The sequence below is a fragment of the Arenibaculum pallidiluteum genome, from assembly GCF_017355985.1.
GTDB lineage: Bacteria > Pseudomonadota > Alphaproteobacteria > Azospirillales > Azospirillaceae > Arenibaculum > Arenibaculum pallidiluteum.
In genome coordinates this window covers 214,866-433,846 of record NZ_JAFIQU010000003.1, presented here as the reverse complement: position 1 = coordinate 433,846, position 218,981 = coordinate 214,866, and the positions used below count along the sequence as shown (strand labels likewise).

At 69.7% G+C, this 218,981-nt stretch carries 216 protein-coding genes and 5 tRNA genes (2 of these 221 cut by a window edge); 92 read left to right on the top strand and 129 right to left on the bottom strand.

Going from position 1 to position 218,981, the window contains the following annotated elements; genetic code table 11:
- Positions 1-915: the 3' portion of an efflux transporter outer membrane subunit gene (locus JUB13_RS09205; RefSeq protein WP_207478497.1), read on the top strand. It extends 450 nt beyond the left edge of the window; 915 of the gene's 1,365 nt are visible here — the last part of the coding sequence; its start codon lies off the left edge, out of view; its stop codon occupies positions 913-915.
- Between the two features lie 9 nt (positions 916-924).
- Here JUB13_RS09205 and JUB13_RS09200 read toward each other — a convergent pair whose 3' ends face one another.
- Positions 925-2,418, bottom strand: a complete 1,494-nt coding sequence (locus JUB13_RS09200) for a CoA-acylating methylmalonate-semialdehyde dehydrogenase (protein WP_207478496.1) — start codon at positions 2,416-2,418, stop codon at positions 925-927.
- 156 nt (positions 2,419-2,574) lie between these two features.
- Here JUB13_RS09200 and JUB13_RS09195 point away from each other — a divergent pair, with 156 nt between their 5' ends.
- Positions 2,575-3,297: a hypothetical protein gene (locus JUB13_RS09195; RefSeq protein WP_207478495.1), complete on the top strand. Its 723-nt coding sequence runs from the start codon at positions 2,575-2,577 to the stop codon at positions 3,295-3,297.
- Positions 3,298-3,318: 21 nt separating this feature from the next.
- On the opposite strand, the gene JUB13_RS09190 is transcribed toward JUB13_RS09195, so the two are convergent.
- The 3 genes from JUB13_RS09190 to JUB13_RS09180 all read right to left on the bottom strand — a co-directional run bounded on the left by JUB13_RS09190 (position 3,319) and on the right by JUB13_RS09180 (position 6,162).
- Positions 3,319-3,654 carry a YdbL family protein gene (locus JUB13_RS09190; protein WP_207478494.1) on the bottom strand — a complete coding sequence of 112 codons (336 nt, stop codon included), beginning with the start codon at positions 3,652-3,654 and terminating at the stop codon, positions 3,319-3,321.
- Positions 3,651-3,836: a YnbE family lipoprotein gene (locus JUB13_RS31250; RefSeq protein ID WP_328702898.1), complete on the bottom strand. Its 186-nt coding sequence runs from the start codon at positions 3,834-3,836 to the stop codon at positions 3,651-3,653. The genes JUB13_RS09190 and JUB13_RS31250 overlap by 4 nt, the downstream gene beginning before the upstream one ends.
- Positions 3,837-3,897: 61 nt before the next feature.
- On the bottom strand, positions 3,898-6,162 hold the full coding sequence (locus JUB13_RS09180) for an intermembrane phospholipid transport protein YdbH family protein (protein WP_207478492.1): 2,265 nt from the start codon (positions 6,160-6,162) through the stop codon (positions 3,898-3,900).
- Positions 6,163-6,298: 136 nt separating this feature from the next.
- Here JUB13_RS09180 and JUB13_RS09175 point away from each other — a divergent pair, with 136 nt between their 5' ends.
- A complete protein-coding gene (locus tag JUB13_RS09175; RefSeq protein WP_207478662.1) occupies positions 6,299-6,835 on the top strand; it encodes a peptidylprolyl isomerase in 537 nt (178 codons plus the stop codon).
- Positions 6,836-6,882: 47 nt separating this feature from the next.
- Here the strand turns inward: JUB13_RS09175 and JUB13_RS09170 are convergent, their stop codons facing one another.
- Together JUB13_RS09170 and JUB13_RS09165 are read right to left on the bottom strand one after the other, a co-directional pair.
- On the bottom strand, positions 6,883-7,710 hold the full coding sequence (locus tag JUB13_RS09170; protein WP_207478491.1) for a class II glutamine amidotransferase: 828 nt from the start codon (positions 7,708-7,710) through the stop codon (positions 6,883-6,885).
- 148 nt (positions 7,711-7,858) lie between these two features.
- Positions 7,859-9,472 carry a peptide chain release factor 3 gene (locus JUB13_RS09165; RefSeq protein ID WP_207478490.1) on the bottom strand — a complete coding sequence of 538 codons (1,614 nt, stop codon included), beginning with the start codon at positions 9,470-9,472 and terminating at the stop codon, positions 7,859-7,861.
- A gap of 131 nt (positions 9,473-9,603) precedes the next feature.
- On the opposite strand from JUB13_RS09165, the gene JUB13_RS09160 reads away from it, so the two are divergent.
- The 3 genes from JUB13_RS09160 to JUB13_RS09150 all read left to right on the top strand — a co-directional run bounded on the left by JUB13_RS09160 (position 9,604) and on the right by JUB13_RS09150 (position 11,346).
- Positions 9,604-10,104, top strand: a complete 501-nt coding sequence (locus JUB13_RS09160; RefSeq protein WP_207478489.1) for a YgaP family membrane protein — start codon at positions 9,604-9,606, stop codon at positions 10,102-10,104.
- Positions 10,105-10,191: 87 nt separating this feature from the next.
- The gene (locus tag JUB13_RS09155; RefSeq protein WP_207478488.1) at positions 10,192-10,620 is read left to right on the top strand and encodes a PRC-barrel domain-containing protein; all 429 of its coding nucleotides are present in this window, start codon (positions 10,192-10,194) and stop codon (positions 10,618-10,620) included.
- Positions 10,621-10,719: 99 nt separating this feature from the next.
- A complete protein-coding gene (locus JUB13_RS09150) occupies positions 10,720-11,346 on the top strand; it encodes an ATP-dependent Clp protease proteolytic subunit (protein ID WP_207478487.1) in 627 nt (208 codons plus the stop codon).
- 123 nt (positions 11,347-11,469) lie between these two features.
- Here the strand turns inward: JUB13_RS09150 and JUB13_RS09145 are convergent, their stop codons facing one another.
- The gene (locus JUB13_RS09145) at positions 11,470-13,968 is read right to left on the bottom strand and encodes a glycogen/starch/alpha-glucan phosphorylase (protein ID WP_207478486.1); all 2,499 of its coding nucleotides are present in this window, start codon (positions 13,966-13,968) and stop codon (positions 11,470-11,472) included.
- A 611-nt stretch (positions 13,969-14,579) separates the two neighbouring features.
- On the opposite strand from JUB13_RS09145, the gene JUB13_RS09140 reads away from it, so the two are divergent.
- The gene (locus JUB13_RS09140; protein ID WP_207478485.1) at positions 14,580-15,053 is read left to right on the top strand and encodes a sigma-70 family RNA polymerase sigma factor; all 474 of its coding nucleotides are present in this window, start codon (positions 14,580-14,582) and stop codon (positions 15,051-15,053) included.
- A gap of 410 nt (positions 15,054-15,463) precedes the next feature.
- Complete coding sequence (locus JUB13_RS09135; protein ID WP_236024829.1) at positions 15,464-15,676, top strand: anti-sigma factor family protein; 213 nt, start codon at positions 15,464-15,466, stop codon at positions 15,674-15,676.
- A 19-nt stretch (positions 15,677-15,695) separates the two neighbouring features.
- Here JUB13_RS09135 and putA read toward each other — a convergent pair whose 3' ends face one another.
- The gene (gene putA / locus JUB13_RS09130; protein WP_207478484.1) at positions 15,696-18,833 is read right to left on the bottom strand and encodes a bifunctional proline dehydrogenase/L-glutamate gamma-semialdehyde dehydrogenase PutA; all 3,138 of its coding nucleotides are present in this window, start codon (positions 18,831-18,833) and stop codon (positions 15,696-15,698) included.
- A 136-nt stretch (positions 18,834-18,969) separates the two neighbouring features.
- On the opposite strand from putA, the gene JUB13_RS09125 reads away from it, so the two are divergent.
- A complete protein-coding gene (locus JUB13_RS09125) occupies positions 18,970-19,452 on the top strand; it encodes an Lrp/AsnC ligand binding domain-containing protein (protein WP_207478483.1) in 483 nt (160 codons plus the stop codon).
- 18 nt (positions 19,453-19,470) lie between these two features.
- Here JUB13_RS09125 and mltG read toward each other — a convergent pair whose 3' ends face one another.
- From mltG to fabD, 5 genes are all read right to left on the bottom strand, one after another.
- Entirely contained in the window at positions 19,471-20,475 is a 1,005-nt protein-coding gene (gene mltG / locus JUB13_RS09120; protein WP_207478482.1) for an endolytic transglycosylase MltG, read from the bottom strand.
- 10 nt (positions 20,476-20,485) lie between these two features.
- Positions 20,486-21,751: a beta-ketoacyl-ACP synthase II gene (gene fabF, locus JUB13_RS09115; protein WP_207478481.1), complete on the bottom strand. Its 1,266-nt coding sequence runs from the start codon at positions 21,749-21,751 to the stop codon at positions 20,486-20,488.
- Between the two features lie 70 nt (positions 21,752-21,821).
- Complete coding sequence (locus JUB13_RS09110) at positions 21,822-22,061, bottom strand: acyl carrier protein (protein ID WP_207478480.1); 240 nt, start codon at positions 22,059-22,061, stop codon at positions 21,822-21,824.
- 170 nt (positions 22,062-22,231) lie between these two features.
- Entirely contained in the window at positions 22,232-22,969 is a 738-nt protein-coding gene (fabG, locus tag JUB13_RS09105) for a 3-oxoacyl-[acyl-carrier-protein] reductase (RefSeq protein ID WP_207478479.1), read from the bottom strand.
- Positions 22,970-22,980: 11 nt separating this feature from the next.
- Positions 22,981-23,922 (bottom strand): ACP S-malonyltransferase, encoded by a 942-nt coding sequence (fabD, locus tag JUB13_RS09100; RefSeq protein WP_207478478.1) that lies wholly within the window; start codon positions 23,920-23,922, stop codon positions 22,981-22,983.
- Between the two features lie 179 nt (positions 23,923-24,101).
- On the opposite strand from fabD, the gene JUB13_RS09095 reads away from it, so the two are divergent.
- The 14 genes from JUB13_RS09095 (at position 24,102) to JUB13_RS09030 (ending at position 37,168) form a co-directional block, all read left to right on the top strand.
- Positions 24,102-24,458, top strand: a complete 357-nt coding sequence (locus tag JUB13_RS09095; RefSeq protein WP_207478477.1) for a response regulator — start codon at positions 24,102-24,104, stop codon at positions 24,456-24,458.
- Positions 24,459-24,659: 201 nt separating this feature from the next.
- Positions 24,660-25,094: a 30S ribosomal protein S6 gene (rpsF, locus tag JUB13_RS09090; protein WP_207478476.1), complete on the top strand. Its 435-nt coding sequence runs from the start codon at positions 24,660-24,662 to the stop codon at positions 25,092-25,094.
- Positions 25,091-25,354 (top strand): 30S ribosomal protein S18, encoded by a 264-nt coding sequence (gene rpsR, locus JUB13_RS09085; protein ID WP_207478475.1) that lies wholly within the window; start codon positions 25,091-25,093, stop codon positions 25,352-25,354. The genes rpsF and rpsR overlap by 4 nt, the downstream gene beginning before the upstream one ends.
- 33 nt (positions 25,355-25,387) lie before the next feature.
- Positions 25,388-26,341, top strand: a complete 954-nt coding sequence (locus tag JUB13_RS09080) for a DUF2232 domain-containing protein (RefSeq protein WP_207478474.1) — start codon at positions 25,388-25,390, stop codon at positions 26,339-26,341.
- Positions 26,341-26,907 (top strand): 50S ribosomal protein L9, encoded by a 567-nt coding sequence (rplI, locus tag JUB13_RS09075; RefSeq protein ID WP_207478473.1) that lies wholly within the window; start codon positions 26,341-26,343, stop codon positions 26,905-26,907. The genes JUB13_RS09080 and rplI overlap by 1 nt, the downstream gene beginning before the upstream one ends.
- A 154-nt stretch (positions 26,908-27,061) precedes the next feature.
- Positions 27,062-28,132 (top strand): sensor histidine kinase, encoded by a 1,071-nt coding sequence (locus JUB13_RS09070; RefSeq protein WP_207478472.1) that lies wholly within the window; start codon positions 27,062-27,064, stop codon positions 28,130-28,132.
- A 245-nt stretch (positions 28,133-28,377) separates the two neighbouring features.
- Positions 28,378-29,889 (top strand): replicative DNA helicase, encoded by a 1,512-nt coding sequence (locus JUB13_RS09065; protein ID WP_207478471.1) that lies wholly within the window; start codon positions 28,378-28,380, stop codon positions 29,887-29,889.
- Positions 29,861-31,000, top strand: coding sequence for an alanine racemase (gene alr, locus JUB13_RS09060; protein WP_207478470.1), 1,140 nt, complete (start codon positions 29,861-29,863; stop codon positions 30,998-31,000). Before JUB13_RS09065 ends, alr begins: the two co-directional genes overlap by 29 nt.
- Entirely contained in the window at positions 30,997-31,773 is a 777-nt protein-coding gene (locus JUB13_RS09055; RefSeq protein WP_207478469.1) for an MlaE family ABC transporter permease, read from the top strand. Before alr ends, JUB13_RS09055 begins: the two co-directional genes overlap by 4 nt.
- A 9-nt stretch (positions 31,774-31,782) precedes the next feature.
- Positions 31,783-32,583 (top strand): ABC transporter ATP-binding protein, encoded by an 801-nt coding sequence (locus JUB13_RS09050; RefSeq protein WP_207478468.1) that lies wholly within the window; start codon positions 31,783-31,785, stop codon positions 32,581-32,583.
- Between the two features lie 170 nt (positions 32,584-32,753).
- Complete coding sequence (radA, locus tag JUB13_RS09045; RefSeq protein WP_207478467.1) at positions 32,754-34,166, top strand: DNA repair protein RadA; 1,413 nt, start codon at positions 32,754-32,756, stop codon at positions 34,164-34,166.
- A gap of 14 nt (positions 34,167-34,180) precedes the next feature.
- A complete protein-coding gene (locus JUB13_RS09040; protein WP_207478466.1) occupies positions 34,181-34,864 on the top strand; it encodes a CvpA family protein in 684 nt (227 codons plus the stop codon).
- 25 nt (positions 34,865-34,889) lie between these two features.
- Positions 34,890-36,350 carry an amidophosphoribosyltransferase gene (gene purF, locus JUB13_RS09035; RefSeq protein WP_207478465.1) on the top strand — a complete coding sequence of 487 codons (1,461 nt, stop codon included), beginning with the start codon at positions 34,890-34,892 and terminating at the stop codon, positions 36,348-36,350.
- Between the two features lie 107 nt (positions 36,351-36,457).
- Complete coding sequence (locus tag JUB13_RS09030) at positions 36,458-37,168, top strand: SDR family NAD(P)-dependent oxidoreductase (RefSeq protein WP_207478464.1); 711 nt, start codon at positions 36,458-36,460, stop codon at positions 37,166-37,168.
- 52 nt (positions 37,169-37,220) lie between these two features.
- Here the strand turns inward: JUB13_RS09030 and der are convergent, their stop codons facing one another.
- The 5 genes from der to JUB13_RS09005 all read right to left on the bottom strand — a co-directional run bounded on the left by der (position 37,221) and on the right by JUB13_RS09005 (position 42,033).
- Positions 37,221-38,609, bottom strand: coding sequence for a ribosome biogenesis GTPase Der (gene der / locus JUB13_RS09025; RefSeq protein ID WP_207478463.1), 1,389 nt, complete (start codon positions 38,607-38,609; stop codon positions 37,221-37,223).
- 46 nt (positions 38,610-38,655) lie between these two features.
- Positions 38,656-39,993: an outer membrane protein assembly factor BamB family protein gene (locus JUB13_RS09020; protein ID WP_207478462.1), complete on the bottom strand. Its 1,338-nt coding sequence runs from the start codon at positions 39,991-39,993 to the stop codon at positions 38,656-38,658.
- Complete coding sequence (locus JUB13_RS09015; RefSeq protein WP_207478461.1) at positions 39,990-40,634, bottom strand: tetratricopeptide repeat protein; 645 nt, start codon at positions 40,632-40,634, stop codon at positions 39,990-39,992. Before JUB13_RS09015 ends, JUB13_RS09020 begins: the two co-directional genes overlap by 4 nt.
- Positions 40,635-40,773: 139 nt before the next feature.
- Positions 40,774-41,328 (bottom strand): thioredoxin family protein, encoded by a 555-nt coding sequence (locus JUB13_RS09010; protein ID WP_207478460.1) that lies wholly within the window; start codon positions 41,326-41,328, stop codon positions 40,774-40,776.
- Between the two features lie 72 nt (positions 41,329-41,400).
- Positions 41,401-42,033, bottom strand: coding sequence for a LuxR C-terminal-related transcriptional regulator (locus JUB13_RS09005; protein WP_207478459.1), 633 nt, complete (start codon positions 42,031-42,033; stop codon positions 41,401-41,403).
- 820 nt (positions 42,034-42,853) lie between these two features.
- On the opposite strand from JUB13_RS09005, the gene JUB13_RS09000 reads away from it, so the two are divergent.
- Positions 42,854-43,495 carry a response regulator transcription factor gene (locus JUB13_RS09000; protein ID WP_207478458.1) on the top strand — a complete coding sequence of 214 codons (642 nt, stop codon included), beginning with the start codon at positions 42,854-42,856 and terminating at the stop codon, positions 43,493-43,495.
- Positions 43,496-43,582: 87 nt separating this feature from the next.
- Here the strand turns inward: JUB13_RS09000 and JUB13_RS08995 are convergent, their stop codons facing one another.
- The 9 genes from JUB13_RS08995 to JUB13_RS08955 form a co-directional block, all read right to left on the bottom strand.
- The gene (locus tag JUB13_RS08995) at positions 43,583-44,269 is read right to left on the bottom strand and encodes a LuxR C-terminal-related transcriptional regulator (protein ID WP_207478457.1); all 687 of its coding nucleotides are present in this window, start codon (positions 44,267-44,269) and stop codon (positions 43,583-43,585) included.
- Positions 44,270-44,800: 531 nt separating this feature from the next.
- Positions 44,801-46,306, bottom strand: coding sequence for an ATP-binding protein (locus JUB13_RS08990; RefSeq protein ID WP_236024828.1), 1,506 nt, complete (start codon positions 46,304-46,306; stop codon positions 44,801-44,803).
- 48 nt (positions 46,307-46,354) lie between these two features.
- Positions 46,355-47,536 carry a hypothetical protein gene (locus tag JUB13_RS08985; protein WP_207478456.1) on the bottom strand — a complete coding sequence of 394 codons (1,182 nt, stop codon included), beginning with the start codon at positions 47,534-47,536 and terminating at the stop codon, positions 46,355-46,357.
- Positions 47,537-47,562: 26 nt separating this feature from the next.
- On the bottom strand, positions 47,563-48,492 hold the full coding sequence (gene rfbA, locus JUB13_RS08980) for a glucose-1-phosphate thymidylyltransferase RfbA (RefSeq protein WP_207478455.1): 930 nt from the start codon (positions 48,490-48,492) through the stop codon (positions 47,563-47,565).
- Positions 48,489-49,547 carry an NAD-dependent epimerase/dehydratase family protein gene (locus JUB13_RS08975; RefSeq protein ID WP_207478454.1) on the bottom strand — a complete coding sequence of 353 codons (1,059 nt, stop codon included), beginning with the start codon at positions 49,545-49,547 and terminating at the stop codon, positions 48,489-48,491. The genes rfbA and JUB13_RS08975 overlap by 4 nt, the downstream gene beginning before the upstream one ends.
- A gap of 277 nt (positions 49,548-49,824) precedes the next feature.
- Positions 49,825-50,376 carry a dTDP-4-dehydrorhamnose 3,5-epimerase gene (rfbC, locus tag JUB13_RS08970; RefSeq protein WP_207478453.1) on the bottom strand — a complete coding sequence of 184 codons (552 nt, stop codon included), beginning with the start codon at positions 50,374-50,376 and terminating at the stop codon, positions 49,825-49,827.
- Positions 50,377-50,419: 43 nt separating this feature from the next.
- Entirely contained in the window at positions 50,420-50,989 is a 570-nt protein-coding gene (locus JUB13_RS08965; protein ID WP_207478452.1) for a polysaccharide biosynthesis/export family protein, read from the bottom strand.
- 189 nt (positions 50,990-51,178) lie between these two features.
- The gene (locus JUB13_RS08960; RefSeq protein WP_207478451.1) at positions 51,179-52,474 is read right to left on the bottom strand and encodes an outer membrane beta-barrel protein; all 1,296 of its coding nucleotides are present in this window, start codon (positions 52,472-52,474) and stop codon (positions 51,179-51,181) included.
- A gap of 161 nt (positions 52,475-52,635) precedes the next feature.
- Positions 52,636-53,478, bottom strand: a complete 843-nt coding sequence (locus JUB13_RS08955; protein ID WP_207478450.1) for an NAD-dependent epimerase/dehydratase family protein — start codon at positions 53,476-53,478, stop codon at positions 52,636-52,638.
- Between the two features lie 292 nt (positions 53,479-53,770).
- Here JUB13_RS08955 and JUB13_RS08950 point away from each other — a divergent pair, with 292 nt between their 5' ends.
- Both JUB13_RS08950 and JUB13_RS08945 read left to right on the top strand, forming a co-directional pair.
- Positions 53,771-53,962, top strand: coding sequence for a hypothetical protein (locus tag JUB13_RS08950; RefSeq protein WP_207478449.1), 192 nt, complete (start codon positions 53,771-53,773; stop codon positions 53,960-53,962).
- 381 nt (positions 53,963-54,343) lie between these two features.
- Positions 54,344-57,049 carry an ankyrin repeat domain-containing protein gene (locus tag JUB13_RS08945; protein WP_207478448.1) on the top strand — a complete coding sequence of 902 codons (2,706 nt, stop codon included), beginning with the start codon at positions 54,344-54,346 and terminating at the stop codon, positions 57,047-57,049.
- 409 nt (positions 57,050-57,458) lie between these two features.
- Here JUB13_RS08945 and JUB13_RS08940 read toward each other — a convergent pair whose 3' ends face one another.
- The 7 genes from JUB13_RS08940 to JUB13_RS08910 all read right to left on the bottom strand — a co-directional run bounded on the left by JUB13_RS08940 (position 57,459) and on the right by JUB13_RS08910 (position 65,166).
- Complete coding sequence (locus JUB13_RS08940) at positions 57,459-58,148, bottom strand: NADH-quinone oxidoreductase subunit B family protein (RefSeq protein WP_207478447.1); 690 nt, start codon at positions 58,146-58,148, stop codon at positions 57,459-57,461.
- Entirely contained in the window at positions 58,148-59,653 is a 1,506-nt protein-coding gene (locus JUB13_RS08935) for a hydrogenase large subunit (RefSeq protein ID WP_207478446.1), read from the bottom strand. Before JUB13_RS08935 ends, JUB13_RS08940 begins: the two co-directional genes overlap by 1 nt.
- Before the next feature lie 19 nt (positions 59,654-59,672).
- Complete coding sequence (locus JUB13_RS08930) at positions 59,673-61,106, bottom strand: proton-conducting transporter transmembrane domain-containing protein (protein WP_207478445.1); 1,434 nt, start codon at positions 61,104-61,106, stop codon at positions 59,673-59,675.
- Positions 61,103-61,765: a hydrogenase-4 component E gene (locus JUB13_RS08925; protein WP_207478444.1), complete on the bottom strand. Its 663-nt coding sequence runs from the start codon at positions 61,763-61,765 to the stop codon at positions 61,103-61,105. Before JUB13_RS08925 ends, JUB13_RS08930 begins: the two co-directional genes overlap by 4 nt.
- Positions 61,765-62,721: a respiratory chain complex I subunit 1 family protein gene (locus tag JUB13_RS08920; RefSeq protein WP_207478443.1), complete on the bottom strand. Its 957-nt coding sequence runs from the start codon at positions 62,719-62,721 to the stop codon at positions 61,765-61,767. Before JUB13_RS08920 ends, JUB13_RS08925 begins: the two co-directional genes overlap by 1 nt.
- Complete coding sequence (locus tag JUB13_RS08915; protein WP_207478442.1) at positions 62,718-64,718, bottom strand: proton-conducting transporter transmembrane domain-containing protein; 2,001 nt, start codon at positions 64,716-64,718, stop codon at positions 62,718-62,720. Before JUB13_RS08915 ends, JUB13_RS08920 begins: the two co-directional genes overlap by 4 nt.
- A gap of 247 nt (positions 64,719-64,965) precedes the next feature.
- A complete protein-coding gene (locus JUB13_RS08910; RefSeq protein ID WP_207478441.1) occupies positions 64,966-65,166 on the bottom strand; it encodes a hypothetical protein in 201 nt (66 codons plus the stop codon).
- 27 nt (positions 65,167-65,193) lie between these two features.
- Between JUB13_RS08910 and JUB13_RS08905 the strand changes: the two genes are divergently transcribed.
- Positions 65,194-65,970 (top strand): response regulator, encoded by a 777-nt coding sequence (locus tag JUB13_RS08905; RefSeq protein ID WP_456237109.1) that lies wholly within the window; start codon positions 65,194-65,196, stop codon positions 65,968-65,970.
- 352 nt (positions 65,971-66,322) lie between these two features.
- Positions 66,323-67,684, top strand: coding sequence for a hypothetical protein (locus JUB13_RS08900; RefSeq protein WP_207478440.1), 1,362 nt, complete (start codon positions 66,323-66,325; stop codon positions 67,682-67,684).
- Positions 67,685-67,714: 30 nt separating this feature from the next.
- On the opposite strand, the gene JUB13_RS08895 is transcribed toward JUB13_RS08900, so the two are convergent.
- Positions 67,715-71,155, bottom strand: a complete 3,441-nt coding sequence (locus JUB13_RS08895; RefSeq protein ID WP_207478439.1) for a PAS domain-containing hybrid sensor histidine kinase/response regulator — start codon at positions 71,153-71,155, stop codon at positions 67,715-67,717.
- Positions 71,156-71,385: 230 nt separating this feature from the next.
- On the opposite strand from JUB13_RS08895, the gene JUB13_RS08890 reads away from it, so the two are divergent.
- Together JUB13_RS08890 and JUB13_RS08885 are read left to right on the top strand one after the other, a co-directional pair.
- A complete protein-coding gene (locus JUB13_RS08890) occupies positions 71,386-73,098 on the top strand; it encodes an MFS transporter (RefSeq protein ID WP_207478438.1) in 1,713 nt (570 codons plus the stop codon).
- Between the two features lie 162 nt (positions 73,099-73,260).
- Positions 73,261-75,663: a Tex family protein gene (locus JUB13_RS08885; RefSeq protein ID WP_207478437.1), complete on the top strand. Its 2,403-nt coding sequence runs from the start codon at positions 73,261-73,263 to the stop codon at positions 75,661-75,663.
- A gap of 60 nt (positions 75,664-75,723) precedes the next feature.
- Here the strand turns inward: JUB13_RS08885 and JUB13_RS08880 are convergent, their stop codons facing one another.
- The 3 genes from JUB13_RS08880 to JUB13_RS08870 form a co-directional block, all read right to left on the bottom strand.
- Positions 75,724-76,884: a M20 family metallopeptidase gene (locus JUB13_RS08880; protein WP_207478436.1), complete on the bottom strand. Its 1,161-nt coding sequence runs from the start codon at positions 76,882-76,884 to the stop codon at positions 75,724-75,726.
- Positions 76,885-76,899: 15 nt separating this feature from the next.
- Positions 76,900-78,153 carry a M20 family metallo-hydrolase gene (locus JUB13_RS08875; protein ID WP_328702897.1) on the bottom strand — a complete coding sequence of 418 codons (1,254 nt, stop codon included), beginning with the start codon at positions 78,151-78,153 and terminating at the stop codon, positions 76,900-76,902.
- A gap of 148 nt (positions 78,154-78,301) precedes the next feature.
- A complete protein-coding gene (locus tag JUB13_RS08870; RefSeq protein ID WP_328702896.1) occupies positions 78,302-78,937 on the bottom strand; it encodes a response regulator transcription factor in 636 nt (211 codons plus the stop codon).
- Between the two features lie 208 nt (positions 78,938-79,145).
- On the opposite strand from JUB13_RS08870, the gene JUB13_RS08865 reads away from it, so the two are divergent.
- Positions 79,146-79,838, top strand: a complete 693-nt coding sequence (locus JUB13_RS08865) for a LuxR C-terminal-related transcriptional regulator (protein WP_236024826.1) — start codon at positions 79,146-79,148, stop codon at positions 79,836-79,838.
- A gap of 23 nt (positions 79,839-79,861) precedes the next feature.
- On the opposite strand, the gene JUB13_RS08860 is transcribed toward JUB13_RS08865, so the two are convergent.
- Entirely contained in the window at positions 79,862-80,071 is a 210-nt protein-coding gene (locus JUB13_RS08860) for a hypothetical protein (RefSeq protein WP_207478434.1), read from the bottom strand.
- 250 nt (positions 80,072-80,321) lie between these two features.
- On the opposite strand from JUB13_RS08860, the gene JUB13_RS08855 reads away from it, so the two are divergent.
- A complete protein-coding gene (locus JUB13_RS08855) occupies positions 80,322-80,570 on the top strand; it encodes a hypothetical protein (RefSeq protein WP_207478433.1) in 249 nt (82 codons plus the stop codon).
- Positions 80,571-80,661: 91 nt separating this feature from the next.
- Here JUB13_RS08855 and JUB13_RS08850 read toward each other — a convergent pair whose 3' ends face one another.
- The 8 genes from JUB13_RS08850 to JUB13_RS08815 form a co-directional block, all read right to left on the bottom strand.
- The gene (locus JUB13_RS08850) at positions 80,662-81,768 is read right to left on the bottom strand and encodes a branched-chain amino acid ABC transporter substrate-binding protein (protein ID WP_207478432.1); all 1,107 of its coding nucleotides are present in this window, start codon (positions 81,766-81,768) and stop codon (positions 80,662-80,664) included.
- Positions 81,769-81,900: 132 nt separating this feature from the next.
- On the bottom strand, positions 81,901-82,248 hold the full coding sequence (locus JUB13_RS08845; RefSeq protein WP_207478431.1) for a DUF6867 family protein: 348 nt from the start codon (positions 82,246-82,248) through the stop codon (positions 81,901-81,903).
- Between the two features lie 9 nt (positions 82,249-82,257).
- Complete coding sequence (locus tag JUB13_RS08840; RefSeq protein WP_207478430.1) at positions 82,258-82,968, bottom strand: ABC transporter ATP-binding protein; 711 nt, start codon at positions 82,966-82,968, stop codon at positions 82,258-82,260.
- Positions 82,968-83,855, bottom strand: a complete 888-nt coding sequence (locus JUB13_RS08835; protein WP_207478429.1) for an ABC transporter ATP-binding protein — start codon at positions 83,853-83,855, stop codon at positions 82,968-82,970. The genes JUB13_RS08840 and JUB13_RS08835 overlap by 1 nt, the downstream gene beginning before the upstream one ends.
- On the bottom strand, positions 83,852-85,339 hold the full coding sequence (gene livM / locus JUB13_RS08830) for a high-affinity branched-chain amino acid ABC transporter permease LivM (RefSeq protein WP_207478428.1): 1,488 nt from the start codon (positions 85,337-85,339) through the stop codon (positions 83,852-83,854). Before livM ends, JUB13_RS08835 begins: the two co-directional genes overlap by 4 nt.
- Before the next feature lie 3 nt (positions 85,340-85,342).
- A complete protein-coding gene (locus JUB13_RS08825) occupies positions 85,343-86,260 on the bottom strand; it encodes an ABC transporter permease subunit (RefSeq protein WP_207478427.1) in 918 nt (305 codons plus the stop codon).
- Positions 86,261-86,532: 272 nt separating this feature from the next.
- Positions 86,533-86,871 (bottom strand): AzlD domain-containing protein, encoded by a 339-nt coding sequence (locus JUB13_RS08820; RefSeq protein WP_328702895.1) that lies wholly within the window; start codon positions 86,869-86,871, stop codon positions 86,533-86,535.
- On the bottom strand, positions 86,864-87,607 hold the full coding sequence (locus JUB13_RS08815; protein WP_207478425.1) for an AzlC family ABC transporter permease: 744 nt from the start codon (positions 87,605-87,607) through the stop codon (positions 86,864-86,866). Before JUB13_RS08815 ends, JUB13_RS08820 begins: the two co-directional genes overlap by 8 nt.
- Before the next feature lie 188 nt (positions 87,608-87,795).
- On the opposite strand from JUB13_RS08815, the gene JUB13_RS08810 reads away from it, so the two are divergent.
- The 3 genes from JUB13_RS08810 to JUB13_RS08800 all read left to right on the top strand — a co-directional run bounded on the left by JUB13_RS08810 (position 87,796) and on the right by JUB13_RS08800 (position 90,178).
- A complete protein-coding gene (locus tag JUB13_RS08810; RefSeq protein ID WP_328702894.1) occupies positions 87,796-88,695 on the top strand; it encodes an ROK family protein in 900 nt (299 codons plus the stop codon).
- 104 nt (positions 88,696-88,799) lie between these two features.
- Positions 88,800-89,144 (top strand): RidA family protein, encoded by a 345-nt coding sequence (locus tag JUB13_RS08805; protein ID WP_207478424.1) that lies wholly within the window; start codon positions 88,800-88,802, stop codon positions 89,142-89,144.
- Positions 89,145-89,152: 8 nt separating this feature from the next.
- Positions 89,153-90,178 carry a histone deacetylase family protein gene (locus JUB13_RS08800; RefSeq protein ID WP_207478423.1) on the top strand — a complete coding sequence of 342 codons (1,026 nt, stop codon included), beginning with the start codon at positions 89,153-89,155 and terminating at the stop codon, positions 90,176-90,178.
- Positions 90,179-90,245: 67 nt separating this feature from the next.
- Here JUB13_RS08800 and JUB13_RS08795 read toward each other — a convergent pair whose 3' ends face one another.
- A complete protein-coding gene (locus JUB13_RS08795; protein WP_207478422.1) occupies positions 90,246-91,730 on the bottom strand; it encodes a DegQ family serine endoprotease in 1,485 nt (494 codons plus the stop codon).
- A 533-nt stretch (positions 91,731-92,263) separates the two neighbouring features.
- Between JUB13_RS08795 and JUB13_RS08790 the strand changes: the two genes are divergently transcribed.
- Positions 92,264-92,932, top strand: coding sequence for a hypothetical protein (locus JUB13_RS08790; protein ID WP_236024825.1), 669 nt, complete (start codon positions 92,264-92,266; stop codon positions 92,930-92,932).
- A 96-nt stretch (positions 92,933-93,028) separates the two neighbouring features.
- On the opposite strand, the gene JUB13_RS08785 is transcribed toward JUB13_RS08790, so the two are convergent.
- Positions 93,029-93,865, bottom strand: coding sequence for an OmpA family protein (locus JUB13_RS08785; RefSeq protein WP_207478420.1), 837 nt, complete (start codon positions 93,863-93,865; stop codon positions 93,029-93,031).
- Positions 93,866-93,890: 25 nt separating this feature from the next.
- The gene (locus tag JUB13_RS08780) at positions 93,891-94,280 is read right to left on the bottom strand and encodes a DUF4398 domain-containing protein (protein WP_207478419.1); all 390 of its coding nucleotides are present in this window, start codon (positions 94,278-94,280) and stop codon (positions 93,891-93,893) included.
- Positions 94,281-94,462: 182 nt separating this feature from the next.
- On the opposite strand from JUB13_RS08780, the gene JUB13_RS08775 reads away from it, so the two are divergent.
- From JUB13_RS08775 to JUB13_RS08765, 3 genes are all read left to right on the top strand, one after another.
- Positions 94,463-94,672, top strand: coding sequence for a hypothetical protein (locus tag JUB13_RS08775; protein WP_207478418.1), 210 nt, complete (start codon positions 94,463-94,465; stop codon positions 94,670-94,672).
- A 200-nt stretch (positions 94,673-94,872) separates the two neighbouring features.
- Complete coding sequence (locus tag JUB13_RS08770) at positions 94,873-95,847, top strand: lytic transglycosylase domain-containing protein (protein ID WP_207478417.1); 975 nt, start codon at positions 94,873-94,875, stop codon at positions 95,845-95,847.
- Positions 95,848-95,917: 70 nt separating this feature from the next.
- Positions 95,918-96,430: a hypothetical protein gene (locus JUB13_RS08765; protein ID WP_207478416.1), complete on the top strand. Its 513-nt coding sequence runs from the start codon at positions 95,918-95,920 to the stop codon at positions 96,428-96,430.
- 40 nt (positions 96,431-96,470) lie between these two features.
- Here the strand turns inward: JUB13_RS08765 and JUB13_RS08760 are convergent, their stop codons facing one another.
- Positions 96,471-96,653: a hypothetical protein gene (locus JUB13_RS08760; RefSeq protein WP_207478415.1), complete on the bottom strand. Its 183-nt coding sequence runs from the start codon at positions 96,651-96,653 to the stop codon at positions 96,471-96,473.
- Between the two features lie 131 nt (positions 96,654-96,784).
- Here JUB13_RS08760 and JUB13_RS08755 point away from each other — a divergent pair, with 131 nt between their 5' ends.
- Entirely contained in the window at positions 96,785-97,129 is a 345-nt protein-coding gene (locus tag JUB13_RS08755) for a hypothetical protein (RefSeq protein ID WP_207478414.1), read from the top strand.
- Positions 97,130-97,174: 45 nt separating this feature from the next.
- On the opposite strand, the gene JUB13_RS08750 is transcribed toward JUB13_RS08755, so the two are convergent.
- The 4 genes from JUB13_RS08750 to wrbA all read right to left on the bottom strand — a co-directional run bounded on the left by JUB13_RS08750 (position 97,175) and on the right by wrbA (position 100,764).
- On the bottom strand, positions 97,175-97,831 hold the full coding sequence (locus JUB13_RS08750) for a protein-methionine-sulfoxide reductase heme-binding subunit MsrQ (RefSeq protein ID WP_207478413.1): 657 nt from the start codon (positions 97,829-97,831) through the stop codon (positions 97,175-97,177).
- A gap of 1 nt (position 97,832) precedes the next feature.
- The gene (gene msrP, locus JUB13_RS08745; protein WP_207478412.1) at positions 97,833-98,771 is read right to left on the bottom strand and encodes a protein-methionine-sulfoxide reductase catalytic subunit MsrP; all 939 of its coding nucleotides are present in this window, start codon (positions 98,769-98,771) and stop codon (positions 97,833-97,835) included.
- Between the two features lie 140 nt (positions 98,772-98,911).
- Positions 98,912-100,138, bottom strand: coding sequence for an MFS transporter (locus JUB13_RS08740; RefSeq protein ID WP_207478411.1), 1,227 nt, complete (start codon positions 100,136-100,138; stop codon positions 98,912-98,914).
- The gene (gene wrbA / locus JUB13_RS08735; protein ID WP_207478410.1) at positions 100,138-100,764 is read right to left on the bottom strand and encodes an NAD(P)H:quinone oxidoreductase; all 627 of its coding nucleotides are present in this window, start codon (positions 100,762-100,764) and stop codon (positions 100,138-100,140) included. Before wrbA ends, JUB13_RS08740 begins: the two co-directional genes overlap by 1 nt.
- 97 nt (positions 100,765-100,861) lie before the next feature.
- Here wrbA and JUB13_RS31240 point away from each other — a divergent pair, with 97 nt between their 5' ends.
- Positions 100,862-101,773, top strand: a complete 912-nt coding sequence (locus tag JUB13_RS31240; protein ID WP_236024824.1) for a LysR family transcriptional regulator — start codon at positions 100,862-100,864, stop codon at positions 101,771-101,773.
- A gap of 29 nt (positions 101,774-101,802) precedes the next feature.
- Here JUB13_RS31240 and JUB13_RS08720 read toward each other — a convergent pair whose 3' ends face one another.
- Complete coding sequence (locus JUB13_RS08720) at positions 101,803-102,573, bottom strand: SDR family NAD(P)-dependent oxidoreductase (RefSeq protein WP_207478409.1); 771 nt, start codon at positions 102,571-102,573, stop codon at positions 101,803-101,805.
- 122 nt (positions 102,574-102,695) lie between these two features.
- Between JUB13_RS08720 and JUB13_RS08715 the strand changes: the two genes are divergently transcribed.
- The 3 genes from JUB13_RS08715 to JUB13_RS08705 all read left to right on the top strand — a co-directional run bounded on the left by JUB13_RS08715 (position 102,696) and on the right by JUB13_RS08705 (position 105,345).
- Positions 102,696-103,160, top strand: coding sequence for a carboxymuconolactone decarboxylase family protein (locus tag JUB13_RS08715; protein ID WP_207478408.1), 465 nt, complete (start codon positions 102,696-102,698; stop codon positions 103,158-103,160).
- Positions 103,147-104,049, top strand: coding sequence for a sigma-70 family RNA polymerase sigma factor (locus JUB13_RS08710; protein ID WP_207478407.1), 903 nt, complete (start codon positions 103,147-103,149; stop codon positions 104,047-104,049). Before JUB13_RS08715 ends, JUB13_RS08710 begins: the two co-directional genes overlap by 14 nt.
- 111 nt (positions 104,050-104,160) lie before the next feature.
- Entirely contained in the window at positions 104,161-105,345 is a 1,185-nt protein-coding gene (locus JUB13_RS08705) for an MFS transporter (protein ID WP_207478406.1), read from the top strand.
- A 25-nt stretch (positions 105,346-105,370) separates the two neighbouring features.
- On the opposite strand, the gene JUB13_RS08700 is transcribed toward JUB13_RS08705, so the two are convergent.
- A complete protein-coding gene (locus JUB13_RS08700) occupies positions 105,371-106,132 on the bottom strand; it encodes an SDR family NAD(P)-dependent oxidoreductase (RefSeq protein ID WP_207478405.1) in 762 nt (253 codons plus the stop codon).
- Positions 106,133-106,229: 97 nt separating this feature from the next.
- On the opposite strand from JUB13_RS08700, the gene JUB13_RS08695 reads away from it, so the two are divergent.
- Positions 106,230-107,192, top strand: coding sequence for an AraC family transcriptional regulator (locus tag JUB13_RS08695; RefSeq protein ID WP_207478404.1), 963 nt, complete (start codon positions 106,230-106,232; stop codon positions 107,190-107,192).
- 22 nt (positions 107,193-107,214) lie between these two features.
- Here JUB13_RS08695 and JUB13_RS08690 read toward each other — a convergent pair whose 3' ends face one another.
- Both JUB13_RS08690 and JUB13_RS08685 read right to left on the bottom strand, forming a co-directional pair.
- A complete protein-coding gene (locus JUB13_RS08690) occupies positions 107,215-108,402 on the bottom strand; it encodes an alpha/beta hydrolase family protein (protein ID WP_207478403.1) in 1,188 nt (395 codons plus the stop codon).
- Between the two features lie 4 nt (positions 108,403-108,406).
- A complete protein-coding gene (locus JUB13_RS08685; protein ID WP_207478402.1) occupies positions 108,407-108,811 on the bottom strand; it encodes a Dabb family protein in 405 nt (134 codons plus the stop codon).
- A 145-nt stretch (positions 108,812-108,956) separates the two neighbouring features.
- On the opposite strand from JUB13_RS08685, the gene JUB13_RS08680 reads away from it, so the two are divergent.
- On the top strand, positions 108,957-109,850 hold the full coding sequence (locus JUB13_RS08680) for a LysR family transcriptional regulator (protein WP_207478401.1): 894 nt from the start codon (positions 108,957-108,959) through the stop codon (positions 109,848-109,850).
- A 41-nt stretch (positions 109,851-109,891) separates the two neighbouring features.
- Positions 109,892-110,284 carry a DUF3883 domain-containing protein gene (locus JUB13_RS08675; protein ID WP_328702893.1) on the top strand — a complete coding sequence of 131 codons (393 nt, stop codon included), beginning with the start codon at positions 109,892-109,894 and terminating at the stop codon, positions 110,282-110,284.
- Positions 110,285-110,390: 106 nt separating this feature from the next.
- Here JUB13_RS08675 and JUB13_RS08670 read toward each other — a convergent pair whose 3' ends face one another.
- The 3 genes from JUB13_RS08670 to JUB13_RS08660 all read right to left on the bottom strand — a co-directional run bounded on the left by JUB13_RS08670 (position 110,391) and on the right by JUB13_RS08660 (position 113,216).
- Positions 110,391-111,389, bottom strand: coding sequence for an alpha/beta fold hydrolase (locus tag JUB13_RS08670; RefSeq protein ID WP_236024823.1), 999 nt, complete (start codon positions 111,387-111,389; stop codon positions 110,391-110,393).
- A gap of 31 nt (positions 111,390-111,420) precedes the next feature.
- Positions 111,421-112,026: a TetR/AcrR family transcriptional regulator gene (locus JUB13_RS08665; protein WP_207478399.1), complete on the bottom strand. Its 606-nt coding sequence runs from the start codon at positions 112,024-112,026 to the stop codon at positions 111,421-111,423.
- Between the two features lie 164 nt (positions 112,027-112,190).
- Positions 112,191-113,216: an NADP-dependent oxidoreductase gene (locus tag JUB13_RS08660; protein WP_207478398.1), complete on the bottom strand. Its 1,026-nt coding sequence runs from the start codon at positions 113,214-113,216 to the stop codon at positions 112,191-112,193.
- A gap of 154 nt (positions 113,217-113,370) precedes the next feature.
- Here JUB13_RS08660 and JUB13_RS08655 point away from each other — a divergent pair, with 154 nt between their 5' ends.
- A complete protein-coding gene (locus JUB13_RS08655) occupies positions 113,371-114,258 on the top strand; it encodes a LysR family transcriptional regulator (RefSeq protein WP_207478397.1) in 888 nt (295 codons plus the stop codon).
- Between the two features lie 174 nt (positions 114,259-114,432).
- Complete coding sequence (locus tag JUB13_RS08650) at positions 114,433-114,882, top strand: nuclear transport factor 2 family protein (protein ID WP_207478396.1); 450 nt, start codon at positions 114,433-114,435, stop codon at positions 114,880-114,882.
- A gap of 430 nt (positions 114,883-115,312) precedes the next feature.
- Here JUB13_RS08650 and guaA read toward each other — a convergent pair whose 3' ends face one another.
- From guaA to JUB13_RS08630, 4 genes are read right to left on the bottom strand one after another with little or no spacing between them, the layout of a single operon-like run.
- Positions 115,313-116,905, bottom strand: coding sequence for a glutamine-hydrolyzing GMP synthase (gene guaA / locus JUB13_RS08645; protein WP_207478395.1), 1,593 nt, complete (start codon positions 116,903-116,905; stop codon positions 115,313-115,315).
- Positions 116,906-116,943: 38 nt separating this feature from the next.
- Complete coding sequence (locus JUB13_RS08640) at positions 116,944-117,489, bottom strand: GNAT family N-acetyltransferase (RefSeq protein ID WP_328702892.1); 546 nt, start codon at positions 117,487-117,489, stop codon at positions 116,944-116,946.
- The gene (locus JUB13_RS08635) at positions 117,486-118,025 is read right to left on the bottom strand and encodes a GNAT family N-acetyltransferase (protein ID WP_207478394.1); all 540 of its coding nucleotides are present in this window, start codon (positions 118,023-118,025) and stop codon (positions 117,486-117,488) included. Before JUB13_RS08635 ends, JUB13_RS08640 begins: the two co-directional genes overlap by 4 nt.
- A gap of 3 nt (positions 118,026-118,028) precedes the next feature.
- Entirely contained in the window at positions 118,029-119,336 is a 1,308-nt protein-coding gene (locus tag JUB13_RS08630) for an RsmB/NOP family class I SAM-dependent RNA methyltransferase (protein ID WP_207478393.1), read from the bottom strand.
- A 168-nt stretch (positions 119,337-119,504) separates the two neighbouring features.
- On the opposite strand from JUB13_RS08630, the gene JUB13_RS08625 reads away from it, so the two are divergent.
- Positions 119,505-120,281 (top strand): TrmH family RNA methyltransferase, encoded by a 777-nt coding sequence (locus tag JUB13_RS08625; RefSeq protein ID WP_207478392.1) that lies wholly within the window; start codon positions 119,505-119,507, stop codon positions 120,279-120,281.
- Here the strand turns inward: JUB13_RS08625 and guaB are convergent.
- From guaB to JUB13_RS08610, 3 genes are all read right to left on the bottom strand, one after another.
- Entirely contained in the window at positions 120,266-121,738 is a 1,473-nt protein-coding gene (gene guaB / locus JUB13_RS08620) for an IMP dehydrogenase (protein WP_207478391.1), read from the bottom strand. The two genes, JUB13_RS08625 and guaB, sit on opposite strands and share 16 nt — an antisense overlap.
- 65 nt (positions 121,739-121,803) lie before the next feature.
- On the bottom strand, positions 121,804-122,589 hold the full coding sequence (locus tag JUB13_RS08615) for an RlmE family RNA methyltransferase (protein WP_207478390.1): 786 nt from the start codon (positions 122,587-122,589) through the stop codon (positions 121,804-121,806).
- A gap of 50 nt (positions 122,590-122,639) precedes the next feature.
- Entirely contained in the window at positions 122,640-123,764 is a 1,125-nt protein-coding gene (locus JUB13_RS08610; RefSeq protein WP_328702891.1) for a Ppx/GppA phosphatase family protein, read from the bottom strand.
- A gap of 208 nt (positions 123,765-123,972) precedes the next feature.
- On the opposite strand from JUB13_RS08610, the gene JUB13_RS08605 reads away from it, so the two are divergent.
- Positions 123,973-124,046, top strand: a tRNA-Gln gene (locus tag JUB13_RS08605).
- Between the two features lie 77 nt (positions 124,047-124,123).
- Here JUB13_RS08605 and JUB13_RS08600 read toward each other — a convergent pair.
- The 4 genes from JUB13_RS08600 to JUB13_RS08585 all read right to left on the bottom strand — a co-directional run bounded on the left by JUB13_RS08600 (position 124,124) and on the right by JUB13_RS08585 (position 128,158).
- Positions 124,124-124,819: a type 1 glutamine amidotransferase domain-containing protein gene (locus JUB13_RS08600; RefSeq protein WP_207478388.1), complete on the bottom strand. Its 696-nt coding sequence runs from the start codon at positions 124,817-124,819 to the stop codon at positions 124,124-124,126.
- Between the two features lie 154 nt (positions 124,820-124,973).
- On the bottom strand, positions 124,974-125,726 hold the full coding sequence (locus JUB13_RS08595) for an SDR family NAD(P)-dependent oxidoreductase (RefSeq protein WP_207478387.1): 753 nt from the start codon (positions 125,724-125,726) through the stop codon (positions 124,974-124,976).
- Positions 125,727-126,067: 341 nt separating this feature from the next.
- Positions 126,068-126,550, bottom strand: a complete 483-nt coding sequence (locus JUB13_RS08590) for a DUF2721 domain-containing protein (RefSeq protein ID WP_207478386.1) — start codon at positions 126,548-126,550, stop codon at positions 126,068-126,070.
- 60 nt (positions 126,551-126,610) lie between these two features.
- Positions 126,611-128,158: an NAD-dependent succinate-semialdehyde dehydrogenase gene (locus JUB13_RS08585; protein ID WP_207478385.1), complete on the bottom strand. Its 1,548-nt coding sequence runs from the start codon at positions 128,156-128,158 to the stop codon at positions 126,611-126,613.
- A 171-nt stretch (positions 128,159-128,329) separates the two neighbouring features.
- On the opposite strand from JUB13_RS08585, the gene JUB13_RS08580 reads away from it, so the two are divergent.
- Positions 128,330-129,241, top strand: coding sequence for a LysR family transcriptional regulator (locus tag JUB13_RS08580; protein ID WP_207478384.1), 912 nt, complete (start codon positions 128,330-128,332; stop codon positions 129,239-129,241).
- Positions 129,242-129,292: 51 nt separating this feature from the next.
- On the opposite strand, the gene JUB13_RS08575 is transcribed toward JUB13_RS08580, so the two are convergent.
- The 7 genes from JUB13_RS08575 to JUB13_RS08545 all read right to left on the bottom strand — a co-directional run bounded on the left by JUB13_RS08575 (position 129,293) and on the right by JUB13_RS08545 (position 138,679).
- Complete coding sequence (locus JUB13_RS08575) at positions 129,293-129,787, bottom strand: PAS domain-containing protein (protein WP_207478383.1); 495 nt, start codon at positions 129,785-129,787, stop codon at positions 129,293-129,295.
- 241 nt (positions 129,788-130,028) lie between these two features.
- Positions 130,029-132,518 (bottom strand): hybrid sensor histidine kinase/response regulator, encoded by a 2,490-nt coding sequence (locus JUB13_RS08570; protein WP_207478382.1) that lies wholly within the window; start codon positions 132,516-132,518, stop codon positions 130,029-130,031.
- Between the two features lie 210 nt (positions 132,519-132,728).
- Positions 132,729-133,904 (bottom strand): Gfo/Idh/MocA family protein, encoded by a 1,176-nt coding sequence (locus tag JUB13_RS08565; RefSeq protein ID WP_207478381.1) that lies wholly within the window; start codon positions 133,902-133,904, stop codon positions 132,729-132,731.
- Between the two features lie 11 nt (positions 133,905-133,915).
- Positions 133,916-134,971, bottom strand: a complete 1,056-nt coding sequence (locus tag JUB13_RS08560; RefSeq protein WP_207478380.1) for a sugar phosphate isomerase/epimerase family protein — start codon at positions 134,969-134,971, stop codon at positions 133,916-133,918.
- A 175-nt stretch (positions 134,972-135,146) separates the two neighbouring features.
- Positions 135,147-136,100: a substrate-binding domain-containing protein gene (locus tag JUB13_RS08555; RefSeq protein WP_207478379.1), complete on the bottom strand. Its 954-nt coding sequence runs from the start codon at positions 136,098-136,100 to the stop codon at positions 135,147-135,149.
- Positions 136,101-136,161: 61 nt separating this feature from the next.
- Positions 136,162-137,181: an ABC transporter permease gene (locus JUB13_RS08550; protein ID WP_207478378.1), complete on the bottom strand. Its 1,020-nt coding sequence runs from the start codon at positions 137,179-137,181 to the stop codon at positions 136,162-136,164.
- Complete coding sequence (locus tag JUB13_RS08545) at positions 137,159-138,679, bottom strand: sugar ABC transporter ATP-binding protein (RefSeq protein ID WP_207478377.1); 1,521 nt, start codon at positions 138,677-138,679, stop codon at positions 137,159-137,161. The genes JUB13_RS08550 and JUB13_RS08545 overlap by 23 nt, the downstream gene beginning before the upstream one ends.
- A 138-nt stretch (positions 138,680-138,817) precedes the next feature.
- On the opposite strand from JUB13_RS08545, the gene JUB13_RS08540 reads away from it, so the two are divergent.
- From JUB13_RS08540 to JUB13_RS08525, 4 genes are all read left to right on the top strand, one after another.
- Complete coding sequence (locus JUB13_RS08540; RefSeq protein WP_207478376.1) at positions 138,818-139,999, top strand: ROK family transcriptional regulator; 1,182 nt, start codon at positions 138,818-138,820, stop codon at positions 139,997-139,999.
- Between the two features lie 121 nt (positions 140,000-140,120).
- Entirely contained in the window at positions 140,121-140,297 is a 177-nt protein-coding gene (locus tag JUB13_RS08535; RefSeq protein ID WP_207478375.1) for a hypothetical protein, read from the top strand.
- A gap of 10 nt (positions 140,298-140,307) precedes the next feature.
- A complete protein-coding gene (locus tag JUB13_RS08530) occupies positions 140,308-140,637 on the top strand; it encodes a hypothetical protein (RefSeq protein WP_207478374.1) in 330 nt (109 codons plus the stop codon).
- Between the two features lie 232 nt (positions 140,638-140,869).
- Positions 140,870-142,489, top strand: coding sequence for a sigma-70 family RNA polymerase sigma factor (locus tag JUB13_RS08525; RefSeq protein WP_207478373.1), 1,620 nt, complete (start codon positions 140,870-140,872; stop codon positions 142,487-142,489).
- A 76-nt stretch (positions 142,490-142,565) separates the two neighbouring features.
- On the opposite strand, the gene JUB13_RS08520 is transcribed toward JUB13_RS08525, so the two are convergent.
- The 8 genes from JUB13_RS08520 to JUB13_RS08485 form a co-directional block, all read right to left on the bottom strand.
- Positions 142,566-143,228: an HAD family hydrolase gene (locus tag JUB13_RS08520; protein ID WP_207478372.1), complete on the bottom strand. Its 663-nt coding sequence runs from the start codon at positions 143,226-143,228 to the stop codon at positions 142,566-142,568.
- Complete coding sequence (locus tag JUB13_RS08515; RefSeq protein ID WP_207478371.1) at positions 143,225-143,950, bottom strand: RluA family pseudouridine synthase; 726 nt, start codon at positions 143,948-143,950, stop codon at positions 143,225-143,227. The genes JUB13_RS08520 and JUB13_RS08515 overlap by 4 nt, the downstream gene beginning before the upstream one ends.
- Positions 143,947-144,774, bottom strand: a complete 828-nt coding sequence (gene kynA, locus JUB13_RS08510; protein ID WP_207478370.1) for a tryptophan 2,3-dioxygenase — start codon at positions 144,772-144,774, stop codon at positions 143,947-143,949. The genes JUB13_RS08515 and kynA overlap by 4 nt, the downstream gene beginning before the upstream one ends.
- 15 nt (positions 144,775-144,789) lie before the next feature.
- Entirely contained in the window at positions 144,790-146,019 is a 1,230-nt protein-coding gene (gene kynU, locus JUB13_RS08505; RefSeq protein WP_207478369.1) for a kynureninase, read from the bottom strand.
- A gap of 188 nt (positions 146,020-146,207) precedes the next feature.
- The gene (locus JUB13_RS08500; protein ID WP_207478368.1) at positions 146,208-146,396 is read right to left on the bottom strand and encodes a hypothetical protein; all 189 of its coding nucleotides are present in this window, start codon (positions 146,394-146,396) and stop codon (positions 146,208-146,210) included.
- 236 nt (positions 146,397-146,632) lie between these two features.
- A complete protein-coding gene (locus JUB13_RS08495) occupies positions 146,633-147,148 on the bottom strand; it encodes a hypothetical protein (protein WP_207478367.1) in 516 nt (171 codons plus the stop codon).
- Positions 147,149-147,228: 80 nt separating this feature from the next.
- Positions 147,229-147,846, bottom strand: a complete 618-nt coding sequence (locus tag JUB13_RS08490; RefSeq protein ID WP_207478366.1) for an exonuclease domain-containing protein — start codon at positions 147,844-147,846, stop codon at positions 147,229-147,231.
- Between the two features lie 17 nt (positions 147,847-147,863).
- The gene (locus JUB13_RS08485) at positions 147,864-148,088 is read right to left on the bottom strand and encodes a hypothetical protein (RefSeq protein WP_207478365.1); all 225 of its coding nucleotides are present in this window, start codon (positions 148,086-148,088) and stop codon (positions 147,864-147,866) included.
- A 261-nt stretch (positions 148,089-148,349) separates the two neighbouring features.
- Between JUB13_RS08485 and JUB13_RS08480 the strand changes: the two genes are divergently transcribed.
- Entirely contained in the window at positions 148,350-148,940 is a 591-nt protein-coding gene (locus JUB13_RS08480) for a DedA family protein (protein WP_207478364.1), read from the top strand.
- Positions 148,941-148,960: 20 nt separating this feature from the next.
- Here JUB13_RS08480 and JUB13_RS08475 read toward each other — a convergent pair whose 3' ends face one another.
- From JUB13_RS08475 to JUB13_RS08465, 3 genes are all read right to left on the bottom strand, one after another.
- The gene (locus JUB13_RS08475; RefSeq protein WP_207478363.1) at positions 148,961-150,127 is read right to left on the bottom strand and encodes an alanine racemase; all 1,167 of its coding nucleotides are present in this window, start codon (positions 150,125-150,127) and stop codon (positions 148,961-148,963) included.
- Between the two features lies 1 nt (position 150,128).
- A complete protein-coding gene (amaB, locus tag JUB13_RS08470) occupies positions 150,129-151,634 on the bottom strand; it encodes an L-piperidine-6-carboxylate dehydrogenase (protein ID WP_207478362.1) in 1,506 nt (501 codons plus the stop codon).
- Between the two features lie 68 nt (positions 151,635-151,702).
- A complete protein-coding gene (locus tag JUB13_RS08465) occupies positions 151,703-152,779 on the bottom strand; it encodes a saccharopine dehydrogenase family protein (protein ID WP_207478361.1) in 1,077 nt (358 codons plus the stop codon).
- A 110-nt stretch (positions 152,780-152,889) separates the two neighbouring features.
- On the opposite strand from JUB13_RS08465, the gene JUB13_RS08460 reads away from it, so the two are divergent.
- From JUB13_RS08460 to JUB13_RS08450, 3 genes are read left to right on the top strand one after another with little or no spacing between them, the layout of a single operon-like run.
- On the top strand, positions 152,890-153,333 hold the full coding sequence (locus JUB13_RS08460) for an Lrp/AsnC family transcriptional regulator (protein ID WP_207478360.1): 444 nt from the start codon (positions 152,890-152,892) through the stop codon (positions 153,331-153,333).
- Between the two features lie 43 nt (positions 153,334-153,376).
- Positions 153,377-153,961: a cupin domain-containing protein gene (locus JUB13_RS08455; protein ID WP_207478359.1), complete on the top strand. Its 585-nt coding sequence runs from the start codon at positions 153,377-153,379 to the stop codon at positions 153,959-153,961.
- A 41-nt stretch (positions 153,962-154,002) separates the two neighbouring features.
- Positions 154,003-154,155 carry a hypothetical protein gene (locus JUB13_RS08450; protein WP_207478358.1) on the top strand — a complete coding sequence of 51 codons (153 nt, stop codon included), beginning with the start codon at positions 154,003-154,005 and terminating at the stop codon, positions 154,153-154,155.
- 34 nt (positions 154,156-154,189) lie between these two features.
- Here the strand turns inward: JUB13_RS08450 and JUB13_RS08445 are convergent.
- From JUB13_RS08445 to JUB13_RS08415, 7 genes are all read right to left on the bottom strand, one after another.
- Positions 154,190-154,264: transfer RNA gene (locus JUB13_RS08445), tRNA-Thr, on the bottom strand.
- 15 nt (positions 154,265-154,279) lie between these two features.
- Positions 154,280-154,354 (bottom strand) — tRNA-Gly (locus JUB13_RS08440).
- A gap of 3 nt (positions 154,355-154,357) precedes the next feature.
- Positions 154,358-154,432 (bottom strand) — tRNA-Thr (locus JUB13_RS08435).
- Between the two features lie 4 nt (positions 154,433-154,436).
- Positions 154,437-154,512 (bottom strand) — tRNA-Asn (locus tag JUB13_RS08430).
- A 99-nt stretch (positions 154,513-154,611) separates the two neighbouring features.
- Positions 154,612-155,283 carry a DUF4142 domain-containing protein gene (locus JUB13_RS08425; protein ID WP_207478357.1) on the bottom strand — a complete coding sequence of 224 codons (672 nt, stop codon included), beginning with the start codon at positions 155,281-155,283 and terminating at the stop codon, positions 154,612-154,614.
- Positions 155,284-155,397: 114 nt separating this feature from the next.
- Positions 155,398-156,348 (bottom strand): MBL fold metallo-hydrolase, encoded by a 951-nt coding sequence (locus JUB13_RS08420; protein WP_207478356.1) that lies wholly within the window; start codon positions 156,346-156,348, stop codon positions 155,398-155,400.
- Positions 156,349-156,443: 95 nt separating this feature from the next.
- Positions 156,444-157,349 carry an NUDIX hydrolase gene (locus JUB13_RS08415; protein WP_207478677.1) on the bottom strand — a complete coding sequence of 302 codons (906 nt, stop codon included), beginning with the start codon at positions 157,347-157,349 and terminating at the stop codon, positions 156,444-156,446.
- Between the two features lie 282 nt (positions 157,350-157,631).
- On the opposite strand from JUB13_RS08415, the gene JUB13_RS08410 reads away from it, so the two are divergent.
- From JUB13_RS08410 to JUB13_RS08380, 7 genes are read left to right on the top strand one after another with little or no spacing between them, the layout of a single operon-like run.
- Positions 157,632-158,711 (top strand): inositol-3-phosphate synthase, encoded by a 1,080-nt coding sequence (locus JUB13_RS08410; protein ID WP_236024822.1) that lies wholly within the window; start codon positions 157,632-157,634, stop codon positions 158,709-158,711.
- A gap of 10 nt (positions 158,712-158,721) precedes the next feature.
- Complete coding sequence (locus JUB13_RS08405) at positions 158,722-159,315, top strand: histidine phosphatase family protein (RefSeq protein WP_207478354.1); 594 nt, start codon at positions 158,722-158,724, stop codon at positions 159,313-159,315.
- Positions 159,312-160,409 carry a CgeB family protein gene (locus tag JUB13_RS08400; protein ID WP_207478353.1) on the top strand — a complete coding sequence of 366 codons (1,098 nt, stop codon included), beginning with the start codon at positions 159,312-159,314 and terminating at the stop codon, positions 160,407-160,409. The genes JUB13_RS08405 and JUB13_RS08400 overlap by 4 nt, the downstream gene beginning before the upstream one ends.
- 1 nt (position 160,410) lies before the next feature.
- A complete protein-coding gene (locus tag JUB13_RS08395; RefSeq protein WP_207478352.1) occupies positions 160,411-161,235 on the top strand; it encodes a nucleotidyltransferase family protein in 825 nt (274 codons plus the stop codon).
- Entirely contained in the window at positions 161,232-162,002 is a 771-nt protein-coding gene (locus tag JUB13_RS08390; RefSeq protein WP_236024821.1) for a TIGR04290 family methyltransferase, read from the top strand. The genes JUB13_RS08395 and JUB13_RS08390 overlap by 4 nt, the downstream gene beginning before the upstream one ends.
- The gene (locus JUB13_RS08385; RefSeq protein ID WP_207478351.1) at positions 161,999-162,892 is read left to right on the top strand and encodes a glycoside hydrolase 5 family protein; all 894 of its coding nucleotides are present in this window, start codon (positions 161,999-162,001) and stop codon (positions 162,890-162,892) included. Before JUB13_RS08390 ends, JUB13_RS08385 begins: the two co-directional genes overlap by 4 nt.
- A gap of 10 nt (positions 162,893-162,902) precedes the next feature.
- Positions 162,903-164,624, top strand: coding sequence for a hypothetical protein (locus JUB13_RS08380; RefSeq protein WP_207478350.1), 1,722 nt, complete (start codon positions 162,903-162,905; stop codon positions 164,622-164,624).
- Between the two features lie 7 nt (positions 164,625-164,631).
- Here JUB13_RS08380 and JUB13_RS08375 read toward each other — a convergent pair whose 3' ends face one another.
- Positions 164,632-165,426: an undecaprenyl-diphosphate phosphatase gene (locus JUB13_RS08375; protein ID WP_207478349.1), complete on the bottom strand. Its 795-nt coding sequence runs from the start codon at positions 165,424-165,426 to the stop codon at positions 164,632-164,634.
- 141 nt (positions 165,427-165,567) lie between these two features.
- Between JUB13_RS08375 and JUB13_RS08370 the strand changes: the two genes are divergently transcribed.
- The 3 genes from JUB13_RS08370 to mobA are packed head-to-tail and all read left to right on the top strand — an operon-like array spanning position 165,568 to position 167,734.
- Entirely contained in the window at positions 165,568-166,188 is a 621-nt protein-coding gene (locus tag JUB13_RS08370; protein ID WP_207478348.1) for a DUF502 domain-containing protein, read from the top strand.
- Positions 166,189-166,233: 45 nt separating this feature from the next.
- Positions 166,234-167,115, top strand: a complete 882-nt coding sequence (locus JUB13_RS08365; RefSeq protein ID WP_207478347.1) for a formate dehydrogenase accessory sulfurtransferase FdhD — start codon at positions 166,234-166,236, stop codon at positions 167,113-167,115.
- Positions 167,105-167,734: a molybdenum cofactor guanylyltransferase MobA gene (mobA, locus tag JUB13_RS08360; RefSeq protein WP_207478346.1), complete on the top strand. Its 630-nt coding sequence runs from the start codon at positions 167,105-167,107 to the stop codon at positions 167,732-167,734. The genes JUB13_RS08365 and mobA overlap by 11 nt, the downstream gene beginning before the upstream one ends.
- Positions 167,735-167,828: 94 nt before the next feature.
- On the opposite strand, the gene JUB13_RS31800 is transcribed toward mobA, so the two are convergent.
- The 11 genes from JUB13_RS31800 to JUB13_RS08310 form a co-directional block, all read right to left on the bottom strand.
- Complete coding sequence (locus tag JUB13_RS31800; protein ID WP_268914351.1) at positions 167,829-167,963, bottom strand: hypothetical protein; 135 nt, start codon at positions 167,961-167,963, stop codon at positions 167,829-167,831.
- A gap of 88 nt (positions 167,964-168,051) precedes the next feature.
- On the bottom strand, positions 168,052-169,059 hold the full coding sequence (locus JUB13_RS08355) for a formate dehydrogenase subunit gamma (protein WP_207478345.1): 1,008 nt from the start codon (positions 169,057-169,059) through the stop codon (positions 168,052-168,054).
- A 22-nt stretch (positions 169,060-169,081) separates the two neighbouring features.
- Positions 169,082-169,678 (bottom strand): formate dehydrogenase FDH3 subunit beta, encoded by a 597-nt coding sequence (gene fdh3B, locus JUB13_RS08350; RefSeq protein WP_207478344.1) that lies wholly within the window; start codon positions 169,676-169,678, stop codon positions 169,082-169,084.
- A gap of 18 nt (positions 169,679-169,696) precedes the next feature.
- A complete protein-coding gene (locus JUB13_RS08345) occupies positions 169,697-172,582 on the bottom strand; it encodes a formate dehydrogenase subunit alpha (RefSeq protein WP_207478343.1) in 2,886 nt (961 codons plus the stop codon).
- 19 nt (positions 172,583-172,601) lie between these two features.
- The gene (locus JUB13_RS08340) at positions 172,602-172,802 is read right to left on the bottom strand and encodes a twin-arginine translocation signal domain-containing protein (protein WP_207478342.1); all 201 of its coding nucleotides are present in this window, start codon (positions 172,800-172,802) and stop codon (positions 172,602-172,604) included.
- A gap of 52 nt (positions 172,803-172,854) precedes the next feature.
- Positions 172,855-173,460, bottom strand: coding sequence for a TorD/DmsD family molecular chaperone (locus JUB13_RS08335; RefSeq protein WP_207478341.1), 606 nt, complete (start codon positions 173,458-173,460; stop codon positions 172,855-172,857).
- Positions 173,461-173,637: 177 nt separating this feature from the next.
- Complete coding sequence (locus JUB13_RS08330) at positions 173,638-174,450, bottom strand: DUF3306 domain-containing protein (RefSeq protein WP_207478340.1); 813 nt, start codon at positions 174,448-174,450, stop codon at positions 173,638-173,640.
- Positions 174,443-174,982 carry a DUF3305 domain-containing protein gene (locus JUB13_RS08325; protein WP_207478339.1) on the bottom strand — a complete coding sequence of 180 codons (540 nt, stop codon included), beginning with the start codon at positions 174,980-174,982 and terminating at the stop codon, positions 174,443-174,445. The genes JUB13_RS08330 and JUB13_RS08325 overlap by 8 nt, the downstream gene beginning before the upstream one ends.
- Before the next feature lie 8 nt (positions 174,983-174,990).
- Entirely contained in the window at positions 174,991-176,007 is a 1,017-nt protein-coding gene (locus tag JUB13_RS08320; RefSeq protein ID WP_207478338.1) for a DUF6352 family protein, read from the bottom strand.
- Positions 176,004-176,564: a DUF6505 family protein gene (locus JUB13_RS08315; protein ID WP_207478337.1), complete on the bottom strand. Its 561-nt coding sequence runs from the start codon at positions 176,562-176,564 to the stop codon at positions 176,004-176,006. The genes JUB13_RS08320 and JUB13_RS08315 overlap by 4 nt, the downstream gene beginning before the upstream one ends.
- 43 nt (positions 176,565-176,607) lie before the next feature.
- Positions 176,608-177,330 carry a biotin/lipoate--protein ligase family protein gene (locus JUB13_RS08310; RefSeq protein WP_207478336.1) on the bottom strand — a complete coding sequence of 241 codons (723 nt, stop codon included), beginning with the start codon at positions 177,328-177,330 and terminating at the stop codon, positions 176,608-176,610.
- A 90-nt stretch (positions 177,331-177,420) separates the two neighbouring features.
- Here JUB13_RS08310 and JUB13_RS08305 point away from each other — a divergent pair, with 90 nt between their 5' ends.
- Positions 177,421-179,415, top strand: a complete 1,995-nt coding sequence (locus JUB13_RS08305; protein ID WP_207478335.1) for a 4Fe-4S dicluster domain-containing protein — start codon at positions 177,421-177,423, stop codon at positions 179,413-179,415.
- Positions 179,416-179,450: 35 nt separating this feature from the next.
- Here JUB13_RS08305 and JUB13_RS08300 read toward each other — a convergent pair whose 3' ends face one another.
- The 5 genes from JUB13_RS08300 to JUB13_RS08280 form a co-directional block, all read right to left on the bottom strand.
- A complete protein-coding gene (locus tag JUB13_RS08300) occupies positions 179,451-179,708 on the bottom strand; it encodes a hypothetical protein (RefSeq protein WP_207478334.1) in 258 nt (85 codons plus the stop codon).
- Complete coding sequence (locus tag JUB13_RS08295) at positions 179,708-179,992, bottom strand: hypothetical protein (protein WP_207478333.1); 285 nt, start codon at positions 179,990-179,992, stop codon at positions 179,708-179,710. Before JUB13_RS08295 ends, JUB13_RS08300 begins: the two co-directional genes overlap by 1 nt.
- A gap of 99 nt (positions 179,993-180,091) precedes the next feature.
- Complete coding sequence (locus JUB13_RS08290) at positions 180,092-181,405, bottom strand: c-type cytochrome (protein ID WP_207478332.1); 1,314 nt, start codon at positions 181,403-181,405, stop codon at positions 180,092-180,094.
- A gap of 155 nt (positions 181,406-181,560) precedes the next feature.
- Positions 181,561-182,004 carry a PA2169 family four-helix-bundle protein gene (locus JUB13_RS08285; protein ID WP_207478331.1) on the bottom strand — a complete coding sequence of 148 codons (444 nt, stop codon included), beginning with the start codon at positions 182,002-182,004 and terminating at the stop codon, positions 181,561-181,563.
- Between the two features lie 84 nt (positions 182,005-182,088).
- The gene (locus JUB13_RS08280; RefSeq protein ID WP_207478330.1) at positions 182,089-182,295 is read right to left on the bottom strand and encodes a DUF6494 family protein; all 207 of its coding nucleotides are present in this window, start codon (positions 182,293-182,295) and stop codon (positions 182,089-182,091) included.
- Positions 182,296-182,390: 95 nt separating this feature from the next.
- On the opposite strand from JUB13_RS08280, the gene JUB13_RS08275 reads away from it, so the two are divergent.
- Both JUB13_RS08275 and JUB13_RS08270 read left to right on the top strand, forming a co-directional pair.
- Positions 182,391-183,203 carry an alpha/beta hydrolase gene (locus tag JUB13_RS08275; RefSeq protein WP_207478329.1) on the top strand — a complete coding sequence of 271 codons (813 nt, stop codon included), beginning with the start codon at positions 182,391-182,393 and terminating at the stop codon, positions 183,201-183,203.
- Positions 183,204-183,256: 53 nt separating this feature from the next.
- Positions 183,257-183,694 (top strand): YccF domain-containing protein, encoded by a 438-nt coding sequence (locus tag JUB13_RS08270; RefSeq protein WP_207478328.1) that lies wholly within the window; start codon positions 183,257-183,259, stop codon positions 183,692-183,694.
- Between the two features lie 24 nt (positions 183,695-183,718).
- Here JUB13_RS08270 and JUB13_RS08265 read toward each other — a convergent pair whose 3' ends face one another.
- Complete coding sequence (locus JUB13_RS08265; RefSeq protein WP_207478327.1) at positions 183,719-184,516, bottom strand: response regulator; 798 nt, start codon at positions 184,514-184,516, stop codon at positions 183,719-183,721.
- A gap of 151 nt (positions 184,517-184,667) precedes the next feature.
- The gene (locus JUB13_RS08260; protein WP_207478326.1) at positions 184,668-186,464 is read right to left on the bottom strand and encodes a sensor histidine kinase; all 1,797 of its coding nucleotides are present in this window, start codon (positions 186,462-186,464) and stop codon (positions 184,668-184,670) included.
- Positions 186,465-186,635: 171 nt separating this feature from the next.
- Between JUB13_RS08260 and JUB13_RS08255 the strand changes: the two genes are divergently transcribed.
- The 5 genes from JUB13_RS08255 to JUB13_RS08235 all read left to right on the top strand — a co-directional run bounded on the left by JUB13_RS08255 (position 186,636) and on the right by JUB13_RS08235 (position 189,657).
- Positions 186,636-187,673, top strand: coding sequence for an SDR family oxidoreductase (locus tag JUB13_RS08255; protein ID WP_207478325.1), 1,038 nt, complete (start codon positions 186,636-186,638; stop codon positions 187,671-187,673).
- Between the two features lie 68 nt (positions 187,674-187,741).
- Positions 187,742-188,065 (top strand): hypothetical protein, encoded by a 324-nt coding sequence (locus tag JUB13_RS08250; RefSeq protein ID WP_207478324.1) that lies wholly within the window; start codon positions 187,742-187,744, stop codon positions 188,063-188,065.
- Positions 188,066-188,182: 117 nt separating this feature from the next.
- Positions 188,183-188,470, top strand: a complete 288-nt coding sequence (locus JUB13_RS08245; protein ID WP_207478323.1) for a PepSY domain-containing protein — start codon at positions 188,183-188,185, stop codon at positions 188,468-188,470.
- Between the two features lie 48 nt (positions 188,471-188,518).
- Entirely contained in the window at positions 188,519-188,824 is a 306-nt protein-coding gene (locus tag JUB13_RS08240) for a hypothetical protein (protein ID WP_207478322.1), read from the top strand.
- The gene (locus JUB13_RS08235; protein ID WP_207478321.1) at positions 188,812-189,657 is read left to right on the top strand and encodes a class I SAM-dependent methyltransferase; all 846 of its coding nucleotides are present in this window, start codon (positions 188,812-188,814) and stop codon (positions 189,655-189,657) included. The genes JUB13_RS08240 and JUB13_RS08235 overlap by 13 nt, the downstream gene beginning before the upstream one ends.
- A 5-nt stretch (positions 189,658-189,662) precedes the next feature.
- On the opposite strand, the gene JUB13_RS08230 is transcribed toward JUB13_RS08235, so the two are convergent.
- Genes JUB13_RS08230 through JUB13_RS08220 form a run of 3 tightly spaced genes read right to left on the bottom strand, consistent with a single transcriptional unit; the run spans position 189,663 to position 191,864 of the window.
- Complete coding sequence (locus JUB13_RS08230; RefSeq protein WP_207478320.1) at positions 189,663-190,268, bottom strand: CDP-alcohol phosphatidyltransferase family protein; 606 nt, start codon at positions 190,266-190,268, stop codon at positions 189,663-189,665.
- Positions 190,269-190,278: 10 nt separating this feature from the next.
- On the bottom strand, positions 190,279-191,175 hold the full coding sequence (pssA, locus tag JUB13_RS08225) for a CDP-diacylglycerol--serine O-phosphatidyltransferase (protein WP_207478319.1): 897 nt from the start codon (positions 191,173-191,175) through the stop codon (positions 190,279-190,281).
- On the bottom strand, positions 191,172-191,864 hold the full coding sequence (locus JUB13_RS08220) for a phosphatidylserine decarboxylase (protein ID WP_207478318.1): 693 nt from the start codon (positions 191,862-191,864) through the stop codon (positions 191,172-191,174). The genes pssA and JUB13_RS08220 overlap by 4 nt, the downstream gene beginning before the upstream one ends.
- Before the next feature lie 151 nt (positions 191,865-192,015).
- Between JUB13_RS08220 and JUB13_RS08215 the strand changes: the two genes are divergently transcribed.
- Positions 192,016-192,462 (top strand): hypothetical protein, encoded by a 447-nt coding sequence (locus tag JUB13_RS08215; protein ID WP_207478317.1) that lies wholly within the window; start codon positions 192,016-192,018, stop codon positions 192,460-192,462.
- Here JUB13_RS08215 and JUB13_RS08210 read toward each other — a convergent pair.
- A complete protein-coding gene (locus tag JUB13_RS08210) occupies positions 192,453-193,445 on the bottom strand; it encodes an Ig-like domain-containing protein (RefSeq protein ID WP_207478316.1) in 993 nt (330 codons plus the stop codon). The genes JUB13_RS08215 and JUB13_RS08210 overlap by 10 nt on opposite strands.
- 132 nt (positions 193,446-193,577) lie before the next feature.
- Between JUB13_RS08210 and JUB13_RS08205 the strand changes: the two genes are divergently transcribed.
- The gene (locus JUB13_RS08205) at positions 193,578-194,162 is read left to right on the top strand and encodes an LOG family protein (RefSeq protein WP_207478315.1); all 585 of its coding nucleotides are present in this window, start codon (positions 193,578-193,580) and stop codon (positions 194,160-194,162) included.
- A 132-nt stretch (positions 194,163-194,294) separates the two neighbouring features.
- A complete protein-coding gene (locus JUB13_RS08200; RefSeq protein WP_207478314.1) occupies positions 194,295-195,518 on the top strand; it encodes an NADP-dependent isocitrate dehydrogenase in 1,224 nt (407 codons plus the stop codon).
- A gap of 213 nt (positions 195,519-195,731) precedes the next feature.
- Here the strand turns inward: JUB13_RS08200 and JUB13_RS08195 are convergent, their stop codons facing one another.
- From JUB13_RS08195 to JUB13_RS08175, 5 genes are all read right to left on the bottom strand, one after another.
- Positions 195,732-196,094, bottom strand: coding sequence for a GcrA family cell cycle regulator (locus JUB13_RS08195; RefSeq protein WP_207478313.1), 363 nt, complete (start codon positions 196,092-196,094; stop codon positions 195,732-195,734).
- Positions 196,095-196,394: 300 nt separating this feature from the next.
- Positions 196,395-197,585: a vWA domain-containing protein gene (locus tag JUB13_RS08190; protein ID WP_207478312.1), complete on the bottom strand. Its 1,191-nt coding sequence runs from the start codon at positions 197,583-197,585 to the stop codon at positions 196,395-196,397.
- Between the two features lie 16 nt (positions 197,586-197,601).
- Positions 197,602-198,447, bottom strand: a complete 846-nt coding sequence (locus tag JUB13_RS08185) for an AAA family ATPase (RefSeq protein ID WP_207478311.1) — start codon at positions 198,445-198,447, stop codon at positions 197,602-197,604.
- A 90-nt stretch (positions 198,448-198,537) separates the two neighbouring features.
- The gene (gene alaS, locus JUB13_RS08180; protein WP_207478310.1) at positions 198,538-201,204 is read right to left on the bottom strand and encodes an alanine--tRNA ligase; all 2,667 of its coding nucleotides are present in this window, start codon (positions 201,202-201,204) and stop codon (positions 198,538-198,540) included.
- A gap of 135 nt (positions 201,205-201,339) precedes the next feature.
- The gene (locus JUB13_RS08175; RefSeq protein ID WP_207478309.1) at positions 201,340-202,116 is read right to left on the bottom strand and encodes a 5'-methylthioadenosine/adenosylhomocysteine nucleosidase; all 777 of its coding nucleotides are present in this window, start codon (positions 202,114-202,116) and stop codon (positions 201,340-201,342) included.
- Positions 202,117-202,230: 114 nt separating this feature from the next.
- Between JUB13_RS08175 and JUB13_RS08170 the strand changes: the two genes are divergently transcribed.
- Positions 202,231-204,726, top strand: coding sequence for a ligase-associated DNA damage response DEXH box helicase (locus tag JUB13_RS08170; protein ID WP_207478308.1), 2,496 nt, complete (start codon positions 202,231-202,233; stop codon positions 204,724-204,726).
- A gap of 184 nt (positions 204,727-204,910) precedes the next feature.
- Entirely contained in the window at positions 204,911-205,393 is a 483-nt protein-coding gene (locus tag JUB13_RS08165) for a hypothetical protein (protein ID WP_207478307.1), read from the top strand.
- A 53-nt stretch (positions 205,394-205,446) separates the two neighbouring features.
- Here JUB13_RS08165 and JUB13_RS08160 read toward each other — a convergent pair whose 3' ends face one another.
- The 3 genes from JUB13_RS08160 to galE all read right to left on the bottom strand — a co-directional run bounded on the left by JUB13_RS08160 (position 205,447) and on the right by galE (position 208,329).
- Positions 205,447-206,685 (bottom strand): DUF2336 domain-containing protein, encoded by a 1,239-nt coding sequence (locus tag JUB13_RS08160; RefSeq protein ID WP_207478306.1) that lies wholly within the window; start codon positions 206,683-206,685, stop codon positions 205,447-205,449.
- Positions 206,686-206,689: 4 nt separating this feature from the next.
- A complete protein-coding gene (locus tag JUB13_RS08155; protein WP_207478305.1) occupies positions 206,690-207,211 on the bottom strand; it encodes a MarR family winged helix-turn-helix transcriptional regulator in 522 nt (173 codons plus the stop codon).
- Positions 207,212-207,321: 110 nt separating this feature from the next.
- On the bottom strand, positions 207,322-208,329 hold the full coding sequence (gene galE, locus JUB13_RS08150) for a UDP-glucose 4-epimerase GalE (protein WP_236024820.1): 1,008 nt from the start codon (positions 208,327-208,329) through the stop codon (positions 207,322-207,324).
- Here galE and JUB13_RS08145 point away from each other — a divergent pair.
- The 9 genes from JUB13_RS08145 to JUB13_RS08105 form a co-directional block, all read left to right on the top strand.
- Positions 208,328-208,588, top strand: coding sequence for a hypothetical protein (locus tag JUB13_RS08145; RefSeq protein WP_207478676.1), 261 nt, complete (start codon positions 208,328-208,330; stop codon positions 208,586-208,588). The genes galE and JUB13_RS08145 overlap by 2 nt on opposite strands.
- A gap of 303 nt (positions 208,589-208,891) precedes the next feature.
- Positions 208,892-210,616: a type I secretion system permease/ATPase gene (locus JUB13_RS08140; RefSeq protein ID WP_207478303.1), complete on the top strand. Its 1,725-nt coding sequence runs from the start codon at positions 208,892-208,894 to the stop codon at positions 210,614-210,616.
- Positions 210,613-211,953 (top strand): HlyD family type I secretion periplasmic adaptor subunit, encoded by a 1,341-nt coding sequence (locus tag JUB13_RS08135; protein ID WP_207478302.1) that lies wholly within the window; start codon positions 210,613-210,615, stop codon positions 211,951-211,953. Before JUB13_RS08140 ends, JUB13_RS08135 begins: the two co-directional genes overlap by 4 nt.
- An 11-nt stretch (positions 211,954-211,964) precedes the next feature.
- Positions 211,965-213,245 carry a glycosyltransferase gene (locus JUB13_RS08130; protein WP_207478301.1) on the top strand — a complete coding sequence of 427 codons (1,281 nt, stop codon included), beginning with the start codon at positions 211,965-211,967 and terminating at the stop codon, positions 213,243-213,245.
- Between the two features lie 179 nt (positions 213,246-213,424).
- Positions 213,425-214,246 (top strand): calcium-binding protein, encoded by an 822-nt coding sequence (locus JUB13_RS08125; protein ID WP_207478300.1) that lies wholly within the window; start codon positions 213,425-213,427, stop codon positions 214,244-214,246.
- A 62-nt stretch (positions 214,247-214,308) separates the two neighbouring features.
- The gene (locus tag JUB13_RS08120) at positions 214,309-216,591 is read left to right on the top strand and encodes a glycosyltransferase family 2 protein (RefSeq protein WP_207478299.1); all 2,283 of its coding nucleotides are present in this window, start codon (positions 214,309-214,311) and stop codon (positions 216,589-216,591) included.
- Positions 216,588-217,442 (top strand): class I SAM-dependent methyltransferase, encoded by an 855-nt coding sequence (locus JUB13_RS08115; protein WP_328702890.1) that lies wholly within the window; start codon positions 216,588-216,590, stop codon positions 217,440-217,442. The genes JUB13_RS08120 and JUB13_RS08115 overlap by 4 nt, the downstream gene beginning before the upstream one ends.
- Positions 217,439-218,743: a glycosyltransferase family 4 protein gene (locus JUB13_RS08110; protein WP_207478297.1), complete on the top strand. Its 1,305-nt coding sequence runs from the start codon at positions 217,439-217,441 to the stop codon at positions 218,741-218,743. Before JUB13_RS08115 ends, JUB13_RS08110 begins: the two co-directional genes overlap by 4 nt.
- Positions 218,740-218,981, top strand: the start of a protein-coding gene (locus JUB13_RS08105; protein ID WP_207478296.1) for a glycosyltransferase family 2 protein. Its footprint extends 1,939 nt past the window's final position; only the first 242 of its 2,181 coding nucleotides appear in the window; its start codon is at positions 218,740-218,742; its stop codon lies off the right edge, out of view. The genes JUB13_RS08110 and JUB13_RS08105 overlap by 4 nt, the downstream gene beginning before the upstream one ends.

The following is a 218,981-nucleotide window of genomic DNA, read 5'->3' as shown; positions in this document are numbered from 1 at the left end:
GGGTTCGACCGCCAGGCGCTCGGCCAGGGCTTGGCGGCCGAGGTGGCCGCGACCTACTTCCAGTACCTGTCCCTGGGCGACCGGCTGGACCGCGCCCAGCGCGTGCTCGGGATCGCCGAGCGAATCCTCACGGTCGTCGAGGCCAAGGCGACGGCCGGCGCGGCCTCGGGGCTGGAGCTGGCCCAGCAACGCGGTGCCGTCGCCTCGCTTAGGGCAAGCCTGCCCGACCTCGCGCGCAGCCGGGCCGAGACCGCCAACGCGCTTGCGGCCCTGGTCGGAACCCATCCGGGCCGCCTTGGCATCGCGGCGCGGACGCTCGAGGGGATCACCCTGCCGGAGGTGGCGCCCGGCCTGCCTTCCGAAATCCTGGTCCGCCGGCCGGACATCCGGCGGGCCGAGGCACAGCTCGCCGCCGCGCGCGCCGACGTGGCCGCGGCCCGCGCGGCCATGCTGCCGGCGGTGCGGCTGACGGGCTCGGCGGGCTATGCCAGCGACGCCCTGGCGGACCTGTTCGATCCCGCGGGATTCCTTGCTAGCCTCGCCGCGGGCATCGTAGCGCCGGTCTTCGATGCCGGACGGCTGGAAGCGCAGCGCGACGCAACCGCCGCCCGCGCCGCAGAGCTGGCCGAGACGTATCGCGGCGCCGTGATCGCGGCCTTCCGCGATGTCGAGAGCGCGCTCGCCGCGATCCGGTACCTGGCCGAGGCCGAGGCGGCGCAGCAGGTCGCCACGGCCGAGGCCCGGCGCGCTAACGACCTGGCCGAGATCCGCTACCGCGCCGGCGCCGTCGAGTTCCTGACGGTACTTGAGACCCAGCGGAGCCTCTTCCAGCAGGAGGAGGCGCTTGCGCAGACACGTTACGCGCGCCTCGCCGCCGCCGTCGGCCTCTACAAGGCCCTGGGCGGCGGCTGGTGACCGATCAGGTCAGCGCATCACGGGCATGGTGAACTCGGCCCCTTTGCGGATGCCGGTCGGCCAGCGCGATGTCACGGTCTTCAGGCGCGTGTAGAAGTGCACGCCCTCGGGGCCGTGGACCGCATGGTCGCCGAACAGGGACCGCTTCCACCCGCCGAAGCTGTGGAAGGCCATGGGCACCGGGATCGGGACATTGACCCCGACCATCCCGACCTGGATCCGGTTCGCGAAGGTCCTGGCCGCATCGCCGTCCCGGGTGAAGATCGCGACGCCGTTGCCGTATTCGTGCCGGTTGATGAGATCGACCGACGAATCGAAGTCCGGAAGGCGCACGACCGAGAGCACCGGACCGAAGATCTCCTCCTGGTAGATCTTCATCTCGGGCTTCACCTCGTCGAACAGGCAGCCGCCGAGATAAAAGCCGTTCTCGTAGCCCTGCAGACGGATATCGCGGCCGTCCACCACCAGATTGGCCCCTTCGCGCACGCCCTCGTCCACATAGCCGCGCACCTTGTCGAGGTGCTGGCGCGTAACCAGCGGCCCCATCTCGGATTCGGGATCGGTGCCGGGGCCGACCTTCAGGGCACGGACACGCGGCGCCAGCCGCTCGATCAGCGCGTCGCCGACGCCGCCGACAGCCACCGCGACCGAGATCGCCATGCAGCGCTCGCCGGCGGAGCCGTAGCCCGCGCCCATCAGCGCGTCGGCGGCCTGGTCCAGGTCCGCGTCGGGCATCACGACCATATGGTTCTTCGCGCCGCCAAGCGCCTGGACGCGCTTACCGTGCGCGGTGCCGACCCGGTAGACGTACTCGGCGATCGGCGTCGAGCCCACGAAGCTGACGGCGGCGATGCCTGGATGCTCCAGGATCGCGTCCACCGCGTCCTTCCCGCCATGCACCACGTTGAAGACGCCCGGAGGCAGTCCCGCCTCCAGCAGCAGCTCGCCGAGGCGGACGCCGGCCGACGGGTCGCGCTCGGACGGCTTCAGGATGAAGGTGTTGCCGCAGGCGATGGCCACTGGGAACATCCACATCGGCACCATGGCCGGGAAGTTGAAGGGGGTGATGCCCGCGACGACGCCCAGGGGCTGGCGGATCGAGTGGCTGTCGACGTTGGTTCCGACGTTCTCGGAGAAGTCGCCCTTCAGGAGGTGCGGGATGCCGCAGGCGAACTCGACGACCTCCAGCCCGCGCTGCAGCTCACCCTTGGCGTCCGACAGGACCTTCCCGTGCTCGTCCGTGATCATCCGGACGATCTCGTCCGCGTGACGCTCCACCAGCTCGCGAAAGCGGAAGAGGACGCGCGCCCGCACGACGGGCGGCGTGGAGGCCCAGCCCGGCAGCGCCGACCGGGCCGCCTGCACGGCGGCGTCGATCTCCGAGGCGCCGCCCAGCGCCACGCGCGCGGCCTCGGTTCCGGTCGCGGGGTTGTACACGGTGCCGAAGCTCGCAGCGCCAGGAACTGCCTTGCCACCGATGATGTGCGGAATGGTCGCGGTCATGCTCTCCCTCCCGAAGGATGCGATTGTTGGGAACACGGTAGACATTCCCCGCCGGGCTGTCACGCCGCTGTGCCGGGCCGGTGGTGGTTGCGCCGCATGCCTGCGCTGCGCCATAAAGGCCGCCGCCTTCCCAGTTGCCGCGCGTGCCCACCGGAAATGACCCTCGGCCGATACGACCAAGAACGGCGCCGCAGGCAGCGCTTCTGGATCCTGTCGCTCAAGGCGTTCGGGGTGGCCACGATCCTGCTGCTGCTGTCGCTGTTCTCCTATCAGATCGGAGTGGAGCGCCAGAAGGGCCGGGAGGCCGCCGTCGCCACGGACGCCGAGCAGCTCCGGCGCCAGCTTGCCGAGCTGCAGCAGGCCCTGGCTCACGCCCAGGAGGCGCAGCGCTCCGCCGAGATACGGGCAGCCGAGGTCGAGGCGCGCATGGAGCGCGAGCAGCCTCGGGGCGAGTTCGCCCGGCTGACCAGGATGCTGTCCGACAAGCTCGCCGTCGGCGTCGACCCGAACCGGCTCGCATTCGTGCTCGACCAGATCCGTCCCGCCCGCGTCTGCGAAGGAAGCGAGACAAAGCGCTTCGTTCTGGGCCTGCCGCAGCAGCGAGGTGGCGCCGGGGTTACCTTCGCGGGCGGCGCCATCACCGTAAATGGCGAGGGCGTGCCCGCCCGAAACGCTCGCAACCAGCCGGAGCCCTGGTTCGATCCTGCCCAGCCGGTCGTCGTGAAGATCGCGGATGCGGGCGGCCGCAGCACCGAGATGCGCGGCATCCTGCCGCTCCGCCAGTCCCTCGTCGTCGGGGGCACCGAGCACCGCTTCGCCGCCTCGGCCGGTCCCAAGTCCTTCATCGAGGTGCGCACGGAACGGTGCCCCTTCCCCTGAGGCACCGCTTCCGCCGCCGCGCTACTTGCGAACCCAGCCGCGTCCCGGCACCTGGACGAACTGCCCCCTCGGCGTATCCTCGACAAGCTTGCGCCCGGCCAAGGCCTGGACCTGGTCGGGGGTGACGCCGTTGGCGCGGGCGATCTCGCGATAGCGCGCGACCCGCGCGGCGTTGACCCTGTCCACCAGGGCCTTCACATCCGCGGGCGCCCCATCGGTGACGATGCCGGCAAAGCCGTCCGCGCGCTCTCCGACCAGCCCGGCAGCCTTGGCCGCCTCCAGCCCGTCCTGCGCCTGGGCGGTGCCAGCCAGCGCGAGCAGGGCCAAGCCTGCCACGGCCCTCAGGATCAGTCTCATGGCGTTCCTCCCTTGGGCAGGCCGAACACGGCGGGGTCGTTCCGGAACGCCTCCTCCAGGTCGCGCTCGACCTTCACGCGGACCTCCTGCTCGATGCGGATGTTCAGGTTGATCTCGATGGGCTTCTCGGGCGCCTCGACCCGCAGCGTCGGCTGGCACCCCGCCAGGGCGAGTCCGGCCACGGCATACGCAGCCCAGACAAGCGTTCCCGATGCCCATCTCGCCGGCGCTGCGGCGGCGGGGTCAGTCCGTCTTCGCATCAAACTCCCTCATGTGTTCCAACATCGTGTCGGGAATCCGGTAGGCATCGAGGCCGCGCCGCAGGATCGTATCAAGCGCCCCCGACAGCGTGACTGTGAGCGAGACTGGATAGCCGTCGTAGAATCCGGGGTTGCGGCCCTTGATGGCGAGCCGGGCCTGCATCTCGCCGCCAGCCACGCCGTCGAGCCCCACCTCCAGCGTGTCGTACCGGAAGTCCGTCAGCGCCTTGAGAAGCAGGTCGGTGCCCTCGGCGCCCGAGGCGAGCGCCGCGGGTGGCGCCGCCGGATCGTAGCGTAGCTGGCCCGGCGCCGCCGCCGAAAGAGCGCCGCCCTCGACCGCGATCCTGCCGGCGCCGACGCTCAGCGGCAGGCTGCCCGAAAGCCGCCCCTCCGCCTCGAGCCCATCGACGTCCATCATTCCAAGAAGCGTGCCGAGATCCAGGCCTTCGGCCACGAGCGTCGCATTGCTTCGCGGGGCGGCGGGATCGAAGGAGAACGGCTCCGCGCGGACCGTGCCTCCCGCCCAGTCCCAGCGCGCCGCGGCCACCGCAAGCCGCCCGTCCGAATAGCCGATCTCCGCAAGGCCGCGCGTCAGCGGAAGACCAAGATCGACGCCGGCGACCGCCACCTTCTGGCCTGGAGGCAGCACCAGCGGCTGCAGGCTGGTCGCGGTCATGACGGCATCGAGGCCCCGCACGGTCGCGGCCCCGATCCGGAACCCGAGTCCCGCGAGCCGCAGTTCGGCTCCCCCGGACGCCTCCGCGCCCCATCCGATCCGTCCGGTCGCGGCGATCCGCCCCTCCATCTCGGCGAGACGGGCCGCCAGCGCGGGCGACACCGCATCGAGGGCCAGACCACCCGGGCCGAAGACGGCCTCGGTCTTCGAAAGACGCAGCGAACCGGCGCCCGAGGCTATGTCGTGACGCCCGGAGAGTCGCATGGGGACCGGCCCCTGCACGCTCACGGCGAGAACGATGCCGCCCCTGGGATCGCCCGATGCGCGCAGCTCGAAGGGCAGGTCGACGAAGCGGGCCGGGCGTGCGGCATCGGAGGTGGTTCCCCGCACCGTCGCCTCCAGCCCCTGCCCGGCCGCACCACCCAGCACGATGCGTCCCGCAAGCCCGCGGACGGCAACCCCCTGACCCGGCAGGAACAGGTCGAGATCCTCGGGCGCGAGCTCCAGGCGCTGGCCGGCGACCGTCACGTCGAGGACGCCCAGCGAAAGCCTGACCGGCATGCCCGAGATCTCGGCGGCCGCCGCGAAGGGCCGCAGCCGCCCCATGAGCGCCACCCCCTCCTCCCTGCGCCAGCGCAGCAGCGGCGCGTCTGGGGCCGAAGCCGCGCAGATGGTGACGGGGTGGACGCGGAGTGCTGTCCCCAGACGCATGGCACCCAACGAGACCGACAGGCAGTCCGCCGGGGCGAAGGAGGCCTCGGCGCCCGCGACCGAGAGGCGGCCGCGGGCCGCCAGCGCCGCCTCCGTGTCCGGCGCCGAGGCCAGCGTCGCGCCGGATAGGGTGAGCTCCGCATCGCCCGCCCATCCTCGTCCGTCAGGCGCCAGCTCCGCCCGCAGGGTGCCCCGCCCACCCAACGCCGGAGCAAGCAGCCCGAGATCGGACATCCGGACCTGAACCTGCGCCGCGGTGCCGCCGCCTGCCGGGTTCAGGCGCAGCTCGATTCCCTCCGCCCCCGCGTCCAGCGCGGCGCGCCCTGTCCAGCCGCCGGGAGTCTGGGCGAGATCGGCCGAGAGCGCCCCCGCCACCATGCCGCCGGGAAGGGCAAGGCGCAGCTCGCCATCCAGGATCCGGAGCACCCGCAGCGGGAGCGCGACCTCGTCGGAGGCGTCCTCGGCACCGGTCGCGGCCCCGCCCTCGCCGAAATCCGTCTTCAGCGGTCGTCCAGCCAGGGTCGGAACCCCGTCTTCGCCAAGGCCGAGGTCCAGCCGGGCCCGCCGGACCTCCACCCTTTCCGCGGAAAGGGACATCAGAGAGTCGAGGCTCCAGGTGACCTCGACGGTTCCCAGGCGCTGCTGCGTCGCGGCATCGAGCATCACCGTCAGCACGGCGCCCGCGGCGCCGAAGCGCTCGACGGCCACGCTCGCCGCCGGAAACCCGGCGCCGCGCAGCCGCTTCTCCAGCGCGCCGGAGGCAAGGCCGGGCGCGGCAAGCCAGATGCCGCCCAGCAGCAGGACGAGAAGCGCGCACGCCAGCACGATGATCGCGCCGGCCTTCACGATGGGACGAGCCATGCCGGTTCTCATAGCACGATCATCCCGTGGTGCCGGACCGCGAGGGGCGCCGGGACGGCTTTTCCCGTCCCGTCCCTTCCACTATGGTCGGCCTCCCGTGCCCGCAACGAATGGATCGCCGATGCGCTGGTTGAAAATGCTTTTCCTGGCGTCCTTCCTGGGCGCCGCAACCATCAGTGGGGAGGCACTCGCCTTGGATCCCGAGAACACAATCTACCTCGACCTGGACAGCGGCCGGGTCGTGATCGAACTCCGCCCTGATCTCGCGCCCAAGCACGTGGCGCGCATCAAGGAGTTGACCCGCCAGGGCTTCTACGACGGCCTGAAGTTCCACCGCGTGATCGAGGGCTTCATGGCGCAGACCGGCGACCCGCGGGGCGACGGCACCGGCGGCTCCGGCCAGAAGCTTCCGGCCGAGTTCAACCGTTCCGCCAAGCACGTGCGAGGGACCGTTTCGATGGCCCGCGCCGCCGATCCCAACAGCGGCGACAGCCAGTTCTTCATCGTCTTTGCCGCCGCGTCCCATCTCGACGGCCAGTACACCGTCTGGGGCCAAGTGGTCGAAGGGATGGAGTTCGTGGACGGGATCAAGAAGGGACCGTCCTCGCGGAACGGTGCCGTGCCCGATCCCGACCGCATCGTGAAGATGCAGGTCGCTGCCGACGCCAAGTGACGGCCGTCCGCCCCCGTTGGCCATGAACCCGGCGGGGGCGGCACGCATCACGCAGCCAGTGCGGCCGGCGCGAAAGGCTCCAGCCGGACCACCCCGTCCTGCACCACGAGGAAACGTCCCTCGGGGACCTCGTGCCAGGCCGCGTCGATGGCATCCAGCGGCTCCGAGACCACCAGAACGGCCCCGCGCGTCGCCTCGAAGCGGCACTGCCCCTGATCGACGGTCAGCGAGCCGCCGGCCGCGTGGAACAGCGTCGGCGACTGCCCATCGCTGGAATACCGGATTGCCATGACCCGCGCGCCGTCCGTCAGCGCCGCGGTCATGCGCAGCGGCTCGTCGACGAGATGCCGACGCATCACCGCCTCGACCTGTGCCACCGAAAGGCGGAACGCCCGCTCGGGATCGGCCTCGAGCCCGTTGGTCAGCAGCAGGTAGAAGAAGACCTCGCTGTCCGTGCTGCCCTCCCGGTGATGGTAGAGGTCCGCGGCGATCAGCACCTCCAGGTCGCGGCGCACGCGCGGCCATCCGCCGATCTTGCCGTTGTGCATGAAGAGCCAGCGTCCGTGGCGGAACGGGTGGCAGTTGACCCGCGCCGTCGGGGTGCCGGTCGATGCGCGGACATGGGCGAAGAAGAGCCCCGAGCGGATCTGCTCGGCCAGGGAGCGCAGGTTGATGTCGTTCCAGGCGGGCATCGTGTCCCGGTACAACCCCGGACGCGGCAGGTCGCCGTACCATCCGAGCCCGAACCCGTCGCCGTTGGTCGGCACATGCCCGCGCTGCGCCGAAAGCGACTGGTGGATCAGCGAGTTGCAGGGCTTGAAGAGAAGCGTGTCGATGAAGATGGGTTGGCCGGCATAGGCAAGCCAGCGACACATGGTGACCCCGCCGCGCTGTCATACGAAGCCAGCCCAGGGTCGGCCCAAGCTGGTTAAGAAGATATGACGGAACTCACACTCCGTCGCGGTCATCGAGATCCGGCCTTGCGGGCGCGGCGGGCGGCGGCCATGGGGCCGCCGCCCGGCATCAGTGCTGCGCAGCCGAGGCCAGCGCCTGGTGCTGCTCGCGCGTCTTCAGGAAGCGCAGCCCCGGGAAGTCCTCGACGGTGCGGTTCAGGTGCCAGCCGTTCCGCGCCAGGAACACCAGCGCCCCGTCGTGATCCTCGGCCAGCGCCGAGCGGTTCGCGTCCACGAAGCGCTTCACCAGCGCCGTGTCGTCGCTCTCGACCCAGCGTGCGGCGTCGACCGGCGCCGCCTCGAACCGCGCCTGGATTCCGTACTCCGCCTCGATCCGCGCGGCCAGCACCTCGAACTGCAGCGGTCCCACCACGCCGACGATCCAGTCGGAGCCCAGCAGCGGCTTGAACACCTGGCTGGCCCCTTCCTCGGCGAAATGCTCCAGCGCCTTGCGCAGGTGCTTGGCGCGCATGGGATCGTCCAGGCGCACGCGCTGCAGGTATTCCGGCGCGAAGCTGGGAACGCCGACGAAGCGGATGTCCTCGCCCTCGGTAAGGGTATCGCCGATGCGGAGCGATCCGTGGTTGGGGATCCCGATGATGTCGCCGGGCCATGCATCCTCGGCCAGCTCCCGGTCTCGCGCCAGGAACAGGACGGCGTTGTTGACCGCCAGGGTCTTGCCGCTCCGGATATGCCGGAGCTTCACCCCGCGGCGGAAATGGCCGGAGACCAGCCGCAGGAAGGCGATCCGGTCGCGGTGGTTCGGGTCCATGTTCGCCTGGACCTTGAACACGAAGCCGCTGACCTTGGACTCCGTCGGCTCGACCGGCCGGGCGTCCGCCTGCTGCGGCCGCGGCGGCGGCGCCAGCTCGCCCAGGCCGAGCAGCAGCTCCCTCACGCCGAAGTTGTTGATCGCGCTGCCGAAATAGACCGGTGTCAGGTGGCCCTCGCGATAGGCCTCAAGCTCGAAGGGCGGGCACAGGCCGCGGACCATCTCCACGTCCTCGCGCAGCTTCTTCAGGGCATGGTCCGGCAGCAGCTCGGTCAGGCGCGGATCGTCCAGGCCCTGGAGCTCGATTCCCTCGTCGACGCGGTCGCCCTGGGTGCGATCCATCAACACCAGCCGGTCGCGGAACAGGTCGTAGCAGCCCAGGAAGTCCCGGCCGGACCCGATGGGCCAGCTCGCCGGCGTCACGTGGAGCTGGAGCTGGTCCTCGATCTCGCTCAGGAGGTCGAAGGGATCCCGCGCCTCGCGGTCCATCTTGTTGATGAAGGTCGTGATCGGCACGTTGCGCAGCCGGCAGACCTCGAACAGCTTGCGGGTCTGGCTCTCGATGCCCTTCGCGGCGTCGATCACCATGACCGCGCTGTCGACCGCGGTCAGCGTGCGGTAGGTATCCTCCGAGAAGTCCTCGTGGCCCGGCGTGTCCACCAGGTTGAAAGTCCTCTCGGCGAAATCGAAGTTCATCACCGAGGCGGTGACGGAGATCCCGCGCTCCCGCTCGACCTTCATCCAGTCGGATTTCGCGCGCCGCTGCTCGCCGCGCGCCTTGACGGCGCCCGCCATCTGGATCGCGCCGCCGAACAGCAGCAGCTTCTCGGTCAGCGTGGTCTTTCCGGCGTCGGGATGGGCGATGATCGCAAAAGTGCGGCGCCGGGCGACGGCGTCAGTCAGGTCGGTCATGGCTTAGGGATGCGGCTTCTCGGATCGGCCTCTAGATAGTCCTTCATGCGCGCCATTGCCAGAAAATCGCGCCCGCAACGAACGCCGCGCGGCCGGGTTGACCGAAGGCAGTCAGATCGACGGAAAACGGAATGACGAACGCCACCCTCGACCGCGTGCTCGACGTCCTGCCGGCGACCGACCGGCGCGTGATCCGGAACAGCCCCGCCGCCGTCAACGCCGCCATCGCCGACGGCACCAGCGAGACCGTGCGCCGTGCGGCCCGGCAGCCCAGCCGCATCGACGGCAGACTGGCCGATCTGGAGCGCGAATGGGACATGGAGCGCACCATCGAGGCCAATGCAGCGCTGGTTGGGCTTGCGGGAATCGGCCTCGCCGCCGCGCTGGGGGACCGCCGCCTGCTCTGGGTGCCCGCGGCGGTGTCGGGCTTCCTGCTGCTCCACGCGTTGCAGGGCTGGTGCCCGCCCGTGCCACTCTTCCGCCGGCTCGGTGTCCGCACAGCAGCCGAAATCCATGCCGAGCGCACGGCGCTGAAGGCATTGCGGGGCGACTTCAGCGGGCTCGCGCTGCGCGGCAAGCGCAAAGGGGCGGAGACCAAGGCCGAGGATGCGATTCGCGCCGCCTGGCGCTGAGGATTGACGGTCCGCGTGCGGGCGGCGGGATCAACCGCCGGCCCGACTGTTATGGTCGACGTTACAACCATAGCGGGGAGTACGGACATGCGCAGGATGCTTTTCGCCTCGGCAGCGCTCCTGTCCCTGGGCGCCTGCGGCACCATTGAGAACATTACGGGGACCGGCGAAACGCCGAGGCCCGTTGCCACCAGCGAAACGCAATCCATCGACAATCTCGCCGCGAGCGAGCTGATGGAGATGAACGTGATCGGCCGTGACGGGTCGAGCCTCGGCGAGGTGAACGACGTGCTCGTCGACAGCCGCGGCAGGCCGCAGCGGGTTATCCTTCACAGGGGCGGCGTGCTGGGCTTCGGTGGAAAGAACGTGGCCCTGGACGTCGACGACCTCCGCCGGGCCGCCGCGCGCGACGCGCTGGTGGCGACCGACGTGACTGCCGAGACCGCGGACCGGCTGCCGGAAGCCACCACGGATGGAAGCCTCGTCTCGCTCAACAAGGGACGCCAGTCCCCCTGAGACGGCCCGAGCGCGGCGGGCCGGCCACGCCGTCTTAACGATCATTAACCCTTAAGTCAGCTTTAGCCGGCAGGGTGGGCTCCTCGACCAGAGGAGCCCATGACCCGCGCAGCCCTGATCGTCTCCCTCGCGGCCCTGGCGGCCGCTTTCCAGCCGGCGACATCCGTGGCGACCCCAGCCGCCCGGGTCGAGGGATACGAGGGCACGATCACTGCCACGGCCGAGGGCGCCGCCACCGTGATCCGTATCCGGGGCGTCATCACGCACGAGGTATCCAACGCCTTCGCCCGAGCCCTCGACGGCACCGAGGGTGGCAAGGTGGTTCTCGATCTCGACAGCCCTGGCGGCTTCACCGCGGCGGGCTATCCCATGATCGATGCCGTGCTCGCCAAGCGGGCGGCCGGAACACAGGTCACGACGCTGGTTCGCGGCGGCGCGGCCTGCGAGAGCATGTGCGTCGGCCTCTTCATGGCTGGCGAGCGCCGCGAAGCCGAACCCGGCGCCCGATTCATGGTCCATGCGCCGCGCAGCGACCGCACGGGATATGTATCGATCCGCGCCTCGCGCGAGATGGCGGACCGCCTGAAGGCGCTCGGCGCCTCGCCCGAATGGATCGCGCTGGTCCACAGGGAAGGCGCCTTCTCGGGTGCGGTCGACCACGTCGAAAGCGCCGAGGAACTCGCCCGTCGCGGCGCCAACGTCGTCACCCACCTGCGTCTGCGCTGACATCGGACGCCGCGCGGGCGGCCCGGCCGCGCGACCCATCAGGTCCGTCCCCGTATACCCTAGGCCCGCAAACGGAATGCGGCGGCGGACCCATGACCCGCCGCCGCACCGCATCGTCCATCGCTACTCGGCCGCCTTGCTCTGCGCGACGCGCGCGACCGGCTTCACGTCCCAGATTTCCCGCGCGTACTGCGCGATCGTCCGGTCCGAGCTGAACCAGCCCATAGAGGCCGTATTGATCACGGCGCGGCGGGTCCATTCCTCGGTGTCGCGGTAGAGGCGGCGCGCCTCCTCATGCGCATCGACATAGGCCGCGAAATCGGCCGTGACGAGGAAGTGGTCGCCCCCATCGGTCAGCGCCTGGATGATCGGGCGGTAGCGGTTCGGGTCGTCGGGCGAGAAGACGCCGCTGGCGATCATGTCCAGGGCGCGCTTCAGCGACGGGTTCGCGGCGATCACCTCGCGCGGATTGTAGCCCGTGGTCCGCAGGTCGCCGACCTCCTCGGCGGTCAGGCCGAAGATGAAGATGTTCTCGGCTCCGACGGCGTCGCGGATCTCGACATTGGCGCCATCGAGCGTCCCGATCGTGAGCGCGCCGTTCAGGGCCAGCTTCATGTTGCCGGTGCCCGACGCCTCCATCCCGGCGGTCGAGATCTGCTCGGACAGGTCCGCGGCCGGGATGATGATCTCGGCCTGGGTGACGTTATAGTTGGGCACCAGCGCGATCTTCAGCAGGTCCCGCACCGCCGGGTCGTGGTTCACGACCTTCGCGACGTCGTTGATCAGCTTCAGGATCAGCTTGGCCATGTGGTAGGCCGGGGCAGCCTTGCCGGCGAACACCTTGGTGACCGGCACCCAGTCGATGGTCTGGTTGTCGCGGATCTCGTTGTACAGCGCCACGGTCTGCAGAAGGTTCAGAAGCTGGCGCTTGTACTCGTGGATGCGCTTGACCTGCACGTCGAACAGGCTGTCCGGGTTCACGTCGAAGCCGAGGACACGGCGGATATGCGCCGCGAGGCGCTTCTTGTTCTGCCGCTTGGCGCGCCGGAACTCCTCACGGAAGGTTGCGTCGTCGGCGCGCAGCCGCAGGGCCGAGAGCTCGTCGAGATTCCGGACCCAGCCGTCCCCGATGCGCGAGGAGATCAGGTCCGCCAGCGGCCGGTTCGCCTGATGGAGCCAGCGGCGTGGCGTGATGCCATTGGTCTTGTTGTTGATGCGGTCGCCGAACTCCTGGTGGAGATCCGCGAAGACCGTGCGCTTCATCAGCTCGGTGTGAAGGGCGGACACGCCGTTCACCCTGTGCGATCCGATGAAGGCGAGATTGCCCATGCGCACGCGGCGGTCGCCGTTCTCGTCGATCAGGGACAGCCGGGATAGGCGCGCGCCGTCGGTGTCCGGCCGCGCCTGGCGGACGCGGTTCAGGAAGCGGCCGTTGATCTCGTAGATGATCTGCATGTGGCGCGGCAGCACGCGCTCGATGAGGCGCACCGGCCAGGCCTCGAGCGCCTCGGGCAGCAGCGTGTGGTTGGTGTAGGCGAAGGTGCGCTGGGTCAGGTCCCAGGCCTTCTCCCATGCGACGCCGTGCACGTCGACCAGCAGGCGCATCAGCTCGGCGATCCCGATCGCAGGATGCGTGTCGTTGAGCTGGATCGCCGCCTTCTCGGGAAGCTGGTCGAAGGTCGAATGGTGCTGGAGATAGCGGCGGATGATGTCCTGCAGCGACGCGCTGGTGAAGAAGTACTCCTGCTTGAGCCGCAACTCGCGCCCGGCGTCGGTGGCATCGTTGGGATAGAGCACACGGCTCAGCGTCTCGGACAGCACCCGCTGCTCGACGGACTTCATGTAGTCGCCGTCGTTGAAATGTCCGAGATGGAAGTCGCGGGTCGGCTTCGCCGACCAGAGGCGCAGGGTGTTGATGGTCCTCCCGCCGTAGCCGACGACGGGCGTGTCATAGGCCATGGCGTACACCTTCTCGGTGTCCACCCACTTGTAGGTCCGCTCGCCGACGCTGTCGCGGATCTCCTCGACCCGGCCGTGGAACTCGACGGGGTAGAGCACCTCGGGCCGCGGGAATTCCCAGGGATTGCCGAACTGCAGCCAGTTCTCGGGATGCTCGACCTGCCAGCCGTGCTCGAAGCTCTGCTCGAACAGGCCGTACTCGTAGCGGATGCCGTAGCCGTAGCCCGGGAGGTCCAGTGTCGCCATGCTGTCGAGGAAGCATGCAGCAAGCCGGCCGAGGCCGCCATTGCCGAGCGCAGCGTCCGGCTCCATGTCGACGATCTCGTCGAGGCGCACGCCGAGCTGGTCCAGCGCGCGCTGCACGGGCTCCATCACGCCGAGATTGGCAAGGCTGTTCGTCATCAGCCTGCCGATCAGGAATTCGAGGCTGAGATAGTAGACGCGCTTCGCGTCTTCCTCGTAATAGCGGTTCGTGGTCTCCATCCACCGGTCCACGACACGGTCGCGCACGCCGATGGCGGCGCAGTTGAACCAGTCGCGCCGGGTGGCGGCATCGGAATCCTTGCCGACCTCATAGACGAGATGCTCCAGGAAGGACTTCCGGAACGCATCGACGTCCAGCCCTCTGCTTTCGATCATGCGGGACGCTTGGCGAGGCTTCATGAGAGCGACTTCCTGTCGGTTCGGCGGGAACGCGGCAGCGCTCCCGGGCAAAGACCATCCACTTACGGCGTTCGTGGTTAACGTTGCGTCAAGGCACCGCGCGTCGGCGTGAGATGTTGGGGCAATTTCGACGTATTCCGCAACTGCGAAAGGGCGGCTCCGTCGCACATGGCGCGCCGTCCCCTGTCCGATCGTTCGGAGTTGAAACGTCGCCGCTGCATTTCAAGTATACCTTTGACAGGTGTAAGCGGCGCCATTCGGGCTATTTTACTTCTTTATTGCAAGAAGGGCAATTCGCGAGGAGAGCGGCGCGCAGGAACATTTCCGCTATCCCGTCCGTTCAATGGGCAAGATGAGTTGGGTACTCCCGCCGCTAGGCGGACCACGAAGCAGAAGGCCGGAAGCAGCAGAATGACGGCAGCACAGGCTTCAGAACCCATGCGCAAGCGGACCGCAAGCGCCGCAGCGGCCCTGGACCCGGACCCGCTCTCCGCGTCCTGAACCGCGGAAACACCGACGCCACCAGACCGGCCCCAGCCGGCCCGTCGCGCCGAAATGGCGCAGGGCGGAGCTTTGCCAAGGCCGAAAAGAACGAAATTGGAGGGCATGCAATGGATTATTCCTTCAACAACGAGCTCATTAGCTGCATTCCCAATCTTCACCGCTATGCCTGCAAGCTGACGAGGGATGCCGCCGCCGCTGAGGATCTGACCCAGGATTGCCTCGCCCGAGCGCTCTCGCGGTCGCACCGCTTCGAGCCCGGCACGAACATGCAGGCATGGCTGACGACCATGCTGAAGAACCTCCATTTCAACAATCTCCAGCGCGAGAAACACGTCACCAAGGTCGAACTCTGGGATCATGCCGCGTCGGTGGAGCCGTCGCAGATCAGCCGGCTCGTGTTCCGTGACGTGGATCGCGCCTTCGACAGCCTGACGCCCTGCCAGCGCAAGGTTGTCCGGCTCGTGGCCATCGAGGGACGGCCCTACCAGGAAGCGGCCGAGAAGCTGAACGTGAGCATCGGCACGATCCGCTCGCGCCTGTGCCGCGCCCGTGAGCGCCTGAACAACCTGATGGCTGCCTGATTCCACGACGACACCGAGTTCTGCACCGGCTCGCGGATTTCAACGCGCGGCCGGCGGAAGGCGAGGCCATGCGGAAGGCCCCGGCGGACACGTTCCGCCGGGGCCTTCTGCGCTTTCGGAGTTTATTGCACCTCCGGCATGCCTCGAAAGGACAGGTCGGAAGGAACCTGCCTCCATGGACCGTGTTATGCCACGGGGAGGCGCCGAACCCGCCCGTGCCGCAGGACGTAATCGGCGGGTCGGCCATCAGGGGGCAGCGCTTGCAGCCCGGAGCGCAATCGACGTAAATGAGGGACGATGTTTCGCCGGCCTGCGACGATCACCTCAGCACGTTCAGAGTTCCGGATCGCCGCCGGCGCAGCTCCCTCGTCCGCCTCTTCCCCGGGCACGGCACCATGAGGCGGGTGACCATGAGCGACATCAACGCCTATCTCGACGGTGCGTTGAGCGGGCAGGAGAAGGTCGAGGTGGAACAGGCGCTGAAGACCGACCAGGAGGCCGCAGCACTCCTGCAGCAGTACCGCCAGCAGGTGCAGGAACTGCACCGCCTCTACGACGGCGTGCTGTCGGAACCGGTACCCCCGCGAATGCTCGAGGCCCTGCGCAGGCGCGGCGACGGCTGACCCCGCAACGGGGGTCGGCTCAGTCGCCCTCTTCCATGGAAACCAGCGACGTGTTGCCGCCGGCGGCGGTGGTGTTGACCGTCAGCGTCCGCTCGGCCGCGAAGCGGTAGAGATAATGCGGGCCGCCCGCCTTTGGGCCGGTGCCCGACAGGCCCTCGCCCCCGAAGGGCTGCACGCCCACGACGGCACCGATCATGTTCCTGTTCACATAGGCGTTGCCCACGGGCAAACGCTCCCAGATACGGCGCGCAGTCGCATCGATCCGGGTGTGGATGCCCAGCGTCAGCCCGTAGCCAGTCGCCTCGACGGCATCCAGGACGGCATCGAGCGCTTCGCCCTTCCAGCGGATGACATGCAGCACGGGCCCGAAGACCTCGCGCTCGAGCAGGTCGAGCCGGTCGATCTCGAAGGCGTGCGGCGCGAGGAACGATCCGCCGGCGCATTCCGCGGGCAGTGCGCCTGCATAGAGCGTCCGCGCCTCGCGCTTCATGCGTTCCACATGGGCCTGCAGCACCGCGAGCGCCTCGCCATCGATCACGGGGCCGACATCCGTCTCGAGCAGCCCGGGATCGCCAATGCGCAGCTCCGCCGCGGCGCCCTTCAGCATCTCGATCACCTTCGGAGCGATGCCGTCCTGCACGAACAGGACGCGCAGCGCGGAGCAGCGCTGTCCGGCCGAGCGGAAGGCCGAGGTCAGCACGTCGTCGACCACCTGCTCCGGAAGGGCGGAGTTGTCGACGATCATGGCATTCTGCCCGCCGGTCTCGGCGATAAAGGGCACGATGGGCCCTCCCCTGCCGGCAAGGGTCCGGTTGATCGCGTGCGCCGTCTCGGTCGACCCCGTGAAGGCCACGCCGGCCGTGCGCCGGTCGGCCACGAGCTGCGCGCCGACGCGCGCCCCGTTACCGGGGATCAGGTGCAGGACCTCGGGCGGGACGCCCGCGCGGTGCATCAGGCGCACCGCAAGGTCGGCGATGAGCGGCGTCTGTTCCGCTGGCTTCGCGACCACCGCGTTCCCGGCAACGAGCGCCGCGGCCACCTGCCCCGTAAAGATCGCCAGCGGGAAGTTCCAGGGGCTGATGCAGACGAAGACGCCGCGCCCGGTCAGCCGGAGCTCGTTCCGTTCGCCGGTCGGGCCCGGCATGACGCGAGGCTGGAAGTCTGCGCGCCCCCGCGCTGCGTAGTAGCGACAGAAATCCACGGCCTCGCGTAGCTCCGCCAGGGCATCCGGCAGCGTCTTCCCGGCTTCGCGGACCAGCAGCGCCAGGACTTCGGCCCGGCTCTGCTCCAGCAGCGCGGCCGTCCGGTCCAGACATTCCGCGCGCCGGTCGACGCCGGCCGCAGCCCAGGCAAGTTGCGCGGACACCGCGGTGGCGAGCGCCTGCTGGACGGCTTCGGCACCCGCCTCGACGACTGAACCCACTACCCGTCGGCGATCGCCGGGATCCAGGACCGGCCGGCCCGCGCCCTCGATCCGATGGCCGCCCACGATGGGTCCCGCAACCCAGGGCCGGGACCAGGCGGCTGCCATGTCCTTCAGGAGCGGCGCGGTCACGGCCGGATCGGACAGGTCAAGCCCCGTACTGTTGACCCGCTCCGCGCCATAGATCGCAGAAGGCAGCGGGATGCGCGGATGCGGCTTCGAGGCTAGCGCGGCCACCCGCGCCACAGGGTCGGCGACGATCTCCGACACCGCGACGCGCTCGTCCTGGATGCGGTTCACGAAGCTCGAGTTCGCGCCGTTCTCGAGAAGCCGGCGCACGAGATAGGCCAGCAGGTCCTCGTGGCCGCCGACCGGCGCGTAGACGCGGACCGGCATGGCCGGGCCGACGATCTGGTCATAGAGCGGCTCGCCCATGCCGTGCAGGCGCTGGAACTCGAATCCCCGGCGATCGCCCGCGGCCTCCAGCACAAAGGCCACGGTATGCGCATTGTGGGTCGCGAACATCGGATAGAAGACGTCGCGCCGCGCCAGCAGGCGCCGTGCGCAGGCCAGGTACGACACGTCGGTCGAGGCCTTGCGGGTGAAAACGGGATAGGCCTCCAGCCCGCGTTCCTGCGCGCGCTTGACCTCGCTGTCCCAGTAGGCGCCCTTCACCAGGCGGACCATGATCCGGCGGCCGACCCGCTCGGCGAGCCGCTCCAGCCAGGCGAGAACCGGCAGGGCACGCTTCTGGTAGGCCTGCACGGCCAGCCCGAAGCCCTGCCATCCGTCGAGCGAGGGATCCGAGAACACGGCCTCGATCAGCTCCAGCGAGAGATCCAGCCGCTCGGCCTCCTCGGCGTCCACGGTCATATGGATCCCGGCATCCTTCGCCCGCCGCGCCAGGTCGAGCAGGCGGGGCGCGAGCTCGGCCAGCACCCGGTCGCGCTGGGCGATTTCATAGCGCGGATGGAGTGCCGACAGCTTCACCGAGATGCCGGGGCCGGTCTGCACCGACCGATCGCCCCGCGCCCGGCCGATCGCCGCAATCGCATCCGAGTAGGTCCTGAGGTAGCGCAGGGCGTCCGCCTCCGTGCGGGCGGCCTCGCCCAGCATATCGTAGGAGTAGCGGTAGCCCTGCTTCTCCGGCTCGCGGGCCCGGTCCAGCGCCTCCTTTATGGTGCGGCCCATCACGAACTGCCGCCCAAGGATGCGCATGGCCTGGACCATGGCCTGGCGGATCACCGGCTCGCCGGCGCGCGCAACCAACCGGTCGAGCAGGCGCACCGGACGGCCGACCACCTCATCGTCCAGGCGGACGACGCGCCCGGTCAGCATCAGCGCCCAGGTGGAGGCGTTCACGAACAGGCTGTCCGCCTTGCCGAGATGCCGCTCCCAGTCGGCGCCGCCGATCTTGTCCCGGATCAGGCGGTCCGCGGTGTCCGCATCGGGAATGCGGAGCAGCGCCTCGGCAAGGCACATCAGCGCGACCCCTTCCTGGGTCGTCAGGCCGAACTCCTGAAGGAATGCGTCCAGCGCGCCAAAGCGCGTCCGCGTCCGGCGCACCCCTTCCACCAGTCGCGCCGCCTCGGCTTGGATCCGGAGCCGCGCCTCCGCCGGCAGAGTGGCCGCCCGCACGAGCCCCTCGACCGCGCCCGCCTCGTCTGCCCGGTAGGCTTCGGTGATCGCGGCACGCGGATCGGCGACGGGGATGGTTGCGGGCGATGCGGTCATCGGAGCACCTGCAGGCTGAAGATGCTTTATATCTAGAGGCGGTTGCACCTAATGTCCTACGGAACATCGCACCCTTTGGCGAACCCTTCGCGGCCACAGGGTCGCTCCACCGCACGATCTTCGGAGCATCGGGTCAATGCAGATCGACCGTGTCGACCGCGCCATACTTATCGAGCTGCAGCGCGACGGCCGCCTGACCAACGCCGAGCTGGCGCGGCGCGTGAACCTGAGCCCGCCGGCCTGCCTGGAGCGGGTGCGCCGCCTCGAGAAGGCCGGCTACATCCTGGGATACGTGGCCCTGCTCGATCCCGCGAAGCTCGGCAGCGGCCTGCTGGTCTTCACGGAGATTGTTCTCGACCGCACGACGCCCGAGGTGTTCGAGCGGTTCAGGGATGCCGTGATGACGATGCCCGAGATCCTGGAGTGCCACATGGTCGCCGGCGGCTTCGATTATCTCGTGAAGGCGCGGGTCCGCGACATGGCGGCCTACCGGGACTTCCTCGGGAGCTCGCTGGTCGCCCTGCCCGGCGTACGGGAGACCCATACCTACGCGGTGATGGAGGAGGTCAAGTCGACGACCGCGATCACCCTGCCGCCCGGCCAGCCCGCGGCACGCTGAGGCCCGCGGTCCGATCCGTCAGTCCGAAGGATTCTCCGTCTGCTGCAACTGGTCGCGCTGCGCCGCGCGCCAGCGGGCGACGTTCCGGTTGTGCTCGGCCAGCGTCCGGGCGAAGGCATGGCCGCCGTTGCCGTCGGCGACGAAATAGAGGAACTGGTGCGGTTCCGGATTCAGTACGGCCTCGAGCGAGGCCAGGCCAGGATTAGCGATCGGCCCGGGCGGCAGGCCGTCGACGAGATAGGTGTTGTAGGGGCTGTCCATCCGAAGATCCGCGCGCGTGATCGACCGGCCGAGGGGCCCGGATCCCCCCGTAACGGCATAGACCACGGTGGGATCCGACTGCAGGCGCATTCCGGCGGCAAGGCGGTTCGCGAAAACGCCCGCGATGCGCGCGCGCTCCTCGGGGACGCTGGTTTCCTTTTCGACGATCGATGCCAGGACCACGGCCTCCTCCGGGGTCTTGACCGGCGTGGCCGCCGAGCGGCGCGCCCAGAGCTCCGCCAGCGCCTCGCGCATCTTGCTGCGCATGCGCTCGACCAGATCGGCCCTCTGATCGCCCCAGGTATAGTGATAGGTCTCGGGCAGCAGGCTGCCCTCGGGCGGCACGGGCGGCACGGCGCCAGCCAGCGACGGGTCCCGCTCCAGGAGCTGGATCACCTGCGCCGCGGTCAGGCCCTCGGCCACGGTGAACCGCCGCACGATCGGCTGGCCGCTGCGCAGGATCTCGATGGCGTCCACAGCACTGACATGGGCGGGGAACAGGAACTCGCCCGCCCGGAGCTGGCGGTTGGCCGAGCGCAGACGCGCCGCAAGCATGACCTGCCAGGACTCGCGCACGATCCCGGCCTGCGCAAGCAGGCGCGAGATCGTGTCGACTCCCGCTCCGCGCGGGATAACGACCGCCCGCTCCTGGGCCAGCGGCCCGGGCATCGAGATCGCGCGCAGGACGATGAACGCCGAGCCCGATGCGATCGCGATCAGAAGCAGGACCGCCGCCGCAGTTCTCCGGAGGAGGCGGCGCATGGCCGGCCGCCTACGCGAACTCTCGGAAGATAAGCGAAGCGTTGGTGCCGCCGAAGCCGAAGGAGTTCGAGAGGGCTGCGCGCACCCGCTTCTCCTTCGAGGTCTTCGGCACGAGATCGACGCCGAGGCAGCCTTCCGAGGGATTCTCGAGGTTCAGCGTCGGCGGCACGACGCCGTCCGTGATCGCCTTGATGCAGTAGATCGCCTCGACCGCGCCGGCCGCACCCAGCAGGTGGCCGATGGCGGACTTCGTCGAGGACATCGAGACGGTGCCGATATCCGCACCGAACAGCCGCTTCACGGCCCCGAGCTCGATTTCGTCGCCGAGGGGCGTCGAGGTGCCGTGGGCGTTGATGTAGTCGATCCCGTCGGTGCCGATCCCGGCGCGCTTCAGCGCGGCCCGCATGGAGCGGAATGCGCCATTGCCGTCATCGGGCGGCGAGGTGATGTGATAGGCGTCGCCCGACATGCCGTAGCCGACGACCTCGGCATAGATCTTCGCGCCGCGGCGCTTGGCATGCTCGAGCTCCTCGAGCACCACGACGCCCGCGCCCTCGCCCATGACGAAGCCGTCGCGGTCGCGGTCGTAGGGCCGGGACGCCGCGCTCGGCCGGTCGTTGAAGTTCGTGGACAACGCGCGCGCCGCCGCGAAGCCGGCGATGCCGAGCCGCGACACCGCGGCCTCCGTGCCGCCGGCGATCATGACGTCGGCATCGTCCCACATGATCAGGCGGGCCGCGTCACCGATCGCATGGGCGCCGGTCGAGCAGGCGGTCACGACCGAGTGGTTCGGCCCCTTGAAGCCGTGGGCGATCGAGATGTGACCGGAAGCCAGGTTGATCAGGCTCTGCGGAATGAAGAAGGGCGAGATGCGGCGGGGCCCCTTCTCGTGCAGGGTGACCGCGCCGTCCGCGATGCTGGGAAGCCCGCCGATGCCGGACCCGACCAGGACGCCGGTGCGCTCGCGAGCCTCGTCGTCGGGCGGGACCCAGCCGCTGTCCGCGATGGATTCCTTGGCGGCTGCCATCGCAAGGACGATGAACTCGTCCATCTTGCGCTGGTCCTTCGGCGGCACGTAGTCGTCGGGATTGAAGAGCCCGCTCGACGTCTCGCCCCGCGGGACCTGGCCCGCGATCTTCGCCGGCAGATCAGACACGTCGAAGGACTGGATCCCGCGGATGCCCGATTCGCCTTCGATCAGCCGCGTCCAGTTGTTCTGCACGCCGACGCCGAGTGGCGTGACCATGCCGATACCGGTTACGACGACACGCCTCATGAGCCTACACGTCCTCTTCCGGGTTGACGGGCCAGGCCCCGCGGGTCCTGGCCGTCCCGATGCGCCGCGATCAGGCGGCGGTGTTCGCCTTGATGAAGTCGATGGCGTCCTTGACGGTCAGGATCTTCTCCGCCGCGTCGTCCGGGATCTCCACCCCGAACTCCTCCTCGAACGCCATCACGAGCTCGACGGTGTCCAAGCTGTCGGCGCCCAGATCGTCGATGAAGCTGGCGTTCTCGGTGACCTTGGCCTCCTCGACGCCAAGATGTTCCACAACGATCTTCTTAACGCGCTCGGCGATGTCGCTCATGTTCTCGAACCTTTCGAAGTCTCTGGACTGAAGAGCTAGGCGCGGCCGTAGGACACCCGCGGGTGAAGGCCGACCTCGTCTGTGTCGGCCCCAGGAAAAGCGCCGTCACATACCACGTTTTCCCCGCCTTGGCCAGCGCCCGGCAGGGCGCCAGGCATGGCTGCGGGGCATCAGATCATGGCCATGCCGCCATTGACATGCAGCGTCTGACCGGTGACGTAGGCGGCCTCCTCGCTGGCGAGGTACAGGACCGCCGCGGCGACCTCCTCGGCAGAGCCGAGCCGGCCCGCCGGGATTGTCGCATTGATCCGGGCCTTCTGCTCGTCGCTCAGCACCTCGGTCATGCTGGTCCGGATGAAGCCGGGAGCGACGCAGTTCGCAGTGATGTTGCGGGAGGCCAGTTCGGCCGCAAGGGCCTTGGTCATGCCGATCATGCCGGCCTTGGAGGCTGCGTAGTTGGCCTGGCCGGCATTCCCGGTAACGCCGACCACGGAGCTGATGCCGACGATCCGCCCCCAGCGCCGCTTCATCATCCCACGCATCAGCGCGCGGGCGAGACGGAAGCCGGCGGTTAGGTTCACGGCGATCACCGCGTCCCAGTCCTCGTCCTTCATACGCATGGCAAGGCCGTCGCGGGTCAGCCCCGCGTTGTTCACCAGGATGTCGACCTTCCCGAGCGCCTCCTCGGCCTGCCTGGCGAGGTCCTCGACCTCCGCCGGGACGCCGAGATTCGCCGGCACGATGGCGATCCGGTCGCCGAGATCGTCGCGCAGCGCCTCGAGCGCCGCGACCTTGGTTCCGGACAGGGCGACCGAGGCGCCGCGCGCATGGAGCGCGCGCGCGATCGCGGCGCCGATGCCGCCCGAGGCGCCCGTGACGAGCGCTGACTTGCCTTGAAGGTCGAACATGGGACGGATCCTCAAAGGGCTTTCAGGAAGGCCTCGACATCGGCGGGCGCGCCGACCGAGGTCGCGGCCACGTCCTTGTCGATGCGCTTGGTCAGGCCTGCCAGCACCTTGCCGGCACCGAGCTCGACGAGCTGCTCCACCCCTTGCGCCTTCATGAAGAGGACGCTCTCGCGCCAGCGGACCAGGCCCGTCACCTGCTCGACCAGGAGCCTGCGGATCTCGGCCGGGTCGGTCACGGCCGCGGCCGTGACGTTGGCGACGACGGGAACGGCGGGAACGCGCAGGGTCACCTTCTCCAGCGCCTCGGCCATGGCCTCGGCGGCCGGCGCCATCAGGGGGCAGTGGAAGGGCGCCGAGACCGGCAGCAGGACGCTTCGCCGCGCCCCGCGTCCCGCGGCGATGGCGATGGCGCGATCGACCGCGGCCTTGTGCCCGCTGACGACGACCTGCCCCGGGGCATTGTCGTTGGCGGTGGCACAGACCTCGCCCTGCCCCGCCTCGCCAGCGACGGCCTGCGCCGCCTCGAGATCGAGGCCGAGCAGCGCCGCCATGGCGCCCTCGCCCACCGGGACGGCCTGCTGCATGGAGCGGCCGCGCAGCTTCAGGAGCCTCGCCGCATCGGCCAGCTCCAGCGTCCCCGCCGCGGCCAGCGCAGAGTACTCTCCGAGGCTGTGGCCCGCCACGAAGCGACATGCCCGGGTCAGGTCGAGCCCGCCCTCGGCCTCGAGGACCCGCAGGACGGCCATGCTGACCGCCATCAGGGCGGGCTGGGCGTTCTCGGTCAGGGTCAGCTCGTCCTCAGGCCCCTCGGCCATCAGCCGCGAGAGGTTCTGGCCGAGCGCCTCGTCGACCTCCTCGAAGACGAGGCGCGCGGCGCCGAACGCCTCGGCGAGGTCGCGCCCCATGCCGACGGCCTGACTGCCCTGTCCCGGGAAGACGAAAGCGCGTGTCATGGTGTTCAGCCGTCGATCCGTGTCGGGTTTGAGAAAATTGGCCGTCAGTCATAGCGGCACCCGGAGGGAAGTCAAGCGCGCCCCCGGACATGAAGGACGATAACGCGACCGTGACGGACCCGGGAACCGCCTGTTCTAGCCGCATCAATAAAGAACCGTCGTGAAAATGGGACGGTCGCATGCGCGTGATGATCGTAGAGGACGAATACGTGGTCGCCTGGGACATGGAGGCCCTGCTTTCCGAGCTCGGCCACACGGTCGTCGCCGTGGCGGCCCATGGCGAGGAGGCGGTAGGCCTGGCGCTGGACCTGCGCCCCGACGCCATCATCATGGACATCCGCCTGGCCCAGGGCACGGACGGCATCGACGCGGCACGCCGCATCCAGGACGCGACGGGGATCCGGATCCTGTTTGCCTCGGCGCTGGGCGACCCCGAGACGCGGCGCCGGGCCGCGTCCGTGTGCCCGGCCGGCTTCCTGCACAAGCCGGTTAGCGCCGGGGCCATGGCGCGCGCCCTCGAGGCGCTCGGCGGCTGAGACGTCCGGCGGCGGACCGCGCGGCGAATCCGCGCCGAATCCCAAGCAGGGCTTGAGCCGGAGCCGTGAATCTGTATAGTGCCGCGCTTCGCAGCTCCTTGCCGGTGCCGATGCCAAGGTGCCGGCTAGGTCCGGGCGGCTGACCGGTCCTCCCTGGATCGGGCGCAGCGCCGGACCGCGCAACAGCCATGGGGAGACCAAATGGCACTTTACGAGAGCGTGTTCATCGCACGCCAGGACATCTCGGCTGCCCAGGTCGAGCAGCTCGCCGAGACCTTCGCCGGCATCGTGCGCGACAATGGCGGCCAGATCGCCAAGACCGAGCACTGGGGTCTCAAGACCCTCGCCTACAAGATCAAGAAGAACCGCAAGGGCCACTACGTCCTGATGAACCTGGACGCCCCTGCCGCCGCCGTGGCGGAGATGGAGCGCAACATGGCCATCAACGAGGACGTCCTGCGCGTCATGACGGTCCGCGTCGACAAGCTCGAGGAAGGCCCCTCGGCCATGATGCAGCGCCGCGACGAGCGCGACCGCGGTGATCGTGGCGATCGCGGCCCCCGTGGCCCGCGCAGCGACCGCTTCGGAGACCGCGCCGAGCGCGCCCCCCGCCGTGAAGAAGGAGACCAAGCATGACCGGACCCGCAGCCGGTGGCCGCCCCGCGGGCGGCGCACGACGCCCGTTCTTCCGCCGCCGCAAGACCTGCCCCTTCTCCGGGCCCAACGCGCCGGCGATCGACTACAAGGACGTGAAGCTCCTGTCCCGCTTCGTCTCGGAGCGCGGCAAGATCGTCCCGAGCCGGATCACCGCCGTTTCCGCCAAGAAGCAGCGTGCGCTGGCCCAGGCGATCAAGCGGGCGCGTTTCCTGGCCCTGCTGCCCTACGTCGTGAAGTGAGCGGCCGGCGGCACCGGTGAGGCGAGGGTCCGCATGTCCCCCTTCCTGCTTCTTGCGGCTGGCGGTGGCGGCGTTTCGGCGCTGTTCTTCCTGTCCGTGCTCGCGGGCGGGACGGGGGCACTGATCCTCGCCTACCTGGCGCCGCTTCCGCTGCTTCTGCTGGGCCTCGGCCCGGGGTTCAGCGCGGCGCTGCTGGGCGGCGTCACGGCGACGGCGGCGGTGTCCCTCGTGGCCAACGTCTTCGCCGGCATCGCCTTCGCGCTGGCGAACCTGGCGCCCGTCCTGCTCGTCGCCCGGCAAGCGCTGCTTGCCCGGAGCCGGCAGGACGGCACGCTGGAGTGGTACCCGCCGGGACGGCTGATCTGCCTTCTCGCCGGGTACGGCGCGCTGCTGATCGTCGGTGCTGCGGTCCTGGTCTCGGACCAGGAGGGCGGGCTCGAAGGGCTGGTCCAGGACATCGTCTCGGGAAGCCTCGCGGGCCTCGCCACGCTCTCGGACGCGGTCGACCCAGCCGCGGTGCAGACGCTCGAGGACATGCTGGTTCCGTTCTTCCCGGCCTTGGTCGTCGGGATCTGGCTCGCCATGACGGTGGCCAACGGGGCACTGGCCCAGGGCCTGCTGATGCGGTTCGGGCGGAACCGGCGGCCTCCGATCCGCATGAGCGAGCTGACGCTCCCGGGCTGGGCGCCGATGCTGCTCGCCGGGACGGGACTGCTGGCGCTGCTGGCGGATGGCACGCCGGGCTACGTGGCGCTGAACGCGGCGCTCGTCTTCCTCGTGCCGTTCCTCTTCGGCGGGCTTGCCGTGGTGCATGCCTTCGCGGAGCGCGGGTCGGGGCGGCCGCTGCTGGTGCTGGTGCCGTTCTATTTTCTGTTGCTGGTGGTCCAGTCCGCGATCCCGCTGGTCGTCGGCCTGGGCCTGATCGAACACTGGGCGGGGCTGCGCGCGAAGCTGGCGCGGCCGCGGCCCCCTTCGGAGGATGTGTGATGGAAGTTATTCTGTTGGAGCGGGTCGAGAAGCTCGGCCAGATGGGTCAGGTCGTCAAGGTGAAGCCGGGCTACGCCCGCAACTTCCTCCTGCCCCAGAAGAAGGCCATGCGGGCGACCAAGGACAACCTGGCGTTCTTCGAAACCCAGCGCGCCCAGCTCGAGGCCACGAACCTGAAGCGCCGCGAGGAGGCTCAGCAGCTCGCCACCAAGGCCGAGGGGCTGTCCGTGGTGGTGATCCGCCAGGCCGGCGACACGGGGATCCTCTACGGCTCGGTCTCGGCGCGCGACATCTCCGAGGCGGTCACCGAGGCCGGCTTCACCGTCAACCGCCAGCAGGTTGCGATCGACCACCCGATCAAGACCCTGGGCCTCAGCAAGGTGCGCCTCGTCCTGCACCCGGAGGTCTCGGTCGCGGTCACGGTGAACGTGGCGCGCAGTGCGGAGGAGGCCGAGATCCAGGCCCAGCGCGGCTCGGCGGTCACCGCCGCCGACCTGCGCCAGGAGGAGGAAGAGGCCGCCGTACAGGAAGCCGCCACGGCCGAGGACGCCGAGGACCAGGCCTGAGCTCTCGCGGGGGGCGCGCCGCCGGTGCGCCCCTCCGTCGCCCAGCCAGTGGTATTAGGCCGAACGTAAGGCTGGATCACCAGGGTGCCGGCGGGCACGCTACGCAGAGCTTTCGCGCCGTCCCCCCGGCTGGGGGCCGCCGCTTGGGGGAGCCATGGCGTCCATTCAGATCCTCCATCTGGAGGACGACCCCAACGATGCGGAACTCGCGGCCGAGCGCCTGCGATCCGACGGGCTGGACTGCGTTATCTTCCGCGTCGACACGGAACCCGCCTTCCACGACGCGCTGTCCCAAGGTCCGATGCCGGACCTGATCCTCTCCGACTTCTCGCTGCCATCCTTCGACGGACTGTCGGCGTTGCGAATCGCGCGCTCCAAGGCGCCCTACACGCCGTTCGTCCTGCTGTCCGGTGCCATCGGCGAGGAGCGGGCGACCGAGCTGCTGCGCGAAGGCGCGACCGACTACGTGCTCAAGGACCGGCTCAGCCGCCTGTCCCGGGCCGTGGCGCGCGCGCTGACGGAGGCACGGGAGCGGGCGGAGCGGGACTGGGCCATGGCCGCGCTGAAGCGCGCGCTCGCCGACAAGGAGGCCCTCTTCGCCGAGGTCCACCACCGGGTCCGCAATAACTTCCAGATCGTCTCGAGCCTACTGCGCCTGCACGAAAGCCGCGTCGCGGACCCGGCCGGCGCCGCACTGCTGCGCGACCTGCAGGCCCGCGTCCGGTCCATGGCACTGGTCCATGACATCCTGTACAGGACCGAGGAGGCCGCGACCCTCGACTTCACGGGTTACGCCCGGCAGCTCTGCACCGAGCTCGAGGCGCAGTACCGGGACGGCACCGGAACCTCGCGGCTGTCGGTGCTCGGGCAGCCCGTGCTCCTGACCCTGACCCAAGCTGTTCCGGCCGGACTGCTGCTGCACGAGCTCGTCGCCGATGCGATGGCGCAGAGCCCTGCCGGGCCGCAAACCGCGATAACGGTCCATCTCGTCCCCGCCGACGGCAACCTGGTCGTGGAGATCGGCGGGGCGGAACCGTTGAGCGAGCGGCGCGACGATCCCCTCGGCATGAAGCTGATCCACCGCCTGGCACACCAGCTCGGCGGCGGCGTGCAGCTCGTCGGAGACCCGGGGCGCTGGGCCGTCCTCACCTTCCCGATCCGCCCGCCCGTCCCGGGAGAGGAGTTCTCGGCACTTGCCCGGCGCCTCGCCCCGGGCCGCAGCTGAGGCAAAGCTGGGGCGTGTCCTGGCGGCGCCGCGCAGGTGCCGCAGGCCGAGGCGACCCGTTTTCCACAGCGCGGAGTGGACCAGCCCGCGCCTCGGAGGTGCAGGCGCCCGGGCACTTCCGGCCGCGCAAAGCAGCGACCAGTCCCCGTTATGCACATGCTGTGGACAAATTGCGTCGCGGTTTCCACAGGCCGCCGCGCCAGCATCGCCTACCCTCGCGCGCCCCGCTCTGCTAGCGTCGCCCCATGAGCACGAACGCCGTCGCACTCCGCCCCGTCGACCACGCCGAGGGCCAGCCCGGATACCGGGTCATGCCGCACAACACCGAGGCCGAGCAGGGGCTCCTGGGCGCGATCCTCACGAACAACAAGGCCTATGAGAGGGTCGCGGAGTTCCTGAAGGCCGAGCACTTCTACGACCCGCTGCACCAGCGCGTCTTCGCGGCCGTGGAATCGCTGATCAGCCAGGGCCGCGTCGCCGATCCGGTGACCCTGAAAGGCTTCTTCGAGAAGGACCCCGACCTCGGCGGCGTCGGCGGTGCCGCCTACCTGGCGGAGCTCGCCGCCCAAGTGGTCTCGGTGATCAACGCCGAGCATTACGGCCGGGTGATCCACGACCTGTTCCTGCGCCGCCGCCTGATCGACATCGGCGAGGAGACCGTCAACGAGGCCTACGACCAGAAGGTCGACGCGGACGGCGTCTCCCAGATCGAACAGGCCGAGCAGAAGCTCTTCGAGCTCGCAAGCCTGGGCGACGTGAAGGGCGGCTTCGTAAGCTTCTCAGACTCCCTGAAGCTCGCCATCGACTCCGCCGCAGCGGCCTACAAGCGGGATTCGGCGATCACCGGCGTCACGACGGGCCTGATCGACATGGACCGCAAGCTCGGCGGGCTGCATCGGTCAGACCTTCTGATCCTCGCGGGCCGCCCGTCCATGGGCAAGACCTCGCTCGCCGTGAACATGGCATTCAATGCCGCCAAGGCGTGGCTGGACACCGGCGGGAAGGAGGGCGCGGGGGTCGCATTCTACTCTCTCGAAATGTCGGCCGAGCAGCTGGCGAACCGCATCCTGGCGGACGAGGCGCGCGTCCCTTCCGAGAAGATCCGCCGCGGCGATCTCAAGAACGAGGATTTCCAGCGCTTCGCCGAGGCGGCCCAGCGCGTCGGCCGCTGCCCCTTCTACATCGATGATACGCCGGCCCTGTCCATCAACGCGGTCCGGACGCGCTCGCGGCGGCTGGCGCGGTCGGCGCCGTCGGGGCTGGGCCTGATCGTCGTCGACTACCTGCAGCTCCTGCGCGGCTCCTCCAGCTCCAGCGAGAACCGCGTGCAGGAGATCTCGGAGATCACGCGCGGACTGAAGGCCATCGCCAAGGAGCTGAATGTCCCGGTGCTTGCGCTTTCGCAGCTCTCGCGTGCCGTCGAGCAGCGCGAGGACAAGCGCCCCCTGCTCTCGGACCTGCGTGAATCCGGCTCGATCGAGCAGGACGCGGACGTGGTGATGTTCGTGTTCCGCGAGCCCTACTACCTCGAGCGCTCGGAGCCCGCGCGCCGGCCGGACGAGAGCGACGACAAGTTCAACGACCGATACCAGCGCTGGCAGCAGCGCTGCGAGGAGGTCCATGCCACGGCCGAGGTCATCATCGCCAAGCAGCGCCACGGTCCCATCGGCACCGTCCGCCTGCATTTCGAGGGCGAGTACACCCGGTTCGGAAACCTCGACACCCAGCATGGCGGCGGCAACCCCTTCGAAGAATGACGACGTGCCGGCCCGGGCCGGCGCGATCCTCGACGTCGACCTGTCTGCCGTGGCGGCGAACTGGCGGCTCCTTCGCGACCGGGTAAGGCCGGCTGCCTGCGCGGCGGTGGTCAAGGCGGATGCGTACGGGCTCGGCGCCCAGCGTGTCGCGCCGGCGCTCCGGGACGCGGGGTGCCGGCTGTTCTTCGTCGCCCATCCCGACGAAGGGCTCGCGCTCGCGGGTGCCGTGCCCGCAGCCGAGATCGCCGTGCTGAACGGTGCCGTTCCGGGAAGCGAAGGCGATTTCTCCGCGGCAGGCATCGTTCCTGTCCTGAACTCGCTCGATGACCTGGCCCGCTGGACACGACACGCCGCGACGCTGGGCCGGGTGCTCCCGGCCTTCATCCATCTCGACACCGGCATGAACCGCCTGGGGCTCGCCCCAGCGGAGCAGGGCACACTGGCGGCCGAGCCGGAGCGGCTCCGCGGCGTCGATCTCCGCGGCTGGATCACCCATCTCGCCTGCGCGGAGATCGCGAGCCATCCACTGAATGCCGACCAGGCGGGCCGCTTCAGGGCGGCCCTGGCCAGGCTCCCCGGGGCGCCCGCCAGCCTGGCGAACAGCGCCGGGATCTTCCTGGGGCCCGACTATCACTTCGACTTCGTGCGTCCCGGATGCGCGCTCTACGGGATCAACCCGACACCCGGCACGCCGAACCCGATGCTGCCGACCATCAAGCTGCGCGCCCGGATCCTGCAGGTCCGGCCCGTTGACAGCCCCATGACGGTTGGCTACGGTGCGACGCACACGGTTGTACGCGCCGGGAAAGTTGCAACAATCGCAACGGGTTATGCCGACGGATACAGCCGGTCTCTCAGCGGTGCCGGCCACGTCCTGGTCGCCGGCCGCCCAGCTCCCGTGATCGGACGCGTCTCCATGGACCTGATTACCGTCGATGTGACCGACGTGCCCGAGGATGCCATCCGGCAGGGCGACTTCGCCGAGCTGATCGGCCCGCACCGCACCGTCGACCAGGTTGCCGCCGAGGCCGGCACCATCGGCTACGAGGTCATGACCTCGCTCGGCCGGCGCTACTGGCGCCGCTACCTGCCGGACGGACTTCCAGCATGACCTTCGTCGCGGCGACCGGACGCGCCTTCCTCGTCCTGCTCGAAGCGACCGGCGCGCTCGCGATCTTCACGGCCTCGGCCCTGTCCCACAGCGTGCGGCCGCCCTTCTACCCGCGGCTGATCCTGCGCCAGATGGTGGATATCGGCTATTATTCGCTGCCGGTCGTGGGCCTGACGGCGCTGTTCACGGGCATGGTCCTCGCGCTGCAGAGCTACACGGGCTTCGCGCGCTTCCAGGCCGAGGGAGCCATCGCCACGGTGGTGGTCCTGTCGGTGACCCGCGAGCTCGGCCCCGTGCTGGGCGGCCTGATGGTGGCAGGGCGCATCGGCGCCGCCATGGCGGCCGAGATCGGGACCATGCGCGTCACCGAGCAGGTCGACGCGCTGACCACCCTCTCGACCAACCCCTTCAAGTACCTTGTCGCGCCCCGGCTGATCGCCGGGCTGACCATGCTACCGCTGCTCGTTCTGGTGGCCGACGTGATCGGCGTCTTCGGCGGCTTCCTGATCGGCGTCTACCGCCTGGACTTCAACCCGGCCTCCTACATCAGCCGGACCTGGGAGTATCTCGAGGCGGTGGACGTGATCTCCGGCCTGGTCAAGGCCGCGGTCTTCGGGTTCCTGATCGCGCTCATGGGCTGCTATCACGGCTACCGCTCGCGCGGCGGAGCGCAGGGCGTCGGAACGGCGACCACAAACTCCGTGGTGTCCGCATCGGTGCTGATCCTGGTGACGAACTACCTGATCACCGGCATCTTCTTCTCGACGAAGTAAGTGACCGCGATGCCCGACAGCACCCCGAGCCAGCCCGCCGCAACGCCGAAGATCCGGCTGCGCGGCGTGCGCAAGTCCTTCGGCCCCAAGCACGTGCTGAACGGCGTCGACCTGGACGTCGGCACCGGCGAGTCGCTGGTGATCATCGGCGGGTCGGGCACCGGCAAGTCGGTGCTGCTGAAGTGCATCCTGGGGCTTCTCGAGCCCGATGGGGGCCGGATCGAGATCGACGGCGAGGACACGACGCATCTGCGGCCGCGTGATCGCGAGCGCGTGATGCGCAAGTTCGGCATGCTTTTCCAGGGCGGCGCCCTTTTCGACAGCCTCCAGGTCTGGGAGAACGTCGCCTTCGGCCTGATCCAGGGCGAGCGGATGGGTCGCCGCGAAGCGAAGGACATCGCCCTGCGCAAGCTCGCCCAGGTCGGGCTCGGCAAGGAGGTCGCGGAGCTCTTCCCCGCAGAGCTTTCGGGCGGCATGCAGAAGCGCGTCTCGCTGGCGCGCTCGATTGCGACCGAGCCCGAGATCATCTTCTTCGACGAGCCCACAACAGGGCTGGACCCGATCATGTCGGACGTCATCAACGACCTGATCGTGAAATGCGTGCGCGACCTCGGCGCGACCGCCGTGTCGATCACCCACGACATGGCCTCCGCCCGCAAGATCGCTGACCGGATCGCGATGATCCACCAGGGCCGGATCGTCTGGCAGGGACACGCCTCCGAGATCGACCGGTCCGGCAACGCCATGGTCGACCAGTTCGTCCATGGCCGTGCCGACGGGCCGATCCAGATGGAGATCCTGCATCCCTGACGCGCACCCGACGCCGCGCGCGGGCGCGGCCGCCGGATGAAACGCCTGGCCGCAATGCCCAAATAGAGCAGCGGCGAGGCGACGCAGGTGCCGGGCGCGCCCTTCGCACAGGATTCCTTTACCCGTTCGTGCTATTCCTTCGGCACCCTCAACAGGGACGACAATCCACCGTGGCCCGAGCGAGCTCCTCCCGCGCCAGTCGCTTCGTCTGCCAGAATTGCGGCGCCAGCGCGCCGAAATGGAGCGGGCGCTGCGATGCCTGCGGTGAATGGAACACGCTTGTCGAGGAGCAGGTTCCCGAAAGCGCGCCCAAGGGACTCGGCCGCGGTGCCGGCAAGCGAATCGACTTCGTCGACCTCAAGGGCGAGAGCGAGCGGCCTCCGCGCCGCATGACCGGGATCGCGGAGTTCGATCGCGTATGCGGCGGCGGCCTCGTCCCCGGCTCCTGCCTGCTCGTCGGCGGCGATCCCGGCATCGGCAAGTCGACCCTCCTGCTCCAGGTGGTCTGCCGGCTCGCGGCGAAGCTGCGCTGCGCCTACGTCTCGGGCGAGGAGGCCGTCGACCAGGTTCGCCTGCGCGCGGCCCGCCTCGGCCAGAGTAACGCGCGCGTGGCGCTGGCCTCGGCCACCAATGTCCGCGACATCGTCGCCTCCATCGACGGGGCCGAGGCGCCCGACGTGGTCGTGATCGATTCGATCCAGACCATGTTCGTGGACACGCTGGACAGCGCCCCCGGGACCGTCGCCCAGGTCCGCAGTTCGGCGCAGGAGCTGATCCGCGTTGCCAAGCGCCGCGGCATCGTGCTGCTGCTCGTCGGGCACGTCACCAAGGAAGGGACGCTGGCCGGCCCCCGTGTGCTGGAGCACATGGTGGATACAGTCCTGTACTTCGAGGGCGAACGCGGGCACCAGTTCCGCATCCTCCGTGCCGTGAAGAACCGTTTTGGGCCGACGGACGAGATCGGCGTCTTCGACATGACCGATGCCGGGCTGGATGAGGTCGCCAATCCCTCGGAGCTGTTCCTGGCCGAACGCCGCGGCGACGTGTCGGGCTCGGCGGTCTTCGCCGGCCTCGAGGGCACGCGCCCGGTCCTGGTCGAGATCCAGGCCCTGGTCGCCCCGTCGCCGCTGGGCACGCCGCGCCGGGCGGTGGTCGGATGGGACGGCGGGCGGCTCGCCATGGTGCTGGCCGTGCTGGAGGCACGCTGCGGCGTCCAGATCGGCGCCAACGACGTCTATCTGAACGTCGCCGGCGGCCTGCGGATTGCCGAGCCGGCCGCGGACCTCGCGGTCGCGGCCGCCCTGCTCTCCTCCCTGACCGGCGAGCCGGTTCCGGCGGACGCCATCGTCTTCGGCGAGATCGGCCTGTCGGGCGAGGTGCGTCCAGTCAGCCAGGCCGAGGCACGGCTGAAGGAGGCCGGAAAGCTCGGCTTCGCCCGCGCCCTGATGCCGACGCGGCGCGGCCGCGCCGGGACGCGGGGCGCCGACCACGGGCTGCGCGCGGTCGAAATCGCCCATCTCGGGGACCTTCTCCCCCTCTTCCAGGATGCCGCCGAAAGCCGGCGGTCCGCACGATCAGCCTGAGGCGTCGAGAATCCATGCCTTTCAACCCTACCGATGTCGCCGTCCTCCTCATCCTGATCCTCTCCGCCCTGCTCGCCTTCGCCCGAGGCTTCGTGCGCGAGGTGCTCTCGGTCGCCGCCTGGATCGGCTCGGCCGCCATCGCCTGGTTCGCCTTCCCCTTCGTGCAACCACTGGTCGCGAGCAAGATCACCTCGGCGACGGTCGCATCGGCGGTCTCGGCCGGCGCGGTCTTCCTGGTGGCGCTGATCGTCCTGTCGATCATCGCGTCGCGCATTGCGGGTCTCGTCCGCGGATCGTCGCTGAGCGCGGTCGACCGGTCCCTCGGCTTCCTGTTCGGGCTGGCCCGCGGCGCGGTTCTGATCTGCCTCGCCTATCTTTTGCTGATCCAGATCTACCCGGATCCCACCGAACACCCCACATGGTTGCGGGACGCGCGGACCATGCCGTCGATCCAGGCCGGCGCCGAGCAGCTGCGGCGCCTGGTCCCGGATCCGAGCCGCACCCCGGCACAGCAGCGCGCCGAGGCCCTTGCCCGGGCCGAGGCAAGCCGCCGCGCCGAACAGGACGCGCTGAGGCGCCTGTCGACGCCGGTCCCACACCCCGCAAGCGCCGATGCGCAGGCGGTCAAACCGGGCTATAAGGCCCAGGAACGGTCGGGTCTCGACCAGCTGATCGAGACCTCGAATCAGGCCCGCTGACGCGGCGCCCGGGAGCACGAACCGCATGCTGACCACGAACCCCTTCGACGACGACAAGCTGCGCGAGGAGTGCGGCGTGTTCGGGATCTACCCGCACCCGCAGTCGGCGGCCCTTGTGGCGCTCGGCCTGCATGCGCTCCAGCACCGCGGCCAGGAAGCGGCGGGGGTCGTGACCTTCGACGGCAAGCACTTCCACTCGCACCACGCGATGGGGCATGTCGGCGACAACTTCAGCTCCCAAAGCGGCGTCGTCAGCCGGCTGGTCGGCCATGCCGGTATCGGCCATGTCCGCTATTCGACGACCGGCGACAGCATCATGCGGAACGTGCAGCCGCTCTTCGCCGATTTCGAGTTCGGCGGCTTCGCCCTGGCCCATAACGGCAACCTGACCAACGCACTGCTCCTGCGGCGCCAGCTCGTGCGGCGCGGCTGCCTGTTCCAGTCGACCACGGACACCGAGGTGATCGTCCACCTGATGGCCACCGCGCGCTCCGGCTCGGTCGTCGACCGCATGGTCGAGGCGCTGCGCCAGGTCGAGGGGGCATACGCGATCGTCGCCATGGCCAACGACATGGTGGTCGGCGTGCGCGACCCGCTCGGCGTCCGTCCGCTGGTCATCGGGCGGATCGGCGATTCCCATGTCCTCGCCTCCGAAACCTGCGCCCTCGACATCATCGGCGCGGACTTCCTGCGGGACGTCGAGCCCGGCGAGATGGTGGTCATCGATTCCTCGGGCCTGCACAGCATGCGGCCGTTCCAGCCGCAGCCGCGGCGCTTCTGCATCTTCGAGTACATCTACTTCGCGCGCCCGGACAGCGTGGTCGAGGGAAGCTCCGTCTACGAGGCGCGCAAGCGGATCGGCATGCAGCTCGCCCGCGAGAGCGAGGTCGAGGCCGACCTGGTCATCCCGGTGCCCGACTCCGGCGTTCCCGCGGCTATCGGCTACTCCGTGCAGAGCGGCATTCCCTTCGAGCTCGGCATCATCCGGAACCACTATGTCGGACGCACCTTCATCGAGCCGACGGACCAGATCCGGAACCTCGGCGTGAAGCTGAAGCACAACGCCAACCGGCACATGATCGAGGGCAAGCGGATCATCCTGGTCGATGATTCGATCGTGCGCGGCACGACCTCGGTCAAGATCGTCGAGATGATGCGCCGGGCCGGCGCCCGCGAGGTCCATATGAGGATCTCCAGCCCGCCGACGACCCATTCCTGCTTCTATGGCGTCGACACGCCGCGCAAGGACAAGCTGCTGGCCCACCGCCTCTCGATCGCCGAGATGAACGGCTTCATCGGCTCGGACAGCCTGGCCTTCGTATCCATGGACGGGCTGTACAAGGCGCTCGGCGAGCCGGGGCGAGACCCGGCGCGCCCGCAGTATTGCGATGCCTGCTTCTCCGGCGACTATCCGATCGCCCTGGCCGACCGGGACAGCCTGCAGGAGCCCGGCGTGACCTTCCGGGTCGAGGCCAAGGCCTCCTGAGCGCACCGGCCGCTGCGGCGCATTGCGGCAGCGGCCGAACCGGGTTTGCCCGAGCGCCCCAACCCGGCTAGAAACGGGCTCGTTCTTGCTTCCGGAGCCCGATCCGAATGACCACATCTCCGCTTCTCGCAGGTCGCGTCGCTCTCGTGACCGGCGCATCCCGCGGCATCGGCGCCGCCGTCGCCGAGCGCCTGGCCCGCGAAGGAGCCCATGTGGTGCTGGTGGCACGCACGGTCGGTGGGCTGGAGGAGGTCGACGACCGGATCCGCAGCGCTGGCGGTTCGGCCACGCTGGTGCCCTTCGACCTGATGGACACGGCGCGTATCGACGTTCTCGGCCAGTCGGTGTTCGATCGCTTCGGCCGGCTCGACGTGCTGGTCGGAAATGCCGGCATGCTCGGGCATTTCGGTCCCGTCGCGCAGTTCGATCCCAAGACCTGGGACCGCGTGATCGCGACCAATCTCACCGCGAACTTCAGGCTGATCCGGACCTTCGACAGGGTGCTGCGCGCCTCCGATGCGGGCCGCGCGATCTTCGTCACCTCCGGCGCCGTGGCCGGGGAGGTCGCCTATGGCGGCGCCTACGCCGTCAGCAAGGCGAGCCTCGAATCCATGGTGAAGCTCTACGCGGCCGAGGTTGCGCGCTCGAGCCTCAGGGTCAACCTGATCGATCCCGGCGTGGTCCGCACCAAGCTGCGTGCGCAAGGGTTCCCTGGCGAGGATCCGTCTACCCTGCCCGCTCCCGAGGACGTTGCCGGCCTTTTCGTGGAGCTGGCCAGCCCCGCCTGCACCCGGCACGGCGAGATCGTCCGCGCCTGAGCACCGGCGCGGCGGCCCCTCCGCCGCGGTCAGGCCCAGCACCGGGGCGCCGTCAGTCCTGGTCGGCGTAGGGGTTCTTGCCCTTGCGCGGCTGCAGCCTGATGGGTACGCCTGGCATCTCGAAAGCGTCGCGCAGGCCGTTCGCGAGGTATCGGAGATAGGACTCCGGCAGGTCCAGCGGCTTGCTGACCCAGAGCGCGAAGGTCGGCGGCCGAGCCTTGACCTGCGTCGCATAGCGGATGCGGACGCGCCGCCCTTCGACCAGCGGCGGCGGGTGCTGCCCCAGCATCTGCTCGAGCCAGCGGTTCAGCTGGGCCGTGGGTATGCGCCGGTTCCAGACCGCGTAGGCCTGGAACACCGCCTCCATCAGCCTGTCCAGGCGCTGGCCGCGCAGGGCCGAGATGGCGACCACGGGGACGCCGCGTGCCTGAGCGAGCTGGGCCTGCAGCTTGTCCTCGACCTGCCGCATGGCGGCAGCCTTGTCCTCGACCAGGTCCCACTTGTTGATGGCGAGGACCAGTGCGCGGCCCTCCTCCACCACCATGCGGGCGATGGTAAGGTCCTGGCGGTCCAGGATCGCCCCCGCATCGACCACGAGAACCACCACATTGGCGAGCCGGATCACCCGCAGCGCATCCGCGACGGCGAGCTTCTCGAGCTTCTCGTCGACGCGGGCGCGGCGCCTGAGGCCGGCAGTGTCGACGACGCGAACCGGCTTGCCGTTCCAGGACCAGTCCACTGCGATCGCGTCGCGCGTCATCCCGGCCTCGGGGCCCGTCAGCACGCGCTCCTCGCCGATCAGGCTGTTCAGCAGCGTGGACTTTCCGGCATTGGGCCGCCCGACGATCGCGAGCTGCAGCGGACGTGACTCGCTGATCTCCCCCGCCTCCTCGTCCGCCGCCGTCTCGGCACCCGCCTCACCCTCTTCCTCCTCCGGCTCCTCGTCCGGAGGCATGTAGGGAAGCAGCGCGTCGAAGAGTTCTCCCATGCCCTCGCCGTGCTCGGCCGACAGAGGCACTGGATCGCCGAGGCCGAGCTCATAGGCCTCGTAGAGGCCCGGCGCCCCCGCCTTCCCCTCGGACTTGTTGGCGACCAGGATCACCGGAACCGGGCGCGCCCGCAGCCAATCGGCAAAGTGCCGGTCGAGCGGGGTTACACCGGCCCTGGCATCGACCAGGAAGAGGATCACGTCGGCCTGAGCGATCGCGCGCTCGGTCTGGCGGCGCATCCGCGCTTCGAGGCTCTGGTCGAAAGCTTCCTCGAGCCCGGCCGTGTCGATGATCTCGAACTCCAGGCCGGCCAGCCGCGCGGGCGCCGCCCGCCAGTCTCGGGTCACCCCGGGCGTGTCGTCGACCAGGGCAAGCTTCTTGCCGGCCAGACGGTTGAACAGGGTCGATTTGCCGACATTGGGCCGGCCGACGATTGCGACGCGAAGAGGCATGTTGCGAATGTGGGGGACGCGACCGCGACCTGCCACCCTTTTCAGGTCATCGGAAGGCGATCAGCGTGCCGTCGTCGGTCAGAACGTAGAGCGTGTTGGCGGCGACCACCGGTGCCTGGAAGGTGCTGTCGGCCCGCAGTTCGGCCGCGACGGCACCCGTCTCCGCCGTCAGGGCGACCAGCCGGCCGTCGCTGCTGGTGAGCCACAGCCGGTCCCCGGCCAGGACGGGTCCCGACCAGTAGATCGGGCCGCTCTTGCTTTCAGGATCATCGAAGCGGTCGAGCTGCGCGACCCACCGGATGCGCCCGGCCTGCCGCGTCAGCGCCACCACCTCGGCCTCGTTGCTGAGCACGAAGACGAAATCGCCGGCCGCCCAGGGCTGGTTCACGCCGCCAATCTGCTGCTCCCAGGCGCGGCCGCCGGTGCGCTCGTCGATCGCGACCATCCGGCCGCTGTGGCTGACCGCGAGGACCAGGCCGCGATCGATCACCGGCATCCCACGGATATCGGCGAGGCTCGCGAGAGATCCGATGCGGCGCACCGGCGTCAGGCTTTCGGACCAGGCGACCCGGCCGTTCTCGACGCGCAGCGCGAACAGCTCGCCGGACGAATACGGCGCCAGGACGATCCCGCCGTCGACCGCCGGGCTCGGCCCGCCCAGGAGACTGGCGCTCTCGAGGATGCCCGTGTGATTCCAGAGCGGCGCTCCGTCCTGCGAGGAGAGCGCGACCAGGCGGTTGTCGACTGTGACGACGAAGATCCGGTTTCCCGCGACCGTCGGTGCCGCGCGCACCGGCGCGCCGAGGGGCTTGCGCCAAAGCACGGACCCGTTCGCGGCGTCGAGCGCCACGAGGTCGCCGAACCCGGTGGTCGCGAAGACGCGACCGTCCGCGACGGCGACGCCGCCGCCGACTCCCTCGCCCTCATCACGCGGCGAATCGACGGAGACGCGCCAGACCTGGCGGCCCTGCGCGGCATCGAAGGCCGAGACGTTGTAGTCCGTGTCCATGGTGAAGACCCGGCCCTGCGCCACCACAGGGCGTGCCAGCAGGACCCGCTGGCCCGACGTGCCGCTTCCGATGCTGGCCCGCCAGACCTCGCGCGGGCTCGCGCCGAGTGCCAGATGGCCGATGGCATGGTCGGGACGCCCTCCTGCCTGCGCCCAGCTGTCGTTGACCGTGGCGGGCGGAAGCCGCACGGCAACGTCGGCGAGGCGGGGATCCGCCTCGACGCGGCGGTCGAGTTGCAGGACCGAGATGCGAGTCCCGGGAAGCTTCGGCTTCTCGGAGCCGCCGAACCAGTCGCCCGCGCCGCACCCGGCGAGCAGAAGACAGAGAAACGCCGCCGGCAGCCGGCCGGCGGTGGCCGCGAACACAGTCTTCATTTTGCGTCACCATTGAGCGCGGCCAGTTCGGCCGCCCTGCCGCGCAGGCCCGCGGGGGCCTCGGCATCGTCGGCCAGCCCGCGGAAGATGCGGCCGGCCTCCGCCGTGTCCCCGGTCCTGATCGCAAGAAGCCCCTCGAGCTCGCGGGCCGAATGCCGCCAAGCCCCGCCCGGCTGCGACAACGGCCCCAGCCGGCCTTTCAGCGCCGCCGGGTCGCCCGTTTCGAGCTGGTTCATGACCGAGAGCAGGGTGGCGAGATCCCGATAGACCGCCTCGGCATCGGATGCCGCGATGGCATCGTAGAGGCGAACGGCGGCCTCGCGGTCACCGGCCGTTGCGCGGAGTCCGGCCTCGTGAAGGCGCGCCACCACGGCGCGGCCGTTGCCGAGCTGCGGGACCAGCGCCGCAAGGGCATCAGCTGCTGCCCCCGGCGCGCTGGACGCGCGGTCGATGGCACCGACGAGTGCCGTCGTCTGCTCAGCGGCGCGCGAAGCCTGCCAGTTGCGCCAAGCTGTGGTTCCGGCGGTCGCGAGGACCACCGCCACCGCACCGGCGATGATCAGGCCACCGTAGTTCTTCCAGATCTGCGCGAGGCGGTCGCGGCGAAGGTCCTCGTCGACCTCGCGGAAGATATCGCTCATTGTCCTGCGCCCGGGCGCGGGACAGCGCCCAGCCTCATCGGTTCCGGGTCAGGCCGGATAGCAGAGGGCACCGTCCTGGTCAAGCCGAGCCACCGCGCACTGGCCGTCGCCCGCGGGGCCGGCGGAGAAGCCAGGGGTTTCACGCCTGGGGACGCCACTTGATCGAGCACCCCATGGAGGGCGTCTGCTCGGCCGGGCCGCGTCCGGTCTCGGCAATCCGGATCATGGCATCGAGCAGTTCGCGCGGGGCGTTCGGCGCCGGCTGCACGCGCGAGGCGTCGAGCCGCCCGCGGTACTGCAGCCCGTCCTCCGCATTAAAGCCGAAGAAGTCAGGCGTGCACACCGCACCGTAGGCGCGCGCGACCTCCTGGCTGTCGTCGATCACGTAGGGGAACGGGAAGCGGTGCTCGCGGGCGAACTGCTTCATGTTTTCGAAGCTGTCCTCGGGATAGGCAGCGACGTCGTTCGGCATGATCGCGATTGCGCCGACTCCGTGCCCCGCCAGCACCTCCACGTCTCGGACGAGCCTGTCGACGATCGCCTTTACGTAGGGGCAGTGATTGCAGATGAACATCACCAGCGTCCCGTTGCGTCCGCGCACGTCCGAGAGGGTCCAGCGCCGGTCGTCGACCCCGAGCAGCGAGAAATCCCGGGCCTTCCACCCGAAGTCGCAGATGGGCGTGTGGGCGGCCATGGGCTTCCTCCTGCCGTTTCTGCCTGACGGCCGCCGTGCCTCCGCCGAACCGGGCCGTCGCGGGATTATGAGCTATCGCTGGAGCTCGGACGCGACGATGACGGCCTGGGTACGGTTCTTGACGCCGAGGGACTTGAAGATCGCGGTCACGTGGATCTTCACCGTGCCCTCGGACAGCCCGAGCTCGTAGGCGATCTGCTTGTTCGACTTTCCTTCCCGAAGGCAGTTCAGGACTTCCCACTGGCGCTGCGTCAGCGTATGGGCGCCGCGCGCCGCCTCGGTCTCGACTGCCGCCGCGGCGGCGGTGTCGGCGCTGATCACGGAGGGCGGCAGATAGATCCCGCCCGCGAGGACCAGGTGCAGGGCCGAGAGCATGATCTTCACGCTCGACGATTTGGGAATGTAGCCCGACGCCCCGTTGTCCAGCGCCGCCCGCACGTCCGACTGGCTTTCGGAGGCGGAGATCACCACAACCGGCGTGTCGCCCGCTGCGTGGCAAAGTTGCTCGATGCCAGAGAAGCCAGGCCAGCCCGGCATCTGGAGGTCGATCAGGATCAGGTCGAAGGCACCGCCGGCATCGACGATGTCGCGCACCTCGTCGAAGGTGCTCGCGTCGACGAAGCTCGCATCTGGGCTCAGTTGCTCCAGCAGGCGCCGGAGCCCCTCCCGGAACAGCATGTGATCGTCACCAATGAGGATGCGCACGCCCCGCCTCCACCCCAGTCGCCGCACCTTGCGGTCGTTCCGCCTCCCGCGGACGGACAAGTCATAGCCCGTCCGCACCGCACCCGCAACGCATCGCAGCGGGCCGCGTCAAGGCGCCCCGGATCTGCGCCACATCCTTCGAGACCGCAAGCCCGCCGGTCGCAAGCGTGCCCCAGCCACGGCGAATTCATTCGTTTCCGCCGGCGTTCACGCAGGACGTCCGACACGACTCCGCGCGACGCCACCCGGAAGGAAAGCGCCGGGCGGGGTATATCCTCCGCCCCAGGGCAGCCTCTCTTCCCAAGTTCCGTTACGGCAGCACAAGGAACTAATAATGGATCACGATACAGTGCCTGCTCAGGACTCAAGTCAATTTTATAATGTAAATTTATACAATCTTAGACTTCGTAGCGGCAATATTCAATGCTCGGGTGCTGTTTTCCAGTCTTTATGACTACCACATTGAGAGGGGCCGGCTTGGCTGAACGTAAGAAAAAGCTCCGTCGGGATAGGTGAGCGTCGCATGGATTGCCACGAAACGTCCGGACTTAGCCTCATTGCCGTGTTTGAAGGCAACTACCCCTCAGCTATGGTTAATGGCCATAAGATATAGGCGGTTTTTTAGCAATTCCACCAAGGAAAGACCGGCCTAACGACATAGACGGACAGAAGGCCGAAAAGAAACGGAAGCCGCAAAAGGCTCGAGAACTCTCAACGGTGAAGAACCCCTCCCCCCAAGAACCAGAGCGACGCCATGCACGCGCAGAACCACCGATCGCAACAGGACAAGAACACGACACGTTGGGAAGCCCTAACGCCAATGCATGTCTGCCTGGTGCTCGACGACGAGAGCGTCGCCTCAAAGCTGGTAAGCGCGCTGGACGCCGCCAACCGGCATCGCATCACCGTTCTGCGTGACATCGGCGAGCTGAATCAGAGCAATCTCACCCCCGACGCCATCCTGATCGGCGTCCAGCAGTTCGCCGCCCTGCGCGAGAACGAGCCGATGACCTACCTGCGGCTGTCCCGCCGCAGCCGGATCATCGTGGTGCTGAGCAGCCGCGAGCTCCTCGACGCGGCCCACATCCTGGCCTTCGCGGATGCCTGGGTATTCCAGGACATCAACGCTGACCGCATCAACGAGCTGATCGACCTCGGGCTCGAGGGGCATTGCCTGATGCCCAAGCAGTTCCTGTCGCGGCTCGGCGTCGACGAGATCCGGCTGAGCCTCCTTCCGAGGCTTTCGGAGCAGGAGTACGAGACGCTGCGCCTTCTCGGCCAGGGTCTGAACAACCGGACGATCGCCGACCGGCTCGACCTGTCCGAGGCGATCGTGAAGTCCATGGTGCGCAGCGTCCTTTCGAAGCTGCACTTCCGGAATCGAACGGAAGCCGGCGTGTTCGCCGCCCGCCAGCAGGGCGCCCTCGAAGGATCCCGGAAGCCTCAGGCCCGGGCCTCCTGACCGAAGCCGCCCTTCAGGACGCCCGCTCCCTGGAAAAAGGCCGCCGCACCCTGGGGTGCGGCGGCCTTCTCCGTCGCCCCCACTTCGTCAGGCCATGGTGGCGACTGCCGGCATGCCGCCGCTGAGCTCGCCGCCGATCCCGTTGTTCAGGGCCCAGATCGCGGCCTGCGTGCGATTGGACGCGTTGATCTTCCGCAGCAGGCTCTTGAGGTGGACCTTGACCGTCGCCTCGGTGATGTTCAGGTGGTTGGCGATCATCTTGTTGCTGTCGCCGTTCAGCAGGCAGCGGAGGATCTGGATCTCGCGCTGGGAGAGCCCCTTGCGCGATACCGGCATTTCCAGGCCGTTGCCGTTCACCCGGCCGCTGATCAGAAGCGCCGCCAGATGCGTCGGGAATACCTTTTCCCCCATCATGACAAGCCGCAGCGACTGGGCCAGGGCATCGGCCGAGAGGTCCTTCATGAGGTAGCCATCGGCCCCGGCCTCCAATGCGTTCGCAAGCCGCCTGGTGCAGAGATCCGTCGTCAGCACCACCATTCGGGAATTCGGCAGCAGTCCGCGCAGCCGCCGCATCGCCTCGGCCTCGTCGTCCCCGCCATTCGCGAGATCCAGCAGAACGAGTTGGGGGCTGACGCCGGCCTCGGCTACCGAGACACCCTCGCGCAGGTTCCCGGCCTCTGCCACGATCTGGAACGGGGAGTCGTCTAGAAGCCGCTTGAGACCCTCACGGAAAAGTTTATTCGAATCGATCAGGAAAGTCTCGAAACGCTCCATGGGAAGCTCCTGCGCTGAAGAAAGGCTTTGGCGGCTGTCCATCCCGCCATACCCAACCAGTCAGGCAGCCGCTCACCCGATCACATCGGAAAGCGACCCGACATTACTTTCGGGTGGAGATTACTCCAGCCTTCCTTAAACGCGGTATCTCCCAATGGGAGTACACGCGCGCTCCTTACGTTACACAGCTCACACTTCATGCTTCCAACTGTGAATAGCCCATGACGACGGACGCAGTCTGCCACCGCTCCGCCTAGAGCTATCCTCTGAGTGGCTTTGCCGCAGGACCTGTGTTCATTATGGCTAAACACGGCATGGCATGGCGACTACAAGATCAATTCAAGCCGGACCGAAGATCCCGCGGCCAAGTATCGCCACGGAAACTGCCGGGTACCCGCTAGCTGCATACTTTCGACTGTTCGGCTTGACGATGGAGCACACGGCGGCGGCCCCGATGCTTCCGAACATTTCGCAGCCGCAAAAAATAGGGCCCCGGGAGCGTGGCTCCCGGGGCCCGGAGGAGGACAGGTCTCAGGTCAGGCCACGCGTCCGGGCCTGCCGCATCAACACGTATTGCCGCATCATCTGGTTCCGGAAGCGATAACGGAAGCCTCCCGGCTCCACCAGACGCTGGAGGATGCCGCCCTTCTCATCGTCGCTGAGACGGCTCAGGGGCTGCTGAAGCGCCGCGAGAGGCAGGGTCTCGCCATTCGGGCCGATCGGCGTGCGGGCAAGCTCCGCGGGATGGAACACGCCGAACTCGTCCGCGCGGGCCTGCGCCGCGGCATAGAGCACGTCGGCCTGAACGGGCTTCGCGTCCGGACCGAGCGCCTGGTTGTAGTTCTCGACCAGGCCCCGGTCGGCTTCCTGGACGCATCGCGCGACCGCATATCCGAGATCCTCGCGCTCGACCTCGCGGCTGTCGCGCCCGACGGCGCTGCGGGCCGCATGAAGCGCCAGAAGCTGCGCATAGTAGGGCAGCCCCTTCGCGAGGGTCACGATGCGCTGACGGACGTCCTCGCCGAAGGTCAGGCCCGCAGCCTCCGCCCCCGCCAGGAGGATCCGGTCGATCTCCCGATCCGACATCAGCGGCAGGTGCACCGCCACCAGCGAGCGCTGGATGGAAGGGTGCTTGCCCAGGAGATTGTCGACGTCCTCGGAGACGCCGACGACGAGCAGGCTCACAGGAGCCGACGTGTCCGTCAGGTTCTTGATCAGCTCCGCGAGCTTGTTGCGGAGTTCCTCGGACCGGCAGCGGTCGTACTCGTCCAGGATCAGCAGCAGATGGGCGCCCTGGATCTCGGTCAGGACGTCCGTGAGCTGGGTGACGCTGAACGATCCCGTCGGCAGCAGCTCGTCGAAGCTGGCGGGTGGCCGGCGCATGCTGAACGGGTCGCTCACCTGCGCCTGATAGAAGCTGCCGGGCACGCGCTTCAGGAAGCTGCGGAAGACGTCCTCGAAGCCGAGTTCGGCGCTGCAGGTCAGCTTAAGGGTGAAATAGCCGGCCTGCCCGGCGATCTGCTGCACGGCGTTCGCCAGAGACGTCTTGCCGCGGCCGCGGTCGCCGTACAGCACGACATGGGCGCGCTCCTCCTCGATCGCGGCGATGATGCGCCGGAGCGTGTTCAGGCGCCCGACGAAGAGCGAGTTCAGCTCGAGCTTCGGCCGGGTGGGCGTGAAGGCGTCGCGCAGCTGCTTGTTGGCCGCCGCGGTCAGCCCGCCGAACTTCGCCTCGTTCCGCAGGCCCGAGACCGGGCTGAAGCGCGGCATCTGGGACTCGGCCTCGTGGGCCTCGGCCAGAGATGCGGAGCCGCCGAAGCCGGCCTCCTCCGCCTCGTCCTGCACCTCGTCGCCACGGGGCAGCAGCTCCCTGGCGGGCTCCTTCTGGACGTCCCTGGGGGCATCGGTGCGCTCGGCGCCGGGCATTCCCTCGGGTGCCGGCGAGACCAGCCGCGGTCCACGCCCGCCTTCCGGGGTCCTGTCCCCCGCCTGCGGGGGATCCCCTCCCCCGTGGCGCTTCTTGAAGAAGTTACGCATGGCTCACAACCTCCGTGCCGCAGTGCCCGGCTCCGCGAACCCAGCCGTTCACGAAGCTTTCCGGGCCGTCGCCAGCCTGCCGAGGCTCCGGGCCTCGACCTCCTGCCAGGCCCGGAGTGCCAGGCTGTCCGGAAGATCAACATCCGCCAGCGTCAGCACGTCGCCACGCTTCAGCGGCCGCCGGATCACGCCGTCCATCAGAAGGCCGATGGGCAGGTGGCCGGGGAAATCGGCGATCTGGACCGCCTCGCCGCGGACGTCGAAGCTGCCGATGCCGCAGCCGATCCGATGGCCGGGCTCGAGGTCGCGCTTCGCGATCGTGGCGACCGACGCGACCGGGCTGGCCGAGTTGTCCAGGAGGATCCGCCCCTCGTGGACGACTCGCTTGATCGTCCGCAGGATCTCGAGATGCACGAAGATGTTGTGACGCAGGACGATGTAGTACGGCCCCTCGCCGAGCTTCAGGTAACGCAGCGCACCCTTCTGCCGCTCGTCGTGCCGGCCGGCGACGAAGACGCCGTGCGGCAGCTTCAGCGACAGTACGTAGTCGGCGACCGGCATGCCGATGCGCTCGGCCGCCTCGCAGAGGATGTTCGCGCCCTCCTGCATGCTGTCGGTCTTCGGGCCGATCATGCCCTTCTGGGCGATGGTGGCGCCGAGCCCGTTGGCGACGAGCACCTGCTCGGCCTGGACCTTCGTGCCGTCCGTGAAGGACGTCACCATGGGCAGGCTGATGCCGCTCTTGCCGCCCCAATAGGCCATGTCCTCGGGAGTGGGGTCGTTGTTCAGGAAACCCTTCAGGTTACCGAAGGCGAGCGGCTCGAAGCCCATCTCCCGCGCTTCCTGGAGCAGTGCCGCCTGGCAGCCGGGCTGGTCGCCCTCGGCTTCGGAGATCAGGCCCTTGCCGACGAAGTACGACCCCGTCGTCACGTGGAACTCTGTGTTCATCGTGACCACGGGGAGATTGGCGCTGACTGCCGCCGCGATGGTGTCGGTCGCGTAGACCGCATCGCCGGTGCATTCGAGGATCACGTCCGAATTGTCGATGACCTCGTTCACCGAGGTCGTCAGCAGGTCCGGACGGGGGTACTCGCGGCAGGATGCGGGGTCGCGCCGGGTCAGCACCTTCGAGGCGACGTATCCCTCCTGCCGGTCGAGGGCCATCACGAAATGCGAGGAGATGAAGCCTGTGCCGATCACGCCGATGCGCACGGCAGGTTTCTGGGACATGGGTTCTTCCTTCGGGCTTCGGGTGTTCAGGCGATCTTGGCCGGCCGCATCGCGGGCGTGCCCATGAATTCGGGTTGCCAGCCCGAGAAGCGTTGCTCGAGGAGCTGCAGCAGGTAGCGGCCGTATCCGGACTTGAGCAGTGGCTGCGCCAGGGCGCGGAGCTGATCCTCGTCGATGAAGCCCATGCGCCAGGCGATCTCCTCCGGGCATGCGACCTTCAGCCCCTGGCGCTGCTCGATGACTTCGATGAAGTTGCCGGCCTTCAGCAGGCTGTCGTGCGTCCCGGTGTCGATCCAGGCGGTGCCGCGGCCCAGCAGCTCGACCGAGAGCTGGCCCCGCTCGAGATAGACGCGGTTCACGTCCGTGATCTCCAGCTCGCCACGCGGGCTGGGCTTCAGGTCGCGCGCAATGCCGATCACGTCGTTGTCGTAGAAGTAGAGCCCGGTGACCGCGAAGTTGGAGCGCGGCGCCGCGGGCTTCTCTTCGATGTCCAGGGCGCGTCCCTGCTCGTCGAAGGTCACGACGCCGTAGCGCTCGGGGTCCGAGACGTAATAGGCGAAGACAACGCCGCCCCGTCGGATCTGAGCCGCCCGCTGCAGGCGGTCGGTGATCCCGTAGCCGAAGAAGATGTTGTCCCCGAGGACCAGCGCGACGCTGTCCCCGCCGATGAAGTCCTCGCCGATCAGGAAGGCCTGGGCCAGCCCGTCGGGGCTGGGCTGAACCGCATATTCAAGCCGCATGCCCCACTGCGAGCCGTCGCCGAGCAGCCTCTGGAAGAGGGCACGGTCGTGCGGCGTCGTGATGATCAGCACGTCCCGGATCCCCGCCAGCATCAGCGTGGTCAGCGGGTAGTAGATCATCGGCTTGTCGTAGACCGGCAGGAGCTGCTTGCACACCGCGCTGGTGATCGGCGCAAGCCTCGTCCCCGACCCTCCGGCGAGGATGATGCCCTTCATTCGGCGGCCTCCCGACGCGCGGCCTCGTCGATGCCGATGTCGAAGATGCCGCCGTACATCTCGACCTGCTTGATCAGGGCGTGCCACTTGGCGAGGTTCTTGTACCAGTCGAGGGTGATGGTCTCGGCGGTCTTGTCGAGCTGCCCGCCCTCGAGCTTCTCGCAGATCTCGCGAACGCCGTCCTCGGCGCGCCGCTCCGCCTTCCAGCCGAGCCCCTCGATCTTCGAGAAGTCGACGCGGTAGCTGCGGTGGTCGGCATCGCCGTACCACTCGATGCGGACGTCCTTGGGAACCGTGGCCGCCACCGTCTCGGCGAGCGGGCCGAGCTGGTAGTTGTTCTCGTCCGAACCGACGTTGAAGATCTGGCCATTCACCTGCTCGCGCGGAGCGGTCAGCATGAAGATCTGGGCCGACGCCGTGTCGCGGACGTGGACGAAGGGCCGCCACTGGCTGCCGTCCCGCATCAGCGGGAGGATGCCGGTCTTCCACGCGCCGAAGGCCATGCCGTTGATGGCGAGGTCCAGCCGCATGCGCGGGCTGTAGCCGTAGACCGTCGCCTGGCGCAGCACCACGACCGTGAAGTCGTCCGAGGCCAGCGGCAGCACGCCGAGTTCGGCCTGCTCGTTGGCCTTGGCGTACGTCGTCAGCGGGTTGGTGGCCGCGGTCTCGTCGACCTTCACCTCGGGCGGCTGGAAGCCGTAGATGCTGCACGACGAGGGCAGGACGTAGCGGCCGACGCCGCAGGCCTTCGCGATCTCGGCGCAGCGCACCCGGGCGCGGTGATTGACGGCCCAGGTGACGTCCTGGAAGAGCTCGCCCGAGGGGTCGTTGGAGATCGCCGCCAGGTCGATCACCGCATCGACGCCCGAGAAATGCTCCGGCGCCAGCCTGCGCACGTCCTCCTGGACGATCTCGAGCCGGGGATGGTTCGCAAGCAGGTCGCGGCCGAAGAAGAAGCGGTCGACGGCCCGGACGGTATAACCCCGCTCGAGCAGCATGGGGACCAGGGTCGTCCCGATGTAGCCGCCCGCGCCGGTCACCAAGATGCGCTGCATGTGCCGATGTTCCCCAAGCTGTCGGATTGTGCGGAAACCGCATTCGAATGCCGAGATAACGTGTCTCCACGCTCGGCGGGTACACAGTAATTTCCCAGTCAAAGCGCCACAAAGCAGGCGTATGGAATACCCTGACCGGGTTATTCATCAGGATCGCGGAAGTATCCGTCCTGATTTGCGTAAAGATTTATCTTCCTGGGACAGAAACGCGAACGGGCCGCCCCCTTCGGAGCGGCCCGTCGACGTCTCTGCTGGGCGCCTGCGCGCCGGGCCGGACTCAGAACGGAGTCTGGATGTCCCGGAGCCGAGGCTGGCGCAGGTCCTTGTCGGACAGATGGGCAGCGCCCTCCTGCACCGGCCAGGCGATACCCAGGTCGGGATCGTTCCACAGCACGCCGTGATCGTGCTGCGGAGCATAGTAGTTCGTCACCTTGTAGAGGACCTCGGTCTCCGGCTCGAGCGTGACGAAGCCATGGGCGAAGCCCTTCGGAACGAGAAGCTGCGCCCCCTCGGCCGCATCCAGCCGGACCATCACGTGGCGCCCATAGGTCGGAGAATCCCGCCGGATGTCGACGGCCACGTCCACGATCGCCCCCCGCAGGACGCGAACCAGCTTGTCCTGCGCGAAAGGCGGGCTCTGGAAGTGCAGGCCACGGACGGTGCCGCTCGGCACGGACAGCGACTGGTTGTCCTGCACGAAGTCGAGATCGACCCCGGCTTCGAGCAGCGCCTTCCTGTTCCAGGTTTCCGCAAACCAGCCGCGGCTGTCGCCGAAGCGCCGCGGCATCAGCAGCTTCACGGCCGGGATCTCGGTCTCGATGACTTTCATTGCTTCCTCGGATTCGTGGTCACGCGTCGAGCCCCTGCGTGGATCAGAAGTAGCGCTCGGGAACCCGAACGACGTCGTCCGGCAGGATCGTGGCGCTGGGCGGCGCACGGTACTCCGTCTTGTCGCCGGCGCGGGTGATCAGCACGTAGTCCTGACGGCCACGGTAGGTGTACCCGCCCGCCAGGGCGACGGCCTGAGCGGCGGTCATCCCGTTCGCGTAGTTGTACTGCCCCGGCCGGTTCACCTCGCCCATGATGTAGAACGGCCGGAAGGTACGGACTTCGACGCTGACCTTGGGATCGCGGACATAACCGTCGGCGAGCTTGGTGGCGATGGCCTGCTCCAGACCGCGGACGCTGGCATTCGCGGCCTTGACCTCGCCGATCAGGGGCATCGCGAGATTGCCGGAGCCGTCGACGGCAAAATCGCCCGAGAGCTGCTCCTGACCGAAGACGGTGACGCGGACCTGGTCGCCCGGCCCAAGCCTGTACTCGTTCGATGCCGATGCCTGCTGCGGCAGCATCGGCGCGTCGCGCCCGTCGTTTCCGCAGGCAGAAAGCCCTAGAAGCAGGCCGCCGAGGACCAGGGCATGAATGAAGGATCTGGTGGACATGGTCTCCCCTCTTGAAGCGCGCGCCACGCACGGGCGTCACGCTGCGGCCGCATTGATGCGGCGTCGAGCAGGACCAGTCTTACCGAGGAAGATGCGGCCGCGAAGGCCGGGAGAAGCATTAAGCCGGCGGGGACCCACTTTCGGACGGGTCGGCCGGGCGGACGCCCGCCAGACCGACCCGCCGCACGATCAGAGACGCGTGCCGAGGCGAAGGGTCACCAAGTGCCGGTCGTAGTCGTTGCCGGCGGTGTTGGAATCGCGGGTGATGAAGTCCCAGCCGCCACGGACGTACACGTTCCGGTTCATCAGGTAGGTCGCGCCGGCTCCCACGAGCAGGTAGTCGTCCTCGCGGGTCGAGCCCTGGAAATCGTCACGCCGCACACCCGCGGTCCCGTTCAGGATCAGGTTGCGCAGCAGCTCGTGATCGACGCCGAGGCGAAGCAACGTCCGCTCGCGCGCGCTGACGGTCAGCGAGGTCGTCTCCTCGAGCTTCCGCGTCACCTCGCCAGTGACCGAGGTGAGCTGGGTGACGGCCCAGTCGAGCCGCACGCCGGCCGAGATCCCCGAGGGATCCTCAAGCAGGTCGTTGTCGTAATCCCTCTGCTCGTAGCCGACATAGGCCGAGCCGGTGAGGAGGCCCGTCAGGTCGAAGTCGCTGCCGACCGCGATCTCCCAGCCCGTCGAATCACGCTGCGCACGCTCCTCGAGCCGGTATCTCGTCCAGTCATATGTGCCGCGCACGAAGGTCTCGATGCCCGGCTGGAGCTCGTAGGAGCCGCGCAGCGTCGTCGCGTAGATCGTGCGGTCGCGGAAGTCCTGATCCGCGTCGAGGCCGTCGCGCCGCCGCACGTCGTCGTAGTCCCGGTACTCGACCGAGCCGCCGGCGCTGACCGCGAAGCGGTTGAAGCCCTGCCGGAGCCCGATCTGCGCGAGCCCGACGCGGTAGTCGACCGGCTCGGCACGGTCGGTCGGCGAATCGGGGTCGCCGCCGGCCTCGTGGTCGCCACGAACGCCGAGTTCGCCCGACAGCCGCGTCTCGCGCGCGATGTCGTAGCGCCCGGCGGCGTTCGCGAGGAAGTCGATGTACTTCTCGCTGGACTGATCGACGTAGCGGCCGATATCGGCACCCGCGCGCAGCTGCAGGAAATGGACGCCGGACTCGTTGCGCGCCGTCACCGAGGGGCTGAGCTCGAGCAGGAAGTCACTCTCGCTGTTGTCCTCGGAGGCGAAAACGTTCGAGTCCCACGTCACCCCCGCCTCGACCTGCGGGAAGATCAGGAACGAGCCCGCGCGGATGCCGAGCGGGTCGAATTCGGGCCGCTGCCTGTCCACGACGGACGCACCACGCTCCAGCGCGCCGGACGGACGCGCTGCGTCCGGAGGAACCTGGTTCGGCTGCTGCTGGGCCTGAGCCACCGTGGCGGTGCCGATCAGGATCGCGATGGCGCTGACCGCGGTGGGCAGGCTCGACAGGATCTTCGTCATGGGGCTGTGTCCGCTATCCGGGCAAAGTTGCGGCAATGCCGCGTTGTTGATCCCTTCTCGCGCCGAGTTGCGCCGGCTGCAACCGGACGAAGCATCGGAGCCACGTTTCGGCACCGCATGTGCCCAGGCGGACACACCGAGAATGGCTTATGTCGAATGGCTTATTCGTGCGGCTTCTGCCCGGCGGCCTCGGCAGCCAGGCGCCGGCCAATGGCCCGGCAATGGGCCTCGACCGTAACCTTCGGGGCCCATTCCCCGGCCAGCGCGTGGCGAAGCCGACCCGTGTCGAGCCGGAAGCTGTCGAAGCGCCGATGGTCAGTGACCAGCAGGCGTCCGGCGCCGAACGCGTCCATGATCCAGCCGGTCAGCTGCCCGAGCGGCACCGCCTGCCCGGAGCCCAGGTTGAAGGTCCCACGGAGATCCCGCCTCAGCGCGGCTGCCAGCAGACGCCCGAATTCCGGGTCCGGAAGGAAATCCCGCCGCACGCCGGGATCGACGTCGAGCACGATCTCGCCCCGCCCTGCAAGGCTCCCGAGCGCGGCTGCCATGAAGGTGCGGCGCTGGCCGCCCCGCTCGTAGCCGAAGACATTGGCGACCCGCAGCACCAGCAAATGGTCCCCCAGCAACGGCCGGAGCCGCTCCTCCGCCGCGAGCTTGTTGCGCCCGTAGGCGTCGGTCGGGCCCGTCGGCGCATCCTCGCCGGCATCCCACTGGTGGTCAGGGTGATAGACCTTTCGCGAACTCATGAGCACGTAGGAGAGCCCGCGGTCCGCGGCGACCCGTGCGAGCCGGAGATCGAGGCATTCGTCCGGAGGGCAGTCCTCCCGCCGCCAGCGCGGATCGAGGGCGAAGTTCACGATGCGCGTGACCCCGGAGAAGACCCCATGGGCGTCCAGGTCCCGATGCCCGACGAACCTGCAAGGTGGCCGGCCAGGCGCCTCGGCGAGACTCCGCGCCAGGAATGCGCCCTGCCCGACCACCAGCGTCAGCGGCTCCTGTGACATCCCACCCGTCCCTCCTGGCCGTACGGCGGCGAAGGCTCGCCGGATTCCGCAGCCTGCGTCATGCCGCATTATGGAGGATGCCGCGCGCCGTTCGGGGGGCCACCGATCGGGGCGGCGCTCGGAGGTCGCATGGGATGCCGCCCGCGATTCCTGAAAGCCCGCGCTGGAGCCTCCCTGCGGCAGCGTCCGGTTCGCGTTCACCCGCCTTCTCCGCGGCACGCCTGGCGCTTACCACCATTGCCCGTCTGTGACCGCGAGGCCGGCGCCCCAAACTGCAGGAAAGGAGGACCCCATGACGAGCCACGAGAAGAACTCAACACCCGCGGCGGGCAAGCCTAAGTCGCCGCAGCACCCGACGAACGATTCCATGCCGCCCTACGCGCCGGGCGGCGTCCCGGAACCGGAGGGGGACGGGCTTCCCGCAGCGCGCGACGCCGAAGGATCACGTCCGGACAATGCGCTTCCGCCCAAGGCGCAGCCGTGAGCGGCCGAGCGCGGGCCGCTTGCCATGTGGCAGGTGGCCCCCGCCGCGCTTCGGCGCGGTTCCTGCCACGTCACTGAGGCCTCGGCGCAACACCTGGACCCAAATGCCGGGGTCATGTGCCCGGCCTGCGATTAGCCCCTTGTCCCGCACGGCGCCGGCCCTATCTTGTGCATTGCAGCAACGACCTTGCTGCATCGCCCTTGTTGGGCGTTTCCTCCCTAAACTCAGGCCGCTCTCCGGGCGGCCTTTTTCTTTTCCGGCGGGCTTCGCAGGGGGTGCCTCCTTGCTTTCCCGGGCTCATCCGTTTTCACGCGTCGCTATCGCCTCGCGCGTTGCTAAAGTCCGAGCCTACCGGGCCCGGAACACGAGTGTAGCGTCCACATGAAGAACAGCCGCTTCGGCATTCGGAAGGACCCCTTCGAGGTCTCGACCAGCGCGCGCCCGTCCTTTGCCTCGGCCGATCATAGCGAAGTCTACAACGGCTTCTTCCTGGCGCTGCTCGCACGCAAGCGCCTGATGGCGCTGTACGGTGAAACCGGCGTCGGCAAGACGACGCTGCTCAACGCTCTGCTCGATCACCTCGAGGCCGAGGGGGGCATGGTCCTGGCCGCCACGGCCACGTCCGGAATGGGCGTCGAGGACCTGATCATGGCTGCGCGGACCCAGCTCGACGGGCTGGCGCGCCCGGATGCGAACGAGGGCGAGACGCTGGAGCAGCTCGTCGAGCAGCTCGAGCGCCGGCTCGAGGATGCAGGGCACGGTGTGCTCGTCGTGGATGACGCGCACCGCCTGGACCTTCCGGCGATAGCCGACCTTTTCGAGCTGGCCCGGACCGATACCGAGACCGGCCGCTACCTCCAGGTCCTGCTCTCCGGCGAGCCGGTCCTCGAACGCATGCTCGCCGAGCCGGACCTCGCCGCCGCGATGAAGGCGTTCGGCGTCGCCTACCATCTGGGTCCGCTGGACCGGAGCCATACCGAGACCTTCGTGCGCGAGCGCCTGCGCGCGGCCGGGGCGAGGCGGGACGAGCTCTTCGACGGACCAGCACTCGACAAGGTGCACGAGTACTCCGGCGGCCTTCCGGGGGTGATCAGCACGATCTGCGGGCAATGCCTGCGCATGGCCGAGGAGAAGCGCGAGGAGCGCATCGGTGTCGCGAGGGTCGAGGCCGCCGCCCGAAGCCTCGGCATCGAGCTGCCGGATGCCCGCGAGGACGAGCCGGAGATCCCCACCGAGATCCAGGAGCCGGCGCCACGCCGCGGCATCGAGACCGCCTTTGGCGTGCCCATCGAGGCGATGCCGCGCTTCGAACCCAGGCCCGCCGAACCTCCGACGCAGCCCGCCTATCCCAACCAGCTCCGCGCCGGATCCGCCGATGCTGCCGGCACGGCCCAGGCCGTCCCGCGCCCCGCGCCACAGCAGGAGGTGCGGAACCACGGCGGTGCGGCGCCGCTCTCCACGGGCATGGCACCGGCCGGGTCAGGCCCGGCCGCGGTCCTGCGCCCGGCGACCCCGCACGGGCGCCCCGCCCCATACGCCGTCCCCGAACGGCGACGCGCCGGCGCGGGCCGCTGGGCGGCCATGGCGCTGCTGGCAGTCCTGCTGGGTGCCGGCGCTGGCCTCGCGCTCTCGGACAGCCGGCCGCTCGACCGGCTCTACGAAGCGGCCTTCGGCGAAGCACCTCCATGGGAGGGCAGCACCGCGGCCCGCTCCTCGGCCGGAATCGATCCGTCCAGCGCGCCGACGACGGTCCCAGTCCGCGCGGCGCCGCCCCCCGTCCCGCCCGAGGCACCCGCCTCGGAAGGCGAGATTCGCGCGCCCGAGCCGGCGCCTCCTGCGGTCGACCTCACGGCCTCCGCGCAGCCGCCCGCGCCCATGGGCGCGAACCGGCCGGACCTGTCGTCGCCGACAGCTCCCGCGCCGGCCCAGGCCGTTCCGCCGGGCGCGCAACAGGCGCCGTCCGCACAGCCGGCCCCGCCGCCCGCCGCGCCCGGGCAGCCGGAACAGGTCGCGGCCATGCCGCCGCCGGAGCCGCCCGCCACGGCATCGCGCGCCGAGATCGCCGAGTTGCTGACCCAGGCCGAACGTTGGCTTCAGGCCCGCTATCTTACGACGCCGGCCGGCAGCAACGCCTTCGAGACCTATCGCCGGATCGTTGCGATCGATCCCGGGAATCCCGAAGCCGCGCAGGTTCTGGCCCGCATCAAGGCCATGTATCTGAACTGGGGCACGACGGCAGAGCAGCGCGCCGACATCGAGAGCGCCCGCCGCCATTTCGAGCGCGGTCTCAGCGTCGACCCCGCGGACCAGACGTTCCGCGAGCGGCTCGACGCCCTTGACCGCCGGACCCGTACCGAGGCGCAGGCCGAACCCAGTCAGGCGGAGCCGGATCAGGCCGTTGCGGCGCTGACGCCTGTCCCGTCCAGCGATCAGGTGCTGCGGCTGCCGCCGGGCTACCGGGAGCCTGCCGCGCCGGGCCAGGCGGTCCCCGCCAACCCGCAGACGGCAACCCCTGCGGCGCAACAGCCGCCCGCGCCCGTCGCGCCGAACGCCTTCGACAACCGCGAGGCGATCCTTGCGGCGATCGACCGACCCGAGGTGCTGCGCGGGGTGATCCGTGACGGGCGGCGGCTCGACGTGGAGATGCCGGACGGCAAGACCCCGCTGATGCTGGCGGCCGAGCGCGGCAGAACCGAATCTCTGCGGCTCCTGCTCCAGGCCGGCGCTGGGGCGAACGCGCGGAGCCGCACGGGCCAGACCGCGCTGATGCTTGCCGCATCAGCGGGCGACCCCGGCTCGGTGCGTGCGCTGCTCGACTCCGGCGCGGCCGTGAACGCCCAAAGCGTCGACGGACGGACGGCCCTGATGGTAGCCGCCGAGCGTGGCCAGCTGGACATCGTGCGCCAGCTTCTGGACAACGGCGCCGACATCGACGCCACCACGACGGGCGGGCGCAGCGCATTGAGCTATGCGACCCAGGCCGGCCATGAGGACGTGGCGATGCTGCTGCGGCTCCGCGGCGCACGCGCCGGCGCGGGCACGTCCCGCGCCGCGCCGATCGATCTCGGCACGTTCCGCCGCAACTGACCGGAAGCGCAGTCACCTGGCCCGATCGCCCCGAATGCCGTTCCGACTCCTGCGCCTGCTCCCCGGGCTTGCCGCGCTGCTGCCGATCACGGGCTGCGGCGACTTCGGGCGCGTCACCCAGGGCACGGTCGACCCGGCCTACCGTCCGGAGACCGTAAGCGCGGGCACGGCCGAGCATGGAATGCCGGTGCGCATTCACGGAGCGATCGACGGGTTCGCTCCGGACCGGCTCTCTGGAATGGTGCTCGACAGCCTGCGCCGGTCGACCGGTGGCATCGGCCTGCGCTTCACGACGGCCGATGTTCCCCCGGGCCGGCTCGGAGACTACCGAACGGTGTTCGTCTTCAATCCTGCCGCCGGGATGACGGACGGCGATGTCTGCGCCGGGCGGTTCCCGGGAACCAAGCCCTCAGCTTCCGAGATCACGGTCAGGGCCGCGCTCTGCTGGGGCGGCAAGAACCTGACCGGCGCCATGGGCTTCATGAATGCCGACGCCGCCCGCGACGCGCGGCGGTTCGACCGTTTCCTGCGCGACATCGGCCACGCTCTCTTCCCGCGGTCCAACCCCGACCGCTGAGCCCGGCCGGGCCGAATGCTCGATCAGGGCCACGAGCCCTGCCAAAATCTCCGCCGGGCTCGGCGGGCAGCCGGAGATTCGCAGATGGACCGGCACAACCTGATCGATGCCGCCGGCCACGCCGTAGCTCCCCCTGAAGACGCCGCCGTCGAGCGCGCAGGCACCGCAGGCGACGACCCATTTCGGGTCGGGTGTCGCCTGCCAGGTCCTGTAGAGCGCCTCGCGCATGTTGTGGGTGACGGGCCCGGTCACCAGCAGGACGTCGGCATGGCGTGGAGAGGTCACGAAACGGAGTCCGAAGCGCTCCAGGTCATATTTGCGGTTGCCGAGCGCCGAGATCTCCAGCTCGCAGCCATTGCAGGACCCCGCGTCGATCTGCCGGATCGCGAGGCTGCGACCCAGCCGGACATGGGAGAGCCGGTCCAGGCGTGCCGCGAGCTCGGCCTCGGCGCCCGGCGCTGGACCGGGTCCCGGAATCACCGGCGGGCGGCGCAGGAGGTTTCCGAGAATGCGTACCAGCATCAGAGATCGTGCCCCGCGCAGGTGCAGTTGAAGGACCTGTAGCACAGGGAGAGATCCGAGACGGCGCTCCGCTCGATCGCGGCCTCGAGCAGGGGCCACTGCAGCCACGAGGGGTCGCGGGGGTGGCAGCGCAGGATCGTGCCGTCCTCGGCCAGCCGCACCCAGGTCATCACCTCGCCCCGGAACGATTCCACCAGCGCCAGTCCTTCCCCGGCGCAGGCGTCGACCGCGGCCAGGACCGGCCCGTCCGGCAGGCGGTCGAGGATCTGCTCCGCCAGGGACAGGCTCTCGACGACCTCGCGGGCGCGGACGCTCAGCCTTGCATCCGCGTCCCCCTCTTCGGCTACCGGGATCTCGAAGGCAAGTTCGGGATAGGGCGCATAGCCGGGGAGGCGACGCGCATCACGCCCCAGGCCACAGGCGCGTCCCACGAACCCCCCGGCGCCGAAGCGCATCGCCTGGTCGCGGGCGACGCATCCGGTTCCCACCGTCCTGTCCTGCAGCGACTCCCTTGCGTCATAGAGCCGGACCAGCGGCAGGAAGCCATCCCGGACCGCCTGCAGCGCGGCATCGATCTCGTGCGCGGCCTCCGCCGTCAGGTCGACGGCGACGCCGCCGGGCACCACGCGGTCCATCATCAGGCGGTGCCCGAAGGCGGCCTCGGCCGCGACCGCGACCCGCTCGCGCAGCAGGGCGCATTCGGCCTCGATGAAGGGGACGCCGGCCTCGCCGCAGGTGGCCCCGAAGTCACCGAGATGATTGGCGATGCGCTCCAGTTCCGCGAGGAGCGCACGCAGCCAGACCGCCCGGGGCGGCGGCGCGGTCCCGGTCGCCGCCTCGACGGCTTGGGCGAAGGCCAGCGCGTGCGCGACGGTGGAATCACCGGACAGGCGGGCGACCAGCCGGGCCGCAGCCTCGACGCCGCGCCCCACCACCAGCGATTCGATGCCGCGATGCGCGAAGCCGAGACGCGCCTCGAACCGTACGATTGTCTCACCATGGGCCGTGAGCCGCAGATGGGTGGGTTCCGCGACGGTGCCGTGCACGGGCCCGAACGGGATGACATGCAGCCCCTCGCCCTCGGCCGGCAGGAAGGGATAGGGCTCCGGATTGCCGAGCGGCGGCGGCGGGGCAGCCGAGAGCGGCAGGCGCACCGGCCATGCGTCGTGATCGAGCCAAGGACGCGGATCCGTCAGCGCCTCGGCGTTCAGCCCGAAGAGATCCTGGATCGCCCGCTCCAGCCGGACGGCGCCTGGCCGCGCGAGGCTCAGGCTCGGGAAGCGCCCTTCCGGGCAATCCAGCGTCGCGACGACGACGTGGCCGGCCTCGTCGCACAGGCAGCAATGGACGCGATCCTGCTCCGCCCACTCGCCGAGCAGGGTCCAGCCGGGCTCCTCGCCGAGCCTCAGCACCAGGGCTATCCAGGCCTCCCGGTCGAGCCGATGGCGCGGCACCGGATGATGCCCGGGCACGGCCGGTCCAAGGGACGCGATGAAGTCCAGCACCCTTCCCCCCGATCCAGCGCTATCCCAGCTGCTCGGCGAGGGAACGCAGCCAGACCGCGACGGGCTCCGGCAGCCATATCCCCGCGAGCAGGACCAGTCCGAGTTGCATGAACACCGGTACGACGGCAAGGCCGTCGACCATGCGGCCGGCACAGGACTCGGATGCCCATGCCGCCGGCAGGCGTGCTGCCAGCGCCACCAGCGCCGCGACCAGGCCCAGCAGCACCGCAGCCGCAAGGAATGGCGAGTGCGCGGCGGCGGCGGTCACGATCAGGAAAGCGCTGGCGAACAGGCCGAAGGGCGGGAGGCCCGCAACCGCCACGACGCCGGCGAGAACGGCCCAGCGCAGGCCCGGCGCGCGCGCCCGGCCCTCCGTACCACGCCGATCCGCGTCCCGCCCTGCCGGGCCGAGCGCTGCGAACAGGGCCGACTTGGTCAGCGCGTGCAGGGTGACTTGGAGCAGGCCCGCCACGTTGCCTGCCGTCCCGCCGAGACCGAAGGCCACGGTCGCCAGCCCCATGTGCTGGGCCGAGCTGAAGGCGAGCAGATGCCGCATGTCGCGGCAGCGGTGCAGCATCACGACCGCCGCCAGGGCGGAGACGAGCCCTAGCCCGATCAGGAGGCCGCCGGGCTTCAGGCCGGCGCTGCTGGCCGCCAGCAGCATCTTGAAGCGCAGCATTGCCAGGAGCGCGACGTTCAGGAGCAGCCCCGAAAGAACGGCGCCGACCGGCGCGGCGCCCTGGCCGTGGGCGCGGGCCAGCCAGCCGTTCATCGGTGCCAGCCCAGCCACCGCGCCATAGCCGAGCAGCACCGGGACGAAGCCGAGGCTCAGCAGCGCGGGATCCGCCTCGGCCGATACTTCCAACACGCGGGACCAGGTCAGGGCGGGCATGCCGGCGCCCGTTGCAGGCTGGGCCGCCGCGTAGACAAGCACCGTTCCGAGCAACGCCAGGCCGAGGCCCGCTCCGCACATCACGAGAAGGCTCCAGCACGCGGCGAGGCTCCTGGGCGTGCGCCAGAGCGAGAACATCGCGGCGCAGGCCAGCACGGCCGCCTCTACTGCGATCCACAGCAGAACGAGATTGTTCGCGGCCAGGGCCAGCATCGCAGCGGCGAGGAAGGCCTGGAACAGGGCATGGAACAGCCGGCCACCCCGGTGCGACAGGCGGGTCGCTTCGACCTCGCGCGCGATTGCCCCTGCCGAGACCGGAGCCGTGGCGGCCGCAATGAGGGCGGTCAGCACCAACAGGTGGAGGTTCAGCCGATCGACAAGGAACAGCTCGCCCGCTCCCCGCTCCGCCCCCAGCATGACGAGGGTGGTGGCGAGCAGAGCCACGCAGGCACCGCCACCGACCACGGCCGCTGCCCGGACCGTGCAGGGCAGAAGGGCCAGCAGGAGTGCAGCCGCCGCAGGGATCGCCAGAAGCGTGGGGACGATGTCGAGGGCGTTCATTCCTCCACCCTCCGTTTGGGCGTCGCGAGCGCCTCGTCGAGCTGGTGGCGCAGGTGGACCGTCGCAAGCGCCAGTGCCGTCATGGCCGTCAGTGCGACGAGGATCCCGATGAGCATCGGCATCCCGGCCGCGCTGGCGGCAGCAAGGATCACCCCGGACTCGACGCCCATGAGGCCGGTTGCCTGACCGATGCCGTCGCGACGGGCCGCCATGCCGAGCAGCCCCAGCAACGTCACCGCCAGCGCAAGGGCCAGGTCCTCGCGCGACAGCGCAGCTCCACTCCCGACATCGGCCGTTTGCGCAACCATGGCCGCGGCTCCCACCGCGGCGACTGCCAGGGCCAGCATCATTCCGGGGCCGAGGGCAGGGTTGGTCGCGGCCGTGGGCGGAAGGCCGTGGCTGAGCGCAAGGCGCCGCAGCGCCGCCGGGACCAGAACGGCCCGAAGGCCGAAGGCCAGCAGGGCTGCGACATACAGGCCCGGCTCATCCCGGACGCTGCCCTGCCAGGCGATGGCGGCCGCGAGCATGGCGGCTTGGGCGGCCAGGACCTTCACGAGCGCCATGCGACGCCGCTGGCGCAGGCCGAGCAGGGCAAGCAGCAGCACCCCGCCCCCGAGAAGCTGCGCGACGTCGCGGCCAAACTCCGGAACTCCCTGCATCACGCCCCCAGAGAGACGGAAAGGAAGATCGCCGCCAGCATCCCCGCCATCAACGCCCACCCGCCGTACTCGCCCAGGCGCCTGATGCCGATCCGCGTCGAGAGCACCTCGGTGAGCGCGAGCGCCACGCCAGCACCCGCCATCTTTGCGGCGAAGGCACCGAGACCAATCACCGGCGCGAGCGCGCCGTCGCCGGGCAGGGCCATTCCCCATGGCACGAAGATGCAGGCGATCAGCGACGCATGGATCAGAAGGCGCAGCATTCCGGCCGCCTCGATCAGCGCCAGATGCCGGCCGGAATATTCCAGGCTCGTCGCTCCGCCGATCGTCGCGGAACCGGCTCCAGGGCCGTCCACCGGCATCCGGGCGTTGTCCGCCAGCGCCAACATCGTCAGGGCGAGGAGCGCAATGGCCAGGGACAGGCGCGGTTCGACGCCGCCGGAAAGCACGAACTCCGCCATCCGCGGCAACGAGGTGCTGCGCATTGCCGCCGCTACGGCGAAAATTGCCATGAGCATGGCGGGTCCGGCAAGCACCGCGACCAGTGACTGCCGCACTGCGCCGAGCGCGCCGAAGCCAGCCCCCGTGTCGAGCGCGGCAAGCATCGTCAGGACCCGCGCCACCGCCAGGAGTCCCACCAGCGCCACGAGATCCGCCGCTGGCGCCAGCGCGAGGCCGCTCGCGAAGGTGGGCACCAGGCCCGCCGCCAGCCAGAGCGTCGAGAAGACAAGGAAGGGCGTCGCCGTGAAGAGCCAGCTTGTCTCGTCCTGCACCACCGCCTCCTTCCGAAGCAGGCGGAGCAAGTCACGAAAGGGCTGCAGCAGCGGCGGCCCCTGCCGGCCCATGAGGCGGGCCCTCACCTGGCTCACGAAGCCCGTCAGCAGCGGCGCCGCGACGAGCACCAGGCCCATCTGGAGGAGCTGCAGGAAAGCCGCGCCTATAGCCTGGACGATCATGCCAGCACCGCAGCCAGGAGCATCAGTGACGCCAGCGCCGCGGCCGCGAGGCCGACACTGCCCGGAGTACCGAGGTGCCCCCCGCGTCCCGCCCGGCGCAACAGCCTTCCTGCGCGCCGACCGAGCGGGAGGAAGAAGAGCGTCTCTACGGGATCCCGGCAATCCAATCGGTATCGTGCGGCCCCCGTGTCACCAGGCGGCGCCCGGCCAACCTCCTCCCGGAAGGCGAAGGCCTGCATCGCGAAAACCCGCAGGATCGGCTGGGCCAAGCCGGACGCACTGAGCGGCGTGCCCGCGATGGGCGGCTCGGCGCCGCCGGCCCAGGGGGGCGCCCGGCGCGCCGCCCGTCCGCCGATCCTCCGCACGGCCGCGGCCGTCAGCACCGCCAGGCAGAGCACCATGGCGAGCACGAGAAGGCCGCTATAGGCATTTCCGAAGGCCGCCTGCGGCGCCAGCCAAAGGACTCCAGCCCTCGCACCGGAGCTTTCCGGGGTACCCAGCAGGGCCGCGGCCACCGGCTCGATCAGCGCCAGGAGCGGAAGCGGCAGCACGCCGATCAGCGCGCAGAGCACCGCCGGCAGAAGCATGGACCAGCGTTCCACGGGCTCCGGATCGGCGGCCATGTCCGCCTGCTCGGACCGCGGCCGGCCGAGAAAGACCAGACCGAAGCACCGAACGACGACCATCGCAAAAAGCGCGGCGGACAGGATAGCCGCGGCGGCGACCGCCAGGGCGCCAATCCTCAGACCCGGATCAGCGAGATCGGGCGCCTGCAGGAAGGCCTGGAACAGAAGCCATGCGGCCACGAAGCCATTGAGCGGCGGCAGGGCGGCCAGGGCCGCTCCACCGGCGAGGAAGGCCGCGGCGGTCCATGGCATGCGTGCGACCAGACCGCCGAGCCGGTCGAGCCGCATTTCCCCCGTCGCAGCGACCACTGCGCCGGCGGCGAGGAACAGCAGCCCGATGAAGACCGCGTGGTTCAGCCCATGCAAAAGCGCTCCAGACAGTGCAAGCCCGGCGGCATTGGGCAGCCCGTTCGCGTCATAGACCGCGGCTCCCCCAGTCCCGACCGCCACCAAGCCGAGGCTCCCGACTGCGGCGACGCCGAGGATCCGTGGAAGATCCGCCTCCATCAGCGCCCGGAGCGCGGCGCCGAGCGCCGTCGCGGCGCCTATCCCCGCCAGCAGGGCGCCCCACCCGGTTCCCGGTCCGCCGGCGAGGTCGAACACGGCCCGCAGCAGCACGTAATAGGCCGTTACCGGCATGGCGCCGGCCATCAGGGCTGAAACCCGGGCCGGCCCCGCGGCCAGGATCCCCGGGAGCCAGACATGCAGCGGCGCGAGCCCAATGCCGCCTGCGATGCCGAGGATCACCAGCGCAGGGACGAGACCCGCCGGGGACGCCGCGGCGGCAACGCGCAGGCTTTCGAAGCTGAGATCGGCGCTGGATCCCCCGAGCAGCGCGAAGGCGATCAGCAGACAGGCGAGGCCGAAACCCGACAGGATCAGATGGATTCGCGCCGCCCGCCCTGCCCCGGCCTCCTCCGACGACAGGAGCAGCAGCCATGACGCGACGCCGGCCACGCCCCAGCCGAGCAGGAGCGAGTAGGCGTCCCGGGCGAGCGGCACGAGGTTCATCCCCGCGATGAGAATCGGATAGGCCGCGAGCGACCCCGCCTCCAAACTTCCCTCGCGCCGCTGGCCCAGCGCCGAGATGCTGGAGAATGCGGCGCAGAGATTGACGGCGACCAGGAAGTACGCGGAGAGCAGGTCCAGGCCGAAGCTGATCCGAAGCCAGGGCAGTGCGGCGTCGCGGAGGGGCGCAGCGGCTCCGAGGTCGAAGCCGCCGAGGTGGAGCAGCGCGGCGGCGGCGGCGATCACGGACGCGATCACGGCGCCGCCATGCACGAGCACGGCGCCGTGTGGCCCGCGACCGCGGGCGAGGCCCAGCGGTGCCAAAACGAGCAGCAGGAGAACGGAGGTCAGGATCGCTGGCAAGGCGTGGCGGGCCGGCTCCGGGGAACGGACTTCCAGCGCGCTTATACCATGCTCGGTCGAACCCGGCACCGGCCGGCGGCCCTGCCCTGCAGACAAAGAAAAGCCCCGGTGCCGTGAGGCGCCGGGGCCAGTCTGTAATCAGGGAGGAAACGCAATGTGACCCATCGCCCTTTCGATATACGCCATGCCGCATGAAGGAATGGTTAACGCGCAGCAGGGTCAACAGTCACCGCGAACGGAACGATCCTCATCCCACCAAGCGCCGAAGGCGTGCACGCGCCGTATAGTAGGCGAGCATGGGCCAGACGGCGCTCATAGCACAGAAGGCAAGCAGTACGGCGGCCTGCCCGCGCCAGCCCGCGAGCCGCGTCTCGAAGGCGCAGCGCCGGACGAAAACCGCGCCGATCGCGAGATAGGAGGCGAGGAACAGGAGGATCGAATCTGACATCGGGACAGGCCTTGGGCCGGGATCTGGATGCCGCAGTCTGGCTCCGCATGGTTAATTTTCTATTTTCACACCCAGTGCCGATGTCTCGTTTCGGGAACGTTGCTCCGGCGTCCGCATCACCCGATAATCACTGGGAATTTAGGCAAGGACGGCCGCTTCATGGCTTGCAGGGTTCTGATAGCCGACGACCATCCCTTGATGCGGGCTGCACTGCGCCAGGCGGTCGATCAGTCCGTCGAAGCTCCGGAGATCGTCGAGGCCGCCGACTTCGATCAGGTCGGCGCCGCGCTGACCACGGGTCCGGGGGCCGACGTCGTCCTGCTGGACCTGAACATGCCGGGCGCCAGCGGGCTGGTCGGCCTTGCGATGCTGCGCGCGGAACATCCGGCGACGCCCGTGATCGTCGTGTCGGCCACCGAGGACGCGGCCACCATTCACAGAGCCATGGAGTTCGGCGCGTCGGGCTTCGTGCCGAAATCGGCGCCCATCGCGCAGATAGGAGATGCGATCCGTGCGGTGCTCGATGGGGAAATCTGGAGCCCGCCGCTTTCCGCGACGCCCGAGGAGGACATCCAGCTCGCCGAGCGCGTCGCCTCGCTGACGCCCCAGCAACTCCGCGTGCTCGCCGGGATCGTCGCCGGAAAGCTCAACAAACAGATCGCCTACGAGATGAACGTCGCCGAGGCGACCGTTAAGGGCCACATCACGGTGATCCTCCGCCGTCTGGGCGTGGTCACGCGCACCCAGGCCGCCGTGATCGCGAGCCGGCTGATGCCCGGCGGCACCATGCCCGTTCCGGAGTAGCATCCGCGCAGCCAAGCGTTCCATGGGCACGTGCAAACACCATACGCCCCCATGATCTTCGGTGATCGACTACACTATCGGCGGCCCCAATTGGGGTAATCGCATTATAATGTTGCTCTTGCCCGTCGATGGTAAGCAACATCATTCATATTGATGCAAGCATGCCGACTCGGCCCCGGACGACGGCCATGCGGCCGACGCTGGCAGCGGCACCAATGCGACACCGGGATGGACCGGGTCCGTGCGCAGCCTGAAACCCTGACAACCACTTCCGCTACTGGCGGGGGGCAGATCTTCCATGCCTTACGACAAGCACGGATCCCTTGGCATCCGACAACAGGAGGGCGGGACGATGGTGAGGTGGTGGGTTGATCGGACGGCGGCCGAGGAAAGGGCGAAGAAGGCCGACGCCGAGAGGGCGGAGCGCGAGATGGCGCTCCGACGGGCCGGCTATGGAGCCTATGTCGTCCTGTGCCTTGTCCTGCTGCTCCCTGCGAGCCTGCTCGCCTACTATCTGTGGCCCAGGTTCCCGATCGCGCCGGAGGACGCCATTTGGCTGGTGGTCTTCTTCTTCGCCGAGGTCCTGGCGGGTCTGCTTCTCGTGGCGCGCTGGTTCCAGCGGCTGACGACCAATTCGGACATCGAGGAGCTGCGGAAGATGGCTTTCTCGTACCGTCTCGGCGGCACGCTGGCGCTTCGTCCCTTCCTGAACTCGGAAGGCGAGAAGCTCGTCGCGGGGAGCTCCATCGCCGAATACCGCAGGGGGATCATCGAGCCCAACTTCTACAAGAGCGCCACGAACCCGCCGTTCTTCCTGGCGGTCACGCTCGTGGTCAGCCTGGGTCTCTTTTCGCTCTTCGCGCCCAACCTCGACCTCCTGAGCCAGCCGATCATCCCGCTCCTGGGCCCGGCGATGGCGGACTGGCCATGGGCGCAGCCGGGGCTCGGAACGCAGGAGAAGCAGGCCACCCTGATGGCCTACGGTGCCCGGGCCCTGGTCTGCCTCGCCTTTGCCTTCGCGGGGTCGCTGGTCTGGGCCGTGATCTACCTGACCCGCCGCATGGCCCTCAGGGACGTCACGGGCTATACCTACCAGGAGCTGTCGGCACGGCTGGTCGCCGGGGCCGTGATCGCGCTGGTCGCCTATCATTTCATCGCACCGGCCTCGGGCGAGTTGCTGATGGCGATCGCCTTCGGCGCCGGCGTCATGCCGGAGACGGTCCTGCGCTGGATCGGGAACAGGATCTCGCGCCGTTTCGGCGCCTCCGAGCAGAACGACCACATCGACCTCGAGCACATCCAGGGCATCAGCGCCTTCACGCGGGCGCGCCTGGCCGAGGTCGGCATCTACGACGCGCAGGGGCTGGTCTCGACCAACCCGCTGCGCCTGTCCCTGCACACCCCCTACTCGCTGCCCCAGCTGATCGACTGGTACGGCCAGTGTTTCCTGCTGCTGCACTTCCAGCCGAAGGGCTTGGCCGCGCTGCGCAGCAGCGGACTGCGCACGGTCTGGGATCTCCGCCTGGCCACCCGCGGCCAGGGCGGCGGCCTGGCGCTCGGCGTCGATACGATCAGCGCGGCCATGGCAGGACGCGTCATATACGTTCTCCAGGAACAGCCCGCCTATGTCCGGACCACGGAGCTCTACGATCGCATGCGGGCAAGCGTCGCCATCGACAGCCAGCCCGTCGCGACGATGCAGGCCGCGGAATAAGGACCGCTTGGCCGGCGGGCGACCGCCGCGTCAGCCCACCGCGGCGCGGCGGCGCTTCGCCAGCAGCTCGCCCACAAGCGCGCGCAGGGCTCCGGGGCGGATCGGCTTGTAGGCGAGGGCGCAGCCCGCCGCCGCCGCCGCCGCCCGGACCTCGTCTCCGCGATCCGCGGTGACGATGGCGGCCGGTACCCGCCTTCCGAGGCGCGCCTCGAACTCCGCCAGCGCATCGATGCCCGTGAGGCTGACGCCGAGATGGTAGTCGGTGATGATCGCGTCGGGGATCCGTCCGCACAGGTCGTCGAGTGCGGCCTGGACGGTCGTGCCCCCGGCGACCTCGCAGTGCCAGCCATTCAACAGCTCGCGCGTGGCCTCCAGGATCGCGGCCTCGTTGTCCAGGCACAAGACGAGCGATCCCTTCAGGCTGCGTCCGGCCCGCGGCGGCGCCGGGACGACGGCACGCTCCGCCGCGACGGCCAGCGGAACCCCGATGGCGAAGCAGCTTCCCCTGCCGACCTGCGAGCGTACGACAACGGGATGAGCCAGGATCGCGGCGAGCCGCTCCACGATCGCAAGGCCGAGGCCCAGGCCGCGCCCGCGCGCCTCCACCGGCGCGCCGATCTGCCGGAACTCGACGAAGATCTCGCCCAACCTGTCCTCGGGGATGCCGGGCCCCGTATCCCAGACCTGGATCCACATCACGTCGCCGCGCCGCCGGCATCCCAGCAGAATCCGGCCGGTGGGGGTGTAGCGCACCGCGTTCGCCAGGAAGTTCTGGAGGATGCGGCGCAGCAGCACGGGATCGCTGCGCACCGCGCACGATGACCGAACGACGCGCAGGCCCAAGCCGTGCTGGCGCGCCAGAACAGCGAACTCCTCGCCCAGGGGGAACAGCACGTCACTGATCGCGAAGGAGGTCAGGTTCGGCTTGACGATGCCCGTGTCGAACTTCGAGACGTCCAGCAGGTCGCCCAGCAGATGCTCCACGGATCGGAGCGAGGCGTCGGTCTGGCCGATCAGGGGGTCGCTGACCCTTGCCGCGAGGGCGGAGAGGAAGAGGCGCGCCGCGTGCAGCGGCTGCAGCAGGTCGTGGCTGGCCGCAGCGAGGAACCGCGTCTTCCCCTGGTTGGCGCGCTCGGCTTCCGCCTTGGCGGCTGCCAGGTCGCGGGTCCGCTCCTCGATGCGCCGCTCCAGCGACTCCTTGGCGTCCAGGAGGGCCGTCGCGAAGCGGTGCCGGTCCGTCACGTCGGTATAGACCGCGACGAATCCGCCGTCGGGCATGGGGTTCGTCGCAACCTCCAGCACGGTGCCGTCGGGCCGCAGCCGCTCGTACACGTCGGCACGGCCGGCCCGCTCCTGGGCGGTGCGGCGCGCCAGCAGGTCCTCGACCTCGCCGTTCTGGCCGTATTCGCCCCGGCGACGGTTGTAGTGCACGATCTCGGCCAGGGGAGTCCCGACCGCCACGAGGCTGTCCGGGATGTCGAGGAGCTCGAGGAAGCGGCGGTTCCAGGTCGCCACGCGCAGCTCGGAATCGAAGACGCAGATGCCCTGCCCCACGTTCTCCAGCGTCGCGCGCAGCAGGTCGTGCTGCGCCAGCAGCGCACGCGAGGCCTCGTCGATGATCGATCGCGCGTCGCTGCGCGACAGGCGGCGGTCTGCCATAAGCCCCGCGACCACCACGCGGGCCGAGGCCGAGCCGATGGCTCCGGACAGCAGGCGCTCCGTCGCCTGCCGGGCCTCGGAATCGCAGCGCCCGAGCAGGGCCGCCTCGTAGGGGACTCCGACCTTGAGGCGGTTTGCGACGATCTGGCGGAACGCAGCGTCCGCGCGGACATCGCCGACATAGCGGGCCGCGAGATCGCGCAGCTCCCCCAGCGTCGCCGGGCGTGCGCCGGACGGCTCGGGAACGCGGGTGCGGTTCTGGTGGACGAAGCGTTCGGCCTGCTCGCGCTCGATGGCGGGCTGCCGCGTCGCGAGCGAGACGCCGATGAAGGCCAGCAGGTTGGCGCCGAGGCTGCAAAGCACGGCGCTCGTCAGGCGGTCGAGGCCCTCGATGGGCGGTGGCAGGAAGGATCCGTCGATCCAGCGTGCCTCGGCGAAGGATGGCAGCAGCATGGTGAAGGTCCAGCCGATGAACCCCACGGCGATGCCGGAGATCACGCCCGCCGCCGTCGCGCGCCGCCAGTACAGCCCGATCAGCAGCGCCGGCGCGTACTGGGCCACCGCCCCGAACGACAGGAGCCCGATGCTCGCGAGCGGAAAGACCGAGCCGATGATCCCGTAATACCAGTAGCCGAGCGCCAGGATCCCGAACACCGCCATGCGCCGGATCGTCAGCAGGCTGCGGGCCGAGACGACGCGGCCATCGCGCCGCCGCAGCATCAGCAGAGGCACGACCACGTCGTTGCAGACCATCGTGCTGAGCGTCACCACCTCGACGATGACCATGCTGGTCGCCGCCGACAGGCCGCCGACGAAGGCCGTGAGGGCGAGCCAGTCGCTCCCTTCGGAGACCGAGATCGAGATCAGGAAGGTATCCGCCTCGCCCTCGGCGCCGAAGCGCAGCAGCCCCGCCAGCGCGACCGGCAGCACAAAGACGTTGATTGCCACGAGGTAGAGGGGGAAATAGCGCGCTGCGACCCGGGTATCGGCCTCGTGGGTGTTCTCGACCACGGCCACATGGAACTGCCGGGGCAGGCAAATGATCGCGAGCGCCGCCAGGAGGCAGGCGGTCCACCAGCTTGCGCGGGAAAAGTCGGGCCAGAGCAGCTCGGCAAGGCGCGGATGCGCCGCGACGTCGGCGGCGAACCGCTCGACGCCGCCGGTCATGCCGACGGCGATCACGAAGCCCACCGCGACCGCCGCACCGAGCTTCACGACCGATTCGGCCGCCACGGCCAGCATCAGGCCGCGGTGATGCTCGTTCGCATGGATCGTCCGGATCCCGAAGAGGATCGCGAAGACGGCCATGGACACCGCAGTCAGCAGCGTCGTCCCGCCGGGAAGGCTGCTGGTCAGCCCGCCTGCCTCGTGCCCGACCAGCGCCTCGAAGCTGATGGTGATCGCCTTGAGCTGCAGGGCGACGTAGGGCATCAGCCCCACGACCGCCGTGACCGTCACCAGCGCCGCGAGCGCCTGGCTCTTGCCGTAGCGAGCCGCGATGAAATCGGCAATCGAGACGACATTCTCGGACTTGGCGATGCGGACCATCTTCTCGAGCACGCGCCGGCCGAGAATCAAGGCCGCGATCGGTCCCGCATAGATCGCGAAGAAGCCCCACCCGTCGCTCGCCGCCCGTCCGACCGCTCCGTAGAAGGTCCAGGACGTACAGTAGACTCCGAGGCTCAGCGTGTAGAGGACGGGGCTCCTGCGCTGGGACGAGCCGGCCGAGTCCTTCCTGTCGCCGTACCAGGCGATCGCGAAGAGGAACGCGATGTAGAGGATCGAGATGGAAAGGACGAACCAGCTGCTCATTGCGGACCCCGCGGCGGCACGCCGCCCTGCGGCCGACAGTACAGGGTCGCGGCCGGCCCGTCACGACCATGCAGACCGCCGATCATCAGCACCCCCGACCATGGTCGGGGGTGACCGTTTCCCCTCCCCGTGGGATCACGGATGCACTAGACCGAGGTTCCGGCGCAGCGCCGGAGGAACGGCTGCGGCGCTGCGCCGGGACTGCGGTCACTCTAGGGAGGCAACAAACCATGGCGTATGCTGCCACGGCCGGCACCGTCCGGCCCATGACGGGCGAGGAAAGGCGGGTCATCTTCGCCTCGTCGCTCGGCACGGTCTTCGAATGGTACGACTTCTATCTCTACGGCTCGCTGTCCGCCGTCATCGCGGCCCAGTTCTTCTCGGGCGTGAACCCAACGGCCGCCTTCATCTTCGCGCTGTTGGCCTTCGCGGCTGGCTTCGCGGTCCGTCCCTTCGGCGCCATCTTCTTCGGCCGCCTCGGTGACCTGATCGGCCGCAAGTACACGTTCCTCGTCACCATCCTGATCATGGGCCTGTCCACGTTCATCGTGGGCATCCTGCCGAACTACGCGTCCATCGGCATCGCGGCACCGATCATCCTGATCGTCCTTCGCCTCCTGCAGGGCCTTGCCCTCGGCGGCGAGTACGGCGGCGCCGCCACCTACGTGGCCGAGCACGCTCCGCACGGCAAGCGCGGCGCGTACACGTCCTGGATCCAGACCACGGCGACCCTGGGCCTGTTCCTGTCGCTGCTCGTGATCCTGGGCTGCCGCTACGCCCTGACGCCCGAGGACTTCAACGCCTGGGGCTGGCGCATTCCGTTCCTGGTCTCGATCGTGCTGCTCGGCATCTCGATCTGGATCCGGCTGATGCTGAACGAGAGCCCGGCCTTCCAGCGCATGAAGGAGGAGGGCAAGACCTCCAAGGCGCCGCTGACCGAGTCCTTCGCCCGCTGGGGCAACCTGAAGATCGTGCTGCTTGCCCTGTTCGGCCTCGTCGCCGGCCAGGCCGTCGTCTGGTACACCGGCCAGTTCTACGCACTGTTCTTCCTGACGCAGACGCTGAAGGTCGATGCGCAGGCCGCGAACCTGATGATCGCGGCGGCGCTGGCGCTCGGCACGCCCTTCTTCGTGATTTTCGGCGTCCTGTCCGACAAGATCGGCCGCAAGCCGATCATCATGGCCGGCCTGGCCCTGGCGATCGTCACCTACTTCCCGCTGTTCAAGGCGATCACCCACTACGCCAACCCGGCTCTCGAGCAGGCCATCGCCACCTCCCCGGTGGTCGTGACCGCGAACCCGGCCGAGTGTTCGTTCCAGTTCAACCCGGTCGGCACCACGGCCTTCACCAGCTCGTGCGACATCGCGAAGAGCGCGCTGGTCACCCGCGGCATCCCCTACTCCAACGAGGCTGCTCCGGCGGGCACGGTGGCGCAGATCAAGGTCGGCAGCACGGTGATCCAGTCGATCTCCGCGGCGCCCGCCCCTGCCGCTGCAGGCGTCAACCTCGGCCACGGCCCGTCAACCTCCGCCCCGGCTCCGTCGGGCGAGGCGCGCGCGGCCTTCAACAAGGCCCTGGGCGATGCGCTGACCGCGGCGGGCTACCCCGCCAAGGCCGACCCGGCCCGGGTCAACACCACAATGGTCGTGATCCTGCTCACGATCCTGGTGATCTACGTGACCCTGGTCTACGCGCCGATCGCCGCGATGCTTGTCGAGCTCTTCCCGACCCGCATCCGGTACACGTCGATGTCCCTGCCCTACCACATCGGCAACGGCTGGTTCGGCGGCTTCCTGCCGACGACCTCCTTCGCCATCGTGGCGGCGACGGGCGACATCTATTCGGGCCTCTGGTACCCGATCGTGATCGCGGCGGCGACGCTGGTGATCGGGATGCTCTTCGTCCGCGAGACGAAGGACATCGACATCTACAAGGACGACTGACGGCGATCCGGGCCCTGCCCGGAAGCGGCGGCGCGGGCGGATCTCCGCCCGCGCCGTTTCCTTTGCGGGCCACTTTGCAGGCCAGGGATCCTCGCCGGTTGGCAGCGCCGACGGGCCGGTGTATCAGGACGGCCCGATCCGCTGAACCGGTCCATTTCCGCCATGATCCCCATCGCAAAGCGCATTGCGGACGAGCTTCAGGCTCGTGAAGCCCAGGTCTCCGCGGCCATCCGGCTGCTCGACGAGGGTGCGACCGTCCCCTTCATCGCGCGCTACCGCAAGGAGGCGACCGAAGGGCTCGACGATACGCAGCTCCGCACCCTGGAGGAGCGGCTCCGGTACCTGCGGGAGCTCGAGGAGCGGCGCGGCCAGATCCTTGCCAGCATCACCGAGCAGGGCAAGCTGACGCCGGAGCTGCAGGCGCAGATCGCGCAGGCCGACACGAAGACGCGGCTCGAAGATCTCTATCTCCCCTTCCGGCCAAAGCGCAGGACCAAGGCGCAGATCGCCCGCGAGGCCGGGCTGGAGCCGCTCGCGCTCGCCCTTCTCTCCGACCCGACGCGCGCTCCGGAGCAGGAGGCCGCCGCCTTCGTCGATGCCGAAAAGGGCGTCGCCGACGCCAAGGCCGCCCTCGACGGCGCCAGGCAGATCCTGATCGAGCGGTTCGGGGAGGACGCCGAGCTGGTCGGGCGTCTCCGGACCATCGTGGCGGATGCGGGCCGGGTCGTCGCCCGCGTCGTCGAGGAGAAGAAGGCCGAGGGCGACAAGTTCCGGGACTATTTCGACTTCGCCGAGCCGCTGGCCACGGTTCCGTCGCACCGGGCGCTCGCCCTGTTCCGCGGACGGGCGCAGGGCGTGCTGGACCTGAAGATCGAGGTCGGAGAGCCCGAAGCGGCGCCGCACCCCTGCGAGGCCGCGATCGCCGCCCATGCCGGCATCCGCGACCTCGGGCGGCCTGCGGACAAGTGGCTGGCGGAGACTGCGCGCTGGGCCTGGCGGGTCAAGATCGGCCTGCATCTGGAGCTCGACCTCCTATCCGAGCTGCGCGACCGTGCCGAGGACGAGGCGATCCGCGTCTTCGGGCGCAACCTGCACGACCTGCTGCTGGCCGCGCCCGCGGGGCCGCGCACGACCATGGGGCTGGATCCGGGAATCCGGACCGGCGTCAAGGTCGCGGTCGTGGACGCGACGGGCAAGCTGCTGGACACCGCCACGGTCTATCCGCACCAGCCGCGCAACGACTGGGACGGCGCCATCGCGACGCTGGCCACCCTGGCCGGACGGCACGGCGTCGATCTCGTCGCGATCGGAAACGGCACAGCAAGCCGCGAGACCGACCGCCTGGCCGCCGATCTCATCAAGCGCCATCCCGAGCTGAACCTGACCAAGATCATGGTCTCCGAGGCCGGCGCCTCGGTCTACTCGGCCTCGGAGGTCGCGGCGGCCGAGTTCCCCGGCCTCGACGTCTCGCTGCGCGGCGCCGTGTCGATCGCGCGGCGCCTTCAGGACCCGCTCGCCGAGCTCGTGAAGATCGAGCCGAAATCCATCGGCGTCGGCCAGTACCAGCACGATGTCGGGCAGACGAAGCTCGCGCGGGCTCTGGACGCGGTGGTCGAGGACTGCGTGAACGCCGTGGGCGTCGACCTGAACACCGCCTCCGTCCCGTTGCTGGCGCGCGTCTCCGGGTTGTCCGAGACCGTCGCCCGGAACATCGTGGCATTCAGGGACGAGAAGGGCCGCTTCCGGCGCCGTACGCAGCTCCTCGACGTGCCGCGCCTGGGCCCGAAAGCCTTCGAGCAGGCGGCGGGCTTCCTGCGGATCCCTGCGGGGGAGGATCCCCTCGACGCCTCGGCGGTGCACCCGGAATCCTATCCCGTTGTCGAGCGGATCCTGGAACGCGCCCGGCGCCCCCTCGGCGAGGTGATCGGCGATGCTCGCTTCTTGCGCGCGCTGAACCCCGAGGACTACGTCGACGAGCGCTTCGGCGTTCCGACGGTCCGGGACATCCTGGCCGAGCTCGAGAAGCCCGGCAGGGACCCGCGGCCGGAGTTCCGGACCGCCGCGTTCAAGGATGGGGTCGAGGAGATCAAGGACCTGCAGCCCGGCATGGTGCTAGAGGGGGTCGTGACCAACGTGACGGCCTTCGGCGCCTTCGTGGATGTGGGCGTGCACCAGGATGGGCTCGTCCACATCTCCCAGCTTGCCGACCGTTTCGTCAAGGACCCGCACACGGTGGTGAAGGCCGGCGACATCGTTCGGGTGAAGGTCGTCGAGGTGGACGTGGCGCGCAAGCGCATCGGCCTGACGATGCGCATGGGCGAGCCAGCCCAGCCGCGCGGCGCCGGCGAATCGCGGGACCGCGCCGCGGCGCCCGCGAACCGGCCGCAGCACGCCCATGGGCAGCGTGTGCAGGGCCGCAACCACGAGCAGGGCGCCCCGCAGGGCCGGCCGGGACAGGCGAAAGCTCCGGCGGGCGCCCCGCGTCCTGCCGCTGCGCCGCAGACCCCCGCGGGAGGCGCCCTGGCCGAGGCCTTCGCCCGGGCCCGCGAGGGCAAGCGGCGCTGATCGCCCGGACAGCCTGGGCGGAGGGTGCCGCCCCCGAAGGACCGGCCCCTCGGCCTGCCGTCAGGCCAGGAGCCGGTCCAGGACGGCGAGCTGGATCAGCGCTGCATCGACCATCTGGTCGATCGGCACGCTCTCGTTCGCGGCGTGCCCCTGGGCCCCCGAACCCGGGCCGAAGTTCACGATCTCGATCCCGTCGTCGGCGAAGTAGCGGCCATCCGAGACGCCCGTGGCGTTCAGGAACCGCACGGGCGCGTTCCGATGGGCCAGGACCGCGTCCCGGAATGCCCCGACCAGCGCGCCGTCCTGCGGCGCCGCGAAGCCGTTGGTGCCGCGCAGGAACTCGACCGACACTGTGCCGCCGGGCTCGCCGGCCTCATCGATCATGGTCCGGATCTCCTCGAAGGCGGCGGAAACCTTCTCGTCCGGCAGGACACGCCGATCGATCTCGACGGTGCAGAGGTTGGGAACGACGTTCGTGTTGTGCCCGCCGCGGATCATGCCGACGTTCATGGTCGAGCGCATCGCGCCGTCGATCCGCTGGCTCAGCCGCGACCCGAGCTCGAGATCCAGGCGGTCGAGGAGCCGCACCATCCGCATGATGGCGTTGTCGCCCGCCGCCGGATTGCCGGCATGGGCGGCGCGCCCGGTGGCCGTCAGGCGCACCCACAGCACGCCGCGCTCGGCGGTGATGAGCTGGTTCTCCGTCTGCGCGCCAAGGATCAGCATGTCGGGCTTCACGACGCCGCTCTCGCGCAGGAAGTACATGCCGTCGGGCCCGAGATTCTCCTCGTCCGCGACGAAGGTGAAGACGACCTCCCCGCGCTTCGGTCCGCCGCGGCGCGCCAGCTCCTCCGCCAGCCACAGATGGACCGCCATGCTGCCCTTGCAGTTTCCGGCGCCCAGCCCGTAGACGAGGCCGTTGCGGACCTCGGCCTTGAAGGGATCCGTGTTCCACATGGCGCGCTCGCCCATGGAGACGGTGTCCGCATGGGCGTTGAACACGACCTGCGGTCCGCCGCCCGGCCCGATCCGGCCGACGCAGTTGTCGAGCCCGGGCGTGCGCGCATGAATCTCGGCGCGCAGGCCGGCAGCGGCCAGTCTCTCGCGGGCATAGCCGCAGATGGCGCTGGTGTCGCCCGGCGGAAAGGCGGAGGGGATCGCGATCAGATCGGACAGGATCGCGACGAGACGTTCGCCCAGGGCGGCGCGGTCGATGTTCATGGATCGGTTCCGGTGTCAGGAATTGGCAAGGGCGACGACGGCCTCGGCGAGCACGCGCGTGCCGGCTGCGAGGTCGCCGGGCGTGGCGTTCTCGGCTTCGTTGTGGCTGATGCCCTTCTCGCAGGGCACGAAAATCATCGCCGAAGGGCAGACCTCCGCCAGGAAGCGGGCATCATGGTTGGCCCCCGACGGCAGCTCGAGAGCCCGCAGGCCCAGACCGGCGGCGGCCGTGCGGACGGACGCGACGGCGCCGGCATCGAAGGCGCAGGGAACCGAGGTGAAGGTTTCCGTCACCCGCACGGAGCAGTGTCCGGCATGGGCCCTCACGACGGGCTCCACCTGGTCGCCCAGGCGCTTCAGTGTGTGGGGATCGGGATGCCGGAAATCGATCGTGAAGAAGACGCGGCCGGGCACCGTGTTGGGAGCCCCGGGTCCGACTTCGAAGCGGCCGACGGTGAAGCGCACAATGTCCTCGGGGTCATGCATCAGCCGCCGCAGCGCATCGACGATGTCTACGGCGGCCATGAACGCGTCCTTGCGCAGGCGTGCTGGCGTCGTCCCGGCATGCGCCTCCTCGCCCGTCACTTCGATGGCGAACCAGCGCGACCCCTGCACGCCGGTCACGATGCCGACCGGAACGCCCGCCTGCTCCAGCAGCGGCCCCTGCTCGATATGGCATTCGAGATAGGCGTGCACGGGGAAGCCCAGTGGGCGCCGCGCGAAGTCGGACTCGCCGTCGAGCAGCTGATCGAGAGCGGCCCGGGCGCTGATGCCGTCTCGGTCGACCTCCTCCAGAGCGGGGCGTGGCGGGATCGCGCCGGTGAAGGCGCCCGATCCCAGGCAGCCCGGCTGGAAGCGCGAGCCCTCCTCGTTGGTCCAGGCCACGGCCTCGATGGCGCGGCGGGTCACCACCCCGGCATCGTTCAGTGCCTGAAGCACCTCGAAAGCCGCAAGCACGCCGTAGATGCCGTCAAACCGCCCGCCGGTGGGCTGGCTGTCCATGTGCGAGCCGGCCAGCACGGGCGGCAGCGACGGATCGCTGCCTTCCCTGCGGATGAAGAGATTGGCGACGGGGTCGTTGGCGACGGTGAAGCCCTGCTCCGCGGCCCAGCGGGCAAGCTCGCGCCGTGCGCGGCCGTCCTCCGGAGACAGGGCCTGGCGGTTGACGCCGCCGCCTGGAAGCGCTCCGAACTGCGCCATCCGGACATGGCGCTCCCACAGCCGCGCCTCGTCCACGGCCGAGGCCGCTGTCCCGAACCGATACTCCACCGCCCTGCCCCCTTTGGCTGCCGCAGCCCGGGCAGGTTAGCGGCGAGCGGGCGAGCGCGAAAGCCCGCTCCAGGGGTCCGGCCTCTGGTGGGCGGGACGGGGCCAGGGCTGTCGGACGTCGGGCGGCCGAAATCCGGTCGCCCGGCCGTCAGACGTTCAGGCAGCCGGCTCGCGCGGCGGCAATGGCGACCTGTGTGCGGCTGGATACGCCGAGCTTCTGCATGATGGCGCGCACATGCACCTTGACCGTGCCCTCGAGCACGCCGAGCGAGCGCGCGATCTCCTTGTTCGACTGGCCTTCCAGCAGCAGGCGGAAGACGTCGCGCTGACGATCCGTCAGACGATCCAGCAGCGCGGCCCCCTCGCTGGCCTCGCGCCGGCAGGACAGGGCCTGCGCCGGCATTGGCACGTAGCGGTCCCGGCCCTCGCCCCGGCCCTCGAGCACAAGCGACAGGGCATGGGTCATCACCTCGGCCGGCCCAGCCTTGGGCAGGAAGCCGCGGGCACCGGCGCGGATGCATGCCGCCATCATGACGGGATCCTCCTGCGCCGACACCACAACGACCGGCACGTCGCCGAGCGCGGCGACGAGCCCCGTCACCGCGTCGATGCCGTCGGCGTCGGGCAGACGCAGGTCGCACAGCGCCATGGCGAGGTCCGGTCGTCGGCGCGCGACATCCACGGCCTGCGCCAGCGACGCCGCCTCGATGACCTGGACCCGGGGGTGCGCCTCCTCGATCGAGAGCGCGAGGCCACGCCGGACCAGCACATGGTCGTCGACCACCAGGACCTCCAACGGCGGTGCGGGCCTGGCGCGTCTATCGAGAGTGAGCAACACGCCCCTGTCTCCTCTCGTATGGAACGTCACGCGGCTATCCCCTTGTGGTGACTCCCCCGGTCGACCAGCAACCGGCGTCCCCCTTATAACACTGGCTCCTAGCGCCCGAGTAAGGTTTTCTTAACCACGACATTCGCATGAGGGTCATCAAGAGATGATGGAAGCGCGCTTCACGATGCTGGTGGACGGCGACAGGCCGTCCACTGGTGCGCTGGTCGCCCAGCTGAAGGGGACGCCCTTCTCACCCACCGCCATCGCCGCAACCGTGGAGGATGCCGGCAGCCTGCTGCGCCGAGGCATGAGGCCCGACCTGATCCTGGCCGTGCTGCCGGACGGCGCCGTGGATGCCTTCGGGGAGCCCCTGCGTCAGCTTCGGGCGGCGGCGCCCGACGCGCGTCTCGTCGTCCTCGGGGACGCGTTCGCCGAGCCGCTGCTCGCGCTGGCGCTTCGCGTAGGGGCGGCGGGATGCCTCGACAGGAGGATCGGTGCGCATGCGCTGCAGCGGGCCCTCGCCCTGGTGTGCCTCGGCATGACCGTGATGCCCGACGCGGTCTCCGAGGTGCTCGACAGCGTCACCGATTCCAGCGTGCCGCCCGATGCCGCCGATGCGGGCGAGCTGTCGCGCCGGGAGATCGAGATCCTGCAATGCCTGCTGGCCGGGCAGTCGAACAAGGCCATCGCCCGCGAGCTCGACATCACCGAGTCAACGGTGAAGATGCACTTCAAGAACCTGATGCGGAAGATCCGTGCCCAGAACCGGACCCAGGCGGCCGTCTGGGCGATCCAGCGGGGGCTGGCCGGTCCGCGGGAGGACGCGCCCGCGCTGCGCGCGAGGGTGGCACGCTGACGACGGCGGAAACGGCAGACGGTTCAGGATTCGAGGCGCTCGAACTGCTCCGGGTCGAGCAGGGCGGCGATGGCCAGCGTCTTCAGGGTCTTCGGATCGTCGGCGCGCTTCATCTGCGCGTGCACGGCGCCCATCCCGTCCTTGCGCAGCGCCACGACTTCCCAGACTCCGCCACCCGGGCCGAGCCTCCGGTACTTCTGGCCCTCGACGATATCGCGCTTGTTCCGCCGCATAGGCGTTCTCCGAACTTCCCGAGCCTTCTACCGGGGGGCGGGGGCCTTGGGCCGGCCCTGCCGGACGGGATCCATAGCATGGATGTGGTGAGCATGGCGAAGGCAGGGGAGCGGCGGGCCGCTGACGGATCGGAGCGTTGCGCGGACGCCACAGAGGGCCGCACGGCCCGGTAGCGCGCTGCGGAGATATACGCCGGAAGATGGCAACGAGCTGAAGGAACCTAGCTGCGACGGGAGCGTTACCGAAGCCATGAAGAACGATTATGACGTGGTGGCCATGGCCAACCACCTGATCGAGGAATGGGGCGAGCATGCCCCGCGCGTCAGCAAGGTGCGGCTGGTCGAGCTGATCGCCGCCAACAACCTGCGCGCGGCTTCGTTCTGGCGTGAGGTCATGCGGCTTTGCGAAAGCATCGTCACGGAGCACCGTCGGGAGGACAGCAAGGGCCAGCAGGCCAAGGCCCCCTCCCCGGACTTCACCCCGCCCCGCGCGGCCTGACGGGCCGGCCCATCGATTAGACGGGACAATCCATCGGTCAAAAGAAAACCGGCGGCCCCAGTGGGGCCGCCGGATCCGTTTCAGACCGCGCTCAGTTCGAGGCGATTTCCTTGTAGGTGCCGTTGTCCCAGCGGTACCAGACATAGGCCGGCGTGGTGACGTCGCCCTTGTCGTCGAAATCGATCTTCCCGATCACGGTATCGAAGGTGCCGCCGACCAGCGCCTGCTGCACCTTGGCCGCGTCGGTCGACTTCGCGGTCTCCACGGCGGCCTTGTAGGCCTGGACCGCGGCGTAGGTATAGAGGGTGTAGCCCTCGGGGTCGTAGCCGCCGGCCTTGAACTTCTCGACCACGCCCTTGGCGGTCGACATGTTCCGCGGGTCGGGGCCGAAGGTGAACAGGAAGCCCTTGCCGGCGTCGCCCGTGATCGACCAGAATTCCTGGCTGTTCAGCGCGTCGCCCGAAATCACCTGGGCGTTCATGCCCTGCTCGCGCATCTGGCGGGTGATCAGGCCGGCCTCGGTGTGGTAACCGCCGATATAGACGACGTCCACCGCGGACTGCTTCATCTTGGAGACCAGCGCCGAGTAGTCGCGCTCGCCGGCCGTGTACGCCTCGTACAGCTTCTCCTTGAGGCCGGCCGCGTTCAGCGCCTTCTGCGTCTCGTCGGCCAGTCCCTTGCCGTAGGCCGACTTGTCGTGGAGGATCGCGACGTTCTTGCCCTTGAAGCTCTTGGCGATGTAGTCGCCCGCGACCTTGCCCTGCTGGTCGTCACGGCCGCAGACGCGGAAGACGTTCTTGAAGCCCTGCTCCGTCAGCTTCGGATTCGTCGAGGCCGGGGAGATCTGGACGATGCCCTCCTCGTTGTAGACCTGGCTGGCCGGGATCGAGGAGCCCGAGCAGAAATGCCCGGCGACGAACTTCACCTTCTGGTTGACGAACTGGTTCGCGACCGCAACGGCCTGCTTCGGATCGCACGCGTCGTCGCCGATCTGCAGCTGAACCTGCTGGCCCATGATGCCGCCAGCCGCATTGATGTCCTTCACGGCCATCTCGGCGCCACGCCGCATCTGCTCGCCGAAGGACGCGTACTGGCCGGTCATCGGGCCCGCCGTCGCGATCACGATCTGCGCCTGCGCGGCCGAGATGCCGAGCGCGAAGACCGCGGAAGTGGCGAGAAGAGCATGCCGGAATTTCATTATCTGCGTCTCCCTGTGGTTGACCCGGAGCCCCTTGGGGCCACCGGCACCGCCGTCCGTAGTCGGCGGATCCTCGTCATTATACGGCCTTCCTCGGGCCTTGCGACAGTTTCCGCAAAGCCGCCGGTTGCATCAGGCTGGAGACTTCTCCCGCCAACTGAAGGGGCCGGTGCGCTCGTAGAGCCAGGGATATTGGCGCACCATCCGGCGCGCCATGGTCGCGCGCCAGGCGGCGAGCGCGATGGCCATCAGCACCGCCCCGTTCGCGAGGATCGAGCCGGGATGGCCAGGTGCCGCATGGAACAGCGCCCAGGCCAGGAAGCGCTGGCCGACCAGCAGAAGAAGCACGTAGAGCGCCACCTTCCACCACGGGGCCCAGGACTCAGCCTGGTTCTGGCCCGTCAGGAAGGCGGCCGGGCCGCTGACGAGCAGGGTCATGCCCAGGAAAACGCCGAAGCCTTCGCTCAGGAAACCGCCCATCGCCGCCTCTCAATGTCCGCCTTCGAGATAGGCCGTCCGCACCTCGGCATTGGCCAGGAGCTCCGCTCCCGTCCCGCCCAGGGTGACGCGCCCGTTCACCAGCACGTAGCCGCGATGCGCCAGCTTCAGCGCGTGGAAGGCGTTCTGCTCCACCAGGAACACGGTCATCCCGCGCTCCCGGTTGATGTCGCGGATCACCGAGAAGATCTGGCGCACCACCAGCGGCGCGAGCCCCAGCGACGGCTCGTCCAGCAGCAGCAGGCGCGGCTGGCTCATCAGCGCCCGGCCGATGGCCAGCATCTGCTGCTCGCCGCCAGAAAGCGTGCCGCCACGCTGGTGCATGCGCTCCTTGAGCCGCGGGAACAGCTCGAACACCCGCTCGAGCTCCCGCGCGTAGCTGCCGGGCTCGGCGGTGACGGAGCCCATCTGCAGGTTCTCCAGCACCGTCATGCGCGGGAAGATGCGCCGCCCTTCGGGGCTCTGCGCGATGCCGCGCCGAACGATCTCGAAGGTGGGAAGCCGCGTGATCTCCCGCCCCTCGAAGAGGATGCGGCCGGACCGGGCCTGCGGGCTGCCGCAGACCGTCATCAGCAGCGTCGACTTGCCGGCGCCGTTCGCGCCGATCAGCGTGACGATCTCGCCCTCCGCGACCTCCAGGTCGACGCCCTTGAGCGCCTCGATGGAGCCGTAGAAGGTCCTGACCCCCTGGATGCTCAGCATCACGCGCCCTCCCCGTCCACGCGGACGCCGAGATCGGCAGCCACCTCGGGCGGCAGCGGGTCGTCCTCATCCTCGCCGAGATAGGCCTTGATCACCGCGGCATCGGAGCGCACGGCCTCAGGCGATCCCTCGGCGATCTTCCGGCCGTAGTCCAGCACCACCACATGGTCGGAGATCGTCATCACCACGCTCATGTCGTGCTCGATCAGCAGCACGCCGATACCCTCTCCGTCCCGGATGGAGCGCAGGAGATCCGCGAGTTCCGCGGACTCGCGCGGGTTCAGGCCCGCCGCAGGCTCGTCCAGGCACAGCAGTTGGGGACGCGTGCACATGGCCCGCGCGATCTCCAGCCGCCGCTGCGCGCCATAGGGAAGGTTGCCCGCCTCCCAGTCGGCGACGTCCACGAGCCCGGTTCGCTCGAGCCAGTGCCGGGCGAGTTCGACACCCTCGCGCTCGGCCTTGCGGTAGCTCGGCAGGCCCAGCAGCCCCGCCACCGAGAAGGCCGAGGCGCGCATCAGCGGCCGGTGCTGCGCGACCATCAGGTTCTCCAGCACGCTCATGCGCGGGAAGAGCCGGATGTTCTGGAAGGTCCGCGCGACGCCGATCCCGGCGATCCGGTATCCCGGCAGGCGCTCCAGCAGATGCACGGTGCCGTCGTCCCCGCGGAAGCTCAGGCGTCCGGCACTCGGCCTGTAGAAGCCGGTGATGCAGTTGAAGACCGTGGTCTTGCCGGCGCCGTTCGGGCCGATGACCGCCGTGATCTGTCCCGCCTTGGCCGTGAAGGATACGTCGTTCACGGCGAGCAGGCCGCCGAAGCGCATGCACAGGTGCTCAACCTTGAGCAGCACGGGCGCGGCCGTCGCGGCCGCTGTATCGAGCGCCGTCATGCCCGGGCCTCCGCCGCGGCGCGCTTTCGTCGCGCGTCCCTGCCGCCATGAAGCAGGACCGTGGGCTCGCGGTGGGCCAGCAGGCCCGACGGGCGCCACACCATGATCAGGACCATGCCCATGCCGAAGGCCAGCATCCGGTACTCGGAAAGCTCTCGGAACGCCTCCGGCAGTCCGATCACGATCAGCGTCGCCACCACCACGCCGACCTGGCTGCCCATGCCGCCGAGCACGACGATGGCAAGAATGATGGCAGACTCGAGGAAGGTGAAGCTCTCGGGGCTGATGAAGCCCTGGCGGGTCGCGAAGAAGGCGCCCGCGAAGCCGCCCCACATGGCCGAGATCGAGAACGCCGCCAGCTTGATCCGCGTCCGGTCGATGCCCAGCGCCGTGCAGGCGATCTCGTCCTCGCGCAGGGCTTCCCAGGCGCGGCCGATGGGTAGCTTGCGGATGCGCAGCGTGAAGAAGTTCACGGCCAGCGCCAGCACGAGGATCAGGTAGTACAGGAAGATGATGCGCTGGAGCGGGTCGAACTCCAGCCCGAACATCTCGTGGAAAGCGACCTTGCCCTCCGCAGGGTTCCGGGTGAAGTCCGCGATGCCGAAGAAGTCGGGGCGCGGGATGCCCGAGATGCCGTTCGGGCCGCCCGTGAAGTCGTACCAGTTCAGCAGCACGATGCGGATGATCTCGCCGAAGCCGAGCGTCACGATCGCGAAGTAGTCTCCGCGCAGGCGCAGCACCGGGAAGCCCAGCATCAGGCCCGCCATCGCCGCCAGCACCCCGGCCAGCGGCAGGCAGGCCCAGAACGACCAGCCGAAATACTGCGCGAGGAGCGCGTAGGAATAGGCACCGACTGCATAGAAGGCGACGTAGCCGAGGTCCAGCAGGCCGGCGTAGCCGACGATGATGTTCAGGCCCCAGCCGAGCATGATGTAGGTCAGCAGCAGGATGCCGATGTCGATCACCGAGCGGCCGGCGAAGGGCATGAACGGCAGCGCCACCGCGAAGAGAACGACCAGCGGGCCGAGCCAGCGGGTCAGCTCCTGCACCTTGGCGGCAAAGCGGTCGGCCCTGTTGTCGCGTGCCTGCTGGCCGGCGGCGCCGCCCCGCATGTCGCGCAGCTTCAGCGCCGCACGAATCGCGATCACGCCGGCACCCCCGAGCGCGATGACACGCAGCGGAGGCGTCGGGAAGGGAGCCAGCCAGAAGACGACGGCGGCCGCGATGCTCGCCCCCAGTACGGCCGCCGCATAGCCCTCGCGGACCAGGACGAGTCCGAGCCGGCCGATGAAGACGAGGGCGACCGCGATGGCGACCTCGCCGAACCGGGTGACCACGGTCAGGCCTTGCGGGGAATCGACCGTCCGCAGCCCGACGAAGGGCAGCGTCAGGGCGAGGGCAACCACGGCGGCGATCGCCGCCTCTTTCAGGGCCGCCGGCAGGACGGAGCGGGACGCACCCGCGTTCAGTGTCGCTGCGGTCATGGCTCAGACCTTCTCGATCTCGGGCCGGCCGAGCAGGCCGGTAGGCCGGAAGATCAGGACGAGCACCAGGATAGAGAAGGCTGCGACGTCCTTGTACTCGATGCTGAAGTACCCCGACCAGAAGGCCTCGATCAGGCCGATCGCGAGCCCACCGAGCATGGCGCCGGGAAGCGATCCGATGCCGCCGAGGACCGCGGCGGTGAACGCCTTCACGCCGGCGAGGAAGCCGATGAAGAAGTCGATGACGCCGTAGTACATCGTCACCATCACCCCCGCGACGGCGGCCAAGGCGGCGCCCATCACGAAGGTCAGCGAGATCGTGCGGTCGACGTCGACCCCCAGCAGCCCCGCCATCTTCTTGTCCTGCTCGCAGGCGCGCTGCGCACGCCCGAGCGGCGTCCCGTTGATCAGCGCCGTGAAGCCGGCCATCAGGGCCACGGTGGTGAGGATGATGAGGATCTGGAGATAGGAGATGTTGACGGCGAATCCGTCGGCCCGCTCGATGATCGTGAAGCCGCCCTGCACCACGGGCGGGATCGGCTTGACCCGCGCGCCTTGGAGGAGCTGGACGTAGTTCTGGAGCAGGATCGACATGCCGATCGCCGAGATCAGCGGGGCCAGCCGGGGGGCGCCGCGCAGCGGCCTGTAGGCGAAGCGCTCGACGGTCCAGCCGTAGACCGCGGTAAAGGCCATGGAGAGCAGGAGCACGAGGGCAATCGCAGCGGGAGCCCAGGTGATCCCCGCGAGGCCGAGCACGATGAACGCGATCACCGCGACGAAGGCTCCGATCATGTAGATCTCGCCATGCGCGAAGTTGATCATGCCGATGATCCCGTAGACCATCGTGTAGCCGATCGCGATCAGACCGTAAATTGCCCCAAGCGTAAGTCCGTTGATCAACTGTTGCAGAAAATATTCCAAATCCGCACCCTCCCAGCGATCTGCCGTGCGGCCCGCCACGTGAAGTCCCTTGGCTGCCGCATTCCCTGCTGATTTACGTCCACACGATGGCCACGACGGCTCCGCCAGAGGCGGACCCCTGTGCGACGTGGCAGCGGACGAGCACTCCCTATTCTTGTTCCTTGGAAATGAAGCCTTTGAAGGCCGATCCCAAGGTTGTCGGACACTAGCCCGCGCCCAAACGCAGGGCAAGCGCCGGATGCCGGGCCCGGCGGGGCCCCGCCGGCGCTCGTCTATCCCGCGAAGGCGGTCAGCGCAATCAGCCCCGCCACCGCGGCGGCGACCCCGGCGAGCAGGTTCTGTCGACAAAGCCGGAATGCCGCAAGCCCCAGGAACGCGCCCAGGAGGCGCGCCGAGAGAGGCGCCTGTGCCAGCGGACCGATCGGGAGCAGGATCATGCGCGCGACCAGCGCCGCGAGCAGCGCATAGGCCACGCAGGAAACCCATCGGAACAGCGCGCCGCCGGGATTGATCCGCCCTGCCAGAGCCACGCCGAGGCCGCGCCAGGCATAGGTCACGGCCGCCGCCACCGTGAGCACGACGAAGGGCCAGATCCAGCCGCCGTCAGCCACGGCGCGCTCCGCTGCGGGCCGTTCCGTTCCCGACAATGAGGAAGGCGGCCGTTCCAGCCACCACCCCGGCCGCGAGCAGCCCCCACTCGGCATCTGCAAGATGGAGGAGCGGCCCGAGGACGGCGCCGAGGCCCAGCGCCCAGACCTTGGCCCGCTCGCGAAGGTCCGCGGCGAAGACCAGCATGAAGTAGACGGGGTTCACGAAGACCAGGCCGAGGGTGACGACCGGCGGCAGCGTGCCGGCCAGGGCGAAACCGGCGGCCGTCCCGAGCAGGCCCGCGGCCTTGAGCACGGCGCCGAAGCCCATCAGCCAGGGGATCCTCTCCTCGACGGGCATCGCAGGGAAGCGCAGGAGCGCGGCCGCCCACCCGGTCACGGCAACCAGATGCGCGAGCGGATAGAAGGCCCAGCGTGGCACGGCCGGATTCCGCATCAGCGGCATCAGCACGACGACCATTGGAAGCAGCCGCGCATTGGTCAGCGCCACGGAGGCGGCGATCACTGCAAGGGATGCGCCGATGCCCATCAGCTCGACGGCGACGACCTGGCCAGGAAGCGTCCAGGTGAAAAGGGTGGAATAGAGCCCGAGCCAGAGATCCATTCCAGCGCCCCGGATCAGCGATCCGAAGCCGAGATAGCTCGCGAACAGGGCGATCCAGTGAAACCCCATCGCTTCGCGCAGGCCCCGCCGAAATGCCGTCCCCGCAAGCACGGTGGTCGCAGGCTCAGTGGTCATGGTGCCGGAGCCGCAGCCGGCGCTGCGGGGGAGCGGCGCGCGGGATTTGGGGAGATCGGCACGAGGGGATCGGATCAGAATGCCACTGGGAACCGGGATCCTGCCCCAGCGTCGCCATGTTTACAATGCTTTGGCGGGACATCCTGCGACGTGCTACGAACCGGAGACTCGGGCGGGGGGACGGAGGCGTGCAGGTGCGGATCGGGATCGATCTCGGCGGAACCAAGATCGAGGGCATCGCCTTGGACGAGGCCGGAGGCGAGATCGCGCGCCAGCGTGTTCCGACGCCGCGCGGCGACTACCGGGCGACGATCTCCACGATCCGGGACCTGGTGCTGAGGCTGGATGCGGCGGCTGGCGCGACGGGCACGGTCGGAGTCGGCATTCCCGGGGTGATCTCGCCCCGGACGGGACTGGTGAAGAACGCGAACTCGACGTGGCTGATCGGCAACCCGCTGGACCGCGACCTGGAGGCGGCGCTGGGCCGCCCGGTGCGGATCGAGAACGATGCCAACTGCTTCGCCGTTTCCGAAGCCGTGGACGGCGCCGGAGCCGGCGCCAGGGTCGTCTTCGGTGTGATCATCGGGACCGGCTGCGGCGGCGGGATCGTCGTCGACGGGCGGCCGTTGGGCGGCCGCAACGCGGTTGCAGGCGAATGGGGCCACAATCCCCTGCCCTGGTCCTCGGGCGAGGAGCATCCGGGCCCAGCCTGTTTCTGCGGGCGGACCGGCTGCATCGAACTGTTCGTCAGCGGCCCCGGCTTCGAGGCCGATCACACGCGCCACACCGGCGAGGCGCTTGCGAGCTCCGAGATCGTCTCGCGCGCGGAGGCCGGCGAGGTGGGGGCGGCGGCCAGCCTCGGGCGATACGTGGACCGGCTGGCGCGGGCGCTGACGGGCGTCGTGAACATCCTGGATCCCGACGTGATCGTCCTGGGCGGCGGCATGTCGAACATCGCGAGGCTCTATGCCGAGCTGCCGGGGCTGATGAACCGCTATTGCTTCTCCGACGGAATCGACACGCCCGTGCTACAGGCCCGGCACGGCGATTCCAGCGGCGTGCGCGGAGCCGCCTGGCTCTGGACCTGACGGGCGGCGGCTGCGGCCCGGCGGAAGCGGTATGCCGTGACGGCGGGCTTGCGGGCGGCTCGCGGCCCGGCGATGCTCCGCCTCCCCTTTGGAGGAGTCCATCCATGTCCATCCAGCGTCTGCATCCGGGCCCGCGCATGAGCCAAGCCGTCATCCATGGCGACACCGTCTATCTGGCGGGACAGGTCGCCGAGAGCGCCGGCGACACCGAGGGACAGACCCGCGAGATCCTGGCGACGATCGACGGAATTCTGGCCGAGGCCGGGACCGACAAGTCGCGCATTTTGTCCGCGACCGTCTACCTGACCGACATCGCCGAGTTCGCCGCCATGAACCGTGCCTGGGAGGCCTGGGTCGACCCCGCGAACCCGCCGGCGCGGGCGACGGTGCAGGCCCAGCTCGCCGCGCCGCGCTACAAGGTCGAGATCGTCGTCGTCGCGGCACGCTGAGGCCGGCCATGCGCGTAGTCCTGAGTCCGGAGCAGGACCGTCACGAGCCCCGGTGGTGGGTCGCCCGCGGGCGACCGCGCCCCTGCCCCGAACGGCCCGAGCGCGCCGAGCGCCTGGGAGCCGCGGCGCGCGCCGCGGGTCACGCGGTGGTCGTCGCAGACCGCTTTGGGGCCGGGCCTCGGGCCGCCGTACACGATGCCCGCTACCTGGCCTTCCTCGAGACCGCCTGGGAGCGCTGGTCCTCCCAGCCCGACGCGGGCCCCGAGGTGGTGCCCAACGTGTTCCCGGGTCCGCTCTTCGACAGCTATCCCGGCAGCGTGACCGGCCAGGCGGGCTGGCACATGGCGGACACTTCCTGCCCAGTCGGCCCGGGCACATGGGAGGCGGCGACCGGCGCGGCCGACGCGGCCGTGCACGCAGCCGAGATCGTGCTGCACGGAGCGCCATCGGCCTATGCCCTGTGCCGTCCTCCCGGCCACCATGCCTTCGGGGACCGTGCTGCGGGGTTCTGCTATCTCAACAACGCGGCGATCGCGGCCCAGCACGTCGTCGGCGCGACCAGCGGCCGCGTCGCTGTGCTGGACATCGACGTCCACCATGGCAACGGCACGCAGGCGATCTTCTATGGACGCGGCGACGTCCTGACGGTGTCGGTGCACTGCGATCCCGCCGACTTCTATCCCTTCTTCGGCGGCTTCGCCCACGAGACCGGGACAGGGGAAGGGGAAGGGAGGAACCTGAACCTCCCCCTGCCCCGCGGCACCACCGACACCGAATGGCTGGCCGCGATCGACCGCGCCATCGGGGTCGTGCGGGAATTCGACCCGGCCGTGCTGGTGGTGGGCCTCGGCCTTGACGCGCTGGCCAGCGATCCGTTCGCGGCTTTCGCGGCGACGGTTGAGGGCTACGCCGAGGCGGCGCGCCGCATCTCGCGACTCGGCCTGCCGAGCGTGTTGATCCAGGAAGGCGGCTATCTCGGGCCCGAGCTGGGACCGGCGCTCGTCGCATTCCTGGGCGCCTTCGAAGCACCTTGAAACCGGGCGCCGGGGCGGCAAGGCAGCGCGGGGCGCCGCGTGTGAAGCGCGGGCGTGGCGCGCGGCCTCAGCCGCCCCCGCGCCCGCCTTCCACCGGAACCGGGACGTAGCGCAGATCGCCGCCGCGGTTGAGCAGCATCAGGACAGAGCCTCGGCCGCTGCGGCGCGCCTCCTCGACGCGGCGCGCAACGTCCTCGGGGCGCACGACGCGCTCCTGCTGGACCTCGACGATGACGTCGCCGGCTGCGATGCCCTTGTCGGCGGCAGGCGAATTGCCCTCGGCCTCGGTAACGACGACCCCGTCCACATCGGCCGGCACGTCGAAGGCCTCGCGCGTCCCGGTGTCGAGCTGCGACAGCGCCAGCCCCAGCGTGCGCTCAGCGCTGTCGGGCGCAGGCTCCTGCGCGGGCGACGGGGCGACGGCGGCCACGCGTTGCGCCTCGTCGAGATCCCCCAGGACCACGCGCAGGTTCTGACGGCCGCCGTCTCGGACGACCTCGACGGCGACCTCGCGGCCGATCGGCGATGCCGCCACGTTCCGCGGCAGCTCGCGCATCTCGCGGATCGGCTTCCCGTCGAAGGAGACCACCACGTCGCCCTGGCGGAGGCCGCTCCGCTCGGCCGGGCCGCCCGGCGTGACATTGGTGACCAGCGCACCATGCGGCGAGGCCAGGGACAGGCTCTCGGCGATGTCCGGCGTCACCGGCTGCACCTGCACGCCAAGCCACCCGCGCCGAGGCCTGCCGAATTCCTGGATCTGCTCGATCACCGGCCGGGCCAGGTCGGCCGGCACGGCGAAGCCGATGCCCACCGATCCGCCGGTCGGCGAGAAGATAGCCGTGTTGATGCCGATCACCTCGCCGCGCATGTTGAAAAGCGGACCGCCGGAATTGCCGCGGTTGATGGCGGCATCGGTCTGCAGATACTCGTCATAGGGGCCCTGCTGAATGTCGCGGGCCCGCGCCGACAGGATTCCCGAGGTCACCGTACCGCCGAGCCCGAAGGGATTGCCGATCGCGACGAGCCAGTCGCCGACCCTCAGGCCGCGCGAATCACCCCAGCGCACCGCCGGCAGGGGCGATTCGGACCGCACGCGCAGCAGCGCAAGGTCCGTCGCGCCGTCGGCGCCGACGATCTCGGCCTCCAGGACACGCTCGTCCTGCAGGATGATCTGCACCTTCTCCGCGCCTTCGATCACATGGTTGTTGGTAACCACGAGACCCGAGGGATCGATGATGAAACCGGATCCCATCGCGTGCTGGGGCTGCTGCGGTGCACTCTCGCCCGGCGCCTCCCGGTAGCGGCGGAAGAACTCCTCGAAAGGCGATCCCGGCGGCAGGTCCGACGGGTCCGGCGCCGCCTGTGCCGGCGTGGCGCGCTGCGTGGTCGAGATGTTCACGACGGCGGGCAGCGCCGTCTCGACCAAATCCGCGAAAGTGGCCGGCGCCTCCGCGGCGCGCGACGGCTGGGCACTCAGCCCGATGCCGAGCGCCGCCGCAGCCAGCAGCGCACGCCCCGGCACCCCAAGCCCACGGAAACCAGTCACGGGCATCCTCTTCCTCCGGGTACGACTTGCTGCCAACTGAATTCAGAAACGGAGGCGGCGCCGTTCCGTTCAACGCATTCAGGCACGACTGCAACGACCGGGCCTGCTCTTCCGTTTCTTGTTGGGACCTCCGGCGGATGGTCCGCCTCCGATCCCCGCCCCCGGGCGGAATGCTGCGGCGTCAGCGCAACTGTATGATACGGGCATGGGACGAGGCGCGCGCAAGGCGGACCTGTGGCGGGAAATGGGCGTTTGCGAAAACTATCGCTGGCGTTCGCGTCGCGCATCGCCAATATTGGTCAGCGACGCTTCCATCCACACCATGCCGTGGCAGCAACTTCGCAGTCGTCCGTGCGGACGTCCTGCTTCGCGCCGCTGACTTCCGAACGACGACAAAAAGCATGGCACAGAATTCAATCTGGGACCCGAGCGACATTACGAACACCGGATCCAACGAGGGCGAATCGCCCAAGCGTCGAGGACGCATCCCGCAGTCGGCCTGGCCTCAAATTCTTGAGCGCCACCGCGCTGGAGCGACCTTGACGGCGATCGCCCGCGAGTTCGACTGCACACCCAGTGCGATCTCGTACATCGTGCGCAAGGCGGAAGCCGCCGGCGTGCAGGCGGAAACGCAGCCCGCACCCGCCGGCGAGCCGGCGCCTGCCCCGCAGGCTCAGCCCGAAGCCGCGGCACCGGCCGATACGCCTGCTCCGGCGGCTGCCGCTCCTGCGCCCGCCGCCGCACCGGCCTCGGCTGCGGCTGCCGCTCCTGCGCCCGCCGCTGCTCCCGCGGCGCCAGCCGCGCCGCGGCCGGCCCGCACGACCCTGCGCGTGCCGGAGCCGCGCCCTGCCCCGCCGGCTCCCGAGCCGCCCGCGCAGGCAGCCGCGCCTGCACAGCCCCAGCCAGAGCCGCAGGCTCCCGCGAGCGGTGCTGCCCCGGCATCCCCTGGAGCCCGCAGCAGCGAGCCCGTGGACGCCGTCGAGGCCAGGCTGCGGGACACCGCGCGCGCATGCCTTCTGGCGTACCGGTCGTGGCGCCAGCAGCCCGGCGAGGCGTCGATCCAGACGCTGTCGGACAGCGTGCATGAGCTGCGGAAGGCGCTGGCGCGGATCGAGATCGACATCTCGGCCACGCGGCGCGACGAACAGGCCCAGCGTCCGATCCCGATCCCGGCGCATCGGGCGGCACGCCGCCCGCCCGGCCGCTGACGCCGATCAACCGTCGGGGCGAAATCCCCTAAGCCGAAAAGGGCCGGGCATATCGATGCCCGGCCCTTTCCTTTTCCCTCCCCTCGGCGGATCGGCTCAGCGCAGCGGCACGGGCTGCTGTGCCGGCGGAGCCACGGCCACCCGACCTTCGGGATCGGTGATCACGATCTCGACGCGCCGGTTCGCCTGCCGGCCGGACTGGCTGCCGTTGTCCGACACGGGCCGCGCGGCACCGTAGCCGGTGGCCTGCAGCCGCTGAGGCTCGATGCCGTTGCGGACCAGCGCATCCCGGACGGAATCCGCGCGTGCCTCCGACAGACGCAGGTTCGTCTGCGAGCTGCCGGTGCTGTCGGTGTGTCCCTCGATCTGGGCGGTCGTGCCCGGATTCGCCTGAAGGAAGCGCGCGACCTCCGCGACGCGCGCCTCGGCGCCGGGCGTCAGATTCGCGCGGCCGGTGGCGAACAGCAGGTCGCCGAGCGTCACCAGGATTCCACGGTCGGTGCGCTGCGCCTGCAGGTCGCGGACCTGCTGCTCTAGTGACTGCGCGCGCGCCTGCGCCTGCTGGACCTGCTGGGTTCGGGTCTGCAGGAGCGACTGCGCCCTCAGGGAGTCCGCCTGGCCCACCTGGTCACGGGCCTGCTTGAGCTCCGCCGTCTCGCGGGCGATGGCGATGCGCTGCCGGGCGAGGTAGGCGCGGTGGTCGATCTCGGTCGCACTGCCAGCGGCCTGCTGTGCGCTCACTAGCGCTTCCTCGGCGCGGCGGAGCTCCAGCGGAGCGTTCGTGGTCACCCGGGGATCGGTACTCGCGAGACGGTACTCGGCCTGGGCCTGTTCGAGCGCGGCCGTGGTCTGCGGCCCGCTGGCGCAGGCGCTCAGCGCGGCCGCGCAGACCGCCAGGGGGAGGAATCGGGCAGCCTTGGAATGGCTCGTCATGGGATGTCTCCTCGGATCTCGCCGCTCAGCTGGCCGGACGGCCGTTCAGTTCCGACCGCAGCGTGTCGATGTCACGCTGCACGGCGCGGACGGCCTCCTGCGCCGCCTTGTTCTCGGCGCGGGCCTCGGCGAGTTCCGCATCGACCTGGGCCTGTTCGGCCCAGCGGCGCGCATCGACGTAGCGTTCGCCCTGCGCTTCGGCCTGGGCGCGGCCCAGCTTCTCCCGGGCGGTCTGAAGCTCGACCGGAGCGTACTGGAGGGCACCTGCACGCTCGGCGCTGGCGACGGCCGCCGAACTGGCGCCGAGCTGTGCGTTGGGGGGCGGCACGTCGCTCGAGCAGGCGGCCAGCCCGAGTACGGCGGAGGACGCGAGCACCGCGCGTCGTGCCGCCGTCAGGAAACAATCCCGGAACATCAGAACTCCTTTTGCGTCCCGGCGGCATGATCCCGAAGGCGCCGCCCTTTCGTGCGGCACAAACACGCCGCACGCGACAGGAGTTCCGCAGGGTTCAGGCGGCGATCTGCCCGAGCAGGGTCCACGCGTAAAGCGTCGTCATGAGTGCCACTAGGCCGACAAGGTCGCGCAGGAAACGCAGCATGGACATGATCGCCTCCATCAGGGTCGGGAATGCTCTCGATGGCCCGATCCTGATCGAACGTTTCGAGAACATCAAGCGGCTTTTTGGAGAACATGGCGGCGCAGCCCTGCGACGCCATGTTGCAGTCCTGCACCGCTGCGTGCCGTTCCACGGCCGACCGCCGCGCGGGAGGAACCTCGACCGAAGGGGGCGTGTTTTCCCACCGTGAACTGTCCTGATGGGAGAAGCCGAGATGGCGCGCAGCATCTTCTACATCATCGGCGTCGTGGTCGTCGTACTGGCTATCCTATCGCTTGCCGGCCTGACTTGAGACCGGCGCCCGCCTGCGGCACGGCGCGGCTTTCCTTGACGCAGGCACATATGGGGGTTACCCCTTTCGGTTAGGGCGCGATTGCGCGGACCGGGGGGATGACCAGCAACCGTATCCAGCCGGGATCCGCCGGCACCGCAGCATTGCTCGTCATGCTCGCCCTTCAGGTCGCGGGCTGCGCGACGGGAGCCCGAAACGACGGAGCCCTTTCCTCCTCCGCGTCCATGGCAGCGGAGCATCCACCGGTCTTCCTTCCTGCCCCGTCGGCGTCCCCACCACCATCGCTCCCGCGCCTGTCGGACTTCGACCTCCCAGTGCCGGACGGGGATCTCGCCCCTGCCGACCCGAACGACCCCTGGGGCCTGATCGTGGCCGAGGCGTCCCAGCGCTTCTCCATTCCGCCGCATTGGATCCGCGCCGTGATCCGGCACGAGAGCGGCGGCCGCGCCTTCTTGAACGGCCGGCCGCTTCGCGGCGCCTCAGGCACGATCGGGCTGATGCAGCTCGCGCCCGAAACCTACCGGCAGCTCGCGGCGCGGTACGACCTCGGCCCGGATCCCGGGGATCCCTATGACAACGTCATGGCCGGCACGGCGCTTATCCGCGAGATGTACGAGGAGTTCGGCGCGCCGCTTTTCCTCGCCGCCTACAATTGCGGCGCGCGATGTGCGGCCGAGATCCGCGCCGGGAACAAGAAGCTTCCGAGCACCACCCAGAAGTACATGGCCGCGCTCCAGCCGATCATCGCGCACGGGAAGCCCGACCGCGCGTCCTGGTCGATCCGCCAGGTGCAGGGCAAACCCGCGCCCGCGCGAATCGCCCGGCGGCACCCGATGCCCCACTCCCAGGCAGGCGCACGCCAGGGTGGACCGGAGGTCGCGGCCCTGGCGAACGCCCCGTCCCCCGCTGCCGGGCCGGCATCCTCCGCCAGGAAGACCGCAACCGCAGGCGGGCACCCGCCCGCGAAGCCGAAGGCCGCCGCGCCCGCCCCGGAGAAGCGCTCCGCCAATTCGGCCGCGGCCGCCGCGAAGGCGCGCTCGGGAAAGGCCGAATCGCCGCCGGCCAGGAAATAGCAGGCGCCCCTTGTTCGTGAGGCCGGCACGGGTCACATTGCGGTGAATCCCGCAGGATCCGACAGCACAGATGCCAAAACACCTTCCGTCCCGCCGCTACTGGTTCCGTCCCGCCGGCGAGGGTCGCTCGACGAGCATCATCCAGCTCGACAACCAGATGGGCGCCCATGACGACTACCTGCTCGTCGCAGGGCTTCAACTCGGCCTCGAGATGCCGGAGGGCGGCACCCGCGAGGAGCGCATGCGCGAGCTCCGCTGGCAGGCCATGACGCAGGGCTGGTGCCGGATCGGGATCATCCAGATCGAGACGGCGCCGGTCTCGGCCTACGTGAATACGGTCAGCCGCGAGAACCTGCTGCGTGCCGCCCGCTTCGCCGATGCCGAGCTGGGCGGACGCCTCGCGAAGCTCGAGCTGCAGCTCGAGCGCTCGGCGGAGCAGCGCGACGTGCTGATCCTCTCGGAGCGCACGCTGGACCGGTACCTGATCCATGGCGCGGTGACTGGCGAGTTCCGGCCCGAGGCGGAGTTCGCGCCGGGACAGCTGATGTCCCTGGCGGCCCCCGGCCGCGCCGCAGCCCGCTGAGGGTCCGCCGCGGACCGGGGACAGCCAGGGAGCCGCGGGGTCAGTCCTCCTCGACCTTGGTGGTGCGCTCCACGGTGACGCTGCGATCGCTCGGCAGGACGTCCGAGCGCGACGTGGTCGTGGTGGTGGTCCGCTCGGTCACCTTGCTGTCGGAACCGCAGGCGGCGAGCGTCACCGGTGCGATGATCGCGGCGGCGAGCGGAAGTAGGCGAATGCTCCGCATGGATGCATGCTCCCGATTGTTTGATCCAAGGGTCAAACCGGGCGAAGCTGCCAGGAGTTTCGCGCCGCCCGGCACGCGTGGGTGGCACCCCGAACGCAACGCGGCCGCATGCCGACCGGAGGAGATGGCTCATGGGCGAGCAAACGAGACGTCCCACGATCGCCCGGATCTGGCGGGGACGCACGCGGCTCGATCGCGCGGAGGAGTACGAGGCCTATCTCTACGAGAACGGAATCAAGCCGCTGGTCGAGAAGGCGCTGGGCGTCCAGCACCTGCGCGAGGACCGCGGGAACGAGGCCGAATTCGTCACGATCTCCTACTGGGAGAGCATAGAGGCCATGTCCCGCTTCGCCGGCGAGGATCCCACCCGCATCCATCATCTGGAGCGCGATCCGGAGTTCCTGATCGAGCTACCGGAACGCGTGCAGATCCTGCGCATTCTCGGCGCGCACGGCGACACCGGCGGCGGCGCCTGAGCCACGGCCTCGGGCTCCTGGCCCGCCGGGCGCCCCACAGCGAGACTAATCGGCGTGCCGCATGATCCCGGCGCGGGCGACCGCGGCGCGTGAGCCGGCGCTCTTTGCGACACGCACGAGCAGCAGCGCCGACAGGATCCCGAAATAGACCAGCGGGGACGGCTGCCAGCCCTTGACGAGCATGAAGTAGTGAAGGCAGCCGGCGGCTCCGGCGATGAAGACGGACCTGTGCAGGGTTCGCCACCGTCGGCCGCCGAGTCGGCGGACCATTCCATTGGTCGATGTCGCCGCGAGGGCGGACAGGACCAGGAAGGCTCCCATGCCGACGGTGATGTAGGGGCGCTTGACGATGTCCTTCCAGACCGCCGCCCAGTCGAAGAACTGGTCGATCCCGACATAGGTCGCGACATGCAGCAGGGCGTAGAAGAAGGCGAACAGGCCGATCATGCGTCGGAACCGCGCCAAGGCCGACACGCCGGTCACGATGCGCAGGGGCGTCACGGCAAGCGCCAGCAGAAGGAATCGCAGGGCCCACAGGCCGCTCTGCCGCACCCCCTCGGCGATCGGCTCCGGGCCGAGGCCGCCGGTGCCGGCCAGCCAGATTGTCCAGACCATCGGCGCCAGCGCCGCGGCGAACACGGCCGGCTTGGCCCAGCGCGAGGACAGCGCCTTCGTGGCCGCCGGCTTCAGGCCCGCAGCCATGTCAGAAGTACTTCCCCAGGTCCATGCCGGCATAGAGGCCGGCGACCTCGTCGGCATAGCCGTTGAACGGCAGCGTCTTGCGGCGGAAGAAGTCGCCGACCCGCCGCTCGGTCGCCTGGCTCCAGCGCGGGTGGTCGACCTCCGGATTCACGTTCGCGTAGAACCCGTACTCGTTGGGCTGGGACCGGTTCCAGGCGGTCGGCGGCTGGTCCCGCGTCAGCGTGATGCGCACGATCGACTTGATCGACTTGAACCCGTACTTCCAAGGGACGACGAGGCGGATCGGCGCTCCGTTCTGGTTCGGCAGGACCTCGCCATACATGCCGACGGCCAGGATGGTCAGCGGATGCCGTGCCTCGTCGAGGCGCAGGCCCTCGACATACGGCCATTGCAGAACCGGCCCGCGCTGACCCGGCATCTGCTGGGGATCGTGCAGGGTCTGGAAGGCGACGTATCTGGCGCTTCCCGTCGGCTCCACGCGCTTCAGGATCTCGGCGAGCGGGAATCCCACCCAGGGGATCACCATCGACCAGGCCTCTACGCAGCGCAGGCGGTAGATCCGCTCCTCCAGCGGCAAGGCAAGAAGGTCCTCGATCCCGAATGTGGCCGGCTTGACGACCTCGCCGTCGACGGCGACCTGCCAGGGGCGCGTCCGAAGGGCCCTGGCGTTCCGAGACGGGTCGGCCTTGTCCGTTCCGAACTCGTAGAAGTTGTTGTAGGTCGTCGCCGACTTCATCGGCGCGATCGGATCCGCCTTCTCATCCCTCGGACGTACGGTCGTCTGGAACGAGAGCCCCGCCGCCCCGGACATCGACGGGATCCCTCCCACGGCGAAGGCGGCGGCTGCGCCGGCGAGGGCCGTTCGACGCGACAGGACGAGATTCCGCGGCGTAACCTCGCTCTCCCTCGCCTGGGAGGCGGTTCGGCTTCTCAGCAGCATTCCTGCTCTCCGAAGATGACCATGCAAACCTAATCTCGGCCGTGCCGCGTGCCGAATCAACTTGGGGACACGGTTTCGTGAGCTGGTGCGGGTGGATCTGCGCCTCGCCGCGCGGCGGGCCGCCCGAGCGTCCCAGGGGTTCACGACACGACGTCCGAAGGTGCGATGGAACGGGTTGCACGGCGTCGGAACGCCGCGCCGAGCGCCAGCGCGGCCACGATGGCAAGCGCAGCCGCCACGCCGACCGCTCCCGCGGCGGCGGGCCAGCCGTAGGCTCCGATGACGCCGCCGACGGCGACGGGGCCGACGAGCTGCCCGAGGTTGCTGCCCTGCATCATCAGGCCGACCACCATCGCCACGAGATGCCCAGAGGGCGCCAGAAGCGGCGCCGAGGACAGGAGCGTCGCGGGGATCAGCCCGCCGATTGCCGAGAACAGCAGGCACAGAAGGAAGACTGGACCAGTACCGAGCAGCGGCAGGAAGATGCCGAGGGCGCAAAGACCCATGACAAGACTGGCTCCCGCGATCAGCGCGGAGCGGCCGACCCCGCGGGAGAGCAGATACCCGGCCGCCAGATTCCCGACGAGGTTCACGCCAACCGCCAGCGCGCTTAGGGGACCCGCGACCGAGGCGGCGACGGCCATCCGCTCCATCAGCAGGATCGGAAGAAAGCTGAACAGCGCGAAGAACATCAGCGCATACAACGCGAAGCAGGCAGCCAGCAGAGCCGGGCCGCGCCTGCGTAACGTCAATGCGGCATCCCGGCCGAGGCCGCTCCAGCTCGGCGCTTCGCCAGTGCCGCTCCCCGTGACGACCATGCCCGTCATGATGCCGGCGATCGCTGCCAACGCCGCGCCGCCCCACCAGAGCGTCCGCCAGTCGCCAGCGGCCGATCCGGCAAGCATCGCGGCCGCCATTCCAGCCGGCATGACGCAGCTCCACAGGGCCAAGGATGCGTTCAGATGGCGCGGCTCCGTGACACGCTGTAGGACCGCGGGACCAGCAACGGTGACGAGGAGGAATCCCAACCCCTCGACGACCCGCGACGCGACGAGCACAGGAAAGGACGGTGCCGCCGCTCCGAGAACTGCCCCGACGAAGATCGTGCCCAGGCCGAACATCAGGCATCGTCGGTCCCCGATGCGAGCGACGATCGCACCGGCCGGGATCCCGCCTGCGAGGCCAAGCGCCGCAATGGCGGCAGTCAGCCAGCCGGCCGCACCAAGATCGATGCGGAAGGCCGCCTGCACCCATGGCGTCGCGATGGCGCCCTTACCCACCTGCAGGCACGCGACAAACCCCGAGATGACCACGACGGCAACCGCCGTCCAATCCATGCCTCGGGTCATGGTGGAGGTGCTTGGCATCAGGCGGCCTCCGCGCTTCGGGCAGCTGCCAGCGCGCGGGCGAGGCGCGCAACGTGGCTGCCCTGGAAGCGAGCTCCTTCGAGTTCGTTGGCGGTCGGCTGGCGGTCGCCGCCCTCGCCGTCGTCGGCCAGCGTCGAGGCGCCGTAGGGAGAGCCGCCGGTGATCTCATCCATGCGCATCTGGCCCTTGAAGCTGTAGGGCAGGCCCACGACGACCATTCCGAGATGCAGGAGCACCACGTGGGCGCTCAGGATCGTCGCCTCCTGCCCACCATGCTGGCTGCCGCTCGAGGTGAAGACGCTGCCGATGCGGCCCACGAGCGCGTCCCTTGCCCAGAGCCCTCCAGCCTGGTCGAGGAAGTTCTTCATCTGCGACGCCATGTTTCCGAAACGGGTCGGCGTGCCGATGATGATGCCGTCGTAATCCGCAAGCTCGGCGACAGTAGCGACCTCCGCCGGCTGGCTGAGCCTGTATCCCGCCTCGCGGGCCACGGCTTCGGGAACGAGCTCCGGGACGCGCTTCACGGAGGCCGCGGCGCCCGCGTTCCGAACGCCCTCGGCAGCAGCGTAGGCCATGGTCTCGACATGGCCGTAGGACGAGTAATAGAGGATCAGTATCTTGGTCATCCTCATCTCCTTGGCGATGGATCCGACCAAGAATGGCGCTGCAGGCCGATCACGGGGAGCGCTATAAGATCGATGAGTTTGATCGGTCTGGACGATCATGCTGGACGCGCTGACACTGGATCAGATCCGTACCTTCGTGGCTGTCGTCGAAAGCGGTGGCTTCCGCGCAGGTGCCGCGCGCCTGTCCCGGGTCCAATCGGCGGTAAGTCATGCGATCGCCAGCCTGGAGGCCGAGCTCGGCGTCGCACTGTTCGACCGGAAGGGACATCGTCCGGTACTGACCCCCGAGGGACGGGCCCTGCTGGCCAATGCGAGGGACATCCTTCTCAGGGTCGATGCCATGCGCGCCCGGGCGCGGGGCCTCGGCGAGGGCGTGGAGCTTGAGCTGACGGTCGTCGTCGACACGCTCTTCCCGATGGCGGTCGTGGCGGCGGCGCTGGCCGAGATGCGGGAGGTCTTCCCTTCGGTGGCGGTGCACCTCTCCGTGGAGCCGCTGGGGGGCCCGCTTGCCGCGTTGATCGACAAGCGAAGCACGCTCGCCATCCTTGCCGGCGAGGACTTTCGTGATCCCCGGGTCGCCCTTGAGGCCCTCGGATCCGTGGCGCTTGTAGCAGTCGTTGGCGCCGGCCACCCGCTGGCCTCGCGACGATCCGGCGAAAAGATCGGCGTTGCCGACCTCGCGGACCATCTGCAGATCGTCCTATCCGACCCGACACGGCTCTCCCAAGGGCGCGATTTCGGCGTCCTCTCGACACGGACCTGCCGCGTCAACACCCAGGACGCAAAGCACGCGCTGATCCTGGCCGGTCTTGGGTGGGGCCGGCTTCCGGCCTGGCAGATCGAGCGTGATGTGAAGGAAGGCCGGCTGGTGCGGCTCGATACGGAAGCGCTCGGGCGTAACGCGCAGGTCCTCCAGGAAACCTATCTCGGCCACCGGATCGACGCCCCGCTGGGACCCGTGGCGCGCAGCTTACGCGCTGCGCTTGCACGGCTCAGCTCGCTCCCCTGAAAGAACGAAGCACCGGGCGGCGAAGGCCGTCAGGCGATCCCAATCCCCGTCAGGTCGCGGCAGATGTCCAGCAGGCGGTCCTGGAGATCCGCGCGTTCCGCGGCCGGATTCACGCGGCGGGGCTTGCGGTGGTAGAAGAAGCCGCCTGTCACGCGGGCCGCGGGATCATCGCCTGCGGCCAGCCAAGCCTGGGTCAGATGCGCCTGGGAAAAGTCGTCGGGCGCGCCAGGGCCGCCCATCCTGGTCGGAACCCAGCCGGGGTCAACGGCATTCGACAGCACATCGGGCCAGCGGCGCGCGACGCCGAAGGCCAGCAGGGCGTCGTGCAGCTTGGTGTCGGCATAGGCTTGGCTTCCGTTCCAGCGCCGGCGCTCCCACTGCAGGTCCTCGAGGCCCGCGTCGCCGCCCATATGCATGCCGGAGCTGAGGTAGACGAGCCGATCCGGCCGCGTCATCAGGGCGGTCAGCAAATACGGCGCCAGCACATTCACCGCGAAGAGCTGCGACAGCCCGTCGGCCGTCTGCACCCGCCGCGGCTCGCGATAGCCCAGAGCGACGTTGTGGATCACGGCGTCGAACCGCCCCAGCGCATTCGCCTGTTGGGCGACGCTGCGCATCGCATCCATGGTCGAGACATCGCCCAGCACCACCGCCTCGGCAGCCGGAAGCGCAGCACGGGCCTCCGCGGCCCGTTGCTCATTGCGGGCGTGCAGGACCACGCCGTGCCCTTCCGAGGCCAGAAGCCGTGCAGCCATCAGGCCCAGCCCGTCGGACGATCCCGTGATGAAGACCCGCGCCATTCCATCTCCCTCGCCCGACATCCCGGTCCCACCAACTTATTTTCACGGAGCATGTCACACGCGGCCCTGCCCGCCTCGTCCATAGCGCGTAGTCACCCCTGACAGGTGGAACGGAGACAGAAATGACGCCGCGTCTGGACAACACCCTCAAATTGGCGCCCGCCTCGATAAAGGCGATGATGACGCTGGAGGCCAGCTTGGCAGCCAGCGGTCTGGAGCATACCCTCCTGGAGCTGGTGAAGCTGCGGGCCTCGCAGATCAACGGCTGCGCCTTCTGCATCCACATGCACGCGACCGACCTGCGCAAGCGCGGCGAGACCGAGATGCGCCTCTACATGCTGAACGCCTGGCGGGAATCGCCGCTCTACACGCCGCGGGAGCGCGCGGCGCTGGCCTGGACCGAAGCCCTGACGCTGGTGGCCGAAACCGGAGCGCCGGATGCCGACTACGCGCTCCTGCGCGAGGCCTTCTCGGAAACCGAGCAGGTCCACCTGACCCTGGCTATCGGCGCCATCAACCTGTGGAACCGGCTGCAGATCGGCTTCCGCGCCGTCCATCCCGTCGAGGGGGCCCATGCCGCGGCCTGACCCCGCGGTCCAGGCCTTCGAGGCGCACCGCCCCAGGCTGGTGCGCCTCGCCTACCGCATGCTCGGCTCGATGGCCGAGGCCGAAGACATCGTGCAGGAAGCCTGGATGAGATGGCAGCGGGCCGACCGGGACGAGGTGCGAGAACCCGAGGCCTATCTGAAGCGAACGGTCGCCCGCCTCTGCCTCGACGCCATGAAGACCGCCCGCGCCCGGCGCGAGGTCTATGTGGGCTCCTGGCTGCCCGAACCCGTCGCCGAACCCGAGGACCAGGAGGCCCGGGCCGACGAGCTGACGCTGACGCTCATGCTGGCCCTGGAGCGGCTATCTCCGCTGGAGCGGGCGGCCTTCCTCCTGCACGACGTCTTCGACGTGCCTCTCGACGAGATCGCCACCACGCTGGGCCGCGAGGCCGCCGCCGTCCGCCAGCTTGCCGTGCGGGCGCGCCGACACGTGCGGCAGGCGCGCCCCCGCTACAAGCTCGCACGCGAGGAGGGCGAGCGCATCGCGCGCGCATTCTTCGCCGCCGCCACCTCAGGCGACGTCGCGGCGCTGCGCGCCATGCTGGCGGAAAACGTCGTGCTGAGGTCGGATGGCGGCGGAAAGGTTCTCGCCTTCCTGAACCCCATCCTCGGCCTCGAGCGGGTGCTGCGCCTGTTCGGCAGCCTGCACCGCAAGCTCGTCGCCCGGCGCGCGGAGTTCATCCGGCCGATGTGGATCGACGGGCTTCCCGGCTATGTCAGCCGCGAGCGCGACCAGGTGCTGCAGACGACCGCGCTGGAGATCGAGGATGGGCGCATCACCGCCATCTACATCACGCGCAATCCCGACAAGCTCCGCCACATCGCCAACGCCATCGAAGCGACGAAGGACCGCGGCACGCCTGGCTAAGTGGCGATGCTTTTCCCCGGAAGACCCATCCGGCGCGATGAATGGTTTATGCGTTGATCGCCGCACCGGGCCGGGCCACAAGGCTTCCCCGGGGCAATCGGCGGATATGGCATGGCACACAGGGAAGCGATTGCGTCACCATGGCTCGTCCTGGGGCTCGTGGTCGCCGGCACGCTGCTCGGCATCATGGGCACGGACCTGGTGCTTCCGGCGGTGCCGTCGCTGCCGGAGACGCTCGGCGGCGATGCTGCGCGCGCGCAGCTCGTCCTCGCGGCCTATGTCGCCGGCACCTGCCTCGGCCTCCTGGTCTATGGTGCGCTGGGCGACCGGTTCGCGACACGCGCCCTGCTCGTGGTATCGCTGCTCGGGACAGCGAGCGTATCCCTGGCCTGTGCCGCCGTCGACGACATCGACGCGCTGGTGGCGCTGCGCGCGCTGCAGGGCGCCGTTGCGGCCGGTCCGGCGGTGTTCGCGCCCGGGATCGTGCGGGCGAGCTTCGACGAGGCCCGCGCCGTCCGCGCCCTGGGCCTGCTGGGCAGCGTCGAGGCGCTGGCCCCCGCACTGGCGCCGCTTCTTGGCGTGTGGCTCCTGACCTTCGGCGACTGGCGCCTGACCTTCTGGACGATCGGCATTCTCGCGCTCGTCCTTGCGGCCGTGATCCGGAGTTCGGGCGAGGTCCCGCAGGCCGCCCGCCGGCCCCGCGGAAGCTATGCACGCTTGGTGGCAGACCCCGTCTTCCTGCGCTACGCGCTGAGCCAGGCCTTCGCGTTGGGCGGATTGCTGACCTTCGTGTTCGGCATGCCGGCCGTGTTCGTCCGCGCGCTCGGCGGCGACCTCGCGGACTTCGTCCTGCTGCAGGGCTGCGGAATCGCTGCCTTCATGCTCGCCGCCAACCTGGCCGGCGCGGCAGCCGCGCGTTTCGGGGCGGAGCGGGTGATCGCGCTCGGCACCGGCCTCGCGGCCGCCGGCGCCGCGGCCATGCTCGGCTATGCCCTGATGGGCGGGACCGCGGGCCCGGCGATCGCCGCACTGTTCGTGCCGGTCAATATCGGCTTCGGGCTGCGCGGCCCGCCCGGCTTCTTCCGGGCGGTGGTCGCGGCCAGGGGCGACGACGCGCGGGGCGCCGCGCTCGTCATCCTCGCGATCCTCGGCAGCGCCGCCGCCGGAACGGTCGTCGCCGCCCCGTTCATCGAACAGGGCCTGGCGCCGCTCGCGGCCGTCGCGCTGGGCCTCCACCTGCTGGCGGTCCTGTGTCTCGCGACCCTGCCACGCGATGGGGCCTGCTCCCTGTCCTGACCTCCCGCGGCGGCCCTCCCGGTGGCTACAGCCTGTAGCCACCGGATACCTCGACCTCCTGCCCCGTTACCCAACGGCACTCGTCCGACAGCAGGGACGCGATCACGGACCCGACATCGGCCGGATCCCCGAGCCGGCCTAACGCGGTCTTCTCCACCAGTGGCGGGATGAATTCCGGGTACTTGTCGAACACGTCTCCGCCGATCCGCGTCCGCGTCGGCCCCGGGGCGACGGCGTTCACGCGGATGCCCCTCCTGCTGAACTCCTTGGCCATGTATCGGGTCAGGATGGCGAGGCCGCCCTTCATGGTGCCGTAGGCGGAGTAGCCCTCCTCCACAGAGGCCGCGATTCCCGCCGTGCTCGACACGTTCACGATCGCGCCGCCGTCGGCGATGATCGGCAGAAGCGCCTGCGTCAGGAAGTAGGGTCCCTTCAGCAGGGCCAGCAGGAACCTGTCGAACGTCTCCTCCGTCGTGTCCTCGAACCGCGCCATTCCCCCGAAGCCGGCATTGTTGACGAGAAAGTCGATGGTGCCGGTGCTCCACTCCCAATCGAGGATGGAGGCGACGTCCAGCCGGAACGCGGCGAAGCTGTCGATCGCCCCTACGTCGAGGCGCAGCGGGATCGCCTTGGCGCCCCGGCGCCTGACCTCCGCGGCGACCTCGTGCGCGCCTTCCATGTTGCTGTTGAAGGTGAGGATGGAGTTGACGCCGCGATCCGCCAGCGTGATGGCGGCCGCGGCGCCGATGCCGGAACTGGCGCCAGTGATGACAGCGACCTTGCTCATGGGTTCTCTCCTGCCGTGATTGGTGCCGAGACCCTAGCAAGCACCCCGGTGGACGCTCTATAATACGGCGTCCGGTTTTCATTACGGATCGTCCAAAATGGAGCCATTGGCCGCCGTCATCTTGATGCTGCGCCCGCGGACCGTCGCCGCTAAGATCATCAGCGGCGCCGGCCGGTGGGGCGTGCGCTATCCGCGGATCGACAATGCGGGCTTCGGCCTGGTCCTCCAGGGCAGCTGCCATCTCGGCGTCGACGGATGCGCGCCCCTGCAGCTCGAGAAGGGCGACTTCGTCCTCATCCCCTCGGCGCCGGGCTTCGTCTTCTCCAGCGACCCGGACTTCGAGCCGGTCCCCATCGATCCCGCGATGGCGACCGCCGCACGTGGCGAGCTCCGCCACGGCGATCCACGGGCCGAGACCGACTTCAGGCTGCTCGGCGGTTATTTCGGGTTCGACCCCGCGAACACCGCGCTGCTGGTCGGCCTCCTGCCCACCCTGGTCCATATCCGGGCGGACGAGGGTGCGGCAAGGCGCCTGGTCGGCACGATCGACATGATCACGGACGAAGCCCTGAACCAGCGCCCAGGTCGGGACCTGATCGTCGAGCGGCTCGTGGAAGTCATGCTCGTCGAGGCGCTGCGCTTCCGTCCTCAGGTCATCGGCGCGATCTCGCGCGTGGGACTGCTCCAGGGCCTGAGCGATCCAACCCTGGCAAGGGCGCTGCGGGCCATTCACGCCGATGTGGCGCGCGACTGGACGGTGGCGACGCTCGCGCGCGAGGCCGGGCTGTCCCGGTCGACCTTCAGCGAACGCTTCGCCCAGAAGGTCGGCATGGCGCCCATGGAGTATCTGGTCCGCTGGCGCATGGCCCTCGCCAAGGACTTCTTGCGCCGGAAGGACATGCCGCTGGAGAGGCTGGCGGAAGCCATCGGCTACCAGTCGGCAAGCGCGTTCAGCACGGCCTTCCGCCGCGAGGTCGGCGTGCCTCCGAGCCATTTCGCGCGCAGCCTCCGCGATCGAAGTCCCGATGCGACCATGGCCCTCGCGGCGGGCCGCGCATGACGCACAGCGACGCGGCCGCCGGCTACGCGCGCCGTGCCGGATCCCTGAGGCGATCGGCGATCCAGTCGCAGATCAGCTCCATGCCGATGGTGGGGTTGTCGATCTGGCAGTGTGCAGCGCCAGTCTCCTCGGGCGAGAACCACTTGATCGTCACGTCCACGCCAGCCGCCTTCGCCTCGCCGTAGACGCTCTCCGCATTGTGTATGCCGAAGCTGTCGAGCTCGCCCGAGACGATCAGGAAGGGGCAGCGGATGTCGCGCACCACGCCTTCGAGATCGAACGGCTCCGTCGCGGCCACCAGCGCGTCCATAGTCCCGGCACCAAAGACCCAGCGCGACAGCGTGGCGGTCATGCCGTCCGGGCGTGCCCGGAGCGCCTCGGCCGACTTCGCGACCTTCCATTGCGCCGCGTCGGACACCGCGCAGGCGATGCGGTGCTCGCGCGCGGCGGCGCGGGTCACGTAGTAGCCGCCGAGGCTGGCGCCATAGACGGCGATGCGGCCGGGATCGACGTCCCCGCGCCCGAGCAGATAGTCGATGCACGCCCCCACCGGCATCTCGGTATCGTGCCGCGCCGTCAGGCCCTGGCGGCGCAGCGTGCCGCCCTGCCCCGGCAGGTCGACCAGCAGCAGCGACAGCCCGCGGGCGAGGGCATAGCGCTCCATCTCCTGGATCAGCTCGTCCTTGAACTCGTCCAGGCCGCCGAAGGCGATCACCGCCGGCTGCCGGCCAGCCCCGGGCGCAGGAAGGAAATAGGCATCGAGGTGCGCGCCGTTCGCATAGGGGATGCGCAGCACCTCGCCCGCGGGCTCGAACAGCGCCAGAGCCCGGCGCGAACAGGCCTCGGCGCGCTCGAAGGTCGGCAGTCGGCGGTGATCCGCGGAATCCAGGAAGAACTCCGCGGTCCGGAAGTAGTTGGCGGCCCGGATCCAGTTTGCCCGCGCCGTCAGGCGATGGCCTGCGGCCTCGGCCGCCTCGGCCCGCGCCGCCGCTCGTGCGGCCGGGACCAGCCAGGCCTCGTGCCAGCCGTCCCGGTCCCCTGCCCGGATCCGGCCTGCCGTCTGGAAGCACTCGCCGACCGTGCTCGCGCCGTCCTGCGCGGCAGCGAGGATGCGGACGAACTGGGCCGAGAACTCTTCGTCCTCCGGCCACTGCTTCCAGCCATCGGGGGCATAGCCGCCCCCCGTCGCGGTCAGTGCGGGCTTCGCCATGGCCTCACTCCGGCTTGCTGCTGCCGGAATAGGACTTCAGCCCGCCGACGAGATCGGCCAGGGCCTTGTCCCCCGCGAAGCGCTCCTTGTGAATGAGCGCGATCTGCTCCGCGATCGTGGGGTCCGCCTCATCGGTGATGTCGTAGGACACCATGTTCTCGACCAGCGGCAGCCCGATCTCGTCGACCTTCCGATGGATCGGCGAGTGCATGTAGGTCTTATAGGCGTCGATGTTTCTCACGACGAAGGTCGCGCCGTAATCGAAATCGCCGCCGACATCCCGCCCGACGCAATAGGTCACGATGACGGGGATCTCGCTCCCCATCTTGTGCAACTGCTTCAGCACCGGGTCGAGCTGGGCCTGCGTGACGCCTTCCCTTAGCTGGAAGCGGATCGAATGAAAGATCATGACGCGCTCTCCTTGGCTTGCTCTGTTGCGTCAACGCCAGGAAGGCTGTTTCGGTCGATAGCCCGTGCCTATATCACGCAATCGACGTCGCCTATATCGGCGCGCAGCGCTATTGTTTCCGTCGATCCCGCGGGAGAGGCGCGCCATGAACCTGCGCGACATCGACCTGAACCTGCTCGTCGCGCTCGACGTGCTGCTCGAGGAGCGCAAGGTGGTGAGCGCGGCCAGGCGGCTTGGCATCACGCAGCCCTCCGCATCGGGCGCCCTGGAACGCTGCCGCAGGCTCTTCGGCGACCCGCTGCTCGTCCGGACCGGCCGTGGCATGGAGCTGACAGGACGCGCCGAGGCGCTGCAGGGCCCGGTGCGCGAGCTCGTCGGGAAGGCGGCCCTGCTGTTCGCGCCGCCGCAGGACATCGCCACCGTCGAGCGGACGGTCCGGCTGGTGTCCAGCGACGCGCCGGCGCTGGAGATCCTCAGGATGCTCTGGTCAAGGCTCGCCTCCGCTGCACCGGGGATCAGCCTGGTGCTGCTCCACTGGCGCGAGAGCGAGGACCTGGTGGACGCGCTCGCCCGCAACCAGGCCGACCTCGGCATCTCGCTCCTGCCACAGACGCGCAGCGGCTATCGGCGGACAGAGCTGTGCGTCGCGCACTACTGCGTCGCAATGCGCCGGGATCATCCCATCGCCGAGAGCTTCGACATGGATGCGTGGCTCAGCTATCCGCACGTCATCGTCTCCGCGACGGGCGCAAGACGAACCCCGCTCGACGACCAGCTCGCCCTGATCGGCCACAGGCGCCGCGTCGCGGTGACGGTGCCGAGCTTCTTGATGGTGCCGCCGCTCCTCGCCGACAGCGACCTCCTCGCCATGTTGCCGCGCTGCTGCATGCGCAGCGACCTGGGCCTGCGCTACCACGACCCGCCAATTCGGGTCGAAGACTTCCCGCTCCACCTCGCGGTCGCGCGCCGGTGCGACGGCGATGTCGCGGTCCAGCACGTCGCGGCGCTGATCCGCGACCACTTCGCGTCCAGTGCCTAGAGCGGCTCCGGCGCGGCGCGCGCAGCGCCCTGCGCAACAACGTGGAAAGAAAGCTGGCCGCAGCTGCCCCGCCTTATCGCCCTGGCGTCTCCGGCCTCACGGTCGGGGATCCCGTCTTCGGCGGGAATACGGCTGCCGAACACGCGGTCCTCACTCACTCAGCCCGCAAGCCCGATGATCTTCCGTTCGACATTCGGAGCTTCGATGTCGACGGCACCGATCGGCCGATCGCGGTGAAGACGACCAATGCGTGGGAGCGCACGCGGTTCCATATCACGCGCAACGAACTGGCCATGGCCGAGGCGCATCGCGATGATTGGCGGCTGGTGCGCCTGTGGAGCTTTGCGCGGGAACCGCGGGCCTTCGAGCTTCGGCGGCCGCTACAGGCGCATGTGTCGCTGAAGCCGACCAGCTTTCAGGTGAGCTTGCTGTAGCGGCCATCAGGGGGGCCCCGTGCGCAGCGCGCCCGGACTAGGCTTCCCGATTAATCTCCATTCGGCGCCGCGGACCGCCCACCTCAGACGACCGGGCTTCGAGCGGTCACTGCCGCCCGAAGAACGAGAGAAGCTGCTCGGCCAAGCGCCCGGGCTGCTCTTCCGGGATGAAGTGCCCGCTGCCGGGAATGGACGCGCCGCGGACATCGGCGGCGAACGGCCGGAGCGGCGTCGCCATGTCCGGGATCGATCCCTGGCTAGCACTGATGGCGAGGACCGGCATCGGCAGCTTGCCGCGCGCGGCAGAAGCGCGGTTCTGCTCGGCTGATTCCGGGATAGCCCGATAGTAGGCGAGGCCAGCCCTCAGCGCGCCCGGAGCGCGGAAGATGCGCAGGTACTCGTCGAAATCAGCTTCGGTGAACACCATCGGGTCCGCGGCCTTCCGGCGCAGGAACCAATCGAGATACTCGCGCTCCTTCCCCGCGATCAGCGTCTCGGGAAGGTCGGGGATCATATTGAAGGCGAAGTGCCAGGTCCGCCATCCCTTGTCGGGACCCATCGGCGTCGCATCCGGCAAGGTCACGCCGGGTATTCCGGCGTCCAGCAGCACGAGATTTGACACGGCTGCCGGGTGGTGGGCCGCTTGGCTGAATGCGACCCAGGCGCCGACGTCGTGCCCGACGAGATGGTAGCGCTGAACGCCGAGCTGTCCGGCAAGCCGGTGCACAGCGTCCCCGAGCGAGCCCGTGTCATACCCCGTGAGCGGCTTGTCGGAATCGCCCTGCCCCGGAAGGTCCGGCGCGATGACCCGGTACTGGTCGCCGAGCGCCGGCAGCAGCTTGCGCCACGCGTACCAGCTTTCAGGATAGCCGGCGAGAAGGATCACGACCTCGCCGTCCGGTCGGCCGCCCGCGACATAGTGGATGCGGACACCATCCACCAGCTGGAAATGGTGCGCAAAGCTCTCGGGCAGGCCGCCGCCTGCCGGACCGGCCGGCTTGGCGTCCCGACCGGACTGGGCCTTGGCGTCCGCGACGGCAATGAGCGCGGAAAACATGGCGAGAGCGACGGCCGCGCGGCGAAGCAGGGTGGGATGGCGTTCCATCCGCCCATTTTGGAAATGAGCATTTCCCAATTCAAGGCGCGATTCGGAGTAGCCTCATCGCCTGCTGGAGCAGGTCCCTGGACGAGAGTTCGCGTCCGGTTCTGCCCGCTACGCGCAGCCCGTACATCAGCGCTGCGATGACCTCCGCAGCGCCGCCCGGATCCAGGTCGGGAGCCACCGACCCGTCGGCCTGCCCCTCCGCGATCAGCCGCCGCAGGAGCTCGACCAGCTTCGCCGAGGAGGCCACCACCTGCGGCACGAGCCGCTCGTCCAGCGTCGAAAGCTGCACGAGGCTCCCGACGACCATGCAGCCCAGCCTGCCTTCGCTGCTCGATGCGTCCTCGAGATAGCTGTGAAGCGCGCGTTCGATGCGCTCGCGGCCGTTCTGCGCGGTCGAAAGCTCCGTGGTCAGGCGATCGATGCGGCGTTCGACGTAGCGCTCGTAGGCCGCGGCGAAAAGCGCTGGCTTGTCCGCGAAGGCCTTGTACAGGCTTCCGGCCGAAACCCCGGTCGCCGCGGCCAGATCGGCGATGGACGTCGCCTGATAGCCCCGGTCCCGGAACAGCAGGATCGCCTGGTCGAGCAGCGCTTCCCGATCGAACTCGCGCGGACGGCCCCGCGGCCGGATGTCTTTCATACCCGCTATGTAGGAGCGCGCCCCGGATCATCACAACAAGGGCGCGCAGGAGGAATGCAGCACGTCCGATCGCCCCCTCTTCTTTCCAAGGCCATCGGACTTCATCGTCCCTGCCCTCGCAAACCGGTTCGCGCCGCCGCGGCGGCGCAGTCCGGTGCCGGTCGTCATTCCGGATCCACCGTCAGCACGATCTTGCCCTGGATGTGCCCGCTCTCGGCGCGATCGTGGGCCCGTCGGGCCTCTGCGAGCGGAAAGGCACTGTCGATCGCGACGCGGATCCTGCCCTCGTCCAGCAGGCGCGCCGCCGCCGCAAGCTGCGCCCCGCTCGAGCGGACCTGGGTTGCCGACACCGTAACGCCCAGCGATGCCGCCTCCTCCTCTCCGGCGAAGCCGAGGGGAAAGATCGGGAACAGGGCACCGCCGCGCCTGAGAGTGCGCAGGAAACGACTGGTGGTCGACCCACCGACGGCGTCTATGACGAGATCGATGTCCCTGACGACATCCTCGGGCCGGGTCTGTCGATAGTCGATGAACGCGTCGGCGCCGAGGTCGCGCAGGAACGCCTCGTGCCTGCCGGATGCCACGGCGATTACGCGCGCGCCCTTCCACCTGGCGATCTGCACCGCGAAGTGGCCCACGCCTCCGGCGGCCCCGTTCACGAGAACGGTCCTGCCTTCGAGCGGCACCGGCTCATGTCTGTTCGGCATCACCGGATTGGGCTGGTCGTGCCCGAGATCGATCATGAACTGCCATGCGGTGAGCAGCGACATCGGCGCCGCGGCGGCATGCCTGTGATCGATGCCGGCAGGCTTGCGGGCAGCTTCCGACGCCGGCACGCTGACATACTCGGCATAGGCCCTGCTGTCCCCGAAGGCGCCATCGGGGAAGCGCACCATAGAGTAGACCTCCTGCCCGACGGAGAATTCCTCGACATCGGGGGCGACAGCCTCCACGACGCCCGAGACGTCCGTTCCCGGAATGATGGGGAACGCCCCCCGGGGCCGCCATTCCGGAGGAAGGGACCTGTAGCCGTCGCGCAGGTACAGGTCAGGGAGATTGAGGCCGATCGCGCGCACGCGGACCAGCAGCTCGCCTCGCTTCGGCTCGGGCTTCGGTGCGTCCTCGTAGACCAGCACCTCCGGACCGCCAAAGGCGTGGATTCGGACCGCCTTCATCGTCTCTGCCGCCATGAGCTTCGCCCTCCTCTCAGAGAGCCGTAATTTAGAATATCGAAAATGCGAAGGGATCCGCCCAAGACTCTGGAATTCCCATACAGGAATGAATAGCCCTGTCCCAGCAGCCGCCCGATCCCACGCGGGCTGGCCGATCTGAAGTGCCGGAGCCATGAAGACCCTCGACTGGACGCTGCTGCGCTCGTTCCTGGCCGTCGTCGAGACAGGGTCGCTGTCTGCGGCCGCGCTCCGGATCGGAGCCACCCAGCCGACCCTCAGCCGCCATGTCCGCGAGCTCGAAACGGCTCTGGGTGTCCCCCTTTTCAGACGGTCGGCACGCGGGCTCGATCCGACGGATGCAGCGCTGGGGCTCGTCGACGATGCCCGTGCCATGGGCGCCGCGGCGGAAGCGCTGGCGCTCAAGGCGTTGGGGCGCTCGCAGCAGCTGACGGGCACGGTCCGCGTCACGGCCTCGACGATGGTATCCAACCTGTGGCTGCCCGTGATGCTGGCGGAGCTGCGTGTCGCCGAGCCGAGCATCCAGGTCGAGCTCGTTCCATCCGACCTGAACCAGAACCTGCTGCGCCGCGACGCCGACATCGCGATCCGCATGGTGGATCCCACCCAGAACGCTCTGATCGCCCGAAAGCTCGGAGACGCGCCGGTTGGCCTCTACGGTGCACGGTCATACTTCGCGCGCCGGGGCCGGATCTCGACGATGCAGGATCTGCTGGAGCATGATGTCATTGGCTTCGATCGCAGCGAGGTGATCCTCAAACTCTATGCGGCCGCAGGCCACCCCGTCGCGCGCGAAGCTTTTCCTCTGCGCTGCGACGACCAGATGGTCTGCTGGAACCTGCTGTTGGCCGGGGCCGGCGTCGGCTTCGCACAGGTCCTGCTGGCGGACCGACACCCGTCGCTCGAGCGGGTGCCGATCGACATGGTGCCGCCCATGCCGGTCTGGCTGGTGATGCACGAAGACGTCCGCAGCAATGCCCGTATCCGCCGGGTCGCCGACTTCCTGGCCGCATCGATCGGCGACCTGCTGCGGACGGCCTGAGGGTCGGGCAAACGGAATCGTTCCGGCGTCAGGAAAGAAGATCGATGTGCGGTGTTTTGAGGTCTGGACCCTCAAGGACGGGAAGGCCCAGTCCTTCCAGTGCTATCTGGCGGCTACTATCCTCTCCGCCCAAATTGATTAACTCCAGGATCTCCAAAGCACGGAAGAAAGACCATGTCTGACCCTGCTGTTACAAAGACGCGCATCGACGTTGCAACCGATTATTTTCGCAAGATCGACAGCGCCGACCCGACGATCCTCGACATCATGACCGACGACGTAGAGACTTACTTTCCCAAATTCGGCATTGGCTACGGCAAAGCGGATTTCATGGAGATCGCCAAGGGCCTCATGGGTTCGCTCCAGAGTATCCGGCACGATTTGGATCGTATGAGGTTTCACGTCGCCGGCGACCACGTGATCGTGGAAGGGTTCGAGAGCGGAGTAATGGCGGACGGCACATCCTGGCCGGTCGAGGGACGATCCGAGGGCCGCTTTGCAAACGTCTTCGAGTTCGAGGGCGATCTGATCAAGCGCGTCTACATCTATGTCGACCCGGATTTCGCGAGCACCCACAACGAACGCTTCCTGTGGGGGGACAATGCCCGGATGACGAAAGCCTGAAGCTTCCGTTCCAGTACTGCGCGCAGCGCGACGGTCTTCAGTGTCTTGACCTGGAGTGGCACGCCCGAGAGGATTCCGACGCGCTCCCCTGGAGACACGGGCGAAGAAGCTGAACGACGATCGCGAGCGTCGACAACGAGCCCGCGCCATTCGACGCTGCCGAGGTATCGCGCGCCGGCGCCTTCGTCAGCATCGGCGCTGACGGTCAGCTTCGTGTCGAGCATGGCCATGTCCGACCGGAAGTCGAGTACCGTCGAGGACCTCATCTGCCCCGACGGCACTCCCGATCCTCGGGCCGAGCAGTATGGGCGGGCCCATTACGTGGTCCGCCAAGTCCGAATAGGTCCGCCGATAGACCCAGTTCTTATTTCATAACAATGTGTCGTGACGGATTGCGGAACAATTCCAGATATTGCCGGGCGGGCAAAGATCACTCCCACTCGATAGTGCCGGGCGGCTTGCTGGTGATGTCATAGGTGACGCGGTTGATGCCGCGGACCTCGTTGATGATGCGGGTGGCGACGCGGCCCAGGAACTCGTGGTCGAAGGGGTAGTAGTCGGCGGTCATGCCGTCCACCGAGGTGACGGCGCGCAGGGCGCAGGCGTAGTCATAGGTCCGGCCGTCGCCCATCACGCCCACTGTCCGGACCGGCAGGAGCACGGCGAAGGCCTGCCAGATCGCGTCGTAGAGGCCGGCGTTGCGGATCTCCTCGAGGTAGATCGTGTCGGCCTTGCGCAGGATCTCCAGCTTCTCGGCCGTCACCTCGCCGGGCACGCGGATGGCAAGCCCCGGCCCCGGGAAGGGATGCCGGCCGATGAAGGCCTCGGGCAGGCCGAGCTCGCGGCCGAGCGCACGCACCTCGTCCTTGAAGAGCTCTCGCAGCGGCTCGACCAGCTTCAGCTTCATGCGCGCGGGCAAGCCGCCGACGTTGTGGTGGGACTTGATAGTGACCGACGGGCCGCCGGTGAAGCTGACGCTCTCGATCACGTCGGGGTAGAGCGTTCCCTGCGCGAGGAACTCGGCGCCGCCGACCTTCGCCGACTCCTCGTCGAAGACGTCGATGAAGGTCGCGCCGATGATCTTGCGCTTCTGCTCGGGGTCGGTGACGCCGGCGAGCTTGCCGAGGAACAGGTCGGCCGCGTCGCGATGGACCAGCGGGATGTTGTAGTGGTCGCGGAACAGCGTGACGACCTGATCCGCCTCGCCCGCGCGCATCAACCCGGTATCCACGAAGATGCAGGTGAGCTGCTCGCCGATGGCCTCGTGCAGGAGCACGGCCGCGACCGAGCTGTCGACGCCGCCCGACAGGCCAAGGATCACCTTGGACTTGCCGACCTTGGCACGGATGCGCGCGATCTCCTCGCCCCGGAACGCCGCCATGGTCCAGCGGCCGGTACAGCCCGCAACCCCATGGGTGAAGTTGCGCAGCAGCGCCGCGCCATGCGGCGTGTGCACGACCTCGGGGTGGAACTGCACGCCGTAGAACCGGCGCTCGTCGTCGGCGATGACGGCGAAGGGGGCGCCGTCGCTCTGGGCGACCACGCGGAACCCATCCGGCAGCGCCGTCACGCGGTCGCCATGGCTCATCCAGACCTGCTCGCGCTGGCCCGGCTGCCAGAGCCCGTCGAAGAGCTGGCAGCTCTCCTGCACCTCGATATAGGCGCGCCCGAACTCGCGGTGGTCGGAGCCCTGCACCGCGCCGCCGAGCTGCGCGCACATGGTCTGCTGGCCGTAGCAGATGCCGAGCACCGGCACGCCCTGGGAGAAGACCGCGTCGGGCGCCCGGGGCGCTCCCTCCTGCGTCACCGAGGCGGGGCTCCCGGACATGATGATGCCGCGCGGCTGGAACGCGGCGATCCGCTCCGACTCCATGTTGAAGGGATGGATCTCGCAATACACGCCGCTTTCGCGCAGCCGCCGCGCGATCAGCTGCGTCACCTGCGAGCCGAAGTCCAGGATCAGGATGCGGTCGCCGGTCAGTTCCTCGGACAGGTCCGGGAATTGGCTATCGGTGGCGGTCATGGCGCGCTTTCGAAGAACGGAGGCGGGAAGCGGTCCTTCTAGCGCACCCGGGGTCCCGCGGACAAGCGGGCGAGCGGCATCAGGTCCCGCCAGCCATAGGCGACTTCGGTCAGACGGCTGCCCGCGAAGTCGATGGGGTGCTCGGCCACCCGCGCGCCGCCGAGCCGCTCGTAGAAGAAGCGGGCGGGATTGTCGCGCAACACCCAGACGAGGGCCGAGAAATGGCCGCGGCCGAGCAACTCCTCGGCCATGGTCGCCATCATGCGGCGGCCGAGTCCGGTCCCCTGTACATGATCGAGCAGGTAGAGCGCGTAGAACTCGCCCCCATAGCCCTCCACCGAGGAGCGCTGGCCCCCGCACCAACCGAATCCGACGACCTTGGCCTCCTCGACGGCGACGAAGCAGCCGCGCCCGCCGCGGGGATCGCCCAGCATGCGGCGCCAGCGCTCGGCATAGCTGCGCGCGTCGAGCCCGACCAGGTAGCGCGTGGGCAGGAGCCCTGGATAGGTGCTCCGCCACGAGGCGACGTGGACCGCGGCCATCCCGGCGGCATCGGCCGGCCCGGCGCGGCGGATCACGCTCACGGCGCGACCTCCGGCCCCGCAAGCGGACTCAGATCGTCCCAGACATAGGCCACTTCCATGACCATCGTCCCATCGAAGTCGAGCGGCCGCTCCGAGATACGGCGCCCGCCCAGTTTCTCATAGAAGGCCCGCGCCCGCCAGTTCTCCCGGAGCGTCCACACCGTGGCGGGCACCAGGCCTCGCGCCAGCAGGCTCGCGCCCATGGCGGCCATCAGCCCCCGTCCCAGCCCCCGCCCCTGGCCGCGGCGGAGCACGTAGAGCGCCTGGAACTCGCCCCGGCAGCCCGGGATGCCCGCCGTCTCGGGGCCGCAGACGCCGAAGCCGACGATTCCACTTCCGTCCCCGGCCTCGGCAAGCCACGCCTCGCTGCCCGTCGCCCCGGCCAGGGCACCGCGCCAGTAGCGCGCCATGGCCGCGATCTCCATGCGGTCGAGCACGCTCGCAGGGATGATGCCGGGATAGGTCTCGCGCCAGCCCGCGACGTGCACGGCGGCGATGGCGCTCTCGTCCCCGTTCAGGGCGCGCCGGACCCGCATGGCTCAGGCCCGGCGCCGCAGCGCGGCCGCGAAGAACCCGTCGGTGTCGTGCCGCGCAGGGCTGAGGCTCAGATAGGGCCCGTCGCAAGGGGCTGCCGAGCCCAGCGCCGCCGCCCAGACCTCCGGCAGGGGAACCACCTCGAACTCGGGGTGGGTCTCGGCGAAGCGGGCCACCTGGTCCTCGTTCTCGTCGGGCAGCATGGAACAGGTCGCATAGACCAGCCGCCCGCCCGGCCGCACGAGCCGCGCTGCGCTGTCCAGGATCTCGGCCTGGATCGGTACCAGCTCCGAGAGGCCAGGGCCGAGCGGCCGCCATTTGCTGTCGGGGTTCCGGCGCCAGGTGCCGGTGCCGGTGCAGGGCGCGTCGACCAGCACGCAGTCGAAGCGAAGCTTGTGCCGCTTCACCCAGGGGTCTCGCTCGGACGAAAGCGCCCGCGTCTCGATATTGTGCAGACCCGCGCGTCGGAAGCGCTCGGCCGCCCGCTCGAGCCGGCGCTCCAGCACGTCGCAGGCGATCAGCCGCCCGGTGCCGCGCATGGCCGCGCCGAGGGCCAGCGCCTTTCCGCCGGCGCCCGAGCAGAAATCGACGACCTGCTGGCCCGGCTTGGCGTCGCACACGAAGGTGACGAGCTGGGATCCCTCGTCCTGGATCTCCACCAACCCGGTGCGGAACGCCTCCGTCGCGGCGAGCGGCGGCCGCCCCTGGACCCGGATGCCGAGGGGGGACCAGCGCGTGGGCTCGCAGCGGATGCCGATGCCCCGCAGCGCGGCAAGCGCCTCCTCGCGCGTGCCGCGGATGGGGTTCACGCGCAGGTCCAGCGGCGCCGGCTGCAGCAGCGCTTCCATCTCGCGGAGGAACCGCGGCCCCAGGGCCCGGCGCATCGGCGCCTCGGCCCAGTCCGGGCATTCCACAGCCATCGCCTCGGGCATCTCCGGATGCTCCAGCGTGTGGCCGTACAACGCCTTGGCGAGGGTCCATTCCGTCTCGGACAGCGGCGCCGGAGAGAATTTTCCGCCATCGAACAGGCGGGCGAGCTCGGCCCCGCGCAGGCCGCGGACCAGCACCTCGTCGGCTATAATCCGGGACCGGCCGTCGGAACCCGCGTGACCGGCGCGGGCGATCCACCACGCCAGGCGCGCGTGCCGGCGCAGGATCCCGTAAACGAGCTCGGCGACGGCCGAACGGTCCTTGGAGCCGATGAAGCGGCGGGCGCGGAAGAAGGCGGAGATCACGGCATCGGCCGGCCGCGGCGTGCGGTCGATCTCGTCGAGCAGCTCGATGGAGGCTTGCAGGCGGGCGCCCGGGTGCATGAGGGGTCCTGTCGCTCGTCCGGCCCCCGCGGGTCCGGGATGACGCTCCATAGCGGATCCGCGCGGCCCCGTCAGCAACCGGCGAACCCGCCGCAGGTTGCGGCGCGCCTTCCGCCACGGGTCGATGCCGGCCTTCCGCCGGGGGGCGCGGCGTTCTAGGTTGGCGCCATGGCTCCGCGCGTGAACGAGATCGAAAGCCCCGCCAACCCGCAGTTCAAGCTCTGGCACCAGTTGCTGGAGGGTCGTGGGCTGCGCCGTCATGGGCGCTACCTGCTGGCGGGACGCAAGACGGTGCCGGAGGCGCTGGCCCGCAGCCCCGGCGAGTTCGAGGCGGTGCTGTGCGCCGACCTCCGGCAGCTCGACGCGCTGCCCCTGCCCGACCGCATGGCCCGCCACCGGCTGGCCCGGCCGCTCTTCGATGCGCTGGACGTGGCCGGAACTGGCCTGCCGCTCCTGGTCGGCATCGTTCCCGAGATGCCCCCGATCGACCTCGCTGCGCCGCCCCAGGGGCTGGAGCTCGTCTGCGCGCTGGGCGATCCCAGCAATCTCGGCGCGCTGCTGCGCAGCGCCGCGGCCTTCGGTGCCTCGCGCGTGATCCTGCTGGACGAGGCGGCCCATCCCTTCCACCCGCGATGCCTGCGCGCGGCAGCCAACGCCCAGCTCGCGCTGGAGCTGCGGCGCGGGCCGGGATGGCCGGGCCTCGCCGCCGCGGCGGGACCGTTGCTGGCGCTGGATGCCGGCGGCCGGTCCATGACGGACTATCCCTGGCCGGCCGACCTGCGCCTGGTGCTCGGCGAGGAGGGTCAGGGAATCCCCGACGGCCTGCCGGCCGAGCGCTTGGCGATCCCGACCACGGGCGCCGTCGAATCCCTGAACGCCACGGTCGCCGCGACCCTGGCGCTGCACGCCTGGTTCGTCGCGCGCGGCCCTCAGTCCGCGCGGTAGTTCGGCGACTCGTTGGTGATCGTGATGTTGTGCACGTGGCTCTCGCGCAGGCCGGCGTTGGTGATCCGCACGAACTGGCAGTTGCGCTGCATCTCGGCGATGGTGCGGTTGCCGGTGTAGCCCATGGCCGCGCGCAGGCCGCCCACGAGCTGGTGGATCACGGCGCTGACGGGGCCCTTGTAGGGCACGCGGCCCTCGACGCCCTCGGGCACCAGCTTCATCGTGTCCCGGACCTCCTGCTGGAAGTACCGGTCGGCGGAGCCGCGCGCCATGGCGCCGACCGAGCCCATGCCGCGGTAGGACTTGTAGCTGCGGCCCTGGTACAGGATCACCTCGCCCGGGCTCTCGTCGGTGCCCGCGAAGAGGCTGCCCAGCATGGCGCAGCTCGCGCCCGCCGCCATGGCCTTGGCGAGGTCGCCCGAGAACTTGATCCCGCCGTCGGCGATCGCGGGCACGCCGTGCCTGGCGCATTCCTCGGCCACGTCCATCACCGCCGTGAGCTGCGGCACGCCGACGCCCGCGACGATGCGCGTCGTGCAGATGGAGCCCGGGCCGATGCCGACCTTCACCGCATCGGCCCCGGATTCGATCAGGGCGCGGGCAGCCTCGGCGGTGGCGACGTTGCCGGCGACCACCTGCGTGTAGTTCGAGAGCTTGCGGACCTTCTCGATCTGGGCCAGCACGCCGCGCGAATGGCCGTGGGCCGTGTCGACCACCAGCACGTCGACCTCGGCGTCGAACAGCGCCTCGGCCCGGCGCAGGCCGTCCTCGCCCGTCCCCGTCGCGGCGGCCACGCGCAGCCGGCCCTTGGGATCCTTGCAGGCATTGGGGTGCAGGCGCGCCTTCTCGATGTCCTTCACCGTGATCAGGCCGATGCAGCGGTAGGAATCGTCGACCACCAGCAGCTTCTCGATCCGGTTCTGGTGGAGCAGGCGCTTGGCCTCCTCCGGATCGACGCCCTCGCGCACGGTGACCAGCCGGTCGCGCGTCATCAGCTCCGAGACCGGCTGGTTCGGGTTCGAGGCGAAGCGCACGTCGCGGTTGGTCAGGATCCCGACGAGCCGCCCCGAGGGCTGCTCTGTGACGGGAATGCCGCTGATCCGGTGGTCGGCCATAAGGCGCAGCGCATCGGCCAGGGTCGCGTCGGGGGCGATGGTGATCGGGTTTACCACCATGCCGGATTCGAAGCGCTTGACCTTGCGGACCTCCTCGGCCTGGCGCTCGATGTCCATGTTGCGGTGGATCGTGCCGATGCCGCCGGCCTGCGCCATGGCGATCGCCAGCGCGCTCTCCGTCACTGTGTCCATGGCGGCCGAGATCAGCGGGATGCCGAGCTCGATGGAGCGCGTCAGCCGCGTGCGCGTGTCGGTCTGGGCCGGAAGCACCTCGCTTTCGGCCGGAACCAGCAGGACATCGTCGAAGGTGAACGCGTCGCGGAAACGGTTTTCCATGGCCATCGCCGGAACTCCTGCCGGAAAAAATTGGCGCGCACTATACACGGTAGCGCGCGCACGGAAAGCCCCTAGACCTCGTGGTCCGGGCGGGTCTGCCCTGCCCCCGCGTCGGTCGTCTCCGCGGCACCGCGGCCCCGGAAGCCCTGCGCCACCACATAGGTCTCCGAGCTGTCGGCACGGCTGGCCGGCGGCTTGGCGTGCCGCACGGTGCGGAAATCCTGCCGCAGCCGCGTCAGCAGATCGCGCTCGGCGCCCCCCTGGAACAGCTTGCAGACGAAGGCACCGCCCGGCGCCAGGATCTCGGAGGCGAAATCGTATGCTGCCTCGGCCAGGCCCATGATGCGCAGGTGGTCGGTCGCGGCGTGCCCCGTGGTGTTCGCCGCCATGTCGCTGAGCACCAGGTCCGCGCCGCCGCCGATTTCGGTCCGCAGGCGCTCGGGCGCGGAGGGCTCCAGGAAATCGGCCTGGAAGGTGGTCGCGCCGGGCACCGGCTCCATGGGAAGGAGATCGAGCCCCACCACCTTCGCGGCGCCGGTGCCGGGCTTCACCCGCTCCACCGAGATCTGGGTCCAGCCGCCCGGGGCCGCGCCCAGGTCGACGACGCGCATGCCGGCCTTGAGCAGGTGGAAGCGGTCGTCCAGCTCGATCAGCTTGAAGGCGGCGCGGCTGCGGTATCCCCGCTTCTTGGCCTCGGCCACGTAGGGATCGTTGAGCTGGCGCTGCAGCCAAGCCGTCGACGAGGGCTTGCGGCTGCGCGCCGTCTTCACGCGCACGCCGACGCCACGGCCGCTGAAGGCCGAGCCGCCCTTGCCGCGGGATCCGCCTGCGGCGCCGGAAGTCTTCTTGGTCGTCATGGCGCCAATATGGGGGTTCGGCGCCCGGCGGTCACGTGCCGCCGTGACCCTCAGGCATCGCCGGCGGCGATCAGGTCCAGAAGGATCCCCTCGCGCAGGCCGCGGTCGGCGATGCGCAGCCTATCGACCGGCCATGCCTCGACCATGGCCTCGAAGACGCTGCACCCTGCGAGCACGAGGTCGGCGCGGTCGGGCCCGACGCAGGGCTGCGCGGCGCGCCCGGCGAAATCCAGGGTCAGCAGGCGCCGGATCACCGCCAGCGCCTCCGAAACGTCGAGGACGGAGCCGTCGACCAGCGCCCGCTCGTAGCGGCGAAGGCCCATATGGATGCCGGCCAGGGTGGTGACGGTCCCGGACGTCCCCAGGAGCTGGAGGCGGCGCTGCTCGGCCGCGGCGCGGATGCCATTGCGCGCCTCGAACGGGGCGATCGCCTCGGCCACGTCGCGCACCATGGCGGCATAGACGTCGCGCGTGACGATCTCGCCGCCGAAATTCTCCGCCAGTGTGACCACGCCCTTGGGGATGGAGACTTGGTCGATCAGCCGGGGTCGGCCCGTCGCGGCGTCGACGTCGAGCCACATCAGCTCGGTCGAGCCGCCGCCGATATCGAAGACCAGCGCGCGGGGCACCGCGGGATCGAGCAGCGGTGCGCAGCCGGCCAGAGCCAGCCGCGCCTCCTCGGCCGGCGAGATCACCTCGATGGCGATGCCGGTGTCGCGCTCGACCCTGGCAACGAAATCGGCGCAGTTGACGGCCCGGCGGCATGCCTCCGTCGCGACGGCCCGCAGCGCCGTGACGCCGCGGCGCCGCAGCTTGACCGCGCAGACGCGCAGGGCCGACATCGCCCGGTCCATGGCCGCGTCCGACAGTGCCTGGGAACGGGTCATCCCCTCGCCGAGCCGGACGATCCGCGAGAAGGCATCGATCACGTGGAAGCCGCTGCGCGCGGGGCGCGCGATCAGCAGGCGGCAGTTGTTGGTGCCGAGATCGAGCGCCGCGACCACCGGCTGCGGAACCGCTTGACGGGAACTCTGGACCGGAGAATCGGCTGCCCGGCCAGCAACCCCGCGGCGCGTCGTGTCCGGGGTGCGGTCCGGTGCCTGCGCGGGGGCCCCGGCGGCGGCCTCAGCCGTACGCCCGGCTCCGTCCTGCGCAAGCGACGCCGCGTAATCCACGTGCCGTTCACCCTCCGGGTCGGCGAAGGCCGGTCCCATCCTATAAATATCATGGTACCCAACCGGCACCGCGCTGGAAAGTTCGCGTATCGGGTGCCTCTTCACGGCGCGCGAAAAATCCGCGCGAAGGGGCTTGAGCCGAGACGCCCCTGGTGCTACATCAGCGCTCCCGACGCGGGGCACGGCACGCCGGCGCCCCGATCCCTGGTGGGGGATCGTCTAGCGGTAGGACAGCGGACTCTGACTCCGCCAGCCTAGGTTCGAATCCTAGTCCCCCAACCAACTCGGCTCCGAAATTCGGAAAGCAGCCCGGCCCGGCAAGAACTGGCCGGACCGGACGCCTTCCGTCGGTTCCTTCACTAGCGCAGCGCCTCGATGACCGCGTCAGCCAGCATGGCCGTCGATGCCGGGTTCTGTCCGGTCAGGAGGTTGCCGTCCTTCACGATGAAGGCGCCCCAATTCGGCCCCTTCTCGTAGACGGCGCCGCGCTTGCGCAGGCTGTCGGCCAGGAGCCACGACGAAACCGCCGCGGTGCCGAAATCCTCCTCCTCCTCGTCGCTGAACGCGGTCATCCTGCGCCCGGCGAAGGGCCACCGGCCGTTGTCGTCCTCGGCGGCCAGGAACGCGGCGGGGCCGTGGCAGACCGAGGCGATCACCTTCGAGGCCTGGCTGGCCTGGACGAGGATCCGCCCCATGTCGGGATCCTTGTACAGGTCCTCGACCGGCCCGTGGCCGCCGGGAACGACAATCGCATCGTACAGGCTCGCATCGACGTCAGAGAGAATCAGCGGCTTTCTCAGCCGCTCCCCGTTCCTGGCGAGATAGTCGCGGTAATGGTCCGCATGCTCCTGGCCGATGATCTTCGGGCTCAGGCTGCGGGCGTCGATCGTGGGCGCGACGCCTCCCGGCGTGGCCAGGTCGATTTGGAAGCCGGCGGCGACCAACTTCTCGTCCATCACGATGAACTCCTCGGCCCAGACGCCGCTTTCGGTCGTCGAGCCGTCCGCACGCGTCCACCTGTCCGCCGCGGAAAGAACGATCAGGACCTTGGTCATCTTCCTTCTCCTGTGCAGTGACGGGATGGCTCTTCGCCATCCGGTCGGGTTCGGGATCGGCCGAGGCCGCACCGGCGCTGCGAGCAGACCGCGGTGCGGCCCGGCCGTTTGCGGCCCCTCGGCCCGGTCTGCCGTGGGCCCTTTGCCGGGGCGGTCAGATGTTCTGTCCCCCGGACACCTCGATGCGCTGCGCCGTGATCCACCGGTTTTCGGGGCCGAGCAGGCTTGCGATCGCGGGACCGATGTCGTCGGGCACCCCGACGCGGCCGAGCGCGATCATGGCGGCGAAGGCCTCGTTGTAGGCCGGCGTGTCGCGCACGGCGCCGCCCAGGAAGTCCGTCTCGATCGCACCCGGCGCGATCGCATTGACGGTGATGCCGCGGCGGCCGAGCTCCTTGGCCAAGTAGAGCGTCAGGATTTCGACGGCGCCCTTGGCGGCCGAATAGGCCGAGAAGCCCGGGTAGGAGACGCGCGTGAGCCCCGAGGAGAAGTTCACGATGCGGCCACCGTCGGCGAGCAGCGGCAGCAGCGCCTGGGTCAGGAAGAACACGCCCTTGACGTGGACGTTGAACAGCAGGTCGAACTGGGCCTCGGTCGTCTCGGCGAAGGGCGCCATCTCGCCATGGCCGGCATTGTTGACGAGATGGTCGAAGCTGCTGGCGCCCCAGGACACGAGCGTCGCGCGGACGCTTTCGACGAAGGCGGGAAAGCCCGAGATGTCCCCGACATCGAGCTGCAGCGCCGCCGCCCTGCGCCCGAGCGCTTCGATCTCGGCCACGACGGCCCGCGCCTCGGCCGCGCCGCCGCGATAGGTGAGAAGGACGTCTCCGCCGTGGCGCGCGATGCTGATGGCGGTGTTCCGGCCGAGGCCACGGCTGCCGCCGGTCACGATCGAAATGGTGGTCATCGGTCTCTCCTTGCTTCTGGTGGTGGTCATGGCGGGGGCACGTCGCCTCACATCCGGCCGCCCCCTGGGGCCGGTTTCCGAACTTCGAGTTGTTCCGCGGGCTGCTAGCTCGATGCGCTCCGCTCAAGCGCGAGATCTCGGTCCACCATGTCGCCAGCGGCGCCGAGGTCGTTTGCCGGGCCGGTCAGGGCCCTCGACTTCTCCAGCCCGAGTGGCCCGGCCACGGCCCCGTCATGGGCGAGGACATGGCCCCCTGCGGCCTTCGCGCCTTCCGCGTCGCGCCGTCGACGAAGCTCGCGCCGAACGACGGAGAGTCGTCCGGGCTCGGCGGCGTTACGCGTTCAGGCTGCATGGCCGGCGGGCGTGTCGGCGCCCCGGTGCAGGCGGAGCAACGCACGGCCGCATGCCCCCTCGCGGAAGAAGCTCGTGCTGGCGGCGAGCAGGAACAGGAAGGCAAGGCCGGCGGCGATCGCCATGGCGAGGCCGACCGGCGCGGCCGGGATCTCCCCGAGCTGGACCAGGAGGGCGCCACCGAGGCCGAGGACGGTGGTCGCAGCGAACAGCGCCACCGCCGCATTCAGGAAGCCTAGCCCGCGCAGCTGCAGGCGCACGCGCCGCTCGGCGATCGCCACCGCCGCTTCGGGAGCGGCATACTGCAGAGCCAGCCTGCCGTCGCCGTCCCCCAGCGAGGCACGGAACTCGCGCCATTGCGTGATGGCAAGGCTGTAGCGCGTGGTCGCGCCGTTCTGCAGGATGGCGCAGGCGTTGGTCAGGATCGCAGGTCCCGCGATGAACGAGAGCGGCGTGAAGGGATCTTCGAGCATGATGATCTGCACCTCCCGGTGACGGAGCGGCAGCGCGGGCGCCGGCGGCGCTATCGCGCGCTACTGGATGCTGACGTGCTTGGTGCGCAGGTACGGCTCGAGGATCTCGATGCCGCCCTCGGTGTCGATGCCGCTTTCCTTCCAGCCGCCCAGCGGAGCCTCCGGGTTGTGCGTCAGGGCACCGTTCACGCCGACCACGCCGTACTCCAGCGCTGCCGTCAGCCGCTGCTGGCGCCTGACGTCATCGGTGACGACGTAGGACGCGAGCCCGAACTCGAGACCGTTGGCTTCCGCGAGCATGGCGGCCTCTTCGGTGAACGGGAGGATCGGTGCCACCGGGCCGAACGGCTCCTCGTGCAGGATCTCCGCGTCCGCGGGCACGTCCGCGAGCACGGTCGGCGCATAGAAGAACCCGCGATCGCCGATGCGCTCGCCGCCCGCAAGCACCGTGGCTCCGCGATCGCGCGCATCCTCGACCATCCGCGTGATCGCCTCGAGGCGGCGGGCATTCGCGAGCGGCCCCATCTCGGTCGCCGGGTCGGCCCCGGCCCCGACCCGCAAGGCCTTTGCCTGCGCGACGAAGCGCGCGGTGAACCGCTCCCGGATCGGCTCCTCGACGAAGAAGCGCGACGGGCACAGGCATATCTGCCCGGCATTGGTGAACTTCGCGCGCACCAGCATGTCGGCGGCCCGCTCGGGGTCCACGTCGGCGCACACGATCACCGGCGCATGACCGCCCAGCTCCATCGTGACCGGCTTGACCACGGCGCCTGCGGCCGCGGCCAGGCGCTTGCCGATCGGGATGGATCCGGTGAAGGTGATCTTAGCGACCTCGCGCGACGCAATGAGGTGGTCGGAGACCTGGTTCGCGTGGCCGAAGACGACGGCGATCGCGGCCGGCGTGACGCCCGCCTCGAGCAAGGCCCTGGCCATCACCAGCACGGAGCCCGGTGTCTCCTGCGACGGCTTGCAGATGATCGAGCACCCCGCGCCTAGAGCGCCGGCGAACTTCTTGGCGGCAAGCGCCATCGGGAAGTTCCACGGCGTGAAGGCCGCCACCACGCCGGTCGGATGGTTCTGCACCTCGATCCGGCTTCCCGATGCGCGCCCGGCTATGACGCGGTCCGAGAGACGCCGGGCTTGCTCGCCGCCCCATTCGAGGAAATCGGCTGAGCGCTCAACCTCCGTCCGGGCCTCGGGCAGCGGCTTTCCCTGCTCGCGCGTCATCGCAAGCGCCGCGGATTCCAGGTCCGCGCGCAGGATGTCGGCGGCCTTCTTCAGGATGCGGCCGCGCTCCCACGGCGGCGTCGCCCGCCATTGGCGCAGCCCGCTGGAGGCGGCGGCGATCGCGTCATCGAGATCGTCCAGCGATGCGAAGGCGACGCGGCCGATCTCCTCTCCGGTCGCGGGGTCGAGCACGGCCTCGCTTTCCCCGGTCGAACCGGCACGCTCGACGCCGTCGATGAGCAGATTGAAGCCAGCGACCGATGCGGGAACTCCATGGCTGGAACGGCGGCTTGATGCGCGGCGCGTCGCGCCGGTCTCCTGCGCCTCGGCGTCGCGAGGGGCGTTCGTCACGCGTGCGGCATTCCCACTGCTGGGGTGCATGGTACACCTCCCGAGAAACGGTTCATCCGCGCCGCCGGTCAGCGGGCTTCGAGCCCGCCCATACCTGGATGGCAGACATCCTCGTGCGGCCCCTTCTAGCTACGCGGCCCCGTTGCTCTTTCGAAGGACTTTGTTTATGTATCTGCCATACCTCGGAGGCATCGCCGCGCCATGGAGCTTCGGCACCTCAAGTACTTCGTCGCAGTTGCCGAGGAAGGGAGCCTCTCGGTAGCGGCCGAGAAGCGTCTGCACACGGCGCAGCCATCGCTGAGCCGTCAGCTCCGCGATCTGGAGCTGGAGGTCGGCGCGCAGCTCTTCATCCGCAGCTCACGCGGTGTCGAACTCACGCCGGCGGGCCGTGCGTTCCTTGACCACGCGCGCCTGACATTGAACCAGGCAGCCGAGGCGATCGCGGCAGCGAGGAGGGCTGCCCGCCCTCCGAAAGCCAGCTTCTCCGTCGGCTTTCTGACGGGACAGGAGGTGGAGTGGCTGCCGCACGTCACCCGCGTCCTCCGGGACCAGCTGAAGGACATCGACCTGAGGGTCTCGAGCGATTTCTCGCCGCATGTGGCCGAGGCCGTGCAGCGTGGGGAGAGCGACCTCGGCTTCTCCCGGATCGAACCTCAGCCGGACGTGAGCTACAAAGTCATCGCCGTCGAGCCGATCGTCGCGATCCTGCCCAGCGAGCATCCGCTGACGTCCCGGTCCGAGATCGATCCGAAGGACCTGGACCCTCATGCGTTCATCGGATACTCGGACACGCCGCACGTGCTGCGGCGGATCGTCGATCGGTACCTCCGCGATCGCGGGATCGTCGTGTCGCCCACGCATTTTCTCGACGGTTTCGCGACTGGGATCTCGCTCGTCGCGTCCACGGGCGGCGTTACGCTCCTGCCGGCCTATGTCGAGCGTCTTCTGCCCCCGTCCGTGGTCAGCAGGCCGCTCCGGGGCAATGCGCCCGTCATCGAGATCGCTGCCGGCTATCGGGCGGACAACCCCTCCCCGGTCCTGAAGTCCTTCCTCGAGAACATCGATCAGCTCATCGCCTCCAGATCCGCGGGACCGGGGCAAGTGCGCCGCTGACGGCGGGAATGACTGAAAAGGGCCATCGCCGCGCCGTAGCGGCGCGCCCCTTCACGCGGTCAGGACCTGCCTTGGAAGGCCGAGATTGATGTGGCTGATCGTGAAGACCACCGCGCCGACCAGCATGTCGAGCCCCGAGCCGTGGCGCGACATCGGGGCGAGGATTCGGCCGTACTCGACGTGACGGCTCTCCGTCGTATCGTAGCCGTGGGTGCAGAAGATCGGCTGGCGCTCACGGCAGGTCTGCTCGTACTGCTCCAGGATGTCGTTCCGCGCCTCCCCGCCGAAGGGCAGCTCCTGTACCGACCGTCCGGTGACCGACACCCCCAGGCTGGCATCGATGTGGGTCCCCACGAGCCGGTAGACGAACCGGCTCTCGGGTGTGTCCGCGATGTCGACGAGCATCAGGTTCGGCAGAATATCGCGCAGGTCGGCCGGATCCAGGTCCGCGCGCGTCGGCATGTCCCGCCCGCGCCGCGCCGCCTCCCACCAGAGCAGCAGACGCCGCAGCTTGGGGTCGGCCATCTCTGACAGGGGCTGTCGCATCGCCGGTCCTCCCATCGCGCACCAACAGGTGCGGAGGGGCAAACGCTGCATGCGGAGCGATGCGCTTGCGGCCGGGCCGGAAACGGCCTGCCGCTGTCCCGCAAAGGACCAGCGAGGAGATCGGCAGCATTCCTCCCCAAGCCGTTCCACGTACCGGAGGTGCTCAGGCAGGCACACGGGGCCCGACAGGTCCGGTCCCCAGGGAGGCCCATGGGGAGCCGGACTCCCCCCGAAGGCACAATCAGGCGCCGGCACGTCCGTGTCGGGCTGCCGGCGGCCGCGCCGTGCGGTCCAGCAGCGCCGACAGCTCGGCCGCGAGTTGCTCCTGCCCAAAGGGCTTGGCAAGGCGCGGCAGGTCGTCCGCGGCACCCTCGGGCAGCTCCGCATAGCCAGTGACCAGCAGCGCCGGCAGCTCCGGCCGGTGCGTGCGGGCTGCCCGGACGAGATCGAGACCCGACATGCCCGGCATGGCGAAATCCGTCACAAGAAGGTCGACCCGGGTGCCTGCACGCAGGATTTCCAGCGCCCTGGCCGCGCTCTCGGCCTCAATCACGGCATGGCCGAGATCCTCCAGCATCGCAGCAGTGCTCATCAGGATCAGCGTGTCGTCGTCGACCACCAGGATGGCTGCGGCGGTCGGCTGCTCCAGCACCGGTGCGGGACCGCGCGGCGCCGGCTCCCCCGCGGCCTCGGCCGCCACAGGCAGCCACAGCTCGGCCGTGGTCCCCTGCCGCGGCGCGCTGCTCAGCCGCAAGGCGCCACCCGTCTGGGCCGCGAGGCCATAGACCATGGACAGACCCAGCCCCGTGCCCTTGCCCACCCCCTTGGTCGAGAAGAAGGGCTCCACGGCGCGCTTCAGCGTCGCCGCATCCATGCCCATACCGGTGTCGCTGACGCGCAGCCGCAGGAAGCGCCCGGGCCCGAGCCCTTGCCCGTCCGTCTCGGCCAGCTCGGCAGCCTCCACCGATATGGTCAGAAGCCCGCCGGCGGGCATGGCGTCCCGCCCGTTGACGGCGAGGTTCAGGATCGCGAGCTCGAGCTGGTTCGGGTCCACATGTGCGGCCGGGAGCGCCGGCGGCAGCTCGTATCGGACGTCCACCATGGGGCCCAGCGACCGCTCCAGCAGGTCGCGGATGCCAAGGACGAGCGCCAGCACGTCCACCGGGCGGGCCTGCAGATCCTGCCGGCGCGCGAAGGCGAGCAGCCGCTGCGTCAGCGCCGCGCCGCGCCGCGCCCCCTGCAGGGCGCCGTCGAGATAGCGCTTCGCCCGCGCATCCTGCTCCGGCAGCCGCTTGCGCAGGAGGTCGAGGTTCCCGATCACCGCGGAGAGCAGATTGTTGAAATCATGGGCGACACCGCCAGTGAGCTGGCCGACGGCCTCGATCTTCTGCATCTGGCGCACCTGCTCCTCGAGCCGGCGCGTCTCGGTGACATTCATCGAGGTGCCGAGGAGCTTGCGCACGCGCCCCTCCGCGTCGAGCACCGGCATCACGATCACCCGCCGGACGAAAGGCCCGCGCGGCCCTTCGCCCTCCGCCTCGTACTCCACGGGCTCCCGCGTGGCGACGCAGCGTGCATAGGCGTCCCGGATCGTGGCGCCGAGCGCCCCGGGAAAGACCTCCGCCGGCGTCCGCCCCACGACCTGCGCCGGATCCAGCCCGACGATGCCGGCCAGCGCCGGATTGATCTCCTCGAAGACGAAGCTTCCGTCGGGTCGCACGTCCGAGAGCAGAAGGCCCGTGGGCGAGCGGCTGAACAGAGCCTCGTAGCGCGCCTCGGTGTCGCGCCACCTGGAGAAGGCCGCCTGCTCCTGCCGCGCCCGGCGCATGGCGAGCGCCGTGATGCCGAGCAGCGCCAGGGCGGCCGCGGCGGCAAGGCCACCATAGGCCGACATGTCGGCCCACCAGGCGGTATGGACGGCCTCCAGGCTGCGCCCGTAGGTGACGTAGACCGGAAATGGGGAGACGCGCCGGAACGCATAGATCCGCTCGATCCCGTCGATTTCGGATACCGTCCGGTAGACGCCATGCTCGCTGTGCCGGATCGCCTGCATGAACGCGCTTCCGGACCCGAGCACTGCCGCGGCCCCGACGCCCCCTATGCCGCGCGACAGGATGAGCCCGTCGCCACGAATCAGCGAGGTCGTGTCCAGGGGCGAATCCATCAGCGCCTTGTAGAGCCCCGCGAAATAGGCCGGCTGCAGCGAGGCGACGATCACGCCGTCGAAAGCGCCGGAGGGCGTGGACCTGCGCCGCGCGAGGTTCAGGAACAAGCGGTCGGGAACGGATCGGCCAAAGGCCGGCTGCCCCACGTAAAGGCCGACATCGCGGTCTCGCAGCGCCTGGAAATAGTCGCGGTCCGGAACATGGGACGTGGCGGGAGCGGGATAGAACCGGCTGCTGGCACGTCCGTTGGCCGCCGGATCAATCAGCCCGATGCCATCCACCTGCTCGAGCCCCTGGTCGAGCGCCCGCAGATACTGGTGGAGCTCCGCGGAGCCCGCGATCTCGGACCAGGAAAGCCCGCGGACACGCTCGTCGATGCCGTCCAGCACCAGCTTCTGGATCTCGAACACGCGCCGCGCATGCTCGTCCAGCACGTCGACGGTGCGCCTGGCCATGTGCTCGGCCTCGGCGACGTGCCGCGTGCGGCTCTGCCAGGAGGCAAGCGCGAACAACGCAAGCGGCGCCACGACCGACGCCACGGCCAGCATCCGAAGGGATCTCAGCACGGAGATCCGCAGTTCTGCTCGTGTTGGCTGCGTTGGGGCAAGGCCTGACGCTCGCTGCTCGCGCGGGCGTCGCCGCCCGTCCCGGCCCGAAAGAGACGATAGGGGGGCATCGGGTTCAAGCCGACTTCATGACTAGGCGTAAAGGGTTAGGGCGCGGGGCGCGTTTCCGCGCCCCGCGCCGCCCTACCCAGCGGCCAGCCGTCGCGCCCGTCAGAGCGCGGTCCATCCGCCGCCGGCGCGGCTGCTCTCGACGGTGGCATGGATGAAGCGCACACCGCGCACGCCTTCGCGCACGCCGGGCACCTGCAGCGCCTGCGCCTCGGGCTCGCGCCCGGCCAAATGGGCCGTGATCAGCTCGGCCGCGTCGCGGTAGAGCTGCGCGAACCCCTCGAGATAGCCTTCGGGATGGCCGGAAGGAATGCGCGTCGCATGGGCCGCTGCCGCGTTCGATCCAGGACCGCCGCGCGTGATCAGGCGCGGCGGCTCGCCGAAGGGTGCGAAGCGCAGGTGGTTCGGCTGCTCCTGGAACCACTCCAGCCCGCCCTTCTCGCCGTACACGCGCAGGCGCAGGCCGTTCTCGTTGCCCGGCGCGACCTGGCTGGCCCAGAGCATTCCCTTAGCCCCGCCCTCGAAGCGCAGCATCATGTGGACGTTGTCGTCCAGGGGCCGTCCGGGAACGAAGGTCGTGAGATCAGCGGCAACCTGGGTGCAGGACAGGCCCGTGACGAACTCAGCAAGGTTGAAGGCATGCGTCCCGATATCGCCGATGCACCCGCCGACGCCGCTGCGCGCGGGATCGGTCCGCCAGGCCGCCTGCTTCTGCCCCTCCTCCTCGATCCTCGTGGTCAGCCAGTCCTGCGGGTACTCGGCCTGAACGACGCGAATGCGGCCCAGCGCGCCCGACGCCACCATGTCCCGGGCCTGCCGGATCATGGGGTAGCCCGTGTAGTTGTGGGTCAGCACGAAGACCCGGCCCGAGCGCTGCACGGCGGCTGCCAGGTCTTCGGCCTCGGCCACGGACATGGTCATGGGCTTGTCGCATATCACGTGGAAGCCAGCCTCGAGGAAGGCCTTGGCCGCGGCATGATGGACGTGGTTGGGGGTGACGATCGAGACGACGTCGATGCCGTCGGGCCGCGCGGCCTCGTGCGCGGCCATCTCGCGGTAGTCGGAATAGCAGCGCTCGGGGTCGAGCAGCAGGTCCGCGCCGCTGGCGCGCGCGCGCTCCGGGTCCGAGGACAGCGCGCCGGCGACGAACTCGTACCGGTCATCGATGCGCGCCGCCATGCGATGGACCGCGCCGATGAAGGCGCCGCGACCGCCGCCGACCATCCCGAGCCGCAGACGGCGCGGCGTTGTCCCGGCGTCCTTTCCTTCGATGGTCATGGATCCCTCCCTCAGCCGATGCCGAGCATGCGGCGGTTCGCGGCCTGGTCGGTGCCGGTCCCCGCGAAATCGTCGAAGGCCTTCTCGGTGGTCTGGATGATGTGGTGACTGATGAACTCCGCCCCTTCGGCGGCGCCCTGCTCGGGGTGCTTCAGCGCGCACTCCCATTCCAGCACGGCCCAGCCGTCGAAGCCGTACTGGGTCAGCTTCGAGAAGATGCCCCCGAAGTCCACCTGCCCGTCGCCAAGCGAGCGGAAGCGGCCGGCGCGCTCGACCCAGGGCTTGTATCCCGAATACACGCCCTGCCGTGGCGACGGATTGAACTCCGCGTCCTTGACGTGGAACATCTTGATGCGCGGGTGGTAGACGTCGATGTAGCCGAGATAGTCCAGCTGCTGCAGCACGAAGTGGCTGGGATCGTAGAGGATGTTGCAGCGCGGGTGGCCGTCCACGCGCTCCAGGAACATCTCGAAGGTCGCGCCGTCGAACAGGTCCTCGCCTGGATGGATCTCGTAGCAGAGGTCGACGCCGGCCTTGTCGAAGGCGTCCAGGATCGGGCGCCAGCGGCGGGCCAGCTCGTCGAAGGCGGTCTCGATCAGCCCGGCCGGACGCTGCGGCCACGGATAGACGAAGGGCCAGGCCAGCGCGCCCGAGAAGGTGGCGTGCGCCGTCAGGCCCAGATTGGCCGAGGCTCTTGCCGCCTTCATGAGCTGGTCGACGGCCCATTCCTGGCGCGCCTTTGGATTCCCGCGCACTTCCGGCGCCGCGAACCCATCGAAGGCCGCGTCATAGGCCGGATGAACGGCGACGAGCTGGCCCTGAAGATGGGTCGACAGCTCGGTGATCTCGACGCCGGCCTCGGCGCAGATCCCCTTCACCTCGTCGCAGTACGCCTTGCTCTCGGCAGCACGGGCGAGGTCGAACAGGCGCCCGTCCCAGGACGGGATCTGCACGCCCTTGTAGCCGTGCCCCGCGGCCCAGCGGGCGATGCTCGGCAGGCTGTCGAACGGCGCCTCGTCGCCCGCGAACTGGGCGAGGAAGATCGCCGGTCCCTTGATGGTCTTCATGGGTCTTCTCCCTGGCAGCTCGGCCGGGACGGGCGCGAGGCGGAAAGTCCCGCCTGAGGCCCGCGGCTCCGGCCCGGCATGGGGCCTGGATCGGCTCCCGCCCCGTCGGATGCGTGGCGTCGGTTCGGAACGCGGGACCGGGCGGCGTGCCACCCGGTCCCGCGGGCGGCCTCCCTCAGAACGGGGAGTCCGGATAGTAGTACTTGGAGGCGTTCTCGGGCGTCACCAGCGTCGCCTCGATCACGTATTCCTTCTGGACCGGCGTCTTCTCGATAAGGTGCTTGGCCGTGATCTGCATGGCGTCGGCGATCATGCCGGGGGGATACAGCACGTCGGCCGGGACGAGGACGTCGCGGTCCATCACGCGCTTGATCATGTCCTTCATCCCGGCCCCGCCGATGATGAAGAGCTCCTTCTCGCGCCCTGCCTGCTTCACCGCCTCGATCACGCCGAGGGCGATATCGTCGTCCTGGGCCCAGACCGCGTCGATCTTGGGGAAGCGCGCCAGGAAGTCCTGCATCACCTTGAAGCCGTCATCGCGGTTCCAGTTCGCGTACTGCATGCCGAGCACCTTGATGTCGGTGCCCTTGATCTCCTCCATGAAGGCGTCGACGCGCTGGTTGTCGATCACCGTCGGGATGCCGCGCAGGACGACGATGTTCCCCTTGTTGTTCAGCTTCTGCTTCATGTACTGCGCCGAGACCTTGCCCATCTGCGGGTTGTTGCCGGCGACGTAGACGTTCTGGATCGACGGGTCGGTCAGGCCGCGGTCCACCACGGTGACGAACTTGCCCTTGTTCTTGACCTCGCGCACCGGGTCGGTCAGCGGGGCGGATTCGAAGGGCAGGATCACCAGCGCGTCGATGTTGTGGACCGAGACGAGGTCCTCGAGGTCGTTGGCCTGCCCGGCCGCGTCCTTCGCGGTCGCGATGCGGATGTCGAGGTTGGGATACTGCTTCTCGAGCTGCTTCTCGGCCTGCTGGGCGTGCCAGTTCAGGCCGCCCGCCCAGCCGTGGGTCGCCGCGGGAATCGATACGCCCATCCGGACCTTCTGCTGCGCCGATGCGCCGAGAGGGGCCAGGGCGATCCCCGCCAGCAGGGCGGCGGCGAAACCTAGCTTCATCTTCATGGTTGGTTCCTCCTTGCTTCTCGTTGCGGGGCGCGTCGCCGCAGCGGCCCGTCCCCGTCCCTCAGCGTCGCGCGGCACCGCTTCTTTGCAGCAGGACGGCGACGATGATGATGGTCCCCTGGATGGCGCCGTTCAGGTACACGCTGACGGCCCCCGTCAGGTTCAGGATGTTGTCGATCAGCGCCAGCATGACGGCGCCGACCACGGTGCCCCAGATCCGCCCGTAGCCGCCCTTGAGCATGGTGCCGCCGATGATCACCGCGGCGATCGCCTCCAGCTCCCAGAGCAGGCCCGTCGTCGCCGAGGCGGAGCCCAGGCGCGGCACGTAGATCATCACCGCGATGCCGACGCAAAGGCCCTGCAGCGCGAAGGCCAGCGTCTTGATCCGGTCGACCCGGATCGAGGAGTAGCGCGCCACCTCCTCGTTGGATCCGATCGCGGCGCAGTACCGCCCGAAGCGCGTGCGGTAGAGGATCAGCGCGCCGACGAGCGCGACCGCCGCGAAGGCGATGATGGGGTAGGAGATCCCGAACAGGCCGCCGTAGTAGACCGGCCGGTATGTCGTCCGGATGGGAGAGGCCAGCGACAGCGTGCCGCCATCGGCAAGGTAGGTCACCAGCGACCGGAAGATCCCCATGGTGCCCAGGGTGACGATGAAGGCCTCGATCCGGCCCTTGGTCACCAGCAGCCCGTTGAAGGTGCCTGCGGCGACGCTGAGCAGGACCGCGACCAGCACGCCCGCCACCACGACGGCGACGCCCGTGCCGAGCTCCGGCGACAGGGCGTTCATGGTCATGATGGAGACGCCGGCGGCGAGCGCGGCGAGGGAGCCGACCGACAGGTCGATGGCCCCGGCCGTGATCACGAAGGTGGCGCCGATCGCGATGATCCCCGTGAAGGCCGTACGGGTCAGCACGTTGGCGATGTTGCCCGGGCTCAGGAACACCGGGTTCGCCAGCGTCCCCAGCACCACGAGCGCCGCCAGCGCCAGGAACGGGCCGTAGAGCTTGAGGTCGAAGGACGGCAGCGCGCGCCGTCCCACCCCCGGCTGCGACGACTCAGGCGTTGACGACTGCGTCATGGCTCGGCATTCCCTTGAGGCCGGTTGCGTAGCGGACGATCTCCGCCTCCTCGATGGCCGCGCCCTCCAGCGTTCCCGTCACGACGCCCGAGCGCATGACGACGACGCGGTGGGCCAGCCCGATGACTTCGGGCATCTCGGAGGAGATCAGGATCACGGCCTTACCCTGCCGCGCGAAGTCGTGCAGGAAATGATAGATCTGGCGCTTCGTGCCGACGTCGATCCCGCGCGTCGGCTCGTCCGCGATCAGGATCTCGGGCTCGATCTGCATCGTCTTGGCCAGCAGCAGCTTCTGCTGGTTGCCGCCGCTGAGCGCGCCCACCGGCACGTCCATGTCGCGGGCGCGGATGTCGAAGTCGACGACGGCACGGTCCAGCGCCGCGCGCTCCTTGGCCTCGTCGATCAGCACGCCGCCGAAGCGCGGCAGCGCGAGCAAGGTCAGGTTCTGGCGCATCCCCTGGCGCAGCAGCAGCCCCTTGCCCTTGCGGTCCTCGGTCAGATAGCCGATCCCGGCCGCCGTCGCGTCCTCGAGCGAGCGGATCGGAACGGGCCGTCCGTTCCGCAGCACGGTGCCGGTGCTGCGCCGGAGACCGAGAAGCCCCTCCATCAGCTCGGTCCGGCCCGCGCCGACAAGGCCGGAGAAGCCCAGGATCTCCCCTCTGCGGAGCGCGAAGGACGCGTCCCGGACCCACCCCAGAACCGATAGGCCCCGGACTTCCAGCAGGACCGGCGCATCCGGCGGCGGCGGTGCCTTCACGGGATAGAGGTCGGTGATCGCGCGTCCGACCATGAGCTGGGCGATGGCGTCCTGCGTCAGCTCTCCGACTGGCTGCGTCGCGATCAGGCGGCCGTCGCGCAGGACCGTGACGCGGTCCGAGATCTCCTTCACCTCGTCGAGCTTGTGGGAGATGTAGACGACGGCCACGCCTTGCGCCTTGAGCTTGCGGATCAGGCGGAAGAGGACCGCCGTCTCGGCGCCCGTCAGCACCGCCGTGGGCTCGTCCATCACCAGCACGCGGACGTCGCGGGAGATCGCCTTCGCGATCTCGACCATCTGCTTGTCCGAGACCGAAAGGTCCCGAACCCGCGAGGCAGGGTTCACGTGGCAGTTCAGCTCGTCCAGAACGGCGCGGCAGCGCGCCCGCATGGCGCTCCGGTCCACGAACGGCCCGCGCCGCAATTCGCGCCCGAGGAAGACGTTCTCCTCGACCGTCAGGTCCTCCGCCAGGTTGAACTCCTGGTGGATCAGGACGATGCCGAGCGCCTCGCGCGCTCCGGGACCCTCGGACGGGACCTCGCGGCCGTTCACCCGGACCGTGCCGCCGGTCGCCGGCAGGTAGCCGGCCAGGATCTTCATGAAGGTGGACTTGCCGGCGCCGTTCTCGCCGACGACGGCGTGGACCTCGCCCGGGCGCAACTCGAAGTCGATGCCGAACAGGACCTGCACGGCCCCGAACACCTTCGACACGCCTTGGGCCGAAAGGATCGGCTCAGCCATACAGGACCCTCCCCGCTCGCCCGCTGCGGCCTTCTGTTGGGCACGCGAATTGGATAGACGGTCGAACTAATTCGACGCTACGCTCAATCCCGGCCTCCGTCAACGGGGTGCAGCGGGGCTCGGAGGGCCAGGGGACCGATGCGCGCCATAGTGAACTCCTCGACGATCCGCGCGCTCAACGTGATCCGCGTCTTCCACGCGCTGCGCGCGAATCCCGGCGCCTCGCAGCGGGATCTCGTCTGGCTGACCGGGCTCGACAAGGCGACGACCTCGGTCGTCGTCGCGCAGCTGATGGCGGACGGGCTGATCGTGCGCGGCGGCCGGCGACGTGAGGCGCGGGTCGGCCGGCCCGAGTCGGCGCTGTCCATAGCGGCCGATGCCGGCCTCCTGATCGGCGCGCGGCTGGAGCCAGGCATCATCCGGATCCTTGCCGCGACGCTCGCCGGGACCGTCGTCGGCCGCTTCCAGATCCCGGGCAGCCGGGACATCGGGCAGGCGCTCGACCATCTGCGCGCCGGCATCGAGGAGGCGGTGGCGGCAAGCGCGGCCTGCGGCCCGCTCCGCGGCATCGGCGTCGGCATTCCCGGGCTGCTGGACCGGACCGGCCGGCTGGTGCTCGCGCCCAATCTCGGTTGGCGGGACACGCCGATCCAGCCGCTGCTGCGCGAGGTGCTGGGCGCTCCGGTCTTTCTGGACAACGATGCCGTGGCCGCGGCGATCGCTGAGAAGCTGTTCGGAAGCTGCCGCGACGTCGACGATTATGTCTGCTTCACCGGACATTCCGGCATCGGCGGCGGCCTCTATCTCGGCGGGCGGCTTTACCGGGGCGCGTCCGGCTTCGCGGGCGAAGTCGGCCATATCACCGTCGTGCCTGACGGGCGCCCCTGCGGCTGCGGCAAGCGCGGATGCCTGGAGGGCTATGCCTCCGAGTCGGCGATCCTCGCCCAGGCAGCGGAGCGCGGGCACCCCCAGAGCGACTTGCAGAGCCTCGCTCGCGCGGCCGAGGCCGGCGATTCGGTTCTGGTCGGCCTGCTCGACGAGGTCGGCGGCCATCTCGGACTCGCGATCGCCCAGGCGGCGAACATCCTGGATCCCGGGCTCGTCGTGCTCGGCGGCAACCTGTCGCTCGTCGCCACGCTGATCCTGCCCGCGCTGGAGGCCAGCCTTGCCCGGAACGCCATGGCGCCGGTAGCCGAACGCGTCAGGATCCGGCTGTCTCCGCTGGGGTCGGACGCGGTGCCCATGGGGGGGATCGCCCTGGCGATGGAGGGCTTCCTGCGGGCCCACACGGACATGGCCCACACCCTCGTCCAGCCCTGACGGGACGTCCGTTCGCGGGCCCCGACGCGGCACGCGGACTGCCGTGAATCCGCTCTTTGTCACGTGCCTTGGGCCCGCCTCCCGCGGCAGGCTTCGCCTCCCTCACCCGATGGAGGCGACGATGCATGACCCGGAGGCCGTGACCCTTCATGCCGAAGAACTCCTCGCCGAGGCGCAGGCCCTGGTCCGCCGCGCGGCGGCGCTGCTGCCGCAGCACGTGGCGGTGATCAATGGCGTATCCGCGCGCCTGTCCCAGGTCCGCAGCGACATCGCCGGCCCGCGCCGGTATGTCGGCTGAGGACGGCGCGATGTTCGGCTTCCTGAAGCGCGCCCCTGCCCTGCAGCCTCCGTCCCGGGCCTCCCGGCCGCCCTCCACGAGCATCGATCCGGAAGCGATCTTCCCGGAGGAGGCCTGGGCGGGCCCCGAGCCCTGCGAGCATCCCACGGTCTGGCGCATCGAGACCCCGGGCGGCACCTTCTACGCCGATGCCCACTCGGTCGAGGTCGTGAACGGTGCGCTGATCCTGCTCGATGCGCAACATGGGGTCCTCGGCGTCCTGGACCATGGCCAGTGGGACCGGATCGCCGGCGACGGGCCCGGCGCGCCGCCTGGGATCGCGGCCCGGGACGCGGCATGAGCCATCCCCCGGGCGCGTTGGGCGGCCGTGTCGCAAGGCCGTCCGAGCCTGCGTGTCTTCCCCGCCGCGCAGGCCTGCCTTTTAAAAAAACGGTCATGAAAGGACTTGACCCCGGAGCAGAACGCGCCGAAATAGCGGCCTTCATTTCTGGGCGGGGTGCACCGGGCCCGACTGGGTGATCCAGCGGTGTTACTGGTGCTGTTCCGCGCGTTGACGCAGAAAAAGCAAGACCATGTCCCTGATGCAGTCGGCTCGGCTCGATGCCGAGGAAGGCGTGTTCACGCCGTCTCCCGAAATCCTGCCGCGCGGCAACATTGCCGCGGACGGGCATACGGACGATCCGGTCCGCCTGTACCTGCGCGAGATCGGCCGCCATGCCCTTCTCACGCCCGGCGAGGAGGTCGAGCTCGGCAAGCAGCTTGACCGCGCCCGCGCCGCGCTGCACGGCGCCCTGATCGCCTGCCCGCTGGCCGTCGACCGTATCGTCGAGACGCTGGAGCCCCTGACCCGGCGCGCGCTGCAGGTCGGCGAGATCGTCGATCTCGTGCGCCTGGGTGGCGACGATGACGACGGTGACGGCGCCGAGGCGGAGACGATCGAGGCCAGCGACGAGACCCAGGACGCTACGGCCGAGACCCCGGCCGGCGAAGGCGAGGCCGCCGCCCCGACCTCGCAGATGGAGCCGCTGCGCCTGCAGGTGATCGAGGCGCTGGAAGGCGTCGCCGCGCTGCATGCCGAGACGCGCGGGAACTTCGGCCCCTGCGATGCGCGCGTTCAGACCAAGCTGCGCGAGATGCCCCTCGCGACCGGTCTGTGGCGCCGCCTCTCCGAAGAGCTGCGCGACCTGAACCGCCGGCTCGTCGGCATCGACGGTCGCCTCGCGCGTCTGGCGACCGGCGCGGGCGTGAGCCGCGAAGCTTTCCTCGAGGCCTATCTCGGCCGCGAGGAGGAGGATGGCTGGCTGGCGACTCTGGCCGCCAAGTCCCCGGCCTGGAAGAAGCTGCAGACCAAGAGTGCCGAGCAGGTCGAGGACCTGCGCGCCGAGCTGCGCGAGGTCGGCCGCACCGCCGGCCTGCCGCTGGCGGGCTTCCGCGAGATCGCGCGGGAGCTGGAGCGCGCGCTGCGCGAGTACGAGCGCACCAAGGAACGCTTCGCGCGCTCGAACCTGCGCCTGGTCGCCTCCATGGCGCGAAAGTTCGCCGGGCGGGGCCTCGCCTTCATGGATCTCGTCCAGGAGGGCAACATCGGCCTGATGACCGCCATCGACAAGTACGACTGGCGGCGCGGCTTCAAGTTCTCGACCTATGCGAGCTGGTGGATCCGCCAGTCGATGACGCGCGCCATGGCGGATCAGGGCCGGACCATCCGTCTGCCCGTCCACGCAGTCGAGGCGCTCTCCAAGATCCATCGCACGGCCCAGCAGCTTCGCGCCCGCACGGGCCGCGAGCCCGCCCCCGAGGACATCGCCGAGGCGCTGGCGCTGCCCGTGGACAAGGTGCGCGGCCTGATGCGTTCGGGCGCGGCCCTGGTCAGCCTCGATGCCCCGGTGAACGACGAGGAGGACAGCGCGTCTTACGGCGACTTCCTCAGCGACGACTCCGACACCCCCTTCGACACGGCGGCGGGGTCTGCGCTGCGCGGGCTCGTCACTGAGGCGCTCGGCCGCCTCACCGACCGAGAGGCGGACGTGCTGCGTCGGCGTTTCGGCCTGCTCGGGACCGAGGAGACGCTCGAGGAGATCGGCGCGACCTACCGCGTGACCCGCGAGCGCGTCCGTCAGATCGAGGCGAAGGCGCTGCGCAAGCTCGCCCACCCCAAGCACGCGAAGCCGCTCAGGACCTTCCTGGGCTGAGACCCCGCCCCGGGCGGCCTGCCCGGGCCGAACCACCGCAGACGGCCGCGTCCATCATGGGCGCGGCCGTCGGCGTTCATCGGGACAGGAGGCTGGCGCCGAGATTGCGCCACAGCGCCTCGGGGTCCGGCCAGATTTCGACGCAGCCCGACGCCTTCAGCTCCGCTTCCGTGAACCCGCCGCTGAGCATGCCGACGCACGGAATGCCCGCGCCATGGGCCGCTTGTGCGTCATAGGGCGTGTCGCCCACCACCACCGCGCGGTCCGGCGCCAGCCCAAGCCGGATCAGGGCGGACCTGAAGATGTCTGGATGGGGCTTCGACTTCTCGGCATCGTCCGAGGACACCGCGCACTCGAACAGCCCCTCGATTCCCGCCGCCCGGACATAGTGGTCGAGCTCGTCCCCCTTGGCGGAGGAGGCGAGGGCCAGGCGCCTGCCCTGCCCCGCCAGCGCCGTGAAGAGGTCCCGGACATGGGCGAAGCCGCGGACCCTCGGCATGTACTCCTGCGCGAAGAGATCCTTGCGGTAGGCGTCGATCTTCGCGCCGTTCCGGGCCGCCTCCGCGTCGGGCAGGAGCGACGGGATCAGCTGGTCGCCGCCCTTGCCGATCTGGGCGCGCACCTCCGAGAAGCCGAACTCGTACCCGAAGGCGGCGAAGCTGCGCTGCCATGCCAGCGCGTGGAAATCGACCGTGTCGACCAGCGTCCCGTCCACATCGAAGATCACAGCCTCGATCATCCGCTTCCCCCATCCAAAGACGGGGATAACAGGGCGGATGGAGCCAGCGTCTCGATGGCACCACGCATGTGCGGCGGCGGCGGCGCAATGACGTCGACCCCGGTTCCGGAAGGCGAGAGCGGCGGCACGACAATGCGCCGGGCCAGAAGGGCGTGGGGCGCGCCGGGGCGGGCCGTGCCATAGACGGGATCGTCGAGGATCGGGCAGCCCAGCGCCGCCAGATGCACGCGGATCTGGTGGGTGCGCCCGGTCCGGGGTTGAAGCTCGACCAGGGCGATGCCGCCGCCGGCCCCCAGCACCCGGTAGGCCGTCGTGGCCGGCTGCCCGGCGGGATCCACGACCATGCGCCAGCCCTGCGGGCCACTGACCTTCAGAAGAGCCAGATCGACAGTGCCGGACGCCTCGCGCGGGCTGCCCCTGACCAGGGCCCAGTAGGTCTTCCCAACGGCACCCTCGGCGAAGAGGCGGTTCACCCGGCGCAGCGCCTTGGGATGCCGCGCAAGCACGAGACACCCCGCGGTGTCGCGGTCCAGCCGATGGACGATCGCGGGCGGCTGGCACAGGCCGAATGCGAGGGCCGGAAGGAACGCCTCCAGGCTTTCCGGCGTCCGTGGTCCCGGATGCACCGCGAGCCCCGCCGGCTTGTCCAGCACCAGCAGGTTCGCGTCGCGGTGAAGCACCCGGCGCGCGAGTTCGTCCGGCGTGGCGGCGTTCGGGCTCAAAGCTCGGTCCGGAGGTCCCAGAGCTCCGGGAACAGCCGGACCTCCAGCACCCGACGCAGGTAGCGCACGCCGGCTGTCCCGCCGGTGCCCGACTTGGCGCCGATCACGCGCTCGACGGTGGTGACGTGGCGGAAGCGCCACTGCCGGAACGCGTCCTCCAGGTCGACGAGCTTTTCGGCGAGTTCATAGAGCTGCCAGTGAGCCTCCGGGTCGCGGTAGACCGCCAGCCAGGCGGCGCGGACACTGTCCGAGGCCTCGTAGGGCTGCGTCCAATCACGCTCCAGCCGGTCCGGCGGGACGCTGAAGCCGGCCCGCCCGAGCGCGCGCAACGCCTCATCGTAGAGGCTGGGCTCGCGCAGCACCTGCTCGAGCGCCGCCGACAGATCGGTCCGGTGGCGGTGCGGCTCGATCCGCGAGGCGTCCTTGTTGCCGAGCAGGAACTCGACCGCCCTGTACTGGTAGGACTGGAAGCCGGAGGAGCGCCCCAGCGCCCCGCGGAAGTCCGAATACTCGCTCGGCGTCAGGGTCGAGAGCACGTCCCAGGCCTGGATCAGCTGGCCCATCACCTGCTTGACGCGGGCCAGCATCTTGAACGCGGGGCCGAGATCGTCGGCGGCGATGCGCCCCCGGGCGGCCGTCAGCTCATGGATTGCCAGCTTCAGCCACAGCTCGGTCGTCTGGTGCTGGACGATGAACAGCAGCTCGTTGTGGTTGGCGGTACGGGGCTGCTGCGCCCCCAGCAGCGTATCCAGGCCGAGATAGTCGCCGTAGCTCATCTCGCTCCTGAAGTCGGTGTGCTCCCGTGGCTCCTCCGGTCCGGACATGGCCGCCCTCCCCCTTCAGGTCACCGCCGCTCGGCGGTGGAACTCCGGCCTGTCCCAGGTGCCGGTGTCCAGCAGATCCGCCAGCACCCCGACCGCGTCGAACACGTCGGCATGAGAGACGTAGAGAGGCGCGAAGCCGAAGCGCATCAGGTCCGGGGCGCGAAAGTCCCCGATCACGCCGCGCGCGATCAGCGCCTGCATTACCGCGTAGCCCTGGGAATGCCGCAGCGAGACCTGGCTGCCGCAGGCCTCCGCCTCCGCAGGCCCGGCGAGGCTGACCGCCGGGCAGCGCTCGGCGACGAGGGTGCGGAACAGGCGCACCAGCGACAGGCTCTTGGCCCGCAACGCTACCATGTCGACCTGCAGCAGCTCGTCGACGCCGGCCTCCAGGGCCGCCACGGCGAGGATCGGCGGCGTGCCGCACAGCGCGCGCCGGATATCGGGTGCCGGCGTGAAGCCGGTCTCGAAGCGAAAGGGCGCGGCATGCCCCATCCAGCCCGACAGCGGATTGCGGAAGGCCGGGATGTGCCGCTCGGCAACATAGACGAAGGCCGGGGCACCGGGGCCGCCGTTCAGGTATTTGTAGCCGCAGCCTACGGCGAAGTCCGCGCCCGCACTGTCCAGGTCCACGGGGACGGCGCCGGCGCTGTGGGCGAGATCCCAGATCGCGAGCGCCCCCGCCTCATGCACCAGGCGCGTCGTCGCTGCCATGTCCAGCATGTCGCCGGTCCGGTAGTCGACCTGGGTCAACATGACGGCGGCAACGTCCGGGCCGATCGCCTCGGCGAGGCTATGGCGCTCGACCAGCCGCAGAGCGGGCCGACCGCCCAGCAGCCCTGCAAGCCCCTGCGCCATGTAGAGGTCGGTCGGAAAGTTCCCGGACTCGGAGACGACGACGGTCCGGTCCGGCCTCAGCGCGAGCGCCGCGGCGAGCACCTTGAACAGGTTCACAGAAGTGGAATCGGCGACGACGACCTGTCCCGGCGCGGCGCCGAGGAGGCGGCCGATCTTGTCGCCGACCCGCAGCGGCATGTCGATCCAGCCGGCGGTGTTCCAGCTTCGGATCAGGCCCTGGCCCCACTCCGCGTCGAGCACGCGCTGGAGGCGACCGGAGGTCTCCTTCGGCAGCGGGCCCAGCGAGTTGCCGTCCAGGTAGATCACGCCTTCTGGCAGGTGGAAGCGTTCCCTGCGGTCCCTCAGGGGATCCTGCGCGTCGAGCCTGAGCGCATCGGCCCGCCCGGTCATCGGGACGCGCCGCCTGGCCCGGCACCTGTCCTGGCACCTATCGGGAAACTGGTGATCGGCATGGTGCCTTGCCCCCCGTCTGCGATGGAGGCCAGATTAGGCCTCCCGGCGCAGCCAGGCCAGGAAAGACGCGACACGACGGCCTGAGGACGGGCCGTCGGCCGGGCGCCGCGCGATCGCTGCCGGCTTCAGCGCCTGCGGGAGGGGCGCCGCGTGCGGGCGCGGATGCGCGGCGGCAGCGGCAGTGGCAGCTCCACCATGTACTGGCCGCTCTCCTCGAGCGCCGAGATCAGCGCCATGGCGAGGGCATAGCCCGCGCCGGGCCGCGGGCTCGCGAGGTCCTCGCCGGTTTCTGTGGTCGTGGGTCGAGGCTGCATGCGCACGTCTCCGGCACTGCGGACCCCCGAGCGTAAGCCGCCCGATGCAACGCGGTCTGTAACCGTCTCGTAAATGCCGAAAGCCTGCCTTCAGATTACGTTAACCATGTTCGTCCAGCCTGTGCCTCGGCCCGGCCTTCACCGGGCACATCGAGGAGGACAGACATGGGCCGCTGGGTTCCGATCAATCCCCGCCACTGGATCAGGGAGACTGGCGGCCGCCGCGTCGAGCTTCGCTACCGGCTGGCAGGCTTCGAGAGCGCCTGGGAAGTCCTGTCCGATGGTACCGTGCTGGACCGGTGCGTGACGCTGGATGCCGCCCGATTGGCGGCGGAAACGGATCCCGCCGGCTGCGGCGCCGCATAGGCGCCATCCCGCCCGCCAATCTCGCGGCCGGGATCTTCGTGGCGCCCGTCGCCCAGCGCGGCGCGGATCCGGACGCAGGCGAAAGCGGTGTCGCGCCGGGGTTCCTCCCCCGCGGCGCCAACACGGGCGAACAGGCGCTCCAGCGCCGCACTGGCTTCCCCGCCGCCGAGCTTCCAGTACGCGATCCGCTGCCGGAAACAGGCGACGGACGCCCGCGCCCCCGCGTCGTGCCCCGCGTGCACGCCATCTTCGATGGCGAGCACCAGCTCCCGGTCGCCGGCCAGCTCCCGCAGACAGTCCACAAGCGCGTCGACCGCGTCCGGCTCCATGCTGTCCCGGATCTGGACCATCATATTGTCGCGCCGCGCGATCAGTTCGAAATTCATTCACGCCTCCGCCCCGGAGAATGGAGCAGGCGGGCCGCACGAAATACGTATCGTGAGGACCAGCGAGTCCTCTGGGCCGTCTATTCTTTTGAATATCCAGTTATGTCATTCGGCTGTGTGTCGGGAGGCTCCAGGCCTGCGCGGCGCAAGCGCCGCGCCAGTTCCATGTAAATCGTGGCCGTGTTCCGGGCATCGTCAAGGGCGCGATGGCGCTGGCCTTCGAACCCCGTCCCGAGAATGCCGAGCGCCACGTCGAGGCCGATGCGTCGCGACGTTCCCGCAAGCATCGAGAAGAGCTGCGCCAGGTCCAGGAAGCTGTCGCTGAAGGGACTCTTCACGCCGTTGCGGGCACAGGCCTCGGCAAGCGGCTGGGCATCCATTCCCCACGCCGCCCAGGTCTTGCGCGCGGTTCCGAAGGTCCTGGCCACCGTCGCCGTGACCTCCCCGAGCGGACGCGCCTGCCGCGCGAGGTCGCGCAGCGTTATGCCGGTGAGCTCCGAGCAGAAGGGGCTGAGCGTGGAGCGCGTCGGGCGCACCAGCCAGCGTCCGGTGCGCCCGATCGCCAGCGCCTTGGTGTCCACCTCGACCACGGCGATCTCGATGGGCTCGGGCTCCTCGTCGGGCGGCGTCGGGCCGTCCCAGCACGTCAGCTCTAGGTCGACCACCAGGAGCCGGTCGGACCGGTAATCGTGTCGCACCTGCGCTGCGCCGCAGCCTACTCGGCGGCGCCCGGATGCGCCTCGTCGTTGCGCGACAGCCGGCCGGCGACGAACGCAATCAAGGCGACGACGACCACCACCAGCAGCGACTGCCGTTCGTCCGGGCCGGCGATGGCCAGCACCAGAAGGATGCAGACGGCGAAAATGATCGCGGCAGGATTGAGCAGCCAGCGGCTGAGCGCCGATGAGTCGAGGTCGTGGGCATCGCCCCGGTTGGCCATGACAGTCACCTGAAATCTCGAACGAATCGGACGCCGCGCCTCTGCAGGCGCCCAATGAACCACAGTATCAAAGCCCGCGCCCGATGCACACTGCCCGGTAGTCGGATATGACGCCCGGGGCGGCACCGGGCTCGCCCCCTCGTGACTTCCGACGGCTGTCCGCGTTTTCGGGCATTTAGCTTATTTCCCAAGGGCGGCGCTTCTTGGTACGATCGTTCGGCTTGCGCCACGGTCGGCGCCGCGGCGCGAGGAGTCCCCAGGGTGGAAATCACGAACTGGATCCAGGAGTACGGGAGCCTCTACTACCTCATCGTATTCGTATGGACGTTCCTCGAAGGCGAGACGTTCGTGATCTTCTCGGGCGTCGCCGCCCGGGAAGGCCTGCTCGACCTGTCCCTTCTGATCACGCTGGCATGGGCCGGCAGCTTCCTTGGCGACCAGACCTACTTCTTCATCGGCCGGCGCTATGGAAACCGTCTGCTGAAGCGGTTCCCCCGCTGGAAGCCGGGCGTCGACAAGGCCCTGTCGCTTCTGGAGCGCTACAGCACCGGCTTCATTCTGACGTTCCGGTTCATCTACGGCGTGCGCAACGTCAGCTCCTTCTCCATCGGGATGAGCACGATGTCCTGGCCACGCTTCGCCGTGCTGAACTTCATCGCCGCGGGCATCTGGGCCACCAGCTTTGCAGGGGCCGGCTATTTCGCCGGCGCCGCGCTGCAGCATCTCCTGGGCGATCTCGCCAAGGGTTTCGGCCTCGTGATGCTGGGCGTCTTCCTGGTCGTGGTGGTCTGCGTCCTGAAGATGGCACGCAAGCCGCCGGCGACCGGAGCGGCCGAGACGCCAGCGGAATAGAGGCGGCCGCGCCGTCGCACTCAGCGGACGCGGCCGCGCGCGTCCACCGGGATGTCCATCGGCGGCTCGCCTCCGCCGACGAGGGTCAGCAAATCTGTCAAGTTGGCGACGGGGCAGGCGTGGTTCGGCAGGACCGCGACCCGCGATCCCACGGGCGGCGGCGCTCCGTCCATGCGCAGCCAGCCATGCTCCTCCGAAAGCCGCTCCACGAACAGAGGCGGCCCGCCGAGGACGGGAAAGGCCCACCCATAGCCCGGCGCACCGCTGCCATGGGCGCCGAGATCCGAGCTGAGGACCTTCGAGCCGGCATCGACGATCGCGTGGCGCGGACCGTGCCCGACCACGGTGGCCAGTACCCAGAGGGCGACCTCCGCGGCGGCGGCGATGCCCAAACGCAGGGCCGTCCCATCCAGGAACACCGAATTTCCCGGCCGGACTTCGGTCAGCCCGCCGAAATCACGCTGGGCGAGCACCGTCGGCGTGCTGCCGACGGATACGACTGGGACGGGCAGCCCGGCCGCCAGGAGCCGGTCCCGCACGGCAAGCATGGTGCGCCGCTCCTCCTCGGCGATCGCGGCGACCTCGTCACGGCCAGGGGCGGCATAGGCTTGGCCGGCATGACTCATGATGCCGCCAAAACGCAGATGCGGCGCCCGGACAATGGTGCCCGCCAGATCGACCGCCGCGGGACCCGCGGGATCGACGCCGAGCCGGCCGAGGCCGACATCGACCTTCACCAGGACCGGCAGTTCCATTCCGTGGCGGGCCGCCGCCGCGGCCAGCGCAATGGCGCCCTCCGTCCTGTCCGCCATGCAGAGCAGCTCGGTTCCCTGCCCCCGAACGGCTTCGAGCAGGGCATCGATCCGGAACGGCTCGACCACGGGATAGGCCAGCAGGACGGAGGGTATGCCCGCCTCGACGAAGACCTGGGCCTCGCCCGGCTTCGCCACGGTCACGCCCACGGCTCCGGCGGAGACCTGCTGCCGCGCGATGGCGACCGACTTGTGCGTCTTCGCATGCGGACGCAGGCGGAGGCCTGCCCGATCCGCGATGTCCTGCACCCGGCGGATGTTCCCGGCGAGACGCGCGCGGTCCACGATCACGCGTGGCGTCGGCCAGGCCGCAGGATCCAGCGCCGCAAGCGCGGGCGCCGGATCCAGCGCGGGCGGGCCTCGCCTCGGAGCCATGTCAGATCGTCTCGAACTTGATGCCCTGGGCCAGCGGTAGCGCGTTGGAGTAGTTCACCGTCGCGGTCTGCCGGCGCATATAGGCCTTCCAGGAATCCGATCCCGATTCGCGCCCGCCCCCCGTTTCCTTCTCGCCCCCGAAGGCGCCACCGATCTCGGCGCCCGAGGGTCCGATGTTGACGTTGGCGATGCCGCAGTCCGAGCCCGCCGCCGAGAGGAAGCGCTCGGCCTCGCGCAGGTCGGTGGTGAAGATGCAGGAGGAGAGCCCCTGCGGGACGTCGTTCTGGACCTGCACGGCCTCGTCGAAGTCGCGGTAGCGCATGACGTAGAGGATCGGCGCGAAGGTCTCGTGGCGCACGACCTCGGTCTGCGCCGGCATCTCGACCAGCGCCGGAGAGACGTAGTAGGCGTCGGGCCCCTTCTCGGGCAGCACGCGCTCGCCGCCGGCCAGCACGCGGCCGCGTTCCTCCCGGGCGCGTGCGAGGGCATGCATCATCCCCTGGAAGGCGTCACGGTCGATCAGCGGACCGACGAGGTTCGCCTGCTCCAGCGGATCGCCGATGCGGATCTGGCTGTAGGCGGCCTGCAGGCGCGGCACCAGGCGGTCGTAGACACTCTCGTGCACGATCAGGCGCCGCAGCGAGGTGCAGCGCTGGCCTGCGGTGCCGACCGCCGCGAACAGGATCGCACGGACGGCCAGCTCCAGATCGGCCGAGGGCGCCACGATCATCGCGTTGTTGCCGCCGAGCTCCAGGATCGAGCGGGCGAAGCGCCGCGCGAGCCGCGGGCCGACCTCGCGGCCCATTCGGGTCGAGCCCGTGGCGCTGACCAGCGCCACGCGCCGGTCGTCCACGAGCTGCTCGCCGACGGCACGACCACCCACCACGACCGAGGACAGCCCCTCCGGCGCGCCGCCGAACCGCGCCATCGCGCGTTCGAGCAGCGCCTGGCAGGCAAGCGCGGTGACCGGCGTCTTCTCCGAGGGCTTCCACACGCAGGGATCGCCGCACACCAGCGCCAGCGCCGCGTTCCAGGACCAGACCGCGACCGGGAAGTTGAATGCCGAGATGATGCCGCAGACGCCCAGTGGGTGCCAGGACTCGGACATCCGGTGCCCGGCCCGCTCGGAGGCAATGGTCAGGCCGTAGAGCTGGCGCGACAGGCCGACGGCGAAGTCGCAGATGTCGATCATCTCCTGGACCTCGCCCCATCCCTCCTGGATCGACTTCCCGCATTCCAGGGTGACCAGTGCGCCCAGCGCCTGCTTGTTCGCCCGCAGCTCCTCGCCGAAAAGCCGGACCAGCTCGCCACGTCGCGGCGCCGGCACGTCGCGCCAAGCGCGGAAGGCCTCGGCGGCACGGCCGATCTTCGCATCGACCTCGTCGGCCGTGTCCTCACGGAGGCGGCCGATCAGCGCGCCGTCGATGGGGCTGCGAACCTCCAGCGTCCCGCCTTCCAAAAGGGCCGGATCGAGATCGAGGGCTGCGATAATGTCCTGGAGCTTCATGGGGTGTACCCCTCCGTCGATGCGCGCCTCTGCCCGCGGGGACCTGGCCCGCGGCAGTCGAAACGCGGCTAGGCGTAGTGCCGTCCGAAACGGTTGGCAAGGAAGTCGTCGAGGCGCGCCTGCTCCTGCCGCACGAAGCCGTGCTGCGGAAGGCTGGCCGCCCTCGTCAGGTCGACCATCGCGCAGATGCCGGCGGCGGTCGTGACCTGAATGGCGCTCCAGGTCCGCCCGGCGATCTCCTTGGCATAAACCTTCTTTGCGAAGCTCTCCTGGCTGAGCTGGCCGTCCCGGATCCCGCTCACGGTCACGAAGACCAGCACCACGTCCTGGAGCGTCATGGGAACCGCGGTCTCGAGCACGTCCTTCAGGATGTGGCGGCGCTCTCCAAGGCGCAGGTCGCGGATCAGGAGCCGGATGATCTCGCGGTGCCCGGGATAGCGTACGGTCTTGTAGTCGAGATTGCGGACGCGCCCCTGCAGCGTCTCGCACAGCGTCCCGAGCCCGCCCGAGGTGTTGAAGCCCTCGTAGGCGATGCCGTCCAGCGCGAAGTCCTCGTCGCCCTCCAGCGGCATCACCTCGCGCAGCTCGCCGTCGACGATCGCCTCGCAGGGATTGCAGTACTCGTTGATCAGCCCGTCCGTGCTCCAGGTGAGGTTGTACTTCAGCTTATTGGAGGGATAGAGCGGCAGCGCCCCCACGCGCATGTGGACGTTGTGGACGGTCTCGAAGCGCTGTGCGAGGTCATGCGCGACAATCGAAATGAAGCCCGGCGCCAGCCCGCATTGCGGGACGAAGGCGGTATCCGCGTCCTTCGCCAGCTCCTTCACGTGGCGCGTGCTCCCGACGTCCTCGGTCAGGTCGAAGTAGTGGGCGCCCCCCGCCCTGGCCGCCTCGGCGATCACGGGCGTCAGCGTGTAGGGGCAGGCCGAGAGCACGGCCCAGTGGCCCGGCACAAGCCCGGCCAGGACGGAGGGATCGGCGACATCAATGGCGCGGGCCGCGATCCCCGCCCGCGCGACACGCTCGAGCGCCCGGGGATCGCGGTCCGCCACGGTCACGGCGTAGTCCCCGCATCCCGCCAGCATCTCGGTGATCATCGCGCCGATCTTGCCGCCGCCCAGCAGCAGCACCTTGGTCACGGCCATGTCCGTCCCCCATCAAGTTCACGGTCTCGTGCCATGCTGACGCGGGCATGCGCCGGGTCGAAGCGAGCAAGGTGCCGACACGGCCGGCCGTTTCCGGCAGAATGCCGGACATGACGACGAATCGCCGACTGGACGAGATCGACCGGGCCCTGCTGGCCCTTCTGACGGCGAACGCGCGCGAGCCGGCGGCCTCGCTGGCACGCAAGCTCGGCATCGCGCGCAGCACCCTGCAGGACCGGCTCGACCGGATGGAGCGGGATGGCGTGATCTCCGGCTACACCGTGCGGATGGCCGCCGAGCCCGACGCGGAGCTGATCACCGCCTATGTTATGCTGTCCATCAACCCGAAGCTCGCGGACCGGGTCGTCCGCGCCCTGAAGGCGATCCCGGAGCTTCGCGCGCTGCACGCCGTCAGCGGGCAGTACGACCTGCTCGCCCGGATCTGCGCCGAGAAGACCTGGAGGATAGACGAGATCCTGGACCGGATCGGCCACATTCAGGGCGTGGAACGGACGACTTCGTCCATCGTGCTGAGCACCAAGGTCGAACGTTGAGCCGCGCCGCCTGTTATGTGCGAGCCACCGCGGAGAAACGATCATGGACCGCGCCGTCCCGCAGACCTACGTCGCAGCCGAGAAGCACTTCCTGCCCGACGACGGGATCTTTCCCAACAACGCCGCCCTGCCCCTCCTGCTCTACCGGGCCACGATGCCCGAGCACGACACGGAGGCCCGCGCCTCGGCCTTCGAGCGGGCCTTCACCCGGAACGGCTGGCATGGAACCTGGCGCGACGGCGTCTTCCCCTATCATCACTATCACGCCGAGGCGCATGAGGTGCTGGGCGTCGCGGCGGGGGAAGCCCAGCTGATCTTCGGCGGCGAGGGCGGCGTGACGGTCACCATCCGTCCCGGAGATGCCGTGGTGATCCCGGCCGGGGTCGCGCACCGCAATCTCGGCAGCACGTCGGATTTCCTGGTCGTCGGCGCCTATCCCGTCGGCCAAAGCCCCGACATGCGCACCGGCCGGCCGGACGAGCGGGAGCGCGCACTGCGCACGATTCCGCGTGTCGCGCTGCCGGACGCGGACCCCATCCATGGCCCCGGAGGGCCGCTGGACCGCCATTGGCATCCAGCGCACCGGACCGGTCCGGTTGCCGTCGATCTGCCCGCGCAACGGGAATGACCTCTGGCTGTTGGTTCCGGCGGCAAGCAGCAGGAGGCATCATGAGCGATCAGCGCCACGTCCAGGACATGCCCGACGACGGCACCGGGGAACACGAGGGCAGGCCCGGCCCCGGTCCCGGGCAGCGCATCGTGGGCCCCGAGGACGAGAAGCGCGGTCCGGACGAAAGCAACCCGCTGAATTCCGACGACTGACAGGACGGGTGAGAAGGCCGGATCCTTCCCGGCGTGGTGCTGCTGGAGAGGATTGAACTCTCGACCTCTCCCTTACCAAGGGAGTGCTCTACCACTGAGCTACAGCAGCGGCCCCATCGCGAGATGGAGCGGGCGAAGGGATTCGAACCCTCGACCCCAACCTTGGCAAGGTTGTGCTCTACCCCTGAGCTACGCCCGCACATGGTGCCGGTTGTCAGATTTGAACTGACGACCTGCCGCTTACGAAGCGGATGCTCTACCACTGAGCTAAACCGGCACTCTGGCTCCCGGTGCTGGACTCGAACCAGCGACACGCGGATTAACAGTCCGCTGCTCTACCAGCTGAGCTAACCGGGAAGCGAGGCGCCGGTATAGGGGTCCGACCGGTCGATGGCAAGAGGCAAAAAGAGGTTGTTCCCCGGGCTCCCCTGCCCCGGGGAACGCCCCCGCTTCGGCTTAGCGGGCCGGCTGCTGCGTTCCGGGGATGCTGCTGCCGGATCCCTGGCCGGCCGTGCCCCCCGCGCCCGAGATGCCGCGGGACACCGCACCGGTTGCGTTCGGCCCGCCCTGAGACACCAGCATGTCACGCATTCCCGTGACCTCCGCCAGATGCTGCTGCAGCGTGGGCAGCGTCTGTGCGGCGAAGCTCTTGAGTTGGGCGTTGCTGCCGATGCTGGCCTGCTGCTGGAACGCCTCGACGGCCGCCTGATGCGCGATCACCTGGTCGTTGATGTAGACCTGGTCGAACGTGTCCGGCCCAAGCGTCGAGAGCTGCGCCAAGCGCTGCTGAAGCTCCGGCTTCATGGTCGTGGGCTGCTGCACGCCCAGGGTCTGGATGATCTGCACGAGCTGCTGCGAGGTCCCCTGGTGGTCCTGGATCATGTGCTGCGCGAAGCGCCGCACGTCCTGGAGCTGGCTCTGCTGAAGCGCGAGCTGGCTCGAGCGGACCTCGAACATGTCGGAACTCGTGGCCATCTCCACGAAGATCTGGTCCTGGGCCGACAAGCTCGCCTGGCTACCCGACTGCGACATGGTCCCGGTCGTGCTGCCGGTACCCTGGGCCAGGGCAACCGTCGGCGCGGCGAGAGCAAGCGCCATGGCGGTCGCCTGCAGGATTCGTCTGGTCACGCGACATCCCTCCGTTTCGGGGAAATGGCCGTCCTCGGGGACGGCGGTCCCAGCTCAACCGGAGGATGGCCCGTCGCGTTCCGGCGGCCCGTCGCGCGATTCTCGCGCGGTGGCTCAGCCTTCCAGCGCGCGCCACATCTCCAGGTCGCGTTCGGCGGTCCAGATGCGGGGATGCACGATCCCGCTCATCTCGTCGAAGCAGCGCGACACGTCAAAGGGCATGCAGTGCTGGAAAATCACCCAATGGCCGAAGCGCGGGGACAGCCGCTCCATGGCCTCGGCGAAGACGCGGTCGAGCGTCAGGCCACGGCCGACGCAGTCCCGCACGACGGCAGTCAGCGCCTCCAGGAACTCCCGGGTCTCGGCGATTGCGCGTTCCACAGCCTCGGCCGTGGTCAGCGCTTCGCCGCGCCCGGGGACCATGGCCGTCGCACCGAAGGCGCGGATCCGGTCCAGCGTTGCCGGCCAGTCCGTGAAATAGGCGTCCCCACAATAAGGCGTGGCGCCGTATTCGACGAGATCACCGGCGAACATCACTTTCTCGCGCGGCAGCCAGACCACGGTGTCGCCGGCGGTGTGTCCGCGGCCGGCATGGACGATATGGACCTCGCGCCCGCCCATCCAGACCACGACGCGGTCGCTGAAGGTCAGCGTCGGCCAGGTCAGCCCTGGGATCGTTTCCGCCGCCTGGAACAGGCGCGGAAAGCGCTGGATCTCGGAGGCCATGTCCTGGGCGCCGCGCTCGACGATCAGGTCCCGGGTGGTCTCGCTGGCGATGATCTCGCTGGCCCCGTAGGCCGAGGCACCGAGGACCCGCACCGCGTGGTAGTGCGTCAGCACCACGTGGCGGATCGGCTTGTCCGTGACTTCCCGGATGCGCGCGATCAGGCCCTGAGCCATGGCGGGGGTGGCGCGAGCGTCGATCACCATGACGCCATCCTCGCCCACGATCACGCCGGAGTTCGGGTCACCCTCGGCGGTCAGGCAGTAGACGCCCGGCGCCAGCTCCGTGAAGGTCTCCTTCTTGGCCGCAAGATCACCCTGCGATGCGAAGGTCTTCGCCATCGTCCCCTCCATGCCCCGCCCGAGGCCGGTAGTCATGTTTCAGGGCAGACGGCTTGGCAAGCGGATTGTCGGCATGCCTCATGGCCGCGGAGCGCTCAGACGGCCCGGCTCCCTCCCGCCTTGAGCAGCAGCGCCCATCCCGCCAGCAGGCAGCCCGAGGCGCCCGCCTGCAGGACATCAAGCGATCGTCCGGGATCGTCGGGATCGAGAAGGCGGATCCCTTCGAGCTCGTGCCCGTCGCGGGCCCGGCCAAGGCCGGCGAAGAGCGCGGCGCCGTCCAGCGGCAGTCGGATCGCCCAGTGCAACTCGGGCGATCCCCCGCGGGCGAGCTCGCGGGTCAGGCCGAGGAATCGCATCGGCGCCCCGGCAAGCGCCGCCTCCGGTACGCCGAGCTCCTCGTTGATCTCGCGCCAGGGCCTGAGATCACACAGCCGCGCGACGCCGTCGAGGTCGACCGGCTCCGCCATGCCGGCGGCCCCGGGCCCCCAGACGGCGGGCCACACGGCCATCCCCGCGGCCCGGCGCTGGGCCACGAGACGCCCGTCGGCGGTCAGGAGCTGAAGGTTCAGGCCGATGCCGTTCGCGAGAACGGAATCCCCAAGCGGCTCCAGCCGGCCGGCCGCGTGCACGGCGTCGCGAAGCCCCGTCTCGTCCAGCAGCAGGTTGCTGCGGACATAGTCGAAATAGCCCGCCTCCTGCCATGCGAGCCGATCCTCGCGGGCGACGAGCTTGACGATCCTGCCGTCGAAGAGGGCGCGCTGGCCGTACCGCGCCTTGAAGGCGGAAAAGGCGGGCTCGGTCGCGCGGGCGAGCTGCGAGGGCAGCGCGTAGCGGCCGGGCAGGCGCTGAAGCGGAATCCGGCCGGCCTCGTCCGAGGTGGTACCGTCGACCACCACCACATGGCCCGTCGGCCATGCGGACCCACCGGGGATCGGCAAGTCCAGGATCGGTTCGGCGGGGTAGCGCGCCCCCCAGTCGTAACGGGCCCAGTCGATGTTCACGATGCCTCTCGTCGGCGGCCAGCGGGAAAGCTCGGCTTTCTGCTGCGCCGCCGCAAGCCCTCAGGGGCAGTCCATCGCTGGGGGCACCCCGTTCGCGGGACCGAACTGCCAAAAGCTCGGGCAGTGGAAGCCGGAACATACACAACCGCCACTGGTTTCGCTTTCGGGAGCCCTTTGCGCTCCCGGTGCCCGCGCGCGCCACCGGCGCCCGAGCGGGCTGAAGGACGGAGGCGGCATGCCCGGACCCGGGCATGGCCCAACAACGAGAACGGAGCGCATGCCTTGAAAGACAGGAAGGTCCGCGTTGCGATCGTCGGCGTCGGAAACTGCGCCTCGTCGCTGGTCCAGGGGGTGGAATTCTACCGGCACGCCCCGGACGACGAGGACGTGCCCGGGCTGATGCATGTCCGTCTCGGCGGCTATCACGTCGGTGACGTGGAGATCTCGGCCGCCTTCGACGTCAACGCCGCGAAGGTCGGTCTCGACCTTGCCGAAGCCATCGTAGCGGCACCGAACAACACTGCGCGCTTCGCCGAGGTGCCGAGGACCGGCGTCGTCGTCGAGCGCGGTCCGACGCTGGATGGGCTCGGCAAGTACCTCGACGGCGTCGTCGCCGAGAGCGAGCGGCCCGTCGCGGACGTGGCCGCGATCCTGCGCCGCACCCGCACCGACGTCGTCGTCTCGTACCTGCCGGTCGGTTCCGAGAAGGCGACGCACTTCTATGCCGAGGCTGCGCTGGAGGCCGGCTGCGGCTTCGTCAACTGCATTCCCGTCTTCATCGCCTCGCGCGACGAATGGCGCCGCAGGTTCGAGGAGAAGCGCCTGCCCATCATCGGCGACGACATCAAGTCCCAGGTCGGCGCCACCATCGTGCATCGGGTGCTCACGAACCTCTTTCGCGAGCGCGGCGTGCGCGTCGACCGCACCTACCAGCTGAACTTCGGCGGAAACACCGACTTCCTGAACATGCTGGAGCGCGAGCGCCTGGATTCAAAGAAGATCTCCAAGACGCAGGCCGTCACCAGCCAGCTCGGCGCCCCGCTGCCGACCGAGCAGGTCCATGTCGGGCCCTCGGATCACGTGCCCTGGCTGCTCGACCGCAAATGGGCCTATATCCGCCTGGAAGGCACGACCTTCGGCAACGTGCCGCTGAACGTCGAGCTGAAGCTGGAGGTCTGGGACAGCCCGAACTCCGCCGGGGTGGTCATTGACGCCGTACGTTGCGCCAAGCTGGCCATGGACCGCGGGATCGGGGGGGCGCTGATCGGCCCGTCGAGCTGGTTCATGAAGTCGCCGCCCCAGCAGTTCACGGACGACGAGGCGCAGCGGCGCACCGCCCGGTTCATCGACGGCGAGGAATGAGCGCCGATCGATGACGATGCTGCTGCTGGTCCGGCACGCGGCCACGGACTGGATCGGAAGGGGGCTGGCGGGCCGGACGGAGATCGGCCTCTCGGCCGAGGGCTCGGACCAGGCGCGCCGCCTGGCGCCGCGCCTCGCCGCCCTGAGGCCCGACCTCGCCCTGTCGAGTCCGCGGCGGCGTTGCCTCGACACGGCCGCCCCCATGGCGGAGCGCACGGGCCTTCTGGTGGGGCCCGTGCCGGGGCTCGACGAGGTGGACTTCGGCTCCTGGACCGGCGCCGCCTTCGAGGCCCTGCGCGACGACCCGGCGTGGCAGGCCTGGAACGCCAACCGTTCCGGCGCCCGCTGCCCGGGAGGCGAGAGCATGGCCGAGGCCCAGTTGCGCGCAATCGGGCTGTGCCAGCGCCTTTCGATCGAGCAACCCGACGCCAGGATCGTCCTTTTCAGCCATGCCGACATCATACGGTCGGTCCTCGCCTTCTGGCTCGGGATGCCACTGGATCTCCTGCTGCGTTTGGACATCGATCCCGCCTCAGTGAGCCGGGTCGAGCTGGCCCCCTGGGGCCCCCGCATCCTGGCCGTGAACGAGACCCTGCCCCCATGAAGATCACCGTCTTCGGCCTCACCGTCAGCTCGTCCTGGGGGAATGGCCACGCGACCCTGTGGCGCGGCCTGCTGAAGGCGCTCCACCGGCGCGGTCACCGGGTCGTGTTCTTCGAGCGCGACCTTCCCTACTACGCGCAGAACCGTGACCTGTTCGAGATCCCCGGCGGCGAGCTCGTCCTCTACTCCGACTGGGAGGAGGCGCGCAGGCTCGCGGTCCGGCACCTCGCCGACAGTGACGTCGGCATGGTCACCTCCTACTGCCCGGACGGTGCCGCCGCCTCGGAGCTGCTGCTGTCCTCGCCGGCGACCTGCCGCGTGTTCTACGACCTGGACACGCCCGTGACCCTGTCGCGCCTCGCAGCCGGCGAGACGGTCTCATACCTGCCGCCGGGAGGGCTGCGGGATTTCTGCCTGGTGCTCAGCTACACCGGCGGCGGCGCGCTGACGGAGCTGCGATCGCGCCTGGGCGCGCGGCTCGTGGCGCCGCTCTACGGCCACGTGGATCCCGAGGTGCACCGCCCCGTGCCGCCCGAGGAGCGCTACCGCTGCGATCTCTCCTACATGGGGACCTACGCGCCAGACCGTCAGGCAGCGCTCGAGGACTTCCTGATCGAGCCTGCGCGCCTTCGGCCGCGCCGCAAGTTCGTGATCGGCGGGGCGCAGTACCCGCAGGACTTCCCCTGGACCGACAACATCTGGTTCGTCAAGCACCTGCCGCCGGACGAGCATCCCGCCTTCTTCTCGTCCTCGCGCCTGACGCTGAACGTCACGCGGCGCGCCATGGCGCAGATGGGATGGTGCCCCTCCGGCCGCCTTTTCGAGGCCGCGGCCTGCGGCTGTGCGGTGCTCAGCGACGCATGGGACGGGCTCGACGCCTTCTTCCGTCCGGGAGCCGAGATCCTGGTCGCCCGCCGCACGGAGGACGCGCTGGCCGCCCTGGACCTCTCCGACGCCGAGGTCGCCCGGATCGCCGAGGCCGCGCGGGCGCGCGTGCTCGCGGACCACACGGCGGACCGGCGGGTCGACGACCTGATGCGGGCGCTGGACGCCTGCTTCAGCACGGGGGCGGACATCGCCCCCCTGGAGACGTGACATGTGGGGCATCGTTCCGGCCGCGGGCAGCGGCACACGGATCCAGCCGCTGGCCTTCTCCAAGGAGCTGCTGCCCGTGGGCAGCCGCATGGACGGCGGCGTCGAGCGGCCGCGAGCGGTCAGCGAGTACCTCGTCGAGCGCATGCTGCGTGCCGGCGCCGACAAGATCTGCTTCGTGATCTCGCCGGGCAAGCACGACATCCTCGAATACTACGGCGGGTCCATCGGCGGGGCAGCCATCGCCTATGTCGTGCAGCCGCGGCCGGGCGGGCTATGCGACGCCGTATTCCGGGCCCTGCCGCTGATCGGGCCCGACGAGCCGGTCCTCGTCGGGCTGCCGGACACAGTCTGGTTCCCTGAGGACGCGCTGGCCGCGCTGCCGGACGACCGCCTGTCGTTCCTGTGCTTCCCCGTCGACCGGCCCGAGTTCTTCGACGCGGTGGTGCACGATGCCAGCGGCCGCGTCCAGGAGATCCAGGTGAAGAGTGCCGCCGCCAGCAGCCGGTGGATCTGGGGCGCCTTCAAGATGACCGGCGCCATCCTCGCCGAGTTGCACGCGCTGTGGCTCGAGCGCGGACGCGGGGACGAGTATATAGGCACGCTGGTCAATGCCTGGATCGGTCAAGGCGGCGCGGCCTGGGCCGTGCGCGCGGGCGAGAGCTACGTGGACGTCGGCACCCTGCACGGCTACCGCGCCGCGATCGGCCTGCTGGCGAGCCGCGACGAGCAGGACACGGGGGGCCGGGATCTGCCGCCGTTGCCCGCCAAGGCGGGTACGGCGCTGCCGTCCGCTCCACCACAGAGCCAGAATGGGGCAGCACCATGAACGAGATGTCGCGCCTATCGAAGGACGAGATCCGGCGCCGGGCGGAGGAGCTCGGCGACTGGTTCCACAACATCGACCTGAAGGGGGTCCCGACCGCGCCGAACCACTTCCTCGGCGATTATCCCGCGATCAAATGGCGCGGCTTCGCCCATGCGATCCCCCAGGATCTCTCGGGCAAGACGGTCCTCGACATCGGCTGCAATGCCGGCTTCTACTCCTTCGAGATGAAGCGGCGCGGCGCCGCGCGCGTCGTCGGCATCGACGAGGACGAGCGCTACCTCGCCCAGGCGCGCTTCGCGGCCGAGGTGATGGAGGCCCCAGAGGTCGAGTTCAGGAATCTCTCGGTCTACGACGTCGCCGCGCTGGGCGAACGCTTCGACCTCGTCCTGTTCATGGGTGTCCTCTACCATCTCCGCCACCCGTTGCTGGCACTGGACCTGATCCACGACCACGCGGCCAAGGACCTGATGGTCTTTCAGTCCATGCAGCGGGGCAGTACGACCGTCGAGCCGGTCGCCGAAGACTACCCCTTCTGGGAGGAGGAGCACTTCGATCGCCCCGGTTACCCGAAACTGCATTTCATCGAGAAGGAATACGCGAGGGACTGGACGAACTGGTGGGTCCCGAACCGCGCCTGCGCCGAAGCCATGCTGCGCGCGGCCGGTTTCGAGATCCTCGACCACCCGGAGGCGGAAGTCTACGTCTGCCGCCGCATGGGGAGGTCCGGTCCGGGCCCGGTCTATCCGGCACGAGGCGAGAAGGCATGATCGAAGCGGCCAAGATCTGGAACGAACCCAACAACAAGTCGCACTGGGACCCCGAGCTGGACCCGGACTGGTCGCTTTACGCGGCCATGACCCGCGCGGCCTGCGATGCCATCAAGGGCGAGAACCCGGCGCTTCCCTGCGTGCTCGGCGGGATGTCGCCCATCGATACCGGCTTCGTCGCGAATCTGAAGGCCAAGGGCGTCCTCGACAAGGTCGACGTGGTGGCCGTGCATGGCTTCCCGCTGGACTGGAACCACTGGCAGATCCAGGAATGGCCGGCCAAGGTCGCGGAGATCCGCACGGCCGCCGACGGAAAACCCGTCTGGGTGACCGAGGTCGGCGTTTCCACCTTCGGCGCCGAGGAGGTCCAGGAATTCGGCCTGCGCCGCTCGGCGGAGCTGCTGATCGGGCAGGCGCCGCGGATCCACTGGTACAGCCTCTTCGACCTGCCGCGGGCCTGGCCGGCGACCACGCGCCACAAGGAGGCCGAAGGATCCTCCTACTACCGGCACTTCTACATGGGCCTGGTCCGCGAGGACGGGACGCCGAAGCTGGCCTACCGCCACTTCCCGGAGTTCACGCCTCATCTCGGCATCTGCCAGTGGTTCCATTTCGAGGACCACCGGCTCGACGACGCTGTGCGCCATCTGCGCACGCTGGGTGTCCGGCACCTGCGCACGGGCCTGTCCTGGGCCGACAGCTACCGCCCCAATGCGGACGCCTGGTTCGACCGGATGATGTCCGCACTCGACGAGTTCGACGTGACCGTGACCTTCTGCTTCACGCCGGAGCACATGGGCCCAGGCCGCCACCACACCAGCCCGCCGCACCGGCACGAGGACTTCGCCGAGTTCTGCGCCCGCATGATCCGCCGCTACTGCCCGGGCTGACCCGGAGGCCATGCTGGTCTATCGCGATGGGTCCGAGAGCGTCGACCCAAGGGTCCTGCTCTCGGACATCGGGCGGCGCCTTTCCCGCGCCCTGGACCACGATGCCGCGGTCGACTGCGTAATCGCCTTCGGAGAGGTGGAGGCGGCGCTCGCCGACGCGCTGTTCCCGACAGCCGACGGCCTCGCCCCAGAGGCGCAGCGCTGGCGCGCCGTCTCGGTGTCTCTGGGATGCCTTTTGCGGGCGACCTGGCGCGGCGCCCAGGAAGATGTCCGCGCCGCAGCGGCCCGCGAGGCGGCCGGCGGCCTGGATGCGATCCTGCGGAGCCACCTGCCCTCCCGGGTCGAGCGCCGCGTCGCGGAGGGCTACGCTTGGTACGCCCTCTACCCCGAGACCTATCTCGAAGCCGCGGAGGCCCTCGCCGCCAGCAGCGCCGGCCCGGTCCTCTGCGTCGGCATCCGAAGTATCGGCGCCGGACTGTCCGGCGTGGCCGCCGCGCCCTTCGCGGCGGCGGGACGCACGGTCGACGCGATCACCTTGCGCCCACGGGGACATCCGTTCGAGCGGCGCCCCGCCCTCGCGCCGGCGCTGGAAGCCTTCCTCGTCGAGCGCCGGGACCGCATGGTCCTGGTTGTCGACGAGGGACCGGGGCTCAGCGGCTCGTCCTTCTGCGGCACCGCCGCCTGTCTTGCCGCGCTGGGATTTCCGGAACAGCGCATCGTGCTGGTGCCCTCGGCCCTGCCGGACCCGGCGGGCTTCGTCTCGGCCGAGGCGCGGGAACGCTGGCCGCGGCATCCGAAGGCCCATGCGGGCTTCGAGGACGCCTGGCTGCCGCGCGGCCGCCTGGGCGCCGGGCTGAAGGACCTCGGCGGGGGCCTCTGGCGCAACCACGTCCCCATCGACGGCCCGCCGCCCGCGGTCCAGTTCCAGCACGAGCGCCGCAAGTATCTCGCCCGGCGCGACGGGCGGACCGTCCTCCTGCGCTTCGCGGGGCTCGGGCGCTACGGCACGCCCCGCTTGGCCCGCGCCGGGCGGCTGGCGGCGGCTGGGCTGGGCCCCGCGCCGCGCGGCCTGTCGGACGGCTTCCTGGCCCTGGACTGGATCGACGGCACCCCATGTCCGCGCGGCGCCCTCAATGACGGGCTCGCCCGTGCGGCGCTGGACCACGTCGCCCATCTCGGCTGCCATGAGCGCACCGGCGCGCCTGTTCGCGCCGCGGAACTGCGCGCGCTGCTGGAGACGAATGTCGGCGAAGGGCTGGGCGCGGCGTGGCTGGATCCCCTCCGTGCGGCGCTCGACCGGCATCTGGCCCGGCTAGACGGCATCGAGGCGGTCGCGGTGGACGGCCGGATGCTGCCGCACGAGTGGCTGCGGACCGAAGGTGGATTCTCGGGCGGCTTCGTGAAAGCCGACGCGCTGGACCATCACGACGACCACTTCTATCCCGGGACCCAGGATATCGGCTGGGACCTCGCCGGTCTTGGGGTCGAGTTCGGGCTGAAGCCGGTCGCGATCCGCGAAATGGCCGAGGCGCTTGCGGCACGCCTGCGCGACCCCGCGCTTCCGGCGCGCCTGCCCGTCCAGGAGGCGGCGTATGCTGCATTCCGCCTGGGCTATGCGCAGCTCGCCGCGGCGAGCCTTGCCGGCAGCGAGGACGGGCAGCGCTTCGGGCGTCTGGCGGCGCGCTATCGCCGCCTGCTGCGCCGCGCGGTCCTGCGCCTCGCGGCAGGATGAGGCCCGCTCAGCGCAGCGACAGGACGCCCAGCATCACCGCGCCCAGCACGATGCGGTACCAGCCGAAAGGCGTGAAGCCGTAGCGGCCGATGAAGGCCAGCACCGTCCTCACGACCGCGAGGGCCGCCAGGAAGGCCACCACGAACCCCACCACGATCAGCAGCGCATCGTTGGAGTTCAGCAGGTCGCGGCTCTTGTAGAGGTCGTAGCTGGCGGCCCCGAGCATGGTGGGGATCGCCAGGAAGAACGAGAACTCCATGGCGGTCTTGCGATCGACGCCGAGCAGCAAGCCGCCGAGAATCGTTGCGCCCGAGCGCGAGACGCCGGGAATCATGGCAAGGCACTGCGCAAGGCCGATGCCGAGGGTGAGGCGGATCGGGAAGCGCTCGATCCGGAAGTGCCGGGGCTCCCACTGGCGCCGCTCGATCAGCAGGATCGCGATGCCCCCCAGGATCAGCGCCCAGGAAACCACCCAGGGGCTGAACAGCACGGTCTTGATGAAGTCGCGCGCCAGCACGCCGATCACGACGGCCGGCAGGAATGCCAGGATGACCGCGATGGCGAAGCGCCGCGCGTCAGGGTCGGTGGGCAAGCCCACGGCCACGCGCCAGAGCCGTCCGAAATAGGCGAGGATCACGGCGAGGATCGCGCCGAACTGGATCACGACCTCGAAGACCCGTCCCTCCGGGCCCTGGAAGCCCAGGAGATCGACGAGAAGGATCAGGTGGCCGGTCGACGAGATCGGCAGGAACTCGGTCAGACCCTCGACGAGGCCGAGGATCGCGGCCTGGATGTATTCCATGGCGGCTGTGCTTCCGGGAAAGGTGCGGTGCGCGGGCATGGGCGTAGCACAGGGCCTGCCATGCCGGAAGCGGCAAGGATGGGATGCGGCCGGCGTTGGACCGGCTGCATCATCCGAGGTAGTATACCCCTGGAGGTGGTCTTGAGCCTGTCGGGACGACTGCGCGCCTATTTCCTGGCCGGCTGCCTGGTGACGGCGCCGCTGGCGCTGACTTTCTGGCTCGTCCAGCTGCTTCTGGGCGCGACCGATCAGTGGATCGATGCGCTGCTTCCGGCCTCGCTGCGGCCAGACGCCTTCCTTCCCTTCGCGGTGCCGGGCCTCGGCCTCGTTATCGTGCTGATCGCGGTGACGCTGGCGGGCATGCTGACGGCCGGCTGGATCGGCGTCTGGGTGGTCCGGCTGGGCGAGGCGATCCTGGTGCGCACGCCGATCCTGCGTCCGATCTACGGCACCGCGAAGCAGGTGGTCGCTGCGGTGATCAGCAGCTCCGGAAGCCCGCGGCAGGTTGTGGCGCTCGAGTACCCGCGGCCGGGGAGCTGGACGCTCGGCTTCGTGACCGGCCCCTCGACGGCCGAGATGCGGGCGATTTCGGGCAGCGCGCTGGTCGCCGTCCTCGTCCCGTCCACGCCGAACCCGACCGGGGCCTACCTGCTCTTCGTCGATCCGGCCGAACTGGTTCCCGTGGACATGCCGGCCGAGGACGCGGTGAAGCTGATCGTTTCCGGCGGGATCTGGAAGCCGCCGCCCAGGCCCGCCGGCTGACGGCGCGCCTTGCGGCGGCGGCGCTGCGCACCTACCCTTTGTATCATGGATATCCAGGAACTCGTCGTCAGGCCGGACCCCGCGGATCCGCGGCTCACCCGGCGCGTCAGCGGCATCGACCAGACCGGCCGCGCGGTCGAGACGGCCGTCACGATGGAGCGCCCGCTCACGCTCTTCCTCAACGCCCAGGAGATCGTCACCATGATGACGATCGCGGATTATCCCGAGTATCTGGCGCTTGGCTACCTGCTGAACCAGAACATGCTCCAGCGCGACGACCGGGTGACGGAGGTCGTCCACGATGAGGAGACGGAGACCGTCGTCGTCCGTACCGAGCGCGCGACGGATTACGAGCAGAAGCTCCGGAAGAAGACGCTGACCTCGGGCTGCGCCCAGGGCACCGTCTTCGGCGACCTGATGGAGCGGTTCGAGGAGGTCCGGCTGGCGCCCGAGGCCCGGCTCAGGACCTCGTGGCTCTACAGGCTGACCCACAAGATCAACACCGCGCCCAGCCTGTATCTGGAGGCCGGCGCGATCCATGGCTGCGTGCTCTGCCAGGAGGACAGGCCCCTGGCCTACATGGAGGACGTCGGGCGCCACAATGCGGTCGACAAGGTCGCAGGATGGATGTGGCGGCACGGCGTCGAGCCCGCCGACAAGATCTTCTACACGACCGGCCGCCTGACCTCCGAGATGGTGATCAAGACCGTGCAGATGGGGATACCGATCCTGGTCTCCCGCTCGGGCTTCACCGCCTGGGGCGTCGAGCTCGCACGGCAGGCGAACCTGACCCTGGTCGGCCGGGCGCGCGGCAAACGCTTCGTGGCGCTGGCAGGGCTCGAGCGCATCGAGTTCGACCTGGAGCCCGGCGAGCCCGGCGACGAGGACGACCGCCACCGCCGCAAGGGCAGCCGCGATGACGACTGACGGGACGCCGATCGCCGGCGTGCTGCTCGCCGGGGGGCTGTCGCGGCGCATGGGCGGCGGCGACAAGACGCTGCGCCCGCTGGGCGGGCGGGCGGTCCTCGACTGGGTGCTGGAGCGCGCGCGCGGTCAGGTCGGCCCCCTGGCCATCAACGCGAACGGCGATCCCGCCCGGTTCGCGGCCTATGGCCTGCCGGTGATCCCGGACGTCGTGCCCGGCTTCGCAGGGCCGCTGGCCGGGGTCCTCACCGGACTCGACTGGGCGGCCAGCCACGCGCCAGGGGTGGAATGGGTCGCGAGCTTCGCGACCGATGCGCCCTTCATCCCACGCGACCTGGTCGCCCGCTTGCTCGGCGCAGTCGCCGAAGACGGCGCCGATCTCGCCTGCGCGGCCTCGGGCGGTCAGCAGCACCCCGTCTTCGGCCTCTGGCCCGTGCGGCTCCGCTTGGATCTCCGCCGCGCGATGCTGGAGGACGGAATCCGCAAGGTCGATGTCTGGACGGCGCGCCACCGCCTCGCCGTGGCCGAGTTCGGGACGGATCCCATCGACCCCTTCTTCAACGCGAACCGGCCCGACGACCTTGCCGAGGCGGAACGCTTGGCGCAATCCGGCGCCATATAACCAGCCGCCTTCCGGCGCGCCCTGAAAGACGAAACGCCCGCCGGGCTTCCCCCGCGGGCGGTCCTGCGCTGGGGCCATGGCCCCGGCCTTGACCTCAATGCGCCGGCGCCCGGACGCTGGAGGTCGCGAAGGCGCTGCCGACCGGCGTCGCCACGTAGCCCTGCAGCACCACGGCGGACAGGACGGCAACCACGATGGCGGTTCCGACGCCCATGATGAAAGCCCGCATTCCACTCTCCCTCGGTAGCGCCGTCGCCGGCGCGTGCTCGCTCGAACTCGGCTGAGACGGCGCCGCGGCACCGGCCGTGGCGCACCGCTCACTCGGCCGGGGCGACGTGCCCGCCCTGGACCTTGGCGCCCTTGCCCTGGCGCGCCATCTCCTCCTGGAGCCACAGGCTATGGTGCTCGCGGGCCCAGTTCACGTCGACCTCGCCGCTGCCCATGGCGTCGAAGGCGCCCTCCATGCCGACCGAGCCGATGTAGATGTGCCCGATGATGCCGGCGACCATGACCGCCGCGATCAGGGCGTGGAGCATGTGCATCAGCTGCATGCCGTCCACGCCGGTCGCGTAGAACGGGAACATCAGCATGTAGCCCGTCACCGACATGGCCGCACCGCCCAGGACGACCAGCCAGAAGATCACCTTCTGCCCGGCGTTGAAGCGCTTGGCCGGCGGGTGCTTGCCCTTGGAGAAGAGCCCGCCGGCCTGGCTGATCCAGGCGACGTCGAGCGCGTTCGGGATGTTGTCCTTCACCCACAGCACGAACATCAGCACGATGCCGAGCACGAAGGGGAAGCTCAGGAAGTTGTGCGCGAACTTGCCGATCTCGGTCAGGGTCGCGAAGGCCTCGGGCCCGACGAGCGGCAGCACGAGCGTGCGGCCGAAGATCAGGTTCAGCCCCGAGAGGCCAAGCACGATGAAGCTGCTGGCGGTCAGCCAGTGGGCGTACCGGTCCAGGCCGCCGAAGCGGGTGATGGTTCGGCCGGACGGGCCGGCATCGATCCTGATGCGGCCGCGGACCGCATAGAAAAGCGCGAGCCCAGCCACCACGGCAAGCAGCAGGCCGCCCGCCGCCGCCTTCAGGGTGCCCTCGCGGAACTCCCGCCATTCCCGGCCCTCCGGGTGCTGCAGGACCGCGGCCTTCCGGTCGGGGATCGAGATGCGTCCGCTGATGTCGCCTGCCGGCGCCTGCAGCGCCCGGAGGAGCGCCGCGTCGTTGGCGGGCACAGCCTGCTGCGCCATGGCCTTGGGCGGCACCACCAGGGGCACCGCCGTCATCAGGGTCACGAGCGCCACCGCGCGAAGGATCTTCATGACGATCATGCCTGTTCTCCTTGCCGGGGCGTCAGGCGCCCGCGCTCTCCCGATACGCGACGGACCAGCCCCAGGCGCCGGATCCGTAGCCGCGCTTGACCACGCGCTCCTTGTAGATGGCCGCGACCATGTCGCCCTCGCCGGCCAGCAGCGCCTTGGTCGAGCACATCTCCGCGCAGAGCGGCAGCTTGCCCTCGGCCAGGCGGTTCGAGCCGTACTTCTGGTACTCGACCGGCGTGATGTCGTCCTCGGGGCCGCCCGCGCAGAAGGTGCACTTGTCCATCTTGCCGCGGGATCCGAAGTTGCCGACCTGCGGATACTGGGGCGCGCCGAAGGGGCACGCGTAGAAGCAGTAGCCGCAGCCGATGCACAGGTCCTTGTCGTGCAGGACCACGCCCTCGGCGGTCTTGTAGAAGCAGTCGACCGGGCACACGGCCATGCACGGCGCGTCCGTGCAGTGCATGCAGGCCATGGAGATCGACCGCTCGCCGGGCTGGCCATCGTTGATGGTCACGACGCGGCGGCGGTTGATGCCCCAGGGCACCTCGTGCTCGTTCTTGCAGGCGGTGACGCAGGCGTTGCACTCGATGCAGCGGTCGGCGTCGCAAAGGAACTTCATACGGGCCATTTCAGTCGCCTCCCGGGATCACGCCGCCTCGATGCGGCACAGCGTGACCTTCGTCTCTTGCATGAAGGTGACGGGGTCGTAGCCATAGGTCGTCAGCGCGTTGACGCTTTCGCCCAGCACGATCGGGTCGGTTCCAGGCGGGTACTTGGCCCGCTGGCTCTTGCCCTCCCAATGGCCGGCGAAGTGGAAGGGCATGAAGGCCACGCCCTTGCCGACGCGCTCGGTGACCAGCGCCTTGACCCGGGCGCGCGAATTGCCCTCGGGCCCGTAGACCCAGACCATCCCGCCGTCCTTGATGCCGAGGCGGCTGGCGTCCTGGGGATTGACCTCCACGAACATGTCCTGCTGCAGCTCGGCCAGCCACTTGTTGGACCGCGTCTCCTCGCCGCCGCCCTCGTACTCGACGAGGCGGCCCGAGGTCAGGATGATCGGGAAGTCCTTCGAGACGTCGCGGGCCTGGACCGTGCGGCCGATGTTCGGCACGCGGAAGTCGCGCTTGTCCTCCAGCGTCGGGTACTTGGCGACCAGGTCGCGCCGCGGCGTGTAGATGGGCTCACGGTGCACCGGGACCGGGTCCGGCAGGTTCCAGGCGACAGCCCGTGCCTTCGCGTTGCCGTAGGCCAGGCAGCCGTGCTCCATCGCGACACGGATGATGCCGCAGGACAGGTCCGTGGCCCAGCTCACCGCGTCGGGATTGGCGCCGCCGATCTTCTGGATCGTCGCCAGTTCCTCGGCGGTCAGCTCGCTGTCCCAGCCGAGCTTCTTCAGGATCCCGTAGGTGAACTCGGGATAGCCGTCCGTGATCTCGGAGCCCTTGGAGTAGGACCCCTCGGCCAGCAGCGTCTGCCCTTCGCGCTCCACGCCGAAGCGGGCGCGGAAGGTGCCGCCGCCTTCCTTCACGTGCAGGCTGGTGTTGTAGAGGATGTGCGTGCCGGGATGCTTCATCTCCGGCGTGCCCCAGCACGGCCAGGGCAGGCCGTAGAACTCGCCCTTCAGCGGCCCGGAGGTCGCCCGCAGCGTGATCTTGTCGAAGTCGCCCTGGTGCTGCATGTGCATTTTCAGGCGCTCCGGCGACTGGCCGGAATAGCCCGTGGAGATGCAGCCCAGGTTGATCTCGCGCAGGATGTCCTCGGGAACCGGGCGGTTGCCCTCGATCTTGATGCGCTTGAACATCTCGTCGGCGAAGCCAAGCTTCCGGGCGAGCAGGTACAGCGCCTCGTAGTCGTCCTTGCTCTCGAAGACCGGCTTGACCACCTGCTCGCCCCACTGGATCGAGCGGTTGGATGCCGTGCGCGAGCCCGAGGTCTCGAACTGGGTGCAGATCGGCAGCAGGTAGGTGCCGTTCCGCCGCTCCGAGATCGCGGCGAAGGTGGTCGGGTGCGGGTCGGCGACCACCAGCAGCTCGAGCTTCTCGAGGCCGTGGCGCATCTCCGGCATGCGGGTGACGGTGTTGCCGCCGTGCCCGAAGACGACCATGCCCTTGATCAGGTCGGGCTGGTCGACCTCCTCGCGCTTGGCGAGGACGGCATCGAACCAGCGGGTGGTCGGGATGCCCTTTTCCTCCATCAGCTTCTTGGAGGCGAAGCGCGAGAGCAGGTAGTCATAGGGGACGTCCCAGACGCGCGCCCAGTGCTTCCAGGCGCCCTCGGCCAGGCCGTAGTAGGCCGGCAGCGAGGTGACGTCGAGGCCGAGATCCGTCGCGCCCTGCACGTTGCAGTGGCCGCGGAAGATGTTGGTCCCGCCGCCCTCGTTGCCGACGTTGCCGGTCGCGAGCTGGAAGATCGAAAGGGCGCGGACGTTGGCGGTGCCGACCGTGTGCTGGGTGATGCCCATGCACCAGATCATGGTCGAGGGCTTGTTCTTCGCCATGGTCTCGGCGACGCGCCTGACCTGCTCCGCCGGGATGCCCGTGACGTCGGTGACGACGTCGGGCGTCCACTTCTTCACCTCCTCGCGGATCTTGTCCATCCCGTAGACGCGCTGGCGGATGAACTCCTTGTCCTCCCAGCCGTTCTCGAAGATATGCCAGAGCATGCCCCAGACGAAGGGGATGTCGGTGCCCGGGCGGATCCGGACGTATTCGGTCGCGTGGGCCGCCGTGCGGGTGAAGCGCGGGTCGACGACGATCATCTGGGCGCGATTGATCTCCTTGCCGCGCAGCACGTGCTGCAGCGACACGGGATGGGCCTCGGCGGGGTTGCCGCCGATGATCATCATCGCCTTGGAATTGTTGATGTCGTTGTAGGAGTTCGTCATGGCGCCGTAGCCCCAGGTGTTCGCCACACCTGCGACCGTGGTGCTGTGACAGATCCGCGCCTGGTGATCGATCGAGTTGGTGCCCCAGAACGCCGCCATCTTGCGGAAGAGATAGGCGCCCTCGTTCGAGAACTTGGCAGAGCCCAGCCAGAACACCGATTCCGGGCCCGAATTCTGCCGGATCTCCAGCAGCTTCGTCCCGATCTCGTCGATGGCCTGGTCCCAGCCGATCCGCCGCCACTCGCCGTCGACGAGCTTCATGGGATACTTCAGGCGCCGGTCGCCATGGGTGAGCTCGCGGACCGAAGCTCCCTTGGCGCAATGACTACCCAGGTTGATCGGGCTCTCCCAGCCGGGCTCCTGCCCGACCCAGACACCGTTCTGCACCTCGGCGATCACCGTGCAGCCCACCGAGCAGTGGGTGCAGATGTTCTTCCTCTTCACGACCTCGACACCGGGCGTGTGCGGCCCGGCCTCGGCGCGCCGAACGGTGGCCGGCGACAGCATGCCGGCGGCCGCGAGGCCTCCCGCGGCCAGGCCGGAGCGCCGGAGGAAGGTCCGGCGATCGACGGCACCGGACGCGGCGGCGGCCAGCACCCCCGACAGGCGCGGCCGGCCCGCGGGAGCGGTGTTCTTCTTGACGAGCATCCTCGGTTTCCTCCCGCGCTCAGTACCCGTTGACCCGGTAGTAGGTCTTCACGTGGTCGGTCTCCTGGTAGCGCTGCTTGGACCGCGTCTCGGCGGTCTCCTTGGCCTCGGCCGGAAGCGCGGCCAGCGGCACGGCCGCGGCGGCACCCGCGGCCCCGATCCCGACGTTGCGCAGGAATGCGCGACGCTCGATTCGGGGCTTCCTGTTGTCCTCGCTCATCGCTCCGCCTCCACTCGCTGCATCCGCGCCTGTGCTTTCCTGTCCGCCGCGGTCATCCGATCATCCGGAAGGCTTCTGCCTCGACCGCCATGAATTCCCGGCCGACTGTGCCGACCGCCCGATAGAAGACGGCCGCTTCGGCCTTCTCCAGATCCTGGAAGAAGCGGCTGGCCCAACGGGCCATGTGCCGCTCGAAGAACTGCCGCTGCGCGGCCGGCTCCGCGGGATCGCCGAAGGCGCCCGCGATCAGGCCGGCCATCATCTCGCACAGCGATGCGATGTGGTCCTCGGGCTCCGCGCGGCCCTCGGCTCGGTCGATCCCCAGCGCCGCCATGTCGCCACGCAGGATCGCCAGCGGCCGCTCGTTCAGGAAGCCCGTGAGATAGAAGGAGCCGTAGGGCAGCAGTTCGCCCCGGCCGACACCGATGAAGAGGTCGTGATACTCGCGCTCGACGGCAGCGGGGTCGGCTGACCTGGCCGCCGCGCCAAGGGCCGCCAGCGCTTGGCCGAGGGCGCCTTCATCGCCCGTGATGGCGCCGACGCGGCCCAGCGTGCCGGCATCGGGCGGACCGGCGAGCAGCGTCGCGAGCAGCCCATAGGCATGGGCGCGCAACATCTCCGCCCCGTCGGGCGCACCATGGGTGTGACCGTTCGCCATGCAACCGCACCCGCAGAAGCGGGCGCTCTCCCTGAACCGTTCGATCGGGTCCCCTACCGACTGGGTCGTTGGCTGCCCAGACTGGTAGGACCAATTTCATTGTTAACCCAACAAATCCCGCGAAGCAAGCGGGACCCAACCCTTTGGCGTAGGCGCATAAGGCTAGGCACACCGTCCTTAGCTCGGCATCGCCCCGCCATGCCGGCGCCTCCGCCGCTCCGGCGCGGACGGCGGCTCCGTCGCTGGCATGCGGTCCGCGGGCGGCTCCGCGTCCACGGGCGTCATAGTGACGGCGACAGGGGCCTCCGGCGCCGTCCCGTCCGCGCGAACCTGCGCGTCGCGGGCCGGTACGGGTGTGGCTTCCTCGCCGGTGCCCTGCTCTGCGGTGGCCTCTTTGCCGGTCGCATACCCGGGCGTCGCCTGATCCCCGATCGTCTGCTCGGCCGCGACCTCTTCATCGGCCGCCGCGGCACCGGCCGTGTCCTGCATTGCCGGGTCCGCCGCCTGTTCGCCCTGCCCCTCCTCCACCTGCGTTCCGAGGATCCGGGTCAGGTAGCGCTTGGCGTCGTCGATCGGCAGGAGCTGCCCGTAGCCCGGCGCGTTGTAGTCCCAGTCGTAGTCAGCGAGCGTCTTGTAGTTCCGGATGTCGGGGTCAGTGACCCAGAGCTTGCGCAGGGCTTGGCTCCGCAGATCCGCCGGGACGCCCGCACGCATGAACAGGCTGAAATCGCTGCCGGGTCCAAGGCTGTCGATGGACGGAAGGGAGGACAGATCGAAACCCTCCTCCGCCACGCACCCCGGCGGCCGCCCCGCGCCCGGCAAGACCCCGGCAGCGTCGGGGGCCGCCCCGGCAGCGCCGGCCGCATCGGCGCCGGGCGGCGCATCCCGCCCGGCGGACTGCTCGCCCTCGTGCCGCGCAGCGCGCTTCAGCCGGGACCAGCGGCCCAGGAACCCCGTGCCCTCGCCGTCCCCCCCGCCCTTCTCACTCATCCTCGTCCCATCCCTGGCTCCAGCGTCCGGACCGGTCGCGGACGGCCAGCGCCTCCGGATCCGCGCGGTCCCGCTCGCGCTTGTAACGGCGGCGCTCGACATGGTGGGTCGCCACGAACTCCGCGAGCCAGGCCTGCAGTGGCACCGGCAGCGGCAGGGATTCAACCAGATCGTCGCCGGTATCGGCATGGGCATGCGCCTCGCCCGGATCGACGGTGACGGCCAGCAGGCGCATGCCGGGCTCGCGGTCGCTGCGGCGCAGGACCACGTAGACCGATGGCGTGGGGGATTCCAGGTTGAACTTGTAGTTGGCGGTCTCGCCGGGATAGATCGTCACCTCGGCCGTGCCGGCGAGCCACCGGGTCAATCCCGGGGCCTCGGCCAGCACCGTCCAAGGCGCAGTCTCCGGTGCACCCGGCAGGACGTCGACCACGCGCCAGGCGTGGTCCTGCCAGCGGCTTTCGATGGCGCGCCGCTCCACCACGACGCAGACCGGTTTGCTCTCCGGCTGCTTGGGCACAGGCTCGTCCATGGCGCCTCTCAATTCCCTTCGATCAAAGGCAGGTTAACCAGGAGGTTCTGCGGCTTCAGCCGCAGGACGCCGCCCGGCGTCATGGCCATGGCCATGTAGACCGGACGGCCCGACACCCGAGGCAGCATGACGGACGGGTCGGCGAAGTCGATCCGGAACAGGGCGAGGATCCGGTACATGCGGTCCTCGTCGACGGCGCGCCCCTCGTAAAGGTCGTTCAGCACGGCCGTCGCCTCGGCGTCGAGGCCGAGATGCCAGACCCAACGCTCGTCCGAGATCTGCTGCACGGGCTGGATCGAGATCGCGACATCCAGGAAGTGCCGCGTCCAGGCCTCCAGGACGCGGCATAGGGCGTCCAGCCCGGGGCGTCCGAAGGTCGTCTCCAGGACGGTGTCGAACCGGTCGGAGCGCTCCCAGTAGACGTCGCCGTTGTGCTCGTTCAGCACGTCCAACTCGATCCCGCGCAGCGACGTGCCCGCCTCGGAGACCAGCCGGCCCAGCGCGCCGAACCCGCCGTCCTGCGCGCGGGCCTCGACGATCTCCTGGTCGGCGACCAGCACCGCTCCCTGCTCGATGCGGACGCGCTGCGCCCGGAACAGCAGTTCCGCAGCTCGGAGCCGGAGGGGATCCTCGGTCCCGTCAAGCACGCCCCGCAGGACCGCATGGACGATCTGGTCCAGGAACAGCGCCGGCACCGCCCGTGCCTGGCCGCGGACGACCGCGAGGTAGGCGGCCTCCAGCGTCGGGTGGGCCAGCAGCAGATCTCGGAAGGCCAGGAAGACCTCCCAGTTCTCGCGCGCATCCGCGTCCCGGATGGCCGCGATGCGGGACGGCTGGACCGGGGATGCCGGCGCATCGAGCAGCGCCGCGTGCAGCGAGCGCTCGGCCTCGCAGGATTCGGCGATCGGGCTGATCTCCGGCCGCAGGAGATAGGCGCGCAGGAAGTCATCGGTCACGGCCAGCCCGCCGCCCGCCCCGGGCGCCAGGAGGCGGTACCCAGAGCTCGTCCAGAAATCGCGGCTCATGTCCTGCCCCCGGCCAGCTTCACGAGATCGATCCCCTGCGCCTCCGCGCTGCGGAACCCGTCCTCGGGCTCGATCGTCCAGATGCGCGCGTGCTCAGCCTCGCGCGGGGCGCGCACGGTCCGAAAGCCCTCCTTGATGCCGTCGCCGTCCCATTCCCGGGTGACGGCCAGCAGCGTGTTGACCGGATGCTTCGCGCAGAGGCTCTGCGCGAAGGCGACCTCCTCGCGGGCGACCGGCTCGGCGGCCTCGAAGGAGGGCGCGCCCCAATGGTCGAGGAACGCCTGCGCGAGGGTGCGCACGACCTCCTCCCGCTCCGCCTCGGTCGCCTCGGAGACCACGACGAAGCTGGACCAGCCCAGGCTGGCGATCCCCAGGAAGCCGTTGGCGAAGGCCTGCCGCTCCTTGCCGGCCACCGTCGCGGGATCGCGGTTGAGGAACGCGAAGGCGCCCGAGACCGCCCATTCGCCGGGCTCGGCGGCCCTGCCGAAGACCTGTAGGTCGGACCCGTCCATCCGGATCGTCCGGGGCAGCCGCAGCGCTCCGCCTCCCGCTTCCATCACCCCCGCTCCATCAGTGCGCGCATCCGTCACGTCCGCCATCTCACAACCGCCAAGTCGGACCGTCCAGGACGAGCTCGAGCCCGAACCGCCGGCCATCCGCGAGAACCATCGCCCCGGTTTCATCCATGTCCCGGAAGAGCCCCGCGATCTGGCTGCCGCCGATGAGCCGCGTGACCTGCCGGCCCAGCCCCGGCGTGCGCGCGAGCCATTCCCGGCGGACGGGAGCGAAGCCTTCTTCCGTGAAGCGCGTGATCCAGCCCAGCAGGAAGCGCGCCCAGCACCCGGTGAGCTCCGGCACCTCGACCTCTCCGAAGCCCTCCTCCCAAAGCGCGGTGCGGCCCACATGCCGGCCGGGATCGGGGTCGTCGGGATCCCCCGTCACCTCGATCTCGGCGCCGAGCACGAGCCAGGCCGGCACCCCGTCCCGGTCGGCCCCGGCGGCGAGACGCACCCCGCCGACGCAGGCGCCGTCGACATCGATACGGTCGGGCCAGGCGAAGGTGACGGGCTTGTTGGGCGGGCCGAGCGCGCCAATGGCCTCGCGCAGCGCCAGGGCACCGGCGTAGAGGACGGTCAGCGCCTCGCGGCGCGGCTGCTCAGGCTCCAGGACGACGGCGCAGTCCAGACGGTCGGTCCGGCGCGACCAGAAGAGCGCGCCGGCACCGATCTCCTCGGCGCGCGCACAGGCTGCCGAGAAGGCGCCCGAACCCGCGATCGCCACAGATTCGTAGACCGGCGGGATGCTCAGCTCCGGGAGCGCCATAGCTGGTAATACCATTCTAAGAACGAGGTCGCTAATATGGTCCGCCTCCGATCGGGGGCGCAAACGAAAGCTCCGGGGAAGAACGCGGTCATGACCAACCAGGGACGCACCGTCCTGCTCTGCGATTGCGAGGGAAGCATGCCGCTCGACGGCCGCGCCCTTGCCGCGACCTGCCGGGGCTTCGACGGACAGGCCGCGACGCAGCTCTGCCGCGGCCAGCTCGGCCGCTTCGCCGAGGCCCTGGGGCAGGACTCCGCGCTGCTCGTGGGCTGCACCCAGGAAGCGCCGCTGTTCGACGAGCAGGCCGATGAGGTTGGCACCAGCGTCGACCTGCGCTTCGTGAACATCCGCGAGCGTGCCGGCTGGTCCGACGAGGGCGCGGCGGCGACGCCGAAGATCGCCGCCCTGCTGGCGGAGGCGGCGCTCGACCTGCCGCCTGTCGCGCAGATCCCGCTGAAGTCCGAGGGCGTCGCGCTGGTCTATGGCCGCGACGAGCGCGCCATCGAGGCCGCAAGGCAGCTCGCCGACCGCCTCGACGTCACGGTGCTGCTGGACCGGCCGGCCGAGATCCTGCCACCGCGGCGCACCGACTTCCCCGTGCTGCGCGGCACGGTGGTGCGTGCATCGGGCTATCTCGGCCGCTTCGAGCTCGAGGTCGACGACTACGCCACGCCGGCGCCGTCGTCTCGGGCTGCGCTGGCCTGGGGCCCTGCGCGGCGCGGCGCGAAGTCGAGCTGCGATCTCATCATCGACCTGACGGGCAATCCGCCACTGTTCCCGGCGGACCACAAGCGCGACGGATACCTGCGCGTCGATCCCGGCAATCCGGCGGAGGTCCAGCGCCTGCTGTTCCGCGCGGCCGACCTGGTGGGCGAGTTCGAGAAGCCGCTCTACGTCTCCTACCGCGCGGAGCTGTGCGCGCATTCGCGCTCGCGCAAGACCGGCTGCACCCGCTGCCTCGAAGTCTGCCCGACGGGGGCCATCGCCCCGGCAGGCGACCATGTGGCGATCGATCCCTATGTCTGCGCAGGCTGCGGAAGCTGCGGCGCCGTCTGTCCGACGGGCGCGGCCACCTACGCCCTGCCGCCTCCAGACGCGCTGCTGGGCCGGGTGCGCACGCTGCTCTCGACCTACCGGGCCGCGGGCGGCCGGGACGCGGTGCTACTGTTCCACGACGAGACCCATGGCGACGCGCTGATCGAGCTGCTGGCACGGCACGGCTCCGGTCTTCCCGCCCGCGTGATCCCGGTGCTGGTGAACAGCACCACCCAGATCGGGGTCGAGGTCTTCGCGTCCGCCTTCGCCTATGGTGCCTCGGCCGCGAGGGTCCTGCTGCCGGCGCGCCGGCGCGAGGACATCACCGCTCTTGCCCGCCAGCTCGGCCTTGCCGAATCCGTCCTGTCCGGCCTCGGCTTCGGCAGCGGCCGCGTCGGCCTGATCGAGGCCGACGATCCCGATGCCCTGGCCGACGCCCTAGGGCCGCTGCCGACCGGTGGCGCCGCCGAACCCCGAGACTTCCTTCCGCTCGGCGACAAGCGCGGGCTGGCGCGGCTCGCGATGCGCCAGCTCCACGAGGCCGCCCCGACACCGGTGGACGTGCTGCCCCTGGCCTCTGGAGCGCCGTTCGGCCGGATCCAGGTGGATGCCGAGGGCTGCACCCTGTGCCTGTCCTGCGTGCCGGCCTGCCCTACGGGCGCACTGACGGACAACGCGGACCGGCCGCAGCTCAGCTTCGTCGAGGATGCCTGCGTCCAGTGCGGGATCTGCAAGAACACCTGCCCCGAGAAGGTGATCTCCCTGGTTCCGCAGATCGACTTCACCGATGCCGCACGCACACCGCGGGTCATGAAGCAGGAGGAGCCCTTCCACTGCATCCGCTGCGGCAAGCCGTTCGGGACCAAGTCCTCGGTCGAGCGCGTCGCGGCGAAGCTGGCGGGCAAGCACTGGATGTTCCAGGACAGCGCGCTGGTGGACCGCATCAAGATGTGCGGCGACTGCCGGGTCGTCGCCCAGGCGCAGATCGAGCTGGATCCCTATGCCGGGCCCGAGCGGCCGAAACCCCGTACAACCGACGACTATCGCTGAGGGAAAGGGTGCCGCGGCGGGCCAGGGTCCCGCCGTCAGGATTCCAGCACGACCTCGACCTCGGACATCTCCGTCAGCCGATCCGCCAGCAGCGGCGTGCAGGATATCTCCAGGATCCCGAAGGCGGCCGATGGCAGGATGCGGTCGAGCTCACCCACGAGCCCGTTGCGCGATACGAACGTTCTCAGCAGCTCGGCGTTGACGTCCCGCTCCGGGCGTCGCCGGGCTGGCGGATCGGAACGCCGGGTGAAATGCACCTTGTAGCGGCGGAACATGGCGGTCTCCCCGGCCATCAGCGCTGCTGCGCCGGCGCGGCGGCGGGCGGTGCCTCGGGACCGTCTCCGCCCAGTAGGCCGACCGCGCCCACGGCGGCCACGCCGCCGCCGGCGAGCGCCGCTCCCAGGATCGCCCAGCGGAGCATCCCGGCTAGGCGACGGACGGCCTGCTCGACCAGGAACCAGGACACTGCGCCCAGGAAGAATGCCGCGCGGCCATCCATGTCACGCGCCGTGTCGCTGAGGGTACCGAGGAATCCCACGGCGGCTCCGACGAAATCGGTCAGATTGATGCTGTCCAAGAGGCTTTCCCGCGTTGATTCGCGCCCGCTATAGCCCATGCGCCACGGCCTGTCACCGGCCCCACCGCAAAGTGGGGCCGTGACATCCGTCCGCCGCGCTCAGCGCGGCCGGGTCTGCTGCTCCAGCCATCGGACCAGGGCGCGGCGCTCCTCTGGATCGCCGATGACCTGGACAGGCATCTTGGAGCCGGGGGTGACGATATGAGGGCCGAGCCCGAACAGCTCGTCCACCTTCTCGGGCGTCCAGACGAAGTCCAGCGTCCTCAGCGCGGGCGAATAGGGATAGCCGTCCAGCGTCCCCACCTTGCGACCGAAGATGCCGTACAGCGTCGGCCCGGCACGGTTCGCCCCGTCCGGCTCCACCGTATGGCACGCGACGCAGCGCCGGAACAGCACCGCGCCGCGGTCCTGCCCGGCCGAGGCGCCCCATGGCGCCAATGCGACCCGCGGCGCCGTGGCCGGGCCCGGCGCACGCGCGGGCGGGCCCAGCTCGTCCCCGGTTCCCGCATCCCAGATCCGCACGAGCCCGTCCGCGCCGCCGGTGTAGAGCGTCCGGCCGGCGGGGTCGAAGGCGAGCCCCCAGGCCGCGCCGCGATGGGCGGAGATGCGGCGCAGGCGCTCGCCGGACGCCGAGACGATGCTCACCGTCCCATCGACGCCGCCGATCGCCAGCACGCCCGTGCCCGGCGCTGCCGCCAGCGCGAGGGCCGGAAGGGGCCCCAGCGCCACCGTGCGGATGGGCTCTCCGTGCGGCAGGCGCCACTGGCGCAGCCCGCCATCGGTCCCGACGGCGGCCAAGCCGTCGGGACCGGTGAAGGCAAGGCCGTTCACCGCAAGGCCGCCGGCCTCCAGGCTGCGCTCGAGAGTGCCGTCGCCGACGCGCCAGATCCGGACGAAGCCGTCCTGCCCGCCGGCCGCCACCAGGCGGCCGTCCGGCGAGAAGGCGACGGCGTTGGCGTTCCCCGCGGCGCCCTCCAGCGTGCGCCCCTCGCCCGAGGCCAGGTCCCACAGGCGCACGGTCTGGTCCCAGCCGGCGCTGGCCGCGGTCCTGCCCGCGGGATCGATCGCCAGGGACGCGATACGGCCGCCATGCCCTTCCATGCGGCGCACGGGCCGGGCGTCGTCGAGGTCCCACAGGATCAGCAGGCCATCGTCGCCGGCAGAGAGCGCGCGGCCGTCCGGCAGCATCGCGACCGCGTTCACCGCGGCGTCGTGGCCGTAGAGGATCGCGGCCGGCCTGCCGCCCTCCACGTCCCAGCGGATCAGGGAATAGTCGAAGCCGCCCGACAGGACCTGCCCGGCCGCCCCCACCGCGACCGCCTTGACGGGCCCGCCATGGCCGGCGAGATCCGCCCGTGCCGCCATCGCGGCCATCACGAGCCCGAGCGAAACGACGATCCTTGCCAGTGCCATGCGGCGCCCCTTCGAAGCCTTTTGGCACGTTAGGCGCCAAGGGGCTGGCGGTCGAGGGCGGGGCCGCTTCGGAATCGTCGCGCCTGCCCGCGGCACACCGCAAAAGCAAAGGGGGCGCGGGACCCGGTCCCGCGCCCCCTCGGTAGCGGATGGCGTCAGGCCGTCCGCTTCAGCGCCGTCATCCGGTCGCGGTCCGACCGGAAGCGCTCCAGGTGCCGCTGGATCAGCGAGCGCGCCTCGGCCGGAAGCGCGTCGACCTGCAGCGCGTTCTCGTGGCGGCGCACGGCCTCGCTCTCGCCGCGCTCGACCTCCTTGAGCACCGCTTCGCGGTCCTGTCCGGTCACCGCCGACTTCAGGTTCACGAAGAAGCGGTGGGCGCTGCCCAGGATGGTCGCGCTGTCGGAGGGCTGCCCGCCGAGCCGCGTGACCATGTCCTGAAGCTCGCGCACCATCGAGGCGCGCTGGCTCGCCAGATCGGTGAACAGCGTCTTCAGGTCCGCGTCCTTCGCGTCCTTCGCGGACTCGCGGTAGCCCTCGTTGCTGTCTTCGGTGATCTGGATGATGTCGTTCAGGGTCTCGATCGCCTTGCTGTTGTCCATGCGATTCTCCAAGGGGGCTACGGTTGTGCCGTTCATCGGCGGGCTCAACAGTGAAGCCGCGCGGGCGTTCCGCCGCCCCTTGGGTCAGCGCGTCTCGATGGCCCCGTCGATGGGCACCTCGAGGCCGATCTCGGGAATCGTCAGCACCACGCGGGCCTTGAGAGCACCGCCGTCCGCCAGGTGCCCTGCGGCCATCGCATCCCTGACCGCCTGCTCGATTTCGCGCTGGGACGTGACCCCGACCTTCTTCAGGAACTTCCGGATGCTCATATTGAAGACGTCCTCGTCCATCGCTGCCTCCCTCCTGCGGCCGTCGCTGCGTCGAGCCTAGCCCGCGTCGCCGCCGTTTCGAACCCTGTTCTCACCTGTTCTCAAGAGTATCCGCCGTGACACGCCTCGAGATCATCAGCCGGTCGCCGAAGCGCGCCACCGGGCTGCCGCCGCTTCTCTTCGTCCATGGCGCCTTCTGCGGCGCCTGGATCTGGGACGAGCACATGCTCCCCTACCTTGTGGAGCGCGGCCTCGCCGTCCATGCGGTGTCGCTGCGCGGCCACGGCGACAGCCCTGGCCGTTGCGACCTCGACCGATTCGGGCTCGACGACTACGCGGCCGACGTCGAAACGGCGATCGCAACCCTCGGCGGGCCGCCACCCGTACTTGTCGGGCATTCCATGGGCGGCATGGTGGTGCAGCGCGCCATGGAGCGGTGCGGCGCCGCGGGCGCGGCCCTGATGGCCTCCGCCCCGCCGCACGGCCTCTGGAGCTCGACCTGGAGCCTCGCCTGGCGCCACCCGCGGGTCTTCCAGCAGATCGCGCTGCTCCAGACCTTCGGGCCCGGCGCGGTCGATCCCTCCGGGATCCGCGGCGCCTTCTTCTCGGACCGCATACCGGAAGCCGATCTGCTCCGCTTCGAGCCGCGCATGCAGCGGGAATCCCGGCGCGTTCAGATGGAGATGATGGGCCTGCGCCTGCCGCCCCGCCCGCCCGGCGTCCCGGTCCTGGTGATGGGCGCCGAGGAGGACGTGTTCTTTCCCCGCATTGAGATCGAGGCGACGGCCCGTGCCTTCGGGACGCAGGCGCGGATCTTTCCCCGCATGGGCCACGCGATGATGCTCGAGCCCGGCTGGCGCGACGTGGCCGATGCGATCGCCGACTGGACGGCCGAGCGGTTCGGCGGAACCCGCCGGGCCGCGTCGTGAAATCGCCGGGTCTACACCTTCCGCGCGGGTGGGCGCCGCCCCATATCCCCGGCATGAACCCGATCAGCCTCGTCCTGAACATCCTGTGGATCGTCACCGGCGGCATCTGGGCCGCCCTCGGCTGGCTGGTCGCCGCCGTGCTGATGGCGCTGACGATCGTCGGAATCCCGTGGGCCCGCGCGGCGGTCACGATCGCCAGCTACAGCCTGCTGCCATTCGGGCGCCGCGCCGTGCCGCGCGACGAGTTCCGCGGGCGCGAGGACATCGGGACCGGCGCGCTGGGATGGATCGGCAATCTGGTCTGGCTGGTCCTGGCGGGGTGGTGGCTCGCGCTCATGCATCTGGGGCTCGCCATCGCCCTCGCGCTGACGCTGATCGGAATCCCTTTCGCCTGGGCGCACCTGAAGCTGGCCGCCCTCTCCCTCTGGCCGATCGGGCGCGAGATCGTGACGGACGAGGAGTACGCGGCGCGGTTCGCCGCATACCGCTGATCCCGGGCCGGCCCGCCCTCCGGCTCAGTTCATGGTGCGCGGCGGCTGGATGGTCAGCGCATGGCCGATCGCCGTCTTCAGGACCTCGGGCTCGAAGGGCTTCGAGATCAGGAAGGCCGGCTCGAGCTGCTCTCCTGTCAGGAGGCGCTCCGGGAAGCCCGTGATGAAGATCACCGGCACGTTGGTCGAGCGCAGGATCTGCTGCACCGCGCGGATGCCGCTGTCGCCGCCCTTGAGCTGGATATCCGCCAGGATCAGCTCGGGACGCCCCTCCTCGGCCAGGCGCCGTGCCTCCTCCTCGCGTGCCGCCTGTCCGATCACCTCGTGCCCCCAGCCGGTCACGAGATCCGCGATGTCCTCGGCGATCAGGGGCTCGTCCTCGATGATCAGGACTCGGACGTTGCCGACCGCCGCCATCTCGCTCCGGGCTCGGTCGAGATCCACGCGGATCTCGCTGGGCTCCATGCCGAGGATCCGCGACACCTCGTCGAAGGAGAAGCCCTCCAGCGAGATCAGCAACAGCACTTGGCGCTGCCGCGGAGGCAGGCTGGCGAGCCCACGGACCCCTCCGGCATCGAGATCGTCCGGATCGTCACCGAGCGCGCCTTCCGGGTCGATCAGGGACCAGACGTCATGGAACAGCGAGAACAGCGCGACGCGCGAATCCCGGTCCGCCTCGCCGATCCTCTCGGGTTCGGCCAGATAGGTCTCGAGCGTCACCCTGACATAGCGGTCTCCGCGATCCTGGGAGCCCAGGAGCGCGCGCGCATAGCGTCTCAGATACGGGAGCTGCTTGACGACCTCGGCCGATGAATCCGCCATTGCTCTCTCGACGTGCTGCGAAATCCCTCGGGCGGACAACGCGCGCCCGGACGACGAGTTGCATAGCACGGGCTGTCGGCGCAGCGAGATTTTCGGTCGGTCTAACCTTTTCGGCTGTATTGGGCCGCCCGCGGCGCTGCAGGAAGCAGGCTCAGACCCTGGCGGGCTGGCAGGCCGTCTCGGACAGCGCCGGCAGGCGGACCGTCACGCAGGTGCCGCGACCCTGCGCGCTGTCGATGTCCAGGTAGCCGCCATGCAGCTCCACGAGCGAGCGGCTCAGGGCCAGGCCGAGGCCGGTGCCGGCATGGCGGCGCGTATGGGCGTTGTCGACCTGCTCGAACGGCCGGCCGATGCGCGTGAGATGCTCGGGCGGGATGCCGATCCCGTCGTCCTCGACGCGGATCTCGACCCAACCTCCCAGAACGGCGCCCGAGATCTCGGTCCGCCCCCCGGCCTCGGTGAACTTCAGCGCGTTGGACAGCAGGTTCAGGATGACCTGCTTCAAGGCTCGCTCGTCCGCATTGAGCGGCGGCATCCGGATCTCGTCGAGCCGGTCGACCAGCATGACGTCCGCCTCCTGGGCACGCAGCGCCATCATGCGCACGCAGCTCCGCACGATCTGCCGCAGGTCGACCACGTCTCGGTGCAGCTCGTACTTCCCGGCCTCGATCTTCGACATGTCCAGGAGATCGTTCACCAGCGCCAGCAGGTGGCTTCCGCTCAGCCGCACGTCGCGCGCGTACTCGACATAACGCTCCACCCCGATCGGGCCGAGCGCCTGGGTCTCGATCAGCTCCGAAAAGCCGATTATCGCGTTCAGCGGGGTGCGCAGCTCATGGCTCATCAGCGCCAGGAACTGCGAACGTGCGCGGCTGGCCTCCTCGGCACTGTCGCGCGCCGCCATGTAGCGCTCGGCAAGCTCGGACAGCGCGAGCTCCTGCCGCTTGATCAGGCTGACATCGGTCTCGATGCCGACCACGCCTCCTTCGCTCGTCCGCCGATAGCCCGACAGCAGCCAACGTCCGTCCGCCACCGGCTGCTCGAAGCTGCCGCCGTGGCGGAACAGGGCCGTGCGGCCGTGCACCCATGCATCGATGTCGCCATCGACGCGGTAGATCCCCGCCTTCGCCCCGCGCCGCAGCGCCTCCTCGAAACCGATGCCCTCGAGCGGCTCCCCGCCCGACGGGACGAGATCTGCGAAGCGGCGGTTGCACAGCACCAGCCGCCCGCTGGAATCCCATAGCGAGAAGGCCTCGGTCACGCTGTCGATGGCGTCCCGGAGGCGCTGCTCGGCCTGGTTCAGCTCGGTCACGTCGACCCAGACCGTGACCAGCATCCCGCTCGGCGTGCGCTGCTCGACGACGCGGTAGACCCGTCCATGGGCCATGGCGACCTCGAGCCGCGTCTCGCGCGCCTGCCGGCTTGCCATCCGGCGCCGGATGAATGCGTCGCGGTCCGCGACCCTGTAGGCGCCGCGAGAGACCATCACGTTGAGAAGATCGACGAAGCGCACGCCCGGCCGGATCATGTCGGCTCCGACGGCGAAGAGCTCGACGTAGCGGCTGTTGTAGAGCACCAGCCGATCATGCCGGTCCCAGAGGGTGAAGCCCTCGCCGATGCTTTCGATCACCTCGCGAACGAGGGCGTCCGGGCCGGCCTGGCGCAGAACGACCAGCGCGATGCCGGGCTCCTCCAGCGGCGCGACCGAAGCCTCGAGCATCAGACGCAGCGGAACACGGGCCGACCGGCCCGCCTGGATCGCCCTGGCGAGCGACGGCTCGTGCAGGGCTGGCTCTAGATCGTCGGAAAGCGAGCGACCGGCGGGATTCGCATAGACGACGCGCGCGCTGCCGCTCCGCACGTCCAGCACGAAGGTCGGGTCTGGCAGGCCGTCCAACAACGCGCCGAACCGCGTCGGCACCTGGTCCTCGCCGGAACTCGCGCCCACGCCGCGTCAGCCTCCGACAGTTGCTCCCTGGCCGACGAGTCGGCATTCCAGGGTGCGCGGGCCAGGATGAACATAAGGTTAATTCGATTCCCTAGGCGGCCCGCATCCGTGACCAAGGATGGCGGCCGCTGTTCTCCCCAGAGATGCGGGAGTTCGCAGCGGGGAGCCGTCATGGTGGTGGGCAGGGGTCGGCGGATCGCGGGAAAGGTGGTGGTGGTGACCGGCGCATCGAGCGGAATAGGACGCTCGACCGCCCGCGCCCTTGCAGAGGCCGGCGCCCGCCTGGTCCTCGCCGCCCGACGCGAGGAGCCCCTGAGCGAGGCCGCGTCCGAATGTGCCAATCTCGGGGCCGAGGCCATCGCGGTCCCGACCGACGTGACCGATGCCGCCAGCGTGGCCGCCCTGGCCGAGCAGGCGGTCCGGCGCTTCGGACGGATCGATGTCTGGTTCAACAACGCCGGCGTCGGCGTCTTCGGCCGGTTCGAGGACATTCCCGCCGATGTCTGGCGGCAGGTGCTGGAGACGAACCTCTTCGGGGCCGTGAACGGCGCTCGGGCGGCGTTGCCCTGCTTCCGCCGGCAGGGCGAGGGCATCCTGATCAACACCGCGGCGCTGGCCGGCGTGACGGGGCAGCCGGACTCGACCGCCTACGTCGTCAGCAAGTTCGCCCTGCGCGGCCTGTCGGAAGCCTTGCGGCAGGAGCTGCTCGACAGTCCGGCGATCCAGGTCTGCACCCTGTTGCCGGCGACCATCGACACGCCGTTCTTCCAGCATGCCGCGAACTTCTCCGGACGCCGGATCGAGGTGACCCGCGCCACCTGCCCACCACGGGTCGTCGCCGCGGCCGTGCTCGACCTGATCGCGCGGCCGCGCCCAGAGGTGGTGGTCGGGCCCGCCGGGCGCGTCCTGGCGCTGCGGCGGAACCTCGCGCCGCGGTCGGCCTCGCGGGTCTCGGGCCGGTCGGGCCGCGCGGAGCTGTTCGCCGATCAGGATGCGCCGGCGACGCGCGGCGGCGTTTTCGAGCCAGTCGCCGCCGGAACCGGGTCCCATGGCGGCTGGGGCACATCCCATGGCCGCGATCGCACCGTCCTGCCCCTGGTGGCGGCATCGCTCGCCGTGCTGCCCATCGCGATTCACGCCCTGCGCCGGATGCGGCGCGGTAGGCAGGTCACGAAAAGACAGGAAGGGCACATCATTCCGGTAACTTAACGAATCGGTTACGGTCACGGGCTTAACCTCGGGCATCCGCCTTCTCCAGTTCCCCGGGGGACAGCCTGATGCTCAAGCACGATGACGTGATCGAACGGAGCTCCATCGTCACCTACGCGCTCATGCAGGAGCTTCACGAAGCCCTGTCGGCGCCCGACAGCCCCGATGACGTCAGCCTGGGCATGATCATGGGCCTCGCGATGTTCCTGGACGACAAGATCGGCCCGATGCGCTCGCAGCGGCTGATGGAGCAGGCGCCCCGGATCATCCTGAAGACCGACGCGCACGTCACCGAGGACATGAAGGCGCGTATTGCGCCCGTCCTGCGCGCCTTCGCCGAGCAGATCAAGGACTTCTCCCCCGTGGTCCGCCCGGCGCCCGCCGTCATCTGATCGGACTGGTCGCGCCCCCACGTGCCGTTGCGGGCCCTGCCCGCCTTGTGATGCCGCTCACTGCGCCTGCCCCCGGATCCGCTTGAGGATTCGGCCGAAGCAGCAAGGAGCCCAGCCATGAGGACGTCCCGTCCCGCCCTGATCCTGGGTGGCGTCAATGTCGCGGCGCTCGTCGTGTTGGCCGCCCTTTCCGCAGCGGACGCGTCCTGGGGCACCGGCCGGAGCCAGCTGCCCCCCGAGGCGCTGCCGATCTCGCGCATCGCCGCCGAGGCCGAGGCCTTGGGCATCGGCCGCATCCTGGCCATCGACGCCGAGGACGGCCGGTACGTCGTGAAGGCCGTCGACGGCGCAGGCCGCCGCGTTCGCGTCCTCCTCGACCCCGTCACCGGCCAGGTGGTACCCTGACCCCGTGAGGGGGAGCGCGCCCGGCGGTCCCGCCGCCGGGAGCCGACCATGGACTGGGTCACCGTCATCGCCGCCGTCGTCATCGTGGCGAGCCTCGCCTGCGCCGCCCTGATCGGCGTGCTGGCCGGGGACCTTCGGCGCCATCTCCGCCGCAATCTCGTCGAGGCCGCGGCGCGGCAGGACCAGATCCACAGGCGCCTCGCGGAGGAGCTGGGCACGGCGCTGCGGCGCATCGAGGAGCTCCAAGGCACCCAGCGCAAGATGGCCGCCCAGATCGCCGACCTCTACGACCGAGTGAGCGAGGATCGCACCGGCAGCCGGAGGGCGGGGAATGGCGAGCGTTGGCTGAACTGACGGTCTCCGCCTCCGCCGAAAGGGCGCGCTGGCAGGCGAGCGCGGAGGCCTGGGAACGCTGGGCCGATCCCATCGCCCCCTTCGCGGCGAAGCTGAACGGCCCCCTGATCCAAGCCGCCGGCGTCGGGCCCGGCCATCTCGTGCTCGATCTCGCCTCGGGCGTGGGCGAGCCGGCCCTGAACGCGGCCCGCGCGGCAGGGCCGGACGGCGGCGTCCTGGGACTGGACCTGACCGAGGCCATGTTGCGAACGGCGGCGCGCCGTGCCCGGCGGCCGGAGTTCACGGGCGGCGCATGGGCCACCTTCGCCGCCGCGGACATGTGCCTCCTGCCGCTGCCCGACGCGAGCTTCGATGCCCTGACCTGCCGGTTCGGCATCATGTTCGTCCCCGAGGTCGGGTCTGCCCTGGCCGAGTGCCGGCGCGTCCTGCGGCCCGGCGGACGCGCCGCCTTCATGGTCTGGGGGCCGCGCGAGGCGAATGCGCAGTTCGCGGTGCTGTCGTCCGCGCTGGATGCGGTGCTGGGCTCCGATCCCGCGGACGCCGTTGCGCCGCTGTTCCGCTTCGCCAGGCCGGGCTCGCTCGAGACGGCGATGACGGCCGCGGGCTTCTCGGACGTCACCGCATCCGTCCTCACCCCGGTGGCTCGGCTGCCGGCGGGCGAGCCCTTCTGGAGGGCGACGCTGGAGATGACCTTCGCCACCCGCATCGCGGGGCTGCCGGAGGCCGGGCGCGCCGTGCTCGAGACCGCGATCCACGACCGCTTCCGCGCCATGGGCGTGGACGGGACCGTCGCACTGGGCGTGAACGTCCGGATCGTGTCCGCCCGCGCCTGACGTCCTCAGCCCTTGAAGGTCCGCACCGCCGCCGCAACCCGGGCGCCGGTGGTTGCCCAGCACAGGGCGCCGAAGCCCCAGGCGAGCCATGGGAACGCCGCCGGGAACAGACAGATCGCGACGAACAGCAGGATGGTCTCCGTGCCCTCGGTCAGCCCGCCGAGATAGTAGAGGCTCTTCCGGCCACGCGCTTCGGTGCTGAGGTTCCGCTTCGCCGCCAGCGCGGCGAAGGCCAGGAAGGACGTTCCCGTCCCGGTGAAGGACAGCATCAGGAAGGCCGCGGCGATCGCCTGCTCGGGATGCCCGGCCGCGAAGCCGAAGACGACGGCGTTGTAGAAGACAAAGTCGCAGACGATGTCGAGATAGCCGCCGAGGTCCGTCGCACCGGCGCGCCGGGCGACGGCGCCGTCGAGACCATCCATGAGCCGATTGGCCAGGATCAGCGCCAGCCCGGCGCCGTAGGCCTGGACCGCCAGCGCGCCCGCCCCGAGAAGTCCCAGCGCGAAGCCGGCGATCGTCAGCGCATTGGCCCCGATGCCCAGCCCCGCCAGGACGGCCGCGGCGCGCGCCAGTGGCGGGTCGATCAGGCGCCGCGCCGCCGCGTCGAGCACGCGGCGGCCTTCACGAGGCCGGCTGCCGGGCGCCGGAGTCGGGCGACGGCCCGGGATCGGACCCGGGATCGAGGTCGGAGTCTGGCCCAGACTGCGGATCCGGCGCGGCGAGCTGCGCCTGGAGCCGCTCGGCCTCGGCGCGCAGGCGCCGGAACTCTCTCAGGCTCCAGGGGATGCTCGCCACATAGGCGATGCCCATCCCGGCAAGGGTGAGCCACGGGGCGCTGACCAGCGCGGCGGCCAGCAGGCCCACCACGACCAGGATCGGCACCACCAGCCGCTGCGGGACCCGGATGCCCTTGAGAGAGAAGGTCGGGACCCAGCTCACCATCAGCAGCGCGACGACCAGCGTCCAGGGCGCGACGATCCAGGGCGAGGCGGCGGGATCGCGGCCGATCTCGAAGGACAGGACGAGCGGCAGCAGGGCCAATCCCGCCCCCGCGGGCGCCGGAACGCCGGTAAAGTAGTTGTAGGCATAGGCCGGCATGTCGTTCTGGCCGAGCTTCGAGTTGAAACGCGCCAGCCTGAGCGCGGCGCAAACCGAAAGCGCCAGCACGGCGACCCAGCCCAGGGTTCCCGCCCCGGAAAGCGTCCAGAGGTAAAGGATCATGGCCGGGGCGACGCCGAAGCTGACCACGTCCGACAGGCTGTCGAGCTCCTCGCCGAAGCGGCTCTGCCCGTTCAGCAGACGCGCGATCCGCCCGTCCAGCGCGTCGAGCACCGCGGCCACGATGATGGAGGCCACTGCCGCTTCGAAGCGCCCGTTGATCGCGAAGCGCATCGCCGTCACGCCCGCGCACAGCGCCAGCATGGTCAGCACGTTGGGCAGCATGTGGTTGACCGACAGGCCGCGCAGCCGCGGCGGACGGTCCACAGGGCGCCGCGTGCGCCGCTTCAGCCGGATCATCGCACCTCCCCCCTCCGCGGCGGCTCCGTCGAGAGGAGGTCCGCGATCACGGTCTCGCCGCCCAGGGTCTTCTGGCCCACGATCACCAGCGGCTGCGCTCCCTCGGGCAGGTAGATGTCGGTCCGACTTCCAAAGCGGATCAGGCCGTAGCGCTCGCCGGCGACGACCTCCTGGCCGACCCGCAGGTCGCACAGGATCCGGCGCGCGATCAGACCCGCGATCTGCACGAAGGCCACGTCCCGCCCGTCGGCCATCCGGACGCGCACCGCCATCCGTTCGTTCTCCTCGCTGGCTTTGTCCAGCGCCGCGTTCATGAAACGGCCCTTGGAATAATGCGCCGCCTCGACCGTGCCGCCGACCGGCGTGCGGTTGATGTGCACGTTGAACACGTTGAGGAAGATGCTGATCCGGACCAGCGGCGCGGAACCCATGCCGAGCTCGGGCGGCGGGGTGACAGGCACGATCATCTGCACCGTACCGTCGGCCGGCGCGACCACCAGACCCTCGCGGGTCGGGACGACCCGGTCGGGATCCCGGAAGAAGTAGACGCACCACGCGGTGAGTATGGCGCCGATCCAGCCGAGGGGCTCGGCGATCCAGGCGAGCAGGGCCGTCGCGATGGCGAAGAGCGCGATGAAGGGCCAGCCGGCCCGATTGATCGGAACAAGGACGGTGCTGAGGGCGGACATCTTGACCAATAATAGAAGGGGAACGCGGTCCCCCGGGAGGGCCGCGGGTCCACCATAGAACAACACCGGCACACTGCAAACGCTGCAGCTTTACCGGATATTAAGCCGAGAAAGTCCTAGCTTCGACAGGACCGCCCCCGCGGAGAAGATAATGCCCCCGCTCGCCGACGTCGCGAACGTCGCCCTGCCGCTCCAGATCGGTACGGTCCATGTGACGCCGGACGGTCTGCTCGGAATTCACGAGTCCCCGCGCCCGTCCAACCAGCGCTTCCAGCTCGACGACCTGCTCTACCACGTGACCCTGAGCCCTGAGACGACGGACGAGGGTTCGTTCACGCGGTTCCGCATCTGGGCCGAGCTCGGCTACGTGCCGTACACGGCCCAGGCCCCGGAGCAGCGGCGCGGCGTGCTTTCGGTACTGCGAGCCGCCCGGGGCCTCGAACGCGCCTGCTTCGTCGTCGACCCCAGCCAGAAGATCCTGGTGATCGGCGAGACGATCTCCGCCGAGCCGATGACCGTCGACTCCATGGTGTACGAGGTCCTGCTCTTCGTGCAGGAAGCTCGGCCTTACGTGCGGATCCTCGCGGACTATCTCTGAGGCGGGGCCCCGGCGGTCTCGGGCAGGGCCAGCACCTGCCCGGGGAAGATCAGGTCCGGATCCCCGATGCGGTCGCGGTTGGCGTGGTAGATCTCGACGTAGCGCAGGCCGGCCCCATAGCTGCGCCGCGCAATGCGCCAAAGGCTGTTGCCGGGCTGCACGACCACGCGGCCGGCGCCGGCATCCGCCTCCAGGACCGAGGCCATCTGGAACGGGATCGAGGCCCGGGCGGTCGCACGGCCGCCCTCGATGCGCTGCGCCTCCATGCGGTAGATCCCGGGCGCGATCGGCGCCTCCGGCTCCGCGCGCCAGCGTCCGGCGGCATCGGCGCGCGTGCGGCCGATCTCGCGCCCGTCCAGCGACAGCGCAACCTCGGCCCCCGGTTCTGTCCGGCCTCCGACGGCCAGCGAGCCCTGGGCGTCGTACTCGACGACGTCCAGCGTCACGCCCTTGACGGCCGGGCCCTGGAGCAGCTCGGCCGGCCCGGCGCCCGATGGCACCGCAACGGCAACGGGCGCCTCGCCGCGACCATCCCTGCGGTCGGGCACCACCACCACGGCCATCTGCTCGGATCGCCGCGGCGTGCCGTCCTGGCTCTGCGCAACGATACCGAGCTCCCGCGCCCCCTGTCCGAGCGGCTCGGCCGGGATCAGGACCCACTCGCCGCGGCGGTCGGCCGTCGCGCTTCCGACGGTCCGGTCGCCGTCCAGCACCGTGACCGTCGACTGGGGCTCGGCACGCCCGGCCAGCACCGCGGATCCGTCGGGCGCGACGCTGACCACGTCGAAGCTGGGAGGGCTGGGAGCTGCGGGCGCGGCGGGCTTTGGTGCCGCTGCTGGAGCCGGCAGGACGGAGGCAGCCCCGGCATCCGCATGTGCGGCCGTATGCGCCGCCGGGGGCGCCTGCGGGTACGAGGAGATGTACCAGCCGATGCCTAAAGCCGTGACCGCCGCCGCCGCGGCAAGAACCGCGCGAGACCTCATGGCCGTGGCTCCGTGTTGAATTTCTGTGACGATTGTACAGACGGATTGCGCAAAGGGCAAAGGATGGATCCCCGCTTGCCCGGAAACGGTCCGATGGCGTAACTCCCCGGTACGGTTTCCTTGGAGATGGCGATGGGCGAGATCCGCTCCCTTTGCGTCTATTGCGGCTCGAGCAGCCGGGTGGACGAGATCTATCAGCAGGCGGCGCACGCCATGGGCACCGCCATCGCCGAGCGCGGCATGCAGCTCGTCTACGGCGGCGGACGGGTCGGGCTGATGGGCATCGCGGCGGATGCCGCGCTGGCCGCGGGCGGCCGCGTCGTCGGCATCATCCCCGAGCACCTGCAGAGCAAGGAGGTCGGGCACCAGACGCTGTCCGAGCTGCTGGTGGTCGACAGCATGCACACGCGCAAGCGCATGATGGTCGAGCGCTCCGACGCCTTCATCGTGCTCCCCGGGGGGCTGGGAACGCTGGACGAGGCTTTCGAGATCCTGACTTGGCGCCAGCTTCGCCTGCACGACAAGCCCGTAGTGGTGCTCAACACCCGGGGCTACTGGGACCCGCTCCTGAAGCTCGTGGAGCACCTGATCGACAGTGGCTTCGCGAGACCCGAGCACCGCGACCTTTACACGGTCGTCTCCGAGGTCGAGGAGGTCTTCGCCGAGCTCGCCCGGGCGCCCGCGCCCACGGTGGACCCCAAGGAAAAGTGGCTGTGACGCGGCGTCGCCGCGCGCACTCTGTGACTTCTGTGCGGCCGCCCTCGGTGCTATAAGCAGCGCCGCACTGGTCGCGGCCACACGCCCTTCCCCCAAGAAATGGACCTCGCCCAAACCGGGAGACCCGAACCCATGGCGAAAATCAAGGTCAAGAACCCCGTCGTCGAGCTCGACGGCGACGAGATGACCCGCATCATCTGGCAGTTCATCAAGGACAAGCTGATCCTTCCCTATCTCGACGTCGACCTGAAGTACTTCGACCTCGGGATCGAGGAGCGCGACCGCACCGAGGACCGGGTGACCATCGAGTCGGCCGAGGCGATCAAGCGCTACGGCGTGGGCGTGAAGTGCGCGACCATCACCCCGGACGAGGCCCGGGTGAAGGAGTTCAACCTCAAGAAGATGTGGAAGTCGCCCAACGGCACGATCCGCAACGCCCTGGGCGGCACGGTCTTCCGCGAGCCCATCATCTGCCGCAACGTGCCCCGCCTGGTGCCGGGATGGACGAAGCCGATCATCATCGGCCGCCACGCCTTCGGCGACCAGTACCGCGCCACCGACTTCAAGGTGCCGGGCCCGGGCAAGCTGACCATGACCTTCCAGCCCGCCGACGGCGGCGCCCCGATCACCCACGAGGTCTACGACTTCAAGGATTCGGGCGTGGCCATGGGCATGTACAACGTCGACGAGAGCATCGCCGGCTTCGCCCGCGCCTGCTTCAACTACGGCCTTGCCCGCAAGCTCCCGGTGTACCTCTCGACCAAGAACACGATCCTCAAGGCCTATGACGGGCGCTTCAAGGACCTGTTCGAGGAAATCTTCGAGAAGGAGTTCAAGGACGCCTTCTCGCAGGCCGGCATCACCTACGAGCACCGTCTGATCGACGACATGGTCGCCTCCGCCCTGAAGTGGGAAGGCGCATTCGTCTGGGCGTGCAAGAACTACGACGGCGACGTGCAGTCCGACACGGTCGCGCAGGGCTTCGGCTCGCTCGGCCTGATGACCTCGGTCCTGCTGACGCCCGACGGCAAGACCGTCGAGGCCGAGGCTGCCCACGGCACGGTGACCCGGCACTATCGCGAGCACCAGAAGGGCCGCGAGACCTCGACCAACCCGATCGCCTCGATCTTCGCCTGGACGCAGGGCCTGGCCTATCGTGGCCGCTTCGACGACACCCCGGACGTCACGCGCTTCGCCGAGACGCTGGAGCGCGTCTGCGTCGACACCGTCGAGGCCGGGCACATGACCAAGGATCTCGCGATCCTGATCGGCCCTGAGCAGCCCTGGATGACCACCCGCCAGTTCCTCGACAAGCTCGACGAGAACCTGAAGGCGGCCATGGCGTCCTGGAGCTGAGGCTCCCCGACAGATCCGCGCCTGTGCAGGGGCGGCCGCAGCGCGGCCGCCCTTTTTTCGTGCCCGCCGACAGCCTGTCGGCTGCATTCTCCTCGGGCGGCGGCGCCGAGCGCACCCTGGAACGGGGCGCAGCCTGGAAATGGAAGAAGCCCGCGCCTGTGGGCGCGGGCTCCGTCGTCTCCAGCTCCGGCCGAGATCAGCCGAGGATTAAGGTTAGGCGACGATGAACTTGCGCTCGTCGTCGCGCTTCTTCGTGCTCGGCTGGTAGGCCAGGGCGGCATGCTCGCCGCAATAGGGCAAGCCGGGATGGGCTGTCTTGCCGCAGAAATGGAAATCCGGGTGCTTGGGGTCGCCGACCGGCCATTTGCACATGCGCTCGGTAAGCGCAAGGATCGTCGCCCCGCGCGTCGGCTTCTTCTTGATCGGCGACGGGCGTCCGGAAAGACCGAGCCGGTGCGCCTTGCCGATCACGGCGTTGCGGGTGACCTCGCCCAGGAGGTCGGCGATCTCGCTCGCGCTCATGCCCTGTCCCCAGAGCTCCCTGAGGCGATCGACCTTCTCATCGGTCCAACTCATCCACGTCTCTCCACTCTTCCGTCCCTGTTATTGCGTCGGTCCGTGTGGATCATCGAAGCCATTGCGCTTCACCGAGGAGGGGTCACTACATATAGTGCCGACGGACCAACACACTACCAGATGGGCGGGAGGAACTCCAGGGGGTTAGACCCACTTTCTTGTGGATAGGTTGTCCTGCTGTCCGATTCATGTCCCACCGCCGCATCAGACGGCCTTCGACCGTCCAGCTAAGACATTACATTAAGGCGCGGTGACAAGACGTTGACATTGTGGGGCAACCCGGTCGTGGAAACCCCCGCCCTACCCTGTCATCAGAGCGCGCATGGCCCGGTCCAGGCCCTCAATGGTCAGCGGGAACATGCGGTCCGCGACCAGCCGCCGCACGATCCGGGTGGACTCCGTGTAGTCCCAGTGCCGCTGCGGCGTCGGATTCAGCCAGACCGCATGCTCCCAGGCAGCCAGAAGCCGCTGCAGCCAGACCTGGCCCGGTTCGTCGTTCCAGTGCTCGACGCTGCCCCCGGCCCGGACGATCTCGTAGGGGCTCATGGCCGCATCGCCGACGATCACCAGCCTGTAGTCGGCCCCGTATGTGCGCAGCACCTCCAGGGTCGGGATGCGCTCGCCGCGGCGGCGGTTGTCGCGCCAGACGCTCTCATAGACGCAGTTGTGGAAGTAGAAGTGCTCGAGATGCTTGAACTCCGCCCTCGCGGCGGAGAAGAGCTCCTCGCACAGCCGCACGTGGTCGTCCATCGAGCCGCCGACGTCCAGGAACAGCAGCACCTTCACGCTATTGCGGCGCTCCGGCACCAGCTTCAAGTCCAGCCAGCCGGCGTTGCTGGCGGTGGCGCGGACCGTGCCGTCGAGATCCAGCACGTCGGCCGCACCGGTGCGGGCGAACCGGCGCAGCCTGCGCAGCGCCACCTTGATGTTCCGAGTGCCGATCTCGAGCCCGTCGTCGAGGTTTCGGAACTCTCGCCGGTCCCAGACCTTCACGGCCCGCCGGTTGCGGCCTGCGTCCTGGCCGATGCGAAGCCCCTCCGGATTGTAGCCATAGGCGCCGAAGGGCGAGGTGCCGCCGGTGCCGATCCACTTGCTCCCGCCCTGGTGGCGGCCGCGCTGCTCCGCCAGGCGCTCGGCCAGTGTCTCCATCAGCTTGTCCCAGCCGCCCAGCGCCTGCACCTGGCGCTTCTCCTCCTCGGTCAGGATGCGCTCGGCGATCCTGCGCAGCCAGTCCGCGGGGATCTCGGCCTGGATCCCGCCGTCCGCGGTCCCGTCCTCGCGCGCAAGGCCCTTGAACACGGCCGCGAAGACCTGATCGAAACGGTCGAGATGTCGCTCGTCCTTCACCAGGGCGGCACGGGCGAGATAGTAGAATCCCTCGGCATCGTAGGCGGCGACGCCGGCCTTCATGGCCTCGAGGAGCGTCAGGTATTCCCGCAGGGAGACCGGGACCCCGACCTGCCTGAGCTCGTAGAAGAACCGGGTGAACATGGCCGGCCCGCCGGCTTCAGCGGGAATCGCGGCGCGCCAGGAAGGCCAGCCGCTCGAACAGCATCACGTCCTGCTCGTTCTTCAGGAGCGCGCCGTGCAGCGGCAGCACGAGCTTGCCGGGGTCGCGGGCCCGCAGCGTCTCGGGACTGACGTCCTCCACCAGCAGCAGGCGGATCCAGTCCAGAAGCTCGGACGTCGATGGGCGCTTCCTGAGGCCGGGTATCTCGCGGACCTCATAGAACATGCCGAGCGCGTCGCGCAGCAGCTCCTTCTTCAGGTCCGGAAAGTGCACGGCGACGATGCGCTCCATGGTCTCGGGATCGGGGAAACGGATGTAGTGGAAGAAGCAGCGCCGCAGGAAGGCGTCCGGAAGCTCCTTCTCGTTGTTGGAGGTGATCACGACCACGGGCCGCTGCCGGGCCCGCACGGTTTGCCCGGTCTCGTAGACAAAGAACTCCATGCGATCGAGCTCCTGGAGGAGGTCGTTCGGGAACTCGATGTCGGCCTTGTCGATCTCGTCGATCAGCAGGACCGGCGGCTCCTCGGCCTCGAAGGCTTCCCAGAGCTTGCCGCGGCGGATGTAGTTGGCGATGTCGCGCACCCGCTCGTCGCCGAGCTGCCCGTCGCGCAGGCGGCTGACCGCGTCGTACTCGTACAGCCCCTGCTGCGCCCTGGTCGTCGACTTGATGTGCCAGGTCAGCAGCGGCCGGCCCAGCGCCTTGGCGATCTCCTGCGCCAGTACGGTCTTCCCCGTGCCGGGCTCGCCCTTCACCAGCAGCGGACGCTGGAGCGCAATCGCGGCGTTCACGGCGACCCGCAGGTCGTCGGTCGCAACGTAGGTGTCGGTTCCCGCGAAGGCCATCCAGCCCCTCCCTTGCCGATTCCCGATGAAAAAAGGGGCGGTCCCGCGGGCCCGCCCCCCTTCGCATTCAACGATGCCGGGCAGCCGGCATCACGCGGCGGCCAGCGCCTTCTCGATGGCCGCCACCGCCTCGTCGGCCCTGGCGCCGTCGGGGCCGCCCGCCTGGGCCATGTCGGGACGGCCGCCGCCGCCCTTGCCGCCGACGGCGAGGGACCCGGCTTTGACCAGCTCGACGGCGTCGAAGCGCGCGGTCAGGTCCGGCGTCACGCCGACCACCAGCGACGCCTTGCCGGCATCGACGGCGACCAGGGCGACCACGCCCGAGCCCAGCTTCTTCTTCATCTCGTCCGCCAGCGGCTTCAGATCCTTGGCCGGGAACCCCTCGAGCACGCGCGCCGCGAACCTGACGCCGTTGACCTCGCGCTCCTCGGCGGCCGCCTGCGCACCGCCCCCGGAGGATCCCGCAAGGGCGAGCTGCTTGCGCATCTCGGCCAGCTCGCGCTCGAGCCGGCGACGTTCCTCGACCAGCGCCGTCACGCGCGCGGGCACCTCGGCCACCGGCACGTTCAGCGCGCCCGCCGCCTTCTGCAGACGCTCCTCCTGCTCGTTGAGATAGGCGAGCGCGCCCTGCCCGGTCAGCGCCTCGACGCGCCGCACGCCCGCCGCGACCGCCCCTTCCGAGACGATCTTGAACAGCCCGATGTCGCCGGTGCGCCGGACGTGGGTGCCGCCGCAGAGTTCGATCGAGAAATCGCGGTTGGCCTCGGGATCGCGGCCGCCCATGGAGACGACGCGGACCTCGTCCCCGTACTTCTCTCCGAACAGCGCCATGGCGCCCATGCCGCGCGCCTCGTCGGGCGACATCAGCCGGGTCACAACCTCGCTGTTGCCGACGATCCGGCGGTTGACCTCCTCCTCGACGGCCTCCAGGTCCGCAGCCGAGGGCGGGGTCGGTTGGCTGATGTCGAAGCGCAGCCGGTCCGGCGCCACCAGCGAGCCCTTCTGGGTGACGTGCTCGCCCAGGCGCCGGCGCAGCGCCTCGTGCAGCAGGTGGGTCGCCGAGTGGTTGGCGCGGATGGCGCCCCTGCGCCGCTCGTCCACGCGCATCTCGACGATGTCGCCGACCTTCAGCGTGCCCCGGGTCACCCGGGACTCGTGCACCCAGAGCTGGCCGAGCTTCTTCTGGGTGTCGGCGACTGCCACCTCGGTGCCCTCGGCACTGAACATCACGCCGCTGTCCCCGACCTGGCCGCCGGACTCCGCATAGAAAGGCGTCTGGTTCACGATCACCTGGACGTCCTCGCCTGCGCGCGCTTCCTGGATCCGGGCGCCGCCGCGCACGAGCGCCAGGACCTGCCCCTCGGCGGTCTCTGCGTCATAGCCCAGGAACTCCGTGGCGCCGAGCTCGTCGCGGAGCTCGAACCACAGTCGCTCGGTCGCCGCCTCGCCCGATCCAGCCCAGTTCCGCCGGGCCTCCTCGCGCTGGCGCTGCATGGCGGCATTGAAGCCGTCCACATCGACCGCCCGCCCCTGCCCGCGCAGCACGTCCTGCGTCAGGTCAACCGGGAAGCCATAGGTATCGTAGAGCTTGAACGCCGTCTCGCCGGGCAGCGGCTGGTCGCCGCCGAGCGTCGCCAGCTCGTCCTCCAGCAGCTTCAGCCCTCGCTCCAGAGTCTGCTTGAAGCGGGTCTCCTCCAGCTTGAGCGTCTCGGTGATCAGCGGCTGCGCGCGCACCAGCTCGGGATAGGCCTGGCTCATCTGCTGGATCAGGGCCGGGACCAGCCGATACATCAGCGGGTCGCGCGCGCCGAGCATGTGCGCATGGCGCATGGCCCGGCGCATGATCCGGCGCAGCACGTAGCCGCGGCCCTCGTTGGACGGCGTCACGCCATCGGCGATCAGGAAGCTGCTCGCGCGCAGATGGTCGGCGATCACACGGTGGGAGACCGCCTTGGGCCCGTCCGGCGAAGTACGCGTCGCGTCCGCGGAAGCGACGATCAGCGCGCGCATCAGGTCGATGTCGTAGTTGTCGTGCTTGCCCTGCAGGACGGCCGCAACGCGCTCGAGGCCGGCACCGGTGTCGATCGAGGGCTTCGGCAACGCGATGCGCTTGTCCGGCGAGACCTGCTCGAACTGCATGAAGACGAGGTTCCAGATTTCGATGAACCGGTCCCCGTCCGCATCGGCGCTGCCCGGCGGGCCACCGGCCACATGGGGGCCGTGGTCGTAGAAGATCTCCGAGCAGGGGCCACAGGGTCCGGTGTCGCCCATCCGCCAGAAGTTGTCGTCGGTGGCGATGCGGACGATCTTCTGCTCGGGAAGGCCGGCGATCTTGCGCCAGAGACCGAAGGCCTCGTCGTCGTCGGCATAGACCGTGACCATGAGGCGCTCGGGATTCAGGCCGAACTCCCGCGTGACGAGGTTCCACGCGAGCTCGATCGCGACGTCCTTGAAGTAGTCGCCGAACGAGAAGTTGCCGAGCATCTCGAAGAATGTGTGGTGCCGGGCCGTGTATCCGACATTGTCGAGGTCGTTGTGCTTGCCGCCGGCCCGGACGCATTTCTGCGCCGTCGTGGCCCGCGAATAGGGCCGCGCCTCCGCGCCCGTAAAGACGTTCTTGAACTGCACCATGCCGGCGTTGGTGAACATCAGCGTCGGATCGTTCCGCGGAACGAGCGGGCTGGATTCGACGATCTCGTGACCGTTCCGGCCGAAGTAGTTCAGGAAGACGGAGCGGATGTCGTTGACGGTCTGCATGACGGTGCGGTTTCCCGGAGCGCTGCGTGGCCTGCCACAGCATTATCTGGGGCGCGGACGCCCATTTTGGACCGCCGCTTGTACCGTGGACGGCGGCCCACTGTCCACAGCGGCAGGAAGGGATGCCTCCGGCCGTCAGAGCGCCGCAGCGATCCGTCGCATCAGCTGCGCCGCGCCGGCGGCGGCGTCATGGACGAAGCTGCCGAAGTCCATGTGGCTTTCGGCGCCCGCGAGATCGCTGAGCGCCCGCACCACCACGCATGGCACGGCGAACCTCTCCGCGACCTGGGCGACGGCCGCGCCCTCCATCTCGACGGCCTGGGCGCTGAACTGCTCGAACAGGCGCAGGCGCGTCGCCTCGCAGTTCACGAAGGCATCCCCCGTCACGACCGTGCCGAAATGGATGGCCGGCTGGCGCGGTGCGCCGCCGGTCGCGGCAGCCGACAGGCCTGGCAGGGAGACGCCGTCCAGCGCCGACCGCAGCTTCTGTTCGAGGGCCGCGTCCAGATGGTAGCCGTGGCTGTCGTCAACCCCGGGCAGCGGCACGGCTCCGGGCTGATAGGTCCTCAGCCGCTCGCCCACCATGGCGCCGTAGTCGTGCTGTATCAAGGTGCGCGCCACAACCACGTCCCCGATGCCGAGGGCCGGATCGAGCCCACCCGCGACCCCGGAGAACAGCAGCACACGCGCACCGAACTCGCGGCACAGCACCGTCGAGACGATCGCCGCATTGACCTTGCCGATCCCGGCCTCCACCAGGACCGCCGCCCGCCCGCCCAACGCGCCCGACCGGAAGGCGAGCCCGCCGATCTCCGCCACATCCGCCTCCTGAAAGGCCTCGCCGAAATGAGAGATCTCCTGAGGTATGGCGGAGATCAGGCCAATAGGAGCGTCGCCGCGTCGCGAGGCCATGGGTCCTCCGGATTTTCGATGCTGTCGTCCAAGCCTAGCGGACTGCGCGGCGGCGGCATACCTGCTCACCTGCGGCATACCCGATCGGCGGCGCCGATCCCATATTGCGGAACGATGCCCGAGGACGCTTCCCTGCCCGACCTGCTGCCGCCCCTCTTCCACGGCTGGTTCAAGAGCCGGGGCTGGCGCCCGCACGAGCACCAGCTCCGCATGCTGGAGGCCGCTGCTTCCGGGGCGAGTGCGCTGCTGATCGCCCCGACGGGAGGCGGCAAGACCCTGGCCGGCTTCCTGCCGAGCCTCGTAGAACTTTCGGAGCGCCCCCGGGATGGACTGCACACGCTCTACATCTCGCCGCTGAAGGCGCTTGCCGTCGACATCCAGCGCAACCTCGAGACACCGATCGCCGAGCTGCGCCTGCCGATCCGCGCCGAGAGCCGCACGGGCGACACTCCCCAGGCGAAGCGCGGCCGCCAGCGCAGCCGTCCGCCCCAGATCCTGATGACGACGCCGGAGAGCCTGGCGCTGATGATCTCCTACCCCGAGGCGGCGGAGATCTTCGGGGGCCTGCGGCGGGTCGTGATCGACGAGCTGCACGCCCTGGCCGGGACCAAGCGGGGCGAGCTGCTGGCCCTGGGCCTTGCGCGCCTCGCGCGGCTCGCGCCCCAGTCACGCCGGTTCGGCCTCTCGGCCACCGTCGCGTCTCCCGACGACCTCGTCGCCTGGCTGTCGCGCAGCGGGCGCTCGGGACCCGGGCTCTCCGACGAGGTCCGCCTCGTCCTCGGGCGCTCGGGGGCGCGCGCCGAGGTGGAGGTCCTGCGCAACGCCGGGCGGCTTCCCTGGGCAGGGCACATGGCGACCCACGCCCTGCCCGAGGTCTACGAGCGGATCCGCGGCGCCGGCACGACGCTGGTCTTCGTGAACACACGCGCCCAGGCCGAGATCGTGTTCCAGGAACTCTGGAAGCTCAACGCCGACGGCCTTCCAATCGCCCTGCACCACGGCAGCCTCTCGGCCGAGCAGCGCCGTAAGGTCGAGGCCGCCATGGCGCGCGGCGCCCTGCGCGCCGTTGTCGCGACGAGCTCGCTCGACCTCGGAATCGACTGGGCGGCCGTCGACCTGGTCGTGCAGATCGGCGCGCCCAAGGGGTCGAGCCGGCTGGTCCAACGGATCGGCCGCGCAAACCATCGCCTGGACGAGCCCAGCCGGGCGCTGCTCGTCCCGGCGAACCGCTTCGAGGTGCTGGAGTGCCGCGCCGCCCTGGAGGCGGTGCGCGACGGCGAGCTGGACGGCCAGCCGCCGCGCGCAGGCGGGCTGGACGTGCTCGCCCAGCACCTGCTGGGCATGGCCTGCGCGGCGCCGTTCGAGGCGGACGCCATGTTCGGGGAAGTGACCTCGGCGGCTCCCTATGCCGGCCTGTCGCGCGCGGCGTTCGACCGCGTCCTCGACTTCGTCGCGAGCGGCGGATACGCGCTGCGCGCCTACGAGCGGTTCCGGCGCCTGCTTCCGGACGCGGAGGGGCGCTGGTCGCTTGCCGATGCGCGTGTCGCCCGGCAGTACCGCCTGAACGTCGGGACGATCGTAGAGGCCGTCACGCTGAAGGTTCGTGTGAAGGGAGGCCCCGTCCTCGGCCAGGTCGAGGAGTATTTCGTCCAGGGCCTGGTGCCCGGCGACACCTTCATCTTCGCGGGCCAGACCCTGCGCTATCTCGGCATTCAGGAGACCACCGTGATGGTGGCGCGGGGCGGCACGGGCGATCCCAAGGTCCCGGCCTACGCCGGCGGCAGGCTGCCGCTGTCGGCGAGCCTCGCCGAACGCGTGCGCGCGCTGCTGGCCGATCCCGCCCGTTGGGGCGAGCTTCCGGGCGATGTCCGCGAATGGCTGCGCATCCAGCGCCTGCGCTCGGTCCTGCCGGCTCCTGGCGAGCTGCTGGTGGAGAGCTTTCCCCGCGGAGGAAAGCACTATCTCGTCGCCTATCCCTTCGAAGGGCGCAACGCGCACCAGACCCTGGGCATGCTGCTGACGCGGCGCATGGAGCGCGCCGGCCTCGGCCCGCTCGGCTTCGTCGCCTCAGACTACGCCATCGCCGTGTGGAGCCTGAAGCCGGCGCGCACTCTCGAGGCCCTGTTCGATCAGGACATGCTGGGCGACGACCTGGAGGCCTGGATGGACGAATCGGCCATGCTGCGCCGGACCTTCCGGTCCGTGGCCGTCATCGCAGGAGTGATTGAGCGCCGTCATCCCGGCCAGGAGAAGACGGGCAAGCAGGTCACCTTCAGCTCGGACCTGATCTATGACGTGCTGCGCAAGCACGACCCCGGCCACATCCTGCTGGAGGCGACACGCCAGGACGCCGCGGGCGGCCTGACCGACGTGCGGCGCCTTTCCGACATGCTCGGCCGTGTCCGGGGACGCATCCGGCATGTGGGCCTTGAGCGTGTCTCGCCCCTCGCGGTGCCCGTCCTGCTGGACATCGGCCGCGAGCGCGTGGACGGCGCGGCCGAGGATATGCTGCTGGGCGAGGCCGCGGACGATCTCGTGCGCGAGGCGATGCCGGAATACGCCCGCGAGCGCGCAGGCGCCGCGCGAGACCAGGGGCTGCTGCCGCTCTGACCTCGCGGCGGATCGCAACGAGGCCCGGATTGTCCCGGGCACGACAATCGGCAACGATGTTGTTGCACCGCAACATCGCCGCTAGAGAATGCGGCGGAGGCACGTGAGCGATGCCCCGGTAACGTTGCGCAAAGCAATCCTTTGCTATCTATGCTGCAACGCAACACGCGACCGGTAGCGCCTCATGGACAAGTATCTCCTGGGCTTCGTTGAAGCCTCCTCCACACCGTCGGGAATCGTCGGACATTGCCTCGGCGTTTTCGCCTGCCTCCTGATGCTCGCGACCCTGGTGCAGGAGCCCGAGGCTGCGACCCGCGACGAGAAGGCGAACGCGCAGGACATCGAGCGGCTGTTCCCCGAGACCTGCGAGGCCGTCTTCGACCATGCCCTGCGGGCTGCCAGGAAATCGGGTGTCGCCGCCTGGGTGTGGGCGGATGAGTCGCCCGCGGCGCTGATCCTGCCGGACAGCTTCTTGGTCACCGACGGGATCTTCGTGCATGGCGATCCGGCCAAGCAGCAGACCGTCCTGCGCCGGAGCGATCTGGCCCGGCCGGCGGAGCATGCCCCGGTCCCCGGTGCTGTCGCCTCCGACGGGACCGGCGAGCGGCCGTCCGACGCCTGCCGCTTCGCATCCAACGCGGTCCACGTCCGCCCGAAGGCCTCCTGACGAAGGAGGCCCCGGGCGCCGACGGGGGAAGCCCGCCCGTCTAGCGAAACCGTCTATCGGACTGGTGCGAAAGGCAGGCCCGCCTGCTCCATGGCGCAGTCGATCACACCCTCCGACTTCTGATCGAAGAGCTGCAGCAGCAGGTCGTCCACCGCCCAGTCGTCGGTCGGCGTGCACTCTTCGAAGACGCGGGCGATCACCTCGGCCTGATAGGCCTCGCGCCCGTGATCCCCGCCGCCGTAGCCCTGCTCCTTGGCGACGGCGACCGCAACGCGGAAGGGTGGCACCAGCACGGGCGGTATGCCTGCGTGCCGAAGCACCGCCTTGAGCCCGAGCGGCCCGTCGTCCCATACCAGGAGACGCGCGTTCTCCACGCTGACTCCGGCACGCTCGGCGAGCCCGGCTGCGAACAGGTCCATATCGCCCGCGCACAGGCACCGGAACAGCAGGGTCGGGGTCAGCCGCCCATTGACCTGCAGCCAGCGGGCAACGAGATCGACGTCGCTGTTGGAGCGCAGCACGGGGCGGAGCACCAGCATCGTCGCGGCTTCGCGGCCGCGCTCGACCATACGGTCGACCAGCTCCCGCGACAGCCCGTGGGCGCGGACCAGCGCACCGCGGATGCCGTCCGAGACATAGGCCACCAGACGCTCCAGCACCGCCAGAGACAGGCCCGGACGGAGCGCGGCCGCCTCGCTGACCGAGCGCAGCCGGCCGAAGCGATCAAGCGCGCGGTGCAGCGCCGGCTCGGCGATCTCGGCGCCGGGATTCCGCAGCAGGCATGTGATCACCGAGACGTTGTCGGTGCCGATCAGCGCGTCGGACACCTTCGCCGAGACGGACCGGCGTCCGGCCACGGCCAGCTGCTTGCCGAGGTCGCGCTCCGCCAGCACACGAAGCAGGAACTCGTCGCCGAGTCCTTCGACGTGGCGCAGCACCGGGAAGGCAACGCGCCCGACGTCCCGCGCGAGGCGCTCGGCAAGGTCGACCGTCAGCAGCGGGCTGTTGTGGATCTGCCATGCTACGGCTTCGCGCACGGCCGCCTCGGCGTCGGCCGCGAAGCAGTGCAGGATCTCGACGGCAAGGCTCCGCTCCCCCTCCGCGAGGGTTCCAGCCTCCAGGTCGCCGACCAGCTTGCGCATGGTCTCGATCCTGGTCTCCGCCGAAGGCGCCGCCAGCAGGCGGTCCACGTCGGACTTGGTCAGACTCGGAGGAGTCGGGCTCGGTGAGGTCTGGCTCGGCTGGGTCGGGCCGAGCGGGGTCAGGCTCTGTGGGCTCGTCACGGCTTCCATGGCTTCATTCCAGACCGTGGCTGCTGTAGCGGATGATGTCGCCCCACGCCCGTTCCAGGCGGCGCAGCACCCGGTAGGTGGTCGCGAGGTCCTCGAGGTCTTCACGGCTGCGGACAACCGCCTCCGCCTGCACCTGTTCGAGCTGGCGCAGCTTCTCGTAAAGGCCGATTCCCCGCTCCGAGAGCTTCAGGCGCGCCGACCGGCGGTCCCGCGGCGAGGCGCCGCGGTCGACATAGCCGCCTTCCACGAGCCCCTTGAGGTTGTAGGAGGCGTTGGAGCCGAGATAGTAGCCGCGTTCCATGAGGTCGCGCACAGACAGCTCGTCGTGCCCGATCAGCATCAGCATCAGCGCCTGGACCGGGCTGATGTCGTCGAGGCCCCACCGGCCGAGCTCGACGCGCACGACGTCGAGGAAGCGGCGATGCATGCGCTCGATGATGCGGGCCAGGTCGTGATAGGCCTCCAGCTGGTCCCCGCGGGGCGGCTGGTCGGCGTCGGTCGGGCCGGGGCGATGGACGGTGGTCATGGGCGGGCTTCCGTCACGCCGGATGGACGCTCGAACGACGTCCACCGGCTCTTCCACTGACATGACTTGTCGTCGGCGCGCGGCAAGCCGGCTTGCTGACTGCGCATCGCTCACTCCGCAGCCAGGGCCGCGGCGGCGCCGCGGAAGCCATCCGGATGCCGCCGGCGCCACTCCCAGGCCGTGCGGACCATCGATTCCAGGTCCGGGAAGCGCGGCTGCCAGCCGAGCTCGGCCTTGATGCGCTCGGACGAGGCCACCAGCACGGGCGGATCGCCCGGGCGGCGGGCGCCCATGCGTACCGGGATGCGGAGCCCGGTCACCCGCTCCGCCGTCTCGACCACCTCGCGTACGCTGTAGCCACGGCCGTTCCCGAGGTTGTATCGGCAGCTCCGCTCGGCGAGCACGTCCAGCGCCAGGAGGTGGGCGTCGGCAAGGTCGCAGACATGCACGTAGTCGCGCACGCAGGTGCCGTCGGGCGTCGAATAGTCGTCTCCGAAGATCTCGATGTGCGGGCGCCGCCCGGCCGCCGCGTCGAGGACGAGCGGGATCAGGTGCGTTTCTGGATTGTGGTCCTCGCCGAGCGTGCCGTCGGGATGGGCGCCGGCCGCGTTGAAGTAGCGCAGGCAGGCCGACCGCACCCCGTGGCAGCGGTCCGCCCAGTGCAGGAGCCGCTCGATCATGAACTTCGATTCGCCGTAGGGGTTGCCGGGATCGATCGCGGCATCCTCGGCGATGGGGATCGTCTCGGGCGTTCCGAAGAGTGCCGCCGTCGAGGACAGCACGATCTTGCCTACCCCCGCGCGCACCATCGCCTGCACGAGGTTCATGGCGTTCACGACGTTGTCGTGGAGGTAGGTGTGCGGATCGCGCATCGATTCGCCGACCAGCGACAGGGCCGCGAAGTGCAGCACGGCATCGAACCGGTGGCCGGCGAAGAGCCAGGCGAGTGCCGCCCGGTCCGCGAGATCCCCCTGGATGAACTCCGCCTGGGGCCGCACTGCGGCGCGATGGCCCTGGCGCAGGTTGTCGAAGACCACCACGCGATGGCCGCGCTCGAGCAGAGCTGCGACGCAGTGGCTGCCGACATAACCGGCGCCGCCGGTGACGAGGATTGTCATGGGGGAAGGCATGTTCGGTCACCTATTCCTGTGTTCCGGCGTCCGGGCCGGACGGCGCGCTCGGCCGCCCGGTCGATTCGGGCAACGCGAGGCACTGGATGAAGTCCGCAACTACAATGCTGGCGGAGTATGGAAAGTAGGGTCTTTTTATTATTGGAAATTTGTAAAGAGCCATACCGCGTTTGAAGTAGCACTGGCCGCAAATTACATCGGTTTTCAGAGATTCATCGAAACAATGGACCTCGAAATCCGTAACTGAATCCGCGGCAGGCTGTCGCTGGCGACCGCCGTGCGACAGCGTCCCAGCCAAGTGCCACCTCGATTAAGAGCTTCCTAACCGCCCGAACTTTGGCACAGAACACCGGAGATACGTCGCAATATGCTTCGAAACTCGAAACATTTCACAACCAATCTTCGAGCATATCCGTGCCTCTTCCGCAACGTTTTACTTGGCTTCCAACATTACATATTTGGGGCGACTTGGCAGCGCCCGAAAGGAGTAAGGATCCATTAACCCAGCGGGGCCAGCCTGCGGGCCATGGCGGAATCAACACACCGACACATGCGGTCCGGACCCGATCACCCGATCCTGCGCCCAACGCTGCGCAGGATCGGCGGCGGCCTCGGCCTCGTCGCGGTTTTCAGCGGATTCGTCAGCATCCTGATGCTGGTGGTCCCGCTCTTCACGATGCAGGTCTACGACCGCGTGATGAGCAGCCGCAGCACGGACACGCTGGCGATGCTCGCCATCGTCGCGGTCGGAGGGCTGGCGCTTTATGGCGTGCTCGACTTTATCCGGGCGCGGATCCTCGTGATCTCTGGAACGGTGCTCGCGCGGCGCCTCAATGTGCCGACGCTGGAGGCCGCGATCGTCGACACGCTGTCGGGCGGCCGACGCAATGCCGCCCAGGCCATGCGGGACCTCAACGACCTCCGGAACTTCATGACCGGAAGTGCCGTGATCGTCCCGATGGAACTGGCCTGGTGCCCGGTGATCCTGGCCATCCTGTTCCTGCTGCACCCGCTCTATGGCGGGCTCGCGCTCGGCGCGGCGGCGCTCCTGCTCGCCGTCAGCGTCGTTACCGACCAGCTCACGCGCCGCCCCATGGCGGCCGCCAACGAGGCAGCCGCGCGCTCCTTTGCCGACATCGCCTCCGCCATCCGTCACGCGGAGGCGATCGAGGCCATGGGCATGCTGCCCGCTCTCGGGCGGCGCTGGCAGCGCAGCCAGGCCGGGTCGTCCGCGCTTCTCGACGACGGCAGCACGACTGCACGGGCGCTCGCCTCGGCCTCGCGCTCACTGCGCCTGATGCTCCAGGTCGCGATCATCTCGACGGGTGCGATCCTCGTCCTGAACCACGAGGCCTCGCCCGGCAGCATGATGGCGTCGGGAATCCTGATCGGCAGGCTTCTCCAGCCCATCGAGCAGCTCGTCGACGGCTGGCGCCAGTGGGTCTTCGCGATCTCGGCCTTCGGACGTGTCCGCGACCTCCTGAGTGCCTCGGCCTCGCGCCGCGGCCGGACGCCACTTCCCTGCTCCGAAGGGCGGCTCAAGGTCGACCGGCTGACCTACTTCCCGCCGGGCGTCGACCGGCCGGTGCTGAAGTCCGTCAGCTTCGAGATCGAGCCGGGCGAGGTGCTCGGAATCATCGGACCCTCGGGCGCCGGGAAGTCGACCCTCGCCCGCCTGATCGTCGGCGTGTGGGAGCCCACCAGCGGCGGCGCCTATCTCGACGGCAACAGCACCTTCCTCTGGGAACGCGAGAGCTTCGGCCGCTTCATCGGCTACGTTCCGCAGAGCGTGGCGCTGATCGACGGCACGGTTGGCGAGAACATCGCCCGCATGGGCGAGGCCGATCCGGCGGCGGTGGTGCGCGCCGCCCGCATGGCCGGTGTCCACGACATGATCGGCCGGCTGCCGTTCGGCTACGACACACCGGTCTCTGACGGGTCCTACGTCCTCAGCGGCGGCCAGCGGCAGCGCATCGCCCTCGCCCGCGCCCTCTTCGGCATGCCGCGCCTGCTCGTCCTCGACGAGCCGAACTCCAATCTCGACCACGTCGGCGAGGAGGCGCTGCTCACCGCGATCGGCCAGGCCAAGGCGGCGGGCACGACCGTGATCATGGTCGCCCACCGGCCGTCCATCATCTCGGTCGCAGACAAGCTCCTGGTCCTCAACGAAGGAGCCGTCGAGCGGTTTGGCGCGCGCACCGAGGTCATGAGGACCGTCCTTCCCGGCGGCGGAGCGCCTGTCGCGCGGCTCGTGAAGACCGGAGACCAGCGATGACGAAGCAGGCCGTGCAGACCTGGCACGTCACGCTCGACGCGGAGCCGCCCGAGCCGACGCTGCGCCGCACCGCCCTGTGGGGCACCGTGGCCGTCGTCATCGGGTTCGGCGGCTTCCTGGGCTGGAGCCTGACCGCCGAGCTGGACAGCGCGGCCATTGCGCAGGGCACGCTGATGGTCGACAGCCACCGCAAGACGATCTCCCATCTCGAGGGTGGCATCCTGCGCGAGCTGCTGGTCAGGGAGGGCGACGTGGTCGCTCCCGGCCAGCCGTTGCTGCGGCTGGACGCGACGCAGAGCGGCGCGATCGTGGCGCAGCTCCAGTCCCAGTACTGGATGGCGTTGGCCCGCGCGGCGCGCCTCCGGGCCGAGCAGGCCGATTCCCGCGGCATCGCCTTCCCCGACGAGATCCTGCAGGCCGCCGAGGCGACCCCGGTCGCGCGCGAGGCCATGGATGCCGAGCGCCAGCTTCTGGAGACCCGGCGCCGGACCCTGGAGGGCCAAGTGGCCGTTCAGCAGCGCCGCATCGTCCAGCTCAAGGAAGAGATCGTGGCTCTGGGTACGCAGCGCGTCGCGACCCGCGACCGCCTGCGCTATACTGAGGACGAGCTGCGCGTCGTGAAATCGCTGCTGGACAAGGGCTATGAGCGCAAGCCGCGGCTCCTGGAGCTCCAGCGCGCGGCTGCCGAGCTGCAGGGCCGCCTCGGCGAGATCGCCGGTGAGCAGTCCCAGGCCGAGCAGGGGATCGCCACCGCCGAGCTGGAGATCCTGAACCTGCGCAGCGCCCGGGCGACGGAAGTCGCGGACGAGTTGCAGCGCAGCCAGACCACGGCCGCGGATCTGGCCGAGCGCCTGCGCGGCGCGGCCGACATCCTGCGCCGCAACGAGATCACCGCGCCGCAGGGTGGGCGCGTCACCAACATCCGCTTCTTCACGCCCGGCGGCGCGATCCCCCAAGGGGCACCGATCCTCGATCTCGTGCCCCAGGACGACGAGCTCGTCGTGACGGCGCGCGTGATGCCCCAGGACATCGACGTCGTGCATGTCGGACAGTCCGCCTCGGTGCGGCTGACTGCGTACAAGCAGCGTCGCGTCCCGCCCATCGATGGGACCGTGCTGGCGGTCTCGGCGGATCAGCTCGAAGACCCGCGCTCCGGCAACGCGTATTTCGAGGCCCGCATCCGCCTCAGCGCCGAGGCGGTGGCCGGTGCCCACGGCGTGGAGCTGTATCCCGGCATGCCGGCCGAGGTGATGATCCGCGGCCCGGCACGCCTCGCCATCGACTACTTCACCGCGCCCATCGCCGAGAGCATGGGCCGGGCCTTCCGAGAAGAATGAGGGACCGGAGCATGCGCGTCCTCTTCGTGCACCGGTCGCTGCCGGGCCATTACCGACACGTGGCGCCGGCCTTGGCGGCCGACCCTGCCAACCGCGTCGTCTTCGCCACCCACGAGCCCGGCGTCCTGCCGGGAGCCGAGATCCGCACCTTCTCGCCCCATCGCACGGTGTCGGCGCAGATCCATCCCTATGTGCAGCCCTACGAGGACGCCGTCCTGTACGGGCAGGCCGTCTACCGGCTGTGCCGGCGCCTGCGCGCCGATGGGTTCGTCCCGGACCTCGTCTGCTCCCATGCCGGCTTCGGCCCGGGCCTCTACCTCAAGGAGGCTTTCCCGGACGCGCCGCTGCTGACCTATTTCGAATGGTTCTACCGAGCCCGCGGCGCGGATGCGGATTTCCTCGACGGGCCGCTCCACCCGGACGATGCGTGCCGGATCCAGAGCCGCAACGCCGGCATCCTTCAGGAGCTGGCGGCCAGCGACTGGGGAATCTGCCCGACCGCCTTCCAGCGCGACCAGTTCCCGGCGGGCTTCCGTGACAAGATGACGCTGCTGCACGATGGGATCGACACCGAGCGGTACGCGCCCGAACCCACGGGGCCCGGCACGCCCATGGTGCTGCCCGGGCTGGACCTGTCGGCGGCACCCGAGATCGTGACCTACGCGACCCGCGGCATGGAACCCTATCGCGGGTTCCCGCAGTTCATGCGCGCCGCGGCGCTGCTCCTGGAAAGGCGGCCCAATCTCCGGATCGTGGTCGGCGGGACGGACCAGGTGGTCTACAGCCGGCGTCCGGCCGGCGGCAGCTACCGCGAGGCGGCCCTGCGCGAGCTCGCCGGGCGCGACCTCTCGCGCCTGCACTTCGTCGGCGCGCTGGACGAGCCGCACTGGCTGCGGCTGCTGCGTGCCAGCACTGTCCATGTCTACCTCACTGTCCCCTTCGTTCTGTCCTGGTCGCTCCTCGAGGCGATGGCGACGGGCTGCGCCGTCGTCGCGTCGGACACCACGCCGGTGCGGGAGGTTGCCGAGGACGGGCGAGAGGCGCTCCTCGCCGATTTCCATTCGCCCGAGGCGATCGCCGGCCGCGTGGAGGAAGCGCTCGACGACGCCGCCCTGCGGGCGAGCCTCGGCGCCGCGGCGCGCCAGCGCGTCCTCGACCACTATGCGCTGGCGGATCTGCTGCCTCGGCATCTCAGGCTCATGCAAAACCTGGCAGCCTCGGCGGACACCGGACAGGCCGATGAGATTTACAACGAAAATCGGGCCGATCAGGAAGTAAAAGCCAGCGCTTAAACCTGGCTTTTCAGAAGCTATTCCGAACGCAAATACAAGTGCTTGAACAGGTCAGAATAATGTCACGGGATTCCTTCGTCTTAACAAAACGACTACTTGATTGTGTCGAAAGAGGTAATCCATTCTTGCGGCAGTGCAGCGCCAAAGCTGCACGAGAAACCGCACAGGAGATCTGAACCATGGCTACCCTCCCTGGTGGCGCTTACGACACGATCCACATCGGGACGAACGGCGACGACGCCCTCTTTGGCGGCTCGCACTCGGACCTGATGTTCGGCGGCACGGGCGACGATCAGCTCCTCGGCGGAGACGGTCGCGACTTCCTCGTTGGCGGTCGCGGCGAGGACTTCGTGTCGGGCGGCGCAGGCGCCGACCTGCTGCTCGGCGAGCGCGGCGACGACCGGATCGACGCCGGGGCCGGCGACGACCTCGTCTTCGGCGGCGACGGCAACGACGTGCTCTCGGGCGGTGCCGGCCGCGACCATCTCGACGGCGGAAACGGCAACGACGCCCTCAGCGGCGGCGACGGCAACGACATGCTGACGGGCGGCAAGGGCAACGACGTCCTGTTCGGCGGCGGGCACAACGACGTGCTCGACGGCGGCGACGGCAGCGACGCCCTTCGCGGCGGCACCGGCAACGACCTGCTCAAGGGCGGGAACGGTGACGACTACCTCTTCGGCGACTCCGGCAACGACCGGCTCGAGGGCGGCAGGGGCAACGACGTCCTGACCGGCGGCGACGGCCAGGACACCTTCGTCTTCGGCGGCGGCGGCGGCCAGGATCTCGTCGTCGACTTCAAGGTCGGCGAGGACGTGCTCCAGATCGCCCGCAACATCAACGGGCTGGACATCAAGGATGCCGGCGACCTCGCCGACCGCGTCACCGATGCCGGCGGCAACGCCGTGATCGATCTCGGCCAGGGCGACACGATCACCCTGGTGGGCGTCACGGCCGAGGACGTCCAGCACAACCCGAACGCCTTCTTCGTCATCCACTGATGACGGTACGCCCGCGGCGCGCCCCCCGGGGACGCGCCGCGGGGGTCCCGGAGCAGCATCCCATGCACCAGAACGCAACCACGCAGATCGCCGTCTTCCCGAAACCCGGCCCCGCCGCGTCCGCGACGCTGCACGGGCTCGGGGCCGGCTTCGCGCTGGTCGTGTGGGATGCCGGCACCCAGGACCCGCCCCGACACGCCGTGCCGTCCGTCGACGGCGTCGACGCGCCGAGGCCCCATGTCACTCTCTCGGTCGCCACCCTCTGGGGCGGCAGGCGCACCCTCTGCCTGCTGCGCTGGAGGGGCCCCGCTTCCGGTCCCGGGATCGTGCGCGTGCGGGACGGCGACGGCCGCCTCCTGGCCGAGACCGCCGGAGCCGTGGACCTGCCCGACTTCGATCCGACCAGCCTGCTGGACGGGCTGGACGCTCCGACGCGCCTGCGCGTCGTCCGCTTCATTCTCGACCTCTGTCGCTCCGCACAGGCTCTGCGCACCGATCCCGACTTCGTCGCGGCCTGCCGCAGGCTCGTGCTGGAGCTCTCGCCCCGCCCCTCTCCGCTGCGCCCGCGCACGGCGCTGACGCCGGCGCTCCTGCTGTGCGAAGGCACCCTGTCCTCCGAATTCGGCGAGATCCAGGCAGCCCTGGTGATGACCGACGAGGCGATCGGGCCGGCCCCCTTCGAGCCCCTGTCCGGCAGCGCCCCGCCGCGCCAGGATCGCGTGCCCCTCCATCTCGTCATCGATGCCACCCTGTGCGAGGACCGCGCGCTGGTGGTGCTGGTCGGGCGGCGCGGCCTTGCCTGCCGTGTGCTCGAGCCCCGCCGGGCCGAGCTGCCGTCGCTGCTGGAGCGCGCGACCGGGCGCGACGGCCTGCCCGGCCCGCTGCGGCGCCACGTCTCGCGCTGCCTCGCCGATCGTGGCGCCCGCGACCCCGCGGCAGCAGCGGCCGTGCGCGAGCTGCAGGTGCTCGTCCCGCTGGCGAAACGCCAGCTCGCCGATCCCGCGCGCCCGGTCGGCGCGTCGCTCGACCTCGCGGTCCCGACCGGCGGGGGCGGCCTGTTCCTCGCGGGCTGGATCCACGACCCCCAGGGCCTTGCGACCGGGCTGCGCATCCTGACGCCGTTCGGCGAGGAGCGCCGCCTCGGCGCCTTTGAGCACCGCCTGCCTCGCCCGGACGTGGCCCAGCTCTACGGCCTGTCGGCCGGCGAGCGCACGGGCTTCGTCGCCTTCCTGGCCGGTGCGCCCGAAGCGGCGCCGGCACTGCAGGTCCAGGGCGAGCTTGTGCTCGCATCCGGAGACCGCATCACCCTCGTGCCGCCGCCCCGGCCCCAGGCCGCCGACGAGGCGCGCAACGCGGTGCTCGGCGCGGTGCCGCCCAGCCGCGTGACCCCCGCGCTGCTGGAGCAGGTCCTGGCACCGGCGGTTTCGGCCCTGCACGCGGCCCACATGGCCTCGCGCCGCGCGCCAGAGGTGATCCTGTTCGGCCGTCAGGTCGACAGGCCGGTGGTCTCCGTGATCGTGCCGCTCTACCGGAACCTCGACTTCCTGCGCTTCCAGCTCTCGGCCTTCGCCACCGATCCTGCTATGGCCGAGGCCGAGCTGATCTTCGTCCTGGACAGCCCCGAGCAGCGCGACGAGCTCGAGCACTACCTGCACGGCCTGCACGGTCTCTACGGCCTGCCCATGACGCTGGTCGTGCAAGGTGCGAACTGCGGCTACTCCGCGGCCAACAACGCCGGCGTCGCGGTCGCGCGCGGCGCGGCGCTGCTGTTCCTGAACTCGGACGTGATCCCGGACCGCCCAGGCTGGCTGCCGGAGCTGCTGGCCGCACTGGAGGCGGATCCCAGCACCGGCGCCGTCGGGCCGAAGCTGCTCTTCGACGACGACAGCCTGCAGCATGCGGGGCTGCTCTTCGCGCAGGACTTCCGCGGGCGCTGGTACAACCATCACTACCACAAGGGCATGCCGCGGGACTTCGCCCCGGCCAACCAGCCTCGCGCGGTGCCCGGCGTCACCGGCGCCTGCCTGCTCGCCCGCCGCGCCGCCTTCGAGGCCGCCGGCGGCTTCTGCGAGGACTACGTGATCGGCGACTACGAGGATTCGGACCTCTGCCTCCGGATCCGCAGCGCCGGCCACGAGATCCGGTACGTGCCCGGGGTGGAGCTCTACCACCTCGAGCGCCAATCGATCTCCCGCCACGCCGGCTACACGCGCGGCGCGGCCTCCGAATACAACGGCTGGCTCCATGCCGGCCGGTGGAGCACGCTCATGGAACAGCTGATGTCCAGGGAATGGACCCCCGACGCGCCGGCAGCAGCCGGCTTGCAGCCGAGGAGGGCGTCGTGACCCTCCCCTCCCAGGAGCCGCAGCCCGAGCGCAACCGCGTCGTGGTGCTGCGCCGGCGCGCCGACGACCGGCTCGACTGGCTCTGCGAGTCCATCGCGCGCAACCGCCTGCTGCCGGTCCCGGCAGCCGAGCGGCAGTTCGTGGGCGACGGCGACTTCCGCGCCATCGGGGCGGAGTTCCTGCGACATTTCGTGCGACTGGGCGGGCTGCGGCCCGATCACAGCGTGCTGGAGATCGGCTGCGGTATCGGGCGCATGGCCCTGCCGCTGACCCAGTATCTCGAAGGCTCCTATGACGGCGTGGACGTCGTCGAGGATGGGATCCGCTGGTGCGCGGAGACGCTGACGCCGGCCTATCCCGCCTTCCGCTTTCACCATCTCGACGCGGCCAACGGCGTCTACAATCCGGCGGGGCGCCTCGACCCGGCAAGGGTTACCCTGCCCTTCGCCGACGGCGCCTTCGACTTCGTGATCCTGACCTCGGTCGTGACCCATCTGCGGCGCGCCGAGACCGAGCGCTACATCGCCGAGATCGCGCGCCTGATGCGTCCGGGCGGCCGCTGCTTCCTGAGCCTGTTCCTGGTCGACGAGACCGCCCGTGCGGGTCTGCGCGCCGGCACGGCACGTCCGGCCTTCCCGGCGGATGCCGCCGGCCCCGAGCTTCTGGCCGACCCGGAAGCGCCGCACGGCGCCGTCGCCTACGACGAGGACTACCTGCTCGGCGGCTTCGCCGCGCACGGCCTGCGTCCGGCCCGGCCGGTCGCGCACGGCCACTGGAGCGGCGCGCGCACGGCCGAGAACTTCCAGGACCTCCTGGTTCTCGTCCGCGATGGCGCGGAGGCCTCGCAATGACCATGCCCCGCGTCCTCCAGATCGCCCACAACCACCCCGCGCTGCATCCCGGCGGCACGGAGATCTTCGCGCACGACCTGTTCGGCGCGCTGAAGGCGAAGGGCTGCCAGAGCCTGTTCCTGGCGTGCACGAACCAGACCCACCGCGAGCAGAAGCCGGGCACCAACCTGCAGACGCTCGGCCGCAGCGCCGACGAGGTGATCCTGTGGGCAGGGCATTTCGACCGGTTCTTCCAGAGCCAGATCGACCTGCACGGCATCGTGCCGGACCTGACGAACCTTCTGCAGTCCTTCCGGCCCGACGTCGTGCACGTGCACCACGTGCTGCTGCTGGGCGTGGAGATGCTGTTCCTGATCCGCCGCGTCCTGCCCCAGGCGCGCATCGTCTACACGCTGCACGACTACTATCCGATCTGCGCCAATGACGGGCAGATGGTCACGACGCAGGACCGCGCCCTGTGCAGCGGCGCCTCGCCGGACGCCTGCCACCGCTGCTTCCCCGACCGCGGCGCGGACCGCTTCGTGCTGCGCGAGAAGCACCTGAAGTCGCTGTTCTCGCTGGTGGACCGCTTCATCGCGCCGAGCCGCTTCCTGCGCGATCGCTACGTCGCCTGGGGCCTGCCTGCCGAGCGCATCGAGATCATCGTGAACGGCCGCCCCACGGAAGACCCGGCGCCGACGCGCGAGGTCGCGGCGGGCGGACGCCGCGACGCTTTCGGCTATTTCGGCAACCTGAACCCGTTCAAGGGCGTGACCGTCGCCCTCGACGCGGCCCGCCGCCTCGTCGAGGGCGGGGAGACCGGGTTCTCCCTGGCGGTGCATGGCGGCACGCCTTTCCAGACCGAGGCCTTCAAGGAGGAGGTCGCGGCCGGCATGCGCGCGGCCCGCGGGCACGCCGTCGCCCACGGCCCGTACCGGCGCAGCGAGATGGCGGCCCTGATGGCCGGCGTGGACTGGGTCGTCATGCCCTCGGTCTGGTGGGAGAATGCGCCGCTGGTGATCCAGGAGGCCTTCCGCCACCGCCGGCCGGTGATCTGCAGCGGCATCGGCGGCATGGCCGAGGCCGTGCGCGACGGCATCGACGGACTGCACTTCCGCGTCGGCGACGGAGCCGACCTTGCGCGCGTGATGACGCGCGCCATGAGCGAGCCCGACCTCTGGGACCGGCTGTCCTCCGCGATCCCGGCCGTGCCCGGCATCGACGAGGCCGCCACCCGCCACCTCGCCCTCTACCACGACATCCGCGGCGGCGCGCAGGACGCGGCGCCCACCCGACACGCTTCCCGGAGCAGCGCCCGATGAAGAAGCCGCAGCCCTTCCAGGCCGAGATCCCCATCGCCATCCTCGTCGACGACGACACGCTGGTCCTCTATGGCGCGGTGGAAAGCCCCATTCCCACCTCCGGCCGCGTGCATCTGGACGCCGGCACGGAGGCCGGGCGCTTCCGCGGCGCCTGCTGGCCACGCCCATCCGAGGACGGCTCGGGGCACTGGTTCCTGGCCGGCGTCCAGGTGCCGAACCTCGCGCGGCTGCGGCCCAA

What these genes read in the sequence shown, in the direction of transcription:
- JUB13_RS08525 (WP_207478373.1), top strand. Translation starts at nt 140,870, where the DNA reads ATGTCCCTGATGCAGTCGGCTCGGCTCGATGCCGAGGAAGGCGTGTTC.
- JUB13_RS08210 (WP_207478316.1), bottom strand. Translation starts at nt 193,445, where the DNA reads ATGAGGTCTCGCGCGGTTCTTGCCGCGGCGGCGGCGGTCACGGCTTTA.
- galE (WP_236024820.1), bottom strand. Translation starts at nt 208,329, where the DNA reads ATGACAATCCTCGTCACCGGCGGCGCCGGTTATGTCGGCAGCCACTGC.
- JUB13_RS09080 (WP_207478474.1), top strand. Translation starts at nt 25,388, where the DNA reads ATGTCCCCCTTCCTGCTTCTTGCGGCTGGCGGTGGCGGCGTTTCGGCG.
- JUB13_RS08815 (WP_207478425.1), bottom strand. Translation starts at nt 87,607, where the DNA reads ATGACCACTGAGCCTGCGACCACCGTGCTTGCGGGGACGGCATTTCGG.
- JUB13_RS08545 (WP_207478377.1), bottom strand. Translation starts at nt 138,679, where the DNA reads ATGGCTGAGCCGATCCTTTCGGCCCAAGGCGTGTCGAAGGTGTTCGGG.
- rpsR (WP_207478475.1), top strand. Translation starts at nt 25,091, where the DNA reads ATGACCGGACCCGCAGCCGGTGGCCGCCCCGCGGGCGGCGCACGACGC.
- JUB13_RS08140 (WP_207478303.1), top strand. Translation starts at nt 208,892, where the DNA reads ATGCGGTCCGGACCCGATCACCCGATCCTGCGCCCAACGCTGCGCAGG.
- JUB13_RS08705 (WP_207478406.1), top strand. Translation starts at nt 104,161, where the DNA reads ATGGCACACAGGGAAGCGATTGCGTCACCATGGCTCGTCCTGGGGCTC.
- JUB13_RS08650 (WP_207478396.1), top strand. Translation starts at nt 114,433, where the DNA reads ATGTCTGACCCTGCTGTTACAAAGACGCGCATCGACGTTGCAACCGAT.
- JUB13_RS08195 (WP_207478313.1), bottom strand. Translation starts at nt 196,094, where the DNA reads ATGAGTTGGACCGATGAGAAGGTCGATCGCCTCAGGGAGCTCTGGGGA.
- JUB13_RS08800 (WP_207478423.1), top strand. Translation starts at nt 89,153, where the DNA reads ATGCGCGTAGTCCTGAGTCCGGAGCAGGACCGTCACGAGCCCCGGTGG.
- JUB13_RS09010 (WP_207478460.1), bottom strand. Translation starts at nt 41,328, where the DNA reads ATGGCCGCCCACACGCCCATCTGCGACTTCGGGTGGAAGGCCCGGGAT.
- JUB13_RS08130 (WP_207478301.1), top strand. Translation starts at nt 211,965, where the DNA reads ATGCGCGTCCTCTTCGTGCACCGGTCGCTGCCGGGCCATTACCGACAC.
- JUB13_RS08850 (WP_207478432.1), bottom strand. Translation starts at nt 81,768, where the DNA reads ATGAAATTCCGGCATGCTCTTCTCGCCACTTCCGCGGTCTTCGCGCTC.
- JUB13_RS08145 (WP_207478676.1), top strand. Translation starts at nt 208,328, where the DNA reads ATGGGGGAAGGCATGTTCGGTCACCTATTCCTGTGTTCCGGCGTCCGG.
- JUB13_RS09095 (WP_207478477.1), top strand. Translation starts at nt 24,102, where the DNA reads ATGCGCGTGATGATCGTAGAGGACGAATACGTGGTCGCCTGGGACATG.
- der (WP_207478463.1), bottom strand. Translation starts at nt 38,609, where the DNA reads ATGCCTCTTCGCGTCGCAATCGTCGGCCGGCCCAATGTCGGCAAATCG.
- JUB13_RS08460 (WP_207478360.1), top strand. Translation starts at nt 152,890, where the DNA reads ATGACGACGAATCGCCGACTGGACGAGATCGACCGGGCCCTGCTGGCC.
- JUB13_RS08880 (WP_207478436.1), bottom strand. Translation starts at nt 76,884, where the DNA reads ATGAACATCGACCGCGCCGCCCTGGGCGAACGTCTCGTCGCGATCCTG.
- JUB13_RS08330 (WP_207478340.1), bottom strand. Translation starts at nt 174,450, where the DNA reads ATGAGTGAGAAGGGCGGGGGGGACGGCGAGGGCACGGGGTTCCTGGGC.
- JUB13_RS08680 (WP_207478401.1), top strand. Translation starts at nt 108,957, where the DNA reads ATGAACCTGCGCGACATCGACCTGAACCTGCTCGTCGCGCTCGACGTG.
- JUB13_RS08920 (WP_207478443.1), bottom strand. Translation starts at nt 62,721, where the DNA reads ATGATCGTCCAGGCTATAGGCGCGGCTTTCCTGCAGCTCCTCCAGATG.
- JUB13_RS08960 (WP_207478451.1), bottom strand. Translation starts at nt 52,474, where the DNA reads ATGACGAAGATCCTGTCGAGCCTGCCCACCGCGGTCAGCGCCATCGCG.
- JUB13_RS08290 (WP_207478332.1), bottom strand. Translation starts at nt 181,405, where the DNA reads ATGGCACTGGCAAGGATCGTCGTTTCGCTCGGGCTCGTGATGGCCGCG.
- JUB13_RS08255 (WP_207478325.1), top strand. Translation starts at nt 186,636, where the DNA reads ATGGTGGTGGGCAGGGGTCGGCGGATCGCGGGAAAGGTGGTGGTGGTG.
- JUB13_RS08665 (WP_207478399.1), bottom strand. Translation starts at nt 112,026, where the DNA reads ATGAAAGACATCCGGCCGCGGGGCCGTCCGCGCGAGTTCGATCGGGAA.
- JUB13_RS08120 (WP_207478299.1), top strand. Translation starts at nt 214,309, where the DNA reads ATGCACCAGAACGCAACCACGCAGATCGCCGTCTTCCCGAAACCCGGC.
- JUB13_RS08185 (WP_207478311.1), bottom strand. Translation starts at nt 198,447, where the DNA reads ATGGCCTTCGCGGGAACCGACACCTACGTTGCGACCGACGACCTGCGG.
- JUB13_RS09030 (WP_207478464.1), top strand. Translation starts at nt 36,458, where the DNA reads ATGACCACATCTCCGCTTCTCGCAGGTCGCGTCGCTCTCGTGACCGGC.
- JUB13_RS08655 (WP_207478397.1), top strand. Translation starts at nt 113,371, where the DNA reads ATGAAGACCCTCGACTGGACGCTGCTGCGCTCGTTCCTGGCCGTCGTC.
- JUB13_RS08475 (WP_207478363.1), bottom strand. Translation starts at nt 150,127, where the DNA reads ATGGCTCCGAGGCGAGGCCCGCCCGCGCTGGATCCGGCGCCCGCGCTT.
- JUB13_RS08540 (WP_207478376.1), top strand. Translation starts at nt 138,818, where the DNA reads ATGCGCGCCATAGTGAACTCCTCGACGATCCGCGCGCTCAACGTGATC.
- JUB13_RS08685 (WP_207478402.1), bottom strand. Translation starts at nt 108,811, where the DNA reads ATGATCTTTCATTCGATCCGCTTCCAGCTAAGGGAAGGCGTCACGCAG.
- putA (WP_207478484.1), bottom strand. Translation starts at nt 18,833, where the DNA reads ATGACCGCATCGCCCGCAACCATCCCCGTCGCCGATCCGCGTGCCGCG.
- JUB13_RS08860 (WP_207478434.1), bottom strand. Translation starts at nt 80,071, where the DNA reads ATGCGGCGGAACAAGCGCGATATCGTCGAGGGCCAGAAGTACCGGAGG.
- JUB13_RS08895 (WP_207478439.1), bottom strand. Translation starts at nt 71,155, where the DNA reads ATGAGCAGCTGGTTCGTCCTTTCCATCTCGATCCTCTACATCGCGTTC.
- JUB13_RS08320 (WP_207478338.1), bottom strand. Translation starts at nt 176,007, where the DNA reads ATGAGCCGCGATTTCTGGACGAGCTCTGGGTACCGCCTCCTGGCGCCC.
- JUB13_RS08585 (WP_207478385.1), bottom strand. Translation starts at nt 128,158, where the DNA reads ATGCACCCCAGCAGTGGGAATGCCGCACGCGTGACGAACGCCCCTCGC.
- JUB13_RS08975 (WP_207478454.1), bottom strand. Translation starts at nt 49,547, where the DNA reads ATGCAGCGCATCTTGGTGACCGGCGCGGGCGGCTACATCGGGACGACC.
- JUB13_RS08965 (WP_207478452.1), bottom strand. Translation starts at nt 50,989, where the DNA reads ATGTCCACCAGATCCTTCATTCATGCCCTGGTCCTCGGCGGCCTGCTT.
- JUB13_RS08990 (WP_236024828.1), bottom strand. Translation starts at nt 46,306, where the DNA reads ATGCGTAACTTCTTCAAGAAGCGCCACGGGGGAGGGGATCCCCCGCAG.
- JUB13_RS09195 (WP_207478495.1), top strand. Translation starts at nt 2,575, where the DNA reads ATGACCCTCGGCCGATACGACCAAGAACGGCGCCGCAGGCAGCGCTTC.
- JUB13_RS08245 (WP_207478323.1), top strand. Translation starts at nt 188,183, where the DNA reads ATGAGGACGTCCCGTCCCGCCCTGATCCTGGGTGGCGTCAATGTCGCG.
- JUB13_RS08135 (WP_207478302.1), top strand. Translation starts at nt 210,613, where the DNA reads ATGACGAAGCAGGCCGTGCAGACCTGGCACGTCACGCTCGACGCGGAG.
- JUB13_RS08375 (WP_207478349.1), bottom strand. Translation starts at nt 165,426, where the DNA reads ATGGAATACATCCAGGCCGCGATCCTCGGCCTCGTCGAGGGTCTGACC.
- JUB13_RS08520 (WP_207478372.1), bottom strand. Translation starts at nt 143,228, where the DNA reads ATGATCGAGGCTGTGATCTTCGATGTGGACGGGACGCTGGTCGACACG.
- JUB13_RS08165 (WP_207478307.1), top strand. Translation starts at nt 204,911, where the DNA reads ATGGACAAGTATCTCCTGGGCTTCGTTGAAGCCTCCTCCACACCGTCG.
- JUB13_RS09190 (WP_207478494.1), bottom strand. Translation starts at nt 3,654, where the DNA reads ATGAGACTGATCCTGAGGGCCGTGGCAGGCTTGGCCCTGCTCGCGCTG.
- JUB13_RS08770 (WP_207478417.1), top strand. Translation starts at nt 94,873, where the DNA reads ATGACCAGCAACCGTATCCAGCCGGGATCCGCCGGCACCGCAGCATTG.
- JUB13_RS08845 (WP_207478431.1), bottom strand. Translation starts at nt 82,248, where the DNA reads ATGGGCGGTTTCCTGAGCGAAGGCTTCGGCGTTTTCCTGGGCATGACC.
- alaS (WP_207478310.1), bottom strand. Translation starts at nt 201,204, where the DNA reads ATGCAGACCGTCAACGACATCCGCTCCGTCTTCCTGAACTACTTCGGC.
- JUB13_RS08160 (WP_207478306.1), bottom strand. Translation starts at nt 206,685, where the DNA reads ATGGAAGCCGTGACGAGCCCACAGAGCCTGACCCCGCTCGGCCCGACC.
- JUB13_RS08380 (WP_207478350.1), top strand. Translation starts at nt 162,903, where the DNA reads ATGCTGGTCTATCGCGATGGGTCCGAGAGCGTCGACCCAAGGGTCCTG.
- JUB13_RS31800 (WP_268914351.1), bottom strand. Translation starts at nt 167,963, where the DNA reads ATGCGGGCTTTCATCATGGGCGTCGGAACCGCCATCGTGGTTGCCGTC.
- guaA (WP_207478395.1), bottom strand. Translation starts at nt 116,905, where the DNA reads ATGACCGCCACCGATAGCCAATTCCCGGACCTGTCCGAGGAACTGACC.
- livM (WP_207478428.1), bottom strand. Translation starts at nt 85,339, where the DNA reads ATGACCGCAGCGACACTGAACGCGGGTGCGTCCCGCTCCGTCCTGCCG.
- JUB13_RS08300 (WP_207478334.1), bottom strand. Translation starts at nt 179,708, where the DNA reads ATGGCCGGGGAGACCGCCATGTTCCGCCGCTACAAGGTGCATTTCACC.
- JUB13_RS09050 (WP_207478468.1), top strand. Translation starts at nt 31,783, where the DNA reads ATGCCCGACAGCACCCCGAGCCAGCCCGCCGCAACGCCGAAGATCCGG.
- JUB13_RS08250 (WP_207478324.1), top strand. Translation starts at nt 187,742, where the DNA reads ATGCTCAAGCACGATGACGTGATCGAACGGAGCTCCATCGTCACCTAC.
- mobA (WP_207478346.1), top strand. Translation starts at nt 167,105, where the DNA reads ATGACGACTGACGGGACGCCGATCGCCGGCGTGCTGCTCGCCGGGGGG.
- JUB13_RS08805 (WP_207478424.1), top strand. Translation starts at nt 88,800, where the DNA reads ATGTCCATCCAGCGTCTGCATCCGGGCCCGCGCATGAGCCAAGCCGTC.
- JUB13_RS08775 (WP_207478418.1), top strand. Translation starts at nt 94,463, where the DNA reads ATGGACATGATCGCCTCCATCAGGGTCGGGAATGCTCTCGATGGCCCG.
- JUB13_RS08580 (WP_207478384.1), top strand. Translation starts at nt 128,330, where the DNA reads ATGGAGCTTCGGCACCTCAAGTACTTCGTCGCAGTTGCCGAGGAAGGG.
- JUB13_RS08700 (WP_207478405.1), bottom strand. Translation starts at nt 106,132, where the DNA reads ATGAGCAAGGTCGCTGTCATCACTGGCGCCAGTTCCGGCATCGGCGCC.
- amaB (WP_207478362.1), bottom strand. Translation starts at nt 151,634, where the DNA reads ATGAAGCTCCAGGACATTATCGCAGCCCTCGATCTCGATCCGGCCCTT.
- JUB13_RS08355 (WP_207478345.1), bottom strand. Translation starts at nt 169,059, where the DNA reads ATGATCGTCATGAAGATCCTTCGCGCGGTGGCGCTCGTGACCCTGATG.
- JUB13_RS09175 (WP_207478662.1), top strand. Translation starts at nt 6,299, where the DNA reads ATGCTTTTCCTGGCGTCCTTCCTGGGCGCCGCAACCATCAGTGGGGAG.
- rfbA (WP_207478455.1), bottom strand. Translation starts at nt 48,492, where the DNA reads ATGAAGGGCATCATCCTCGCCGGAGGGTCGGGGACGAGGCTTGCGCCG.
- JUB13_RS09135 (WP_236024829.1), top strand. Translation starts at nt 15,464, where the DNA reads ATGAGCGACATCAACGCCTATCTCGACGGTGCGTTGAGCGGGCAGGAG.
- JUB13_RS09020 (WP_207478462.1), bottom strand. Translation starts at nt 39,993, where the DNA reads ATGAAGACTGTGTTCGCGGCCACCGCCGGCCGGCTGCCGGCGGCGTTT.
- JUB13_RS09170 (WP_207478491.1), bottom strand. Translation starts at nt 7,710, where the DNA reads ATGTGTCGCTGGCTTGCCTATGCCGGCCAACCCATCTTCATCGACACG.
- JUB13_RS08755 (WP_207478414.1), top strand. Translation starts at nt 96,785, where the DNA reads ATGGGCGAGCAAACGAGACGTCCCACGATCGCCCGGATCTGGCGGGGA.
- JUB13_RS08925 (WP_207478444.1), bottom strand. Translation starts at nt 61,765, where the DNA reads ATGCAGGGAGTTCCGGAGTTTGGCCGCGACGTCGCGCAGCTTCTCGGG.
- JUB13_RS08500 (WP_207478368.1), bottom strand. Translation starts at nt 146,396, where the DNA reads ATGCAGCCTCGACCCACGACCACAGAAACCGGCGAGGACCTCGCGAGC.
- rplI (WP_207478473.1), top strand. Translation starts at nt 26,341, where the DNA reads ATGGAAGTTATTCTGTTGGAGCGGGTCGAGAAGCTCGGCCAGATGGGT.
- JUB13_RS08535 (WP_207478375.1), top strand. Translation starts at nt 140,121, where the DNA reads ATGCATGACCCGGAGGCCGTGACCCTTCATGCCGAAGAACTCCTCGCC.
- JUB13_RS08760 (WP_207478415.1), bottom strand. Translation starts at nt 96,653, where the DNA reads ATGCGGAGCATTCGCCTACTTCCGCTCGCCGCCGCGATCATCGCACCG.
- rfbC (WP_207478453.1), bottom strand. Translation starts at nt 50,376, where the DNA reads ATGAAAGTCATCGAGACCGAGATCCCGGCCGTGAAGCTGCTGATGCCG.
- JUB13_RS08710 (WP_207478407.1), top strand. Translation starts at nt 103,147, where the DNA reads ATGCCGCGGCCTGACCCCGCGGTCCAGGCCTTCGAGGCGCACCGCCCC.
- JUB13_RS08715 (WP_207478408.1), top strand. Translation starts at nt 102,696, where the DNA reads ATGACGCCGCGTCTGGACAACACCCTCAAATTGGCGCCCGCCTCGATA.
- JUB13_RS09145 (WP_207478486.1), bottom strand. Translation starts at nt 13,968, where the DNA reads ATGAAGCCTCGCCAAGCGTCCCGCATGATCGAAAGCAGAGGGCTGGAC.
- JUB13_RS08905 (WP_456237109.1), top strand. Translation starts at nt 65,194, where the DNA reads ATGCCGCAGTCTGGCTCCGCATGGTTAATTTTCTATTTTCACACCCAG.
- JUB13_RS09015 (WP_207478461.1), bottom strand. Translation starts at nt 40,634, where the DNA reads ATGAGCGATATCTTCCGCGAGGTCGACGAGGACCTTCGCCGCGACCGC.
- JUB13_RS09155 (WP_207478488.1), top strand. Translation starts at nt 10,192, where the DNA reads ATGCGCAGGATGCTTTTCGCCTCGGCAGCGCTCCTGTCCCTGGGCGCC.
- JUB13_RS08690 (WP_207478403.1), bottom strand. Translation starts at nt 108,402, where the DNA reads ATGGCGAAGCCCGCACTGACCGCGACGGGGGGCGGCTATGCCCCCGAT.
- pssA (WP_207478319.1), bottom strand. Translation starts at nt 191,175, where the DNA reads ATGATCCGGCTGAAGCGGCGCACGCGGCGCCCTGTGGACCGTCCGCCG.
- JUB13_RS08950 (WP_207478449.1), top strand. Translation starts at nt 53,771, where the DNA reads ATGACGAGCCACGAGAAGAACTCAACACCCGCGGCGGGCAAGCCTAAG.
- JUB13_RS08695 (WP_207478404.1), top strand. Translation starts at nt 106,230, where the DNA reads ATGGAGCCATTGGCCGCCGTCATCTTGATGCTGCGCCCGCGGACCGTC.
- JUB13_RS08625 (WP_207478392.1), top strand. Translation starts at nt 119,505, where the DNA reads ATGGCTCCGCGCGTGAACGAGATCGAAAGCCCCGCCAACCCGCAGTTC.
- fabD (WP_207478478.1), bottom strand. Translation starts at nt 23,922, where the DNA reads ATGACACGCGCTTTCGTCTTCCCGGGACAGGGCAGTCAGGCCGTCGGC.
- JUB13_RS08125 (WP_207478300.1), top strand. Translation starts at nt 213,425, where the DNA reads ATGGCTACCCTCCCTGGTGGCGCTTACGACACGATCCACATCGGGACG.
- JUB13_RS08530 (WP_207478374.1), top strand. Translation starts at nt 140,308, where the DNA reads ATGTTCGGCTTCCTGAAGCGCGCCCCTGCCCTGCAGCCTCCGTCCCGG.
- alr (WP_207478470.1), top strand. Translation starts at nt 29,861, where the DNA reads ATGGCGGCGGCAACCCCTTCGAAGAATGACGACGTGCCGGCCCGGGCC.
- kynU (WP_207478369.1), bottom strand. Translation starts at nt 146,019, where the DNA reads ATGACCGGGCGGGCCGATGCGCTCAGGCTCGACGCGCAGGATCCCCTG.
- JUB13_RS09160 (WP_207478489.1), top strand. Translation starts at nt 9,604, where the DNA reads ATGACGAACGCCACCCTCGACCGCGTGCTCGACGTCCTGCCGGCGACC.
- fabF (WP_207478481.1), bottom strand. Translation starts at nt 21,751, where the DNA reads ATGAGGCGTGTCGTCGTAACCGGTATCGGCATGGTCACGCCACTCGGC.
- JUB13_RS08910 (WP_207478441.1), bottom strand. Translation starts at nt 65,166, where the DNA reads ATGTCAGATTCGATCCTCCTGTTCCTCGCCTCCTATCTCGCGATCGGC.
- JUB13_RS08485 (WP_207478365.1), bottom strand. Translation starts at nt 148,088, where the DNA reads ATGGCCAACCGGGGCGATGCCCACGACCTCGACTCATCGGCGCTCAGC.
- JUB13_RS08865 (WP_236024826.1), top strand. Translation starts at nt 79,146, where the DNA reads ATGATGGAAGCGCGCTTCACGATGCTGGTGGACGGCGACAGGCCGTCC.
- JUB13_RS09140 (WP_207478485.1), top strand. Translation starts at nt 14,580, where the DNA reads ATGGATTATTCCTTCAACAACGAGCTCATTAGCTGCATTCCCAATCTT.
- JUB13_RS08170 (WP_207478308.1), top strand. Translation starts at nt 202,231, where the DNA reads ATGCCCGAGGACGCTTCCCTGCCCGACCTGCTGCCGCCCCTCTTCCAC.
- JUB13_RS09070 (WP_207478472.1), top strand. Translation starts at nt 27,062, where the DNA reads ATGGCGTCCATTCAGATCCTCCATCTGGAGGACGACCCCAACGATGCG.
- JUB13_RS09200 (WP_207478496.1), bottom strand. Translation starts at nt 2,418, where the DNA reads ATGACCGCGACCATTCCGCACATCATCGGTGGCAAGGCAGTTCCTGGC.
- JUB13_RS08595 (WP_207478387.1), bottom strand. Translation starts at nt 125,726, where the DNA reads ATGACCACCATTTCGATCGTGACCGGCGGCAGCCGTGGCCTCGGCCGG.
- JUB13_RS08220 (WP_207478318.1), bottom strand. Translation starts at nt 191,864, where the DNA reads ATGTCCGCCCTCAGCACCGTCCTTGTTCCGATCAATCGGGCCGGCTGG.
- kynA (WP_207478370.1), bottom strand. Translation starts at nt 144,774, where the DNA reads ATGTCCGGACCGGAGGAGCCACGGGAGCACACCGACTTCAGGAGCGAG.
- JUB13_RS08155 (WP_207478305.1), bottom strand. Translation starts at nt 207,211, where the DNA reads ATGACCACCGTCCATCGCCCCGGCCCGACCGACGCCGACCAGCCGCCC.
- JUB13_RS08855 (WP_207478433.1), top strand. Translation starts at nt 80,322, where the DNA reads ATGAAGAACGATTATGACGTGGTGGCCATGGCCAACCACCTGATCGAG.
- JUB13_RS08615 (WP_207478390.1), bottom strand. Translation starts at nt 122,589, where the DNA reads ATGACGACCAAGAAGACTTCCGGCGCCGCAGGCGGATCCCGCGGCAAG.
- JUB13_RS08840 (WP_207478430.1), bottom strand. Translation starts at nt 82,968, where the DNA reads ATGCTGAGCATCCAGGGGGTCAGGACCTTCTACGGCTCCATCGAGGCG.
- JUB13_RS08215 (WP_207478317.1), top strand. Translation starts at nt 192,016, where the DNA reads ATGCCCCCGCTCGCCGACGTCGCGAACGTCGCCCTGCCGCTCCAGATC.
- JUB13_RS08390 (WP_236024821.1), top strand. Translation starts at nt 161,232, where the DNA reads ATGAACGAGATGTCGCGCCTATCGAAGGACGAGATCCGGCGCCGGGCG.
- JUB13_RS08985 (WP_207478456.1), bottom strand. Translation starts at nt 47,536, where the DNA reads ATGTCCCAGAAACCTGCCGTGCGCATCGGCGTGATCGGCACAGGCTTC.
- guaB (WP_207478391.1), bottom strand. Translation starts at nt 121,738, where the DNA reads ATGGCCATGGAAAACCGTTTCCGCGACGCGTTCACCTTCGACGATGTC.
- JUB13_RS08270 (WP_207478328.1), top strand. Translation starts at nt 183,257, where the DNA reads ATGAACCCGATCAGCCTCGTCCTGAACATCCTGTGGATCGTCACCGGC.
- JUB13_RS31240 (WP_236024824.1), top strand. Translation starts at nt 100,862, where the DNA reads ATGCTGGACGCGCTGACACTGGATCAGATCCGTACCTTCGTGGCTGTC.
- JUB13_RS08835 (WP_207478429.1), bottom strand. Translation starts at nt 83,855, where the DNA reads ATGACGGCGCTCGATACAGCGGCCGCGACGGCCGCGCCCGTGCTGCTC.
- JUB13_RS08785 (WP_207478420.1), bottom strand. Translation starts at nt 93,865, where the DNA reads ATGACGAGCCATTCCAAGGCTGCCCGATTCCTCCCCCTGGCGGTCTGC.
- JUB13_RS09065 (WP_207478471.1), top strand. Translation starts at nt 28,378, where the DNA reads ATGAGCACGAACGCCGTCGCACTCCGCCCCGTCGACCACGCCGAGGGC.
- JUB13_RS09040 (WP_207478466.1), top strand. Translation starts at nt 34,181, where the DNA reads ATGCCTTTCAACCCTACCGATGTCGCCGTCCTCCTCATCCTGATCCTC.
- wrbA (WP_207478410.1), bottom strand. Translation starts at nt 100,764, where the DNA reads ATGACCAAGATACTGATCCTCTATTACTCGTCCTACGGCCATGTCGAG.
- JUB13_RS08205 (WP_207478315.1), top strand. Translation starts at nt 193,578, where the DNA reads ATGGGCGAGATCCGCTCCCTTTGCGTCTATTGCGGCTCGAGCAGCCGG.
- JUB13_RS08345 (WP_207478343.1), bottom strand. Translation starts at nt 172,582, where the DNA reads ATGCTCGTCAAGAAGAACACCGCTCCCGCGGGCCGGCCGCGCCTGTCG.
- JUB13_RS08795 (WP_207478422.1), bottom strand. Translation starts at nt 91,730, where the DNA reads ATGCCCGTGACTGGTTTCCGTGGGCTTGGGGTGCCGGGGCGTGCGCTG.
- JUB13_RS08455 (WP_207478359.1), top strand. Translation starts at nt 153,377, where the DNA reads ATGGACCGCGCCGTCCCGCAGACCTACGTCGCAGCCGAGAAGCACTTC.
- JUB13_RS08265 (WP_207478327.1), bottom strand. Translation starts at nt 184,516, where the DNA reads ATGGCGGATTCATCGGCCGAGGTCGTCAAGCAGCTCCCGTATCTGAGA.
- purF (WP_207478465.1), top strand. Translation starts at nt 34,890, where the DNA reads ATGCTGACCACGAACCCCTTCGACGACGACAAGCTGCGCGAGGAGTGC.
- JUB13_RS08395 (WP_207478352.1), top strand. Translation starts at nt 160,411, where the DNA reads ATGTGGGGCATCGTTCCGGCCGCGGGCAGCGGCACACGGATCCAGCCG.
- JUB13_RS09110 (WP_207478480.1), bottom strand. Translation starts at nt 22,061, where the DNA reads ATGAGCGACATCGCCGAGCGCGTTAAGAAGATCGTTGTGGAACATCTT.
- JUB13_RS08495 (WP_207478367.1), bottom strand. Translation starts at nt 147,148, where the DNA reads ATGAATTTCGAACTGATCGCGCGGCGCGACAATATGATGGTCCAGATC.
- JUB13_RS08305 (WP_207478335.1), top strand. Translation starts at nt 177,421, where the DNA reads ATGACCAACCAGGGACGCACCGTCCTGCTCTGCGATTGCGAGGGAAGC.
- JUB13_RS08200 (WP_207478314.1), top strand. Translation starts at nt 194,295, where the DNA reads ATGGCGAAAATCAAGGTCAAGAACCCCGTCGTCGAGCTCGACGGCGAC.
- JUB13_RS08930 (WP_207478445.1), bottom strand. Translation starts at nt 61,106, where the DNA reads ATGAACGCCCTCGACATCGTCCCCACGCTTCTGGCGATCCCTGCGGCG.
- JUB13_RS08940 (WP_207478447.1), bottom strand. Translation starts at nt 58,148, where the DNA reads ATGCTGGTACGCATTCTCGGAAACCTCCTGCGCCGCCCGCCGGTGATT.
- JUB13_RS08450 (WP_207478358.1), top strand. Translation starts at nt 154,003, where the DNA reads ATGAGCGATCAGCGCCACGTCCAGGACATGCCCGACGACGGCACCGGG.
- JUB13_RS09000 (WP_207478458.1), top strand. Translation starts at nt 42,854, where the DNA reads ATGCATGTCTGCCTGGTGCTCGACGACGAGAGCGTCGCCTCAAAGCTG.
- JUB13_RS08750 (WP_207478413.1), bottom strand. Translation starts at nt 97,831, where the DNA reads ATGGCTGCGGGCCTGAAGCCGGCGGCCACGAAGGCGCTGTCCTCGCGC.
- JUB13_RS08670 (WP_236024823.1), bottom strand. Translation starts at nt 111,389, where the DNA reads ATGGAACGCCATCCCACCCTGCTTCGCCGCGCGGCCGTCGCTCTCGCC.
- JUB13_RS08720 (WP_207478409.1), bottom strand. Translation starts at nt 102,573, where the DNA reads ATGGCGCGGGTCTTCATCACGGGATCGTCCGACGGGCTGGGCCTGATG.
- JUB13_RS08590 (WP_207478386.1), bottom strand. Translation starts at nt 126,550, where the DNA reads ATGCTCGAAGATCCCTTCACGCCGCTCTCGTTCATCGCGGGACCTGCG.
- JUB13_RS08315 (WP_207478337.1), bottom strand. Translation starts at nt 176,564, where the DNA reads ATGGAAGCGGGAGGCGGAGCGCTGCGGCTGCCCCGGACGATCCGGATG.
- msrP (WP_207478412.1), bottom strand. Translation starts at nt 98,771, where the DNA reads ATGCTGCTGAGAAGCCGAACCGCCTCCCAGGCGAGGGAGAGCGAGGTT.
- JUB13_RS08660 (WP_207478398.1), bottom strand. Translation starts at nt 113,216, where the DNA reads ATGGCGGCAGAGACGATGAAGGCGGTCCGAATCCACGCCTTTGGCGGT.
- JUB13_RS08335 (WP_207478341.1), bottom strand. Translation starts at nt 173,460, where the DNA reads ATGGCGAACGGTCACACCCATGGTGCGCCCGACGGGGCGGAGATGTTG.
- JUB13_RS08900 (WP_207478440.1), top strand. Translation starts at nt 66,323, where the DNA reads ATGGTGAGGTGGTGGGTTGATCGGACGGCGGCCGAGGAAAGGGCGAAG.
- JUB13_RS08890 (WP_207478438.1), top strand. Translation starts at nt 71,386, where the DNA reads ATGGCGTATGCTGCCACGGCCGGCACCGTCCGGCCCATGACGGGCGAG.
- JUB13_RS08420 (WP_207478356.1), bottom strand. Translation starts at nt 156,348, where the DNA reads ATGGCGAAGACCTTCGCATCGCAGGGTGATCTTGCGGCCAAGAAGGAG.
- JUB13_RS08630 (WP_207478393.1), bottom strand. Translation starts at nt 119,336, where the DNA reads ATGCACCCGGGCGCCCGCCTGCAAGCCTCCATCGAGCTGCTCGACGAG.
- JUB13_RS08280 (WP_207478330.1), bottom strand. Translation starts at nt 182,295, where the DNA reads ATGGACGAGGACGTCTTCAATATGAGCATCCGGAAGTTCCTGAAGAAG.
- JUB13_RS08955 (WP_207478450.1), bottom strand. Translation starts at nt 53,478, where the DNA reads ATGTCACAGGAGCCGCTGACGCTGGTGGTCGGGCAGGGCGCATTCCTG.
- JUB13_RS08365 (WP_207478347.1), top strand. Translation starts at nt 166,234, where the DNA reads ATGGATATCCAGGAACTCGTCGTCAGGCCGGACCCCGCGGATCCGCGG.
- JUB13_RS08995 (WP_207478457.1), bottom strand. Translation starts at nt 44,269, where the DNA reads ATGGAGCGTTTCGAGACTTTCCTGATCGATTCGAATAAACTTTTCCGT.
- JUB13_RS09150 (WP_207478487.1), top strand. Translation starts at nt 10,720, where the DNA reads ATGACCCGCGCAGCCCTGATCGTCTCCCTCGCGGCCCTGGCGGCCGCT.
- rpsF (WP_207478476.1), top strand. Translation starts at nt 24,660, where the DNA reads ATGGCACTTTACGAGAGCGTGTTCATCGCACGCCAGGACATCTCGGCT.
- JUB13_RS08240 (WP_207478322.1), top strand. Translation starts at nt 188,519, where the DNA reads ATGGACTGGGTCACCGTCATCGCCGCCGTCGTCATCGTGGCGAGCCTC.
- JUB13_RS08175 (WP_207478309.1), bottom strand. Translation starts at nt 202,116, where the DNA reads ATGGCCTCGCGACGCGGCGACGCTCCTATTGGCCTGATCTCCGCCATA.
- fdh3B (WP_207478344.1), bottom strand. Translation starts at nt 169,678, where the DNA reads ATGGCCCGTATGAAGTTCCTTTGCGACGCCGACCGCTGCATCGAGTGC.
- JUB13_RS09055 (WP_207478469.1), top strand. Translation starts at nt 30,997, where the DNA reads ATGACCTTCGTCGCGGCGACCGGACGCGCCTTCCTCGTCCTGCTCGAA.
- fabG (WP_207478479.1), bottom strand. Translation starts at nt 22,969, where the DNA reads ATGTTCGACCTTCAAGGCAAGTCAGCGCTCGTCACGGGCGCCTCGGGC.
- JUB13_RS08740 (WP_207478411.1), bottom strand. Translation starts at nt 100,138, where the DNA reads ATGCCAAGCACCTCCACCATGACCCGAGGCATGGATTGGACGGCGGTT.
- mltG (WP_207478482.1), bottom strand. Translation starts at nt 20,475, where the DNA reads ATGCGCCGCCTCCTCCGGAGAACTGCGGCGGCGGTCCTGCTTCTGATC.
- JUB13_RS08780 (WP_207478419.1), bottom strand. Translation starts at nt 94,280, where the DNA reads ATGTTCCGGGATTGTTTCCTGACGGCGGCACGACGCGCGGTGCTCGCG.
- JUB13_RS08400 (WP_207478353.1), top strand. Translation starts at nt 159,312, where the DNA reads ATGAAGATCACCGTCTTCGGCCTCACCGTCAGCTCGTCCTGGGGGAAT.
- JUB13_RS08465 (WP_207478361.1), bottom strand. Translation starts at nt 152,779, where the DNA reads ATGGCCGTGACCAAGGTGCTGCTGCTGGGCGGCGGCAAGATCGGCGCG.
- JUB13_RS08550 (WP_207478378.1), bottom strand. Translation starts at nt 137,181, where the DNA reads ATGACGCAGTCGTCAACGCCTGAGTCGTCGCAGCCGGGGGTGGGACGG.
- JUB13_RS08110 (WP_207478297.1), top strand. Translation starts at nt 217,439, where the DNA reads ATGACCATGCCCCGCGTCCTCCAGATCGCCCACAACCACCCCGCGCTG.
- JUB13_RS08190 (WP_207478312.1), bottom strand. Translation starts at nt 197,585, where the DNA reads ATGTTCACCCGGTTCTTCTACGAGCTCAGGCAGGTCGGGGTCCCGGTC.
- JUB13_RS09165 (WP_207478490.1), bottom strand. Translation starts at nt 9,472, where the DNA reads ATGACCGACCTGACTGACGCCGTCGCCCGGCGCCGCACTTTTGCGATC.
- JUB13_RS08555 (WP_207478379.1), bottom strand. Translation starts at nt 136,100, where the DNA reads ATGAAGATGAAGCTAGGTTTCGCCGCCGCCCTGCTGGCGGGGATCGCC.
- JUB13_RS08560 (WP_207478380.1), bottom strand. Translation starts at nt 134,971, where the DNA reads ATGAAGACCATCAAGGGACCGGCGATCTTCCTCGCCCAGTTCGCGGGC.
- JUB13_RS08575 (WP_207478383.1), bottom strand. Translation starts at nt 129,787, where the DNA reads ATGCGACAGCCCCTGTCAGAGATGGCCGACCCCAAGCTGCGGCGTCTG.
- JUB13_RS08405 (WP_207478354.1), top strand. Translation starts at nt 158,722, where the DNA reads ATGACGATGCTGCTGCTGGTCCGGCACGCGGCCACGGACTGGATCGGA.
- JUB13_RS08285 (WP_207478331.1), bottom strand. Translation starts at nt 182,004, where the DNA reads ATGGACAACAGCAAGGCGATCGAGACCCTGAACGACATCATCCAGATC.
- JUB13_RS09180 (WP_207478492.1), bottom strand. Translation starts at nt 6,162, where the DNA reads ATGGCTCGTCCCATCGTGAAGGCCGGCGCGATCATCGTGCTGGCGTGC.
- JUB13_RS08385 (WP_207478351.1), top strand. Translation starts at nt 161,999, where the DNA reads ATGATCGAAGCGGCCAAGATCTGGAACGAACCCAACAACAAGTCGCAC.
- JUB13_RS08945 (WP_207478448.1), top strand. Translation starts at nt 54,344, where the DNA reads ATGAAGAACAGCCGCTTCGGCATTCGGAAGGACCCCTTCGAGGTCTCG.
- JUB13_RS09125 (WP_207478483.1), top strand. Translation starts at nt 18,970, where the DNA reads ATGCAGATCGACCGTGTCGACCGCGCCATACTTATCGAGCTGCAGCGC.
- JUB13_RS08310 (WP_207478336.1), bottom strand. Translation starts at nt 177,330, where the DNA reads ATGGCGCTCCCGGAGCTGAGCATCCCGCCGGTCTACGAATCTGTGGCG.
- JUB13_RS08765 (WP_207478416.1), top strand. Translation starts at nt 95,918, where the DNA reads ATGCCAAAACACCTTCCGTCCCGCCGCTACTGGTTCCGTCCCGCCGGC.
- JUB13_RS08340 (WP_207478342.1), bottom strand. Translation starts at nt 172,802, where the DNA reads ATGAGCGAGGACAACAGGAAGCCCCGAATCGAGCGTCGCGCATTCCTG.
- JUB13_RS08325 (WP_207478339.1), bottom strand. Translation starts at nt 174,982, where the DNA reads ATGGACGAGCCTGTGCCCAAGCAGCCGGAGAGCAAACCGGTCTGCGTC.
- JUB13_RS08600 (WP_207478388.1), bottom strand. Translation starts at nt 124,819, where the DNA reads ATGACCAAGGTCCTGATCGTTCTTTCCGCGGCGGACAGGTGGACGCGT.
- JUB13_RS08565 (WP_207478381.1), bottom strand. Translation starts at nt 133,904, where the DNA reads ATGACCATCGAAGGAAAGGACGCCGGGACAACGCCGCGCCGTCTGCGG.
- JUB13_RS08635 (WP_207478394.1), bottom strand. Translation starts at nt 118,025, where the DNA reads ATGCGGGTCCGGCGCGCCCTGAACGGGGACGAGAGCGCCATCGCCGCC.
- JUB13_RS08885 (WP_207478437.1), top strand. Translation starts at nt 73,261, where the DNA reads ATGATCCCCATCGCAAAGCGCATTGCGGACGAGCTTCAGGCTCGTGAA.